Source organism: Okeanomitos corallinicola TIOX110 (assembly GCF_038050375.1).
Lineage (GTDB): Bacteria > Cyanobacteriota > Cyanobacteriia > Cyanobacteriales > Nostocaceae > Okeanomitos > Okeanomitos corallinicola.
Genome location: NZ_CP150886.1, coordinates 1,095,586 through 1,326,271, shown reverse-complemented (window position 1 = coordinate 1,326,271; position 230,686 = coordinate 1,095,586). Strand labels below are relative to the sequence as shown.

The 230,686-nt window shown below is 36.6% G+C and carries 196 protein-coding genes and 2 pseudogenes (2 of these 198 running past the window's edge); 102 read left to right on the top strand and 96 right to left on the bottom strand.

Translation table 11 applies throughout. From position 1 onward, the window contains the following. Positions 1-751, bottom strand: partial view of a 50S ribosomal protein L11 methyltransferase gene (gene prmA, locus WJM97_RS05750; RefSeq protein ID WP_353932084.1) — the 5' portion only. 170 nt of this gene lie to the left of the window's left edge; the window shows 751 of its 921 coding nt (coding positions 1-751); its start codon is at positions 749-751; the stop codon falls past the left edge of the window. Positions 752-918: 167 nt separating this feature from the next. Continuing rightward, a complete protein-coding gene (gene serA, locus WJM97_RS05745) occupies positions 919-2,499 on the bottom strand; it encodes a phosphoglycerate dehydrogenase (protein ID WP_353932083.1) in 1,581 nt (526 codons plus the stop codon). 230 nt (positions 2,500-2,729) lie between these two features. Here serA and WJM97_RS05740 point away from each other — a divergent pair, with 230 nt between their 5' ends. From WJM97_RS05740 to WJM97_RS05705, 8 genes are all read left to right on the top strand, one after another. Further along, entirely contained in the window at positions 2,730-3,419 is a 690-nt protein-coding gene (locus tag WJM97_RS05740; protein ID WP_353933115.1) for a Uma2 family endonuclease, read from the top strand. A 98-nt stretch (positions 3,420-3,517) separates the two neighbouring features. Next, complete coding sequence (locus WJM97_RS05735) at positions 3,518-4,351, top strand: urease accessory protein UreD (RefSeq protein ID WP_353932082.1); 834 nt, start codon at positions 3,518-3,520, stop codon at positions 4,349-4,351. An 18-nt stretch (positions 4,352-4,369) separates the two neighbouring features. Next, on the top strand, positions 4,370-4,672 hold the full coding sequence (gene ureA / locus WJM97_RS05730) for an urease subunit gamma (RefSeq protein WP_353932081.1): 303 nt from the start codon (positions 4,370-4,372) through the stop codon (positions 4,670-4,672). 28 nt (positions 4,673-4,700) lie between these two features. Beyond that, entirely contained in the window at positions 4,701-5,933 is a 1,233-nt protein-coding gene (locus WJM97_RS05725; RefSeq protein WP_353932080.1) for a hypothetical protein, read from the top strand. A 63-nt stretch (positions 5,934-5,996) separates the two neighbouring features. Beyond that, positions 5,997-6,302 carry an urease subunit beta gene (locus WJM97_RS05720; protein ID WP_353932079.1) on the top strand — a complete coding sequence of 102 codons (306 nt, stop codon included), beginning with the start codon at positions 5,997-5,999 and terminating at the stop codon, positions 6,300-6,302. Positions 6,303-6,346: 44 nt separating this feature from the next. Beyond that, complete coding sequence (ureC, locus tag WJM97_RS05715; RefSeq protein WP_353932078.1) at positions 6,347-8,053, top strand: urease subunit alpha; 1,707 nt, start codon at positions 6,347-6,349, stop codon at positions 8,051-8,053. Between the two features lie 329 nt (positions 8,054-8,382). After that, positions 8,383-9,387, top strand: a complete 1,005-nt coding sequence (locus tag WJM97_RS05710; protein WP_353932077.1) for a hypothetical protein — start codon at positions 8,383-8,385, stop codon at positions 9,385-9,387. 257 nt (positions 9,388-9,644) lie between these two features. Continuing rightward, positions 9,645-11,030: an aldehyde dehydrogenase gene (locus WJM97_RS05705; protein ID WP_353932076.1), complete on the top strand. Its 1,386-nt coding sequence runs from the start codon at positions 9,645-9,647 to the stop codon at positions 11,028-11,030. Between the two features lie 9 nt (positions 11,031-11,039). On the opposite strand, the gene WJM97_RS05700 is transcribed toward WJM97_RS05705, so the two are convergent. From WJM97_RS05700 to WJM97_RS05690, 3 genes are all read right to left on the bottom strand, one after another. Continuing rightward, positions 11,040-11,627, bottom strand: a complete 588-nt coding sequence (locus tag WJM97_RS05700) for a sulfite oxidase-like oxidoreductase (protein ID WP_353932075.1) — start codon at positions 11,625-11,627, stop codon at positions 11,040-11,042. A 129-nt stretch (positions 11,628-11,756) separates the two neighbouring features. Continuing rightward, positions 11,757-11,927 (bottom strand): 50S ribosomal protein L32, encoded by a 171-nt coding sequence (rpmF, locus tag WJM97_RS05695; RefSeq protein WP_353932074.1) that lies wholly within the window; start codon positions 11,925-11,927, stop codon positions 11,757-11,759. 68 nt (positions 11,928-11,995) lie between these two features. Then, positions 11,996-12,565 carry a hypothetical protein gene (locus tag WJM97_RS05690; protein ID WP_353932073.1) on the bottom strand — a complete coding sequence of 190 codons (570 nt, stop codon included), beginning with the start codon at positions 12,563-12,565 and terminating at the stop codon, positions 11,996-11,998. A 119-nt stretch (positions 12,566-12,684) separates the two neighbouring features. Between WJM97_RS05690 and WJM97_RS05685 the strand changes: the two genes are divergently transcribed. Continuing rightward, entirely contained in the window at positions 12,685-14,550 is a 1,866-nt protein-coding gene (locus WJM97_RS05685; RefSeq protein ID WP_353932072.1) for a caspase family protein, read from the top strand. A gap of 120 nt (positions 14,551-14,670) precedes the next feature. Here the strand turns inward: WJM97_RS05685 and WJM97_RS05680 are convergent, their stop codons facing one another. After that, positions 14,671-15,051, bottom strand: a complete 381-nt coding sequence (locus WJM97_RS05680) for a Mo-dependent nitrogenase C-terminal domain-containing protein (protein ID WP_353932071.1) — start codon at positions 15,049-15,051, stop codon at positions 14,671-14,673. A gap of 830 nt (positions 15,052-15,881) precedes the next feature. Between WJM97_RS05680 and WJM97_RS05675 the strand changes: the two genes are divergently transcribed. Beyond that, positions 15,882-16,604, top strand: coding sequence for a hypothetical protein (locus tag WJM97_RS05675; RefSeq protein WP_353932070.1), 723 nt, complete (start codon positions 15,882-15,884; stop codon positions 16,602-16,604). A 21-nt stretch (positions 16,605-16,625) separates the two neighbouring features. On the opposite strand, the gene cobO is transcribed toward WJM97_RS05675, so the two are convergent. The 4 genes from cobO to WJM97_RS05655 form a co-directional block, all read right to left on the bottom strand. After that, positions 16,626-17,303, bottom strand: a complete 678-nt coding sequence (gene cobO / locus WJM97_RS05670) for a cob(I)yrinic acid a,c-diamide adenosyltransferase (protein WP_353932069.1) — start codon at positions 17,301-17,303, stop codon at positions 16,626-16,628. A gap of 172 nt (positions 17,304-17,475) precedes the next feature. Next, positions 17,476-18,582: an EVE domain-containing protein gene (locus WJM97_RS05665; RefSeq protein WP_353932068.1), complete on the bottom strand. Its 1,107-nt coding sequence runs from the start codon at positions 18,580-18,582 to the stop codon at positions 17,476-17,478. Between the two features lie 64 nt (positions 18,583-18,646). Next, positions 18,647-19,027 carry a PIN domain-containing protein gene (locus WJM97_RS05660; RefSeq protein WP_353932067.1) on the bottom strand — a complete coding sequence of 127 codons (381 nt, stop codon included), beginning with the start codon at positions 19,025-19,027 and terminating at the stop codon, positions 18,647-18,649. Between the two features lie 9 nt (positions 19,028-19,036). Further along, positions 19,037-19,297 (bottom strand): hypothetical protein, encoded by a 261-nt coding sequence (locus WJM97_RS05655; RefSeq protein WP_353932066.1) that lies wholly within the window; start codon positions 19,295-19,297, stop codon positions 19,037-19,039. A 206-nt stretch (positions 19,298-19,503) separates the two neighbouring features. Between WJM97_RS05655 and gatA the strand changes: the two genes are divergently transcribed. Beyond that, positions 19,504-20,961, top strand: a complete 1,458-nt coding sequence (gatA, locus tag WJM97_RS05650; RefSeq protein WP_353932065.1) for an Asp-tRNA(Asn)/Glu-tRNA(Gln) amidotransferase subunit GatA — start codon at positions 19,504-19,506, stop codon at positions 20,959-20,961. A 64-nt stretch (positions 20,962-21,025) separates the two neighbouring features. Here the strand turns inward: gatA and WJM97_RS05645 are convergent, their stop codons facing one another. After that, positions 21,026-21,733, bottom strand: a complete 708-nt coding sequence (locus WJM97_RS05645) for a RodZ domain-containing protein (protein ID WP_353932064.1) — start codon at positions 21,731-21,733, stop codon at positions 21,026-21,028. Positions 21,734-22,236: 503 nt separating this feature from the next. Here WJM97_RS05645 and WJM97_RS05640 point away from each other — a divergent pair. The 3 genes from WJM97_RS05640 to WJM97_RS05630 all read left to right on the top strand — a co-directional run bounded on the left by WJM97_RS05640 (position 22,237) and on the right by WJM97_RS05630 (position 25,363). Then, complete coding sequence (locus WJM97_RS05640) at positions 22,237-23,277, top strand: helix-turn-helix domain-containing protein (protein WP_353932063.1); 1,041 nt, start codon at positions 22,237-22,239, stop codon at positions 23,275-23,277. Between the two features lie 130 nt (positions 23,278-23,407). Beyond that, positions 23,408-24,088 carry a uracil-DNA glycosylase gene (locus WJM97_RS05635; protein WP_353932062.1) on the top strand — a complete coding sequence of 227 codons (681 nt, stop codon included), beginning with the start codon at positions 23,408-23,410 and terminating at the stop codon, positions 24,086-24,088. Positions 24,089-24,112: 24 nt separating this feature from the next. Next, positions 24,113-25,363, top strand: a complete 1,251-nt coding sequence (locus WJM97_RS05630) for a lipid-A-disaccharide synthase (protein WP_353932061.1) — start codon at positions 24,113-24,115, stop codon at positions 25,361-25,363. 43 nt (positions 25,364-25,406) lie between these two features. Here WJM97_RS05630 and WJM97_RS05625 read toward each other — a convergent pair whose 3' ends face one another. Continuing rightward, complete coding sequence (locus WJM97_RS05625; RefSeq protein ID WP_353932060.1) at positions 25,407-26,321, bottom strand: DUF4351 domain-containing protein; 915 nt, start codon at positions 26,319-26,321, stop codon at positions 25,407-25,409. A 164-nt stretch (positions 26,322-26,485) separates the two neighbouring features. On the opposite strand from WJM97_RS05625, the gene WJM97_RS05620 reads away from it, so the two are divergent. Together WJM97_RS05620 and WJM97_RS05615 are read left to right on the top strand one after the other, a co-directional pair. Continuing rightward, positions 26,486-27,217 (top strand): DUF1995 family protein, encoded by a 732-nt coding sequence (locus WJM97_RS05620; protein ID WP_353932059.1) that lies wholly within the window; start codon positions 26,486-26,488, stop codon positions 27,215-27,217. Positions 27,218-27,541: 324 nt separating this feature from the next. Beyond that, positions 27,542-28,165: a 4Fe-4S single cluster domain-containing protein gene (locus WJM97_RS05615; RefSeq protein ID WP_353932058.1), complete on the top strand. Its 624-nt coding sequence runs from the start codon at positions 27,542-27,544 to the stop codon at positions 28,163-28,165. Between the two features lie 56 nt (positions 28,166-28,221). Here the strand turns inward: WJM97_RS05615 and WJM97_RS05610 are convergent, their stop codons facing one another. Beyond that, positions 28,222-29,484, bottom strand: coding sequence for a dihydroorotase (locus WJM97_RS05610; RefSeq protein ID WP_353932057.1), 1,263 nt, complete (start codon positions 29,482-29,484; stop codon positions 28,222-28,224). A 128-nt stretch (positions 29,485-29,612) separates the two neighbouring features. Continuing rightward, positions 29,613-30,953, bottom strand: coding sequence for a histidine phosphatase family protein (locus WJM97_RS05605; RefSeq protein WP_353932056.1), 1,341 nt, complete (start codon positions 30,951-30,953; stop codon positions 29,613-29,615). 608 nt (positions 30,954-31,561) lie between these two features. On the opposite strand from WJM97_RS05605, the gene WJM97_RS05600 reads away from it, so the two are divergent. Both WJM97_RS05600 and WJM97_RS05595 read left to right on the top strand, forming a co-directional pair. Next, the gene (locus WJM97_RS05600) at positions 31,562-31,906 is read left to right on the top strand and encodes an STAS-like domain-containing protein (protein WP_353932055.1); all 345 of its coding nucleotides are present in this window, start codon (positions 31,562-31,564) and stop codon (positions 31,904-31,906) included. Then, positions 31,906-32,532, top strand: a complete 627-nt coding sequence (locus tag WJM97_RS05595; protein ID WP_353932054.1) for a hypothetical protein — start codon at positions 31,906-31,908, stop codon at positions 32,530-32,532. Before WJM97_RS05600 ends, WJM97_RS05595 begins: the two co-directional genes overlap by 1 nt. Before the next feature lie 29 nt (positions 32,533-32,561). Here WJM97_RS05595 and WJM97_RS05590 read toward each other — a convergent pair whose 3' ends face one another. Together WJM97_RS05590 and WJM97_RS05585 are read right to left on the bottom strand one after the other, a co-directional pair. After that, on the bottom strand, positions 32,562-32,912 hold the full coding sequence (locus WJM97_RS05590; protein WP_353932053.1) for a hypothetical protein: 351 nt from the start codon (positions 32,910-32,912) through the stop codon (positions 32,562-32,564). A 196-nt stretch (positions 32,913-33,108) separates the two neighbouring features. Beyond that, positions 33,109-33,924 (bottom strand): hypothetical protein, encoded by an 816-nt coding sequence (locus WJM97_RS05585; RefSeq protein ID WP_353932052.1) that lies wholly within the window; start codon positions 33,922-33,924, stop codon positions 33,109-33,111. Between the two features lie 222 nt (positions 33,925-34,146). Here WJM97_RS05585 and WJM97_RS05580 point away from each other — a divergent pair, with 222 nt between their 5' ends. Next, positions 34,147-34,821 carry a Uma2 family endonuclease gene (locus WJM97_RS05580; protein ID WP_353932051.1) on the top strand — a complete coding sequence of 225 codons (675 nt, stop codon included), beginning with the start codon at positions 34,147-34,149 and terminating at the stop codon, positions 34,819-34,821. Between the two features lie 66 nt (positions 34,822-34,887). On the opposite strand, the gene WJM97_RS05575 is transcribed toward WJM97_RS05580, so the two are convergent. Further along, positions 34,888-36,906 (bottom strand): von Willebrand factor type A domain-containing protein, encoded by a 2,019-nt coding sequence (locus tag WJM97_RS05575; protein ID WP_353932050.1) that lies wholly within the window; start codon positions 36,904-36,906, stop codon positions 34,888-34,890. Between the two features lie 137 nt (positions 36,907-37,043). Here WJM97_RS05575 and WJM97_RS05570 point away from each other — a divergent pair, with 137 nt between their 5' ends. Then, positions 37,044-37,760 carry a hypothetical protein gene (locus WJM97_RS05570; RefSeq protein WP_353932049.1) on the top strand — a complete coding sequence of 239 codons (717 nt, stop codon included), beginning with the start codon at positions 37,044-37,046 and terminating at the stop codon, positions 37,758-37,760. Positions 37,761-37,911: 151 nt separating this feature from the next. Here WJM97_RS05570 and WJM97_RS05565 read toward each other — a convergent pair whose 3' ends face one another. After that, entirely contained in the window at positions 37,912-39,132 is a 1,221-nt protein-coding gene (locus WJM97_RS05565; protein ID WP_353932048.1) for a DUF790 family protein, read from the bottom strand. Further along, entirely contained in the window at positions 39,062-40,675 is a 1,614-nt protein-coding gene (locus WJM97_RS05560) for a DEAD/DEAH box helicase family protein (RefSeq protein ID WP_353932047.1), read from the bottom strand. Before WJM97_RS05560 ends, WJM97_RS05565 begins: the two co-directional genes overlap by 71 nt. A gap of 230 nt (positions 40,676-40,905) precedes the next feature. On the opposite strand from WJM97_RS05560, the gene WJM97_RS05555 reads away from it, so the two are divergent. Both WJM97_RS05555 and WJM97_RS05550 read left to right on the top strand, forming a co-directional pair. Further along, on the top strand, positions 40,906-42,201 hold the full coding sequence (locus WJM97_RS05555; protein ID WP_353932046.1) for an adenylate/guanylate cyclase domain-containing protein: 1,296 nt from the start codon (positions 40,906-40,908) through the stop codon (positions 42,199-42,201). A 124-nt stretch (positions 42,202-42,325) separates the two neighbouring features. After that, positions 42,326-43,522, top strand: coding sequence for a serine/threonine-protein kinase (locus WJM97_RS05550; protein WP_353932045.1), 1,197 nt, complete (start codon positions 42,326-42,328; stop codon positions 43,520-43,522). Between the two features lie 154 nt (positions 43,523-43,676). On the opposite strand, the gene msrA is transcribed toward WJM97_RS05550, so the two are convergent. Next, positions 43,677-44,354, bottom strand: coding sequence for a peptide-methionine (S)-S-oxide reductase MsrA (gene msrA, locus WJM97_RS05545; RefSeq protein WP_353932044.1), 678 nt, complete (start codon positions 44,352-44,354; stop codon positions 43,677-43,679). A gap of 158 nt (positions 44,355-44,512) precedes the next feature. Continuing rightward, complete coding sequence (locus WJM97_RS05540) at positions 44,513-45,082, bottom strand: Uma2 family endonuclease (protein ID WP_353932043.1); 570 nt, start codon at positions 45,080-45,082, stop codon at positions 44,513-44,515. A gap of 87 nt (positions 45,083-45,169) precedes the next feature. On the opposite strand from WJM97_RS05540, the gene WJM97_RS05535 reads away from it, so the two are divergent. Together WJM97_RS05535 and WJM97_RS05530 are read left to right on the top strand one after the other, a co-directional pair. Beyond that, positions 45,170-45,853: an ATP-dependent Zn protease gene (locus tag WJM97_RS05535; RefSeq protein WP_353932042.1), complete on the top strand. Its 684-nt coding sequence runs from the start codon at positions 45,170-45,172 to the stop codon at positions 45,851-45,853. 45 nt (positions 45,854-45,898) lie between these two features. Further along, on the top strand, positions 45,899-46,693 hold the full coding sequence (locus WJM97_RS05530; protein WP_353932041.1) for a Uma2 family endonuclease: 795 nt from the start codon (positions 45,899-45,901) through the stop codon (positions 46,691-46,693). Between the two features lie 95 nt (positions 46,694-46,788). On the opposite strand, the gene WJM97_RS05525 is transcribed toward WJM97_RS05530, so the two are convergent. Then, a complete protein-coding gene (locus tag WJM97_RS05525) occupies positions 46,789-46,995 on the bottom strand; it encodes a hypothetical protein (RefSeq protein WP_353932040.1) in 207 nt (68 codons plus the stop codon). A 170-nt stretch (positions 46,996-47,165) separates the two neighbouring features. Here WJM97_RS05525 and WJM97_RS05520 point away from each other — a divergent pair, with 170 nt between their 5' ends. The 3 genes from WJM97_RS05520 (at position 47,166) to alaS (ending at position 51,985) form a co-directional block, all read left to right on the top strand. Next, positions 47,166-47,519 (top strand): hypothetical protein, encoded by a 354-nt coding sequence (locus tag WJM97_RS05520; RefSeq protein WP_353932039.1) that lies wholly within the window; start codon positions 47,166-47,168, stop codon positions 47,517-47,519. Continuing rightward, complete coding sequence (locus WJM97_RS05515) at positions 47,516-49,183, top strand: hypothetical protein (protein ID WP_353932038.1); 1,668 nt, start codon at positions 47,516-47,518, stop codon at positions 49,181-49,183. Before WJM97_RS05520 ends, WJM97_RS05515 begins: the two co-directional genes overlap by 4 nt. A 159-nt stretch (positions 49,184-49,342) precedes the next feature. Continuing rightward, on the top strand, positions 49,343-51,985 hold the full coding sequence (alaS, locus tag WJM97_RS05510; RefSeq protein ID WP_353932037.1) for an alanine--tRNA ligase: 2,643 nt from the start codon (positions 49,343-49,345) through the stop codon (positions 51,983-51,985). A gap of 44 nt (positions 51,986-52,029) precedes the next feature. Here the strand turns inward: alaS and WJM97_RS05505 are convergent, their stop codons facing one another. Both WJM97_RS05505 and WJM97_RS05500 read right to left on the bottom strand, forming a co-directional pair. Next, positions 52,030-52,245 carry a type II toxin-antitoxin system HicB family antitoxin gene (locus WJM97_RS05505; protein ID WP_353932036.1) on the bottom strand — a complete coding sequence of 72 codons (216 nt, stop codon included), beginning with the start codon at positions 52,243-52,245 and terminating at the stop codon, positions 52,030-52,032. Then, entirely contained in the window at positions 52,245-52,436 is a 192-nt protein-coding gene (locus tag WJM97_RS05500) for a type II toxin-antitoxin system HicA family toxin (protein ID WP_353932035.1), read from the bottom strand. Before WJM97_RS05500 ends, WJM97_RS05505 begins: the two co-directional genes overlap by 1 nt. Positions 52,437-52,589: 153 nt before the next feature. Here WJM97_RS05500 and WJM97_RS05495 point away from each other — a divergent pair, with 153 nt between their 5' ends. The 3 genes from WJM97_RS05495 (at position 52,590) to WJM97_RS05485 (ending at position 54,788) form a co-directional block, all read left to right on the top strand. Next, the gene (locus tag WJM97_RS05495) at positions 52,590-52,844 is read left to right on the top strand and encodes a hypothetical protein (RefSeq protein ID WP_353932034.1); all 255 of its coding nucleotides are present in this window, start codon (positions 52,590-52,592) and stop codon (positions 52,842-52,844) included. A gap of 151 nt (positions 52,845-52,995) precedes the next feature. Further along, a complete protein-coding gene (locus tag WJM97_RS05490) occupies positions 52,996-54,135 on the top strand; it encodes an AAA family ATPase (RefSeq protein WP_353932033.1) in 1,140 nt (379 codons plus the stop codon). Positions 54,136-54,137: 2 nt separating this feature from the next. Then, positions 54,138-54,788, top strand: coding sequence for a DUF3226 domain-containing protein (locus WJM97_RS05485; RefSeq protein WP_353932032.1), 651 nt, complete (start codon positions 54,138-54,140; stop codon positions 54,786-54,788). 132 nt (positions 54,789-54,920) lie between these two features. On the opposite strand, the gene ppsA is transcribed toward WJM97_RS05485, so the two are convergent. The 6 genes from ppsA to sipA form a co-directional block, all read right to left on the bottom strand. Beyond that, positions 54,921-57,365: a phosphoenolpyruvate synthase gene (ppsA, locus tag WJM97_RS05480; protein WP_353932031.1), complete on the bottom strand. Its 2,445-nt coding sequence runs from the start codon at positions 57,363-57,365 to the stop codon at positions 54,921-54,923. Between the two features lie 663 nt (positions 57,366-58,028). Continuing rightward, positions 58,029-59,933: a CheR family methyltransferase gene (locus WJM97_RS05475; RefSeq protein WP_353932030.1), complete on the bottom strand. Its 1,905-nt coding sequence runs from the start codon at positions 59,931-59,933 to the stop codon at positions 58,029-58,031. A 131-nt stretch (positions 59,934-60,064) separates the two neighbouring features. Further along, entirely contained in the window at positions 60,065-60,934 is an 870-nt protein-coding gene (locus WJM97_RS05470) for a polyphosphate kinase 2 family protein (RefSeq protein ID WP_353933114.1), read from the bottom strand. 53 nt (positions 60,935-60,987) lie between these two features. Then, positions 60,988-61,425: a hypothetical protein gene (locus WJM97_RS05465; RefSeq protein ID WP_353932029.1), complete on the bottom strand. Its 438-nt coding sequence runs from the start codon at positions 61,423-61,425 to the stop codon at positions 60,988-60,990. Positions 61,426-61,654: 229 nt separating this feature from the next. Then, entirely contained in the window at positions 61,655-62,212 is a 558-nt protein-coding gene (locus WJM97_RS05460) for a peroxiredoxin (RefSeq protein ID WP_353932028.1), read from the bottom strand. Positions 62,213-62,267: 55 nt separating this feature from the next. After that, positions 62,268-62,516, bottom strand: a complete 249-nt coding sequence (sipA, locus tag WJM97_RS05455) for a regulatory protein SipA (protein WP_353932027.1) — start codon at positions 62,514-62,516, stop codon at positions 62,268-62,270. 117 nt (positions 62,517-62,633) lie between these two features. On the opposite strand from sipA, the gene gntT reads away from it, so the two are divergent. After that, positions 62,634-63,992: a guanitoxin biosynthesis MATE family efflux transporter GntT gene (gntT, locus tag WJM97_RS05450; RefSeq protein ID WP_353932026.1), complete on the top strand. Its 1,359-nt coding sequence runs from the start codon at positions 62,634-62,636 to the stop codon at positions 63,990-63,992. A gap of 21 nt (positions 63,993-64,013) precedes the next feature. On the opposite strand, the gene WJM97_RS05445 is transcribed toward gntT, so the two are convergent. Continuing rightward, positions 64,014-64,490 carry a P pilus assembly/Cpx signaling pathway, periplasmic inhibitor/zinc-resistance associated protein gene (locus WJM97_RS05445; RefSeq protein ID WP_353932025.1) on the bottom strand — a complete coding sequence of 159 codons (477 nt, stop codon included), beginning with the start codon at positions 64,488-64,490 and terminating at the stop codon, positions 64,014-64,016. A 160-nt stretch (positions 64,491-64,650) separates the two neighbouring features. On the opposite strand from WJM97_RS05445, the gene WJM97_RS05440 reads away from it, so the two are divergent. The 7 genes from WJM97_RS05440 (at position 64,651) to WJM97_RS05410 (ending at position 70,446) form a co-directional block, all read left to right on the top strand. After that, complete coding sequence (locus WJM97_RS05440) at positions 64,651-65,850, top strand: sensor histidine kinase (protein WP_353932024.1); 1,200 nt, start codon at positions 64,651-64,653, stop codon at positions 65,848-65,850. 52 nt (positions 65,851-65,902) lie between these two features. Continuing rightward, positions 65,903-66,553 carry a response regulator transcription factor gene (locus tag WJM97_RS05435; protein WP_353932023.1) on the top strand — a complete coding sequence of 217 codons (651 nt, stop codon included), beginning with the start codon at positions 65,903-65,905 and terminating at the stop codon, positions 66,551-66,553. Between the two features lie 587 nt (positions 66,554-67,140). Further along, positions 67,141-67,608, top strand: a complete 468-nt coding sequence (locus WJM97_RS05430) for a hydrocarbon-binding protein (protein WP_353932022.1) — start codon at positions 67,141-67,143, stop codon at positions 67,606-67,608. Positions 67,609-67,711: 103 nt separating this feature from the next. Next, on the top strand, positions 67,712-68,083 hold the full coding sequence (locus WJM97_RS05425; RefSeq protein WP_353932021.1) for a roadblock/LC7 domain-containing protein: 372 nt from the start codon (positions 67,712-67,714) through the stop codon (positions 68,081-68,083). A 188-nt stretch (positions 68,084-68,271) separates the two neighbouring features. Further along, positions 68,272-68,811: an ATP/GTP-binding protein gene (locus tag WJM97_RS05420; protein ID WP_353932020.1), complete on the top strand. Its 540-nt coding sequence runs from the start codon at positions 68,272-68,274 to the stop codon at positions 68,809-68,811. A 129-nt stretch (positions 68,812-68,940) separates the two neighbouring features. Then, entirely contained in the window at positions 68,941-69,876 is a 936-nt protein-coding gene (locus WJM97_RS05415) for a DUF4388 domain-containing protein (RefSeq protein ID WP_353932019.1), read from the top strand. A gap of 15 nt (positions 69,877-69,891) precedes the next feature. After that, on the top strand, positions 69,892-70,446 hold the full coding sequence (locus tag WJM97_RS05410) for a protoglobin domain-containing protein (protein ID WP_353932018.1): 555 nt from the start codon (positions 69,892-69,894) through the stop codon (positions 70,444-70,446). A 342-nt stretch (positions 70,447-70,788) separates the two neighbouring features. On the opposite strand, the gene WJM97_RS05405 is transcribed toward WJM97_RS05410, so the two are convergent. Further along, positions 70,789-72,768, bottom strand: a complete 1,980-nt coding sequence (locus WJM97_RS05405; protein WP_353932017.1) for a DICT sensory domain-containing protein — start codon at positions 72,766-72,768, stop codon at positions 70,789-70,791. Between the two features lie 373 nt (positions 72,769-73,141). Beyond that, positions 73,142-74,371 (bottom strand): transposase, encoded by a 1,230-nt coding sequence (locus tag WJM97_RS05400; protein ID WP_353932016.1) that lies wholly within the window; start codon positions 74,369-74,371, stop codon positions 73,142-73,144. Between the two features lie 428 nt (positions 74,372-74,799). On the opposite strand from WJM97_RS05400, the gene WJM97_RS05395 reads away from it, so the two are divergent. Next, entirely contained in the window at positions 74,800-77,025 is a 2,226-nt protein-coding gene (locus WJM97_RS05395) for an amylo-alpha-1,6-glucosidase (protein ID WP_353932015.1), read from the top strand. A gap of 610 nt (positions 77,026-77,635) precedes the next feature. Further along, the gene (locus WJM97_RS05390) at positions 77,636-77,767 is read left to right on the top strand and encodes a BrnT family toxin (protein ID WP_353932014.1); all 132 of its coding nucleotides are present in this window, start codon (positions 77,636-77,638) and stop codon (positions 77,765-77,767) included. Between the two features lie 207 nt (positions 77,768-77,974). Here the strand turns inward: WJM97_RS05390 and WJM97_RS05385 are convergent, their stop codons facing one another. The 12 genes from WJM97_RS05385 to WJM97_RS05330 all read right to left on the bottom strand — a co-directional run bounded on the left by WJM97_RS05385 (position 77,975) and on the right by WJM97_RS05330 (position 97,520). Next, entirely contained in the window at positions 77,975-81,724 is a 3,750-nt protein-coding gene (locus tag WJM97_RS05385; RefSeq protein WP_353932013.1) for a hybrid sensor histidine kinase/response regulator, read from the bottom strand. A 101-nt stretch (positions 81,725-81,825) separates the two neighbouring features. After that, positions 81,826-86,211 (bottom strand): GAF domain-containing protein, encoded by a 4,386-nt coding sequence (locus WJM97_RS05380; RefSeq protein WP_353932012.1) that lies wholly within the window; start codon positions 86,209-86,211, stop codon positions 81,826-81,828. Positions 86,212-86,326: 115 nt separating this feature from the next. After that, positions 86,327-86,800, bottom strand: coding sequence for a chemotaxis protein CheW (locus WJM97_RS05375; protein ID WP_353932011.1), 474 nt, complete (start codon positions 86,798-86,800; stop codon positions 86,327-86,329). A 120-nt stretch (positions 86,801-86,920) separates the two neighbouring features. Then, positions 86,921-87,289 (bottom strand): response regulator, encoded by a 369-nt coding sequence (locus tag WJM97_RS05370; protein ID WP_353932010.1) that lies wholly within the window; start codon positions 87,287-87,289, stop codon positions 86,921-86,923. Positions 87,290-87,610: 321 nt separating this feature from the next. Next, positions 87,611-88,807, bottom strand: coding sequence for a response regulator (locus tag WJM97_RS05365; protein WP_353932009.1), 1,197 nt, complete (start codon positions 88,805-88,807; stop codon positions 87,611-87,613). A 939-nt stretch (positions 88,808-89,746) separates the two neighbouring features. Then, the gene (locus tag WJM97_RS05360; protein ID WP_353932008.1) at positions 89,747-91,009 is read right to left on the bottom strand and encodes a glycosyltransferase; all 1,263 of its coding nucleotides are present in this window, start codon (positions 91,007-91,009) and stop codon (positions 89,747-89,749) included. A gap of 106 nt (positions 91,010-91,115) precedes the next feature. Next, a complete protein-coding gene (locus tag WJM97_RS05355) occupies positions 91,116-92,375 on the bottom strand; it encodes a glycosyltransferase family 2 protein (RefSeq protein ID WP_353932007.1) in 1,260 nt (419 codons plus the stop codon). A gap of 10 nt (positions 92,376-92,385) precedes the next feature. Then, positions 92,386-92,853 (bottom strand): DUF2141 domain-containing protein, encoded by a 468-nt coding sequence (locus WJM97_RS05350; protein WP_353932006.1) that lies wholly within the window; start codon positions 92,851-92,853, stop codon positions 92,386-92,388. A 59-nt stretch (positions 92,854-92,912) separates the two neighbouring features. Next, positions 92,913-93,860, bottom strand: a complete 948-nt coding sequence (locus WJM97_RS05345; protein ID WP_353932005.1) for a glycosyltransferase family A protein — start codon at positions 93,858-93,860, stop codon at positions 92,913-92,915. A 167-nt stretch (positions 93,861-94,027) separates the two neighbouring features. Beyond that, positions 94,028-95,032 (bottom strand): NAD-dependent epimerase/dehydratase family protein, encoded by a 1,005-nt coding sequence (locus tag WJM97_RS05340; protein ID WP_353932004.1) that lies wholly within the window; start codon positions 95,030-95,032, stop codon positions 94,028-94,030. Between the two features lie 46 nt (positions 95,033-95,078). Beyond that, on the bottom strand, positions 95,079-96,257 hold the full coding sequence (devC, locus tag WJM97_RS05335; protein ID WP_353932003.1) for an ABC transporter permease DevC: 1,179 nt from the start codon (positions 96,255-96,257) through the stop codon (positions 95,079-95,081). Positions 96,258-96,311: 54 nt separating this feature from the next. After that, on the bottom strand, positions 96,312-97,520 hold the full coding sequence (locus tag WJM97_RS05330) for an ABC exporter membrane fusion protein (RefSeq protein ID WP_353932002.1): 1,209 nt from the start codon (positions 97,518-97,520) through the stop codon (positions 96,312-96,314). 1,717 nt (positions 97,521-99,237) lie between these two features. Between WJM97_RS05330 and WJM97_RS05325 the strand changes: the two genes are divergently transcribed. From WJM97_RS05325 to WJM97_RS05295, 7 genes are all read left to right on the top strand, one after another. Then, positions 99,238-104,571, top strand: a complete 5,334-nt coding sequence (locus WJM97_RS05325) for a beta-ketoacyl synthase N-terminal-like domain-containing protein (protein ID WP_353933113.1) — start codon at positions 99,238-99,240, stop codon at positions 104,569-104,571. A gap of 182 nt (positions 104,572-104,753) precedes the next feature. Beyond that, positions 104,754-106,484, top strand: a complete 1,731-nt coding sequence (locus tag WJM97_RS05320) for an SDR family NAD(P)-dependent oxidoreductase (RefSeq protein WP_353932001.1) — start codon at positions 104,754-104,756, stop codon at positions 106,482-106,484. Between the two features lie 134 nt (positions 106,485-106,618). Continuing rightward, entirely contained in the window at positions 106,619-107,980 is a 1,362-nt protein-coding gene (locus tag WJM97_RS05315) for a polyketide synthase (protein ID WP_353932000.1), read from the top strand. Then, a complete protein-coding gene (locus WJM97_RS05310; protein ID WP_353931999.1) occupies positions 107,977-111,285 on the top strand; it encodes a type I polyketide synthase in 3,309 nt (1,102 codons plus the stop codon). The genes WJM97_RS05315 and WJM97_RS05310 overlap by 4 nt, the downstream gene beginning before the upstream one ends. A gap of 113 nt (positions 111,286-111,398) precedes the next feature. Next, on the top strand, positions 111,399-113,069 hold the full coding sequence (locus WJM97_RS05305; RefSeq protein ID WP_353931998.1) for a PfaD family polyunsaturated fatty acid/polyketide biosynthesis protein: 1,671 nt from the start codon (positions 111,399-111,401) through the stop codon (positions 113,067-113,069). Between the two features lie 2 nt (positions 113,070-113,071). Continuing rightward, a complete protein-coding gene (locus tag WJM97_RS05300; protein ID WP_353931997.1) occupies positions 113,072-114,565 on the top strand; it encodes a thioester reductase domain-containing protein in 1,494 nt (497 codons plus the stop codon). A 96-nt stretch (positions 114,566-114,661) separates the two neighbouring features. Continuing rightward, entirely contained in the window at positions 114,662-115,465 is an 804-nt protein-coding gene (locus tag WJM97_RS05295; protein WP_353931996.1) for an SDR family oxidoreductase, read from the top strand. 169 nt (positions 115,466-115,634) lie between these two features. On the opposite strand, the gene WJM97_RS05290 is transcribed toward WJM97_RS05295, so the two are convergent. The 3 genes from WJM97_RS05290 to WJM97_RS05280 all read right to left on the bottom strand — a co-directional run bounded on the left by WJM97_RS05290 (position 115,635) and on the right by WJM97_RS05280 (position 117,442). Further along, complete coding sequence (locus tag WJM97_RS05290) at positions 115,635-116,690, bottom strand: cyanophycinase (RefSeq protein WP_353931995.1); 1,056 nt, start codon at positions 116,688-116,690, stop codon at positions 115,635-115,637. Positions 116,691-116,864: 174 nt separating this feature from the next. Next, a complete protein-coding gene (locus WJM97_RS05285; protein WP_353931994.1) occupies positions 116,865-117,248 on the bottom strand; it encodes a type II toxin-antitoxin system VapC family toxin in 384 nt (127 codons plus the stop codon). Then, positions 117,245-117,442 (bottom strand): hypothetical protein, encoded by a 198-nt coding sequence (locus WJM97_RS05280; RefSeq protein ID WP_353931993.1) that lies wholly within the window; start codon positions 117,440-117,442, stop codon positions 117,245-117,247. The genes WJM97_RS05285 and WJM97_RS05280 overlap by 4 nt, the downstream gene beginning before the upstream one ends. A 475-nt stretch (positions 117,443-117,917) precedes the next feature. Here WJM97_RS05280 and WJM97_RS05275 point away from each other — a divergent pair, with 475 nt between their 5' ends. The 9 genes from WJM97_RS05275 (at position 117,918) to aroF (ending at position 126,402) form a co-directional block, all read left to right on the top strand. Further along, positions 117,918-119,048 (top strand): SUMF1/EgtB/PvdO family nonheme iron enzyme, encoded by a 1,131-nt coding sequence (locus WJM97_RS05275; RefSeq protein WP_353931992.1) that lies wholly within the window; start codon positions 117,918-117,920, stop codon positions 119,046-119,048. A 340-nt stretch (positions 119,049-119,388) separates the two neighbouring features. Next, positions 119,389-120,978 (top strand): AAA family ATPase, encoded by a 1,590-nt coding sequence (locus tag WJM97_RS05270; protein WP_353931991.1) that lies wholly within the window; start codon positions 119,389-119,391, stop codon positions 120,976-120,978. An 89-nt stretch (positions 120,979-121,067) separates the two neighbouring features. Then, the gene (locus WJM97_RS05265; RefSeq protein ID WP_353931990.1) at positions 121,068-121,442 is read left to right on the top strand and encodes a DUF1257 domain-containing protein; all 375 of its coding nucleotides are present in this window, start codon (positions 121,068-121,070) and stop codon (positions 121,440-121,442) included. A gap of 39 nt (positions 121,443-121,481) precedes the next feature. Next, positions 121,482-121,694, top strand: coding sequence for a DUF2997 domain-containing protein (locus WJM97_RS05260; RefSeq protein ID WP_353931989.1), 213 nt, complete (start codon positions 121,482-121,484; stop codon positions 121,692-121,694). A 137-nt stretch (positions 121,695-121,831) separates the two neighbouring features. Next, entirely contained in the window at positions 121,832-122,386 is a 555-nt protein-coding gene (locus WJM97_RS05255; RefSeq protein WP_353931988.1) for a molecular chaperone GrpE, read from the top strand. Positions 122,387-122,477: 91 nt separating this feature from the next. Further along, a complete protein-coding gene (locus WJM97_RS05250; RefSeq protein ID WP_353931987.1) occupies positions 122,478-124,064 on the top strand; it encodes an Hsp70 family protein in 1,587 nt (528 codons plus the stop codon). A gap of 232 nt (positions 124,065-124,296) precedes the next feature. Continuing rightward, entirely contained in the window at positions 124,297-124,566 is a 270-nt protein-coding gene (gene rpsO, locus WJM97_RS05245; protein WP_353931986.1) for a 30S ribosomal protein S15, read from the top strand. Positions 124,567-124,578: 12 nt separating this feature from the next. Continuing rightward, a complete protein-coding gene (locus WJM97_RS05240) occupies positions 124,579-125,049 on the top strand; it encodes a PAM68 family protein (protein WP_353931985.1) in 471 nt (156 codons plus the stop codon). A 294-nt stretch (positions 125,050-125,343) separates the two neighbouring features. Further along, positions 125,344-126,402, top strand: coding sequence for a 3-deoxy-7-phosphoheptulonate synthase (gene aroF, locus WJM97_RS05235; protein WP_353931984.1), 1,059 nt, complete (start codon positions 125,344-125,346; stop codon positions 126,400-126,402). 102 nt (positions 126,403-126,504) lie between these two features. Here the strand turns inward: aroF and WJM97_RS05230 are convergent, their stop codons facing one another. The 3 genes from WJM97_RS05230 to WJM97_RS05220 all read right to left on the bottom strand — a co-directional run bounded on the left by WJM97_RS05230 (position 126,505) and on the right by WJM97_RS05220 (position 129,715). After that, on the bottom strand, positions 126,505-127,398 hold the full coding sequence (locus tag WJM97_RS05230) for a hypothetical protein (RefSeq protein WP_353931983.1): 894 nt from the start codon (positions 127,396-127,398) through the stop codon (positions 126,505-126,507). Positions 127,399-127,468: 70 nt separating this feature from the next. Further along, the gene (locus WJM97_RS05225; protein ID WP_353931982.1) at positions 127,469-128,047 is read right to left on the bottom strand and encodes a DUF1517 domain-containing protein; all 579 of its coding nucleotides are present in this window, start codon (positions 128,045-128,047) and stop codon (positions 127,469-127,471) included. Positions 128,048-128,158: 111 nt separating this feature from the next. After that, a complete protein-coding gene (locus tag WJM97_RS05220; protein WP_353931981.1) occupies positions 128,159-129,715 on the bottom strand; it encodes a pentapeptide repeat-containing protein in 1,557 nt (518 codons plus the stop codon). Positions 129,716-129,799: 84 nt separating this feature from the next. On the opposite strand from WJM97_RS05220, the gene WJM97_RS05215 reads away from it, so the two are divergent. From WJM97_RS05215 to WJM97_RS05205, 3 genes are all read left to right on the top strand, one after another. Further along, positions 129,800-130,636: a prephenate/arogenate dehydrogenase gene (locus WJM97_RS05215; RefSeq protein WP_353931980.1), complete on the top strand. Its 837-nt coding sequence runs from the start codon at positions 129,800-129,802 to the stop codon at positions 130,634-130,636. Between the two features lie 179 nt (positions 130,637-130,815). Continuing rightward, the gene (locus tag WJM97_RS05210) at positions 130,816-131,322 is read left to right on the top strand and encodes a 2TM domain-containing protein (protein ID WP_353931979.1); all 507 of its coding nucleotides are present in this window, start codon (positions 130,816-130,818) and stop codon (positions 131,320-131,322) included. 315 nt (positions 131,323-131,637) lie between these two features. Beyond that, positions 131,638-133,698 carry a serine/threonine-protein kinase gene (locus WJM97_RS05205; RefSeq protein WP_353931978.1) on the top strand — a complete coding sequence of 687 codons (2,061 nt, stop codon included), beginning with the start codon at positions 131,638-131,640 and terminating at the stop codon, positions 133,696-133,698. A gap of 28 nt (positions 133,699-133,726) precedes the next feature. Here the strand turns inward: WJM97_RS05205 and WJM97_RS05200 are convergent, their stop codons facing one another. The 3 genes from WJM97_RS05200 to WJM97_RS05190 form a co-directional block, all read right to left on the bottom strand. Further along, complete coding sequence (locus tag WJM97_RS05200) at positions 133,727-134,992, bottom strand: tetratricopeptide repeat protein (RefSeq protein ID WP_353931977.1); 1,266 nt, start codon at positions 134,990-134,992, stop codon at positions 133,727-133,729. 175 nt (positions 134,993-135,167) lie between these two features. Continuing rightward, the gene (locus tag WJM97_RS05195) at positions 135,168-135,848 is read right to left on the bottom strand and encodes a 2OG-Fe dioxygenase family protein (protein ID WP_353931976.1); all 681 of its coding nucleotides are present in this window, start codon (positions 135,846-135,848) and stop codon (positions 135,168-135,170) included. A 119-nt stretch (positions 135,849-135,967) separates the two neighbouring features. Next, positions 135,968-137,032, bottom strand: coding sequence for a diguanylate cyclase (locus WJM97_RS05190; protein ID WP_353931975.1), 1,065 nt, complete (start codon positions 137,030-137,032; stop codon positions 135,968-135,970). Positions 137,033-137,290: 258 nt separating this feature from the next. Between WJM97_RS05190 and sfsA the strand changes: the two genes are divergently transcribed. From sfsA to WJM97_RS05175, 3 genes are all read left to right on the top strand, one after another. After that, on the top strand, positions 137,291-138,016 hold the full coding sequence (gene sfsA / locus WJM97_RS05185) for a DNA/RNA nuclease SfsA (protein ID WP_353931974.1): 726 nt from the start codon (positions 137,291-137,293) through the stop codon (positions 138,014-138,016). Between the two features lie 342 nt (positions 138,017-138,358). After that, positions 138,359-139,198 (top strand): polysaccharide deacetylase family protein, encoded by an 840-nt coding sequence (locus tag WJM97_RS05180; RefSeq protein WP_353931973.1) that lies wholly within the window; start codon positions 138,359-138,361, stop codon positions 139,196-139,198. 33 nt (positions 139,199-139,231) lie between these two features. Continuing rightward, complete coding sequence (locus WJM97_RS05175; protein WP_353931972.1) at positions 139,232-140,938, top strand: glycosyltransferase family 39 protein; 1,707 nt, start codon at positions 139,232-139,234, stop codon at positions 140,936-140,938. Positions 140,939-140,956: 18 nt separating this feature from the next. On the opposite strand, the gene WJM97_RS05170 is transcribed toward WJM97_RS05175, so the two are convergent. Beyond that, positions 140,957-141,934, bottom strand: a complete 978-nt coding sequence (locus tag WJM97_RS05170) for a carbohydrate kinase (protein ID WP_353931971.1) — start codon at positions 141,932-141,934, stop codon at positions 140,957-140,959. Between the two features lie 339 nt (positions 141,935-142,273). Between WJM97_RS05170 and WJM97_RS05165 the strand changes: the two genes are divergently transcribed. The 6 genes from WJM97_RS05165 to WJM97_RS05140 all read left to right on the top strand — a co-directional run bounded on the left by WJM97_RS05165 (position 142,274) and on the right by WJM97_RS05140 (position 148,268). Then, positions 142,274-142,552, top strand: coding sequence for a helix-turn-helix transcriptional regulator (locus WJM97_RS05165; RefSeq protein ID WP_353931970.1), 279 nt, complete (start codon positions 142,274-142,276; stop codon positions 142,550-142,552). Between the two features lie 420 nt (positions 142,553-142,972). Beyond that, positions 142,973-143,626 (top strand): DUF6391 domain-containing protein, encoded by a 654-nt coding sequence (locus WJM97_RS05160; protein WP_353931969.1) that lies wholly within the window; start codon positions 142,973-142,975, stop codon positions 143,624-143,626. A 60-nt stretch (positions 143,627-143,686) separates the two neighbouring features. Beyond that, positions 143,687-144,697: a glycosyltransferase gene (locus tag WJM97_RS05155; protein WP_353931968.1), complete on the top strand. Its 1,011-nt coding sequence runs from the start codon at positions 143,687-143,689 to the stop codon at positions 144,695-144,697. A 531-nt stretch (positions 144,698-145,228) separates the two neighbouring features. Then, positions 145,229-146,464 carry a tryptophan synthase subunit beta gene (gene trpB / locus WJM97_RS05150; protein WP_353931967.1) on the top strand — a complete coding sequence of 412 codons (1,236 nt, stop codon included), beginning with the start codon at positions 145,229-145,231 and terminating at the stop codon, positions 146,462-146,464. 526 nt (positions 146,465-146,990) lie between these two features. After that, entirely contained in the window at positions 146,991-147,539 is a 549-nt protein-coding gene (locus WJM97_RS05145) for a CAP domain-containing protein (protein ID WP_353931966.1), read from the top strand. Between the two features lie 99 nt (positions 147,540-147,638). Beyond that, positions 147,639-148,268, top strand: a complete 630-nt coding sequence (locus tag WJM97_RS05140) for a ribonuclease H-like domain-containing protein (RefSeq protein WP_353933112.1) — start codon at positions 147,639-147,641, stop codon at positions 148,266-148,268. Positions 148,269-148,293: 25 nt separating this feature from the next. On the opposite strand, the gene WJM97_RS05135 is transcribed toward WJM97_RS05140, so the two are convergent. Continuing rightward, positions 148,294-148,701: a rhodanese-like domain-containing protein gene (locus tag WJM97_RS05135; RefSeq protein ID WP_353931965.1), complete on the bottom strand. Its 408-nt coding sequence runs from the start codon at positions 148,699-148,701 to the stop codon at positions 148,294-148,296. A 453-nt stretch (positions 148,702-149,154) separates the two neighbouring features. Between WJM97_RS05135 and WJM97_RS05130 the strand changes: the two genes are divergently transcribed. The 3 genes from WJM97_RS05130 (at position 149,155) to WJM97_RS05120 (ending at position 152,887) form a co-directional block, all read left to right on the top strand. After that, positions 149,155-150,792: a TAXI family TRAP transporter solute-binding subunit gene (locus WJM97_RS05130; RefSeq protein ID WP_353931964.1), complete on the top strand. Its 1,638-nt coding sequence runs from the start codon at positions 149,155-149,157 to the stop codon at positions 150,790-150,792. Between the two features lie 290 nt (positions 150,793-151,082). Beyond that, positions 151,083-151,799 carry a response regulator transcription factor gene (locus WJM97_RS05125; RefSeq protein ID WP_353931963.1) on the top strand — a complete coding sequence of 239 codons (717 nt, stop codon included), beginning with the start codon at positions 151,083-151,085 and terminating at the stop codon, positions 151,797-151,799. Positions 151,800-152,119: 320 nt separating this feature from the next. Further along, the gene (locus WJM97_RS05120; protein ID WP_353931962.1) at positions 152,120-152,887 is read left to right on the top strand and encodes an endonuclease/exonuclease/phosphatase family protein; all 768 of its coding nucleotides are present in this window, start codon (positions 152,120-152,122) and stop codon (positions 152,885-152,887) included. Here WJM97_RS05120 and WJM97_RS05115 read toward each other — a convergent pair. Beyond that, a complete protein-coding gene (locus WJM97_RS05115) occupies positions 152,870-153,157 on the bottom strand; it encodes a hypothetical protein (RefSeq protein ID WP_353931961.1) in 288 nt (95 codons plus the stop codon). The two genes, WJM97_RS05120 and WJM97_RS05115, sit on opposite strands and share 18 nt — an antisense overlap. A 50-nt stretch (positions 153,158-153,207) precedes the next feature. Further along, on the bottom strand, positions 153,208-154,293 hold the full coding sequence (gene pdxA, locus WJM97_RS05110) for a 4-hydroxythreonine-4-phosphate dehydrogenase PdxA (protein ID WP_353931960.1): 1,086 nt from the start codon (positions 154,291-154,293) through the stop codon (positions 153,208-153,210). Between the two features lie 233 nt (positions 154,294-154,526). Between pdxA and WJM97_RS05105 the strand changes: the two genes are divergently transcribed. From WJM97_RS05105 to WJM97_RS05085, 5 genes are all read left to right on the top strand, one after another. Continuing rightward, on the top strand, positions 154,527-154,631 hold the full coding sequence (locus tag WJM97_RS05105) for a PetM family cytochrome b6-f complex subunit 7 (RefSeq protein ID WP_353931959.1): 105 nt from the start codon (positions 154,527-154,529) through the stop codon (positions 154,629-154,631). A gap of 167 nt (positions 154,632-154,798) precedes the next feature. Next, positions 154,799-155,797, top strand: coding sequence for an SDR family oxidoreductase (locus tag WJM97_RS05100; RefSeq protein ID WP_353931958.1), 999 nt, complete (start codon positions 154,799-154,801; stop codon positions 155,795-155,797). An 84-nt stretch (positions 155,798-155,881) separates the two neighbouring features. Beyond that, on the top strand, positions 155,882-156,799 hold the full coding sequence (locus WJM97_RS05095; protein ID WP_353931957.1) for an NAD(+) kinase: 918 nt from the start codon (positions 155,882-155,884) through the stop codon (positions 156,797-156,799). A 177-nt stretch (positions 156,800-156,976) separates the two neighbouring features. Beyond that, positions 156,977-157,663: a response regulator transcription factor NblR gene (nblR, locus tag WJM97_RS05090; protein ID WP_353931956.1), complete on the top strand. Its 687-nt coding sequence runs from the start codon at positions 156,977-156,979 to the stop codon at positions 157,661-157,663. Between the two features lie 165 nt (positions 157,664-157,828). Then, positions 157,829-160,669 carry a zinc-dependent metalloprotease gene (locus tag WJM97_RS05085; protein ID WP_353933111.1) on the top strand — a complete coding sequence of 947 codons (2,841 nt, stop codon included), beginning with the start codon at positions 157,829-157,831 and terminating at the stop codon, positions 160,667-160,669. A 179-nt stretch (positions 160,670-160,848) separates the two neighbouring features. On the opposite strand, the pseudogene WJM97_RS05080 reads toward WJM97_RS05085, so the two are convergent. Further along, positions 160,849-161,361 (bottom strand): annotated as a pseudogene (locus tag WJM97_RS05080) (bestrophin family ion channel); the annotation flags it as partial. A gap of 85 nt (positions 161,362-161,446) precedes the next feature. Continuing rightward, complete coding sequence (locus tag WJM97_RS05075) at positions 161,447-161,827, bottom strand: hypothetical protein (protein ID WP_353931352.1); 381 nt, start codon at positions 161,825-161,827, stop codon at positions 161,447-161,449. A gap of 113 nt (positions 161,828-161,940) precedes the next feature. Between WJM97_RS05075 and WJM97_RS05070 the strand changes: the two genes are divergently transcribed. Beyond that, complete coding sequence (locus tag WJM97_RS05070) at positions 161,941-163,329, top strand: IS4 family transposase (RefSeq protein WP_353931353.1); 1,389 nt, start codon at positions 161,941-161,943, stop codon at positions 163,327-163,329. A 189-nt stretch (positions 163,330-163,518) separates the two neighbouring features. Here WJM97_RS05070 and WJM97_RS05065 read toward each other — a convergent pair. From WJM97_RS05065 to murG, 3 genes and pseudogenes are all read right to left on the bottom strand, one after another. Further along, positions 163,519-163,917: pseudogene (locus WJM97_RS05065) on the bottom strand (bestrophin family ion channel); the annotation flags it as partial. 286 nt (positions 163,918-164,203) lie between these two features. Further along, the gene (locus tag WJM97_RS05060) at positions 164,204-164,503 is read right to left on the bottom strand and encodes a 30S ribosomal protein PSRP-3 (RefSeq protein ID WP_353931955.1); all 300 of its coding nucleotides are present in this window, start codon (positions 164,501-164,503) and stop codon (positions 164,204-164,206) included. A 206-nt stretch (positions 164,504-164,709) separates the two neighbouring features. Further along, positions 164,710-165,786, bottom strand: coding sequence for an undecaprenyldiphospho-muramoylpentapeptide beta-N-acetylglucosaminyltransferase (murG, locus tag WJM97_RS05055; protein WP_353931954.1), 1,077 nt, complete (start codon positions 165,784-165,786; stop codon positions 164,710-164,712). A gap of 85 nt (positions 165,787-165,871) precedes the next feature. Here murG and WJM97_RS05050 point away from each other — a divergent pair, with 85 nt between their 5' ends. Further along, complete coding sequence (locus WJM97_RS05050) at positions 165,872-166,681, top strand: nuclear transport factor 2 family protein (protein WP_353931953.1); 810 nt, start codon at positions 165,872-165,874, stop codon at positions 166,679-166,681. A 74-nt stretch (positions 166,682-166,755) separates the two neighbouring features. On the opposite strand, the gene WJM97_RS05045 is transcribed toward WJM97_RS05050, so the two are convergent. Together WJM97_RS05045 and hisF are read right to left on the bottom strand one after the other, a co-directional pair. After that, positions 166,756-166,947, bottom strand: a complete 192-nt coding sequence (locus WJM97_RS05045; RefSeq protein WP_353931952.1) for a hypothetical protein — start codon at positions 166,945-166,947, stop codon at positions 166,756-166,758. A gap of 99 nt (positions 166,948-167,046) precedes the next feature. After that, on the bottom strand, positions 167,047-167,820 hold the full coding sequence (gene hisF / locus WJM97_RS05040; protein WP_353931951.1) for an imidazole glycerol phosphate synthase subunit HisF: 774 nt from the start codon (positions 167,818-167,820) through the stop codon (positions 167,047-167,049). A 174-nt stretch (positions 167,821-167,994) separates the two neighbouring features. Here hisF and ruvB point away from each other — a divergent pair, with 174 nt between their 5' ends. After that, positions 167,995-169,110, top strand: coding sequence for a Holliday junction branch migration DNA helicase RuvB (gene ruvB, locus WJM97_RS05035; RefSeq protein ID WP_353931950.1), 1,116 nt, complete (start codon positions 167,995-167,997; stop codon positions 169,108-169,110). A gap of 136 nt (positions 169,111-169,246) precedes the next feature. Here ruvB and WJM97_RS05030 read toward each other — a convergent pair whose 3' ends face one another. Then, complete coding sequence (locus tag WJM97_RS05030) at positions 169,247-169,816, bottom strand: Uma2 family endonuclease (RefSeq protein ID WP_353931949.1); 570 nt, start codon at positions 169,814-169,816, stop codon at positions 169,247-169,249. 104 nt (positions 169,817-169,920) lie between these two features. Here WJM97_RS05030 and WJM97_RS05025 point away from each other — a divergent pair, with 104 nt between their 5' ends. Continuing rightward, positions 169,921-170,721: a tetratricopeptide repeat protein gene (locus WJM97_RS05025; RefSeq protein WP_353931948.1), complete on the top strand. Its 801-nt coding sequence runs from the start codon at positions 169,921-169,923 to the stop codon at positions 170,719-170,721. Positions 170,722-170,949: 228 nt separating this feature from the next. Further along, positions 170,950-171,498, top strand: coding sequence for an adenylyl-sulfate kinase (gene cysC, locus WJM97_RS05020; RefSeq protein ID WP_353931947.1), 549 nt, complete (start codon positions 170,950-170,952; stop codon positions 171,496-171,498). An 84-nt stretch (positions 171,499-171,582) separates the two neighbouring features. On the opposite strand, the gene WJM97_RS05015 is transcribed toward cysC, so the two are convergent. Beyond that, entirely contained in the window at positions 171,583-173,145 is a 1,563-nt protein-coding gene (locus tag WJM97_RS05015) for a cytochrome P450 (RefSeq protein ID WP_353931946.1), read from the bottom strand. A gap of 163 nt (positions 173,146-173,308) precedes the next feature. Beyond that, positions 173,309-174,112, bottom strand: coding sequence for a TIGR01548 family HAD-type hydrolase (locus tag WJM97_RS05010; protein ID WP_353931945.1), 804 nt, complete (start codon positions 174,110-174,112; stop codon positions 173,309-173,311). A gap of 365 nt (positions 174,113-174,477) precedes the next feature. On the opposite strand from WJM97_RS05010, the gene WJM97_RS05005 reads away from it, so the two are divergent. Further along, a complete protein-coding gene (locus WJM97_RS05005) occupies positions 174,478-175,044 on the top strand; it encodes a hypothetical protein (RefSeq protein WP_353931944.1) in 567 nt (188 codons plus the stop codon). A 313-nt stretch (positions 175,045-175,357) separates the two neighbouring features. Here WJM97_RS05005 and WJM97_RS05000 read toward each other — a convergent pair whose 3' ends face one another. Next, positions 175,358-175,729, bottom strand: coding sequence for a hypothetical protein (locus tag WJM97_RS05000; protein ID WP_353931943.1), 372 nt, complete (start codon positions 175,727-175,729; stop codon positions 175,358-175,360). 239 nt (positions 175,730-175,968) lie between these two features. Between WJM97_RS05000 and dapB the strand changes: the two genes are divergently transcribed. Further along, a complete protein-coding gene (gene dapB, locus WJM97_RS04995; RefSeq protein WP_353931942.1) occupies positions 175,969-176,805 on the top strand; it encodes a 4-hydroxy-tetrahydrodipicolinate reductase in 837 nt (278 codons plus the stop codon). Positions 176,806-177,087: 282 nt separating this feature from the next. Beyond that, positions 177,088-177,795, top strand: coding sequence for a phosphate ABC transporter permease (locus tag WJM97_RS04990; RefSeq protein ID WP_353931941.1), 708 nt, complete (start codon positions 177,088-177,090; stop codon positions 177,793-177,795). A 154-nt stretch (positions 177,796-177,949) separates the two neighbouring features. Here the strand turns inward: WJM97_RS04990 and WJM97_RS04985 are convergent, their stop codons facing one another. The 4 genes from WJM97_RS04985 to WJM97_RS04970 form a co-directional block, all read right to left on the bottom strand. Then, positions 177,950-178,579: a precorrin-8X methylmutase gene (locus WJM97_RS04985; protein WP_353933110.1), complete on the bottom strand. Its 630-nt coding sequence runs from the start codon at positions 178,577-178,579 to the stop codon at positions 177,950-177,952. A gap of 134 nt (positions 178,580-178,713) precedes the next feature. Continuing rightward, the gene (locus WJM97_RS04980) at positions 178,714-179,523 is read right to left on the bottom strand and encodes a TPM domain-containing protein (RefSeq protein ID WP_353931940.1); all 810 of its coding nucleotides are present in this window, start codon (positions 179,521-179,523) and stop codon (positions 178,714-178,716) included. Positions 179,524-179,995: 472 nt separating this feature from the next. After that, entirely contained in the window at positions 179,996-180,436 is a 441-nt protein-coding gene (locus WJM97_RS04975; RefSeq protein ID WP_353931939.1) for a hypothetical protein, read from the bottom strand. A gap of 11 nt (positions 180,437-180,447) precedes the next feature. Continuing rightward, positions 180,448-180,804 carry a YtxH domain-containing protein gene (locus tag WJM97_RS04970; protein WP_353931938.1) on the bottom strand — a complete coding sequence of 119 codons (357 nt, stop codon included), beginning with the start codon at positions 180,802-180,804 and terminating at the stop codon, positions 180,448-180,450. 866 nt (positions 180,805-181,670) lie between these two features. On the opposite strand from WJM97_RS04970, the gene WJM97_RS04965 reads away from it, so the two are divergent. The 4 genes from WJM97_RS04965 to WJM97_RS04950 all read left to right on the top strand — a co-directional run bounded on the left by WJM97_RS04965 (position 181,671) and on the right by WJM97_RS04950 (position 185,220). Further along, positions 181,671-181,994: a hypothetical protein gene (locus tag WJM97_RS04965; RefSeq protein WP_353931937.1), complete on the top strand. Its 324-nt coding sequence runs from the start codon at positions 181,671-181,673 to the stop codon at positions 181,992-181,994. 264 nt (positions 181,995-182,258) lie between these two features. Beyond that, positions 182,259-182,978 carry a hypothetical protein gene (locus WJM97_RS04960; protein WP_353931936.1) on the top strand — a complete coding sequence of 240 codons (720 nt, stop codon included), beginning with the start codon at positions 182,259-182,261 and terminating at the stop codon, positions 182,976-182,978. A 260-nt stretch (positions 182,979-183,238) separates the two neighbouring features. Then, positions 183,239-184,006, top strand: coding sequence for a DUF1350 family protein (locus tag WJM97_RS04955; RefSeq protein WP_353931935.1), 768 nt, complete (start codon positions 183,239-183,241; stop codon positions 184,004-184,006). 77 nt (positions 184,007-184,083) lie between these two features. Further along, positions 184,084-185,220 carry a SpoIIE family protein phosphatase gene (locus tag WJM97_RS04950; protein WP_353931934.1) on the top strand — a complete coding sequence of 379 codons (1,137 nt, stop codon included), beginning with the start codon at positions 184,084-184,086 and terminating at the stop codon, positions 185,218-185,220. A 6-nt stretch (positions 185,221-185,226) separates the two neighbouring features. On the opposite strand, the gene WJM97_RS04945 is transcribed toward WJM97_RS04950, so the two are convergent. The 3 genes from WJM97_RS04945 to WJM97_RS04935 all read right to left on the bottom strand — a co-directional run bounded on the left by WJM97_RS04945 (position 185,227) and on the right by WJM97_RS04935 (position 186,900). Next, entirely contained in the window at positions 185,227-185,553 is a 327-nt protein-coding gene (locus WJM97_RS04945; protein ID WP_353931933.1) for an STAS domain-containing protein, read from the bottom strand. 289 nt (positions 185,554-185,842) lie between these two features. After that, the gene (gene grpE / locus WJM97_RS04940) at positions 185,843-186,523 is read right to left on the bottom strand and encodes a nucleotide exchange factor GrpE (RefSeq protein ID WP_353931932.1); all 681 of its coding nucleotides are present in this window, start codon (positions 186,521-186,523) and stop codon (positions 185,843-185,845) included. 113 nt (positions 186,524-186,636) lie between these two features. Then, the gene (locus WJM97_RS04935; RefSeq protein WP_353931931.1) at positions 186,637-186,900 is read right to left on the bottom strand and encodes a sulfiredoxin; all 264 of its coding nucleotides are present in this window, start codon (positions 186,898-186,900) and stop codon (positions 186,637-186,639) included. Positions 186,901-187,087: 187 nt separating this feature from the next. On the opposite strand from WJM97_RS04935, the gene WJM97_RS04930 reads away from it, so the two are divergent. Further along, the gene (locus WJM97_RS04930; protein ID WP_353931930.1) at positions 187,088-188,680 is read left to right on the top strand and encodes a SpoIID/LytB domain-containing protein; all 1,593 of its coding nucleotides are present in this window, start codon (positions 187,088-187,090) and stop codon (positions 188,678-188,680) included. Positions 188,681-188,769: 89 nt separating this feature from the next. Here the strand turns inward: WJM97_RS04930 and WJM97_RS04925 are convergent, their stop codons facing one another. Beyond that, positions 188,770-189,069, bottom strand: a complete 300-nt coding sequence (locus WJM97_RS04925) for a ferredoxin (RefSeq protein ID WP_353931929.1) — start codon at positions 189,067-189,069, stop codon at positions 188,770-188,772. Between the two features lie 183 nt (positions 189,070-189,252). Next, positions 189,253-189,552 (bottom strand): ferredoxin, encoded by a 300-nt coding sequence (locus WJM97_RS04920; RefSeq protein WP_353931928.1) that lies wholly within the window; start codon positions 189,550-189,552, stop codon positions 189,253-189,255. 369 nt (positions 189,553-189,921) lie between these two features. On the opposite strand from WJM97_RS04920, the gene WJM97_RS04915 reads away from it, so the two are divergent. The 3 genes from WJM97_RS04915 to map all read left to right on the top strand — a co-directional run bounded on the left by WJM97_RS04915 (position 189,922) and on the right by map (position 193,271). Further along, the gene (locus WJM97_RS04915) at positions 189,922-190,917 is read left to right on the top strand and encodes a Gfo/Idh/MocA family oxidoreductase (RefSeq protein WP_353931927.1); all 996 of its coding nucleotides are present in this window, start codon (positions 189,922-189,924) and stop codon (positions 190,915-190,917) included. Positions 190,918-191,120: 203 nt separating this feature from the next. Then, entirely contained in the window at positions 191,121-192,374 is a 1,254-nt protein-coding gene (locus WJM97_RS04910) for a transposase (RefSeq protein ID WP_353931926.1), read from the top strand. Between the two features lie 129 nt (positions 192,375-192,503). Next, complete coding sequence (map, locus tag WJM97_RS04905) at positions 192,504-193,271, top strand: type I methionyl aminopeptidase (protein ID WP_353931925.1); 768 nt, start codon at positions 192,504-192,506, stop codon at positions 193,269-193,271. A 220-nt stretch (positions 193,272-193,491) separates the two neighbouring features. Here the strand turns inward: map and WJM97_RS04900 are convergent, their stop codons facing one another. From WJM97_RS04900 to WJM97_RS04875, 6 genes are all read right to left on the bottom strand, one after another. Continuing rightward, positions 193,492-195,249, bottom strand: a complete 1,758-nt coding sequence (locus tag WJM97_RS04900) for a GGDEF domain-containing response regulator (protein ID WP_353931924.1) — start codon at positions 195,247-195,249, stop codon at positions 193,492-193,494. 9 nt (positions 195,250-195,258) lie between these two features. Next, entirely contained in the window at positions 195,259-195,690 is a 432-nt protein-coding gene (locus WJM97_RS04895; protein ID WP_353931923.1) for a response regulator, read from the bottom strand. Positions 195,691-195,704: 14 nt separating this feature from the next. Then, positions 195,705-198,536: a PAS domain-containing protein gene (locus WJM97_RS04890; RefSeq protein ID WP_353931922.1), complete on the bottom strand. Its 2,832-nt coding sequence runs from the start codon at positions 198,534-198,536 to the stop codon at positions 195,705-195,707. Positions 198,537-198,948: 412 nt separating this feature from the next. Further along, positions 198,949-200,640: a dihydroxy-acid dehydratase gene (gene ilvD / locus WJM97_RS04885; RefSeq protein WP_353931921.1), complete on the bottom strand. Its 1,692-nt coding sequence runs from the start codon at positions 200,638-200,640 to the stop codon at positions 198,949-198,951. A 90-nt stretch (positions 200,641-200,730) separates the two neighbouring features. Further along, positions 200,731-201,504: a pentapeptide repeat-containing protein gene (locus WJM97_RS04880; protein WP_353931920.1), complete on the bottom strand. Its 774-nt coding sequence runs from the start codon at positions 201,502-201,504 to the stop codon at positions 200,731-200,733. Between the two features lie 308 nt (positions 201,505-201,812). Further along, entirely contained in the window at positions 201,813-201,986 is a 174-nt protein-coding gene (locus tag WJM97_RS04875) for a hypothetical protein (RefSeq protein WP_353931919.1), read from the bottom strand. A 490-nt stretch (positions 201,987-202,476) separates the two neighbouring features. Between WJM97_RS04875 and WJM97_RS04870 the strand changes: the two genes are divergently transcribed. Next, entirely contained in the window at positions 202,477-202,908 is a 432-nt protein-coding gene (locus WJM97_RS04870) for a CAAD domain-containing protein (protein WP_353931918.1), read from the top strand. Between the two features lie 397 nt (positions 202,909-203,305). Next, on the top strand, positions 203,306-203,692 hold the full coding sequence (locus WJM97_RS04865; protein ID WP_353931917.1) for a hypothetical protein: 387 nt from the start codon (positions 203,306-203,308) through the stop codon (positions 203,690-203,692). A gap of 15 nt (positions 203,693-203,707) precedes the next feature. On the opposite strand, the gene WJM97_RS04860 is transcribed toward WJM97_RS04865, so the two are convergent. After that, positions 203,708-204,667, bottom strand: a complete 960-nt coding sequence (locus WJM97_RS04860; RefSeq protein WP_353931916.1) for a YegS/Rv2252/BmrU family lipid kinase — start codon at positions 204,665-204,667, stop codon at positions 203,708-203,710. A 354-nt stretch (positions 204,668-205,021) separates the two neighbouring features. Between WJM97_RS04860 and hemC the strand changes: the two genes are divergently transcribed. Both hemC and glgA read left to right on the top strand, forming a co-directional pair. After that, entirely contained in the window at positions 205,022-205,990 is a 969-nt protein-coding gene (gene hemC / locus WJM97_RS04855) for a hydroxymethylbilane synthase (RefSeq protein ID WP_353931915.1), read from the top strand. Between the two features lie 124 nt (positions 205,991-206,114). After that, positions 206,115-207,551: a glycogen synthase GlgA gene (gene glgA, locus WJM97_RS04850; protein WP_353931914.1), complete on the top strand. Its 1,437-nt coding sequence runs from the start codon at positions 206,115-206,117 to the stop codon at positions 207,549-207,551. A 45-nt stretch (positions 207,552-207,596) separates the two neighbouring features. On the opposite strand, the gene WJM97_RS04845 is transcribed toward glgA, so the two are convergent. The 8 genes from WJM97_RS04845 to WJM97_RS04810 form a co-directional block, all read right to left on the bottom strand. Then, positions 207,597-208,916: a hypothetical protein gene (locus tag WJM97_RS04845; protein ID WP_353931913.1), complete on the bottom strand. Its 1,320-nt coding sequence runs from the start codon at positions 208,914-208,916 to the stop codon at positions 207,597-207,599. Between the two features lie 1,605 nt (positions 208,917-210,521). Further along, positions 210,522-211,739 (bottom strand): calcium-binding protein, encoded by a 1,218-nt coding sequence (locus tag WJM97_RS04840; protein WP_353931912.1) that lies wholly within the window; start codon positions 211,737-211,739, stop codon positions 210,522-210,524. A gap of 113 nt (positions 211,740-211,852) precedes the next feature. Next, entirely contained in the window at positions 211,853-213,667 is a 1,815-nt protein-coding gene (locus tag WJM97_RS04835) for a GNAT family N-acetyltransferase (protein ID WP_353931911.1), read from the bottom strand. Between the two features lie 220 nt (positions 213,668-213,887). Then, the gene (locus tag WJM97_RS04830) at positions 213,888-214,217 is read right to left on the bottom strand and encodes a hypothetical protein (RefSeq protein WP_353931910.1); all 330 of its coding nucleotides are present in this window, start codon (positions 214,215-214,217) and stop codon (positions 213,888-213,890) included. Positions 214,218-214,683: 466 nt separating this feature from the next. Continuing rightward, positions 214,684-215,463: a peptidylprolyl isomerase gene (locus WJM97_RS04825; protein ID WP_353931909.1), complete on the bottom strand. Its 780-nt coding sequence runs from the start codon at positions 215,461-215,463 to the stop codon at positions 214,684-214,686. 133 nt (positions 215,464-215,596) lie between these two features. Then, entirely contained in the window at positions 215,597-215,794 is a 198-nt protein-coding gene (locus WJM97_RS04820) for a hypothetical protein (protein ID WP_353931908.1), read from the bottom strand. Between the two features lie 66 nt (positions 215,795-215,860). After that, positions 215,861-217,414 carry an HlyD family efflux transporter periplasmic adaptor subunit gene (locus WJM97_RS04815; protein ID WP_353931907.1) on the bottom strand — a complete coding sequence of 518 codons (1,554 nt, stop codon included), beginning with the start codon at positions 217,412-217,414 and terminating at the stop codon, positions 215,861-215,863. Positions 217,415-217,533: 119 nt separating this feature from the next. Next, positions 217,534-220,623, bottom strand: a complete 3,090-nt coding sequence (locus tag WJM97_RS04810) for an ABC transporter transmembrane domain-containing protein (protein WP_353931906.1) — start codon at positions 220,621-220,623, stop codon at positions 217,534-217,536. A gap of 779 nt (positions 220,624-221,402) precedes the next feature. On the opposite strand from WJM97_RS04810, the gene WJM97_RS04805 reads away from it, so the two are divergent. Next, the gene (locus WJM97_RS04805) at positions 221,403-222,005 is read left to right on the top strand and encodes a peptidoglycan-binding domain-containing protein (protein WP_353931905.1); all 603 of its coding nucleotides are present in this window, start codon (positions 221,403-221,405) and stop codon (positions 222,003-222,005) included. A gap of 62 nt (positions 222,006-222,067) precedes the next feature. On the opposite strand, the gene wecB is transcribed toward WJM97_RS04805, so the two are convergent. Together wecB and WJM97_RS04795 are read right to left on the bottom strand one after the other, a co-directional pair. Then, on the bottom strand, positions 222,068-223,180 hold the full coding sequence (wecB, locus tag WJM97_RS04800; RefSeq protein WP_353931904.1) for a UDP-N-acetylglucosamine 2-epimerase (non-hydrolyzing): 1,113 nt from the start codon (positions 223,178-223,180) through the stop codon (positions 222,068-222,070). A 312-nt stretch (positions 223,181-223,492) separates the two neighbouring features. Continuing rightward, on the bottom strand, positions 223,493-223,864 hold the full coding sequence (locus WJM97_RS04795; RefSeq protein ID WP_353931903.1) for a hypothetical protein: 372 nt from the start codon (positions 223,862-223,864) through the stop codon (positions 223,493-223,495). A 593-nt stretch (positions 223,865-224,457) separates the two neighbouring features. Between WJM97_RS04795 and WJM97_RS04790 the strand changes: the two genes are divergently transcribed. From WJM97_RS04790 to WJM97_RS04770, 5 genes are all read left to right on the top strand, one after another. Then, positions 224,458-225,720, top strand: a complete 1,263-nt coding sequence (locus tag WJM97_RS04790) for a transposase (RefSeq protein WP_353931902.1) — start codon at positions 224,458-224,460, stop codon at positions 225,718-225,720. Positions 225,721-225,767: 47 nt separating this feature from the next. Next, positions 225,768-227,114 carry a type IV pilus twitching motility protein PilT gene (locus WJM97_RS04785; RefSeq protein ID WP_353931901.1) on the top strand — a complete coding sequence of 449 codons (1,347 nt, stop codon included), beginning with the start codon at positions 225,768-225,770 and terminating at the stop codon, positions 227,112-227,114. A gap of 72 nt (positions 227,115-227,186) precedes the next feature. Then, positions 227,187-227,957 (top strand): circadian clock KaiB family protein, encoded by a 771-nt coding sequence (locus WJM97_RS04780; RefSeq protein WP_353931900.1) that lies wholly within the window; start codon positions 227,187-227,189, stop codon positions 227,955-227,957. 92 nt (positions 227,958-228,049) lie between these two features. Further along, positions 228,050-228,802 carry an MBL fold metallo-hydrolase gene (locus tag WJM97_RS04775; protein WP_353931899.1) on the top strand — a complete coding sequence of 251 codons (753 nt, stop codon included), beginning with the start codon at positions 228,050-228,052 and terminating at the stop codon, positions 228,800-228,802. Positions 228,803-228,961: 159 nt separating this feature from the next. After that, complete coding sequence (locus WJM97_RS04770; RefSeq protein WP_353931898.1) at positions 228,962-230,500, top strand: tetratricopeptide repeat protein; 1,539 nt, start codon at positions 228,962-228,964, stop codon at positions 230,498-230,500. Between the two features lie 185 nt (positions 230,501-230,685). Here WJM97_RS04770 and WJM97_RS04765 read toward each other — a convergent pair whose 3' ends face one another. Continuing rightward, position 230,686, bottom strand: a 1-nt sliver of a protein-coding gene (locus WJM97_RS04765) for a helix-turn-helix transcriptional regulator (RefSeq protein WP_353931897.1). The gene runs 323 nt beyond the window's last position; a 1-nt sliver of its 324-nt coding sequence is all that appears in the window; its start codon lies beyond the right edge, outside the window; only part of the stop codon is in view: it crosses the right edge, with 1 base visible at position 230,686.

The following is a 230,686-nucleotide window of genomic DNA, read 5'->3' as shown; positions in this document are numbered from 1 at the left end:
ACTCAATAATTACATCAGCCAAAATATTGCAAACAATACCATCAACAGGTTGTTCAACTATTTTTTGTAAAGCGTCTATACTCCCTTGGGCTGGAACTAAACGTTCCGAATTAATATCATTAAGAGCGCGATTACTGAAGGTTGATTTTACAGCCAAAGGATCTGTATCTACAGCGTAAACTTTTTCTGCACCTAAGAGTATTGCACCAATGGAAAGGATACCAGAACCACAACCGATATCAGCTATGACAACAGGTTTTTTTTGCTCTTCATTACCTATAAAAGAATCCGGGACATCGCTTAATCGCATTTCTAGAGATTCCAGACATAATTGAGTTGTGGCATGATTACCTGTACCAAAAGCGACACCTGGATCAAGACGAATGACTAACCTTTCTAAAGATTGGGGGAGGGGTAGCCATGCGGGGTTAATGAGGAAGCGATCGCCTATTTCTTCAGGTTGCCAATGCTTTTTCCAATTAGTAGCCCAATCTTCTTCGTCAATTAAATCCCAGTGCAGCATGGGAGATGATAACCCTACACACAAAGCATCTTGGCGTAAAAGTAATGATAATGCTGATAAATCTAATAATTGTGCTTGAAAACTGGGTAAATAAGCTTTTAATAAGGAAGAATTACCTTTACTTTCACTAGCAGTACCACGACAACCAAAAGTTTCCAGTCGCCAAAAGATAGAATCTTCCAGGTCTGGTTCACATAAGATTTTTAATTCCCACCAGGTATTTGCCATATAAATTTTAAAGTTTAGATTTTAGATTAGTTGTGAAAATAGGGAACTGGGAACTGGGAACTGGGAACTGGGAAAAGGAAGAGGCAAGAGACAGAAGAATTTAACAATAAAGAACTAACTTTTCTCCCACTCTCCCACTCTCCCACTCTCCAGACTGCTGCGATCAGTTAAAGTGTGACTGTATACGCGTCCCGAATACCAGAAACTTGTTTAATTTCCTCTAGGATGCCATCTGGTAAAGGATCATCAATACTCAAAGCCATGACTGCATCACCACGGACAATTTTCCGGCCTACTTGCATACTGGCAATATTGACATTGAAACTTCCCAATAAAGAACCGAGTTTACCGATAATTCCCGGCATATCACGGTGGAGGGTGAATAACATATATTTGCTGGGAGGAACATTAATGGGGAAACCATCAACATCTGTTAAATGAATTTCTTTATCTCCCAATAAAGCGCCGGTCACAGAATGAGTTCCTAGAGTACCTGTAGCTTCCAGATGTAAAGAACCTGCATAGTCTCGTGCAGAAGCATCTCTGGTTTCAATAACTCGAATGCCTCTTTCTTTGGCTTCGATGTTGGCGTTGACATAATTTACCCGTTCTCGCAGGGCTTGGTAAAGTAGTCCTTTGAGTGCGGCGATAATTAAAGGCTGACTTTTGTTAGTCGCCAGATCCCCTTGTAAAGTTACATTCAGGGTTTCTACCCTGCCTCCGGCAAGTTGTCCCACCAAGTTACCCAAGGTTTCCGCCAATTCCATATAGGGTTTAAGTTCTTCTAAGATATCTGGACCGAGTCCGGGGATATTTACTGCTGAACGGGCTGGTAGTCCTAGTAAAACATCGCGGATTTGTTCTGCTACATCTATGGCTACATTGACTTGGGCTTCGGCGGTGGATGCACCTAAGTGGGGGGTAAGAATAATTTCTTTACCTAGCGATCGCAATTCTGATTCTCCCAGAGGTTCAGACGCAAATACATCTAAAGCTGCTCCTGCAATTGTACCCTCTTTTACCGCTGTTGCTAAAGCTGCTTCATCAATAATTCCACCCCTAGCACAGTTAATAATTCTGGCATTGGGTTTCATCTTCGCTAAGGTTTTAGCATTGATTAAATTAGCGGTTTCCGGGGTTTTAGGAATGTGTAAAGTGATGTAGTCAGCTTGTTGGAAAAGTAAATCTAATTCCACCAATTGACAACCAATTTGTTCGGCTCTTTCTCTGGAAATAAAGGGATCATAAGCTAATAATTTCATTCCCATAGCTTTAGCTACATTTGCTACATGAGAACCGATTTTTCCTAACCCGACAATTCCCAGAGTTTTTTTGTATACTTCTGCACCTACGAAGGTTTTACGATCCCATTCTCCTTTTTTTACAGAAGCATTAGCGTCCGGAATATGACGGGATAAAGATAACATCATTGCCAGTGCGTGTTCCGCTGCGGCAATGGTATTTCCTTCTGGAGAATTAACAACTACAATACCTTTTCGAGTGGCAGCGGCAACATCTACATTATCCACACCCACACCAGCGCGGCCAATGATTTTTAACTGTGTACCGGCTTCTATAATTTCTTGTGTGACACGAGTTCCTGAACGGATCATCAGTGCATCATACTCACCAATAATCTCTTGCAGTTCTGCTGGTTTTAAGCCTGTTTTGACATCAACAGTAGCAACTTGGGAAAGGATGTCAATACCAGCTTTATCAATCGGATCGGAAACAAGAACTTTGGACATGATTACTTCATTTATAATTATTTTTTCTCTACAAGACTTTTAAGTTTAGTGCTTATCTGTAACAATTCAGCAAAAATTATCTGTTTTGATATTAAACTAGGCATTAAACATATCCCATAGTTGTGGGATCAGAAAACTTTACTTCAGATATTATGCCTTGCCATAGCCCATAATGCCGTAGCAGGAAGAAAATGTCAGCGATTGTCCGCATTTTGGAGCAGAAAGTCATGATTTTGAATTTCAACCTGCCCAGGTACTTACCCTCTGCTGAAGAATTACCAGACTCGGATGAAACACCTGTGGATAACGAACTGCAAGAACTAATACCAGCATTACTCAAGGCTACACTGCTCACACTTTGGTCAGAACGGATGGACTGGTTTTTTGGTGTGGATATGGGTATTTATTATCACCCTGATGAGTTACCCATTGTGCCAGATGCCTTTTTAAGTTTGGGGGTAGACCGCTGTTATGATGAGGAGCTACGTCCTAGTTATGTATTGTGGGATGAAAACGTTGTTCCTATTTGGATTTTAGAGGTAGTTTCTCCTAATTATCGCAAAGAGTACAGCGTTAAGCTAGATGAATATGCGGCTTTGGGTGTACTTTACTATGTGATTTATTCTTCTCGTCGTCGTCGTAAACCCCGATTAGAAGTATACAAATTAGTGAACGGTAGATATGAATTACAACCAACTAACCCCGTATGGTTGCCAGAAATTGGTTTAGGTATTGGTTGTGAACGGGGCAATTATGGCGGTGTAGTCCGGGAATGGCTTTATTGGTATAATCAAGCCGGAGAGCGTTACCCTACTCCAGAAGAACAAATTCAAACAGCACAACAACGCGCACAATTAGCAGAAGCGCGATCGCAACAACTTGCTGAAAAATTACAATCTCTAGGTATAGATACTGAATAGAGGGTGAGGGGGTGAGTGGGTGAGTGGGAGAAAAATTAGTTCTTTATTCTTCTATTGTCCTCGAACTCCTGAACTCTTGATCTCCTCTAGCTCCTAAAATGAACAATCACATAGATAAAAGTTGGTATGGCCAACTTAACTTAGTTTATGCCCAACGCCAAAATTCTACACAGTTAATTTATAACCATAACCAAGCACCTTTGAAAATTCAGCGTCCTTTCTATCCAGAAGGACAACAAGTATGTCATAGTGTGATTTTACATACTGCTGGGGGTGTAGTGGGGGGCGATCGTCTATCTGCCGAAATTCACTTACAAAAGAATACACAAGTATTAATTACTACTGCCGCAGCCAGTAAAATATATCGCAGTAATGGCTTACCAGCTAGACAAACTGTAAATATCCAAGTTGATGCAGGTGCTTGTTTAGAACATTTACCCCAAGAAACAATTTTGTTTGATGGTGCTGTTTATCGGCAAGATTTACGAGTAAAATTAGCTACAAACGCCAGCTTTATCGGTTGGGAAATTACGAGACTGGGAAGAAGTGCTAGAAATGAGAAATTTTTACAGGGAGAAATGCGATCGCACACAGAAATATGGCAAAATAATATTCCATTATGGATAGATCGCCAATATATACCCGGTAGCACTGAAGTATTTCACAGTATCCACGGGTTAGCAGGAAAACCAGTTATTGGTAGTTTTATAGTGGTTGGTTTAACCATATCCCCAGAAATAATCAAACAAGCACGTCTTTTAAATATCCATAACCTTGATGTTGGGGTAACTCGCTTAGAACATGGATTTTTGTGTCGTTATCGTGGTCATTCCACAACAGAAGTTAGGAGTTTGTTTACAAATATTTGGCAAAATTTACGAGTATCCTTATTAAATCGTGGTAATTGTATACCAAGAGTCTGGCAAATTTAAAATCACCAGGAGATCAAAATGCAACTGACACCCCAAGAAAAAGATAAATTATTAATTTTTACCGCTGGTTTAGTCGCAGAAAGACGCAAAGAAAGAGGTTTAAAACTCAATTATCCCGAAGCAGTAGCTTACATTTCCGCCGCAATTTTAGAAGGAGCAAGAAATGGACAAACTGTAGCCGAATTAATGAGTTATGGCACAAGTTTATTAACCCGTGATAATGTCATGGAAGGAGTACCAGAAATGATTCCTGAAGTTCAAGTAGAAGCAACTTTTCCCGATGGGACAAAGTTAGTAACGGTACACAACCCCATTCGTTAATTTTATATTTCTAGTCTGATTAGATTATTTGAATGATTATCAAAATCTGCGTATTTATCTACCGGATGAGTGTGGAATGAACCTTGTAAAACTGGCAAAAAGTGGTGATATTACAGCAATTTCTGGACTTATTAACCAAGCATTAAACCCTCAAAATATTCAAGCGAAAGTAACAGTTGAGCATCAAAAAATAATAGTCTTATTAGAATCTTCTAAAAAACTGAATCAAACAGAAATAGTTAAATACATTTATAAAGGATTGAGTAAATTAGATATTCCTACCTATTCAACTTTAGTAGTTTGCGGGAAACTCAGTAATAATCAAACCATAGAATGGCAACAAGAGATCAATTTTAACTCGTCATCTCCATCTGATGTAATTACATTAAATGCCACCAAGATTAAATCAGCAAAAAAAACTAAAAATCAATCATTCTCTCAATCCAATTTAACACAAAAGAAACAGCAACCATATCAAATAGTCCCTGCTAACCCAAATGCAACAGGAGCGATAGTAGCAGTTGGCAGAAAACCATCAATAGCAGCAATCGAAGCAGTTTGTAACTCTGCGAAATACTTACAAATAATTAGTTATGTGATTATCGTTCTATCATGGCTACTTATTTCTATTCAAGCTTTATTTATCATATCCATCATATATGACATTTTTATATCACGTTCTCAAGCATTTTCTACAATCATTAACATTACTGATATCACAGGAATTTTATCTAGTTGGATTGAGCAATTATTATATCTAGTTTATAAATTTTGGGACTATTTAAAAATAGTACAGAGTTTCTTAGAAAGATTAACTTACCTATGCTTAATAATATGGGTATATTTCCTCAATAATACCATCAAAAAAATCAATAATGATTATCCAGTTACTCCTTGGGGTGGAGTGATGTGTTTTTCTATTCCCCTGTACAATATTTGGGGAATGTGGAATGTATTATCAAACTTATCATCTTACTTAAAAAAACAAAATCGAGAAGTTGCCAGCAAAGGAAGAAAAATAAAAAAATATCTACCGTGGTTATATACATTCATCTTTGCCTATATACTGATTTATATAATTTACATTGTCTATGCTAGTCAGACAACGGAAAAAAATGTAGGTATCAACTTCATCCTTTATTTATTAGTTGATATCCTCTTTATCTGTCGTTCATTTTTATATTTACAGATTATCAACATTAGCTATCAAGCAGTATTCTTACAATCTACTTTATTCAAAGAGAAATTTAAAAATATGTGAATTTCAATCCTTAATTTTAATGCTTGAGATTTTGTCAATTCAATTATTCAGCAAATAACAACCATGATACCAGGCGAAATTATCACTCCAGACGGAGAAATTGAACTTAACCAAGGTCGTCCCACCACCAAACTAACAGTAGCAAACACAGGAGACAGACCCATCCAAATTGGTTCACACTTTCACTTTTACGAAGTCAATAACGCCCTAGAATTTGACAGAGAAAAAGCGCGAGGAATGCGATTAGATATACCAGCAGGAACAGCAGTGAGATTTGAACCAGGAGACGAAAAAGAAATCACCTTAATTCCCCTAGTTGGTACACGCCAAATCTACGGATTTAATAATAAAATAAACGGCAACCTCTAAACCTCTCTCTGCGACTCTGCGTGATACAAAAAAAAGGATAAAAAATGCCCTACAAAATGAACCGCCAAGCCTACGCTGAAACCTACGGACCAACAGTAGGAGATAGAATTAGATTAGCTGATACAGAACTATTTATAGAAGTAGAAAGAGACTTTACAACCTACGGTGACGAAGTAAAATTTGGCGGCGGAAAAGTAATTAGAGATGGCATGGGACAATCTCCAATTTCCAATGCCGATGGTGCAGTAGACTTAGTAATTACTAATGCTTTGATTTTAGATTGGTGGGGAATTGTCAAAGCAGATATTGGCATTAAAAATGGCAAAATTCACAAAATTGGTAAAGCCGGAAATCCTTATATTCAAGATAATATAGATATCATTATTGGCCCGGGAACAGAAGCATTAGCCGGTGAGGGAATGATTCTCACAGCAGGGGGAATAGATACTCACATTCATTTTATCTGTCCCCAACAAATAGAAGTAGCAATTGCTTCCGGTATTACAACAATGATTGGCGGTGGAACAGGCCCAGCTACAGGCACAAATGCCACAACTTGTACACCAGGCCCCTGGAATATTTACCGAATGTTACAAGCCGCTGATGCTTTCCCAGTCAACTTAGGATTTTTAGGTAAAGGTAACACCAGTCAACCCCAAGCACTCAAAGAACAAGTAGAAGCTGGTGCAATGGGTTTAAAACTCCATGAAGACTGGGGAACAACACCTTCCACAATTGATACTTGTTTAACCATCGCTGATGAGTATGATATCCAAGTAGCAATTCACACCGATACATTAAACGAAGCCGGTTTTGTAGAAGACACTATTGCTGCTTTTAAACATCGTGCAATTCACACCTACCATACCGAAGGCGCTGGGGGAGGACACGCACCAGATATCATTAAAGTCTGTGGACAACCCAACGTTTTACCTTCATCCACCAATCCCACGCGACCCTACACCCTCAACACACTAGATGAACACCTAGATATGTTGATGGTTTGTCATCATCTAGACCCTAGCATTCCTGAAGATGTCGCTTTTGCTGAATCACGTATCCGTCGAGAAACTATCGCTGCTGAAGATATTTTGCATGATTTAGGCGCGTTTAGTATGATTGCTTCCGATTCTCAAGCGATGGGAAGGGTAGGAGAAGTAATAATTAGAACCTGGCAAACCGCCCATAAAATGAAAGTACAACGGGGAAGTGTTCCCGGAGAGACTTTAGCAGATAATTTGCGGGCAAAAAGATATGTTGCTAAATATACAATTAATCCGGCAATTACCCATGGAATTGCTGACTATGTAGGTTCTGTGGAAGAGGGGAAAATCGCAGATTTGTGTTTATGGAAACCTGCGTTTTTTGGTGTCAAACCAGAAATAGTTGTGAAAGGAGGAATGATTGCTTGGTCACAAATGGGTGATGCTAATGCGAGTATTCCCACACCTCAACCTGTTCATAGTCGTCCTATGTTTGGTAGTTTTGCTGGTGCGCGTCATGAAACATCTTTAACCTTTATTTCTCAAGCTGGTTTAGAAACAGAAATTCCGCAAAAGTTAGGTTTAAAAAAATCAATTGTTGCAGTTTCAGGAACGAGAAAAATAACAAAAAGGGATATGAAATTAAATGATGCTTTACCTCAAATCGAGGTTAATCCTGAAACTTACGAAGTCCGTGCTGATGGGGAATTATTAACCTGTGAACCAGCAACGGTTTTACCAATGGCACAGAGGTATTTTTTGTTTTAGTTGTGAGGATGTAGAACCAGGAGTTTCAGCTTTTATGGCAGCTTGTGCGTATAGTCTGCCAGATCCCATATTTGAGTTTGTTGGTAATGTTGTTCATTATTATTTATAAACAAAATAACCTTTCATCTAAGAGACATTTTAAATATTTATCAGGATTGCTATTCTTTATCTCCGCATTCCTGTTAGCCAGTTTAACCAATGTTCGGGTTTCATGATAGTCTGAAAATAATGGCTATCAAATTTATCTTCTCAGATCCCAAGTATTTTCAGTAAAACCGACTAAAAGAATTAAACTACATTTTCACAATCGCCAAATGTGAGTAAATTATTTGAATGAAATTAATGAAAGGAGAGTAATTCCTATGTATACACAGTTGTCTGATCATGAAAAAGAAATAGCTTTGAAATATCAACTTGGTAGGTTTCTCAAAATAGATGAAATCCCCTGCAAGAATCCTTTTGCACCTAATAAATTGGTGGATACTCTCTGCCTTGGTTTTATGATTGCTTTTTTTCCCAGTTTTGGTCTGCTAGGGGTTTTTTTATTCATCATTGAGGTACTTAGCAAGATATTGGAATTATTGCATCCCAAACTCCTAAGTTCACCCAGTTTCTTATCCCTTTTAAACATACGAGAAAACCCATCAATTGGTATTGTGGTAATAGGTGTAATTTGGATCTGTGTTTTATTGATATTTTTTGTTTCTTCTAACCTGAAATATGATGAGAGAATTGTTGCTTTTGAGCATGGTTTTTATCAGAACAAGTTAAGTCTTGGCAGAGAAAAAGAGATTCATCATAGATATGAAGAGATTAAATATCTCAGAATTTCCTGTTGTCGTTCTGCGAATGGGAGCCAAACTAAAGATCCTGACCTTATCTGCTATCACTATTATACAGGAAACAGTCAAAAAACACCTTTTGGTGATGTTGATGTGCCAGGTTGTAGTTCTGAATCACAGGTTCTCTTTAAATTGGTTAGAAAATTGCTCAAATCCAGATTAATACCTCAAATCATGGCAGACTTGCAAAGTGGTAAAGAGGTTGATTTTAATGAATTGAAAGTCAGTTATCAAGGGATTAGAACAAATCAGAAATCATTCTATGCTACTAATCAGATTAAAGAGTTAAAATTTTATCCTGATAGTGATGATGATAGATTTGAACTTGTACCTAAGCCAGAATTCAAGGATAACAAGAACTGGGGACATTGGGGTAACAGAAATGTGAATATTGGGAGTATTAACAACCCTAATCTATTCCTTGAAGTCCTGGATATACTAAAAATACCTGTCAATTGTGATGCTTTTCCTGAATTAGCTAATATTAAGTAATTATGACTGGTTGAATAAAGTAAAGATATCATTTTTAATCAGTCAATGCAAAGGTAAAACGGTTAAGGGTAACAAAACAAATGATCGCTATTTATTCAACTTCCGAATTTCAGCAATTATTAAATAACTAAAACTGAAAATTCTTCAATTAGAAATAATTCATCAATCACCGCTAGATTGCAGTTCCGTGATGGTTTAACTCCTAACTAATGCTGTATAATATGACATTATGACTTAAAAATCAGGAAAACAGAAACATGATTACTCTGGAAACTACTGATATTAAAGCAATCATCAATCAACAACAGGATTTTTTCCAAACTGGAAAAACTAAAGATGTAAATTTTCGTTTAACACAATTAAAAATCCTCAAACAGTTAGTCATTGAAAATAAAGAAGCTGTAAAAGAAGCATTAAAAGCTGATTTATGTAAATCAGAATTTGAAACCTATGCTACAGAAATAGGTGTAATTAAAGAAATAGATTACGCTATCAAAAACATTAAAAATTGGGCAAAACCTAAAAAAGCTGCCGTTCCTTGGGATTTCTTCAACTACTCAGCTAAAATTTATCCCGAACCCTTGGGAGTGGTTTTAATTATTGGCCCTTGGAATTATCCATTTCAATTAATCATATCACCCTTAGTTGGAGCAATATCAGCAGGAAATTGTTCTATCCTCAAACCCTCAGAAATTGCACCCCACACTGCAAATTTAGTATCCCAACTAATCAGTAAATATTTCCCACCAGAATATATAAAAGTCATAGAAGGTGGAGTAGAAACCAGTCAAAAATTACTGGCAGAAAAATTTGACCACATCTTTTTTACAGGTGGTACAGCTATTGGTAAAATAGTCATGGCAGCAGCTGCAAAACATCTGACTCCAGTTACTTTAGAATTAGGTGGTAAAAGTCCCTGTATTGTTGATTCTCAAATCAATCTCGAACATACAATTAAACGTATTATTTGGGGTAAATTTATCAATGCTGGACAAACTTGTATAGCACCTGATTATTTATTAGTTGACAAAAAAATAAAAGCAGATTTAGTGCAGAGTTTAAAAAAATGTATCCAAGAATTTTATGGAGAAAACCCAGAAATTAGCCCAGATTTTCCGAGAATTATTAGTCAGAAACATTTTGATAGGTTAACCAAATTCCTCAACTGTGGGGAAATCATTGCCGGTGGAGAAACAAACTCAGAAACATTTTATATTGCACCCACATTACTTGATAATGTTTCTTTCACAGATGCGGTGATGGAAGAGGAGATATTCGGACCTATTTTACCGATCATTGAATATACAGATATTGAAGAAGCAATTAATTTGATTAACTCCAAACCCAAACCTCTAGCTTTATATATCTTTTCTGACGATAAAAATCTGCAACAGAAAATATTACAAGAAACTTCATCAGGTGGTGTATGTATTAACGACACAATTATGCAAGTGGGAATTTCTTCTTTACCATTTGGTGGTGTGGGTGATAGTGGAATTGGTAGCTATCATGGTAAAGCTGGGTTTGATACTTTTTCCCATGATAAAAGTGTTTTGAAAAACACCTTTCTTTTTGATCTCAATTGGCGTTATGCACCATACAAAGGTAAATTATCGTTGTTGAAAAAAATTATTGGTGGTTAAATCATCAATTTAACTACTATAACGTTCTTGCGCCCAAGGTTCACCACGACGGTGATAACCATTTTCTTCCCAAAAACCTAATTTTTCAGTTTCTAAAAACTCTAAACCATTAATCCACTTAGCACTTTTCCAAGCATAAAGATGGGGAATAACTAACCTGATTGGGCCACCATGTTCTGCGGATAATGGTTCACCAAATAATTTAATCGCAAAGAAATTTTCTGGTTTTAAAAAGTCGTTTAATTCAATATTTGTTGTATAACCGCCATAACAATGTTGCATAATATGAGCCGCTTTCGGTTCTACTTCCAACAAACTCATAAAATCAGTAACTTTAATTCCTGTCCATTTCACATCTAGTTTTGACCAGTGGGTAACACAGTGGAAATCTGCTGTAAATTCATGTTGAGGAAGTGCTAAAAAATCTGACCATTTAAAAATAGCAGGTTTTACCAAACCCCAAACTTTAAATTCCCAATTTTCAATACTTACCTGGGGAGTTTCACCATAGGTTAAAACTGGAAAACCTTTAGCTAAATGTTGTCCAGGCGGTACTTTTTCACTTTCTTCTGGACTTGGTTTGTGGAAATATTTCATAACATTATCTTTTTTAGCCTTCCGCTATAACGCACAGCGTCTAGCGGTTGGTCATTGATATTATTAGCCAAGCAAGGAAAAAGCACTCCCATAACTACGCGGTTTGTGCTTTTCCTAATTGAGAGATTATTACTCTTCTTCTTCTTCTTCAGCAGAGGGATAGACGAAGTTAGAACGTCCAGACAAAATTGATTTACCCAGAGAAAGAGCTTTTTGTGCTTCAACAGTAGCTTTATGTGTCCAGGTAGCGCGACGTTTGTCTCGTTTAGATTTTGATGTTTTCTTCTTAGGGACTGCCATGATAGCGGATATCGTGATTCTTGACAACCTTTCTATTCTAAGCGATCAATTGGTAATTTTTGTCTTTTTCAATTTTCTTGTGGCTGTTCTGTTGGTGTTGTTAGGGGATCATCAACCATGGAACGATTTGTGGTGATGTTGGAATTAGCTGGTGTAGGAGGTTGAGCAGGATTAGTTTGTCCTGGTGTTTTGAGTTTTTCAAATAATAGTAACCATTTGGCGGTTTTAAAGTAAGTTGCCCAACGTCGGGGATCAGGGCTTTGTTTCCATTGATCACGACTGACATCTAACGTTAACACTGGAGCGATCATTCCCTCATTTTGTGCTGTGACAATTATAGAAACTTCTGTAACTAAAATATCCTGGTCAAAACTACGTTGAGCGGCTGCTCTGGCGGCTATTTCTGCCCTGCGTAAAACCGTTTCATAGTTTTCTTCTGGTAAGCGGGTAATTGCTAAATCAACTCTGGCGGTGTAAGCTTGTACAACTTGGGGGGCGATCGCTTCCGTAGCTAACCACAAAGGAACAGCTAAACTCAGCCAAATTGCCCCTTGAAATATCCGGATTTTCCTGCCAAATTGGTTAATAAATGAGAAGGGGATCATTAATGATGGTTGTTGATTGTAAATCCTGTTCATATATCTATCAGCTCTTGTGAATGTTAATGAAGCATTTTCAACAAATGCTAGTATTTTCCGATATCTTAACGTCATAAGAACTACTTTAAACTAGCAAACAAGAACCGACAAAGAGCGGGATGACAAATTACTGGGCGATCGCCATTGGAATTAATCAATATGAATTATTTCAACCTTTAAGTTGCGCTCAAAATGATGCGGAGGCAATAAAGGATTTTTTAGTCACGGCAGAGGGTTTTTTGCCGAAAAATTCCCTATTGATGACAAATACTTCACCACCAGTAGGAGAAAAATCCTCTTACCCAACTAAAGATAATATTCTCCTTTTTTTGGAGGATCTGGCTCAATCTTGGCAACCACAAGATTATCTGTGGTTTTTCTTCAGTGGTTATGGAGTTAATGACAATGACAAAGATTATTTAATGCCTGCTGATGGCAATCCAGATCAGGTTTTAGAGACTGGCATTGAAGTCAGAAAAATCATGGAAAGTCTGGCTGCTGCTAAGTTGAATGTACTATTAATATTTGATATTAACCGCGCTTTTGGTACACAAGCTGATGCTCCTGTAGGCCAAGATATTATCAACGCAGCTAAGGAATTAAATATTCCTGTTATGCTTTCTTGTCAGCCAGAGCAGTTTTCCCATGAAAGTACAGAACTAAATCACGGATTTTTTACGGCTGCTTTAATGGCAGCTTTGCGTTCTTGTCCTGGTGGTAATTTAAAAGATTTAGAATCTTATGTCAGTTCTCTAACTCCCCAACTTTGTCAGCATCATTGGCGGCCAATTCAAAATCCTGCCACTGTAATTCCTGAAAATTCACCTGGAATGTTGCCAGTTTCAGGTTTAAATGAAAACTCAGAACCAACAGAAAATATTTTTCCTGAAGAAAGTTTTGCTGTTCTTCGTTCTACCGCTCCTCAACCACAGGAAAGCCAACCCTCTACATATAAGGCTTGGTGGGCAGAAAATCAAACTGCAAATAAATCTTCGGAAACTACCATCAGTAATAATTCTCAGCCGGATGGTAAATCAATTTTGGCTACTTCCCCAGAATTAAAAACAGGTTCAAGGTTTATTCCTGCGGCTGCTAAAAATTATGCCAAACCTGCTCCCTCAGTCAGTACCCCTATTTGGCAACAATTTATAATCTGGGGTGGTGGTAGTATGGTGATTGTTGGTTTAATGACTACTTTTTTACTTCGCAATCAAGCTAGTTTTCGCTTCAATAAAATCTCAACTTCTCTGAATAATAATAGTAATAATAATAATACTACTACTCGTAGTTCGGAATTTGCCGATAGTTTACCACCTATTCCTAATAATATTCCCACTACATCACCATCTAATCTTCCCAGAGTTTCTAATTCTGATCCTCAAAAACGTAACCAGGCAATTTCAGAACTAGGAAAAATGTCTCTTAGTTCTACTCAACCTAGTGATTTAAGTCAAGCTATTACTATTGCCCAAAAAATTCTGCCTGGTGAACCTCTCTATCAACAAGCACAGGAAAATATTCAGGTTTGGAGTCAAATGATTTTAGATTTGGCTCAGGAACAAGCACAACAAAGAAATTATACTGATGCCATAGCTACTGCGGCCTTAATTCCTCAAAATTCTGTCCTTTATCCCCAAACACAAGCAACTATTAAAAAATGGCGTTTAGAAGCCAAGCAATACAACAGTAATCAAACTATTTTAGATGCAGCACAAGGTTTAATTCAACCAGGACAAGCTTCTACTTATAACCGAGCGATCGCAGTTGCGAAAAAAGTACCCCCCGAACAACCAGGGTTTAATCTTGCTCAACAGTCTATGAATAGATGGAGTGAAGAAATTTTAGATTTGGCTAAAGCTCGCGCTGCTCAAGGAGATTTTACCACCGCTATTGAAACTGCATCTCTGATCCCTGAGTCAACAGTCGCCTATGAAGACGCTCAAGATGCAATTCAAAAATGGCGCGGTAAATTTACAGTTAAATAGGTCGTTTCTGAGTTTTATGGATGCAATTATCGCCTTTAGGCAGGGGAGTGTCAAAAATGATAAAATCCCCATATTTTCAAAGAAATCGGGGATTTTGCTGCTCAGGAATAAATATTTTTTTTAGCAATACTGTGATATGTCTTCGCCACATTCATCGGCTAAATAGCACAGTGCGCGAAATCTTAAACCTACTACTTCTTCATACAAAGGGTTAAGTTTACACATTGGGGGAATGTGAAATAGAGTTTTACCAAAAAATTTGAGATCACGTTCAAAAGGACATTGGGCAGGAATTAATTGACATAAACTATGGGCAAATTGGCGATCGCCTACTTTTAAGTTATCTAACCAATTTCGCAAAGGACGGAGGAAATTCCCTCCTGAGTGAGAATGAGAATTTTTTAATTGGGAAACTTCAGATTTATTATTAGTTTCTGCTGGATGGAGGGATACCCAACTGGCGAAAAAAATATTTTTTGTACTACCTTCAAATACCTTCATGGTTACTCCTCTTTTTTTATGAGGGTATTCACCTTCCGATGAATATACAATATGACAATTTCTGTGTCCGGGAGAATAGTATTCTGACGGAAATTCTGTAAAAAGTGTGAGTAGCCACTTAAAATCAGAATCTGTGTATTACTACGTCAAGTTAAGCTCATTTTCCTAAAAACGGCTACTCCAATTAGTTAATCTTTTTGATAACTTGACACACTTTAAATTCTAATGAAGACATCTAGCTTTAGACAGGTTTGACTGTAACCGTTACAAACCTTAATATATCTTAAATTTATAGATAAAATATTCACTTTACATTTATTTTGCTTGAATACGTATATGCTTGCATGATCTAGGTTTTGCCACAATTTATTTCACAAACAGCGATAACAAGACTTAATCTGCCTAAAAATCAGCAATTTCTAGAAAATCTCAAATAGGATCATTCAAATGCGGAATCGTTATGACTGCTCCTGTAGTTCAATTCAGTTGCTAACAGGGAATTCAGAGCAGATACCATAAATCACCAGTAAATCAAGCTTTTTGATCAAAATTTACTTTTACAAAACTATTGAAAAATGTACAGCAAAAATGTCAAACTAAAAATACACTTGTAATCCCCCGGAAGTATGAATCTTGAGAGTGAAGCTGAAACTTTTTAAAACGTGATATTCCGACATTATCAACCAAAATACCGAAAATATTCCGGTTTCTGACAGTTTTTTCTACATAAAAGAGATTTAAAACCTTTGCAGGAATCCTTGAATATTCACATTTAGTTATGATTTAAGTGGTTTACATAAATTAGTTATTTTCGTTACAGGAGAATTCGGGTGCTTAACAACATTTCTAAGTTCATTCCCAAAACTAAGTTAAAAATTCCCGCTGTAGGTCTACTTGTTACCGTTGGAATTTTAGGTTTAGGTACAATTGGTCAAATGACCAAGATTAACCTTAAATCTCAGGTTATAGCAGCTGATTTGCCCAGTTATACAAATAATGAAATTCAGGATAGTAATGAAAATACCCTGTTATCAAAATTAAGAGCTATCAGAGATAATAAAAGTCAGATTCAGTCAAATAATCTCGAATCTCAAAACTCATTCATAGAAGTTTTGAAAAGCAATATACAAGAAATCCCAACAACGACAAAACCATCAATTAAGCAATCACCTGTAAGCTTTCCAGTGCAGGATGGGATTTATCTTTATGGTCAATCTTCCACACCTAACCAATGGGGACAAGGTTATATTGTGTTTCAAAAGCAGAAAGGTAAGGTAACTGGTGCATTGTATATGCCCAGTTCAGAGTTTAGCTGTTTCCAAGGCACAATTGCCAAATCTGGAGAATTGGCCATGACAGTAACCAGTTCCCCTAGTGAAACTGGGATAGCTCAAGTTTCTACAGCTAGTAGAATTCCTAGAGTAACAGATGAAACCAGTATTACCTATGCTCATTCTTTAGCACTGCAAGATTATCATCAGTTAGGATCTGTGAGTGCTAACGATAGAGAAATTCTACAAGCCTGTCAACAGGATTTAAGCGCAGATAATTAAGTAATTAAGTAGTTTAATCACTTAATATTCAATTCCCGCTTGGGCTTTTATGCCTTGATCCTTGAAAGGGTGCTTAATTAAAGTCATTTCCGTGACTAAATCAGCCTTTTCAATTAAAGCTGGTGGTGCGCCTCTACCTGTTAGTATTACGTGCTTATCTGCTGGTTTTTGCTCTAAACCTGCTAATACTTGTTCAACTTGTAAGTAACCAAGTTTAATAGCAATATTAACTTCATCTAAAAGCACCAGTTTAAACTCTGGGTTCAGAATAAATTCTAGTGATTTGTCCCAAGCAGCACTAGCTTTATCTAGATCCCGATCTCTGTCTTGTGTTTCCCAGGTAAAACCTTCACCCATAGCGTGAAATTCTAATTGATCTGGCCAATGACTAAAAACCCGTTTTTCGGAGGGTTCCCAAGCACCTTTAATAAATTGGACGATTGCTACTTTGTATCCATGGCCAAGCGATCGCATTACCATACCCAAAGCCGCAGTAGTTTTACCTTTACCGTTGCCAGTATTAACTATAATTAACCCTTTTTCCGGTTTAGCTTCAGATATGCGTTTATCCTGGATTTCCTTACGGCGCTGCATCTTTTTGCGGTATTGTTCATCATTGAGGGATGATGACATGACCTCATCTATTAAACGGGAAATTTCTGGATCAGAATTTAATTCCTCTGGTGTGTCGTTGATCATCAATAAATATTATCTAGCAACAAATTTCTATCAGTTTATAGTCAACAAATTACACTTGTTTAATTATAGCATTCAATATTCAAAGCACGATAAACTCGGCTACAAAATAGGCGATCTCTTTCTCTCCACAGGTTGCTTTATTTAAATTAAATTAGAAAACGAGCGATCGCACTTACTCAGCTTCCTCTGCATAATCATCTAAAACACTATCTAATAAACGTGATAAATGCTTTTCTCGTGCTAATTCTTGGACACTTTCATAGGAAAGGTATGTACATCTTTCTGACAAAGGTGCTACATCAAGTAATGAAAATACAGGTCGTCTAATCTCTTGAAAAACTTTATCTCGACGTTCAGGAGGTGCAACGATATGCAACTTTATATTCATGTTTGGTTGGAGTGCAAGCAAATCTGCCATTCTAAGAATACCGGAATAAATTGAAGTAGTATGTTCAACTTCAAAAGCACGAACAATAGAACGTCCTTTAAGCCACAATACATCAATTTGTTCAATGGTTTTGATTGTTGTCTCATCATAATTTAGAGGCAAAACATCCAACAAAACTTGGTCTTTATTTTTCCATTCTGTTAAAACTGCGTTTCTATCGCTACGAGGCAGCCAAATTTTCATTCCCATTTGAGAACCAATACTAGCAAGCAAAGATTGTATTTTGATTGATTCACGTACTTCTGGATGATTTACACTACTTTCAATTTCACTTTCTGTATCTTGAGGAATGGTAACACTAACAACTTTTTCTAGCCGATGAATACGATGTGTAATTAGTTTCTGATACTCAACTTCATCAATTTCAAAAACTTCCTGTTTATCTACTTGATCCAGAATTAATTGTTCCAGAAAGTGACCATCATTGTCCTTCAGTTCATTAAGGCTATTACGAATTTTTCCTGTCCATAGGGATGAATTTTTATCAACATTTTTAGTGAAAGACAAATGATCCCAAACTCTATTATCGTGAATTGGAATTGTTTTTTCTTTAGGTAGCCACGCTAGAGGCTTAACTTTGAAACGAATTACATAGGGATCAGGTTCATCTTTAGGAACAAAGATTGATGTATCATCCGAGAAACATTCACTTTGAACTTCAAGAACACCTATCCACCTGGATAATTTAGTCATATAACAAATTAACTTATCACCAACTTGAATTTTATCTGCGGCTTTTTGCCTATTCTTACGAAATCCAGCAATATCACGAGGTGATTTTGAGAATGCTTCATAAGTATCTGGAGAGAATACATTTACGTAGTATGCCAATTTTTAATACCCCTTTGAGTCGCATGATCTTAAATAAATTGTATGTAAAAAATATCATAATTTCTCACTTTTTATAAGGTTGTGCTGTAATAATGTTAGGTATAACCCTGTAATGCTTGACATTGAAAGTACATAGAGTAGCCCCTCTACCGACAGCACAAGCACCAATCAAAGCATCAAGCAACCCTAAATTATCTGATAAATGATAGGTGGTAAAATTGGATAGAGCGATCGCACAATCAACCTCGGTAGGCCAAATTAAAGGTAGAGGAGCAACAAGTTTGAGAGTATTGCGTAACCTTTGACTATTTTGAGAATTTTGAATAAGTTCCATAACCACAAAACCCGGAACGCTAGGTATTTCTAAAAGACTAGCAAACCAAGCAATTGCTGGAGCATGGCCACGTTGAATATCAATCAAAATATCTGTATCCAATAAGTACATAAAACTTCCCTATGCTCGCTCCCGTGTTTCAGCCTGATGACGTAACTCACGAGCATAAACTTGACTATCAGTAATATCTAGACGAGAATTAATTACACCTTCATTTTCCCAATATTTAACCAGTTCTGCTCCAGTTTTTGGGAAATTATCTGTACTTTTTCTTGTAGATAAAATATGTAAAATATATTCAGAGAAAGGTAAATTAAGTTTTTCAGCTTCCGCATGAAGTTCATTTTCTAATTCTGGTGGTAGGTTCAGGTTAATAGTCATCTTGTTTTTTGTTTAGTTTTGATTTTCATTTATTGATCAAGCTTATCTCACAGCATATCTTGTCTGTTGGTTGACATTAGTATAATTTAACATCACCCACCCCTCAAACCCCTCTCCGCGCCTCTGCGTGCGATCCAACAAAACACCATCCCCACACCTGTAAATGCTAAAATCAAGGACTTGAATAATAAAGAGAAAAAATATTTATGGCATCCATCCGCGAGTTGCACGAACAGCTAGTAAAAAAAGAACGTTCTGCTGTTGAAATTACCCAACAAGCCCTAGATCGTATTCAAGCATTAGAACCAAAACTACACAGTTTCCTAACTGTAACAACCGAAAAGGCTTTAGAACAAGCTCGTGCTGTGGATGCAAAAATTGCCGCTGGGGAAGAAATCGGTATTTTAGCAGGGATTCCCATTGGTGTAAAAGATAATATGTGTACCAAGGGAATTCGCACCACCTGCGCTTCTAAAATTCTGGAAAATTTCATTCCTCCCTACGAGTCCACAGTCACCCAAAAACTCAACCAAGCCGGTGCAGTCACCGTTGGAAAAACCAACCTAGATGAGTTTGCCATGGGGAGTTCTACAGAAAACTCCGCTTATCAAACAACCGCTAATCCCTGGGATGTTTCCCGTGTTCCCGGTGGTTCTTCCGGTGGTTCTGCTGCTGCTGTCGCTGCACAGGAATGTGTGGTATCCCTGGGTTCAGATACAGGTGGTTCAATTCGTCAACCTGCTTCTTTTTGCGGTGTGGTGGGGATGAAACCGACTTATGGGTTAGTTTCCCGTTATGGTTTGGTGGCCTATGCTTCCTCTTTGGATCAAATTGGACCATTTGGGAGAAGTGTGGAAGATGCAGCAATTTTATTAAATGCGATCGCCGGTTATGATCCTCAAGATTCCACCAGTTTAAAAGTGGAAATTCCTGATTACACAGCCAATTTAACACCAGATTTAAAAGGTAAAAAACTCAAAGTTGGTGTGATTAAAGAAACCTTTGGCGAAGGTTTAGATCCAGAAGTTGAAGCATCTGTAAATCAGGCGATCGCCCAATTAGAAGCTTTAGGTGCAGAAATTCATTATATTTCCTGTCCCCGTTTCCGTTACGGTGTCCCCAGTTACTACATTATCGCCCCTTCGGAAGCATCCGCTAACCTCGCTCGTTACGATGGTGTAAAATATGGCATACGTTCTCAAGACGCAGACAACCTGCTTTCCATGTACACCCGCACTCGCGCCATGGGTTTTGGTACAGAAGTCAAACGTCGGATTATGATTGGTACTTATGCCCTCAGTGCCGGTTATTATGATGCTTATTATTTGAAAGCTCAAAAAGTCCGCACATTAATCAAAGAAGACTTTGAAAATGCCTTTGCACAAGTGGATGTTTTAGTTACCCCCACTGCACCAACTACAGCATTTCAAGCCGGGGAAAAAATCACCGATCCTTTGAGTATGTACCTCAATGATTTAATGACTATTCCCGTCAATCTTGCAGGTTTACCAGGTATTAGTTTACCTTGTGGTTTTGACAGTCAAGGTTTACCAATTGGCTTACAATTAATCGGTAAAGTCTTGGGAGAAGACCAACTTTTCCAAGTAGCTTATGCCTACGAACAATCTACTAATTGGCATCTGCAAACAGCAAACATAGATTGACAATTCGTAATTCGTAATTCGTAATTCGTAATTCGTAATTCATATTACGAATTATTAATTACTATTAATTACTATATGTAATTTCCTTAACTTCTCCCAGATTTCCCAGTGGTTTTAGCTGTTCTTGATTGACGGAAACTAAGACAGCACCAGCATTTCCAGAACGTAAAGTTAGAGAATTTTTAGCTTTCCATGTTTGACGCTTACCTTTACTCAAATTGCCCTGAAACTTTACCTTGCCATCGGCTTTTATTTGTAGCCATGAATCTCCTTGCAGTTCTACCTTAACAGTTACGTCAGTAATTGGCTGACTCAATGGTGAGGGAACAATTTTTTCGGGAGTAGGTAATACAATTTTTTCTTGTTTTTCTAGTGACTTACTTGTTAATTCAGATGTGATTAATAAATAAAAAAGCCCAGTAGAAGCAGCTATTAAAAGTAAAATATAAGGTACAAACAACGGTACGTATAAATTTGATTTCTGGTTTAAATTTTGATTAGGTAGATCCAAAATTTTAACTTCAAAGCTGTTAGCTATAGCATTTCCATCTAGTCCTAATTTATCTGCGTAATGACGAATAAAACCCTGTACAAAAACAGGCTCAGGTAAATCCTCAAATCGCCATTCCTCTAAAGCTCTTAAACAATCTAGCCGGATATGTGTTTGCATAGAAATTTGTTCTAAACTAATAGAGTTTTCTTGTCTGATTCTCCGTAAATTTGCTGTTATTTCCTTGAGTCTTTCCTGCTGAGATTCATTTAAAAAAGTCATTTTTATCACCTCATTTATAATTTATTATTTGTAATAATACCTTCTACAAGATTTAAGATCACTTTAGCAATACTTGATTCTTCATTAGATAGATGTATTGACCTGATATTAATTGTATGTAGTAGATCAGCCTTAATTGTTGAACCTGAATTTTTATATCTAAAATATCTACGAAAATATCGAAATTCAAGTATTCAAAATACTCATATTTCTCCATACATAAGACAATAGACATATCTATTATATAGATAAAAAAATAAGTATCTGTCAACATCTACTTTCAGAATGATTTATATGTAGTTATTAGTGATATTAATTACAGTTTGTCAAGAAGTTAAATAATCTTCAGTAGGTGATGAAAATGAATATATTGGTAATAATTACGATTTTTGGCAGTTGATAGTCGAAAATAATACATGAAAATCCGGATGTCGCCATTAGTTATGGAAGAAATTACACAGGTAATCTTGCTTTTGTCCTTAACCCTTGGAGAGACTTAAATCATGACTATGGTATCTGCATATTCATTCAGTATTCCTGGTAATTCCACGATTCAAATTAGTAAAGATGAATTGCGATCGCTACTGAGAGAGATAGAATCTGAACTGCACCGCAGTAAAGTTTATCGCCTAGCAGTGGCTAATGTGCAAAAATTACTTGGTTCATCGGAAGAACAAGCCAAAAATTTATTTAAAGCTGTGGGTAGAGAAGCCATTACTCTGGCGTTTCAGCAGTTTGTTCAAAAAAATCAAGCAGATACAGTCACAGAAACCCCTGTTCTAGAAAATAATACTGAGTTACTTAATTTACATGAAGAAAAATTAAATGATTTATCTGTAAATTCCACAAATCAGGAATCCAACTCACAACCTGAAGTAGCAAATACAACTCAAATCACAGAACAAACAACGGAGACAAAAACACCAATTAAATGGTTATGGCAAAATCAAAAACTTTCTAAACGTCAAATATCAACCCAAATACTAGCAGAACAACGCCTAGAAAGTCTACGTCAAATTGGAGAGCAACTCAGACAAGCAAGAGAAGCTCAAGGTTTAACGCTGCAAAAACTAAATATTTATACTCATATCTCAGTACATCAAATGGAAGCAGTAGAAAATGCTAACTTTGATTTATTACCAGAAGATATTTTGATTCGTGGTTTTATCCGTATCATGGCCAATGCTTTAGGTTTAAATGGCACAATTTTAGCTAATTCTTTACCTGTATCCAATCAGTCTAAATCTGTTATCCCCTCTTGGGATCAAAATAAAAAATCGTCAGGACAACTAAATTTAGAAATTAGTCCTGCACATTTATACATAGGTTACACAGCCCTTGTAGCTGGAGCAGTAGGAGGATTATCATTAATTTCTCAACAAGCAAACTATCCAGCCATGCACAACTCACAGGTAATTCTTCCCACATCTTCATCATTATGTGAATCAACTCAAAAAACAGAAGCCAATACCCAAACAGAGATCAATTCCCGAAAAACAAGTGTTTGTTTAGGATCTAATATTTCCCCACCGGAAGCACTCTAACAGAAAATCAATAAAATTGAACACCATTTGCAAAGAAAATGAAACTATCTTGATACAATGAAAAATCAATAATATCAATATTCTACAAAAATCAGCTTTAGAAACAGCCCAGCTAAAGCCCACAATATTCATGAACAGCAACACTCAACTTAGTCTCTTTGAGGAATCAAACTTTAACCAAAAAGACCTAATTCCTACAGATGGGAAAATAACTATTCCCGCTCATACTTACACCACCATGACAGAATTAACACAGCACTGTGAAAACTGTCATCGTTGTGGCTTGAGCGAAAATCGTACTCATGCTGTAGTGGGAAGAGGAAATCTCCAAGCCAAAATCATGATTATTGGGGAAGCACCAGGTCAACAAGAGGATGAAACCGGTTTACCATTTGTGGGTAAGTCTGGGCAGTTACTAGAGAAAATTTTGGCATCTGTAGATTTGAAAAGGGAGACAGATGTTTATATTTGCAACATAGTTAAATGTAGACCACCGGAAAATCGAGTTCCTACTCCTGATGAAATGGCGGCTTGCAAACCTTATTTATTAGAACAAATTAACCTTGTTAAACCCAAAATTATTTTATTAACTGGTGCAACTGCTGTAAAAGGAATTACAGGAAATAAACAAGGAATTACAAAAATTCGTGGTCAGTGGATGGAATGGGAAGGACATTTATGTATGCCCATTTTCCATCCTTCTTATTTGTTACGTAATCCCTCGAAGGAAAAAGGCTCACCTAAATGGTTAATGTGGCAAGATATTCAAGCTGTAAAAGCCAAGTTTGATCAGTTATCAGCTAACAGTTAACAATTATTCATTACCAATTCAAAAATGATTGATATTCTCATTCTTTCTAATGGACCTGGGGAAGTTACTACTTGGGTGCGTCCGGTTGTTAAAGCATTAAGAAAACAATTGGGAAATGATATTTCTCAAGTGAGAATTTCTGTAATTTTATCACCTTGTCCTCATGCTAGTGGTAAAGAGGCGAGTATTGCTAGTTCCTATCCTGAAGTCAATCGAGTCCAATCCTCTGAGCATTTTTGGCAATTTTTATTAGTAGGAAGAACAGCAGAAAATTGGGATTGGAGAGATCAAGGTGTATTAGTATTTCTGGGTGGTGATCAAATTTTTCCCGTTATTATTGGTAAAAGATTAGGATATAAAACATTAGTTTATGCAGAATGGGAAGCTCGCTGGCATAGTTTTATAGATTATTTTGGGGTGATGAAATCCCACGTTATCAAAAATGTTGATCCTAAATATGCCCATAAATTTCATGTTGTTGGCGATTTAATGTTAGAAGCAGCAGGAGAAATCAGGAAAGAAGAAGATAATAAGATAGAAAAATGGTCAGATCCAATTATTGGTTTATTACCAGGTTCAAAAACTGCTAAATTAACTCAAGGTGTACCTTTAACTTTAGCTATTGCTGAATATATCCATAGTAAAAGACCAGAAATTAAGTTTTTTATTCCCGTCGCCCCAACGTTAGATTTACCCACTTTAGTTAGTTTTGCAAATCCTGAAAATAATCAATTTACTAAAGTTTTTAATTTTAAAGGTGCTATTTTAAAAGATAATTATTTAGAAACTTCCACCGGTTTACAGGTAGAATTAAAACAGGAAAATCCAGCTTATCATTTATTATCTCAAGCGGCTATTTGTTTAACTACTGTTGGTGCAAATACCGCAGAGTTAGGAGCTTTAGGTGTACCAATGATAGTGTTATTACCCACTCAACAATTAGATGCTATGCGTTCTTGGGATGGTTTACCGGGGTTGTTGGCAAATTTGCCAGGCGTAGGTTCTAGTTTTGCAAAATTAATTAATTGGTGGTTTTTAAGAAATAAAGGTTTATTAGCTTGGCCAAATATTTGGGCGCAAACAGAAATTGTCCCGGAATTAGTGGGAAAATTACAACCAGAAGAATTAGGAAATATGGTTTTAGATTTTTTAGATCATCCTGAAAAGTTAGCAGATATAAAAGATAAATTACGCAGTGTTAGAGGTGAAAGTGGTGCAGCAGAAAAGTTAGCAAGTTTAGTTAAGAAGATGATAGAGAATGATCACATTAGTTAGGATTAAGCAGTCAGCTTGCAGATAAAAACTGACTGCGGAAATCTTACTTATTTTGTAACCAAACTGCTAAATCACCAACTTCTGAAAAATCAAATAAGGCATCAGTTAATGATTCTAAATCATTAGTAGATAATTGTTGAATTTTCTCAATTAAAGACTGTTCAATATTCCCAAAACGACGATTTAATAACCTCAAAATTATCTGTTGTTCTCCTTCTTGTCTTCCTTCTTGTTTACCTTCTTGTTTACCTTCTTGTCTAACTTTTTCTCTGTCTTCTTGATAAAGTGGTGCTAATCTCATTACTAACTCCCTATCATCTGATTCTATGTTTTGATTAATGTTCAAGTTTTGCTGGAGGTTGTATAATAATTCTAGCGTTATTTCCCGCAATGGATTATCTGGTGGTAGTGCTGCTAATTCATCAATTGCCTGTTTTTGAACGTTACCACGTCCTAAGATTCTCAACCATAAAGTTTCTGGATTAGATGGTAACTGATGCAAGGCAACAATGACAGACTGTAAATACTCTGGTAAAAAATGTACACCTTCTAACCATTCGGGTTTTTGCACTGCACCAAATCCTGATAGCATGGTAGCTGATACTGTAGGAGTAAGAATCCATAATTGGGGAAATTCTCTGTTTTGCAGAGTTGTTTTCTGCCGATTTGCTTCTCTTTTTAATGCACTCCTTACCTCTAATAATTTTAACAGACAATCAATAATTTCTTCTTTGGTGGCTGGATTACGAAAAGGTTCAAAGATTGCTGGTTTTGTGGCCATTCTTCCCAATAAACCTAAAGTTGTTAAATTTGGATTTTGTTGGGGAAAAGGTGAGAATAATACATCTATTTCTCTCACTTCTGCGGCTACGCGACTGGGGGCTTGAATTTCTCCATAGGGTTTTAGCAATTCTTCTAAATAGTCTTTTGAAAATTGGTCATGGATAAATCTTGTCATTGAAAATCATTCATTAATGAAAATATTCTAATTAATTAGATTCTACATACTTTTTCATGGTTTGATAATTTTGCTGAGAAAAAAATTTTGGCACAAAATAACAATAGTGAGAAAATTAAATATCAAAGTAATATCAAAATAGAGACTAGATCACTTGGTAAATTATGGCTGAACTACCCAAAACCTTAGAAGATGCGATCGCTCAATCCCGTGAGGCTGTAAAATCGGCGTTAGCAGATGGTAAAACTAGAATTCAAGTTGAGTTACTTTTCCCAGAACTCAAATTTATGCCCGTTGCTGAACAATTTCTACCTGTGTTTGCTGAATATGAATCTCGGTTAAAAGTCTTCTTTGCTGATGCTGGTGCAGCCGCTTTAGCCCGTCGAGATTGGGCAGATGTACCTTTTACAATTTTAGATATCGGTACAGGAAGGATGGCTTCTTTAGAAGCAAAAATTCAGCCAGAAGATGAAATTTTTCTGTTTATTTCCCCTACAAATGTGGAAGTACCCCAATTAGAAAAACTTTGTGAAATCATTGGTGAACGTCCTTTTGTGATGTTAAACCCCCGGTTAGAAGATTCTAGTGTTGTGGGTATCGGTTATGCAGCAAGAGAAACCCGTAAACGTTTTATTAGTACCATTGAATCTTGTTATTATCTACGTCCAATTGATGAGGAAAGTGCCTTAATGCGGTGTTACCCCGGAGATTGGGAAGTATGGTTAGAAACCAATGATGAATATCAAAAAATAGCGGAATTACCGAATAAACCATCGGGTGAAGAAATAGATATGATTTTGATGAAAGGACAACCACAAAGCAGCGATGGAACACCTGTGAAAAAACCGAATGTGTTTAAGAGTTTACAACGGTTTATTAAGGCGTTGAGTAGTTAGGAGGCAGAGGGCAGGAGTTCAGAATAAACTGTCACCTGCCACCTGTTATTTTTTACTTTTTAAAATATTTGTTTGAATATTTTGATGTTGTGCCAATAGAATTTTAATGGATAACTTGTCAGTAAACCTTTTTAAATAAATCTAATGTTTTGTGTAATGGCTACAATTTTAAATTAGGCTAGATTATAAAATAGTCATAGGTGGATAATTATTAATCAACAAACCAAAATTTACTAGCATTTATAGCATAGTAAAAAGTTGATATTTTGGGCGATCGCTAGGTATTGATACTACTTATAATTTACAGGTGAGGAGTTAATGAAGATGGAAACAAAGTCAAATAACCCATTGTTAGCACTCTCGGAAATTCCCACTGGCTATCTCAATATTATGGGATATGTTGATAAGTCAGAAGTTAATGGCCCTGGTTGTCGGGCGGTGGTTTGGGTACAAGGTTGCCTTCGTGAATGTCCTGGTTGTTTTAATCCTGACTCTTGGAGTTTTGAAGCTAATAAGTTAGTATCTGTTGATAGTTTGGCCGCAGATATTATTAAAAATACTGAAAATACAGGTGTAACTTTTTCTGGTGGTGAACCATTTTGGCAAGCATCAGCACTGGCTAGTTTAGCAAGAAAAGTTAAAGCTGCTGGTTTAAATGTGATGGCTTTTAGTGGTTTTACTCTCCCACAATTACAATCAGATTCAGCACCTCCAGGTTCTCAGGAATTGTTAGCAGAATTAGATATTTTGGTGGATGGTCCTTTTGTGGAATCTCAAGCTATTCATTCTCCTACTTCTCCTGTTTCTTCTAAAAATCAACAGGTGCGTGTTTTTAACCCAGCATTGGCAGATCAAATTAATTGGGCCAGTGATCAAATAGAAGTACATATTCTCAAAGATGGCGATCGCATTGTCACCGGTTATCGAGGCTGGTTAGAACTAACTTAAATAAGGGAACAGGGAACAGGAAATTATCACTTTCTTTTCTGTCACCTGTCACCTAATTAACACCAAGTTTGTATAACTCGACCTTTAATTTCTTGTCCAAACCAGGGAGAATTATTAGAGAGAGTGTACAGATTCTTCCTATTAACTATCCAGGTTTTTTCAGGATCAAATAATGTTAATTCCGCTTTTTCTCCTGCTTGAATAGGTGTTAGTTGTTGTTGTAAACAGGCTGCTGGTTGATCACTTAAAACTCGCCATAATTCCAAAGCTGTAAATTCTTCAGTTGCTACCAAATTTTGCCACAATAAAGGTAATGCTAATTCTAAACCAATTGCCCCTGGTGGTGATTCTGCAAAAGCTTGGACTTTTTCCTCATAAGTGTAACCGATGTGATCTATGGCGATCGCATCTATGACACCTGTTTTTAAACCACTACGCAAAGCCATGACATCATTGGTGTTACCTAATGGTGGTTCTAAATGCAAGGCTGTGTGATAACTCTTAACATTTCTCGTATCTAGGATCAAGTGCATCCAAGTAGTGCTGGCTGTGACTGGTAAACCTTCTTCCTTGGCTTTAGCAATTAATTCTACACTCCTGGCTGTGGAAACCCGCATAATATGGACAGGGGTTCTCACTTCAGCAACCAATTCCAGTAGAGATGCGATCGCAGTGGTTTCTGCACTGACGGGAACAGAAGGTAAACCAATTCGCAAAGCTTCCCCACCTTCCCGCATCACGCCATTTGCAGCTAACTGGCGATCGCATGGAGAAAATGCCACAGGCTTACCAAAGGGCTGCATATATTCCAAAACCCGCCTCACAATCGCCAAATTTTCCCAAGGTTTACTATCCGTAAAACCCACAACACCCGATGTAACTAAATCTGCAAATTCTGTTAACTGTTTACCTGCTAAATTTAGAGTCATAGCCCCCCAAACTTGAATGTGGGGAGTTGGGGAGTTGAGGAGTTGGGGAGATTTCTGTAGTTGTGCAACTATAGCAGGATTATCAACTACAGGAAACGTATCAGGTAATACTGAAATCCTAGTAAAACCACCAGCAGATGCGGCTTGTAATAAAGAAACTAAAGTTTCTCTTGATTCAAAACCAGGTTCACCGGAATGACTATACAAATCAAATAAACCGTGACCAAGGAATAAACCCCGACAATTTTTAATAACAACATCACCATTAACATCAGAAATTTCTGGGGCGGTCGCTTGGATATAACCATCAACAATTAATACATCTAATATTTGATCAGTTTCAGAAACCGGATCAATTACTCTGACCTGTTGGAGAAGTTCTTTTACCATTTGCTATTTACTGAATTAAATATAATTTTTTTTCACTGCTTGCCTATTTGATTAGGATGTATAAATTTTAGATTTTGGATTGATAGAAAAATCTAAAATCTAAAATCTAAAATCCCATCATTAACAGCTTACAAAGCTCCCGCTGCGGTTTTATCCAGAACACCACCTAAATGACTGGTAATATTCATAGCTTGCAACACAGGTGAACCACTAGCACCATCAGGGTAGTCAATTACACTCACCGCCCCATTACCTTGACGGAAATTCCAGAAATTTTCCAGAGACAAACCCAGAATATGGCAAAGCAAAGTTTTATTTGTAGCATCATGAGCTACCACTAAACCAGTTTGGAAATTATTTTCTTCTGCCGCCTTTAGTATAGCTTCCCAAGCCACCACAGCCCGTTCTCGGACTTGTTGTAAATTTTCACCTTCCGGCATTTGCACCTCGGCAGGAACATTACGCCAGCGTTCCAACTCTCCAGGAAAACCCGCCTCTATTTCCGATTCAAATTTACCTTCCCACGTTCCGTGACTAATTTCTCTCAAACCATCCAACAACTGTAAATCAATACCGGCATGATGTTTAAGAATAATTTCTGCGGTTTCCTTGGGACGTGCCATAGTGCTACTAAAAGCAAAATCAAAAGCTACATCCTGGAGAAACTCCCCAGCTTTAGCGGCTTGACCCCTACCATTATCATTTAAAGGTACATCAATTTGTCCTTGAAACTTACCTTGGCGATTCCATTCAGTTTCACCGTGACGCACCAACAATAATCTAAAACCTTGATGATTGGGGCGTAAACTGGGTAAAGCATCCCCCAGATGTTGGGTTTGATTCATAGATTCTAACTGTACCGGATCACCCAAACCACCAGAGAAATTTAAAACACTAATATTGCAGTTAGACTGTTGTAGTCCGTGATAACCACTAGCTGGAATACCCAACGCCGTACTAATGAGAGCGCGGTTAATCCCATTATGTGCAACTATGAGAATAGTTTCCCCTTGATGACGGGATAAAATTTCTTGCCAAAACTGCTTTGCTTGTGCGTACAAAGCTAGAACCGGAAAATACTCTCGTGTCCCCTGTGCGTCATTAATGACCATTTTAAATTCCTGGGGGCGTTTTTTCCAGGTTTGATAATCTTCAGGGAATTTATCTTTAACATCACTAGATAACATTCCTGCCCACAAAGGTAAGTCTACTTCTATCAAGTTATCAGAAATCTGGTGTACCGCAGACTTATCAACTAACTCACCACGAATAATTTCTGCGGTCGTTTTTGCTCGGTTGAGGGGACTGCTGTATATAGCATTAAATACAATATTACTGAGAGCTTTACCCACTTTACTAGCATCACTACGACCTTTATCCGTTAAAGTTGACACATCAGTACGTCCTTGGATACGTCTTTCGATGTTATAGGTACTTTGCCCATGACGCACTATGATGACACGAGTCATTAAAAAAACCTCTTCTCTGCAAATGTCTAATTTTACTGCAAAACGTTGAACGAGTAATCGTTTAGATTAATTGAGCGTTGGAGTTAAGAATCATGTTGTTTTGTTGATACTTCGATTGTTATTAGGAAATGGCTAGAAACTAGATTGTAAAACAGCGTGCAGCAGATGGAAGTTACAGCGCGGTTTAGTAAGAAGTTTAAGCGAGAGTTAAAGTATTCGTGTATCCTTAATCTAATGTAGTGATATTTAGGATTATCAAGTGTCCTTAGTTGCTCAAACTCCACTCACAATCACGCTCAAAGTCCCAACCCTCAATGAGGATAAAGTAGACTTTATTCGTAACGACATGGTGGAGTTTCTAGAGGCGCAGGTCTTGACTTATTGAAAGATTTCGTAAAGACTAAACAAGGTAAAATAGAAATCTACAGTCATGACGGTTATGCTTTAATTGACTCCAACCAGGAACTCTACCAAAGCGTACCCACTTTTTTCGAGGGAACCTTGATTAACATCACAATTGAATGTGACGCGAACTACTACTAATTTTACCGGATATGAGTTATGATTACAGTACAAAGGTTCTAATATACAAAACAGAGGTTAGGGCCATGAAATATAAAGTTTACGATATCATCGGTGAAAACTGCACGAGCCAGCGGTCTGGACAGCAGTTATATGATTTAATTCATCCCCAACTTCAAGCAGGTGAATCAGTAGAGTTAGACTTTACTGGTGTAAGGAAGTTTTTGTCTGTGTTTTTCAACCTTGCTATTGGTCAACTGCTACGTGACATGAAAGTTGAAGAGTTTGAAAAATTGCTGATTGTTAATGGTCTCAATTCTTTTGGTCAGCAGACCTATGATAATGTAATTGATCATGCGAAGCAATATTACTCAAATGATACCTATCGCCAAGCGGTAGATGAAATGATTCTGGAATACTCTTTATCGTAATGGCAGTTAACTACATTGTAAAAGCAGATGTCATTGACATCACAGTTGATTCCCCTCAAAAAGGGGATATTTTTTTAGTTGATACGAATGCTTGGTATTGGTTGACATATCCTCCGGCTAGTTCACTTGCAAACATAACTCAAAACCAACTAAACTATCGGCTAAATTATTCAAACTACGTTACAGATGCTGATTCCGTAGGTGCTACCCTGCGCTGTTCTGGCTTATCTCTAGCTGAGTTATCTCATATTATTGAAAGGGAAGAGCAGAAACTGTCAACCTATCACTCTATAAACAAGAAAGAATACCGTCATAATTATCCTTTAGAACGAGCTAGAGTCGTTTCTCAAGTACAAAACGCTTGGAATCAGGTACAAAATACCTATGGAGTTCTCATTAACTTAACGTTAGACCAAGCAACTTTAAATGCTGCTTTTCATCGGTTCAGCACTCAATCCTTAGATGGATATGACTTATTTATTCTTGAGTCTATGCGCCAGGAATCAATTGATAAAATTATTACTGATGATGGTGATTTTGTGACAGTCCCAGGTATTCAGGTGTTTACTGCTAATCCTAGAGCGATCGCAGCAGCCAGAAATCACGGTAAGCTAGTCACAAGATGATTAGTTGGTATCTACTAAATCTTCAAAAATTATTGATCATCGCTTAAATCTAACTGTACCTGAAAGCCATCATTACCATTCACATCTTGATTTGCAGGTTGCAGAAATATGGGACTACTGGGCATAAATATGGACTGACTCCATGGTAATTGTTCAGAGGTTGTATTTCCTAAACCCTGACTATTTTTATTGGTAAAAAAAATCCTAAAATCAGTTTCAGCGCGACGGTCATTAATATTAACTAAAGAATCACCATTTAAGGTAAAATCTTTTGCCTGGGGCTGATTTTGTGATTGTCCATAAACCACAGAGTTGATACTAAAAATAGAGGAGATAATTGCTAGGGTAGCTGTTATTTTAACTTTCATTTTAACTTTCATAAGTGTAAGTTTTTTTTAAATGTATTCTTAACTATGAAATTATAAATCACCTCTCAGATATATTTGTCTTTCTTAATACAGAATTTAACAATTCAGAAATATAAAAAAACTGTAATGTGGGTTTAGCAATGCTAAACCCCTACAGTATGCCGTAATTCTTTAAATTTGACTTTTAATTTTGATTTTCCCCTATTTCCTATTCATTCACACTCACCAGTGGAGGTAGTTTAGTAACAGGAATAGCTAGAAAATAAGCCAACACTTCTCTACGCCAAGCATCATAAATTTTTGGTAAATCACTAATGTCTGTGCCTATTGCTTCCTGGGTAAGTTGCCAATGTTTTTTCAGGTAAGGGTTTCTTCTTCTTTGTGCTTCTTCATCCATTTCTATGACCTGTGCGGCTAAGTCTGCTTTTTTGGTTGGAGAAACTTGATCATATTTACTTTGCCACCAATTTACCACACCAACACGGTGTCTAGCTTCTTCTGGTTTAATTCTATTTTTAGAAAATTCCGCTGATTGAGGATCACTAATTTTGCTAGTAATTCCATTCACAAATAAAGAGGCGACAATGTGCATTTCATAATGTAATTCAAAAGCTAAAAAACCTTGCCAATTTCTAAGCGGTAAATCACCCATATAATCCCAATGTTTCTCTACTTGTTTTTGAATATCTTCTATAGGATCTTTTCCATAAATTTCCTGAGCGCGGCGGCGAGTATTGGCAGCGTGTGCGCCATCATCACCTATTTGTTGACTTAGAAATAATTGCAATTCTGGTTCAGGAATTTCACCAATTACTTTAGCACAAACTTGGACGATAAATAAATCATGAGCCGCACCAGCAACACGAAAACGGTAGAATTTTTCTATGTCCTCTGGTGTTTGTGGGGGTTTGGTTTCATATAATCGCTTTTTTGGTAAATGGGGTGTGTGTTGGTTAGTGATTTTGTTAAATATTTCTAGTTCTAGGTCTGTGTTCCAAATTGGCAGAGTTAAGGTTGTAGTCATGGTTAGAATTTGATATTAAGTTCGTTGGTGAGTTTGATATTTATCTATAAGTTATTATATCTGTTCCCATGAGGATTTAGCTAAAATTTGGAAACTAGAAGATTAGATATTAATTTACCATCAAAGAATCAGAATATCTGATCAAACTATAAATGATTAGAGGGGAATTAGTGAGAAGGAAAACTGGTGCTATAATTAAAATAAATATTGGTTTAGGAAATTATGCTATTAAACTATAATCCTCGACAATGTTTACCTTCAGCGGAAGATTTACCAGATTCTGACGATACACCAGTGGATAATCAACTACAACATTTAATTCCTGGATTACTAGAAGCTATCCTCGCTTTAATTTGGTCAGAAAGAATGGATTGGTTTTTTGGCGTAGATATGGGAATTTATTCCGATCCAGAACAACCTGCTATTGTCCCTGATGGTTTTCTGAGTGTTGGTGTACCGAGAATAATTGACTCGGATTTGCGTTTATCTTATGTGTTGTGGGAAGAACAAAAATTACCAATTATGGTGTTAGAAGTAGTTTCCCAAACGCGCAGGGGAGAATATACACAAAAGAAACAAGAATATGCCAAATTAGGAATTTTATATTATTTGATTTATAATCCATTAAGAAAAAGAAAACAAAAATTAGAGGTGTACAAACTGGAAAATGGAGAATATCAATTATTAGCAGGTGAACCTGTATGGTTGCCAGAATTGAATTTAGGAATAGGGAGAGAAGAGGGTAAATATCAAGGAATTACCAGAGAATGGTTATATTGGTATGATCAACAAGGAACGCGGTATTTAACACCGGAAGAATTGCTGGAACAGGAAAGATTGCGATCGCAACGTCTAGAGGAAATTTTACGTTCTCATGGTATTGATCCTAATGTTTAGGAAATAATAGATTCTCGCATTATAAGAAAATACAAGAATCTAACAACTACATTTTTTCAGATTTACTTAATTATCTATTTCCTTAGATAAGCCAACTAAGCGAATAAATTCACTCCGATAACCTTCTTGATCTTCTCCCTTTCCTTGATTTGCTAACTGCATTACTAAGTCATAGTTAGCATTACCTTTGTATTCAGAATCTCGTAAAATCATCCCAAAAGTTGCCACTGCTGAGGCAAATTCCAGGTTATTTGAAGGTGTTTTATTAGCTTGAAAATCCCTATCTTTGATAGTTTGAGTAATTAATTGACTGGTGCTACCTTGGGGTGATTTATAACGTAATTTTACTAACATGACTTCATCATTATTTGCACTTGTAGTATTCACATTTTGATAACGTAAAGGATCTACATTTGGTAATTTCACATTACTTTCAATCCCCGCAGGAATCACTTCATACAATGCAGTTACAGAATGACCAGAACCAATTTCTCCTGCATCTTTTTTATCATCATTAAAATCTTGATTTTTTAAGAGGCGGTTTTCATAACCAATTAAACGATATCCTTGAACTTTACTAGGATTAAATTCTACCTGAATTTTTACATCTTTGGCGATAGTAAATAAAGTACCACGAATATCATAAACTAAGACTTTTCTAGCTTCAGATAAGGTATCAATATAAGCATAATTACCATTACCTTTATTAGCTAATTGTTCCATTTTTCCATCTTTATAGTTACCAGTTCCAACACCTAAAACTGTCAGGAAAATTCCTTGTTCTCGTTTCTGTTCAATTAATCTGGTTAATTCTGCATCACTGGAAACACCAACATTAAAATCTCCATCTGTGGCTAAAATAACGCGATTATTTCCTGATTTGAGTAAGTTCTGTTTGGCAATTCTATAAGCTAATTCAATACCTTCACCACCAGCGGTAGAACCTCCAGCTTGTAAACGGTCAATAGCGGCGATAATTTTGGCTTTTTCATTGCCAGAAGTAGGAGGTAAAACTAAACCTGCATTACCCGCATAAACTACTAAACTAACTTTATCTTGTGGACTTAGTTTATTAACTAATAATTTTAAAGATTGTTGGACTAGAGGTAATTTATTTGGTTGACCCATAGAACCGGAAACATCAATTAAAAATACTAGATTACTAGGTGGTAAATTTTTAGTTTCTAAACTTTTACCTTGTAAACCGACTTGGACTAATTGATGTTGAGAATTCCAAGGTGCTGTAGTTACTTCGGTGGTGACAGAAAAAGGTTGATTTCCCTTGGGTTGGGGATAATCATAACTGAAGTAATTAATTAATTCTTCAATTCTGACTGCATCTTTTGGTGGTAATTGTCCTTGGTTAATAAACCTTCTGACATTACTATAGGATGCTGTATCTACATCAATAGAAAAAGTAGACAGGGGTTCATTGTTTACTCGATGAAAAGGATTATCATCAATTCTGTTATAGTTTTCTGTATTAAATCTTTCTCTTACTTCTGGTTCAGCGGCAACTTTTTTATAATTTCTATTAGGAATATTAGAACGTCCTGGTTTAGCCATCATAGGTGCAGGTGCATTTAGAGGCATTATGGATAAAGGTTGAGCATTTCTCGTTGTAATTCCTCCCCTTTGTCTCATAGTTTCAGCGGACACAATATCACTTTTAGCAGCTAATTCTTCTTTGGGATTTTTTAGGGTTGCTAACTCTGATGCAAATTCTTTTTGTAAGCGTTCTAAGGTTTTTTGATCTGCTTCATTGATTATATTAGAATCAATGGCTGATAGTTGATTAATTTGGGTTACACAAGCGTTGAGAATGGTGGCAAATTCTGTCCGGTTGATAGGAAGTTTGTCAAAGTTAGGAACTGAAACCAGACAACTATAGTTTTTTACTAATGTTTGCAGTGCTTGGTAGTCAGGATGTTTAGGAGGTATGGGGTTAACTGGGGTGGTTTGAGTTGCGGGAACTGCAAAGGTTAGAGATTGACGTAAAATGGCTATTCCTGCGGACGGGATTAACAATAGCAGGATGATGACACTTACGCGTTGCCACATTTTCGAGGGTATTGGGTAAGACATGACTAAATCCTCACTTCTACGGTAATGTTTGTGCTTTTGTATTTCACTAGAATAGTAGTAAGTAGTATCAAATTTGATGGCCGTTACAGTTTTGGTAACTGCTGTCAGCTACGCAGTTAATTTTCTTCAGGTGGTGAATGACTGAAATTACAGCTAATTATGATGAGACATGGAAAGAAGCAATCACAGAATATTTTGAAGATTTTTTAACCTTCTTTTACCCGCATCTCTATCAACAAGATGAGAGTAAAACTTGGCGACCAAACTCTTATGGGTATGGAATCGGCGAAAGTCAAGTTAAAATAGATTTTAGTATCCTGAAACTCTTAGATTATCAATGGGAGGAATTAGAAGAGAGTAATAATCTCTTTGCGACAGTAGTAATGGCTCATTTAAGAACCAAAGCTACAACCAGTAATTTAACCCAAAGAGAACAATGGAAATGGAATTTAGTTAGAGGTTTATATGAAAGAGGCTTAACTAAATTCGATATTATTAACTTAGGGAAATTCATTGATAAAATGATGACCCTACCACCGAAACTACAATTGGACTTTAACGATAAATTGAACCAATACGAAAAGGAGAGAAATATGCCTTTTTTAAGCACAATAGAAGAAATGGCTCTGGAAAAAGACCAACAAAAAGGAGCTAAAGAAACTCGCAAACAAGATATTCTGAAAATTCTGCAAAATCGTTTTGATGGTTTACCTGATGAGATGGTTACAACTATTAATGAAATTGATGATATGTCTGTTTTAGAAAATCTACTTTTACCTAGTATTAGTGTCAATTGTTTGGCAGAATTCCAACAGTTACTGAATGATAGTTTAACTATTGAAAATCAATCTTAATTTTCTGGTTATTCTGGTGCGTTACACTACTAATCTAGCGCACCCTAATTTTTAAAAATGCCCCAATTCATAGAATAAATTAATCATAAATTACACGGATTAACAAAGAAGTAAAAGATTCATAGATTTGGTGTAGTTTGAAAAATCAATGTTAGTCATCACCCAATACAGCTAAAACTGATTTTGGTAATAATTTTTCTTTAAACCAAATAATTCTAGCGGGAACGTTATCTAGTTTTACTCCGGCTTTTTCTAGGTTCAATCTTTCGGAAATCGCTAAGATTAAGTTATCACAATTAGCACGACGGACTTGAGAAAATTTCTTTTGTAAATATTCTGGTCGCCAATAGCCAACTATTTCTAATAAAAAGGTTCTACCATCAGGATGGACTAAGCGAAAATCGGGTATCATCACACTTCCAGGAATGGGAATTAAATCTACTTCTCTTTCTAATATCCAACCGCTTTTTAATTTATCCCATTTATCAGCAAAAGATTGTTCTATCATACTGTCATAGGGTTTACCTTTGGGATAGTGGGAGACTAAACCACATTCAGAATTAAGGGTAAATCTGCCTATTTTCCATTCGTTTGTGTAGAAGTCTTTGGTTTGTAAAGTTGCTGCTAAACTCCATTTGGTGACATGAAGTAAGGCAGGAATTAATTTAGCGATCGCCAGTCCATAACGAGTGCTAGGATTAAATAAACTGGTGGGACCATCTATACTAATAGTAAAACCATGATCTGCATCACCTTCAATATAAGCCATTAATTGAAATAACTTTAAATAACGGAATAATAATTTATATTCTCCTGGTACATTACGATGGGCGTTTAATATTAATTGAGTAGCTTTATAAAACACCCCTTGCACCTGAGACAAATTATAACGATGTAATAAATCTTCTGGTTTAGGAGCATCAAAATTAGTTAAAATTTTATTTTCCGATATGTCAGCATATAAACCATCATGAACATGAATTGGTAAAACTTCCCGCTGTAATTCCTGACTTAATTGATTGGCAATTTTATCTAAAACTGCATCTGTTTCTTCCCGACTAGGGACAGACTTTGCAGATAAAGAAAATACCCGTTCTCGTAACATTGATGGTTCAAGGGGACTAACAACTTCAAAAGTGCAAAAACCACTTTTTAAAATATAAGCTAAACCCCGCTTCATGCGATAATCAGTAGAATCTCCTTCAAAATCAGCTAATTGCTTTTCTAAAACCCCTTGAGACTTACCCACAGCATCCGTAAAAAAGCCAATTAAATCACTAGCTAAACCCAAATGTTTTTGATCAAGTTTCAGTCTCTTCGGGATGATTTCTTCTCCGTTTTGACGATGAATCAGTAACTCCGTTGTCAACATCTTTCTTCTTATCTTTATTAGTGGAATACTTAATTTCTAACTGTTCAGCAGCTTTAGCAGTTCTTTCTTCCTTACCTCCATAAACAACTTTTAAATTCCCCTTTCTTACCTTCTTTTTCTCTTCTTTGTGATCATTCTTACCTTCGTGTTCTTCTCGTTTCTGTGGTTCATTCCCTCTTAAACCTCTTCTCCTGGCTGAAGTTCCCTCCTCACTGGTATCTTCGGCAATTACTTCATATAAAATCGCTTGTTTATTTTCCACATTTCCCTTTCTTAAAACCCTACCCAAACGCTGAATATATTCCCTAGCTGAACCAGTACCAGAAAGAATAATAGCGATAGAAGCAGCAGGAACATCAACCCCCTCATTTAAAACATGAGAAGCAACCAAAGTATTATAAATTCCTTCCTTAAAATTAGTTAAAATTTCATGCCTTTCCTTCACAGGAGTTTGGTGAGTAATTGCCGGGATTAATAAATCTTGAGAAATGCGATAAACAGTAGCATTGTCAGCAGTAAAAATCAATATCCTTTCTGGGAAATGTTCAGCTAATAAATCCATTAAAATTCTTAACTTACCATCAGTCCCCAGAGCGATTTCTTTAGCTTGCCGATGTGCTAACATTGCTCTGCGTCCATTTTGCGATCGCGCACTCATTTGTACAAAAGTCTGCCAACCTTGTAAACTACCCAAAGAAATGCGAGATTGCTTTAAAAAATCATTGCGAGTTTGAATTAACTGATTGTATTTTTCTCGTTCTAACTGCGATAATTTCACCTTTATTTGCACAATTTGATGAGATGCTAAAGCCTTACCCGCCAAATCTTCCGCACGCTGCCGATAAACTTCTTTACCGATAAGAATATCTAAATCAGTATGTTTACCATCCGTTCTTTCCGGTGTTGCAGAAAGTCCCAAACGATAGGGGGCGATCGCATATTCCGCAATTACTCGGTTAAAATCTGTAGGTAAATGGTGACATTCATCAAAAATTACCAGCGCATACTTACTACCCAAACTTTCCGCATGAATAGCCGCACTATCATAGGTTGCTACCAAAATCGGGGTTCTATCCCGTGAACCACCCCCCAACAAACCCAACTCCGCATCAGGAAAAGCCGCTGTCAGATGTGCATACCACTGGTGCATCAAATCCAAAGTTGGCACAACAATTAACGTCGTCCGGGGTGTAGCTTGCATAGCCATCTGTGCTAAATACGTCTTCCCCGCCGCCGTAGGTAACACCACAACCCCCTGCCTACCTGCCAACTTCCAAGCCGCTAAAGCCTCGGTTTGATGGGGGTATGGAGTCATTTCTAGACTAGGGACTAACTCCAAAGGAGAAAATTCCTTAGCCTCATCTACAAAATAAGTTTCTTCCCCTTGCAGTGCTTCTACTAATTCACGGTACTTAATAGCAGGAATGCGAAACTTTTCAATTCTATCATCCCATGTTGCAAAGTCTATCCAAGCTTTACAGCGTGGGGGAGGGTGTAAAATTAACGTACCACGATCAAAAGTTAAAGTAGGGTTGCGACCCATGTGAGGTTGTCTCCCAACTATCCACGTTTATAGTAATTATTATCAGGGTAATTCAAACAAGTTGAAAACTTAAATCCTAATCAGATATAAGCCTTAAAAAGCCGAATGCTGATTTCTATGACTACTTATAATCCAGAACAATTATGATATCATGTCCGGCTAATCACTTATCATAATTTTTGCCTTTTGTCTGCGCTCACAGGTTTAAAAAGTATTAAAAAGAACATGATATGAATTATAGAAAAGATATTGGTATAAATCAAATAGAGGCACTATTAACTTCCCAAATCTCGGATTTAGAAATAGATGTAACTCAAGTTGAATCCTACAAAGAACAAAGGCGACGTTTTATACTCAAGCGGTTGCAATTACAAACAAAAATTATGTTGATTGTGGGTTTAACATTAACTGCTTTTTTTGTTTGGAATAATCAACCTTTAAATGGTAAGTTTAATGCTTTAAAAATCGGTTTATTAATAGAGGCTTTAATTTTTCTTTGTTGGGTACTATGTAAAACTAAATTAGGTAATAAGTATCCACAAATTTTGTTTTTAAACTTATCCTGGGCTGTTACTTGTGTCATCCAAATTTATACAGCAGTTTTATTTAATTTCGTAGAACCATTTTATAATATTTGGAACTTGGTATTTATTACCCAAGCAACAATGATTCCTGTTCTATGGCGTTATCATTTAATATCCCAAGTGGGTACTTTAGTATGTTATTTAGCATTATACATAATCTACAATCCTACGTTTAGAAACAAACCATATTTTTATATAGAAAATGGGATTTACTTATTTTGGACAGGAGTAATTTGTATATTTTCTGTTTATTTGTATGAAAAATTGAAGAAAAAGGAATTTAGAGCTACACAAAAATTACAAATAGCACAACAACAATCAGAGAAATTACTATTAAATATCTTACCCCAAGTCATAGCAGATCAATTAAAACTACAACCCACAACCATAGCTGATAGCTTTTTAGAAGTCACAGTTTTATTTGCGGATATTGTGGGATTCACAGAACTTTCTAGCCATACTCCTCCATCACAACTAGTAGAATTATTAAATGAAATTTTTTGTTTATTTGATGAACTAGCAGAACTACATGGAGTAGAAAAAATCAAAACTATTGGTGATGCTTATATGGCCGTTGCAGGTTTACCAAAACATCGCAGTGATCACGCTACAGCTATAGCAGATATGGCTTTAGATATGCAGCAATCAATCGCTAAATTTAACCAAGAACAAAATCAATCATTTAGAATTAGAATTGGCATTAGTACAGGGCCAGTAGTTGCAGGTGTAATCGGATTAAAAAAATTTGCTTATGATTTATGGGGTGATACAGTCAATACTGCTAGTAGAATGGAATCTCACGGTATACCAGGTTGTATTCAGGTAAGTGAAAACTGTTATCATTTGTTAAAAGAAAAGTATATTTTAGAAACCCGTGGTTTGATAAAAATTAAAGGCAAAGGAGAAATGATCACTTATTTATTACAGGGAATTCAGAAGTAATTCATAATTTGTAATTAAGTATTTATGGTCACGTATTAATTTTCCCCTTTACAGGTTCTGGGTTTATTGAGTATCCTAAGATAGTAAGGGAATAAACTTAGTATAAATCTCCAGCAGGTGCTAAATGCTGCAAGCAGAAGAACTATTACAAAATCGTTATCAAATCCAACGTCAACTAGGTAGTAATGGCATTCGTCAGACTTGGTTAGCTAAAGATTTACAAACCATAGATGAGAAAAATGCTTTAGTGGTTGTAAAGCTTCTGGCTTTTGGTGGCGCTGTGCAATGGGATGATCTAAAATTATTTGAAAGAGAAGGACAGATTTTAAAACAACTCAATCATCCCTTTATACCTAAATATATTGATTATTTTTGTATTGATGATCGCAATTTGTGGTTTGGTTTAGTCCAAGAATATATCCCTGGTAAATCACTCAAAGACAAACTGAATGATGAAGGAAGATTTGTAGAAAATAATTCTAGAACAATTGCTATTCAAGTTTTAGAGATTCTGACTTATTTACATGAATTAAAACCAGGAGTTTTACATCGAGATATTAAACCGAGTAATTTAATTTGGGGAGAAGATAACCAAATTTATTTAGTTGATTTTGGTGCAGTGCAAGATAAAGCAGCAAAAGAAGGAGTGACTTTTACCGTTGTTGGTACTTATGGTTATGCACCGATAGAACAATTTGGCGGCCGCGCAGTTCCTGCATCAGATTTATATGCTTTAGGTGCAACATTAATTCATTTATTAACTGGGATTTGTCCAGCAGATTTACCACAAACAGATTTTAAAATACAATTTACAGATTATGTAAGTTTAAGTTTATCTTTTGAAAACTGGTTAAAAAAGGTAACAGCACCATTACCAGAACAACGTTTTAGTGATGCAAATCAAGCCCTAAATGCTCTCAAATCTGGGGAAATATATTTTCAAAACAGAGAAGTTGAACACTTAGATATTAAAGATGTCATTAACAATTCTGGATGTGGAATGTTTAATAAATATGCAAAAGTTCCAAATGACATTTTAGGTTGGAATTGGGGAGCATTTTTAATGCCTTGTTTGTGGTTATGGACTAATAAGGTTTGGGTTGGTTTAGTTTGTTTTGTGCCTATTTTTGGATTTATAATGGCGATTATATTGGGTTTTAAAGGTAATGAATGGGCTTGGAAAAGTAGACGTTGGCGCAATATTGAACAATTTAAAAATCATCAACGAGGTTGGGCTATAGGTGGTATTATGATTGGCGCACCAATGAGTATTATATTTTGGATTTATTCCCTGACATCTTTACTAGGTCTTATATTTTAATTAGTTGAAAGTCTGTTTGTGTTTAAATTTCATCATCTATTGATGTTCTAATTATCTTGGCTGTTGTTATAATTGGCGCGCCTTATTGTAGGGTTTTAGCAATTCTAAAACCCTACTATTAATAATCAGAATTATTTAAAAAATCCTACTATTTCTAATTTCCACCTTGAGGTAATGCGGTTTCAAACACACCCACAGGACAAGCAACGTTAGTACCACCTAAACCACAATAACCACCGGGGTTTTTAGCTAAATACTGTTGATGGTAATCTTCAGCATAATAAAACTCAGGTGCATCTAAAATCTCGGTGGTAATTTTGCCATAACCAGCCTCATTTAAAGCTGCTTGAAAAGCATTTTTAGAAGCTTCTGCAAGTTGCTTTTGTTCTGGGGAATATACGTAAATTCCCGAACGGTATTGAGTACCGCTGTCATTACCTTGACGCATTCCTTGGGTGGGGTTATGGCTTTCCCAGAAGACTTTTAACAGTTGGGAATAAGTGATAACTTGGGGATCAAATACTACAAATACCACTTCATTATGGCCTGTCATCCCAGTGCAAACTTCTCTGTAGGTGGGGTTCGGTGTATAACCAGCCGCATAACCTACGGAAGTGCTGTAAACTCCGTTTTGTTGCCAGAATTTGCGTTCTGCACCCCAAAAGCAGCCTAAACCAAACATAGCGGTTTCCATACCGTCGGGAAAGGGGGGTTTTAACGGGTTGCTGTTGACAAAGTGTGATGCGGGTACTGGCATCTGTTGTGTGCGTCCTGGTAGTGCTTGTTCTGGTGTAGGTATTTCCAGTTTTTTACCAAATCCAAATATGCCCATGATTTTTATGATGATAGCTTGACTTTATATATTGTAAGTATTTGTGGGATTTTAGGTTTTAGGAAAGATATGTTCAGTTGACTGGGATGGTTGAACGCAGATATACACAGATAGACGCAGATGATTCTATTGAATGTGAATTTGTAATGTTTTGATTTTTAATTTTTAATTTCTCTGACATCTTCATAAATATCTGCCATTGTTAATGTTAAGTCTACTGAATGTAAATATAGTTTGTCGTTTTCTCCTAATATTTCCATTAACCAATTTCCTTGATTATCCTTTCTGAAAACTTCTATTTTGATTTCATTTTGGTAAATTAAAACATATTCTTGTAAGCTGTCTATGGTTTGATAATTGATTCTTTTTTCTCGTTTATCTATGGTTGCTGTGGAATTAGATAAAACTTCTATAATTAAACTGGGCTGAGTTTTAAAATATTTGGCTTTATCTTCAGGATTACAAGTAACCATAATATCAGGATAATAGAAAATGTCAGCATTTTTGACTTTTATTTTGACTTTCATATCTGATACAAAAGCACGACAGGAACTTCCACGCAAGTGAGGACGAAAAATTGCAATGATATTAGTAGCAATGAGGTTATGTTCTTCACTAGCTCCTACCATTGCAAAAACTTGTCCGGCTACATATTCATGGCGGATATCGCTATACTGTTCTGCTTCTAGGTATTGTTCAACAGTCAAAATATTTAAGGCAGATTGCATAATGTTGATTTAATTATTTAGAGGATGTGGTATAATTTGATTATAGCCATTTTTTTAAATTTAAACAAATTCTTTTAAAAATCAACCATGAATCAAACCGCTATCAATCTTATTGCCATTTCTGTTTTTTTGATGACTCTTTCTACTTTGTTGGGACCTTTAATTAATCTTTCTCCCACTATCCCCGCTTTAACTATTATCGGCTTTTTAGGAATTGCCACTTTAGATAATTTCAGTTTTCAAGGTAAGGGAGGAACGATAGTTTTAGATTGGTTAGCGCGACTTTCTCCAGAATATAAAGAACGCATTATACATCATGAGGCAGGACATTTTTTAGTAGCTCATTTATTAGGAATTAATGTTAATGGTTATACTTTAAGTGCTTGGGAAGCATGGAGAAACGGACAACCAGGACAAGGGGGAGTAATATTAGAAGATAGTGAAATTGCTAAACAGTTAGAACGTGGAAAAATTGGGGTTTCAATGGTAGAAAGATATTCTAATATTTGGATGGCAGGAATAGCCGCAGAAATGTTAGTTTTTAAATCTGCGGAAGGTGGTGGAGATGATAAAGCCAGGTTAAATCAATTTTTAACAGCTTTAGGTTTTGAAGAAAAAGTTTTTGAGCAGAAACAGAGATTTCATTTACTGCAAGCTAAAAATTTAATCCAGGAAAATTGGGAGAAATATCAAAGTTTAGTAGATGCAATGAGAAAAGGGGTAGATGTGGAAGATTGTAAACAATTAATTGGTGAGATTGCTAAATCATAGAAATAGAAATTAAAATAGAAATTGTATTTTGGAGGATGATTGAAAATGTATCAAACAGATCCGCCACTTTCCCCCAAAGAAACATTACCCACAATGTATGATCTACCGAGTGAAGATCCAGAAGAGAAGGGTTTGCCAGATCAATTTCATTTATTACAACCACAATTATTAGGAGATACATTTCTTCCTCCTCACTATTCTAGTGAAGAAATATTTACTGGTAGTGACATGAATTTGTATTATGATTCTCGTCATCCATTGTGGTATAAACGTCCTGATTGGTTTGCGATTTTAGGTGTTCCTTATTTGTATGGTGATAATAAGGATTTAAGATTAAGTTATGTGGTTTGGCAAGAAGCAGTTAATCCTTACATTGTGGTAGAATTATTATCACCGGGAACAGAAAAAGAAGACTTAGGTCAAACATTGCGAGATGTGGAAAAACCGCCTGGTAAATGGGAAATTTATGAGCAGATTTTAAGAGTACCTTATTATGCAATTTTTTATCCTTATCAATCTGATTTTAGGATGTTTCAATTAAATGGCGTTCACGAAGTGTCTCTGAAAGAGAATCGCTATACCGAAATCACTTTAACAGATAATCGGTTTTGGATACCCAGCATAGAATTAGGTTTAGGAGTTTGGGAAGGGAGTTATAAAAATGTGAATATGCCTTGTTTACGATGGTATGATAAGGATGGAAATTGGGTATTAACTCCCACAGAATTTGAAAGACAACGTGCAGATCAAGAAAGACAACGTGCAGAACAGGAGAGACAAAAGACAGAAAAATTAATTGCCCAATTGCGTGCTTTAGGTGTTGAACCTGAGATAGATTAAAAATTCCAAATTCAGATCCCCGACTTTTATAAAGAAATCATTATTTATGAAGATGACTGAATCAAGAAGTCGGGTGATCTTAGACATTACACTTTTTATTGTCCTCTTCCTGGTTTACAATCTGCAAAACCCAAAGCTTCTGTATCCAAAAAACTAGCTATAGCCATTTCAAGAACAGCTTCAATAGGATATTCAATTTCTGTTGCATGGTTAATTAAAGCAGTTCTAATTCTTTCTGGTAAACGTTCTAAAATGATAGCTGCATCAGCAGGAGAAAGTTTTTCTAATATTTCTACTTGCATAATTTTATTACTCGCTTGGTATTTGAACGTTATAGGGAGGTTCAGTAGCTCTCAAAATAATGGCTTCTAATTCTAATAATAGTTGTAGATCAAGTTATCGTGTATGCTTATATATATGTATTTATGGTAAGATTTATAACAGTCTATTAGCCAGGTTTCAGGTTTTTAATATGTCCAATTCCCAAGCACCTTACCGTGGAAGAGTACAAGCTCAAGGAGATGATATAAAAGAGAAAGGAGGCTACAGCCATTCTTGGGCAGAAGAAAAACCTGTTACTGATGAAGAGGGATTATCATTTCTTGCTAAGATTGAAAGAGAATGTAGCAACTCTCAAAAGGCACAACGAAAAAAGGCTTTTGATAAAGCTAGACGTTTCGTTAAGAATGCCAGTAAACAAGGTGGTGTCGGACCTGAGTCCCAACCTCCATCATTTCAAGATCCTAAGCGTACAGTTAACAATGCTCGTGTTGACATTGAAATTCGCAGCGGTATTACTTTTATTCCTACACAAAAAGCAGAATGACAACTACTCTCACTAAAGTACAGCAATTTTTAGACTCTGGCGATTGCGACGGAGCGAGAGAAGAGGTTGCCAACATATCTGTTAATTTTAAAAAAGTAGATGCAACTGTTAGAGACTTTGCTACCTTGCTTACACTAGGATCACAGCAAGTTGTAGAAATAGGTTTGGGCGTTTTGGGACGTGAAATTCTTAAAACAGATATAGAAGAAATCAACAATGATGTAATTTGGTTATTTCTAGCATCAATATTATCTCGACATAACATAACTGCTGATAGTCCATTAAGAATTAGTATTATTGGGCTTATTTCTTGTGTTAACAACTGGGAATTACCTATCTTTGCACTATTAAGTCCTGCACTAGACTCTTTTTTAATGGTTAGCCTTGCTGAAGAAAATCCTCTTATTTCTGAACAAACGGTGGATTTTATCTCTACCTCGGGAGAAAATTATGCAAAAGCTCCTCGGACAAGGAAACAAATTAAACAGTTTGAATCTTTAATTCAGTTAGTGCTAGATAGAGTAGATGATGAAGATATCAAAGATGAATGGACTGAAGGAGTAGAGACATTTTTAAGAATAGCAGGGCAAAAGCAAGATAATCAATACTCAGATCAACGTATTTGGTCAGAAGCTAGTAATTTACTTAAAAAAATATATAGTTCTGCAATTTTAAATTTTGATCAAGGCGCAATTTATTATCAAGTAAAAGACAATATATCTCGACTAATTACCTCAAGTCTTGCAGCTTTAGGAACAGTTTTTAATAGTGATAGTTTATCAATTGCTGTGAGTATTGATAATCCTGAAGAAAATAAGTCTTGGTCAATTCTTGCCAATGCAGTTGACAATTTAGAAACATTATTTCAAGAAATTGCAGATGTGACTTTTGAAAAAATAACCAAACTTCCCACTTTTACACCAGCACAAGCAATTCCAGGATCATGGACAATAATTCTCCATCTTAATATAAGTGATAATCAATCAAATTTACTTGCAAACACAATCAAATCTCTTTCTTCAGTAGAAGACGCAAAAAATGAAATTGATTCATCTATTATTGATAGCTGGCAAGATTGTGTAGCAAAACTTAAAGAAAACGAACTTCGAGTCAATTTAGCAGTTTCTAGCAAGAATCCAGAGCTATATTTTGTTAATTCTATATCTACGGAAGATATTCCCAAAGTGGAAGAATCTGTGCAGCAGAATATTAGAGTTCTATCTCGTGATATTCCCCAAGCTGATAATCTAGAAAGAGTTATAGATTTTGCATCTCTATTAATTCAGTATCCATCATCTCCATCAACAGTTAGACAAAAATTTTTGGAAATAGATGCACTGCATGAAAGACAATATTCGTATTATCGAAGAGCAGTAGAAATCCTGGGAATTGCAAATGAGCGTATTCAACCAACAAAAATTTGTTATATGCTTAATCGTTTACAAAATGAATCGAAAATGAGATTTCTAGCTTACCAATTTATATCATCAAATGTTGGGTCAGCATGGTTTAATTGGCAAAATGCAAATGATCTTTCAGAGATTCAACCTGAGAGTGCAACTCAATTCTTGTTAGAAGTATGTCCAAAACTTTCAGAAATAACAGTTAAACGACGCGCTATCACACTCAAATCTTGGTTAAAGATATTCATTCAAAATTGGTAATATAATAACCAACATCCTAGTTGTTAAATTCATTTAATCTTTATTGATTTAATAAATTGAGTGAGATATATTTATCATTTACTTTCATAAGTTATAAATAGTAATATTGCTTTTGGCAAATTATCCTAACTTAAATTAAATTCGATTTCTTAAACACTCATGTCTTCAACTCCCCAGTATCTTAGCGGTAACGATATTCGCGCTTTATTCCTTGACTTCTACACCCAACGAGGACACCAACCCCTCCCTAGTGCTTCCCTCGTACCGGAAGATCCCACCGTACTGCTAACCATTGCAGGGATGCTACCATTTAAACCCATATTTTTAGGACAGCGCACACCGGAATTTAAACGCGCTACCACTTCTCAAAAGTGTATCCGTACCAATGATATCGAAAATGTGGGACGGACAAAACGCCACCATACATTTTTTGAGATGTTGGGTAATTTTAGCTTTGGTGATTATTTTAAAGCACAAGCGATCGCCTGGGGTTGGGAAATTTCTACCCAAGTTTTTCGTTTACCTCCCGAACGTTTAGTAGTTAGTGTATTTGAAGAAGACGACGAAGCATTTAACATCTGGAAAGATAAAATTGGTGTGAATGAAAAACGCATTAAACGCATGGGTGCAGATGATAATTTCTGGGTTTCTGGTCCCACTGGTCCCTGCGGTCCTTGTTCAGAAATTTATTATGATTTTCACCCAGAATTAGGAGATGATCACATTGATTTAGAAGATGATACCCGATTTATCGAGTTTTATAACTTGGTATTTATGCAATATAATCGGGACGCAGAAGGAAATCTCACCCCATTACAAAATAAGAACATAGATACAGGAATGGGTTTAGAGAGAATGGCGCAAATTCTCCAAAAAGTTCCTAATAATTATGAAACAGATTTGATTTTTCCGATTATTGAAACTGCGGCGAAAATTGCTAACATTGACTATCATCAAAGTGATGAAAAAACCAAAGTTTCATTAAAAGTCATTGGTGATCATGTTCGTTCTGTTGTACACATGATTGCAGATCAAATTCGTGCTTCTAATGTGGGTAGAGGTTACGTTTTAAGAAGATTAATTCGTCGTGTTGTGAGACATGGAAGATTAATCGGAATTTCCGGTGCATTTATTAACCAAGTTGCAGAAACAGCAATTTCTTTATCTGAATCAGTTTATCCGAATTTAAGAGAAAGAGAAACCGCAATTAAAGCAGAATTAGCTAGAGAAGAAGCCAACTTCTTAAAAACCTTAGATAACGGTGAAAAACTATTAACAGAAGTTATCACCGAAGTTAAACAAAAAGGTCAAAATGTAATTAGCGGTGAAAGTGCTTTTACCTTATATGATACCTTTGGTTTCCCATTAGAATTAACTCAAGAAATTGCCGAAGAAAATCAACTAACTGTTGATATTGATGGTTTTAATGTGGAAATGCAAAAACAAATAGAACGTGCAAAAGCAGCACACCAAACCATTGATTTAACTGTCCAAGGTTCATTAGATAAATTAGCAGAACATATCCACTCTACCGAATTTTTAGGATATACCCAAAACCAAGCAACAGCAAAAGTTGAAGTATTGTTAGTTAATGGTATTTCCCAAGAAGAAGCGGAAGCAGGAACAGAAGTACAAATTGTTCTGGATAAAACCCCATTTTATGCGGAATCTGGTGGACAAATTGGAGATAAAGGTTATATTTCCGGTGATGGAATTTTAATCAGAATTGAAGATGTGAAAAAAGAATCTGATTTCTTTATTCACTTGGGAAAAATAGAACGTGGTACAATTAGAATCGGTGATAATATTACCGCTCAAATTGACACCGCTTGTCGTCGTCGCGCTCAAGCTAACCACACAGCAACCCACTTATTACAAGCAGCATTAAAGAAAGTAGTTGATGAAAGCATTTCCCAAGCTGGATCATTAGTTTCTTTTGATAGATTGCGGTTTGATTTTAATGCTCCCCATGCGTTAACTGTGGAAGAAGTTCAACAGGTTGAAGACTTAGTAAATACCTGGATTTCGGAAGCACATTCCGCAAATATTGAGGTGTTACCGATAGCAGAAGCAAAAGCTAAAGGTGCAGTGGCAATGTTTGGGGAAAAATATGGTGATGAAGTTAGAGTTATAGATTTCCCTGGTGTTTCGATGGAATTATGCGGGGGAACTCACGTTAATAATACCGGAGAAATAGGAGTTTTCAAAATCATCTCAGAAGCGGGTGGTTCTGCGGGAGTAAGAAGAATAGAAGCAGTTTCCGGTGCTGCGGTTTTAGATTATTTGAACGTGCGAGATCAAGTAACTAAAGATTTGTGTTTCCGCTTTAAAATCAAACCCGAAGAAATACCAGAAAGAATCACAATTTTACAAACTGAACTTCGCAACAGAGACAAGGAAATTGAGAATTTAAAATCAGAATTAGCAATAGTTAAATCTGACAGTTTATTATCAACAACAGAAACCATCGGAGAACATAAAATTATAGTTGCACAGATGGAAGATGTGGATGCAGAATCATTAAAAGCTGCTGCGGAAAGACTGCTGCAAAAAATTGGTAATGGTGCTGTGGTTTTAGGTTCAATTCCTGAAGAGGGTAAGGTAAGTATTGTTGCTGCTTTTAGTTCTGAGGTGAATAAAAAAGGAATTCAAGCGGGTAAATTTGTAGGAAATGTAGCGAAAATTTGTGGTGGTGGTGGTGGTGGAAAACCCAATCTCGCGCAAGCTGGGGGAAGGGATGCTAGTAAGTTACCGCAAGCTTTGGAAACTGCGAAAAATGATTTATTAGCAGGGTTGAAATAGGATTTAGATCCCCGATTTTTTTTAAAGAAGTCGGGGATTTGAGTTTATATTGTCACTGCAACTTGACCAACTTTTGTAGAAGGTTTGGGTATAGGTTTTCCATCTTCTTTTAATACTTCCAAATACAATTCTATCGCTTCTTTAATGAGTTCTTCTGTTTCTTGTAGGGTATCACCACAAGCAACACATCCCGGTAAGTCTGGAACATAAGCAGAATAATTACTACCCGCCCATTCATAGACTACTGCATAATTGTTCATTATTTGTCCTCCAGTTGTGCTTGGGAAAAAATACTCTTTCGAGTTCCTTCTGCTAAGTCTTTACTAAGTTTACCCGCTACTACAACAATACCCGATTTAATCGGATGTTTGAGGATACGGTGACTACCTCTAATGCGATCTATATACCAACCATCTTCTTCTAGGATTTTGAGAACTTCTTTAACTTTCATTGTTTACTATCATAGCGTAATGAGTGATTTATTCTGTTTAGAGAACCAGCAGTAACACAGAGGTTGTGTGTTAAATTTAATTACATATACATGAACTTCTACATTATTATGATACAACCTAAGTATTAAAAAACTCACTGGAGAACTCTGGTCATGATAGTAATACAAAAAATCAATGAATATCAAAAATATTCATTTGAGCAAAAAACTATTCTTAGAGGAGCATTCACAAAAATAGACAGAGAAATAAAAAGGATAAGATTGATGATTTATGAACAAAAAGGCTTTTGGATATTTAAAAACCATGTATATTCTAAGGAGACTTTATTTAATGAATTACATTATGGAAAAATTGTAAAAATACTGGATAATGTTGACCATTTTCTACTGCTGAAACTAAACTTTTAGAACAAGCAATAGAAGATTATGTAGATATTAATGCTAATGTTATAGATTAATTGCTCCCTCTAATATTCCCAACTTCTTTAATAAGTCGGGGATTTGAATGTTATAATAAACATATTCTCATTATTTATCTGTTGTCTTCATCTTAAAAATTATGTTTACAAGCATAAAAATAGAGAATTTCCGAGGTTTTAAATCTTTTGAACTTCAACAACTAGGTAGAATTAACTTACTGGTTGGTGAAAATAATAGCGGAAAAACTTCTATATTAGAAGCAGTGCAGCTTTTATGTTCACGAAATGATCTTGATCAACTTACGGAAATTATAACTAATCGGGGTGAAGATTTTTGGGATGATGATGGTAAAGGAGAGCATCAACTTGATATTCGTCACATTTTTTATGATCATGAGATAAAACCTGGTAGTAAACTTTCTATATCAGCTAATAATAATCAAGAAAAACTTAATATACTAATAGCAATGCTACCTGCAAATAATACCAATTTTCGTTATAAGGAAACTAAGATTTCCGAAGAAAATGTTAGTTCAAATAATGAAGATTTTGATAATCTTAAAAAACTTGGTTTTATTATTGAATGGAATCAAAATGAGCTACCACCAGACAAGTTTTTATTATACATATCACCTGATGGTGGACTTTCTATTGACTCTATTATGATGTTCCGTCATAGAAAAAGTTTAAGCGCAAGTATAATACCGAAAACACAATTTGTTAGATCATCTTCTTTAACCATAGAGAAAATGATTGATTTATTTGATCAATTAGTCTTAACACCTGAAGAAAAAATTGTAGCCGAAGCATTAAATAAAATAGACTCAAAAATTAAACGTATAGCTCCTATTAGTTCTCACAAATTAAGGTATTCTTTGGGTTCACGCGGTGGTTTTCTTGTCCTTCTTTCTGATGGTAAGCGTGTACCAATTGGCAGTATGGGGGATGGAATTTGGCGAATATTAGGACTTGCACTAGCAATAGTATCAGTAAAAAATGGTTATTTATTTGTAGATGAAATTGACACTGGACTACATTTTACTGCAATGTCTGATATGTGGAGAATGATTTGGGACACAGCGAAAAAATTAAATGTCCAGGTTTTTGCAACTACCCATAATAGCGATTGTTGGAAAAGTTTAGCTGAAATCGCACAACAAGAAAATGTCACTGATGATGGTATTAGGATTCATAGAATTGAAAAAGATAAATCCAAAAGTATAGTTTTCAATGAATCTCAAATGGTCATTGCTGCGGAAAGAGAACTGGAGGTACGTTAGCAATGGCAAAAAATGATAAACCCAAAAAATTATTAGTTGAAGGTCAAGATGATTTACGAGTGATACCAGAATTAATTGAAAAAAATGGTATTTTTTGGGGTAATAAAAAAGAAGAAGCAATTATATCAATTCAAGAATGTGGAGGTTATGAAAATATTACTTATGATCTCATATATACAGAATTGCAAACTAGAGGACGCACACATTTAGGTTTAATGGTAGATGCTGATGATGATGCTTTTTTACGTTGGCAAAGTATCAGAAATGCTTGTTTACCAAATATTCCTAATCTTCCTGAAACTATACCAGAAAATGGGTTAATTATTAATACACCAGATAATCAAAAATTTGGTGTTTGGATTATGCCAAATAATATCATAGAAGGAATGTTAGAAACATTTTTAGGTTATATGATTCCAGAACAGGGAGAACATCTTTGGGAATATGCACAGGAAGTAGTCAGAGAAGCAAAAAATAAAGGTGCAGGATTCAAAGAATCTTATATTGATAAAGCAGAAATTTACACCTGGTTAGCATGGCAAAATGAACCAGGTAGACAAATACATCAAGCTATCAAATATAATATTTTAAATCCCAAAAATCCCAAAGCACAAGTATTTGTTAAATGGTTTAAAGAGTTATATGATTTGTAAGTTAAAAATTAATTACAGAATAACAATATTAATATCACCTTTTATAAATTCTGCCATGCTGCATCTTCCTCTGGTTTTAACCAATCTTTTTGTAGGGTCTGGTTGATAACAACTAGACCCTTTAGCATGGAATTATTTAATTCCTTCAGCGGCGGCTATTTCTAACATTGTCTTAATCACCGAATCAGGGTTAAGACTAATAGAATCAATACCCAATTCTACTAAAAACCTGGCAAATTCTGGATAATCGCTAGGAGCTTGACCGCAGATACCGATTTTGAGATTATATTCTTGAACAGTGGCGATCGCCTTAGCAATTGTTCGTTTTACCGCTTCGTTGCGTTCATCAAACAAATGTGCCACTAATTCAGAATCTCGATCTAGTCCCAAAGTCAACTGTGTCAAGTCATTAGAACCAATGGAGAAACCATCAAAAACTTGACTGAACTCATCTGCAAGTAGCACATTACTGGGTAACTCACACATCACATAGACTTGCAAACCATTTTCACCTTTTACCAAGCCATTTTTCGCCATCTCTGCAAGTACCCGCTTTCCTTCTTCGGGAGTACGACAGAACGGAATCATCAGGATGATATTAGTTAAACCCATTTCCTCCCGTACCCGCTTCATAGCTTCACATTCTAAGGCAAAACCTTCACGGTAACGGGGGTCATAGTAGCGAGAAGCACCACGCCAACCAATCATCGGGTTTTCCTCTTTGGGTTCAAATTGTCTACCACCCAAGAGGTTAGCATATTCATTACTTTTGAAATCAGATAATCGAACTATGACAGGTTTCGGATAAAATGCGGCGGCAATTGTACCAATACCTTGTGCTAATTTACCAACAAAAAATTCGGCTTTATCTTCATATTGGTTTGTTAATTCGGCAATCTTATATTTTGCTAATTCATCTTCTAATTCTTCAAAATGTAACAATGCTAAGGGATGCACCTTAATGTGGTTAGCAATAATAAATTCCATCCTTGCTAAACCAACACCATCGTTGGGAATTGCTGTTAAACCTAATGCTTCCTCTGGATTACCCACATTCATCATAATTTTAGTGCGGGTACGAGGTAGATTATCTAAAGGTAATTCTTGAATTTCAAAGTTTAATAAACCTGCATAAACTTTACCTGTTTCACCTTCAGCACAACTCACAGTTATTTCCTGTCCAGGTTGTAATGTCGTAGTCCCATTACCACAACCAACTATAGCCGGAATTCCCATTTCTCTCGCAATAATTGCCGCGTGACAAGTCCTACCGCCGGAGTTAGTAACAATGGCACTGGCTTTTTTCATAATTGGTTCCCAGTCAGGGTCTGTGCGGTTAGTTACTAATACTTCTCCTGCTTGAAATAGATTGATTTGATGGACATCAAGAATAACTCTAGCTTTACCTTGGCCAATCATTTCCCCAACGCTACGACCTGTTAAAAGAATTTCGCTTTTTTCTTGCAGGTGATAACTTTTCAGGACAGTTTTAGATTTTTGAGATTGTACTGTTTCTGGTCTAGCTTGAACTATAAATAATTCTCCAGTTCTTCCATCTTTTGCCCATTCAATATCCATTGGTGTGTTTATACCCCGGACTTGAGAATAATGGTCTTCAATGATGCAAGCCCAGTTTGCTAGTTGTAAAATTTCATCATTATTAAGGGCAAATTGTTTACGTTCTCCGGGGAGGACAGAGACATTTTTTGTTAATTTTGTGCCACCTAAGTCATAGACCATTTTAATTTCTTTTGTTCCCAAACGTTTTTGAAGAATGGGTTGACAGCCTTGTTTTAAGGTAGGTTTAAATACTAAGTATTCATCGGGATTTACAGCACCTTGAACGACGGTTTCACCTAAACCATAGGCTGCTGTAATTAAGGCTGCATCTTTAAAACCGGTTTCGGTGTCAATGGAGAACATGACACCAGCACAAGCTAGGTCGGAACGTACCATTTTTTGCACACCTACTGACAGTGCAACTTCAAAATGATCGAAACCTCTCAGTTGTCGGTAGGAAATAGCACGATCTGTAAAAATGGAAGCAAAGCATTTATGACAAGATTCTAAAACGCCTTTGAGTCCGTGAACGTTGAGGTAGGTTTCTTGTTGTCCGGCAAAACTCGCATCGGGTAAGTCTTCTGCAGTTGCACTGGAACGAACTGCAACGTCTGTATCTTCACCATATTCTTGACATAAAGCTTGATAGGATCTAGCGATCGCCTCCTGTAATTCTAAGGGAAATGGTGTTTCCAGCATTAATGATCTAGCTTGTTTAGCGCATTGTCGCAAGTTCTCAACATCTTCTACATCTAAATTTGCAAAAATCTTTCTGAGTCTAGTTTCTAAACCTGCATTAGTGATGAAGTGTCTATAAGCATAAGCCGTAGTTGCAAAACCAGTGGGAACTTTTACCCCCTTGGATTGTAACTGTTGTATCATCTCTCCCAAGGAGGCATTTTTTCCACCCACAAAGGCTATATCTGCAATACCAACAACATTAAAAGGTAGGACTAAAGCTGCTTCTTTGGTAGCTGGGCTATTGTTTGCTTGATTATTATTTCTTATTTCCAGCATATTTTTAAGTCCCTGAAAATCTATATTTTGATTACTATTTTGATTGAGAAGCCTGGATAAATTCCCCGATGAAAAATATTTAATTGATTATTCTGGCTTTGAATTTATAGCAATGGACAAGGTAATTAGGACATCAATGGGCTTCTATAACTATTTATATACACGTAATTTTGAGGAACTTGTGAAGATGAAATATGTAAAATCCGCGCAATATTACTAAATGTAAAGTAAATCTGATCACTTTGTTTCTAAATATTACGTAATGTTGTGATATTCAAAGAATCTTCACAACTTCCTCACACTCTTCAACTACATTAGACAGGATAGGAAATTTATTTTTACCTATCCTTGGTTAGTTAAATGACTAATAGAAATAGAAAAAATTTATGAAAAGGATTTTATAAATATATGAATTACTGTCCCTGCTGTTCTAATTTACTCTTAAAACATATACGTAGCTCTCATAGTTACTGGTTTTGTCGTACCTGTTGGCAAGAAATGCCTGTGATGAATCTTAATATTTCTGTTTCCTTAGTGGATAGTATTTTTGAGCAAACATCTAAACAGACTATCAGACTAGCTGGTATATTGTGAACAATTACATACAGTCGCTATCAGCGTTTAGTAGTAAAATCCTTGGAGAGTAAAAATTTGAATAATTAATTACTGATTTTGTTTTCTTTCTGCCATTTTTTCCACAGAAATCATGCTTTCCACCTGCTCTATATCTGCCATAACTAAAACTACTCCTTCTATTGATTTTTCAATTAAAGGAGTCAGAGCAATATAACATTTGATTTGCTGGCCTCGGCGATTTGTTGTTTCGATAATCATCTCTTGTAAATCTGTTTTAGCAGATATGATATCAAGAATAGGCGATCGCAACTTTTCTAGAGGCAGACTAATATCTAAACTAAACAAAGATTTATTCAACACCTCATCATATCTTAATCCCCATAAATCTTCTACTAAATGATTCCAAATTAAAATATTAAAGTTTTTGTCAATCACTACTATTCCTGTGAGCATATTTTTAAGAATAGAGGTAATAAAAATGTTTTTACGCTTCAGTTCTAAAGTCCGTTTACTCAATTCATAATTTATGGTTTGTAATTCTTCATTAGTAGACTGGAGTTCTTCATTCATAGTTTCCAGTTCTTGATTAGTAGACTGGAGTTCTTCATTTGTAGTTTCTAATTCTTCATTGGTAGACTGGAGTTCTTCATTTGTAGTTTCTAATTCTTCATTGGTAGACTGGAGTTCTTCATTTGTAGTTTCTAATTCTTTTTGGGAAGATTCCAGTGCTTCTTCTAATCTTACATAACGACTGACATCATTAAAATCAATACTCACACCCAACAGACTTAAATTATTATCTTGGATGGGTACAATTTGCACATCTAAATATTGATTTTCTGACTCAGAAACATAGCGTTCTACATTCTTAATATTAACAGAACGGCGTTCTTTACAAACTCTTTCAATCAGCGATCGCAATTCTATGGGGCGATAGGAAAGTTCTAACTCATAAAAAGGACGCTCTAAATCAGTATTTAATAAATTGAATAAATTACGGGCTGCTTCGTTAATTATCACTAATAAACCATTTGTATCAATTACTATTCTGGCAACTGAACCAAGATCAAAAGCTAATTCTTTCAGTCGCATCAGATGCGATAAACTCCCACTAGATTCATGATTAGCTGAATTGGGCATAAATAATAAACGGTTACGTAGATTTGGGGATGATAACTTGGCAAATATTCTATTTTTTAAATCTACAGATGTAAACAAATTAGAATACATCAATAACATTTCTGCCTTACCTAAAAACAGATAACCATGATCATTCAAAGCAAAATGAAAACGGCTCATAATTCGCCCTTGAGCTTCTGCATGGAAATACATCAACGTATTCCGACAAACTAACAAATCTAACCGAGAAATTGGTGCATCCTGAAGTAAATCATGACGACCAAAAATTATACAACGACGCAAATCTTGACGAAATACATAATAATTTCCAGTTAAATCAAAATATTTATCCCTTAATTCTCCTGGTATAAGTTCAATGTCTTTTCTAGAATATGTAGCTTGACGAGCTTGGTTAAGAGCTTCTTCATCCACATCTGTAGCATAAATTTTCACTCGTTGACGAAAATCCTCAATTCCCAGAGCTTCACAGGTTATAATTGCTAAAGTATAAGCCTCTTCACCAGATGCACAACCAGCACACCAAATGCGAATTTGCTCATCACTTTTTTTCCCATTAATAATATTAGGTATAATTTGCTTACCCAGGGATTCCCAAGCCGTATTATCCCGAAAAAATTCAGTGACATTAATCAAAATAGTATTGAACAAATGATGAAATTCACCGGGATAAACTTCTAAATAATCTAAATACTCTAGATAAGTTTTAACACTTTCTATTTCCAGGTATTGTATACGCTTATTCACTCTACGAATTAAAGTTGACCGCTTATAACCTGTAAAATCGAAACCACGATTTTTTCTAATATAAGTAAGTAATTGTTCAAAATCAGGGTTTTTTTCTGGGGTAATCATGAAATTATTTTGATAATTAGGTAATACAGTTTCCTCTTAGTAGCACTCTTTAGTTATTTAGTTATTAACTTAATTGTCTACTCTAGCAATAATTAGGATACACTAAATTAATCAAAATAACTATTCCCCGCTCAAATTTCGGTTTCTAAAATTTTTTTAGCCTCTACAAGTCGTTGCTTATCTTCTTCACTTAAACTGGGATATTGGAGATTTAATGCCTTTAATTTATTGCAGATAATATCCGAAACAACTAACCTTGTAAACCACTTACGGTCTGCTGGAATAATGTACCAAGGTGCATATTCAGTGCTAGTATTATTAAATATTTGATTATAAGCCATCATATAATCATTCCAAAAACCACGCTCACGCACATCACTAGCTGAAAATTTCCAATTTTTTTCCGGTGATTCAATTCGTTCTAAAAAGCGTTGTTTCTGCTCTTGTTTAGACACATTGAGAAAAAATTTCAGAATAACAATTCCATTATTTACCAAATATTTTTCAAAATTATTAATTTCCTCAAATCGCTGCTGCCAGATTTTATCACCACTAGGAATATAGGGCAATTGTTGTTTTTCTAGTATTTCTCGATGTACCCTAACTATTAACAATTCCTCATAATATGAGCGGTTAAATATACCAATTCTCCCCCGTTCTGGTAAAGCCTTCATTGACCGCCATAAATAATCATGATCTAGTTCTTCATCACTGGGAGATTTAAAACTAAAAACTTGGCATCCTTGGGGATTAATTCCAGACATGACGTGCTTAATGGTACTATCTTTACCAGCAGCATCCATGGCTTGAAAAATTATTAATAAAGCATAGGTATTTTGAGCATAGAGAACATCTTGATAATTAGCTAGTTCTTTAATCCCTGCCTTGAGTTTTTTTCTCGCATCGGCTTTTTCATGAAATTCAGCTTTATAACTGGGGTTATAATCATCCTGTAAAGAAATTTTCACCCCAGGATAAACAATAAAAGGATCATGATTCATTGGTAATTGCACTTTTATATTGGGATATTGCTGAATTAAAATTATACCTAAACTTAGCGGTGATAACGAATTACTTCCCTCGCAATGAGAAACATTCCTGTCACACCTAAACAAACACACAAAATATATTGATACCAATATTTATTTATTTGTTCCAGATAATTAATGTGGGGATTGAAGGTATTGATGTAGAGTAAAAGTATCACCATCATCAGCGCCCCAAACCCGACAAAGGTTAAACCAATATAAATTCTTGCGGGTTGCAGTTCAAAATCATTAATATCCTTAATATTAATTTTCGCTAAATCTTGCATAAATTCCTCTGCAAAAACAGAAGCAGCTGGCAATTTCTGCCGGATGTTTGGCGGTGAAAACCGGATGATTACGGCTACAGTAGGACGACGTAGCGAACCTTCAATGTCTCGTAACAATTCTAAGGTTGTACGATTATTTGTAGCAGTTGAAGTGGTAGCTTTGCGTTCAACTTCCATATATTCCACGCTTTAGCTTAATTGATTGCTTAATTAATTATATTTTAACCAACTTTGGGGGTTAAAGTTCCCTGCTTCTACAAGCAGCGTGTTTTGCGTCGGGGTAAAATCCCCGTTGCAAAACGTAATTCTAAATTCTAAATTCTAAATTCTGCATTCTTTTAAGTCTTGTGGTGCGGGCATCTTGCCCGCTAGACTGATAAAAATTAAATGCACAACAGCTTAACTATTAAGAATCTGCTGACTGTAGTTTTTCCAGTCTTGCTAACACTTCTGCACTGTGAATGTTAGGATTCACTTTGACAAAAGTATCCCGTAAAACCCCTTGAGGATCAATAATAAAACTGTGTCGCATGGATAAAAAGCCAATCCAAGAACCATAAGCTTTACTAACTGCGCCATTAGTATCAGCTAATAGGGGAAATTTTAACCCTTCAGAATCGCAAAATTCCGCATGGGAATCAATATCATCGGCACTGACACCAATAATCTGGGTATTTTTTTGCAGATATTTAGGTAAGTCTTGTTGAAAACGTCGTGCTTCGATAGTACAACCAGAGGTGAAATCTTTGGGATAAAAATATAAAACCACCCACTGACCACGAAAATCAGTAAGGGCAATTTCACCATCTCCTGTGTTAGTAGGTAAGGTAAAATCGGGTGCTGGCTGATTAATTGCTGGTAATTTACCACCCAAAGCCGCAGCTGTGGGGGTAAAGTTTAACCAACTAATCACAGATAAACAACTAGCCAGTAATATGCTGATCAAACTGCGTCGAGAAATCATTGTTATTCACCAAAATCATCACTCACTTCACATAAGTTAACATTTTGGATAGTTGTTATTCCGATTCTGAATTAGATATGACAGAATTTTCTGCATTTTCGATATATTGACTATCTATGAGGAAATTACCCCTAGCAAAGCGTATACCCCAGTATCCGCCAGGGCGACGGTCAATAACTATACCCTCTTCGCCAATGCTAACTACATTGGGAGGGCGTAACATAGGCATGGGGTCGGCGGTTTTGATGTAAGGTGGTAGAGCGATGACACGGACTTTACTACCAATGGGAAATTCTTGAGACATTTTCAACTGGTTAAGGTTAACTTACTTTTAATAGGTGTTTTCAGATTCTATCAGTTCTGATTTTTGCCGAATGTCAACCATAAATAAACTCAATTATCTCTCATTTTGTTAATTTCCATGGCTTTTGTATTACCTAATTCATACAATTTCTTACCTCGGTTCTATCGGTTAGCAAGTGTTAGTATGCTTTCTAACATGATGATACCTTTGGCGGGTTTAGTGGATATTGCCTTTTTAGGACATTTGGCAGATATTCGCCATTTAGCTGGGGTGATTTTAGGAACTATCCTATTCGACTATTTATACCGAGTTTTAAAGTTTATGCGGTCTAGTACCAACGCGCTAACAGCCCAAGCAGCGGGACTTGATCAACCTCAAGAAGTTTTACTAGCGGGATTACGCAGTGGTTTAATAGCTTTGATGTTAGGTTTATTTATTCTGCTGTTGCAATATCCCATCCAGAAATTTGGTTTTTTTGTGTTGAGTGGTTCTCCAGATATTGAAGCTTCTGGAGTTGATTATTTTAATGGGAGAATTTGGGGCGCACCTGCGGTTTTAATCAATTTTGTACTGTTTGGTTGGTTTTTAGGCCGGGAAATGAATGGTGTCGTTCTATTGATGTCTATTGTAGCTAATGGTGCTAATGTTTTGCTTGACTATCTCATGATTGTGAAGTGGGGTTGGGAAAGTATGGGTGCGGGTTTGGCTACTGCTTTAAGTCAGTATTTGGGTTTATTTGTTGGTTTGCTGGGGGTAGTTTTAACTATTCAATGGCAGGTTTTTTTAGCTGCTATTAAAGAATTGTTTGACTGGGTAGCTATTAAGAAAACTGTGGTGTTAAAAAGTAATATTTTGATTAGATTTTTAGTTTTGATTTCTGTTTATTCTATTTTTACTAATTTAAGTGCAGGAATGGGAAAAACAGTTCTGGCTGAAAATGGGTTACTTTTACAAATTGCACTTTTAAGTCAGTTTACTGTCCAAGGTGTAGGCGTGACTACACAAACTTTGACTGGTAATTTTAAGAGTAAGGGAAATCAAGCACAGATGATACCTTTGCTGATTGCATCTATATTATCAGCTTTGGCGATCGCCCTCATTTTTGTTTTTATATCAGTTGTTTTTCCCGAACAGGTTTTTGGACTATTAACTAATCATCCAGAAATTAATAACAATATCACTGATTATACAATTTGGTTGTTACCTGTTTTAGTAATTACAGCAATCACATTTATGTTGGAAGGTTATTTTATCGGTTTGAAGGAAGCTGTAATTTTACGAAATGCCGTATTATTAGCTTTCTTCATTGGTTTTACCCCTCTAGCGCTCGCCGCTTGGTACTTCCAAAATAACCATCTGCTTTGGGGAACTCTTGTTTCTTATATGGCAACTCTGATGGTGGTTTTGGCAGTACAAGTACCTCAAACTTTGAATCATAGCAGTGAGAAAATCAAGGAATTAAATTCAGGGGTTTAGCACGGCTGAACCCCCACAGGATTATTTATTATTACGTTGTTGACGACGTAACTCTCTATTCTGTTTCATTTCCTGGAGTTGTTTTAATTGTGCAGGAGTAAGAACAGCTTCCATTTGCTGTTTTGATGACTCTTTAATTTCCTGCATTTTAGTTTTTTGTGCTTCAGTTAAATTCAACTCAGCAAAGGCATTTTTCTTCCAACCTCTTTTTCTACCTTGAGAAACTTCATTTCGACGCTCCTGCATCATAGCTCTTAACTGTTCTTTTTGTTCTGTAGTGAAAACTTTTTGCATTTCTGCACGAGCATTACCACGAATTTCCATAATTTTATTTTTTTGTGCTTCCGTGAGTCCTAATTTTTCCCAACCACCTTTTTGACGATATTCTTTACCAGGTTGACGGGAAGGAGACGCTTCTTGTGCTTGTGCTATAAAAGGAGTTGCAGTTAAAGTTACAGCAAATGCAGCAGCTATTAATGATAATGTTTTGACTTTCATAAAATTACCTTGTTTTTTCTGGTTGGATGTCACTATCATAGACAATCATCTTCACAAATCACATGAGGAGAAAGTCACATCTTAACCCATGACTTTAGTCATGTTCTCAGTTTCCATAATCTATAACATAATACAATTGACTTTTGACCTTTAAATTATTATGTCTCGTCCTATTCAATTTAATAATCATCCCTTTCGGTTTCTGCTTTATTTAGAGTGGGTATTACTAGGACTTTCAGCATCAGTAGTAATTATCTCCCCTCCATCAACTCGTTTTCCAGTACAATTTCCAGAATTAACTATTATTAGTTTAATTATATTTGGTTTCATGGGTTTAAGATTACCCACGAGTAATAACGTAGCTAAAGTTATATATACTGCATTGGAAGTATTATTAATATTAATTGCTGGTTATTCTGGGGGTAAAATTGCCAGACTTTTTCCCTTTTTCTATTTAATTTTAGTCACTCGTAGTTGTTTGATTTTTAAACTACCAGGTCGTTTAACAATTACTTTATTGTCTTTTATTTTATTCTTATTCACCCTCAGAGAACGCCTACCACCCCATCGTTTACCACCAGCAGCACAAGAAAGATTTAGGTTCTTTAGTTTTGTATTCACTGTTTTATTCGCTTTGGGTTTAGTGTTTGTATTATTGTTAATGAATGCCGTATTATCTGAACGGGAAAGTCGAGATAAATTGGCCAGCGCTAACGAAAAACTCCGTCAATATGCCCTACAAATTGAAAATCAAGCTACCTTAGAAGAACGTAACCGCATCGCTAGAGAAATTCATGATTCCCTGGGACATTCTTTAACTGCTTTAAATTTGCAACTAGAAACTGCTTTAAAACTTTCTAAATCTGATATACCCAGAGCTATGACATTTTTAGCAACAGCTAAAGAACTGGGTTCAAAAGCTCTCCAGGATGTGCGTCAATCTGTTTCTACTATGAGGACACAAGCTTTACAAGAAAAATCTTTGGCAAATTCTGTTGGTATTTTAGCAGCAGATTTTCAACATTCTACTGGTGTTTTAGTTAATTGTCAAATTGACTTAAAAGACCCTGTTCCCATAGAAATGAATACCCCCATTTATCGGATAATTCAAGAGTCAATGACAAATATTTCTAAATATGCCCAAGCTTCAACTGTTAATCTAGAATTAATTAGTGATACAGATAGTATTCAATTAATTATTGAAGATAATGGTAGAGGTTTTAATATAGAGCAAAATACCACTGGTTTTGGTTTACAAAGTATGCGCGATCGCACCTTAGCATTAAATGGAGAATTCAACATCATATCTGCTCGTAACGCTGGATGTAAAATTAAAGTTGCAATTCCTTTAAATAGGTAATTGGTTTATGAATCTCCCCCTCTTCCTAACTTCTTGAACTTCTTCAAAAATTATGATTAAAGTTTTACTGGTAGATGATCAAAGTTTAATCCGTCAAGGTTTACGAGCATTATTAGAATTAGAAACCGACTTAGAAATAGTTGCAGAAGCAGAAAATGGAGAAGTTGCCATTAATTTAGTAGAAAAATTCCAGCCTGATGTCGTCCTCATGGATATGAGAATGCCAATTATGGATGGAGTTGCTACTACAAAAGAAATTCAAAACCGCTTCCCAGAAACGAAAGTCTTAGTCTTAACTACTTTTGATGATCAAGAATATGTTAAAGCTGCATTAAAAAATGGTGCAATGGGTTATTTACTCAAAGATACACCCTCAGAAGAGTTAGCCGCTGCTATTCGTGCAGTGGAAAAAGGATATTCTCAACTTGGTCCAGGTATAGTTAATAAACTCTTAACTCAATTCCCACCGAATACAACCAAGCAAATATCAAATATCCCCCCAGGTTTATCAGAGTTAACACCTAGAGAAAAAGAAGTATTACAACTAATTGCTACAGGTGCTAGTAACCGAGAAATTGCCCAGACGCTTTACATTTCTGAGGGAACAGTTAAAAATCATGTTACAAACATCTTAAATCGTTTAGACTTGCGCGATCGCACTCAAGCAGCTATTCTGGCAAATACATTTTTATCCTCTTTATGAGAAATCCAGGTTTAAAAGTTTTGATAAAAAAGAGTATATTTTTTGGCGTTGCTAATAATTTAGGACTTACTCTTACCTATTCTCATAGGTATGACGAGTGCTAACACGTATATGATTTAAATACTGAAAATAATAAGTAAATATTTGTATCTTTTTTCATGACTAACTAGGTTTAGTAAGAATCATTACTGATCATAATTTTACTACAAAGAATCTACTTATTTATAGTTATTTTTTTTATTTTTATCAAACAAAAAATACTGACAAATAATCATATTTTATAAATAAAAGTCTTGCTATATATACTTTACAGACCTAAACATATAAATGAGTATTTGTTTACATAAGCTTATCTTATTTTAACCATAATCAAAAGTAATTTCAGTATTTGTACGGTGTTATATTAAACTTTCATCCAAGATAATAAAGTCATAAGTAAACAAGGATTAATCAAAACAAAAGCATAAATTGAAACACTTACAGGATTGCAAACATCAGCATTAGACACAACAACACAAGCAAATTAGATTTTACTGATGGGAGTAAAGACATTGATGATCTAAATTAAATTGAGGTAAATATTAATTATGTCAGAAACACTAAGACCACAACTCGGAGATTTCAGCAGTATTGTTTGTTTTAAATCATTAATTACTGGCATAGAAGATGTTTTAGGAGAAAAAGCCACAGCCATTGCTCTTATTGCAGCTGGCAGAACAAGAGGCAAAAAACTAGCTGAAAGTTTGGGTTTATCAGGAGGTTTAGACTCTTTAGATCAAGCACAAGCTCAGTTATCCCAAGCATTAGGTAAAGAGGGAACTAGACTTTGCATCATTAATAAAATTATTACAGAGGGTGATACGATTAAAGTATATACATCCGAAACCGTTTGTTCCGCAGGTGAAGCACCAGATTCTCAACGTAAATGTACCTTTACATTGGGTGCAGCTTGGGGAGCATTAGAACAAATACTCGGCCAACGATTCCGGGGAACACATACTGATTCTGTACTCAGAGGCGGTACTTACGATGTATTTGAATTTACACCAATGTAATCATAAAGTCTGTACCTTCAAATTACAGATTTCAAACTTATTCAAATAAGAAAAAACCTTCCTCATAACAATCAAAATAGAAGTACCAGGAGAATAAATTATTATGGCAATTAACACAGAAAAACTGGGTATGGTTTTGCAAAACTTTGTAGCTTCTACAACAGATGTTCAAGGTGCAGCACTTGTTACTCCCGATGGTTTACCTTTAGGTGCAAGTTTACCCGGCGGAATGGACGAAGAAAGAGTATCAGCAATGTCAGCATCTATGCTTTCTTTAGGTGAAAGAATAGGTTTGGAACTAGCCAGAGGCACAATTGATCGAATCTTTGTAGAAGGAGATCAAGGCTTTGGTATTCTAACTGGTTGTGGTGAAGATGCCGTACTACTAGTTTTGGCTAGTGCAAAAGCTAAACAAGGGGTATTAATGTTAGAAATTAAACGAGTTCTGACAGAACTAAAACTAATTTTAGTCTAAATACTCCATATCAAAATCACAGGTAACTTAATGAAAAAGTTCCCTTACAGACAGAGAAAAAAGTCCAGCTAGGGAACTTTAAACCTCATAGCAACAGCCTGTAAATCTGTAAATAATCTTTCATTAAGGAGCATAGTTCAAGAAGTGAAACATCACTCATTAGTGGTTTATTTATGGAGTAAATAAACATGGAGATTATGCGTTTAATTGTCACAGGATCAGTAGGAGCAGGAAAATCAACTTTTATCAGATCCGTCAGTGAAATTGAAGTAGTAGATACAGATACCCGTGCCACCGATGAAACAGCGTTATTAAAACAAAAAACAACAGTTGCCTTTGACTTTGGACGCTTACAATTTGGACCGGATATGGCGTTACATCTGTATGGTACACCTGGTCAATCTCGCTTTGATTTCATGTGGGATATTTTAATTCGTAAAGCTCATGCCTATATCGTATTAATAGCAGCCCATAGAGCCAGAGAATTTCGTTATGCCCGTAAAATTCTCAGCTTTATGGAAGCCAGAGCAGATATTCCCATGATACTTGGTCTTACCCATACAGATTCTCCGGGAGCTTGGTCAGAGGAAGACGTGTACTTGGCAATGGGATATGTAGAAGAAGAAGCAAGACCTCCCATGGTCAGAGTTAACCCTAATGAAAGAGACTCCGTAGCTGAAGCTGTAATTGCTCTAGTCCAACATTTAATGGAAAGTTGTGCAGTTTAATCTAAGCTATGATTTCTCTTTTTTTAAGAAAACTTTCTCACCAGAATAAGTATTTTTGGAAATTAAATTTCAAAGATCCATTATTCTCATCACTTTAATATTTTAATCCTTGCATACAGGAGGAAAATTATGACTATCACTGGTAACTTCGCCGATTTTTCCCTACCAGAATTACTCCAGTTTTTAGACCAAGGGAAAAAAACCGGAATCCTTTACATTGAATTTTGCTCAGATGAAAATAATAAATCTAAAAAGCAGATTTATTATATTTGGCTACATCAAGGTCGTGTGGTAGCTGCTTCTGAAAGGTTAGATAAACAAGGTTTAACATTAATGATTGCCCAAAGGGGTTGGATTAGCGAACGAGTAATATCTAGAGTTACCCAAATTTCTTCTTGTTTTATTAACTCGCCACTAGGATTATGTTTAAAATCTCAGGGACTGCTACAATCAGAACAACTAAAACTTTTATTTAATGCCCAAGTTTTGCGTCCTGTTTGTGCATTATTCCAAATTAAAGATGCTCTGTTTAAATTTGAGCCAATACCAACATTACCTATAGCGGAAATGACTGGTTTGAGTATGTCTGCAACAGAGGTCATATTAATTGGTTTGCGTGCGTTGCGAGAGTGGAGTGCTTTAGAAGAAAAACTCCCAGATCCCACTTCCGGTTTAACTGGTTTAATGGTCAGACAACCCAAATTACATTTAAATGCTCAAGAATGGCAAGTTTGGGAATTTGTGAATGGGCAAGTTTCTTTACAGCATATTGCTAATCAACTGACAATCCCCATCGCAACTGTACAACAAATTGCCTTCCGATTGATAGTAGTGGGTTTGGCAGAAGAGTATTTTATGGTTGCTGCTGCACCAAATTCTTTTACTCTAGAAGATCCTCTTTCTCATCCTACTGCTACAATTTCTTTTCCAGAACCATTGCAGGAAAATGTATCTGTAAGTAGAAGTACAGAAAAGTCAGACAAATCAGATAAACCAGAAAAGCCTCCTGTTAGCCAATCTTTCCTAAAAAGTTTAGTTGGTTTTTTAAGAAGTAAAACAATTTAATTAACAAGGACTATTATGACTATCGAACCTACCGCTTTTATGTCCAAAATGGAAAAAAGAATTGGTTTTACCCCTGAAGATAAATCTGTTCTTAATTCCCATGCAGATTGGGGTCAAGGAATTGCTTCCACAATGGCTGATCACTTCTATGCTTATTTAGGACGTGATGAAGAAATGAGTGCCATATTAAAAGAAAAAGAAGGACGAATGCACCGCCTCCACGAAACATTTATTCAATGGTTTCATCAAATGTTTACTGGCATGGATAATTGGGGTAAAGAATATGCTGATTGTCGTTGGCATATTGGACTTGTTCACGTCAAAATCGGCATTGCACCTCAGCACGTAGTTCCAGCTATGGCGGTGGTTGTCCATGAAGTTGGTAAACAATTAAAAGTTGATGGTAAATCGGATGAATTACAGGCGGCTTTAGGTAGAATTTGTATGATTGATTTGGCTTTTATTGAGCAAGCTTATGTAGAAGTTTCCTCCTCTGCTGTACTGAGAGAAACTGGCTGGTCAGAAGCTTTATTTAAACGTCTTATTGCTACTGGTGCATCTTCTATGTAGAAATCAGGTGACAGGGAACAGGGAACAGGTGACAGTGCTAAAAGCCTTTCATTGTCTAAGTTTTAGTGTTAGTTAATGCCCTAACCGCCTTGTCTACATATAAATATTTTTTCTCAAAACTTGTTGTCTTGATACTCAAAACGGCTTAATTATTTGATTCTATAGATAGGAGTTTAGCAGTGCTAAACCCTTACACTTCAAGGTTTTTCATGATCTTGCAAAAGTCCATTTCCCAACCGTGTTTAGTATAGCAATAAAATCAAATGCCCTGGTATATTACCGGGGCTTTTTCTTTGGAGACAGGGAAAGATTAATAAGCCAATTACCCATAACAAATCTCAATTAAGTACCTGGAGAAATAGGAATAGTAAAATGAAATTTACTACCTTGATCCTTGCCAGCAGACTCTGCCCAAATTTTGCCATTCCAGCCTTTGACTATCTGCCGACAAATAGCTAGACCTAATCCAGTCCCGCCAGCAGTCCGTCTTAAAGCTCCCTCTTCTTGATAAAAGCGGTCAAAAACTATTTCTAGACGGTTGGTTTCAATACCTCGTCCAGTGTCTGCAACGGTTACTTTTACCATTTGATGACCGTTACGGTGGGCTTTGATGGTAATTTCTCCTTGGGAGGGTGTAAATTTACAAGCATTGTCAATGAGTTTTGCTAGTACCTCTACTAACCAGTCACCATCAGCTTTGATTAATGGTAAAGTGTCCGCAAGTTGAGTTTTAATTTCTGGTATATTTTCCGTTGATGCTCGTGTACGGACTCTGCTCAGGGATAATTCTACACATTCTTGTAAAGTTAAAGATTCTGGATGCCATTCCACCCGACCACTTTCTAAGTTAGAGAGGGTGAGGAAATCTTGTACCAGTTTTCGCATTCTTTCCGAGTCAGAAAGGGCGGTACTCAGCATTACCTCTCGTAACTCTAGGGGCATATCTGGTTCAGTGGCTAGACTTTCTAGACAAACTTGAATGGTAGATAGGGGGGTACGTAGCTCGTGACCTGTGATAGCGATGAGATTACGACGAGTACGATCTAAGGCTTCTAGCTGTTGGTTGAGTTCTTCTAAATTAGCAAAAGCTTCGGCTTGAATGAGGGCGGCACTGATTTGGTTGGCGATCGCCTTGACTAAATCTAATTCCCCTGGTTGCCAAGCTGAGGTGGGTGAATGACAATAATGTAATTCTACAATTCCAATCAATCGTCCTTGGGAAAATACAGGTTCTATTAACCAAGAGCGAATGCTAAATTTTTTAACTATCAAGGAAAGTGCAGCAGAATTTTTCACCCGTTCATCGGTCAGAGTATCAGCAATACAAACCCCTTCACTGTGTTGTGTGATTTCTTGAAATAAAGGATTGTTGCCTAACTCCCAAGCTTGTCCTTGGACAGACATCACACCGGGATTCAAAAATTCATGTTCAATGATAGCTTGATCATCAGTAGCTTGAGCGCGATAAATTAAACAACGATCTGCGGCTAGGTGTTGTCCTAGTTCTTGAGCAGCGATTTCTAGAACAGCTTGTGGATCAAGCGATCGCCTAATGGCCATACTGATGGAATTGATCAACCTTTCTTTCCTGGCCTGAGCAGTAATAGAACGATAGGCTTTGTGTAATTTATATTGACTAGCTTGCAAGTAAGTTACCAATCTCTGTACAAAAGGGTCAGTATCAATATCACCAGCATATCCACTGGGTATTTTTGCCTTTTTAGAGTTCTTGCTAGTTTTACCTATGCCAAACCTTTGGCGTACTTGATTAATTTTTTCCGCTAAATCTGGCCGATAAACCTGAATTCTTGCTAATAATAATTCTGCGGCTTTGAGACTAACACCTCTGTCCGAAGTCCAAATCCCTTCAAATCTTCGCGCCGTATCCATATCTAAACCAGGGGTGTTTTCTGGTATTTGCTTATTTTTAGCGATTGAACCTTGGCTTTCTTGACACACCAAACAGGTAGCATAGTTATCAGCAATTACTACTAAATGCCACTCTTGACTTAAAGCATCATCTGGTTCAAAAGCTACTTTTTCATAGTCATCGGAGCTATGAGCAAACTCTGTTTCTGGTGCAGATAATACATATATTTGATTACTTCTACGGGAAAGGCGTTTGTAGCGATGAGCTTCTTGACGATAGAATCGCTCTCGCTGAAAACTAGCAATAATCAGCGGGCCGTCCAAGTTAGTCGCTAAAACCTGATCTTCCATGGCATGGGAAAGAGCAGTTAGTGAAGCCTTGAAATATAACTGAGGCCGTAAGTAAGGTAGTGACTGTAGCAAATCACTCAACACAGAAGTCGAAATGCTCATGAATATCGTTAAACGCCCAATTTAGGGAAGATCCACTTTTTAAAAGTATTGTATAGCAGTCAGCAGTCAGCATTTAGCTTTTTTAAACTCCTATCTGATAGCGTAGACTGGCGCAAGCCGTTCAGGGTTTGAGTCTTTCAGGTGATTTTAATTACCGATACAGCTGCTATCAAAATTAAAGTTGGGGAAGAAGTAATTGGTAATTGGCAATTGAAACAACCTTTAGCTATCTTACCCATTAATTATCACCATTACCCATGACTATTCCTCAATTTTCGGGCTTGAAAAAGCACCTGTCCAGATATTAACCCAAAAAATACCCCCTCAGTTTGAGTAATAGTTCCAAAAAACATAGACAAATATCTTATGCCTTTCATTTGCCGGGAATAACCCCGACGGGGCGAACTACAACGCCCCCTATCCCTAGACTAAAAGCTGTCGGGACTACTTTACGTAAAATATTCAAACTACCATTGACATCAGCATGAATCAATAAACCATTACCTGCTCTATAAAGTTTAGTTTTGATTCTGCGACCACTAAATTTAACTTCTTTCGAGTCAACTTTGCCATAAGTAGGAATCACATCTTGGTCTAAAAAAGAAGCTACACTAGTGTAAGACTCCTCAGAAACCAATACATTTATCCCCACTAATTTCGCTTTATAACTCAACTGCTGTACAAACCGAGTATGGGGAATACAAACAAAGTTTTGATTATTTCTACTGCCCAAATTCCCATTCTGTTTCCACAATGGATTTTGACCTATTACTAAAGTCCCAATCCCACACTTGACTAAATGGTTAATAATTAAGCGACTGGCTTTATGCAGATAATCATCTACTCGAAAATTCCGTTTTTTAGTTAAACTTTGTAGTCGTTTAGAGGTCTTTTGATGTGCAGGTAGTAAAGATTGTAAATTGGCTTTTCTTTGATTATAATAACGATTAATTGATTTGATAATCCGCCCGGAAACCAGAACTGGTATAAATCCCGGCTGGTTTGATGTTAAGGTTGCTAGATTATCTATGCCTAAATCAATCGCTGCTATGGAATTAGGGTCTAAACCATAATCTGTTTCCTCTTTTTCATAGACAACTTCTACTACATAATGGTCAATCTTGGGGACAATTCTTACTTGATTGAGATAACAATAGTCTACTTTTGTAGGAATGTGAATCTGTGTTTGTGACAGATGAATCAACCCAGATTTCATTTGGGGTTTACTCACTGCTTGGGCTGTGTAAACTAATAAATGTCTACCTTTTTCTTTGTGTTTATATTTGGGTAATTTCGGTCTACCTAAAAATTTAGATTTATCTGAGGCATAAGCTGTAATTGCTGCAAAAAAACTTAACCAGTTGCGATGTAATCCTAATAATACTTGTTGGGCAACTTTCGCTGGTAAGGCCTGGTATGGTTCTGTCCCTTTTAATTGTTTTGCTAAACAATTGTAGTCAAGATATTTTTGAGTAAAGATGAAACTTTGGCGAATATGGAAGTTAGCATAATTGTAGAGGTTTTTGGCAGCAAAACACAATTTATCAATCTCCTGATAATGGGGATGATTTCTTTGAATGATATGCCGCTCGACTACTTGCATACACTAGCTAGTTTCTATGAATATTCGCCCATATATACTAACATATCTTAGATCTGATAATGCACAAAATTCTTGCTCAGTTCTCTTTGCACAACAGCTTATGAGTTATTTTAGCTGACTTCTGTGTGATTAATGACTAGAGATGACTATATTTGTCTATAAATTCGGCGAAGTTTACTAATACCGACTCTAAAAAAAATTTTAACTAAATATCACCTTGAGTATTTTCTATCTATGGTATCTCCTAATGATGATGAGTGAATAAACCTCTCAAAAACCATGAAATTCCAGGCTTGACTTGAGATACAAAAGGTATAGATTTATAGAAATTTGGTGATTGGTGATTGGTGATTGGGCAATTGTCCCTATTTCCTCATTTTCCCATTTTGACCTTTCTCCAGTCTCGTCCAATATAGGGAAATTTGGCTATGAAACCGGATATGTTGATGACCCCAGATAACATTGTCCTCGATGGCAAGACTTTTATTCCCGCAGTACAAGTACCTATTCCAGAATGGCCTTGTGTAGTTAGTGAAAGACAATATCCCTCTTTGACGGTTAAAGATGATGATTTATTTTTAGTAACGGATACAATAGGGAATATTTCCGGGTGTTCCTTGGAGGATGGAAATCCCAATATGGGGTTGTTTTGTGCTGATACCCGGTTTCTAAGTCGTTTAGAGTTGCAGATTAATAGGCGATCGCCTGTTCTATTAAGCAGCACCGCTGATAAAGGTTTTGCTTTATCTGTCTTATGCACTAACCCCAAATTTGACCATATTAAAGCTGATACTATCGGTATTCGGCGAGAAATGGTACTGAATGGGGCTTTATTTGAAGAAATAGAAATTGCCAACTACAGCACCAATAACATCAGCTTTGAAATTAGTCTCAGCTTTGATGCGGATTTTGCAGATTTATTTGAAGTCAGAGGTCATCAACGAGAAAAACGAGGTCAATTATTACGACTAGCAGAGTCTGAAAACAAGGAAGAATTACTGATATTAGCTTATCAAGGTTTAGATGGTGCGGTGATGGAATCACGGATCAAATTCCAACATCAACAACCAGATCATTTTCAAGGTAATACTGCTATTTGGCAGTTAAATTTAGCTGCCCATGAAAGTAAAATACTCGGTTATCGTTTGCAGAAATTAACTAATAATCAGCCTAGTTCTGGTGTTAATGCTGCCACAACGTTGGCACAAGCAAAAGCTTCTGAATTAATGGAAGAGCAAGATTGGGGACAACAAATTACCCAAATTAGAGCCGATAAAAGTCTTTTTAATCGCGTGATTGAAAGAGCAGAACAAGATCTGTATTTGTTACGCCAATCTTTTGGTGATCATAAAACTGTTTCCGCTGGTGTGCCTTGGTTTTCTACATTATTTGGTCGGGATTCAATTATTACTGCTGCCCAAACTTTAATGTTAAATCCAAAAATTGCCCAAGAAACTTTGAGTTTATTAGCAGAATATCAAGGTAAAAAAGAGGATGATTGGCGAGAAGAAGAACCAGGAAAGATATTACATGAATTGCGGTTTGGGGAATTAGCAAGATGTCAAGAAATACCCCATACCCCATATTACGGAACAGTGGATGCAACGCCTTTATGGTTAATGTTGTATGCTGATTATTATGCCTGGACTCATGATCAAGAAACCCTAGAACAACTGTGGAAAAATGCTTTATTAGCAATGGATTGGATTGATAGAAATTTAGAAAAAACAGGTTATCTTGGTTATTTACGTAAATCAAAAGGTGGTTTAATTAACCAAGGTTGGAAAGATTCTGGAGATTGTATTGTCAATAAAAAAGGAGAATTAGCTGAGGGTACAATTTATCTTTGTGAAGTCCAAGCTTATGTCTATGCGGCGAAAATTAAATTAGCTGAAATTGCTAAGATGAAAAAGCATCTCGATTTAGCAGAAACTTGGATAGAAGAAGCTAAAAATTTGAGAGTGAGATTTAACAAAGATTTTTGGATCGAAGATCAAGATTTTTGTGCTTTAGCTTTAGATGGGGAAGGAAATCAAGTAGATAGTATTAGTTCTAATCCTGGACATTGTTTAGCTTTAGGAATTTTTACCCCAGAAAAAGCCTATAGTGTAGCCGAAAGATTAGGCGCACCGGATATGTTTAATGGTTGGGGAATTAGGACTTTAAGTAGTTTATCACCGGCTTATAATCCCATGGGTTATCATATTGGTTCGGTGTGGCCACATGATAATTCTCTGATTGCAATGGGGTTGCGTTCTTTGGGTTTAATTGATCAAGCTTTGGAGTTATTTCAAGGTTTATTTGATATGACTTCTCAACAGTCTTATCAACGGCCACCAGAATTATTTTGTGGTTATGAAAGGAAAGGAGATAATGCACCTGTACATTATCCTGTTGCTTGTTCTCCCCAAGCTTGGGGTACAGGTAGTATGTTTCAATTGTTGCAAATGATGGTGAATTTAGTTCCAGATGCTCAGAATAATTGTTTACGAATTATTGACCCAGCTTTGCCAGAATCAATTAATCGTTTATCGTTGCATAATTTGCGTGTTGGTGCGACGATTCTTGATTTAGAATTTGAGCGAGTTGGTAGTACAACTGCTTGTCGAGTTGCTAAGAAAAGGGGGAATTTACGAGTTGTAATTGAAGCTTAGATTGTTGGAATTAGGATTTTTAGGATGTGAGGATTTTCAGGATTTTAGGATGTAGAGGATGAAGGGAAATATATAATCAATGCTGGTGATCACATTAATGGAAGTGGCTCACTAAATAGGGTTTGCTGTTCGCGGAGCGTGGCGTAGCCATAAAAGTCTTGTCGTGGAGACAGGTGACAGGTGACAGGTGACAGGTGACAGTTTCAAGAGTTGGATGGGAACTATTTTTCCTTGAAGCAGGAATTAAATGCAAGGTTTTTCAGTTCTCACCTCATCAAAGCTTGCATTTTTTGAAAGTCAAAATCGCTAAAATCGTTTACCTGTAATGTTTTGAGATTTATTCAGCAAGCCCTAAATAATGATGCAGATCAATACCATGTTATTAAGATATAATTTAAACTTGGGATATGAAATGCGATCGCTTTTCTGTAATCATGAAAAATAGACAGTGATAGGGAAGCTAACCGAAAGTATCGCGCATCTAAAATCAACAAATAATTGTAAGGGTTTAGCATTGCTAAACCCCTACTTTTTGGGTATCTTTATATAGTGTGGTGCCTAGAAGTATGCGATCGCCTATAATAAAAACGGGTCATAATTTCTAATTTATATGAAGTTAGAATTTGAATGGGATTATAACAAAGCACAAATAAATTTTGATAAACATGGAGTAAATTTTGATGAAGCAAAAACAGTATTCGATGATCCGTTGGCTTTGATACAGCACTTCCCGCTGTTATGAGGTACAGTTAGTAATAATAAAAAGATAATTTTTTTATGAAAGCATATTCAAGATCCTGTGCAGGGGAATTTTTATGGTAATGACTTGAACCTACAGCAAATTGCAGATCAATGAGGTACAGAATCTAAATTGAAACCTATACACAAAGCCAGTTTTACTCCTGACTCCTGACTCCTGAATTCTGCTGTAAGTTAACAGTCACTACCCCTACTTCCCAGCGCCAATCAAATTCTGACTAGAATTACCCTTATTTTCATTAGCTAAACTCTCCACAGTAGAAATCAATTCATGCTCCAAATAAGGCTTAGTTAAATAAGCTGTTGCACCTAATTCTTTAGCTAATTGACGATGTTTTTCAGAACTCCGGGAAGTTAAAATCACCACAGGTTTTTTCTTCCAATCTTGATGTTGACGGATGTGAGTTAATAACTGAAAACCATTCATTTTTGGCATTTCTAAATCAGAAAGTACCACTTCAATTTCTGGATGTAACTGTAACTGTTCAATCGCTTCTACACCATTTTGTGCTGAAAATACTTGATATCCAGACTTTTGTAGAGTCATTACCAGAGTTTGGCGAACACTAATAGCATCGTCTATAACTAACACCACTGTAGGTAATTTATGACTAACTGCTACAGGAGTAGATTTAGATTCCTTGTTATTGATAGGAGTAGATGCTAACAGCAGTGGGGTGGATGATACTTCTTCCGCAACTGGTAAGGCTTGTTTTTTATGTTCAGCAGCTATAGGTAGAGTTCTAAAATCAAGTGTGGCTTCCATTTGTTGAGCATCTATCAACATTGTGCCATCAATAACTAAAATCAAATTTCCATTAGCTAAACTACTACAACCGTAAATATATTTGGGAGGAAATATCGCACTTCCTAAAGGTCTAATTACTAATTCTTGTTCACCAATAATTTGGTCAACTTCCAAACCTAAAATCCCATTATTACGTCTGAGTAAAAGCACGGGATTTTTCATTATTTCTGTATCAGCGTTTCTGGGAATATTGTTTAAATAGTTGATACCAGAAATTGAGCCATTATAATACATTAAACTCGCAAGTTTAACGAGGTTAACAACCATTTCTTCTTCACCAGAATGCCAATAGAGAATTTGTTTACCTTCAAATTCTTTAATTTGTTGTTCGGAGGGAATGAGGATTTTTTCAATACTATCTAATAGTAAAGCGTAAACAATACCCCCGGACTGGACTAGCATGAGTTTATCTGTGGTCATAGAAAAGGGTATTTTGAGTGTAAATGTTGTTCCTTGATTGGGGAATGATTGGACTGAAATTACCCCATTTAAAGATTCTAACTGACTACGGACAATATCTAATCCCATACCTCTTCCAGAAATTTCACTCACTTTTGCAGCGGTGGAAAATCCTGGTGAAAACATAAGATCAATTAGTTCAGATTCGCTGGGAGAATGATAGTAATTTTGACCGTGATTATCATCTGGTAATAAATTTAGTTCTATAGCTTTTTTGTGAAGAGTATCTAAGTTTAAACCTTTACCATCATCTCTAACTTCAATAATTGTGTGACTTCCTTGATGATAAGCACAAATTTCGATTAAACCTTGTTCCTTTTTACCCAGTTTTTGACGAATTTCTGGTGAATCAATCCCGTGATCAAAAGCATTACGAACTAATTGTAATATGGGATCATACAATCTTTCTGCTATAGCCTTGTCTATTAAAACCTGTGTACCAGTCAGTTTTAATTCTACATTTTTGGCATAAACATTACCTAACTGACTTACCATTTGTGGGAAACGATTTAAAATTGTTCCTAAAGGTAGCATTCTTGCATCTGCAAGGTTATCTATAATGTTCAGAGTTAAATTATATTTTTGATCACTAATATCTGTGGATTTTTTAATTAACAAGTCTAAAGATTCTGCGGTTTCTTGTAGTTGTAAAGTTTCCTCTATTGCTTCATTTAATGTCAAATTGAATTCTGTATAGACATCCATTTCTAAAGCATCAAACTGTACAGAAGCAACTTCTTGGGTGGTGGCAACGATAAAGTTATTACCTTGAAATTGCAAATCACATAATTGTTGTAAAACACCTTGGTGTTGGCTTAATTTTTCACTTAGTCGCTCAATTAATTCAACTATTTGATCATCATATAACAAGCGTCGTTTTTGATAAATCAGCAATTCTCCAGCCAGATAATTAAGACGTTCTAGTCCTTCTACATTTACACGTACAAATGTAGATTGTTTGGTATTTTTATAGGTAGATGTTTGATGTTTCTCCTCCGCGTCTCTATGTTTAGTTTCTGTGTCATCATTGATGATTTCATAGGCAGTTCCAGATGTAGTTGTAAAGGCGCGATCGCTAACTGCCGATGAGGTGATACTTTCTAAATAATGATCATTTTTAATATTCTCTGCATTCAGATCATCTCCTAAATTAATTTCTGCGGTTTCTTGGTTAGATAAATCCTGCTCTGCTTCTGAAACAGGCTCTCCTCCCCAGATTTCTTCTACTAGATTATAGTCGGTGGGTGTAGATATATCATTTGATTTTTCTGCTACAGATATTTCTTTAATTGTTAGTAATTCTTGTAACTTAGGACTATCTAACCATTTTTTCTCTTCCTCTGTAACGGGAGAGTATTTTTTATATTGTTTACCTACTTTACGAATTTGTTTTTTCAGGGTGTTGATCATCCTCAGTGCCTGATCATTTTTTTGAATTGCATATTCAAATTCAGCTACAGCGAGGAGAATTATTAAAACCACACCCCGGCGATAAAGACACAAATTTTCTTGATCTTCTTGAGCTTTGATAAACTCTAAAAATTGTTCCAGCCAAATTAGTAAATAATCTTCTGAGTGATCTAGATCATTGGGTGTAATTAATAAAGCCAGACTGAGTTTTGCTTCTGGTATTTCTCTTTGGTGATTAAACCAGCCAAAAATATAGCGAATTACTTTTAAGTAAAATTTAGCGTTTGCTGGTTTTAAAGGGTTATTATTTTTGTCATCTGCTGTAATGAGAAAGTGATAAAAATCTGTAGTAATACTAAAAAACTTATTAACAAATTTATTATTAGTATGGACAATTTCTAGTTGTTGTTTGGGAACTGTCACTAAGGAGCTAGTATTAGAAGTAATCTCTGGCTGTTCTTGTGGCTGCTCTTGTTTACTTTTAGCAAATGCTTTTAAAGCTCCGGAAGGTGAACCCCCGGATGTGCGATCGCCAGCTAAAACTGCTATTTGTGCGGCTTTTAAGTCAGCTAATGTTAATTGTGCTACTTGATGTATTTCCTGGGGATTAGCTAATAAGGCGACTATAGCTGTATCAGCTAGTTCTTTTAAACCAGGCAAATTTAAAGATTCTGATAACCCTATAAATACCTCAGCTTGAGAAATTAAAAACTCTTGTAAATCCTGATCATTAAGGGAATTATCAATTGCTTCGGTAATACTCTCTATTCTCTGGGTAACACCTACCTCAAATATGGATTGAACAATATCAAATCCTAATTCTTCCGCCGTAGGAATATGTTCTTCAGCCCCAAAAGCATCACCTAATTTAGTTTGTAACTGTGCAAATGCTGTGGTGGCTCGTTGCAGAATTTCTTCTTGATTAAGATTACTTGATGTTAATTCAGATGAAACTGAAAGTTGCAGACATTCATAAGCTTCTAATAACAGAGTTTGTAGTTCTGAATCAACAACTACATCAGGACTATATAAGGCTTTAAAGACATCTTCTAAAGAATGGGCGATCATTTTGATTGTATCTAGCCCCACGGTAGCCGCTCCCCCTTTAATGGTGTGAGTCGCCCGCATTAAGTTATGAACTTTATTCTTACTATGGTCTTCTAAAAAGCCAAATAAATCCTGTTCAATAGCTTGTAATAATTCCGGTGCTTCGGCCAAAAAGTAGGCATGACCTTGTTCACGAATTTCAGTATCTGTAATCATAATTTTTTCGATTTTAACTTTAGTAATTATTTAAAATTGGTTTAGTAATTAGAAACCAGTGACTGCTAATCACCAATTACCAATTACCAATTACCAATTAATTATTTGACCTTGAATTTACCAGCAGTTGTGAGTAACTCCTGCGCCATTCCTGATAAGCTTTGGAAGACTTGAGCAATTTCTTGAGATTCACCGAAGGTTTTATTAGCAATAGCCGCTACATCATTCATTGATGTTGTGACTGTGGCTGATTGATCCATTTGTTTTTGGGTAGCTGCGGTAATACCTTCAATTAGTTGGCTAATTTCCTCAGTAGCTGCAACGATGGCGTTTAAGTTTTGACGGGTTTCACTAACTAAGTTTGTCCCTTCTACTACTTGCTGAATACCTGTTTCCATGGCTACGGCAACTTCTCCAGTTTCAGTTTGAATTTCTTGGACTAATTTTTCAATTTCGATGGTAGCGGCTGCGGACTGGCGAGATAATGAACGAACTTCATCGGCTACCACGGCAAAGCCTTTACCATATTCACCAGCACGAGTGGCTTCTATGGCTGCATTTAAAGCTAGTACGTTGGTTTGGGTGGCAAAGTTGCTAATCAAGTTAACTACTTTAGAGATTTTCTGTGATGATTCACTCAAACGTTTAATTTTCTTACTGGTTTGAGCTACGGTTTCGCGAATGGCCTGGATAGCATTTACTGTTTCGTTCATGGCGGTATCACCAGAGTCTACAGTTTTGTTAGCCTGTTGGACTGCAACTTGTACCAATTGAGCGTTAGATGCTACGGCTTGGGTAGAATTTACCATCTGTTGAATATCTTCTAGGGCTTTAGTGATTTCGTCAGATTGGTTTTTGGCTAAATTGGTTAATCCCACTAGGGAAGAACTACTGTTAACGGAAGTTTGAGCAACTTGCTGGGAAGAAGTTTGTACTTGAATAACGATCTGTTGGAGGGCTTGCAGAGTACCGTTGTAAGCATCGGCAATTGTTCCTAGTTCGTCTTCGGTGATGGGGGCGCGGACTGTTAAGTCACCACCGAGTGCCGGACTAATGGCTCTCAGTAACTGAATAGAGCGTTGTTGCAGTAATTCTTTGGCGGCTTTTTCCCGTTGGGCTGCTTCTGAAAGTTTGGATGATTGGGTTTCTAATTGTTTGAGGTATTCTGCTTGTTGTAAAGCTAGTCCTAGTTGATCACCTAATCTGGATAATAGGTTAGTTTCAGATTCTTCCCATTCACGGGGTGCTGTGTTTTGATAAGCCGCTAATAATCCCCAGAGTTGCTCACCAATGAGGATGGGGGCGATGATATAACCTCTAGCTTCATATTTTTCGATAATTTCTATGTAGCAAGGGTCTAGGGTGGAGGTATAAATATCTTCAACTACTAGGGTGTCACCTTTTTCATAACGTCCACCTTTGGCATTTTGTAGACAAGGATCGTCTAAGGTGGTTTTAAAGTCTGGCCCGACTAATTTCACCCAACCTTTGCCTACTGATTCGGCGACAAATTCACCACCCCAATCTGAGGTAAATTGATAAACTACTGTGCGATCGCATTTGAGGATTTGTCGTAGTTCTTGGGTGGTGGTTTTAAATATCTCTTCTACGTCGTTAGATTGACGAATTCTGTTAACTATCTTCGTAAAGGTTTTTTCTTGTTCCGCTATTTGAGCTAGTTCTTCAGATTTAGATTGTACTTGTTCGATGTAGTCTATCTGAGATTTGGCTAAACTAATTTGCAGTCCAATCTGTTCTAAAAAGTTGACTTCTCTAGGTTGCCATTCACGAGTACCTGTGTTTTGGTAGGCTGCCAATAATCCCCATAGTTTTTCTCCGTAAAATACGGGAACTATCATGTAAGCTTTGGCTTCTACTTGCTCTAATATTTCTAAGTGACATTGAGCATGACCAGCTTGATAGATGTCGTTAACTACAAAGTTTTCACCTTTGGCATATCTACCCCCTTGGGTTTCTTGCAGGTGGGCATCTTCCCAAACCATGTTAAAGTCTGGTGTGGCTACTTTTACCCATCCACTACCTACAGATTCGGCGACAAATTTACCACTCCAGTTGGGTAAAAATTGATAAATACCGACGCGATCGCACCTTAAAGCCTGTCTAACTTCTTGGGTGGCGGTTTTGAATATTTCTTCTAAGTCTAAGGATTGACGGATGCGGTTAACTATTTTGTTGAGGATTTTTTCTTGCTCTGCAAGTTGTCTGATTTCTTGAGATTGATTCTGGACTTTTTGGATATAATCTAACTGTGATTTAGCTAGACTAAATTGCCAGCCTATTTGTTGTACAAAGCTGATTTCTGATTCTCTCCACTCCCTTGATCCTGTGTTTTGATATGCTGCCAATAATCCCCAGAGTTTTTCACCAAAGAAGATGGGGACTATCACATAGGCTTTCGCTTCAAATTGTTCTAATATGGCTATGTGACAGGGTGCTAAACCAATTTTATAGGTGTCGTTAACTACAAATGTTTCGCCGTTGGCATATCTACCACCTTTGGTATCTTGGAGATAGGTGTCATCGAGGACGGTTTTAATGCCAGGCCCGACTAATTTTGTCCACCCTGTACCTACTGATTCGGACACAAATTCACCGCCCCAATCAGGTGTAAATTGATAAACTGCCACGCGATCGCACCTTAAAGCCTGACGTACTTCTTGGGTAGTGGTAGCAAAGATTTCGTCTACGTCTCTGGACTGACGAATCTTGTTAATAATACTACTAATTGTCTTTTCTTGTTCGACTCTTTGTGCCAGATCAGTAGTGTAGTCTATTTGCGTTTTTGCGAGGTTAAACTGTAAGGCTATTTGACTGAGAAAGTTGATTTCTGATGTTTGCCATTCACGGGGATTTGAGTTTTGATAAGCTGCTAATAATCCCCACAATTGATCACCGAAGAAAATAGGAACGGTCACATAGGCTTTAGTTTCAAATGTTTCTAATAGTTCCAAGTAACAGGGAGTAATGTTTTCTTGATAGATGTCATTTACCCAGAGGTTTTCACCTTTGGCAAATCTTGCACCTTTGGTTTCTTGGAAGTATGTATCTTCTACTAAGGTATTGATTTCCGCACCAACCAGTTTTACCCATCCAGTTCCTACGGATTCAGCAATAAAGTTACCACTCCAATCTGGATTAAAACGATAAATGGCGACGCGATCGCATTTGAGTGCTTGACGTGCTTCTTGGGTGGTAGTTTTAAAGATATCTTCTAAGTTGGAAGATTGGCGAATCCGGTTAACTATTTTGGTGAGGGCTTGTTCTTGTTTGGCAATTTGTGCTATTTGATTTGATTGTTTTCTGAATTTTTCTAAATATTCACCTTGGGAAATAGCTACACCAAATTGCAATCCTATTTGAGTTAAAAAGCTGACTTCCCAATCTTGCCATTTTCTAGCTCCGGTGTTCTGATAAGCTGCCAATAATCCCCATAATTTTTCTCCAGAAAAGATCGGAGCAATCACATAGGCTTTGGCTTCAAACTGTTCTAAAATATCAATGTGACACTGAGCTAAACCAATTTTATAGGTGTCGTTAACTACAAATGTTTCCCCTTTGGCATATCTGCCACCTTTGGTTTCTTGCAGGTGGGTATCTTCCCACACCATTTTGAAGCCTGGGGTAACAACTTTTGTCCAGTTATTCCCTACGGATTCGGATACAAATTGTCCACTCCAGTCATGGTCAAAACGGTACACACCGACGCGATCGCATTTGAGTAGTTGTCGGACTTCTTGGGTGGTAGTTTGAAAGATTTTATCTACGTCTGGTTGTTGTAAAATCTTGCTAACAACTTTGGCTACTGATTGTTTGGCTAAGGCAGATTGTTGGATCTCTTTTTGTAATTCAAAACTCTGCAATCTGTAGGTTATTTCTGTACTAATTTGCGAGAGGAGGGTAATTTCTGCTTCTTGCCATTGCCGTTCTGATCCGCAGTTGTGGATAACTAATAATCCCCAAGGTTGATTATCTATCAAAATTGGCAAAGTTAAACTAGCTCTAACTTGGAATTTATCTAGTAGTTGCTTTTGATATGGGGTAACTTGAATTTGATTAATGTCATCTATGGTAACTGGTTCTGTGTAGTCTTGATCTGTATATAACCCAAATAAAATAGCTGGGAGATTTTCACCTAATGATGGTGTCCAACCTGTGGTTCTAGATTCAGCTAAAACTGTTCCAGTGTCAGAGTTATTAAAACTATAAATTAAGACGCGATCGCCACCTACTTGATCCCGAATTTGTCCTACTGTTACTTTTAATACGGCATCTAAATCGGGAGCTTGTCGCATTTGGGATGTAATGTATTGAAAGCGTTGCCTCCAAATTTTAAATTCCTGGGCAATTGTACTAGGTGTATAGCTTTCTCTGCGATTTTCTCCTACAATACCGTTCGATTTTTCTGATTTTTCTGTATCAGCGAATATATTTCCTCTATCTTCATTACTTTGATATACGGTTGTCATAGCTCTTTACCTCAATACTTTTGCAGTTAATAATACATTGAACTTCTGATGGCTACTGATGAAAATGTTATTTCCCTAAATTATCTGTTTTAGTAGTTATTTTCCGGAAAATTTTTTAGTTATGATTTTCCCACATTGATGATTTGATAATAGCCATTGCATCTAAAAAGAAAATCATCTGCTCTGCACCATTAGTTAGGTATCCTTGCAAAAATGGTTTCATAGCTGGGTAAAACAAGTCTTCTGAAGGTGTTTTGATTTTTTGTGCATCTAACCATTCTATATCTGAAAGTTGCCGCACCATCAAACCCAAATACTTACCATCATTCTCTAGGACAATTACCATCATCTTAGTGATTAAGTTTGCCCCCTGTGGTACGGGTGGATAACCTAACATTTCTTCTAAGTCCACTAACCACAGCATTTCCCCACGCCAACTATAAATTCCTAAGACACAACTGGGCATCTGTGGGACTACGCATATTTCTGTCAGAGAAACTTGCAAAACCTCGGTGATGTGCTGTAATGAGATCACAGCTTGGTCTCTAATTCCCAAGTTAAAACTTAAAAATTTTTGTTTAGTTTCCAATGTTTGTGTTCCTCTTTATCTAGTTATTTTAGATAGGTATATAGCCACTATTTGATCTTGGAAAATTCATAATGAATAGTGACTATTGATCATAGAAAAACAATGTGATTAATTTATTCTCTACTTGTTGTTGATCAACTTTTTCAAAGTTTCTTCTAATTCTTCCTTTTGAACTGGTTTAGATAGGTAAGCTTTTGCACCCAACATATTCCCCCACATTTTATCTACATCTGTATTTTTAGTAGAACAGAAAACTACGGGTATTTGGCTGGTACTGGGATTGTTCTGTAATTCTCTACAAATTTCATAGCCACTTTTACCTGGTAAAATTACATCCAGTAAGATTACATCTGGCTTGTTCTTATCTATTTTTTCCTGCGCTTCATCACTACTTGTAGCAGAAATTACCGAGTAACCCGCCTGTTGTAAATAACGACTGATAATTTCCATATCAGTCAAACCGTCTTCAACTACTAACACTGTACTCATGGGAACTACCTAGAAAATTATCTTTTTGAATCTTATGCAAAAACTTAGATATGTAGTCAGATAAATTAATATAGCAACGGGTTCTATTGTTGGTATATATTTATTTATTGTATAGATGTTTTCATCAAAAAAATTACGTAATCAACATAAGTTTACATGATTCCATTTTATCTTTGTGTTATTTAATTTGTGTTATTTAAAACTTCCCAAAAAAAAGAAGATTCAGTTTAGGAAACTGTTTAATTTCAGCACTTATTAAACAGAGTTGAATTTATGACTATTAAGTTAATGATGAATGGGGATACTGATTGAGCGGTAATTTTATGACTCGCCTGTATTTTCGACTACTAATCTATTTTGCGCTACTAAGTATTTACGTATTACACCCATTACTCGATCAGCAACTATCGGTTTAGAGATGAAGTCTGTAGAGCCAACTACCTTGGCACGGACACGATCTAAAAGACCATCATTACCAGTTAAAATGATGACTGGTGTGTGAGCAAAAGCAGGTATGCGGCGTAATTGAGTGCAGATTTCATAACCACTAGCTACTGGCATAATTAAATCCAAAAAAATCAAATCTGGCTTTTCTTGGATGAGTACAGGTAAAGCTTGAATAGCATCTTGAACTTTGGTAAATCTCAGCCCGTTGGCAGTAATAATATCCTCTAACATTTTACATACTAATGGGCTATCATCCACACAGGCTATAAGTGGTGCTATGCGATTTACCTGATTTTTTGTTTGTCTGGAGTTATTATTACTGGCATCAGTAACTTGTAGCGGTAAATCAGGTACTTCAATTAATTCAATAATGCCTTTGAGTATATATGGCAGTAAGGAACGAGTGACAGGCATCACATTCTGTTTCATTTTTACAGATAATTCTCTCAGAGTGTATTTGCCATTAATTAAGTTAGCAAAATTTTTATATACAGAGGGACTAACTATTTTTTGTAGATGTTCTGGCCTGCGTAAAACTGGTGATGAGTTAGGCGAAATATTAGCCAATCCTACCTGTGACCAAATTGCCCATGAATCTTGCATCATTTTAATAGACATATCTGCGCTGGTAAAGCTCATAGGCATATCCAAGACTACATCTTGGCTAAGATTATAAGTTACAGCAGAAAAATCTACTTCCTGTGCTAAGTCAAAAAATATTTCTGCAATTGTATTTTCGACAATAGCGTGGATTTGTTCTCTCTGAATTTTTTGTCTTTTGTATAGGATATCTAAGAGATTATAATCCCAGTAATCAATGGCGAAATCTTCGGAGCGACAGCGGATTTTTTCTAGGTCAATATCTGGACAATGCTGTGCCATTTGTCTGCGCCAGCGCCGGAAGGGATGTGTTCCCCCTGTTGCCCAAACTATTCTTCCTAAACGATAGTAAAAAGCCCATTGAAGACCTTTACTATTTTTCACACTGAGTTTGCCGTTATATTGAAATTGAGTACAGGTTTTAAACTCATTTAATAAGTTATGAGATTCTATAGTTTCAGAGTTGGTCATATTTTATTCCTTATTATCAATAAGTCAGCCTCTGGAGAGTCTAAAAATAGCCACCAAAAAATCATTAGTTATCTTTTGTGACCAGAATTATGTGTAGTTCATACAGATAGTATCAATAGCACCCTTTACTCTCTTATACTATTGTTTACTGAACTGTAATACTGGTTTATGTTTAGTTTTGATTAAGATTAACTCTAAAGATGTTTTAGCAGATGATTCATTTAATACTTTACACCCTATTGAGGTTTTTTGTGGTGGTTGATTCAGTTAGACTAACAAACATTAACAATTAAGTATTTAAACGTAATTGCTACTGAGTTTCTATTTTACTCTTGATTTACGCAATAGATATCAGTATAAATTCGGATTTTCAAGGGTGGCAAGGAAGAGTATTGTTTACCTTGGCAATTTTCCTCAATACCTATGTTTTTGGCTTATCTAAGCACTTTAGATTGCATCAAATCTTATACTTTTATCAATACTACAGTAACTGACAATAGTTAAATTAGTTAAGTATTATAGTATACGTGCTTGTGTGGGATATAAGAAGAATTCGAGAGAATTTAAGTATAGAAATTTTCGCGTATATTTTTGTTCACCATCAATTAAGCCATAAAAAAGTCCGCAAATGCGGACTATCTAAATTTATAGGACTTACGCACAAGTTATGGAAAAATGTATCGCTCAAGGGAAAGCTCTGCTAACGCGTAGCGTGTGGTTCGCATAGCGTTCCGAAGGAATAGACATACCGCAGAGGACAAGGAGAAATACAGCACTTTCCGGTGTAATGAGGTACATTATTGGCGGGCAAGATGCCCACCCCACAAGAGTTTCTTTATTATGATTTGTACCTCATAAGAATGAAATATGCTGTAAGAGTTTGAGAGATTTTTGCGTAAGTCATGACCAATAAGCATTGATTGGTAAACTACTGAATATTTATGAGATAGAGTCAACTTTTTGGGGAATACCCACCAGTTGATAGAGTCTATCTTCAAACTTTTGACTGCATACTGACCAATCAAATTCTAAAATAGAGGGTCGAGCTTGCTGAGATAATTTGGCTTTTAGTTCAGGATTTGCAAGAATGGTAATAATTTTGTCAGCAAAATCTTGAGGGTTATTAGGTTCAGCAAGAAAACCATTATCACCAACCATAACTTGTTCAGCAGTCGAGGGAGCAATAACAGCGACTACAGGAGTTCCCGAAGCTAAAGCTTCGTTATTAGTTGTGCAGAAATTTTCAGTTACAGAAGGATTTATAAAAACATCTGCTCTAGCAAACCATCCTAATAATTCCGTACCGTGAGATTCTCCCCAAATTGTGACACCATGGGGGAATTTTTGAGCGCGACGCTGAATTTCTTGATCTAATGGACCACTACCAACAATAACTAAATGGACATCAGGAATTTGAGCGGCAATCAATGGATAAGCATCTAAAAGTTGAGTGACATTTTTTTCTGCGGTGATGCGTCCTACAAATAAAATTGTGGGTCTTTTATCCTTAGGAATGGGATCATAACAGATATTACGGGGGTGGAATTTATCACAGTTAATTCCTTGATAGGGGACATATTCACCCTGTTGACATTTAAGTTTTTGATATTTGGAAAGTTGTTCCCTAGAAGAGAATATATTTAGATCATAAGCAGAGCTAAATTGTTTGACTAAAAGAGGGATGATGGGACGGATAAATCCAAAGAGTATATTGCCAAAATAATATCGAATATAAGCGACGATATCGGTATGAAAAACAGAGATAATGGGAGTTTTTGTGCGTTTAGCATAATCAACTCCTACAGGTTTGCCATAACCTTGTAGGAACATTGAATATAAACCTCTCATTTGTGCTGCTTCTTCAACTATGATGATGTCGGGTTGAAATTTCTCTAGTAATTTAGTATCGCTCCAATGACGATAATTTAATGGTTGGGGTAGAGATTTATAAAAGATGAGTGGTTCTGTGGGAAAAGCATAAGATGAAAAGTTAGGAAAAGATTTTAGTTCTTCTATCCCTGACATGGGACGATTTCCGACTTGTTGAGGATACTTATTATTGATTTGGGGGTGAATAAGAAAAACTTCGTGTCCTTGTTCCAGTAACCAATGAACTCGTTGATGAACTGCTACGGATACTCCGGTTAAGAAAGGAGAATATAAGCCTGTAAATAGGGCAATGCGAAGAGGTTTTTTTTGCATTTTAAAGTCAGTTATTTCATGAATATACTAGATTTAGGATTTACGCAACAACCATCATGAAATCTGTGGTTTCTGCGCTGATAATTAAGAAAATGCCCAGATGAAATTACAGAGAGATTTTAGGATCAATTGGTTGGTCTAACCATTGATAAGGATGATATTCTACTAGGTGAATCTGCCAGGGACTTTTGACTCGATAGCTTAGTCCGCGCCATGTGACTGTTGACATCCATAGGGAAGATAGCATGGCTAAACCATAAACCCATTGGGTAAAAGGAATAGCAATTAACATTTTGAGGATAGTTTTGAGGGGAATTTGGGGAGTAAATTGATTCTGGGAACGGAGTATTTCTTGTACTCCTAATTCCATGAATAACATCAGTAGTAGTAATCCAATCGTATAGATACTGTAGGATTTTAATAGAGAAAAAGCAACTTCCCATTCGGCGACGAATAAAAATCCTAAAGCTAAGAGAATGGTCATTGCGGGGAAGAGAATGCTGGAAATGGCATCACTGACTAATGCTAACCAGTTGGGGTGATAAAGTCGGCAACAAAGTATGAGACGTTTGAGAGATGGTAGCAAATTAGGTAGGTTGATTTCTTCTCGATTCAGTATTAATAAAGAAGGTACAAATTTAATTTTCAACCTATGTTTTTTGATGACTTTATGCAGGAGCATATCATCACCAAATGCTTCTCCCCATTTTTCCAATAGTTCTGTTTCCTGGATGACTTGTTTTTTAATAGCTAAACTACCACCCCAGGGAACTTGAAATAGGAACATTTGCACGACAGTAGACACATTACCTACATAACGAACGAGAGAACCCCAATATTTTCCTGTGGGGACATACCAACGATTTCCGGTTGTGAGTCCTACTTTTTCATTAATGAGAGGAGTGACTAATTCTCTTAACCAGTTGCTATGAACTATGGTGTCAGCATCTACTAATGCAACTACTTGATAGGAGTCATCTAAATCGGAAATTGCTTGCACTAAAGAACTGCATTTGAGACTACAATTATGACGTACTGTTCTCAGGGTGCTAATTTGACAGTTGGTGGCTTTAATTTCGGTGATGACTTCTTTGGTAATTTTAAAAGCTGGATCTTCTGGACTGTCAATAATCAGCTTTAAATCGTAATCTGGATAGTTTTGTTGCAAGAGCGATCGCAAACAATTAGGTAGAAATGGATCAGCACCTCGTAAACACAAAATTACTGCTGTTTTTGGGAATTGGTGATCTGATAATAATGGTTGTTTGTATGATCGCAAATACGATAAAAATATGAGCGTTAAGCATACCTGAATTACCAACCAACCAATTAATGACTTAGATAAAAAAGTGGCAAAATCTTCCATTAGTCATTAATTATGAATCAAGGGAATATTTCATGTTGATGTTGATGGTGGTATTTTTGGTGAGTGGAAAACTGACATGGCGGAATTTTGGTGTACCAGTTTGAATGGAAACAATGGGATTTCTGGAAATACCAAAACCTTCGGTGGGAATACCAAAAAAGTCTTTATTCAGTTGGCGATCGCCATTTTGATCATCTACTACTGCAACAGCATAACTTCCTGGTTTTAAACCAGAAAATACTTGCTTTACAGAAGCGCTTGTAATTTTGGTACAAGCGCTTTTGATTTCACTAGTATCATTGTCAGGAAATCCTTTTGCAGAATCGTAAACTCGGAAACAAATATCTCCCTTTTGGTGACGAATACCATTAACTACTACAGTTAATTTTGATGTGCTGCCAGCTTGAACAGTGTTAGCAGTAATGCAGCTTAACAAAGTAATTACTAACAGATAAGAAAGACGAGATATTTTGAACATAAGTTGAAGTTGCTAGATAGAATTTGCAAGTAATTACAGATGGAGAGTTTTTTTGATTTTCATGCTAGAGAAAATATATTTCTGAGTGCTATTAACAAATCCTTTAATAATAAAAATTCTGTTCCGGCTAATTTTTTGATGATGCTGCGACAACAAGATAATTGCTGTGGTAAAGTTAGTGGACTGTAAATAATTGAAATTAGATACTCCTGAAAAATACGCCAATGGGGAAATAAAAGTTTTCCTTTGTTACTAGAATCAAACCAGACGGAATACTGATAAAAATCTGGTAAGTCATCTAAAGAGTATTGAGGATTGTTATTAGTAAATAACATATAATTAGGAAAAAACATACTCAGAGATTGTTGATCATGACAGCGGGCAAAAAATAAATATTCGGGAATTTCATAAAATTTACCGAGTATCCCTAATCTTAATACGAAAATCCCATCTGCATTACCATAACCACCCATAGGCGGTATTTTTTCTAAGACCTTTTTCCGAATTACACCATATAATTGATAACAGAAGTGTTTAGTGAGTAATTCATGAAACCTAATTTCTGGTTTTTCTGAATTAGTTTGCATTTTAATTTCATAATTTTGCAGAAAATTACTGTATTTGTCAATCAAAAATGTGTGGGAATGACATAATATATAATCGGGATTTTCTTCCAGTACATGAATACATTTGCTTAGGTAATCAGGAGCGTGTAAATCATCGTAAGCTGCCCATTTAAAGTATTCACCTTGGGACAATTTAAGGACACGATTGAAATTACAAGCACAACCGATATTACTAGGATTACGATAATAAATAATCCGTTGATCTTGTGCAGCGTAATTTCTACAAATCTCCTCAGTATTGTCTGTAGAAGCATTATCACAGATAATTAACTCAAAATCACTAAAGGTCTGGTTTAACAGACAATCTAGAGACTCTTGAAGAAAAGTTTCTCCATTGTAGACAGGTAGCCCAATACTTAATTTTGGCTGAGAATTATACATACACCATGCCCCTATTATGTAAACTAATTGAGTAAACATTCAGTAGTCAGCATTTTAAATTTGCTACGGTAAAAAAGCCAGAATATGAGATATATTCGTAGCATAGCAATCCCAATAAAATAGGGATTTTTGGTGTAACTATTAAAAGCTGATTACTGAATAATTACTTATTTCATTAACTTTTGCAGGTCAGTTTTTTGCAACCATTGATGAGTGCGTTTCATACCTTCTTCGAGGTCAATTTTTGGCTGATAGTTTAATAAATCTGTGACTTTAGCAATAGAATAAGCATGAGGACGACTCATAAAGTCCACTGATTCTGGGAGAATATCAGCTTTTTTGCGAAATAATTTTTGTCCCTGATGACGAACTTTCAGAAACAGTTTCATTTCTTCTTTAGGGAGCGACATGGGAGCGGGTAAACCTTCCATAGCTGCTAGATGAATAAAATATTCTTTCCAGGAAGTTTTTTCTCCATCGGTGACATTAAAAATTTCGCCGTAGGCTTCTTTTTCTATAGCTAAAAAGATGGCATCAACTAAATTATCAACATACAAATGATTCATTACTCCCTTGCCATCATTTGCATAGGCAAATAATTTTTGTCGCATCATCAAAACTGGCCGCACTATCCAGGGAATACTTCCTGGCCCATAAACGTCTCCTGCACGGATAATAATTACACCAAAATCCGGTGCTGAATTTAGTTTTAAAATCTCTGTTTCTGCTTCAATTTTGGTTTGACAGTAGGGGTTATTATCCCCAGAAACTATGCCCGTTTCTGTGATATTCTCGGCATAGTTAAAACCATAAACTAAAACAGTAGAAAGATGGATAAATGTTTTCACACCTGCTTGCTTGGCAGCTTGAGCGATGTTGAGTGTACCGTTAACATTTATTTCTCGAAAACGTTTAATATCTCCTGCTTCTTCGGCAAGTTGGGCAGTATGTAAAATTATGTCTACTCCCTGACAAGCGGTTTGAGCAATTTTATTATCATTGATATTACCAACAATAATTTCTACTCCTAAGTTTTGCAGCTTTTGATCTTTTGTATTAGAAGTTTGTAAACCTCGTACTTTCATGCCTTGAGCTATGGCTAATTCTGCGGCACGAGAGCCAATAAATTCATCAATGCCAGTGATCAGAATGGTTTTGTCTTGCAGGTTCATAGTATTAATAATTGGTTGATGTAGTTGTTGGAATTTACCAGCTTGATTAGAAAATATCTGCTGGGTCGGCTGAACGTAGTTTATTAATTGCTAATGCCCCTGAAGTTATGCAAATTAATACGGTAGATGTGAGGACAATTAAGGCATTATTAGAGGTCATCATGATGGGTAACTTAGTTACTTGCATAGCAAAATCATATAAGGCTACGGAGATAATAAATCCGGGAATATAGGCTAATAAAGCGAGGATTAATGCCTGTTGAAAAACAACATTTAATAAGTATCCGTTGGCATAACCTATGGCTTTAAGAGTTGCGTAAGCAATAAATTGAGTAGCAATATTACTGTAGAGAATTTGATAAACGATCACCACACCTACAATAGCTGCCATTGTTAACATTAAGTTGAGAATAAAACCAATTGGTGTTCTAGAAGCCCAATATTTTTTTTCAAAATCAATGAATTGTTGACGGGTAAAAATCTGTACGTCATTGGGTAAGTTGACTCGTAAATGCTCTAAAATTTCTTGAGGAATAAAGCCAGGTTTGAGTTTAACAATACCTACATCTATTTTTTCTGCGGGACGGAGATTAGGATTTATTCTCAAAAAGGTTGAATCACTAACAATTAAGTTTCCATCCACACCAAAGGAAGGACCTAAGCTAAATAAACCACCGACTCTAACTCGATAACCTTGGAGAGATTCAAAGGAAAATATTTCAATTGGTTGTTCTGTTTCTCCCCGGCTAAAATTTTCAGCTATTGGGCCAAATTCCGGTCGAGAATCTCTGTCAAATAACATGACATCAGGAATTTTTAGTTTATCTAAATTCTCCTGCACTTCTGGAATATTCATCACTGGTTTTCCAGGGTCAAAACCAATGACATAGATTGAATATTTTTCACCAGAAACTGGGTTTTTTAATTTAGCAAATTGTAAGTACATCGGGCTGACAGATTCAACACCTTCAAACCCTAATGTTTGGTATAAACGATTGCGCGAAAAACTTTGATTAGATGTCAAAGATTTATATTGGGAACTGACGATAAATAAATCACCTTTAAGATTTTGATGTACTGCTGTTGCACTAGAATAGAGAGCATCTTGGAAACCAAGTTGTATAAACATCAGCAACACAATAAAGGCAATTCCAGCTACAGCCACGATAAAACGCGCTTTTTGCTGTGCTAATTGTAGCCATGCTAAAGGAATTTTTACATTCATATATTTAGTTATTAGTCATTAGTTATTAGTTAGTTCACTCTCACCTATTAATGACTACATCTGAATAGCAACGTCTACTTGTAAGTTTGTGAAACGAGAGACTTTTTGACTATCTACAGGGTTATCAATGGAGATTTTTACTTCTATAATTCTGCGGTCTGTATCTGAATTGGGACTGATACTAAAGATACTTTGTTTGTCAACTTGCCAGCCTATTTCTTTAACTATTCCCTGTAATTTTCCAGGAAATGCTGCACTGGTGATCAAGGCTTTTTGTCCAACACGAACTTTTTGAATATCTGTTTGATAGACTTCTGCAATGACATTCATGGTGGTAGTATTACCAAGTTCAGCAAAGCCAGAAGTAGCGATAACTTCCCCATTTTTGGCGTGAATTTTTAACACTCTGGCATTGATGGGGGATTTGATGTATGTTAATTCGTAATCTGCTTTAGCTTGTTGAATGGCGGTTTCTGCACTTTTGACTTCACTTTCTGCTAGGAGGATGTCTACACTACGTACTTCTTTAATGCTATTTAATCTAGCTTTTGCTTCTTTAACTTGATCTTGGATAGTGTTTTTAGTTCTTTCCAGAGTTGCTTTTGCTTCTGTTAATTGTTGTTGTGTGGTTTTTAATTGTAGTGCTTTGGTATCAGCAATGGAAGCAGAAACAGCACCATCTTTAAGTAATTTTTGATAGCGATTGCTCTCTATTTGAGCATTATCTAATTCTGCTTGAATACGATTGATTGTTGCAGTTTGAGCCGCAATTTCACCTTTTAATTGGGAATTTAATCTGGTAATTGTTGCTTGTTGAGCGTTAATATCTCCGGGTTTAGCTCCAGCTTTTACCTGTGCGAGTTTAGCTTTAGCAACTAATAATTTATCAAAAGCTTGTTTGATTGCAGCTTTAGAACGATCATAGTTTTCTAAATAAGCTAATGTTTGTCCTGCTTTTACTTGATCTCCCTCTGCTACCAATAGTTTTTCTACACGTACACCATTAATAGAATTAGGAGCAGATAAATAAGTGATTTTACCTTGTGGTTGCAAACGTCCTAAAGCAGTAACCGAGAGTTTTACAGGAGTGGGTTGAGGAGATGAACCTTGAGAGGAAGAAACAAAAGAGGAAGATGTTTGTTTTAATTTGGAAAAACTGTAGAAAGATGCTAAACCAGCAGTTATTGCAATGGAAGCTGCTAAGATAATTTTCCACTTTTTAGCAGAAGTTTTTAATAATTGGCGTTCTTTATCTACTGCCATATTCTTATTCCCATGATTTTCTGAATTAGGGATACTCGTAATAGAAATGTCACTAAATTATCCATTTGCCTTTTAGCTCTTACTTTCTGCTATCGCTCTTGATAACAAAATTAAAGGCGAAATCAATAGAGATGTTACTGTTACTTTTCTTTAGTTTTAGCTTGAATTTGAATTATGTGGAGTAGCGTCAAATACAGTCAAGCTCACTAAAAATATTGGTTTCCAGATATAAGGAATTGTTGATGTGATGGCATGAAAAAATCAATAATCTCAAGCTTAATTCTGCCAAAAACATTCAATTATGTCAACTCTATAGTTTGGACTAAATATCCTGACATTAATTATTATTTTGGCACTCAAAACCAGCAAGCGGCTATTTTTTTAAATAAATTACACCTGAAAAACCCACAAATCTATGATTAAGTCTGTATTTGTCTTATCAAATGAGGCTTTATCAAGTAAAAATATGCAGATTTCATTACAAGATAACTGTTTTGCAGGGTCTAAATTGAGGTAATTATGTTGAGACTATTACATCCACTAAATTAAGATTTGCTTTATAAATAACTACTTTAGTTGACAATCTGAGTTATCTTATAAATTCATCAAAAAATCTTGCCAAATTATGATATTTTCTTGAGATGAAATAGATTTATGTTCACAAGAACTATCTGTGTATTTAATGTTTTGTAACTTTCCAAACAATTAATTTCTCAAGCCTAATGCTAACCGAAAAAAATCCTGTGATACACTTAATTTATAGAATCCTGCTGATGGAAATTTTAGTTAAAGATTATACGATTATCTTAGCTAGAGGCAAAAAAGTGAATTAATCGGCCAATAATTTTTTTCTAAACTTACTTGCAGTGAACTATTCAATTTCTAAAAACCATGCTAGTCTTTTTATTAATTCAACATTTAAAAGCAACATGGTAATTATTCCATTCACTCACAGTAAAACAGAATAAATACTATAAACCTCGAATTGTAAAACTAACAATCAACCTGTTTAAGTATTTTTCCACCTGGCATGAATCCAAATTCAAGGTGATGTTATTTCTGTAACGAGTTTGTCAGCTTTTATTGCTTGAATGTCATAAAATATATTATCCTGGACGGTGAAACTGGCTATGTTTTTTATTAAAATACAGAACGTTGTGATTAGCACCAGTTACGTTTCTGGATTGAAGCTAGATCATCTCAATAGTAAGATAAAAAGACCAATTGCTAATTTTATCTAGCTGCAATTATTTAACCAGGTTGACAATATTGAGTAGCTTTTGTGTCAATTTTCTGCAATTGTGCGGCTAGAATCTATTTATAAAAGATGTATCCGCATTACTCCATACAGTTACCAATAAAACAACAAAATGAAAGACAACCTTGTATAGTATTTTTACAAGTTTACAGTGTTAATATTTTTCATCAATACACCAACAATGATAGGTAAGAATTCAGGATGTTTGATAATTTGATAACTTATCAAATAGATACTTTTAGCATTAGCTTTAAAAGTAAGAATACTTACAACAGCAATGATTTGGATAGGAAATCAAGGCAGTGTTTACTGTGTGGTGTTGATGGATAAAAGCCTAGTTTCTTACATAGCTACATCAAGTGATTTTGGTAAGAAAACATAGGTTGCTTATTTATGTATGAGCCACAGAAATTACTGTAGCTAAACAATTTACAGTCCTCAAAATTACTCTATGCCATGATGTCTGCTGATTCAATTAATACTGCCTTGGCAGAGTTAGACAGCCTTATTAATAGTTGTGAAAAGGATTTGATTCGGTTTATAGAGGAAAAAAAGATGAAGTCAGGAAACGAAATTTCAACTAACAAAATTAACAGACAATTGCAACACAACCCGATTGCAATTGTAGGTATGGCTTCTCTACTACCACAAGCTAGAAACCTACGCCAATACTGGGCCAATATTGTTAATAAAAAAGATTGTATCACTGATGTTCCGGAAACCCACTGGAGTATTAAAGATTACTATGACCCTAACCCCAGAACTCCAGAGGATAAAACCTATTGTAAACGTGGTGGTTTTATCCCTGAAGTTGATTTTAACCCGATGGAATTTGGTATTCCTCCCAGCATTTTAGAAGTTACTGATGTATCGCAACTATTAAGTTTAGTGGTTGCCAAAGAAGCAATGGAAGATGCTGGTTATGGTGAATCCCGTGAATTTAACCGCGAGAACATCGGGGTGATTTTAGGTGTGGCCATGGCGAAACAATTAGGGATGCCATTATCTGCCAGATTAGAATATCCTGTGTGGGAAAAAGTGCTAAAAAGTAGCGGTTTATCTGATGAAGATACTCAGAAAATCGTTGAAAAAATTAAAAGTGCTTATGTTAAATGGGATGAAAATGCATTCCCTGGAATGTTAGCAAATGTGGTAGCGGGACGAATTGCTAACCGCCTCAATTTTGGCGGCATGAATTGTGTTGTTGATGCTGCTTGTGCTAGTTCCTTTGGCGCTTTAAAAATGGCTATTAGTGAATTAGTAGAACACCGCAGCGATATGATGCTGACTGGTGGTGTGGATACCGATAACACCATCATGGCTTATATTTCTTTTAGTAAAACTCCGGCGGTTACTCCTAGTGAAAATGTCAAACCTTTTGATGCTAAATCAGATGGCATGATGTTAGGTGAAGGTATCGCTATGGTGGTACTAAAACGTTTGGAAGATGCGGTCAGAGATGATGATAAAATCTATGCGGTAATTAAGGGTATTGGTACTTCTAGTGATGGGCGTTACAAGAGTATTTATGCTCCACGAAAAGAAGGACAAGCTAAAGCCTTAGAACGTGCTTACAATGATGCGGGTTTTTCTCCAGCAACTTTGGGTTTAATGGAAGCTCATGGTACTGGGACAATGGCGGGAGACCCTACAGAATTCGGTTCTTTGCGGGATTTCTTAAATCAGTATGATGACAAAAAACAGCATATTGCTTTAGGGAGTGTAAAGTCCCAAATTGGACATACAAAAGCTGCTGCTGGTGCTGCTAGTTTGGTGAAAACTGCCCTGGCTTTACACCATAAAATTCTGCCACCAACTATCAATATTACCGAGCCAAATCCTAAGCTAGATATTGAAAATTCTTCCTTTTATTTAAACACTGAAACTAGACCTTGGCTACGCTCAGAAGGTGAAGCACCAAGACGTGCGGGGGTAAGTTCCTTTGGTTTTGGTGGTACTAATTATCATGTGGTTTTGGAAGAGTACGAAGCGGAACAAAAACAACCTTATCGTTTACATAATGCAGCGGGTGAAGTGTTATTATTTGACTCAACTCCAGCAGAATTGATTGCTAAGTTAGAAGCAACTTTTAATAATTTGCAGTCCCATGATGGAGAAAGATATTATTCACAGTTGATTCTAGAATCAAAGTCTGTAACTATTCCGAAAACTGCGGCTAGAATTGGCTTTGTTGCTGAAAGTAAAGAAGAGGCGTGTAAGTTACTAAAAGTTAGTATTGATTTACTGAAAAATAAGTCTTCAGCAGATGCGTGGGAACATCCCCAAGGTATTTATTACCGTGCTGCGGGAATGGAATTAGCTGGAAAAGTTGTATCTTTATTTTCTGGACAAGGTTCTCAATACCTGGAAATGGGTAGAGAAGCGGTGATGAATTTCCCTGCTTTAAGAAGGTTGTATGGGGCGATGGATGGGATGTTAATTAAAGATAATTTGCAGCCTATTTCGGAAGTTGTTTTTCCCCATCCCACCTTTAATGAAGCTGAGAAGAAAGAACAAATTGCAGCTTTGCAAAGAACTGAATATGCACAACCAGCAATTGGTGTTTTTAGTGCAGGTTTGTATTCTATTTTCCAACAAGCTGGGTTTAAATCAGATTTTGCCGCCGGACATAGTTTTGGTGAATTGACCGCTTTGTGGGCTGCGGGAGTGCTGAGTGAAGAAGATTATTTGTACTTGGTGAAGTCTAGGGGGCAAGCGATGGCTGCGCCGAAAGACCCTGACCATGATGCGGGTAGTATGTTAGCGGTGAAGGAAGATATCAGCAAAGTAGAGGCTGTATTAAAGAGTTTCCCACAAATTGCGATCGCTAATTTCAATTCTCCCACACAAGTTGTTTTAGCCGGTCCAACTGCGGAAATTCGGAAAATTCAGCAGCAGTTTGAAAAGCTAGGTTACAGTGCCATACCTTTACCTGTTTCCGCTGCTTTCCACACACCTTTAATTGCCTTTGCGCAAAAATCCTTTGCCATTGCTACCAAATCTGTAGACTTCAAAAATCCCCAACTGCCTGTTTTCAGTAACGTCACTGGTAAACATTATCCCCACGAACCATCGGCAATTCAAAGAATCTTAGAAAGTCACCTTTCTAGTTCCGTACACTTCAAGCAAGAGATTGAAAATATCTATGCTGCTGGTGGTTATTGCTTTGTAGAATTTGGCCCAAAACGAATTCTCAGCAACTTGGTTAAAGATATTTTAGGTGAGCGGCCACATATTACCGTATCCCTTAATCCTAGCACTAAAAAAGACAGCGATCGCACCCTCAAGGAAGCGGCAATCCAACTGCGAGTAATTGGGATGGCTTTAGATAACCTCGACCCCTATCAACTCCCAGAAAAATTACCTGAAGTTTCCAGTAAAAAAGTCTTAAATGTCAAATTAAAAGGCATTAACTACATTTCCGATAAAACCAAAAATGCCTTTAATGAAGCACTCAATGATGGATTCAAAATTCAAGGGTTACAGGATGCTCAGAATCTAGAAATTCAAGAATCGAAACCTAAAGAAATTCAAGAATCTAAAACCTTAGAAATTCAAAAACCAGCAACCTCCATAATTCCTACCAGCAATGGCAAAAATGGTAACGGAAATGGTAATGCTAATGGTAACGGTAACAAGAAAAACCCAGTCATCACTAACTTGCAAACAGTTCCTCAGATGAATCCTGCTACACCTATAAATGCAAATCCTGCATCCAAAGAATTATTACCTACAGTCAGCCAAACTGCAATTGCAGAGCGTCTAGGAGGGCAAATGAAAACACCAGATAACAACACCAACTTCCAGCAGGTTTTGTCAAGTTTAGAAAACCTGCTTAACCAGTTCCAACACAACCAAGGTGATAACTTACAAATTCATGTAACTTATCTAGGTCATCAAATGGAATATGCGAAGACATTTTTCCAATTGATGCAGCAACAAAACAACATAATTATTAATAGTAAATCTTCAGAAACTGCCCAACTAAAACAAGTAGTTATGGAAAGTTTTGAGCGGAGCATGATGCAGTTTCATAACCAACAAGCTGAAACCCTCCGCATTCACGAAGAATATCTGAAGGAACAAGTAGAATACACTAAAAACTTTTTCCAACTCATTCAACAAGAATATTCTTTACTAATTGAAGGTCAAGAAACAACCGAAACAGTAATTCCGCCACAATTTACCGAAGCTCATACCCAAAGTTTACGGGAATTGATGCCCCAACAATCAGAACCTGCTATTGCAGAAACTGTAGTTTCTCCCACTCCCCAAATAGTAGAAAATCAAGCACCTGTAAAAGTAGAAGTTACCACTGCAAAAATTCCCGAACCTGTCATAGAAACACCTGCTCCTATTGTTGAACCAGTAGCACCAGTAGCCTTAGTTTCTGAACCTACAAACACCGGGGTTGATATTAAAAAACTAGGTCAAAATCTCCTCTCCATCACTAGCGAAAAAACCGGTTATCCCATCGAAATGTTAGAGTTTGACATGGACATGGAAGCCGACTTAGGTATTGACTCCATCAAACGAGTAGAAATACTAGGTGGATTGCAAGAATTATACCCTGACCTCCCCAAACCCAACTTAGAAGAACTGGCAGAAAAACGCACCATTGGTCAAGTTGTCGAGTACCTAGAAAAACAGGTGACAGGTGACAGGTTACAGGTTACAGAAGTAGTAAAAGAAGAGTTAATAATTACTCCCCAGTCACCCCTTCCCAGTCCTGAACCAGCAAGCGACAACAACCAATATGCTGATATAGCTCAAACTCTGTTAAACATCACCAGTGAAAAAACAGGCTATCCAGTCGAGATGTTAGAACTAGACATGGATATGGAAGCCGACCTGGGCATTGATTCCATCAAACGGGTAGAAATACTGGGAGGATTGCAAGAAGCATATCCAGACTTACCTAAACCCAACCTAGAAGAACTAGGTGACCTACGGACAATTGGACAGATAGTGAACTACCTCCAGCAACTGGTGGCGGGTGAAAAAAAAAAGCTTGATGCTGACGCGATAACCGCAGACATGAGCAGAGTAGAAGTGGTGGACTTAACCCCTCCACCACCAGTAGACCCAAACCTGCCCCGTCGTCCCGCCAAGCTTAAAACCTTACCCAGACCGGATTTTTGGGAATGCACACTACCAGAGGGACACATAGGTTTAATCACCGATGATGGTTCTCTCACCACCACCAAACTAGCTCACGCCCTCATAGAGCAAAATTGGCAAGTAGTAGTTTTGAGTTTCCCCCAATCATTAGTTCCTGAACAGGCACCTTTACCATCAGGAGTTACCCGTATTACCTTGGCAAACATGAGTGAAGAACATCTGCAATTACTATTACAGAGTATCACCATACAACACGGTAAGATTGGGGCATTCATTCACCTACATCCACAATTAACATCCTCTTCTGAAACTCAAAAAGCGATTGTTAAACAGGTATTTTTGATGGCAAAACATCTTAAACAATCACTCAATACAGCCGCTAATTTAGAGGGAAGAGTTAGTTTTTGTACAGTTGCCTATCTCGACGGTGCATTTGGCTTAGAGCATACAGAAAACTTAGGAATTATCGGTGGTGGATTATTTGGATTAACCAAAAGTTTGAGATGGGAATGGCCACAAGTATTCTTGAGAGCAATTGATTTAAATCCCAACTTAGACCCACATGAATCAGCAGAATATATTGTTGCTGAATTGCATGATTCCAACCGATATATTGGGGAAGTTGGTTATAGTTCTAAAGGACGAGTCACACTCATAGCTGAAGCCGAATAACTTTGAGGGTGGGCATTGCCCACCATACAAATAGGAGTAGAGCCATGTCAGGTGTGAGATGAATATATAAAAGGTTGTTTATTATTTCTTACATCTGGGCATGAAAAAAACATAAATCTATTCATGAAATATTCTGACTTCTGTATTTAAATTTAAAGTTTTTAATTCATTACCGAGGAATTATGACAGCAAAACTTCAAGTTAATCCATCATCTGTTTTCGTAGTCAGTGGTGGAGGTAAGGGAATCACAGCCCAATGTACAATTAAATTAGCACAACAAAAATCTGGTAATTTTATTCTTTTAGGGCGTTCAGAAATTACCCCAGAACCAGATTATGCAATTGATTGTTTAGAAGATGCAGCCCTAAAAAAACGCATCATGGAAAATTTGATTTCTCAAGGCGAGAAACCCACACCCATAATGGTACAAAAGATATTTAATCAGATTAATTCTAGCCGAGAAATTAAAAAGACTTTAGCAGCAATTACCGCAGCAGGAGCAAAAGCTGAATATATCAGTGTTGATGTTACTGATACAGTAGCTTTACAAGCAAAACTTACTACTGTTGCTCAAAAATTTGGTCAAATTACAGGCATTATTCATGGTGCTGGTAACTTAGCAGATAAGTTAATTGAAAAGAAAACCTCAGAGGATTTTGAAAAAGTTTACACTGCCAAAGTGCAAGGATTACAAAATTTACTCAATTGTATTAATCCTCAGCAATTACAGCATTTAGTATTATTTTCTTCTGTCACAGGTTTTTATGGTAATATTGGACAAAGTGATTATGCGATCGCTAACGAAATTCTCAACAAATCAGCTCATCAATTTAAAAAAGATTACCCTCAAACTCATGTAGTTGCAATTAACTGGGGTGGTTGGGATAGTGGTATGGTGACACCACAACTTAAAAAAGCATTTGCGGAAAGAGGAATTGAGATTATTCCTGTAGAAATAGGCAGTCAAATGTTAGTAAATGAACTGCATCCAGCCTATCAAAATAATACACAGGTGGTGATTGGTAGTCCCATGAAAATACCACCCATGTCTTTAGGTTCAAAACTTCGTACTCATCGCATTCGACGACGAATAACATTAGCAGAAAACCCATTTTTACATGATCATACTATTGCCGGAACACCAGTCTTACCAGCTACCTGTGCTAAATCATGGATGGTTAATGGTTGTGAAGAAATTTATCCAGGTTACAGATATTTGAGTTGTCAAGACTTCAAGGTTTTGAAAGGAATTACCTTTAACGCAAGTCTAGCTCAGGAACATATTTTAGAAATACAAGAAATTTCTAAAAATGACGGTGATTTTATTGAATTTCAGACTAAAATATTAAGTAAAACTCCAGAAGGAAGAACTCATTATCACTTTAGTTCTCTGATTAAATTGGTGAGAAATATGCCAGAAGCACCTATTTATGAATCAATGGATCTCAGAGAAGATAATATCGTTACTACCACTGGTAAAGATTTTTATCAAAATGGTGATTTATCCTTATTTCATGGCCCAGCTTTCCAAGAAATTACCAGAGTTTTAAACATTAGTCCAGAAAAACTGACAGCCGAATGTTGCTGGCAAGAAATCACCGCCCAACAGCAAGGACAATTTCCCGTTAAATGGCATAATCCTTACATAATTGATTTGAGTACCCAAACCCTATGGTTATGGTTAAATCATTTCCATCAAGAAGTTTGTTTACCAGGACAATTAACATACTCTGAACAATTTTTAGCCGTACCATTCAATGTACCATTTTATGTGTCCTGTGAAATTGAAAATAAAACAGATACAGGAGCAACTGCTAACTTCATTATCCACAGTCGTGAAGGAAAAATATACTCTCGTATTTTAGGAGCAAAAGCAGTAATTTGGCCCATGAAAATGTTAAACAAAAAGTAAATAGATAACTGAATAACCACGTTTGGGGGAATCGCGTAAATCCTAAAAACTAAGGGAAAAAGTAAAAAGCTCTCTCTGCGTCTCTGGGTGAGAAAATTACTGATTTCCTTCATACCCCAACGAGGATTTCAAAAGTGGAAAAAATAGCCATCATTGGATTATCATGTCTCTTTCCAGACGCACAAAATCCTGAACAATTTTGGCAGAATCTCAGCACAGCAAAGGAATCAACATCTGATATTAGTGTTGCCGATTTAGATTTAGATCCTAGCATATTTTATGATGCTACCAAAGGTCAACCGGATAAATTCTACTTTTTAAAAGGTGGATTTATCCGTAACTTTGACTTTAACCCCAAGGAGTATAATTTACCTGGGGAATTTATCGAAAGTCTAGACAAAACTTTTAAATGGTCACTGTATGCAGCGAAACAAGTAATTATTAACAGTGGCTATTGGGGAAATAAATCTGCACTCTCTAAATGCGGCGTAATTTTAGGAACTCTAGCTTTACCAACTCAGGCATCTAATCAATTATTTGCACCTATTTATCAGCAAACAATTGAACCTGCCATTAGTGAACTTTTACAGGAAAAAGATTTCCGTTTAGGTGGTAGATTAACTACAGCCAAAGCATCACCATATAATGCGATGGTTTCTGGTTTACCTGCCGCCATAATTTCCCGTGCCTTTGCACTTTCTGGAACTCATTGCTGTATAGATGCTGCCTGTTCATCATCATTTTATGCCATTAAATTAGCATCCCATTACTTACAATCTGGTAAAGCAGATTTGATGTTAGCTGGTGCTATTAGTGCTTCAGATCCGTTATTTTTAAGAATGTTATTTTCAGGTATTCAAGGATATCCTGATAACGGCATTAGTCGCCCTCTAGACAAATCATCACGGGGCTTAATTACCTCCGAAGGTATAGGAATGGTAATGCTCAAAAGATACAGTGATGCTGTTAGAGATGGAGACAAAATTTTAGCAACAATCTGTGGTAATGGTTTATCTAATGATGGTAAGGGTAAACATCTGCTCAGTCCTAATGCTCAAGGGCAAATTACCGCCTATGAAAGAGCTTATGCTGAGGCAAAACTTGACCCCAAAAAAATTGATTATTTAGAGTGTCACGCTACTGGCACACTCTTAGGAGATACCACCGAATCTCAATCTGTTGAAGGCTTTTTTGGTAAAAATCAAGCCCAGCCTTTAGTAGGTTCAACAAAAAATAATGTTGGTCATTTACTCGTTGCTGCTGGCATGGTGGGAATAACCAAGACAATTTTAAGTATGTCAAATAATGTTATTCCCGCAACTATTAATGTCAGTCAACCTATAGGTTCTGAAAATAATGTTATGTCGCCTCACAACATTATCAGAACACCCACACCTTGGCAGAGTAAAAAAACTAAATATGTTGGTTTAAGTGCATTTGGATTTGGTGGAATTAATTCTCATTTAATTTTGGAACAAGGGAAAGTAAGCAAATGAGTATCCAAGAAAATAAAGCTGCAAAAATTGTAATTGTTGGCATGGATGCCTGCTTTGGTGAATGCGATGGACTAGATGCTTTTGAGAGCAGTATTTATGATGGAAAACAACATTTTATTCCTTTACCTGAAAAAAGATGGCATGGAATTGATCAACAAGAAAAATTACTGCAAGAATATGGTTTAGAAGCAGGAAAAGCTCCAGAAGGTGCTTATATAAAAGATTTTGAAGTTGATACTTTAGCTTACAAAATCCCTCCTAATGAAGTTGAAAAAATCAACCCCCAACAAACTTTATTATTAAAAGTGTGCGATCGCGCCCTCAAGGATGGTAAAATTAAACCTAACAGTAATGTGGCTGTAATTATTGCAGCTGATACAGAATTATCTGTACACCAACTACAACAACGGTGGAATTCATCTTGGCAAATTAAAGATGGTTTAAATGGGGCAGAAATTTCTTTACCACCAGAAAAAGTTACTAAGCTAGAAAGCATAGTTAAAAATAGTATTCACCACCAAGTTGATATTGGTGAATATGTTAGTTATGTTGGCAACATTATGGCTAGCCGTATTTCTTCTCTCTGGAATTTCTCCGGTCCTTCCTTCACTATTAGCGCTGTAGAAACAGCAGTTTTTAAAGCTTTAGAATTAGCAGAAATGCTACTAACTACTCAGGAAGTAGATGCAGTAGTTGTAGGTGCTGTTGACTTAGCCGGTGGTGTAGAAAATGTCTTACTCCGTAGTCAATTTGGCAAGATAAATACAGGCATAAATACCCTCAGTTTTGATCAAAAAGCTGATGGTTGGAGCGTAGGAGAAGGTGCAGGTGCAGTAGTTTTGCAACGACATGATACAGCATTGCAGAATAATCAACGCATCTATGCAATAATTGATGGTTTAAGTATCAGTCAATCTTCCTCAATGGCCATAGATGCAGCTACCATCAACCAAGTCTGCAAACAGGCATTTAAACAAGCCGGAATTCAACCCCAGGCAGTAAATTATTTAGAAGTCTGCGGTAGTGGTATATCCCAGGAAGACGAAACCGAAATTAACGGTATTCTCCAAGCTTACCCACCCGTTGGTGATGGTTTACATTGTGCCTTGGGTAGCGTCAAAGCTAATATTGGCCATACCTTTGTTGCTTCAGGAATAGCCAGTTTAATCAAAACAGCCCTGGCTCTTTACTATAAATATATACCAGCAACCCCCAACTGGTCTGGTGTAAAAACACCGCAAGTATGGGAAGGTAGTCCTTTTTATGTTGCTACCGAGTCCAGACCTTGGTTTTTACAAAAAGATGTTAAATGTAGAATTTCAGCCATTAATAGTATTGGTTGTGATGGCTCTTTTGCTCATCTGATTTTATCAGAAGAAACTCAACAACAAGAACACAGTCGTAGTTATTTAGAGTCAAGACCATTTAATCTTTTCCCTATTACTGGTGATAACCAGTCTAACTTATTATCTGCACTGGATAATTTGCAAAAAACTATTGAAAATGGTGAATGTTTAAAAACAACTGCAAGTCAGACATTTATCAAATTTCAGCAAAATTCTGATTCAAAATATACCCTATCAATCACTGGACGCAACCAAAAAGAATTACTCAAAGAAATAAACTCCGCTAAAAAAGGAGTAACTAATGCCTTTGCAAATGGCAAAGATTGGCAAACTCCTATTGGTAGTTATTTTACACCTAAACCACTAGGAAAAAATGGTGAAATTGCCTTTGTTTATCCTGCCGCTGTTAACACTTATGTAGGTATTGGTCGTACCCTATTTCGTTTATTTCCTCATGCCTTTGATGATACAGTTGTCAAAAGTCTTTACAAACGCGCAGCCGACGTAGAGAAACTAGTATTTCCTAGATGCCTAAGTAAATTAACTACCAGAGAGCTAGAAAAACTAGAGAAGAAATTGTTAGATGATTCTATCGCTATGTTTGAAGCTGAAATACTATTTACCAGATTCATCACGACAATTCTCAACAACGACTTTCAAATTAAACCTAAATATATCTTTGGTTACAGTTTAGGTGAAACCAGTATGATGGTTGCCCAAGGTATTTGGAGTAAAGTTTATCAAGGAAGTAATACCTTTAACTCCTCAGCATTATTTGGTGATAGATTATCTGGACAGAAAAATGCAGTGAGAGAGTATTGGCAACTACCAAAAAACCCTGCTAATGATCATCAAAATTTGTGGAGTAACTACGTTCTCATGACCAGTGCTACACAGGTAAGAGAAGCAATAAAAAGTGAAACCCGTGTTTATTTAACCCAGATTAATACACCAGAAGAAGTATTAATTGCTGGTGAACCAGCTGCTTGTGAACGAGTGATTAAAAAACTGGGATGTAACGCATTTCCTGCACCATTTGATCATGTGATTCATGCACCAGCAATGCAGTCAGAATACTCAGAAATATTCAAAATTAACAACGTACCAGCACAAAACATTCCTGGAGTCACCTGTTATTCTGCGGCTGAATATCAACCAATTAGCCTGGAGAGTGAAGTAATTGCCCATAATATTGCCAAAGGATTATGTCAAGAATTAGACTTTCCCCGGTTAGTAAATCGTGTTTATAAAGACGGCGCAAAAGTATTTATTGAAGCTGGTGCTGGTGGGATGTGTTCAAGGTGGATAAATAAAATTTTAGGCAACCAAGAACATATCACTGTATCTTTAAATCGTCGTGGTATAGATGACCATACATCCATCATTAAAGCACTAGCAAAACTCCTTAGTCATCGAGTGAAATTAGATATTTCTCCCTTGTATAATCTTTCCCTCGCAACAACAAAAAACAATAAAGCTACCTTGAGAAAAGTTTTACTAGGTGGAAACTCCATAACTGCTGAAATTCTGAACACAGAAAACCGAAAAATTTTCCAAAAAGATCCCAATCAAAAATCAGAACAAATTACTAATCATAGAGAGTATAAAATCACCAATTCTCTCCAACCATCATCCCAAATTAAACCCAGTCACATTTACCCACAACCAGAAAAAATAACCATGAAAACGATCATGGATAACCGTTTCAAACCACAAGAAGAATTAAAATCTTCTGAAGCAACCTGTAATCATAAATTCTCATGTCAAAACCCAATTCCTAAAATTCAGATGAATGATTTAAAAATATCACAGTATCAAAAACTGACTAGCAACAACTCAAAATTAACAACAGCACACACTAGCTTTTTAGAAGCTAGAAAAGAATTCAGTCAACAAATGAGTGAAATCATTCAACTGCAACTAGCTTGCGCTCAAAACTTACTACAACAAGAAAAATAATTCTTGCAAGTTGGGTTCAGTGACATCACCACCCAACAAATTATTCAAAATATTGGGTTTTCCTAAGTTAACCCAACCGCTAAAATCTCTTACCAATTGAGGAAAAAATTACCGTGACAGCATTTAATACGGTACTAAACAAACATAATAACGGACTAACTTTCTCCAAAATCTCCAACTACCAAAACCAAAATTGGAGAGGTTCAGGAGATTGTATTGCATTTGCAACAACTGCCATCAAAGAAAAATTACTTACCCTAGAAAAGCCATGTTATGTAGTTAAAATAGCAGGTAATATAGGCGTGACTAATGATGGTTATTTAACACCAGCTCATAATGTTGCTTCTGAACAAGCAGAATTGTTAATATCATTACCACCTTTAGGACTACAACAATTTGGCGACCCAAACTTTCTCAAAGTTCATGATGTCAAATATGCCTACATGACAGGTGCAATGGCTGGAGGAATTGCTTCTGAAGAAATGGTAATTGCACTAGGAAAACAAAAACTTTTAGGTTCTTTTGGTGCAGGTGGTTTACCTCCAGAAAAACTAGAAAAAGCCATTCAAAATATACAAACAGCCCTACCTAATGGTCCTTATTGCTTTAATTTAATTCACAGTCCTAATGACCAAGCAATAGAAAAAAAAGCTGTAGAATTATATCTAAAATATGGCGTAGACACAGTAGAAGCATCAGCATTTTTAGACTTAACTCCTAACATCGTTTATTATCGAATTGCTGGATTAAGTTTAAATGTTAATCATCAAATTGAAATCAAAAATAAGGTCATTGCTAAAATTTCTCGTCGTGAGGTTGCAACTAAATTTTTACAACCAGCACCCGCAAGAATTGTCAAAGAATTACTTGAAAAAGGGCTAATTAGTGAATTACAAGCAAGTTTAGCCAGCAAAGTACCAATGGCTGATGATATTACCGTAGAAGCTGATTCGGGTGGTCATACAGATAATCGTCCCTTAGTATGTTTACTACCTTCAATTATTAGTTTAAGGGACGAAATTCAAGCACAATATAATTACGAAAAACCCATTCGAGTGGGAGTAGCAGGAGGAATTGGAACACCAGAATCAGCATTAGCTGCTTTTATAATGGGTGCTGCTTATATTGTGACTGGTTCAATTAATCAATCCTGCATTGAATCCGGAGCTTGTGCATATACCAAAAAGTTATTAGCCCAAGCTCAAATGGCTGATATGATGATGGCTCCCGCCGCAGATATGTTTGAAATGGGAGTTAAATTGCAAGTCTTAAAACGCGGTACAATGTTTCCTATGCGAGCGCAAAAACTATATGAAATATACCGCTCTTATGAATCAATTGAAGATATTCCCATAGCCGAAAGAGAGAAGTTAGAAAAACAAATCTTCCGGAAAACTATTGCTGAAGTTTGGGAAGGAACAGCTGCTTATTTATCACAGAAAAACCCTGAAAAATTAGGTAAAGCTGTGAATAATCCAAAATTAAAAATGGCTTTAATTTTCCGCTGGTATTTAGGCTTATCTTCTCGTTGGTCTAGTAGCGGTGAAAAAGGTCGAGAAGTAGATTACCAAATTTGGTGTGGTCCTGCTATGGGTGGTTTTAATGACTGGGTAAATGGTTCTTATCTAGCCAAACCTGAAAATCGTCATGTTGTTGATGTTGCCCATCACATTATGTTAGGAACAGCCTTTTTATATCGTATTCAAAATTTAAAGTTTCAGGGTTTGCAAATTCCTAATTTCTACAGTCAATATCAACCTGTTCATTCTACATTGGAGATGTAAACATGAGTTTAAAAAATACTTATACTGCCGAAGAGATTCAATCTTGCCTGGTATCTAATTTAGCTGAAATTTTAGCAACTACATCAGAGGAAATAGATGTAGAAGAAAATTTAGAAAATTATGGTTTGGATTCAGCCCAAGCTATGATTATTATCAGTAAATTGGAAAATTTACTAGGTTTTAAACCTTCTCCTGTTTTACTTTGGCATTACCCAACTATTGCTACACTCTCTCAACGTTTATCGGAAGAAGTATCAGGAGAATCTCAAGTAAAAGATGCTAATATTGCTCTTCCATTTTTAGATTTAGGTGCTGAAGCCGTATTAGACCCAACTATTCAACCAGTGGGTAATAATGCTGTTTCTATTACTAATCCCCAAAATATCTTTTTAACTGGAGGAACAGGTTATTTAGGTGCATTTATCATCAAGGAACTCCTAGCAGAAACTCAAGCAAATATCTATTGTTTAGTACGTGCGGCTAATGTTGCTGAAGCCAAAAGCAAATTAACAAAAAATCTCCAACAATATGCTGTCTGGGATGATAAATATAGTTCCCGACTAATACCCATTATTGGTGACTTAGCACAATCACTTTTAGGTATGAGTCAACAGCAATTTAATGACTTATCTGCTAACATTGATACCATTTATCATAGTGCTGCTTTACTGAATTATGTTTATCCCTATCCAGCATTAAAAGCCGCTAATGTTTTAGGAACACAAGAAGTTTTAAGGTTAGCTTGTCAAACTAAAGTTAAACCTGTACATTATGTTTCTAGTGTTGCTGTTTTTGAATCTAATGCTTACGCTGGTCAGGTAGTTAAAGAACAAGATAACTTTGATGATTGGCAGGGTATTTTCTTAGGTTATTCTCAAACAAAATGGGTAGCTGAGAAGTTAGTTAAAATTGCTGGTGATAGAGGATTACCAATTACAATCTACAGACCACCTTTAATTTCTGGAGATAGCAAAACTGGAATTTGCAATACCCATGACTTTATCAATTTAATGATTAAAGGTTGTCTACAAATGGGTTCATTCCCTGATGTAGATTATATGTTAGATATGTCTCCTGTAGACTATGTAAGTAAAGCTGTTGTTTATTTATCCAGACAGGAAAAATCCATTGGTCAAGCCTTCCATTTACAACATCCCCAACCCGCTTCTTTAAAATCTTTGGTGGAATGGATACGCACTTTTGGGTTTTCCTTAGAAATGATTCCCTACGAACAATGGCAATCTGATTTAATCAATAATGTCACTGACGAGGATAATCCATTATATACTCTAAGACCATTTTTATTAGAGCGTTGGTCTGATGAACAAATCACTATTCCTGATTTGTATTTGCAAGCAAGAAGACCAATTATTAGTTGTGAAGCAACCTTAGAAGCATTGAAAGGCAGTTCTATTGTTTGTCCACCAATTGACTCACAATTATTGATTACCTACACTTCTTACTTAATGCAAACAGGTTTCTTGAGTTTGGTTTAATTTAGTCACATATCTGGGGTGGAAAATACCCACCCTATAATCAGTTTAGCACCATTGAATTGCTAATACTTTCAGGTGAATATCACCATTTTTAATATGAAAATAAAAGCTAAAACACAAGGTCAAGAAACTGCTCTTATTACTGGAGCAGCCAGTGGAATTGGCTACGAATTAGCTTGTATTTTTGCAGCTAATAACTATAACTTAGTATTAATAGATAGAAATGAACTTAGATTACTAGAAATAGCTATTAATTTCAAGAGAAAATTTGATATTTTTGTAACTACGATTGTTAAAGATCTATCTATATCTACAGCACCTAGTGAAATTTTTTCAGAATTGCAAAAAGCTAATGTTGAAGTTGATGTGTTAGTAAATAATGCAGGATTTGGTACTTACGGATTATTTAATGAAACCAATCTGGGATCTGAACTAGAAATGTTACAGGTAAACCTGGTTTGTTTGACCCATCTAACTAAATTATTTCTCAAAGAGATGGTCAAAAAAGGTAAAGGTAAAATATTAAATGTTTCCTCGGCGGCAGCTTTTCAACCTGGTCCATTAATGGCGGTTTATTTTGCCACAAAAGCTTATGTTTTATCTTTTTCCGAAGCTATTGCTAATGAGTTAGAAAATACAGGAGTAACTGTAACAGTTCTATGTCCTGGTTCAACAGTTTCTGCATTTCATGAACGGACAGGAATGGTAGATTCTAAACTGCTGAAAGGTCAAAAAATGATGGATGCTAAAACTGTCGCTCAGATGGGATATGATGCTTTAATGGGAGGTAAAACAATAGTTATTCCTGGACTTGTCAATAAAATTTTTGCCAAAGTGGTCGGGTTTTTCCCTAGAAATTTGGTCACAAAAGTTGTGAGACGTATGCAGGAAAATGATTAAAAATTAAGGTGTTATGGCAATTCATACAAATCCTAATACATATAATTTTTTGTAGGGGTTTAGCACTGCTAAACCCTGACTCAAGTATGTGTATCATTATTCAAGTGAAACGGTATGAGGGGAAAAAAATAAATTTGTTATCCCCATCTCCCCACTTACCTATCTCAAACTAATCATTATTTTCAGATTCATTAATTTTGTTGCGTTTAAAACCAGCAGACCCACCAGTAGTAAACCAATATTCCCAACTTCCACCTTTAGCATTTGACCAATTATTCAGATCAAAATGTCCACTTCCTTCTGGTGTACCAGCAATTCTATAAACTTTTACGGCTTTACCATTATGATTCCAAATAACTGGTAAATCCCGTTCTACTTTTTCGGGTAATCCACTATTAGTTTGCAGAAAATAGGCATCTTGTCCTTTGCTTTCACCATTACCAAATACTTTAGCAATCCCTTTTTCATCAATAGCAACAAATGCACCTTCTTCTAAACCAATAGCAAATACAGAAAGGCGATTACTATCAGAAACAACTCTAGCTAATAATCCAAAAATTCTTCCATATCTTGGTTCTGGATGGTTGTGATTAACCCTATCTAAATGAGTGTCAGTAATCACATTTTTCAGATATGGAACTCTAATAAAATCACTACGGTAAATATCTTTTGTATTGTGATGAAAAGGATCATCTAAAATTTCTGAACTGATGACACCACGGTGGGAAGGTACATAATAATAATCTCCTAAAATTGCCATCCCTGCGCTAGTTCCCGCAATGGGAATCTTTTTTTCATTAATTAAATAATTGAGTGTATCTTCTACTTTTGTTCCTTCCCAATAATCTTCATAGGCATTTTGATCACCACCTGCTATAAATATTGCGTCTGCTTGACGCAGATATTCAATCACTTCTGGATCATCTGCTGCATCTCGACTATCTATGGAAAGTTCCGCAGCAGAACCAATTAAATCTCTATAACTATCACAAACCCAGTCAGCTTGTCTACCAAGTCCACCCGTCCGCAGCACTATTAAATTACCTTTATCTGCTCGTTTTAAAAACCATTTTGTAGCTGCATCTTCTCCTGATTTTTTACCTTCTGCACCACCAATTAAGAGGACACCAGGAGTTGGTTTAGCTGATGTTTTACCGACTTTTCCACATTCTCGAATATATTCAAAGTCTCTGTCAACGTCTCTCTCAAAGTCTCGTCTTGACATAAACATTACCTTTACTACTTATTGAGAATGACAAATATTGATGGTTTTTTATGTTCAAATCATACTTTTTTATTAAGAATTAATTATTTTGTCAGAATCAGGATATCCAGGATTATAGGATTTTCAGGATAGTTATTTGATGGTTAATGGCTGTTGTTTTATCGTCCTCCATTATCAACTAACAAAAGGATTCTCAATCTTTAGTCCAGTAATTCCTTTAAAATCACTGACATTTCTTGTTACTAAAAATGCGTCTTGATTTATTGCTGTAGCGGCGATAATTGGATCAGGAAGTTTAATTTTATATTGTCGTTTGATTTGGATTGTCTGATTTTCAATTTCTCGCAATAATGGAACTGTGTTAAACTGGGATAGTAAATCTTCAATAGACTGTTCCTCTTCTTTTGATAAGCCGATAAAACTCAGTAATTCAATACGGATAATCGGTGAAACTAGAATTTCGTGCAAATTCAAAAACTCTTCTGTAAACCATGAATTAACTGTTATATCATCGGCTAGATAGTAAATAAAAATATTGGTATCATAAAGATATTTCATTCTTCCCATTCCTGACGCAGAGTATCTAAATGAGCTAACATTGCTGCTTTTTTATGCTTTAAAATTCCTTTAGCTTGAATAATTTTTTCATAGTCTTTTTTCCAATGTAATAGCATTGATTCTGGTACATCTACCGTAATTGAATCTTCATCTTGAGATATAAGATAATGTCTTGGTATTTTGATTAATGGCATAGTTTTATGCTCCTGTTTCTCTCAATTCAGATTGTAACATAATGTCTGAATCAGGATAACCAGGATTATAGGATTAACAGGATGATTATTTGATGATTACTAAATGTGAATGATATATTGATTATTACGGTCATTCATAAAAATTAACCTTTTGTCTGAATCAGGATAACCAGGATTAGAGGATTTTCAGGATGATGATTTGATAATTACAGTCAATTCCTCAAAATTAATCTTTCTTCATACTAATCATCAACACCCAACAAATAATTAAACAATCACATCCTGTACATCCTCAAATCCTGGACATCCTGATTCAGACAACCACAACATTCACCACACAACAAATAATCAAACAATCACATCCTGTACATCCTTAAATCCTGGACATCCTGATATGGCTTACGCCACGCTTCGCTATCAGACAATAATATGCTATTTTATATACAGCATACATGAAACCAACCATTAACCAATTATGAATAATCCACAACAACCGCGAGAATACGATGCTGTGCTTGGTGGTAATAGTCCAAGTCCATCACTGGAAGGTGCTGCCGTTTTAGGTGGTATTGAAGGGGTAAAATTACGGTTGCAAAATCCAGATGCAAAGGTGAGAATTGCTGCACTTGAGCAAGCATTGAATTATGGAGAACAGGGTTTAGATTTAGTAATTGCAGGGTTAAAAGATACATCTTGGAATATTCAAGATGCGGCTTATTTAATATTAAATAAAATAACAGATCCAAAAATTAAGCAAATATTACAAAAGCGTAATCAACAAGGTTTAAAACTAGAACAAATTGAAGTAATTACAGTCAACAAACTCGGAGAAATTATTCAGCGCCAGCCGTGTGTAGCTAGATATTTTATAGAAGATTTGGATAATGGTGTTAATTTGGAAATCGCTGTAATTCTTGGCGGTAGTTTTATGATGGGTTCACCAGAAAATGAATCGGGAAGAAAAGATTGGCAAAGTCCTCAGCATCAAGTTACAGTTCCTAGTTTCTTTATGGGAAAATATCCAGTAACACAGGCACAATATCAAACTATTATGGGAACTAACCCTTCTCGTTTCAAAGGTAGTAATCGCCCTGTTGAAAGAGTTAATTGGAATGATGCTGTAGCTTTCTGTGAAAAGTTAAGCCAAAAAACTGGAAACACCTACAGGCTGCCAAGTGAAGCGGAATGGGAATATGCTTGTAGAGCGGGAACTACCACACCATTTCACTTTGGAGAGACGATTACAACGGATTTAGCTAACTATAATGGTAACGGCACTTATGGTGGTGCAGTTAAAGGAATTTACAGAGATGAAACAACAGAAGTAGGCGGCTTTGGAGTAGCTAACAACTTTGGATTATACGATATGCACGGTAACGTATGGGAGCGGTGTCAAGACTATTGGCATAGTAATTATGAAAGTGCGCCGACAGATGGTAGCGCATGGTTGAGCGATGGCGAGAATACTAACAAAAGACTGCTGCGCGGTGGTTCATGGTTCGACGCACCAGTTTATTGCCGTTCTGCTTTTCGCTTCCACACCTACGACAGCTACGGATTCCCTATTGGTTTTCGGGTTGTGTGTAGTGGTGCGGCAAGGACTTAGTAACACTATGCGCTTTTTCCTTCTTTCTCTTTCCTTGTCTTACCTCTGTCCCGTAGCAAGAAAATTTTTTGTCTGAATCAGGATATCCACCGATTAAAGGATTGACAGGATTGTAATTTGATGATTGATAGATGAGATTCATATATTTATTCTTCCATCTCACTTCATAAATATTCACTTTTCTCCATACTAATCATCAATAACTAACAAATAATCAAACAATTACATCCTGTACATCCTCAAATCCTGGACATCCTGATTCTGACATTTATTATTCTTTGCAACTTTGCGCGAAATAAAAAACCCAATAAACTAACAACTAACCCCCCATTTATACATAATGAATAACCCCCATCAACAACTACTCCAACAAATAGACCTCATGCTTCGCGCCCGCTATCCCCTACTATATATAGTCGGAGTCGAAGAAGAACCAATAGAACAAGTCCTCCAACAACTCACCCAAATATCCCAGACACCAGGACAACTATTATTATGGGATATCGTCACCGGTTGGGATGACAACGGAACTGATAAAGGTTCAGTCATGGGTGCATTATCAAGAATTACCAAAACCCCAGAAAATACAACCACAATATTTGTATTGCGAGACATACATTTTATCCTCAAAAACCCCGAAATAGAAAAAAATGCTCCCGTTATTCGGGCTATCAAAAACCTCACCCGTCAACTCAAACGCACACGCCAAACCCTTATAATTACCAGTCATATATTAACAATTCCCCCAGAACTACAAGAAGAAGTTACAGTCATTGATTTTCCCTTACCCAACATCCAAGAAATTGATTATTTAATTCAGCAATTAATAGTCCCCGAAAAACTTAACTTAAATGGATTAGGAAAAGAACAATTAATTAAAGCCTGTCAAGGATTAAGTCGCGCCAGAATTAGAAGAGTATTAGCCGCCGCTTTAGCAGCAAAAGGACAAGTCAACGAATCAGATATTGATAGAGTATTAGAAGAGAAAAAACAAGCAGTTAGACAAACCGGAATCTTAGAATTTTACACATCCAATGAATCATTAAAAAACGTCGGTGGCTTAGAAAATCTTAAACAGTGGGTAAGAATGCGTCAAGATGCTTTTACCGAAGAAGCAAGACGTTATGGAATACCCAACCCCAAAGGCGTTTTATTAGTAGGAATACAAGGAACAGGAAAATCATTATCAGCCAAAACTATCGCCCATGAATGGCGTTTACCATTGTTACGTTTAGATGTGGGTAGATTATTTGGGGGAATAGTCGGAGAAAGTGAAAATCGCATTCGCCAAATGATTCAATTAGCAGAAGCAATATCACCCTGTGTATTATGGATGGATGAAATAGATAAGGCATTTGGTAATATTAATAGTGGCGTTGATGGTGATTCGGGAACATCGCGCCGAGTATTTGGAACGTTAATAACTTGGATGCAAGAAAAAACCAGTCCCGTGTTTATGGTGGCTACTGCTAATAATGTGCAAATATTACCAGCCGAACTATTAAGAAAAGGGAGATTTGATGAAATATTCTTTATCAATTTACCTACAGAAAAAGAACGCCATGATATTTTTAAAGTCCACCTGCAAAAAATCCGTCCTTCCCGACTGCGAGAATTTGATTTACAAAGACTTGCCAAAAATAGCGAAAATTTTAGCGGTGCTGAAATTCAACAAGTAATTATTGATGGAATGCACCGCGCTTTTGGTAGTTTAGTCGCTGGTAATAGGAGGGATTTTAACACAGAAGATATTTTAGCGGCGGTATCGGAAACTGTTCCTTTGGCGGCTATTGCTAAGGAACAAATTACCAGTTTAAAACGCTGGGCTGCGGAAGCTGGCGCAAGAACGGCTTCTATTGATACACTGTTAATTGAGGAGTTAAAGGTTTATTCTCAGCAGCAAGGTTTGGGTCCTTTGGAGGTTGATTAAATGTTTGATTTATTTAAACGAACCACAGAGACACAGAGGACACAGAGGGAAGAGGTTTAAGAGAGATTTTTATTAGGAGTTGATTTTTTATGTCTCATTTTACAACTATTAAGGTGCAAATTAAAAATGGTGATGTTCTCCATCAAATATTGCAAGAGTTGGGTTATCAAGTTGAGTTAAATTCTCAAGTTCGGGGTTATATGGGTGATAAAACTCATGCTGAATATGTGATTAAGCAATCTAATGGTTATGATTTAGGTTTTCGTAAAAATGGAGAAAATTATGAATTAGTGGCAGATTTTTGGGGAGCGAAAATTAATCAACAAGATTTTATTAATAAAATTAGTCAAAAATACGCCCATAAAACTTTGATGGAAACTATACAAACTGAGGGTTTTAATGTGGAGGAAGAGGAAGTTTTAGCAGATGGTACGGTGCGGGTTGTTGTGGGTAAATGGGTTTAATTTCTGATTTATTGACATTATTAAAAAGGAAAAATCATCATGGCAGAATATCAAAAGATTGAATATCGCATTGGTAAAGATGGTAAAATTGTGGAACGGGTTTTTAATGCAACTGGTTCTAGTTGTGTGGAAACTACAAAAAGTTTAGAACAATCTTTAGGTGAAATAGAATCTCAGGAATTATTACCGGCATATTATCAAGATGATGAGATAATTACAACTTCCGAAAATCAAACCTTACAACAACAATAACTAATCATTACTCGTTCCTTGTCTCTGACAAGTAATGCAAAAAAGAGGTAGAACCTCTAAAATTGCATTCCCACTCTGGAGACTGGGAACGAGAAATCCGGGATAATAAACTAACTGCATCAACATCAATAAATAACATGATAGAACAAATTAATAATATTGCTTTTGCTGTAATTCTCGTAATCATTATTTATATTATTCTGCGTATATTATTCTCAGAAACTCAGAAAAATACACTAACTAATCATCAACCTATCACCTCAACAAATACAGAACAAAAAATTAAAGATTTAGAATTACAATGTCAACGACTGCGGGAAGAATTAAAACAACAATCTCAACAATTAAAAACCGATTTCCAAAATGAAACATTTACCCAATTACAAACTTTACTCAGCAACTATCCCACAATCAAAAAAATGGCTTTAACAAAACCAGACTTACCAGCTAAAAACCTAGTTTCTTTATTTACATCTTTAGATAATTTAATCATTAATTGGGGTTATACTGCTATTGGTGAAATTTGGGAACAGGTTAATTATAATCCTCAATTACATCAAGCTGATAGTGATGATATTCAAGAAGGGGAATTAGTTTATATTCGGTTTATTGGCTATCAAAATGGTGAACAAGTTCTCTATCCTGCAAAAGTTAGCCGCACTCTTCCCGCAGGATTTGATCATAATAATTAAATGATAATATTGTAGGTTGGGTTAAGCAAAGTGTAACCCAACAAAACCGATAAATAATTAATGTTGGGTTTTTGAACCCAACCTACTATTTATGACAACTATTGCAATTGATTTTGGTACAAGTAATACTGTAATTAGTATTTTGGAAGCTGACACTCAACAACCTAAAAGTTTACGTTTCCCTAATTTATCCCGTATCTTTGTTAGTGTCATTCCTCAAGGTGAAAGATTAGAATATCCTGTTATTCCTAGTTTATTATTTATTAAATCAACTGATAATATTATTTTAGGTGAAGGTGTGAGAAGTCAAAGATTAGGACTTTCTCAAAGTTATCCTCCTGAAAGATTATTTAAAAAGTTTAAACGTGATTTAGCTGGAGATTATCAACCACCACCAATACAAATAGATGGGATTAGTTATGATTCTATTTCTGTTTCTGAGTTGTTTATCCAAACTATTTGGCAAGAAATTAAAAAGCAAAATATCGAACCTAGTCATTTAATTTTCACTGTTCCCGTTGGTGCTTTTGAACGATATTTAGATTGGTTTAGAGATTTAGGTCAAAAATTAAATGTTCCTCAAGTTTCTATTATAGATGAATCTACCGCAGCAGCTTTAGGTTATGCTGTAAAATCTCCTGGTAAATTAATTTTAGTGGTTGATTTTGGTGGGGGAACTTTAGATTTAAGTTTAGTCAAAACTGTTGCAACTTCTGATCAGAATCATAATCTACGTGCTGAGGTTTTAGCAAAATCAGAAGCTTATGTAGGTGGTGAAGATATTGATGTTTGGATAGTTGATGATTATTTGCGTTCTCAAAATCTCACACCTGAACAAATTGGTAAAATTGGTTATCAGAACCTCCTAGAAATTGCTGAACGTTTAAAAATTCAACTTTCTAAAAATCAAACTGCTGCCGAAAGTTGGTTTGATGATGAATCTTTTATGTCTTATGAGTTAAAAATTAACCGGGAAAAATTAGAAGAAATTTTAGAATATCGGCAATTTTTACAACAATTACGCGATGCGTTAGATGATGTTTTAACCTTTGCACTCAGAAAAGGTATTACTAAAAATGATATTGAACAGGTTTTATTAGTAGGAGGAAGTTGTTTAATTCCCACAGTTCAGCAATTAATTATTTCTTATTTTGGGAAAAACAAAGTTAGGTTAAATAAACCCTTTGATGCTGTCTGTCATGGTGCATTAGCAATTACCCAAATTACAGCAATAGATGATTTTCTACGTCATAGTTACGCAATTCGTTTATGGGATAATTACAGCAAAAGTTATATTTATCATCCTATATTTACTAAAGGTACAAAATATCCTTGTCAAAGTTCTCAATGGTTAACTTTACAAACTGCAAATAATGGACAAACAGAAATTCGTTTAGATATTGGTGAAGTGGGTGATATGTCACAAACAGAAATAGCTTTTGATGCTTCAGGAAGAATGACTTCCAGCACTCTCCAACATCAAGAAAGTTATCGTTCCTTAGATACCCAACATCAACAGGTATGTGTAGCAAAACTTAACCCTCCAGGGGATGCAGGAATTGATAGAATATCTGTTTTATTTGCAGTAGATAATCGCAGAGTTCTATTAGCAACTGTCAAAGATTTATTAACAGGAGAATTATTAGTTGATCAAGGTGAAATTTATAAATTAAAATAATTAAATCATCCAACAATATCCTGTACATCCTCAAATCCTGGTCATCCTGATGCAGACAATCACAACTTTCACTACCAATAAAAAATCATCCAATAACATCTGTTAAATCCCTAAATACTGAAAATCCTGATTTTGAGAAATACGGACTCCCCAAAACTACCACAGACCCCAAGCCTGTGATATCATGGGAGACTGCTACATACATTTAGAAAAAATAGAAATTTCATAGACTATGGCTCTCACGCAACAGCGCAAACAAGAACTCATCTCCGGCTACCAAGTACACGAAACCGATACTGGATCTGCTGATGTGCAAGTTGCAATGTTAACTGATCGTATTAACAAACTCAGTAAGCACTTGCAAGCAAACAAAAAAGATCACTCTTCCCGCAGAGGACTCTTAAAAATGATTGGACAACGTAAGCGCCTTCTAGCTTACATCCAAAAAAACAGCCGAGATAAGTATCAAGCTTTGATTGCTCGCCTCGGTATTCGTGGTTAGGAACTATAGCTTATGTCTGCTGAAGGATCAGAAAGTAGTCGTTTACCGTTTGAGCCAAATAAAAAGCGTCAAAAGCCTGTAAAAGCTAAAGCTCAACCGATAGTAAAAGCACAGGCATCAAATCAAAAGTCGCAACAGCAACCACCTTTCACTAAGGAAGAAATGGCAATTCCTGAAGTGGTAAGTCAGCGGATGATTCGTAGAGTCGCTGCGTTTTGTGGGATACCGACCGCTTTAGGTATTACTACTCTGGTGGTCAGCTATTTGCTGGTCAGTTATGCTGATATCCAATTACCTCCCATCGCTGTCTTATTGGTAAACATGGGACTATTTGGAATAGGAGTTTTAGGTATAACCTATGGTGTTCTTTCTGCCTCTTGGGATGAAGAAAGACCTGGTAGTTTACTAGGTCTTAGTGAAGTTAGTACCAATTGGGGAAGAATGGTCGAAGGTTGGCGCGAAACACGAAAAGATAACGTCTGATCAGCGGCGCTCAGGTATCTATAAGTAACTGCAATATTGGGTAAATTAGGGCAAGAATCTGATCTGATTTATACCCAATATTCAGGGATAGAACCTGACGCTATATTTTTAACATTATATTTTTAACATTATTTTCGCTCGTAACACAAAGGTTAAGATATAAAAGAATCAGGGTTAGAGAATTAAGAATAGGTTTTTACCAATCATCAATTACCCATCACCAATCACCAATCACTAATCCTACGTCAGTAAATATTTTTCTCAAAGTTTAAGTAGAAATATAGGGATTTTAAAATGATTGTTGTCATGAAAGTCGGTTCTCCACAGCCAGAAATAGATCGTGTAACGAAAGAATTAACTGACTGGGGTTTAACACCAGAAAAAATTATTGGGCAACATAAAGTAGTCATCGGTTTAGTAGGTGAAACTGCGAGTTTAGATCCTCTGCAAATTCAGGAACTCAGTCAATGGATTGAGCAAGTATTAAGGGTGGAAGTACCTTATAAAAGAGCTAGTCGTCAATTCCGTCATGGTCAAGCTTCAGAAGTAGTTGTGAACACTCCTGATGGTGACGTTGTATTTAGTGAAAATCATCCCTTGGTAGTGGTAGCTGGACCCTGTTCCGTGGAAAATGAAACCATGATCGTGGAAACAGCCAAGCGGGTTAAGGCTGCCGGTGCTAAGTTCCTCCGTGGTGGTGCATACAAACCCCGAACTTCACCCTATGCGTTTCAAGGTCATGGCGAAAGTGCATTGGAATTGTTAGCAACAGCCAGGGAAGCCAGTGGACTGGGTATTATTACTGAGGTGATGGATGCAGGAGATTTAGAAAAAATTGCCGCAGTTGCTGATGTAATTCAGGTAGGGGCGCGAAATATGCAAAATTTCTCACTCCTTAAACAAGTAGGAGCGCAGTCAAAACCAGTGTTATTAAAACGGGGTATGGCTGCCACTATTGAAGATTGGTTAATGGCGGCTGAGTATATTTTGGCGGCGGGTAATCCCAATGTGATTTTATGTGAACGGGGGATTAGAACTTTTGACAGACAGTACACGCGCAATACTTTAGATTTGTCTGTTGTGCCGGTGTTGAGGAAATTAACTCACCTACCGATCATGATTGATCCTAGTCATGGCGTGGGTTGGTCAGAATTTGTCCCGGCAATGGCAATGGCAGCGATCGCCGCAGGTACAGATTCCTTAATGATAGAAGTTCATCCCAACCCTGCCAAAGCTTTATCCGATGGACCCCAATCGCTGACACCAGACAGATTTGATCAGTTAATGTCAGAATTAGCAGTCATCGGTAAAGCTGTAGGACGCTGGCCACAACCAGCTTTTGTAACCGTTTAAAGGTGATAGGGAGACAGGGAGATGGGGAGAAAAATTAATTCTGACTACGTGTACGGGCGAACGGCCGTTCGCCCCTTCTGTCACCTGTCACCTGTAAATTAATTATCTTCTTCTACCACCAGAACCAGAAGAACGACGGCTACCAGAAGAACGGCTACCACTACCAAAGCCACTGTTGGAGTTACGGCGGTTGGTAGAACTTGAATTACCGGAATTTTGTAGGGTACTACCACTCACCCCAGAACCAGTAGCACGACCACCTGTATTTGTGCCTCTCGTACTAGAGGGGGTTCTATTTGTTGTACTAGTAGAGTTTTTAATTGTTCCTGTAGAACGGAAAGCAGTGCGATTTCTTACTGCTGCGGGTGGTTGATTGTAGCGGGAACGGTAGCTAGAAACTGCTGAATCATAGGTAGAACCATATCCACCGTAACCTCTCATAATTCCACCGGATTGATAAACAGGGGGAACATAATATTGAGGTCTAAATAGGGCATTACCGATCACCTGACCGGCTAAATTACCAGCTAAAGAAGCTGCAAAAGGTGTCCAGAAGTTAGACTCTCTGCGAACTACGACTGTTTCCTGTTGCCCATTTTGGGGATTCGTTTGAACTTCCGTAACGTTGTGAACATACTCAATTTTAAAGTCTTCTGTTAGATATAAAGCCGGTTCACCATTTTCTACCTTGAGATAACTTTTTTTACCGTCTTTAATTTCTTCATCTGTCAACCTTGCCATTTGTAGTTTATCTGTAGCAAAGGTTGGTGGCTGACTACCGATTAAAAATAGGGTGTACTCACCATCAGCATCATTGTAACTAGCTTGCTGTACGGGGTACTGTCCATCACTGAGTCTTTTGGGTGTAACACTGGTGCTGCTCACAGAATTAGAAGTTGTGGTAGTTTGGTTTCCTCCACCACAGGCCACTGTTGTTACAGATAAACTTAGGACTAAACAAAGGATAGTCAACTTACGCATTATAATCCTGACCATGATGATAATTTTCCTGATTTGTTAGCTATACATTGCCGTTGAATTGTATAACTCTAGACTAACTAACAAGTTACAATGGGATCAATTCTGGAAAATACTGTAATAACTGATCGTTGGTTAATTCGTCTCCATATTGGGCTGGTGAGAAATGTTCTTGGATAGCCCGGATTTTATTTTTCTGCTGTAAATTAATTAAAGCTTTTAAGCCTTCTGTTAAGGCGGGAATGTTAGAAAGGTCTGTTTCTAGTTCTGGCACTTCCCCTTCATAAGCTACTGTCAACATGACCACTACGTTGCGGGTTGCGGGTAGAGATAAAGGTTCTTGTTGATCAAAATCTAATTCAGCACCGTATCTGGAAGCAGAGTCGGTAAATATTTCATTAAAATAATCCCCTGCTTCTCCTTCGTTCCAAAATACATCCCCTTCATTACTGGCTGAAAGCCAATATTCGTCATATCGGAGTAAGGTTTCACAAATTTCTACTAATCCTTCTCCCATTACTTCTATATCACCTTCAGCGTCTACTGCTTCCCTGGCAGCACGGTTTAATACTCCTAAAATTGGTGCTACTTCACTACCACTCAAATGTAGGAATAGACGACAAACAACATAGCGGGTTTTACCCATCATTTTATTAAAGAGGCTCATAGTCTTCTCCACTAATTTTTTGAGCTACAGACAAGGATTGTTGAGGGTGTAGGAAAAAAGATCAATATTCTTCTTCTACCTCCTGCCTCCTACTATGGTAATTACCGATTTCTAGGGGTTAATAACGTAAAAGTTCTCAATAAATTCCAAAATCATGTTGATGGAAGGTATATTGTATTCTGTGTCATTAGCCGGATCTTGATCTGAATCTGTTGTGGTACGATTGACCAATCGTTTACCAAAGTTGGGATTATCGTAAACAGTTAAGGACTGAGCGCTAGAGTTGGTAAGTATTATTTGGGTAGGTGCTTTGGCAAAGTCTAACTTAGCTGCTACTTCTAAATTTTTCTTCGTCTGTTTGATAATTTTTAATTTATTGATCGCTTCATCTAATAGAGACATTAACCTTTTTGCCAAAGATGATAATTTGGCATTTTTGGTATTTATCGCTTCTTGACGAATCATGTCTACTATATTGTAAATAATTTTTTGGGTGGTGTTGGCATCTTTAAAGGGAAGAATTGCCATAAAAGCTGTGGCTAGTAAGGCTTCGTCGCTATCTACCCGAAATGTAAAAGCTGTCTTGCGACTACCGCTTTCTACACTGGGAGGTTGAATAAGTCCTCTGTATTCCTGGGATATTTGGTAATAAGTTCCAGCTATGACAAAGTTAGCTTCGTATTCTAGGGGTAAATCAATAACAATGCGAATAGTGGGGGGAGTAGCATTGAAAAAGTCTTTTAATTCGTCTTCACTAAAATTTTGAATGATGGTGCGATCGCCTGTGGGGGAAAGATCTACCCATTCACATTTGATACCTTCAATTTTTAAGCCAAATCTGGAGGTAGCATACAGTTTTGCTCCTGTTAAAGTCGCTCCTGTTAATTCAGCACCCATCCATTCTACTTTTATTAATTTGGCTTGGGTTAAGTTGGCGTGTACTAAACTGGTGTTGCTTAAATTGGCGTTGGTTAAGTCAGCACCTTGTAAGTTAGCTCCGCTGAGTTTTGCCCCACTTAAATCTGCCCAAATTAAATTTGCTCCTCTTAAATCTGCCCAACGCAAATTTGCCCCACTTAAATCTGCACCACTGAGGTTAGCCATACAAAGATTGGTTTGCCTCATTTCTGCGTCTCGTAAATTTGCCCCACTGAGATCAGCCGCAGTCACATTACTACCACTCAAGTTAGCTATTTCTAAGTTAGCTTCCCGGAGATTAGCACCCCTCAAATTTGCGTCACTCAAGTTGGCATGACGGAGGTTAGCTTGTTGTAATGTCGCTTCCCTTAAATCGGCACTATTAAGGTTAGCTTCACACATATCGGCACGGCTAAAATCCGTACGAATTAATTCTGCTCGAATAAAGGAAGCTTGGCGCATTTGCGTGCGACTCATATCTGCACGCATTAAGTTGGCAACGTTAAAACTACAGTTATTTAATATTGATCCTGCCAGAGTTGCTCCACTGAGTCTAGCTACATTTAGTTTGGCATAACTTAAATCAGAGTCAATTAAATGAATACCACTCATGTTAGCAACGCTAAAATTGGCATCACTAAAGTTTATGCCTGTTAATTTAATTCCACTTAGATTGGTTTCAGCAAAGTTAGCCCCGCTGAAGTCTAAGACTCCGGTTGCATATTTTTCGAGTAATTCCTCTATAGTCATAAATCTACCTTTTAAATGCCAACTTCAATAGTTGGTAAAGTATGCAGAAGAGAATAATTCAACATTTAATAGTCAAGGGCAAAAATGAAAATTGGTATTTTGGGACTAGGATTGATTGGCGGTTCATTGGGTTTTGATTTAAAGTCTCAAGGACACTATGTTTTGGGGGTTAGCCGCCGTAAGTCAACCTGTCAAAAAGCGATGGAACTCGGCAGTGTTGATCAGGCTGCAACTGAATTGAGTTTTCTATCCACTGCTGAAGTTGTGTTTATTTGTACCCCTATAGGACTTATTGTCCCTCAAGTTGAGCAGTTAATAATTCATTTGCCTAAGACTACTATTATCACTGATGTGGGTTCAGTTAAAACACCTATAGTACAGGCAATTTCTCCTTTGTGGGAGAATTTTGTTGGTGGTCATCCGATGGCGGGAAACACAGATGTGGGTATAGATGCTGCACAAAAAAATTTGTTTGTAAATCGTCCTTATGTAATTACACCGATAGAAAATACATCAACTAATGCCATTACTGTTTTAGAGGATATTGTGCGATCGCTAGGTTCTATGATCTACCATTGTTCACCGGAAAAACACGACCGGGCTGTAAGTTGGATTTCTCACCTACCAGTGATGGTGAGTGCTTCTTTAGTAGCAGCTTGTTTAAGTGAATCAGATCCAGAAATTTTCCAACTAGCACAGAACTTTGCCAGTTCAGGATTTAAAGATACCAGCAGGGTTGGGGCTGGAAATCCAGAATTAGGAGTAATGATGGCACAATATAACCGTCAAGCACTAATCAATTCACTGTATCAATATCGTCAAAATCTGAATGAGTTTATTGATATCATTGAACAAGAAAAGTGGGAACTATTAACAGAGAAACTCAAACTTAATCAACAAAATCGTCCTAGTTTTTTGTAATCAAGTTAACTGCTGGTTGATTATTTGGGACTGAGTAGAGACATGATCACGGTAAAGTCTCTACCTTGAGATTTGAGATTAATTCTGCAATTAGTGGAGATTTGCTACTCTATAAGTAGTAGAAAAACAGCCAATGGTAGTTTAGCAGTCTATTAAAACTAATATTCACAAATAAAACGATGAAAAGCAATGAATCTAACAACCTGCGTTCCTATAGCCAAGAAGAAGTGCAGCAGATTTTACAATTAGCCATCGCTCGTCAAACAGTAGAAAGTGATCAAGAATTTTCGTATCAGCAAATTATGGAAATTGCTAGTGAGTTACAAATTTCACCAGAATTAGTAAAACAAGCAGAATCTGACTGGCTTACCCAACAAAGTGAAGTACAACAACGTCAAGCCTTTGATCTTTATCGCCGAGGAAAATTTAAAAAACGGCTAGGTAATTATGCGATTATTAACAGTTTTTTAATATTAGCAGATTTTGTAGGTGGTGGTACTTTATCCTGGTCACTATACATTTTAATATTTTGTGGGTTAACAATTTTCCTCGATATTTGGAACACCTTTCAAAGCAAAGGAGAGGATTATGAAAACGCCTTTCAAAAATGGAATCGTAAGCATCAAATCAAACAAACTATTAACACAGTTTTAAACAAATGGTTTAAAGGATTACAAACCCATTAAATATCATGTATCAGTATTCAGGAGGATGAATACATAAATTTAGTAGTCCGGAAAACAAAAAATAATTTTACCTTTAATTCATAAAATAAACCTTTGATGAACATTGTTAATTGAGCAGTAATTAACATAGGCATCATATATTTTCATGGCAATTTGACCAGATTCTAAATATAAGTCGCTGTATAATTAGGAGAAAATTAATCAGAGTGCATAAATAATCAGTAGAAACATTATTCAGTTTGTAAGTTTTAAGTTTAACTTTAACTTTAAGTTTTAACTTTACATCTTTACCCATGCAGTCACTCTTATTTAATTATGATATGCTGCCTAAATCCCGATTGCAAAAATCCACAAAACCCCGATGGAAAAGAGGTTTGTCAAAGTTGCAATACACCTTTAGTTCCCCTGCTCAGAAATCGTTTTCGTGTCATTAGTTTACTTTCAGATGAAGGGGGATTTGGTAGAACCTATTTATCAGAAGATACAGATAAATTAAATGACCTTTGTGTAGTTAAACAACTAGCACCAAAATTTAAAGGAACATGGTCACAAAAAAAAGCCATGGAGTTGTTTAGCGAAGAAGCAAAGAGACTTCAAGAACTGGGAGAACATCCACAAATACCTACTCTTTTAGCTTACTTTGAACAAGATAACTGTTTATATTTAGTTCAACAATTTATTGATGGCAATAACTTATTACAGGAATTACAGTTAAGAAAACACTATAGAGATTGGGATATTCAATCTATATTATTAGATTTGTTACCCATCCTCAAATTTATTCACAATCGCGGAGTTATTCATAGAGACATCAAACCAGAAAATATTATCCGTCGTAAAGTTGACGGTAGATTAACATTAATTGACTTTGGTTCTTCTAAACAATTAACAGCTAGAGTACAGAAAAAACATGGTACTTCAATAGGTTCGCATGGTTATTCTGCAATCGAACAAATCAGGGATGGTAAAGCATATCCATCTAGTGATTTATTTAGTTTAGGTGCAACTTGCTTTCATTTATTGACAGGAGTTTCTCCTTTTCAACTATGGATGGAACATGGTTATAGTTGGGTAAAAAATTGGCAGGACTATTTACATTCACCCGTTAGTAATGAACTAACAACGATTATCAGTAAATTATTAGAAACAGACATTCAAAATCGTTATCATTCAACCGATGAAGTAATTAGAGATTTAAGTAAACAATATACACATCTTTTAGCACCTGCTAGTAATTCATTTTTGCCAACCTCAAAACACAATAATTTTTATCCTAAAAAATATCTGTTTTTACGAAATTTGTTATTAATAATCACAACCATGGTATTTTTAGGTTTAGGAGAATTTGGTTATAGAAATTTTCATCAGTTACAAACTGCAATTTCTTCTAGATTTAGTAAAAATAGAATGACTGAAAATACTCAGCCTGTAGTTTACCAAGAACAACAAGAGTCAAAAGAAAATGTTGTTTTAATGAAAACAATTACAGAAATAAATAATAGTAACTCACTGGCTTCAGTTATTATTACTCCAGATGGAAAAAGTATTGCTAGTGGTGTCAATAAATCCATAAAATTTTGGGATACAGCTACAGGTAAAGAGATTATTACCCTCACAGGACATGAAAAAAATATTAATAAACTCGTTATTAGTGCCGATGGAAAAATCCTGATTAGTGGGAGTGATGACAAAACCATTAAAGTTTGGAATTTAGATACGGGTAAAGTTATTCATACTTTAATTAGTCATACTGATTCAGTTTATGCTTTAGCTATTAGTAAAGATGCTAAAACTTTAGTTAGTGCTAGTGATGATAAAACTATCAAAGTTTGGAATTTAGATACAGGTAAATTAATTCGTACTCTAACAGGTCATTCTGACTGGGTACGTGCTTTAGCTATTAGTTCTGATGGTGTAACTATTGCTAGTGGTAGTTTTGATAAAACTATTAAAATTTGGAATATTAATCAAGAGACCCCGATTAATTCTTTAACACCAAATTATCAAACAGTGACATCATTAGCATTTAGTCCCGATGGTAAGATTTTAGCTAGTGCTAGTCGAGATCGCACAATTAAACTATGGGATATGGTAACAAATAAAGAAATCCGTACCTTGGAAATAAATAATAATGCGACATCTTTAGTGTTTAGTCCTCATGGTAATATTCTAGTCGCTGCTAATCGAGATTGTTCAGAATGTCACCTAATTATTAATTCTGAAATCAAAATGTGGGATGTTAACACAGGTGAAAAAATATTAACCTTAACAGAACACACTAAAACAGTCAATTCTTTAGCTTTTAGTGCTGATGGTAAAACTTTAGTTAGTGGTAGTGATGATCAGACTATTAAGATTTGGAATTTTCCTTTCTAAGATAGAAAAAACAGAATTTATCATTAAATTAACGTCTATCTCTTTCTAAATCATCAATTACCTTTTGTAAATACCATTGTTCCGTCATTCCTGGGAAAAAATCCTTTTTTTGTTGAATTAATCTTTCTGCTATTTCCCAATGTCCTCCTACCATTCTTAATAACCTCTGGCGCAATAAATTATAGGTAGCTTTGGTTGTTTCTGGTAGAGATGATTGGATTTTTTGCAGACTATTTAATACCTGTTGATAATTCTTCCAGTCTTCTTGTTCGCAATAAATACTAGCAGCTTTTTGATAATCGGCCACAGCATTTGACATTTCTTCCAAACAGGTATGAGAAATGCCACGATTATAATAAGCTAAAGGATGCTCTGGATTGATATTTATAGCTTGGGAATAATCTTGAATAGCTGCTAAATAATTACCCATTGATTGATAAATATTCCCCCTGGAAATATAGACTAAAACATCTTCTGGCTGCATTTCTAAGGCTTTATTAATATCAGCTAATGCTCCTTGGTGATCTCCTAAATGAGAACGAGCTTTACCCCGATTTCGATAAACAATAGCATCTTGAAAATTTAATTTTATTGCCTGATTAAAATCTGATATTGCATCTCGATAATTACCAACTTTGCAATATACAACCCCACGACAACAATAAGCATATACATCTTGAGAATCGGCAGTTAAGATCCAATTTAAATCAGCTAATGCTTCGATTGTATCGCCATTTTCAGCCTTATCTAATAATTGTCTAAAATAATCTTGAGTTGAGATAACTTTAACTGGTTTTTGTATTTCTGGATTTGCTTGAGGTGGTGATTTTGGTTGTAGTTGTTTAATTTTCTCTAAACACTGTTGAGCATTGTCTTTATCTTTTGCTGCTAAATATAATTCTGTGGCTTTTTTAAAATTAGCAATCGCCTCTGGAAGATTTCCTTGTTTGCGCTTCACTGTTCCCAGTAAATCATAAACAGCCCCATGATGAAGTTTAAACTGAATTGCCTTTTCTACATCTTCTAAACAACCAGATAGGTTTTTTAAATCTAACTTAGCTAAAGCCCGAAAATAATAAGCCTTAGCATTTTCTCCATCTAACTTAATAGCCTCATTATAATCAAACACCCCTTGTAGAGTTGCACCAGAGTAATAATAGGCTAAACCTCTTTCTATATAAGCATCAGTAAAATCAGGATTTTCCTGTATAGCTTGATTAAACTCCTCAATAGCAGCAATATAGTCTTTTTGTTTAGCCTTTTCTAAACCACGAGCGTAAAATTCTAAAGTCATAATTTTGTATCATATTTCACTATCTTCATTGTAAATAAATTTGGTGAAAATATACAGATATAGAGACCTTCTAGAGAAAGTCTCTACTTTATGTGTCAAAGTGTTAATTTCAGATCAGCAAATCTAATCTGCGTTTATCTGTGTGTATCTGCGGTTAATTATTTCCGCTTGTACCTTACATCATTTCTAAGTCTGTCATTAAACTAGGAGAAGTTAAAACAAAAACATCCCTAGCACCAGGGGCGGGAATTTCCGACTTAATCGGGCTAGTAAAATGGAAAAACTGATGATCATTAACTACAACTAACTCACCTGGTTGCAGAATTTTATTAAAAACAGGCTTCTCTTTTTTAGCAGTATATAAATGTGTTTCTCCACCTTGAATATTTTCCCGATTGACAGAAAAAATCCCAATAAAATCAGTGCCATCTTGATGAATACCTTCAGGTGCAGGATTTCCTGAATGTCCAGGTGAACAGATAGTTCTGATTTGATGCACACCAATTTCCGCTTCTGGATGCAGTTTACAAGTATCAATAAATGCTAAAACTAGACTTTTAAAAATATCCAGTTCTATCATTTCATCTTCTAACTCTGCAAACTCTCTTTTAATATCACCCAACAAAGGATTATATTCTCTGCGTTGGCATAAATGACCATGGGGAAGTTTAATCAATCTCTCCTCAGCAACCATGATTCTTGATAAACGTCGAAAACGATATTTTCCTTTAATATAAGGATCTAAAGGTAAATTCTGAAAAAATAGTTCAAAACCTTGTAGATTAAGAGAATTTACTTTCCTCAAAGTAAAGAGAAAAGCATATTCTAATTCTGTCGCATGGGAAACTTCTTGCATAGGATTTACCTCCTTGCATTTTTAAGTCCTACCCATTTTTAGATATGGGAGGTCTGTAATATATATTATAGTCAGCTATCAATAAAATGTAGTAAATTTAACTACATTTTTGCTGTTAGTTAATCTTGTCTTTCGTAGACATTAGCATGAGCTAAGGTAATCATATTTTCTAAGGAAATTGTTGAGGAATAATTATAGTCTTTGACACCAATATTGACTATTAGGGAAAAAGGTAAATGGTGAGCTTGATTAAATTCAGAAACATTAGTTTTGACTCGTTCCTCTATCACATCAACAGTGAGGCTGTATCCCTGTATTAATACGACAAATTCATCTTCACTAATACGCCCCAAAGTATCAGAATTACGGAAACTCCGTTTTAGTAACCGAGAAAGTTCTATCACAGCATCTTCAGCTAGTCCAATACCAAATTGTTCCTTAATATCTGCTAGTCTATGGAGTTCAAAAAACATCACACCAGTATGGATTTTTGACCGCTTAGATAATCTTAACTGTTGTTCAGCCAATAGGAAAAAACCACGCCGATTATTTAATCCTGTTAGTTCATCAGTCAGGGAAAGACGGCGCACTTCTGCTTCCATGGCTTTACTTTTTTGGATTTCTTTTTGTAAAAGAGTATTAGCCTTTTCTAAGGCAATTGTGTGATCGCTTAATTCCCGTTTTAATTGAGAATATACTTGTAAATTTTCAACTGCCACCGCTGTACTTTTCGCCAGTAATTCTAGTATTTCTAACTCTTCCGTAGTCCCTTGATGGTGATTAGACCAATAAGCACCAATTGCACCAACTGGTTTTTCACTACAAATGGGAACTACAGTCATACTTTCAATAAAGTTATGTTTATAAACATGAATATAAACTTGTTGCTCATTTAAAATGTTTTCTATAATACGTGTTTTTCTATTCATCATTACCCAACCAGAAATATCGAGATTAACGGGAAATCTCTGACCTTTCAACACAGGAGTAATAGCATTTTCATCAACATAATAGGAAAAGCCATTATCTAAAATCGCAAAAGTAGCACCATCAGAATGTGTCAGTTCTCTGACTGCTAATAAGACAATTTTCGTAATCTCTTCTAAGCTATGAGCTAAACACAGATTTTGAGAGACTATTAACAAACGTTCTATTGACCGTAAATAATACTCAGTAGTAACCATTAGTAGAACCAGGTTTGATGTATATAAAGTTCTGATATTTTATATTTTCTATAGTGTCTCATTAATAAGCCAAAATATTAAAATATAGCAGGTGACAGTGCTAAAAGCCTTTCAGTGTGTAAGTTTTAGTGTTAATTAATGTCCTAACTGCTTTGTCTAAGGCTATACTATATATTAAATAATAAATCTAATGCTTATTTTAGAATCAGGTTGATCGTATATTGACTAATAATTATAATTTAGAAATTACCAAACATAATGGCTGACTGGCTTTATCGCTATCCTAATTTATACGAAGGTATTTTAATTAAACGTTACAAACGTTTTTTTGCTGATGTAGAACTTAAATCCGGGGAAGTTGTCACTGCACATTGTCCCAACACTGGACCGATGACAGGTGTATCAAAAGTAGGTAGTCCTGTACAACTTTCTTTTAGTGATAACCCTAAACGCAAATTAGCTTATACTTTGGAATTGATTCAAGTAGAAGATATAGAACCTATTTGGGTGGGTGTAAATACTGCCTTACCTAATCGTGTAGTTAAAATTGCTTTAGAAAAATATTTATTTTCTGAATTGAAAGAATACACCCAAGTCAAGGGAGAAGTGGTGTATGGCAAGGATAAAAAAAGCCGTGTAGATTTTTATTTAACAGGCGATGAAACACAACGTCCAATTTATTTAGAAGTAAAAAATACTACTTGGTCACAGGGAGATTTAGCACTATTTCCTGATACAGAAACCACCAGAGGACAAAAACATTTAAGAGAATTAATGGATGTTTTACCCCAAAATCGGGCGGTAATGTTGTATTTTATCAATCGTGGTGATTGTACACAGTTTGCTCCTGGTGATAGTACCGATCCTATTTATGGTCAATTGTTACGGGAAGCGATCAATGTAGGTTTAGAAGTGTTACCTTGTCGGTTTGATATTTCCCCGGAAGGTATTCGTTATTTGGGTTTAGCAGAGTTGAAGATGTAATTGATACTATTGAGCCTTGGTGAGATTAAAGGACTGATGGATGTGTGGGAGCCAATATGTTTGTCTACTACAGTTTAGCGCAGTTAAAAAATCAGGATTTTCGTGTTCTAGACTTCTTTCCTGTCTTAGCAGTTCCTCAAAAAGAGCGTCTTTCTTGGGTGGTTTAGGAAGAAGGGAAATCGCCATATCTAGTTATTGAATCACTTTCAGAAAGCACAGCGAAAAATGATCTAAAAACAAATATTCTAACTTCTGACTCCTGAATTCTTATAAACCAATCTCAAAAGGTAGTTACTTATAATCTGATATACTTTCAATGTTAGAATTTTTGCTTAACCTGTCATGATGCCTTTAGTTAAACCCTTGATTCAGGGATTTTATTTCCTGGGTTTTGGCAAACATCGTCCATCGAAATTCAGATTTTCTAAAATCCTGCCTCTGTTATTAATAGTAATAGCAATTTCCTGTTTTTTAGAATTGGCTTGGCCAAAGCGTTTCCTGCTTCCCAGCCTATTTGGAGAGTCAGTATTTTGTGTCAACACTCCTGATAAAGTTTTAGCACTGACATTTGACGACGGCCCCGATCCAGTTTACACTAGAGTCATTTCTCAAATCCTGTTAGATTATGAGGCGCAGGGAACATTTTTTGTCTTGGGAAAACACAGCGAAAAGTATCCCCAAATTCTCCGAACTTTGGAAAAACAGGGACATGAAATAGCAAACCATACCTGGCATCATTACAATCTCAATAGTAAATTTCAAGATATTATTTATAAAGAAATTACCGAAACTGATATTTTAATTAATCAATTAATCTCACCAAACAATATTCACTTTAGACCCCCTTTTGGTCGTGCTGGTTTTGTGGTCACGAATGTTTTAAAACAGATGCACAAACCGATTATTTTTTGGGATGTAGATTTACAGGACTGGCGTGGTAAATCTGCTGCGGAAATGATGCAGAGATTTGAAAAAAATTTTCATAACGGTTCAATTATACTTTTACATGATTCAGATGGGACAGCAAAAGAAGGAGTATATGCTAGTCGCCATAATACTGTAGAGGTAGTAGAGGAAATTTTGCAGACTTATACTCCCCAGGGATATGAATTTGTAACTGTATCAGAGTTATTAAAAAGAGGAAATGTAGTTAAAGTACAAGAACGCTGTTTAAAAAAATAAAAGTTTAAAAAATAAAAGTTTAAAAAAATAAAAATGGACTTAAATAATAGACGCTCTACCGTTTCTGCTCCCTGGTTTCATCCTTTACTGCTGCTGATTTGGTTGATCATTGGTATCGGCTTACGTTTGACTAATTTAACAGCTAAACCTCCGTGGACTGATGAATTTGCTACTTTAGTATTTAGTTTGGGAAATAGTTTTTTACCAGTACCTTTAGATCAAGCGATCGCCCCTGATATTTTATTAAAACCATTGCAAATAAATCCCACAGTTGGTATGGGAGATGTAATTGCTCGTATTCTCACAGAGGATAATCACCCACCACTATATTTTGTCCTGGTTCATCTGTGGATGCGGTTATTTCCTCACCCAGAAGGTTTAGTATCCCTATTTGCAGCACGTTCATTTCCGGCTTTACTGGGTGCAGTTTCTATTCCCTGTGCTTATTTTTTAGGTAAATTAGCTTTTCGTTCTCCATTAGTCGGACAATTAGCAGCTGCAATGATGGCAGTTTCACCATACGCAGTATTCTTAGCACAAGAAGCCCGTCATTATACCTTGGCTATGCTGTGGGTGATGCTTTCCCTCGCTTGCTTGGTAGTTGCTATTCGTCATTTGGAAAAGCAAAAATTATTACCTTTGTGGTTAATTATTGCTTGGGTGGGAGTTAACGCCTTGGGTTTTGCTACTCATTTCTTTTTTGTTCTCACTCTTGGCGCTGAGGCTGTAGTTTTAATTTTTGTAGCTTGGAAACAACAAATTCAGACAAAAACTTGGGTGTTGCTTTCTCCTCCGTGGTGGCGGCTTTATTATGTAGCAGTTGGTACGGCTGTTGCTGGGTTAGTGTGGTTGCCTGGTTGGTTACAAAATCGCTACATTGGCGCGTTAACAGAGTGGATTAAAGGTGAGCGCGTGGGATTAAGTTGGATTAGCCCCATTTTTCAAGTTTTAGGTACATGGATTACCATGATTTCCTTACTCCCAGTAGAAGCACCTCAGTTAACGGTGGTTATATTATCTGGGTTGGTGATGTTAATTTTCTTTATTTGGGCATTGCCAATTTTAATTAGGGGAATAAAAGTTCAATTACAAGAACCGGAAATTGGTTCTATCACTCAGGCATTTGTTGGGGTAGTATTAGGAGCGATCGCTTTCTTTTTCTGCTTTACTTATTTCCTGGGTATTGACCTCACCAGGGGCGCTCGCTATAGTTTTGTTTATTTTCCAGCAGTAATAATTTTAGTGGCTGCAAGTCTGGCAGTTTGTTATCAAAATCCCAACACCGGCAAATGGGGTATCACTGGCAAACAAGCTGTCATCTTGATTTGGGTAATGGGATTAATCAGTGCCATCACAGTTACTTTTAATCTTGGTTATCGCAAATATTACCGCCCTGATTTATTTCTTCCCATAATTACACAAAATTCTTCAGTACCAGTTCTCATTGCCACAACCCACAAAAGCTTAGTCCAAACTGGGGAAATGATGGGCATAGCTTGGGAGTTAAAATTCTCTAGTTCACAAGCTAACACCCAATTTCTCCTTGCCCATCAAGGCCAAAACCCCAATACTTCTACTACAGCCCTAGAACAGACTATCAAAGAATTACCACGACCTTTTGATTTATGGCTGGTCAATTTTCATGCTCCCATGAGTCAGGAAGTGAAAAAATGTCTGCGTGATGATCAAAAGTTGCCGGGAATATATGGGTATGAGTATGAATTGTTTCACTGTAAATGAACTGATAACTGTGAAGTATTAAAGTTGATGATCAGCTAAAAAAGCCTCAACTTCAGCCGCAGTTGGTTGGGAGGCGATCGCACCTGGTTTAATGGTAGTTAAAGCCCCCACTGCACTAGCATAGGTAATTACACGTTTAGCAGTGGCAGCATCTTTTAAACTGTTAATACCTAACTGAATTAACTGATGGATAAAACCAGCTAAAAAGCTATCTCCTGCACCAGTAGTATCTACCACAGGCATAGCAAAAGCAGGTAATTTACCCTCATTTTCACCTAAACAATAGGCACAACCATTTTCACCATCAGTTACTAACACTCCTTCCAAAGAATTGAGACGGTAAGTAATAGCACCAGGATCAGTAGTATTAAATAACCATTGAGCCTCTTCCTTAGTCAGTTTGAGAAAATCGAATCGTTGTAACAAAGCCTCAATTTTTTGTTTTGCCAGATTAGCATCTTGCCAAAATACAGGTCGCCAATTGACATCTAAAATTATTTTCAGGTCATATTGTTCTGCTAACTTCAAAGCTTGGTGAATAGCTGCCTCACTTTCGGGATAAGCTAACTCTAAAGTTCCCAAAACTAGAAAATCAGCTTCGTTAAACAAAGATTCTGGCAATTGTTTAGCTTGTAGGCGAGTATCAGCAAATTCGCTAGTATCATATTTACCAAAACCAGCAAAAGAGCGATCGCCATTTAAATCTCTAACCACATAAACCTGTCGAGTTGGGGCTGCGGGATGTTGTTGTACACCAGTTGTATCTACACCTACTTCTTGTAATAGTTGTACCAGCTGTTGACCTGGGTTATCTTCTCCTACTGCACCAATAAACCCTGCTGGTGTTCCCAGCTTGACCAAAGCACAAGCCACATTAGCAGGCGCTCCCCCTGGGTAGGGAGTCCAAGACTTGACTTCTTCTAGCTTTAGCCCCATTTGATCGGCTAAACAATCAAACAAAACTTCGCCAAGGCACAAAACACGGGGATTACTCATCTCATTTTCGATTTACGACTTGGGATTTGTGACAAATCTGTATAAAATCTACAACATTATCTCTCTGTCTCCTGTTCTTCACACAATACAATCACAATTTTTATTCCTAGATATAGTAGAAAATGCGATGAAATCCCCAGATACAGCAGTTTCATTAGTAAAAGTTAGTTACTTTTAATACACAAATTCTCATAATTGACATTAACCTTCAGATCAAATCCAAAGAAATTATGGACTTTGGTATTAGTAGAAACATTTATAATGTCTAGCTCTGAGAGAATCTTTTAGAATTAGAAAAAGTGATTGAGTACATATACACAAGAGAGGATTAAATAGGCCATGGCTGCTAGTGAGTCTGGGACACCTGTCAGTCTGTCAGACAGAGAACTGCAAATTATCGACTTAGTGGCCGTTGGCTTAACTAACCAAGAAATTGCAGCAAAGCTGGAAATCAGCAAACGGACAGTTGATAATCATATCAGCAACATCCTGACCAAAACTAAAACCGAAAACCGAGTCGCTTTGGTTCGCTGGGCTTTGCAATGGGGTAAAGTCTGCTTGAATGATGTTAATTGTTGTACGTTACCTAATCATTCTGATTTACCCGTGACTGAGTGAACCGCGATTCATCGCCTTTACTTGCTCAAAATTCATTTCTGAAGTTTAAAAATTGTTTTGCTCCTCACCCATATTTTTCAGGGTCAACCTTCTACCACAAGTTCCTTGACTTTCAACTCACCACAACAGAACCTTGAAGAAAGGATCAAGGAATCTACAACAGCTTTCAGCGGTCAGCAGTAAAAACCTTGTGGTGCAAATATTTGTGATGACTATCTGTACATCATTGACCTGCAATAGCTGAGACTTCAAAAAACGTAATACTCACATCAGATCCCTGATTTTCCTAAAAAGTCGGGGATCTATATCCAGAAGGACTGATGTTTAATTATGTTGACCAGCCTATCAAGAAAAGTTATCAATAATTCAGTTTTACAGAGGTTATATTGAAAATACATTTGTTTTATCTGCTTGGGTATTATGAATATTCCTGCTTCTTTTCCAGATCAATCTTCTCCATTTGATTTTTTGAACTTTGACTGGATTACACCAACATCTAATCAAGATACTGATTTATTAGCACAATTATCTTTTGTCCCTGGTTTACAAGAAATTCTCACACTACGTCAAGTTCACGCTCTAGAACACGCCACAGTTTGGGTTTTAGGTGAAACAAAAAACGTCTACTCCTCCCCTCGTCAACCTACCAATGTACAATTCGATAACGAATCATTAAGCGGGTTGTCCACAGAACAGGGATTTTTCCTTTATGGTGATGTGAATATTAGCCAATTGCGTCGTGCTGTTACACTAGCTCAACATCGTCTCACCAGTGGAGAATGGGATTTAGCGGTTCATCCCCGTTGTGGGACAAATTTATCTGTATCTATGGTTTTAACTGCTGGGTTAGCTGTAGGTGTGTATGTAATGTTACCTTTCCGACCCATTGAACAACTGATTGGTTTAGGACTTGCTGCAACTACTGCATCAGAACTTGCACCAGACTTAGGAGCGATCGCCCAACGTTATATTACAACTTCTATTCCCTTTAATCTCTCTATCGAAAATATTATTTTCACAAGAGATACTTGGGGTAAAGAAGCACATTTTGTGCAAGTAAAATGGCAAGGTTGAATTAGGTTACAGGTTACAGTTAAGAGTGAATAGGGAATAGGGAATAGGGAAAAAGTGAACATGAGAAAACTTTATTTTTTACTGCCAGGAACAGATGGTAAATTTGCTTGTGGTGGTTTATGGGCAGAATTAAAAACAGTCAAATTAGCTGCAAATATATGTAATGTAGAAGTTGTCACCTACCGTCAAAGAGAACCAGACAAACCATTTTTAGATGACTTATTAAAAAATCAAAACAATGAAAATTTAGATGATGTCATTTTTGTGATTAGTTGGGGATTTGATATTGCTAAATTAGCTCCCAAACTGCAAAAATATAACGTTGTTTATCATGCTCATAGTGCTGGTTATAAATTTAATCTTCCTCCCAGTATTCCCATTATTACAGTTAGCCGTAACACCATGGGATATTGGGGACAAAAAGCACCTCATAATTTAATTTATTATTTACCTAATCAAATTTCTGAAGCGTTCACAAATCTGCATTTCAAAAGAGATATTGATGTTTTAGTGCAAGCACGGAAATCTTCAGAATATTTACTCACACAATTAATTCCAGAACTACAAAAAAAGTGTCATGTCTTTGTTGTAGATTCTTATATCGAAGACTTACCAGGATTATTCAACAGAGCCAAAATTTACCTTTATGATTCCGCTGAATATTGGGCTTTACAGAATGTGAGTGAAGGTTTTGGTTTGCAACCAATGGAAGCTTTAGCTAGTGGTTGTCAGGTTTTTTCTAGTGTGAACGGCGGACTTTCTGATTATTTAGATCCGGGATTTAATTGTTATAAAATCGCAGGTTATGGTTTAGAATATGATGTACAAAGAATTTTAAAAGTTTTAGAATCTCCAGTTTCTTTAAATTTACAACCAGAAGTTTTAACAGAGTATAGAACCGAGAACATTATTAAAAAACTGACAATAATTTTATTAGAGATCAATGAGTTTTTTGATCATAAAAAAGATTATGCTGGGAATATTCCAGAATTAACACAAATACGATTAACAAAGTTATTGCTAGAAAGAGTGTATGGTAAAATCAAAAAGAAATATTTACAGAAACACTAAACATAATTATTAAGCAGAGAAAATACATAGGTTAGATTGGTGTTACATAACTATTGTACTATTTTTGGTACGATTAGATTAATCGAATATTCTAAAATCCTGTAAATCCTGTTCGCGCAGCGTAGCGGCCATTAATGCTTAAAAATACATGAATACAAGTTAAAAAGTTTGTTGTCAATTTGTTGCGAATTGGTATGAGTTTAGAACAAATTGCAGAAGTTAGTGAATTATCTCTTGCACAAATTCAAGCTGTACAAAAGGATATTCAAGAATCATAAATTACCCAAAAAAGCCGCGAGGAGATAGAAGAAAGGTTAGTTAGTAAGTAAGGGTTTAGCAATGCTAAACCCCTACAAAAGACATAGTTCTTTTCTTTGTTCATATTTTGTGTTTTATGTCAATGCGTCAATCCTAATTTCAGCCCTCTGAGTCAGAATACAATTAAGAGGTTTTAAATAAATTAAAACTAGAGGTGGAACCTCAATAGTTCTAGAATTAAAATTAACTTTGTTCTGTAATTTAAACTTATCTGTGACTATTACACCTATTTCTAACCCCTCAACAACTTCAGTTCCCGATAATTTGGGACGTTTTGGCCGCTTTGGTGGAAAATATGTTCCTGAAACCTTAATGCCGGCTTTAGCTGAACTGGAAACAGCTTATCAACAATATCGTAATGATCCTAGTTTTCAAGCAGAATTACAAGGTTTACTGAAAGATTATGTAGGACGTGCTACACCTTTATACTTTGCGGAACGTCTAACATCCCATTATGCCCGTCCCGATGGCACAGGAGCGCAAATTTACTTAAAGCGTGAAGATTTAAATCATACCGGAGCGCATAAAATTAATAATGCCCTGGGTCAAGTTTTAATGGCTAAACGCATGGGTAAACAGCGGATCATTGCCGAAACTGGGGCAGGACAACACGGTGTAGCTACTGCTACAGTCTGCGCTCGCTTTGGTTTAGAGTGCATTATTTACATGGGTGTTCATGATATGGAACGCCAAGCCTTAAACGTCTTCAGAATGCGCTTGATGGGTGCGGAAGTTCGTCCTGTGTCTGCGGGTACGGGAACTCTCAAAGATGCCACTTCTGAGGCTATCCGCGACTGGGTAACGAACGTAGAAACTACCCATTACATCCTGGGTTCTGTTGCTGGTCCCCATCCTTACCCAATGATGGTACGTGATTTTCATGCGGTTATCGGTCAAGAAACCCGCACTCAAGCAATGGAAAAATGGGGTGGTTTACCGGATATTCTCATGGCCTGTGTGGGTGGTGGTTCTAATGCGATGGGACTTTTCCATGAGTTTGTCAAAGAACCATCTGTGCGTTTAATTGGTGTGGAAGCAGCGGGGGAAGGTGTAAATACTAATAAACACGCTGCGACTTTAACAAAGGGAGAAGTAGGTGTATTGCATGGTGCAATGAGTTATTTATTACAAGATAATGAAGGGCAGGTAATTGAGCCTCATTCCATTAGTGCGGGGTTAGATTATCCTGGTGTGGGGCCGGAACATAGCTATATGAAGGATATTGGCAGAGCGGAATATTACAGTGTTACCGATGATCAAGCTTTAGAGGCATTTCAGCGCTTATCCAAGTTAGAAGGAATTATACCAGCTTTAGAAACTTCTCATGCGATCGCCTATTTAGAAACTTTGTGTCCTCAACTGAGCGGTAGTCCCCGGATTGTGATTAACTGTTCTGGTAGAGGTGATAAAGATGTGCAAACTGTAGCCAAATTTCTCACTCCTGAATAAATATTAGTTATTAGTCATTAGTCATTGGAAACGGAGGAAAAATAAAAGTTAATCTACTTACTCCGTTTCCTTTGTTGTCTTCATGATTAGTATTTAAACAGACTGGATATGACTGGTAACTTATGAATTATTAGGTTTTCAGTATCTCTGACATCTGTCAGCGGATACTATTTTTTATATATTTTTTTGATTAAAAATGTAATTACAAAGACATTTTGGCAGCATATTATAGCCATACAAGGAGATTTCTAGATATGAAATATTGGCGGTTTATTAGTCATAAAATTAGCAGATTTTCAGGAAACTAATATGTCATTTTGGAATTAATGCACATAAGCCTCCAGTTTTCTAGTACAGGTTGGTAATTCCTGATCAGGAAAATTCTGAACTTTAACCCTTAAACCATTACTCAAGTAACCCTGAGAAAATTCCTAAGTAAAAAAATACTAGACACTATCCTGTTACTTATTTTTAGTTCAGAAGATAGAGTATGTATCTTAAAAATCAATACAATACCTAATTGTCTATGTTTCGACAAACTGCTTTTGGCATGGCTTTAAGTGTACTTGTCCTGGCTAGTAGTTTCATGACTGTTCCTATCCGTCGTAGTAATTCTACTGAAACAGGTTCTCAAACTCAGAAGTCAATTAATACTACTATTCAGGCATCCATATCAAAATTTAATTCGCAAAATTCCCATTTAGAAAAATTAGTTTTTGACCAAATTAATCAATATCGAACTTCTCAAGGACTTTCAAAATTAACTTTAGATGCAAGTATTACAAAGCAAGCTAGAATTCATAGTCAAAATATGGCTAATGGTAAGGTAAAATTTAGTCATCACGGTTTTGAACAGCGAATTAAAGCTTTACCCCTCAAATATGAAAATGCTGCGGAAAATGTGGCTTTTAATGTTGGCTACAGTGACCCATCTAAACAAGCTGTTATTGGTTGGCTGAATAGTCCTGGACATTTAAAAAATATTCAAGGTAAATATACACTTACAGGCGTGGGAGTTGCCACTAATGCTAAGGGTGAAGTTTATCTCACACAAATATTTCTCCACACTAGATAGATTTAGTCAACTAATTTAGTCATAATTTTGACAAAAAAAGCTAGGTTTCTGATAAAGTAATTGCAATTAGAAACACTAGATTCTATTTGGGAAATATTAATGACATTACATGATTTTCAGGTGTGCGATCGCGATTTAGATGCAGCTACTTTAACTGAGTATTTACAAGCTGATGCTCTAGCTGTGGATACGGAAACTATGGGATTATTAACACACCGCGATCGCCTCTGTCTAGTGCAGTTGTGTAACCCAGAAGGAAAAGTTACCGTTGTCCGTATCGCTAAAGGCCAAGCAGTCGCACCCAATTTAAAACAACTCCTGGAAGCAACTAACATTACTAAAGTCTTTCACTTTGCCAGGTTTGATATTGCTGCTTTACGTCATAATTTAGATATTCATGTTAACCCGGTTTTCTGTACTAAAATTGCTAGTAAGTTAGCTCGTACGTACACCAACCGTCATGGTTTAAAAGATGTAGTTCAAGAATTAGAACAGGTGGAACTAGACAAAAGCTCTCAAAGTTCTGACTGGGGTAACGCGGTTAATTTATCCGCAGCTCAACTTAGTTATGCAGCTAATGATGTCCGTTATTTACTAAGTGTACAAAAAAAACTCACTCAAATATTACAACGAGAAGAACGCTGGCAACTAGCACAACAATGTTTTCAGGTTCTCCCCACAATAGTTTCTTTGGACTTGTTGCAATTTAAAGATTTGTTTGAACATTAACAGTAATTCGTAATTTGTAAACCTGTTAATTATGGGTAACTTTTGATTCAATTACACCTTCCGTTAGTCCACCAATCGCTTTCCACGCGGCAAAACCTCCCTTGAGTTCAGATACATTTTTGAACCCATCAGATCGCAATATTTGAGCAGCTTGGGCGGTTTGTCCTTCATTAATACCATAAACATAAATATCACGATTTTCATCTAAAAATGTTGATACAATTGCCCTTAATTCATCTATGGGTACTGGTATTGCTCCCATAATATGTCCTTGGTTATAGGTTAAGCGATCGCGGACATCTAAAATTGTAAATGCTGGTTTGCCCCATTCTAAACGAGATTTAACCACATGAACATCGGACTCTACTTCTACAGGTGGCTGTGAAGGTATAATACGACTGACCAACGTATTATCCTTGAGTTTATTTTTCATTCCCTCTATGCCTTGATTTTCTATTTCTTATATTTTTTACACCAATAATAATCTAACAAAACACTACAATATCTTTTTCCCTCTTAAGAATTAAAATCTAAATAATATTTGCAATAAAAAAATCTTCTTTTCTATTTATAGAATCTATCTTTTGATATACAGCAAATACCAAGAGATTTAGGCAAATATCTATCTCCAAAATTTATTCATAACAAGCATTATACTTACTGCTTAAATATATTTATCCTAATTTTATTGTTTTTATAAACTAAGCTTAACTTAATTGTGATATTAAAAAAGTTACTCCCATTTATCTGATCAAATTCAGTAAAAAGATTTATTGAAAATCAGGAATCATATCTATTTCTCATGTATGAAAAATTAATTAAATTATTAAAAGTGAGTTATGAGAATCATCTCTAAACTCTAATAAAACTGGAATTTTGACATACCATGACAACATCTAAAAATTATAGTCAATCTAAATTGACCAACTTTACCTTAACTCTCGATCCTGTATCTAAACTCATATTTGTTAGTCTTGGTCTTGCCAGCATTGGCATTTTTGCTATTATTATCTGGAACATAAGTAATCGTTTCATCTCCCCTCAAATTACCATTGCTGCTGGCGATGAAACTGGAGAAAGCTATATTATCAGTGAAGCAATAGAAAAAGTCGTAGAGCGCAGATCGAACATCAAAATTACAATCAAAAAGAGTGGTGGTACAACAAAAAACTTGAGTATGTTATCAGCAGGGGAAGCTGATTTAGTAACAGCCCAAGCTGATGTAGTATCTCAGAATATTGGTACTTTAGCCACTAAAAAGCGCACATTTGCAAATTACCGAAAACAACCAACAGCAAAAGTAGTTTCTGTATTATATAAGGATGTTTTTCAGTTAGTTGTCAGAGATAAGAATATTAATAATTTGGTTGATCTTAAAGGTAAAACCATTGCTTTAGCTGCCAGTGGTGGACAATATCAATCATTTCTTAAAATAGCAGAACATTATGGTTTAAGCCAAAAAGACTTCAAAATTACAGGATTAGATAGTAATGGTAAAACTATTCAAGGCTATGATGATAATAAAGCTGACCAAGATTTCCAAAACAACAAAGCAGATGCAGTATTTAGAGTTCGTGCATTAGGCAATAAATCAATCTCTAAATTCGTCAATAATTACCAAGGAGAATTAATAAAAATTCCCCAGGCAGAAGCTATGAAAATTAAGCAACCTGCCTTAGAAAGTGCTATTATTCCCCAAGGTACATACAAAGGGAATCCCGCTGTCCCAGCAAATAACCTAGATACAATTGCCATACCAAGACTGTTATTAGCTAGTAATAAAGTTGATCCCTATGTTATTAATCAAATCACACAAATTATCAATGAATATCGTCAAGAGATAGTTAACGAAATTGCTCAAGAAAATGCTGAAATTCAACCATTAATTGCGGAAATAAATCAACCTAATAATCTTGGTGTCATTGGTATTGCTTTACATCCTGGTGCCTTGTCCTTTTATGAGCGAAATAAACCATCTTTTGTGCAAGAAAATGCAGATTATATAGCTTTGTGGGTGACGGTAATTGTATTGGCAGCAGAATGGATTAGGCAAATAAAAGTATGGTTAGAACAAAATCGTAAAGATGAAGCAGATGAATATATTAATTTAGCTATTAACTTAATGGAAGCAGGTCAGTATAATCTGGAAGAGAGACAAAAAATATTAGACAAAACATTTAATAACGCAGCTAAAGCTTTAGTTAAAGAAAGTATTTCCCAAGAATCATTCCGAACCTTCAATGAAGCATATAAAACTACTAGAGAAGCCATAGAGAATGATAGAAATATTGCTCAAAAACAAATTGAACAAAAGCAGAGAGAAAATGCTGCTAAATACATCAGATTAGTTGTAAAACTATTAGAATATCGCCAAAAGAATAAAGATTTAGTCCGACAAAAGTTAGATCAAATTCTCGAGCAAGTAGTTGGAGATTTAGTATCAGAAAACATATCACAAGAGTCATTTCGGACATTTATTGAGGCATATAAAGCTACACGGGATGCTATTGAACGTATCAATTAAGACTCATAAGCTATGGAATCCATATCTTAATTTCCTCGTCATTAAATCCTGAAAAACTGACATTTTATACAAAAAAAATTCCAAAAAATACCAAAATCATACATTACCGATCTGTTTTTTAGGGATTATTATGAAGTTTGCATAAACTTCAGGGAAAATTCAGTGTATACAAAGACTAAAGAATTGTTGGTTCTTAGTTAACTAGAAGCTAAGATAATTCTCAAATGCAGCATCTCAACCAAACTGTCGCTACAGAAATTGTCAAATCAATCAATAGACTGCACTAGACTATGGATAAGCTTACCACTGATATTCCCAAGATTATGATCGTAGATGATGATTTCAGCGTTAGAAATCTCGTCAATCGGTTTCTAAGTCGGAAGTACCAAATAGAATCTGCATCAGACGGTAAAGGTGCTATGACTTTATTTGAGCAGTTCAATCCAGCCTTAGTAATTTTGGATTGGAATTTACCAGATGCCAATGGTTACAAACTTTGTCAAGAAATGCAGAGTCGAACTAATGTTTTAGTTTTGATACTGACTAGCCGTAATGATGAAGCTGATAAAATCAAAATTTTGGCTGCTGGTGCAGATGATTTTATGACTAAACCATTTAGTTTGGCAGAAATAGAAGTGAGAGTGGAGGCACTTTTACGACGTATCCGCTACATCCAACCAAATCAAGCACAACGTCTTGTGTTTAAACAATTAGCAATTAATCCTGAAGGGAGAGAAGTAACACTGAATAATAAACCTTTGGCTTTAACTGCTTTAGAGTTTAATATCTTACATTTTTTAGCCAGTCATCCTGGTCAAGCCTGGAGTCGTCCCCAATTAATTCAAAAAGTATGGGGTTGTGACTATGTAGGAGATGGCAGAGTTGTAGATGTGCATATTGGCCAATTGCGTAAAAAAATGGAATCTGATTCTAGTACACCAGAGTTTATTAAAACTGTGCGCGGTTATGGTTATAAGTTTGAAGCACCTGAAAGCCATAAAGTTTAAAAAGTTTAAACCTTCTTTCACAAAAATGTAAGCATTCAAATTTTGATGATTTTTCGATTTAATACCTGGGTTGTATAGCTGATTTTACTGAGAAAGTTTACTGAGGCTTGACTAAATATTTAGTTTGAGTTTGAATGATTACAGCTAAAGTCTATCAGGGCTTTTGTATCTACTCAAGCCTCTTGTTAATTTGAGATTATAGATTTGAAATTGTAGATTTTGCATTTTTGTGAAAGTCTGACTAATTAAGTGATGTAAGAACCATAAAAATATCTACTTACTATATATTATTCTCAATATTGATGAGATTAAAGACAGTGATGAACATTACCGCAATTAGTTTTAACCTCCGCTATGACAAACCAGATACTGGAATGTGTCAATGGGAAAAACGGGTTGGTGCGATCGCCTCTATAATTCAATATTACCAACCCGATGTAGTCGGTACACAGGAAGGTAAAATCCACCAACTTAATGATTTACAAGCTCTTTTACCAGGATACAAATTTGTGGGGGGCGATCGCACAGGTACAGGTGAAAGTGAACATTGTGCTATTTTTTATAATCACCAAAATCTCAACTTACAAAAAACTAAGGACTTTTATTTGAGTGATACTCCAGAAATTCCTGGTAGCATCACCTGGGATACCCGTTTACCACGCATGGCCACTTGGGCAAATTTTCAAGTTAATAATTCTGACCTTTCCCTCACTATTGTCAATACTCATTTAGATCACGAAAGTGCAAAAGCTAGAGAGTTAGGTGCAGGTTTAATTAGTTTATGTTTAATGGAATTCCCCACAGAAGATCATCTTTTATTAACAGGTGATTTTAACGCTAGTCCCAATACCTTAGCACGGATGGTTTTAGCTGATAATCACAGAACTCAAGATGCTTTAGCTACCCTTCCCTTAGAAGAACAAAAAACTTTTCATGAGTTTACAGGCGAAGCTACTGCTGCTATAGATACGATATATTGCGATCGCCGTTTTCAAATTAAACAGGTAATTATTGATCGTCAACAAAGGGAAGATGTTTGGCCTTCCGATCATTTTCCAGTAATTGTCAAATTAAATGTAGGGAATTAAGAAATAACAAGCTGACTTCACAGTTACTCCTAACTGTAATCCCAAAGCATCTAATAAAGTAGTTAAACCATAAAATTCAATCTCTCCTTGCTCAGATAATTTCTGGGCTAGGTTCTCAACTCCACCTTGAGCTTCAATTACATTTTTAATTGCTTTATTTAACATTTTTGGATCACCTTCTTCTAAAACAACTTCAATATAAGCTGCTGCTTCCAGGGGATTTTGTAAGTCTTGAATTAGTTTTGCATGATAACTTGTACTTCTAGACATCCTTTTCCTCTCCGCGTCTCTGCGCCTCTGCGTGAGATAAACTCATAATATTATTGTTGAATGACTAACCTCTGTTTCACCAATTCCACCGCTAACTGTATCGCTGCTTTCATACTCGTAGCATCAGCAACACCCTGACCAGCAATATCAAATGCAGTACCATGATCTGGGGAAGTTCTCACAAACGGTAAACCAATAGTAGTATTTACCGCTCGATCAAAAGCCATTAACTTCACCGGAATTAAACCCTGATCATGATAAAGTGCCAAATAAGCATCAGCAATATTTTTAACATCAGAATTACCATACCAAGCCTGACCCGGTTTCACCCACATTGTATCTGGGGGTATGGGTCCTTCTAAATGTAAATGTGGTCTTCTTTGTCTTTCTTCTACCAACCAAGGAATTAACCAATCTATTTCTTCCCTTCCCAATTGTCCCATTTCTCCACTGTGGGGATTTAAACCCGCGATCGCAATTCTGCCATTTTTAATCCCAAAATCTCTCTGTAAACATTCTTCTAATAAATCTAATTTTTTGGTTAATAATTCCGGTGTTAAGGTATCAGCTACTTGACATAAAGGAATATGTGTGGTAGCAAGTAAAGCCCGCAAAGTCCAACCAGTAAAAGGCGATCGCCCCACAAACAACATCCCAAAACGCTCCACACCAGCCTTTTCGGCTAAAAGTTCCGTTTGTCCAGGATAATCAAAACCAGCAGCCTTCCAAGCAGATTTAGCAATGGGTGCTGTAACAATACCAGCAAACTTACCTGCCAAGGTTTGAGCTATCGCAGATTCCATATAAGCAAAACTCGCCGCACCACTAGCAGCATGACCCACCCCAGTCACAATTTCCCCAGAATTTGGTACATCCACATCAATCACATTTAACTGATCTGGATTTGCCAAAGTTGATTTATTATCCGTATTCTCTAGCAAATTTTTATAACTATTAGTCAGTAAATCCCGACTACCAACCACAACCAAATCACAATTTTCCGTCACGGCAGGATCTGCTAAAGCCTTTAAAATCACTTCAGCACCAATTCCGGCAGGATCTCCCATCGTAACGGCTAAACGTGGATTGGTGATTGGTGATTGGGCATTGGTGATTAGTGATTCGTGATTAGGCATTGGTAAAAATGATACTTGAATATTTTCTATCTCAGTTGCAGCACCAATTAGCTGCTAAACTACTTTAGAATTAATTATGAGAGTCTCAGTCTAGAGACAATACAAAACCTAGTTTCCTTTAATTTAGCAGACTAGCAAAAATGAGATTTGAGTGATCAGATTAAATTCCGCAGTCTCATAAATAGGAAAACATCAACACACTTCATCCACTTCACAAAGGAGAATCACAGCAAATGGGTGGCGAAATCTTAAACGCAGCCTTATTATCTTTCGGCTTAATCTTCGTAGGTTGGGGTATCGGTGCTTTACTACTAAAAATCCAAGGCGCTGAAGAATAAGCACGGGTGATGGGGAGTTGGGGTGATGGGGTGAATAATTAACTGTCACCTGTCACCTGTCACCTGTCACCTGTCACCTATTTTCTGAAAAAAATGTAAAGTTTTGTTTCTACAGCTAATTCTGTTAAGATTCTTATCATAAAACATTAAAATATATAATCTTCTCCATGACATTATTAATTGTCGGTGCTACTGGCACATTAGGAAGACAGGTAGCTCGTCGTGCTATTGACGAGGGTTATAAAGTTCGCTGTTTAGTTCGTAGTCCCAAAAAAGCTACATTTCTGAAAGAATGGGGTGCAGAATTAGTTAAAGGCGACTTGTGTTATCCCCAAAGCTTAGAAGAAGCATTAGAAGGTGTAACAGCAGTTATTGACGCTGCTACCTCTCGCGCTACAGACTCCTTAACCATTAAACAAGTAGACTGGGACGGAAAAGTATCACTAATTCAAGCAGCCAAAACTGCTGGTGTAGAGCGTTTTATATTCTTCTCTATTCTTGATGCCGATAAATATCCTAATGTACCCTTAATGGAAATTAAGCGCTGTACGGAATTATATTTAGCTGAATCTGGATTAAATTATACCATTTTAAGATTAGCTGGATTTATGCAAGGTTTAATTGGTCAATATGGCATACCCATTTTAGAAAATCAGCCAGTGTGGGTGACAGGTGCATCCTCACCCATCGCTTACATGGATACTCAGGATATTGCTAAATTTGCGATTCGCGCCCTGAATGTACCAGAAGCCCAAAAACAAACTTTCCCTGTAGTGGGTACTCGTGCTTGGAGTGCAGAAGAAATTATTAATATTTGCGAGCGCCTATCTGGAAAGAGTGCCAGAGTAACCAGAATGCCCATTGGTTTACTACGTGGTGTACAAGGTTTATTAAGATTTTTCCAATGGGGATGGAATGTAGCTGATAGACTAGCCTTCTCAGAAGTATTAGCCAGTGGTAGAGCATTAAACGCCCCCATGGAAGAAGTTTATACAACCTTCGACCTAGATAAACAACAAACAGCTACCGTAGAAACATATCTACAAGAGTATTTCAGCCGAATTATGAAAAAGCTGAAAGAATTAGATTACGAAAAGACAAAGACCAAAAAGAAAAAAGAGAAAAAGACCCCTTTCAAGCAGTCTTCAAAAGTTAATAGTCAATAAAATTTACGACTAATGACTAGATGAGTCAAAAATGTGTAACCATTACATAAATATAAAGCAGCGCCTAAACTTGGATATTTGAATGTGCCGAAAGCAGGCATTATCTACAACGACGTTAAACCGATAGCAACTAAAACCGCTATCGAACTCAAAGACCAGCTAACCGCAGCTGGTTGGGATGTATGTGTGACCGCAAGCATTGGTGGTATATTGGGCTACTCTAATCCTGATAGTCCTGTGTGCCACACCCCCATAGAAGCTCTCACACCACCTGGTTTTGATTCAGAAATGGAGTTTGCAGTGGTACTAGGGGGAGACGGAACTGTTTTAGCAGCTTCCCGTCAAGTTGCCCCCTGTGGTATACCATTGTTAACTGTAAATACTGGTCACATGGGATTTTTGACAGAAACTTACCTGAACCAGTTACCCCAAGCCATAGAGCAGGTAATGGCAAAAGAGCATGAAATCGAAGAACGAGTCATGCTCAATGTCAAAGTGTTAAGGCAAAAAGACGTACTGTGGGAAGCATTGTGCTTAAATGAAATGGTATTACATCGAGAACCATTGACCTCGATGTGCCATTTTGAAATAGAAATAGGTCGTCATGCAGCGGTAGATATTGCCGCAGATGGGGTCATTGTTTCTACTCCTACTGGTTCTACAGCCTATTCCTTGAGTGCTGGTGGTCCGGTAGTGACACCGGGTGTACCTGTGTTGCAGTTAGTACCTATTTGCCCCCATTCCTTGGCTTCTAGGGCTTTAGTGTTTCCTGATAATCAACCAGTAAATATCTGTCCTGTGAATGTACCCCGCATGGTGATGGTAGTGGATGGTAATGGTGGGTGTTATGTGATGCCAGAAGATCGAGTATATTTAGAGCGATCGCCATATACAGCCAAATTCATTCGTTTGCAGTCACCAGAGTTTTTCCGCATCCTTCGAGAAAAATTAGGTTGGGGACTGCCACACATTGCCAAACCCAATTCTGTAGAATTGCCATAATATCAGTTATCAGTTATTAGCTAAAATCAAAAATGCTTTTCTTCCAGAATTGGTAGTTGGCTAATCGTATCTAAACTTTATTGCAGAATAATTGTAGATTCAGTTATTAAAATTAAACTTTGGAAAATTAAAGAAACAGTAAATTTACCAATCACCAGTCACCAATCACCAATTAATATGATCCCTGTACTTAGCAACTGCGTTTTGTTGATTGAACCCGATGATAGTCTTGCTAGTCAATTAGCTTTTGATTTACAAGAAGCTGGTTATGAGGCAATTATCGCTGCTAATGCTACCAGTGGTTTACAGCAGTTTCAGGAAGTTCAACCTGCGTTAATTGTCATAGATAGAATGCTAAGTGGGGAATCGGGAATATCTTTGTGTAAAAATATTCGTACAATTGGCCAGCATCCCCCCATATTGATTTTAATGGCCAGAGATACAGTTGATGATCGTGCGGCTTGTTTAGAAGCCGGTGCTGATGACTATATACTCAAACCCTATCGTTCCGAAGATTTTTTACAGTTAGTTCGTCTTTATCTCAAACCCGATGTGGATAGTAACGAACAATTGCGATTTGGAGATTTGGTATTAGACATCAGTTCTCGTCGCGTTCTGCACAATGGTAAAACCGTTGATTTAACCATGAAAGAATTTGAATTATTAAAGTTTTTTATGGAACACCCTCGTGAGGTGTTAACCCGTGAACAGATTTTAGAAAATGTCTGGGGTTATGACTTCATGGGTGAGTCAAATGTGATAGAAGTCTATATTCGCTACTTGCGGTTAAAAATGGAGGAAGAAGGACAAAAACGCCTCATTCAAACAGTCAGGGGTGTAGGTTACGTGTTAAGGGAATCTTAAACGTGACAAAAGTTGAGATTTAATTGCAGAAAATACTTTTCCCTCTGTCACCTGTCACGGATAATCTACTATATTTATTTTTGTTTAAGTAAATTTATTTTACAGTTTTTTCCTTTTATACTATAGCAATAGTCAATCATGGCTAATAGTTATTGGGAATCTACAATGAAAAAATTAAAATTTTATATCTTTCTGTTACAAGGTTTTTTGTTGGGAATGGGAACTGCTAATGCTCAGTCATTAGTAACAAAAGCACAAAGAGAGATAGAAACTTTACCTAAATCAAATTTACCATTATCCCAGGTATGGGTAATGAGTAAAAATAAACAGGTAGAGAAACATAATTTTAATTGGGTGGTAGAAGATACTAAAAAATCTACATATCAGCCATTTTTACAAGCTGAAAATAGCAAGAATAAATCAACAAAAAAAAATGATTCTAAATCCAAACCGACAAAACCTAAAAGTGATAGTCTGAAAGATTTTGATGAGGTAACTAAAGACACTGAAAAATCAGAAGGTGTGTTTACAATTTACCGAAATAAAGAGAAAAATAAAATTTATTTAGAAATTAAGCCAGAACAATTAAATAAAAACTTTTTAGCTACAGCTACTTTAGAATCAGGGATTGGTGAAAGAGGAATTTATAGTGGTTTACCATTGCAAGATTTTCTCTTTTATTTCCAAAAACTAGATAATAAATTACAATTTGTAGTTAGGAATGTAAATTTTAGAACCCGTGATGGAGATCCACAAAAAATATCCCTAGCTAGGTCTTTTAGTGATTCTGTTCTTTATAATTTGAGTATTCAAAGTATTCATCCTGAACGTCAAACAATTCTCATTGATTTAGGAGATTTACTATTAACTGATTTAGCAGGATTATCTGCAAGTATAGAATTATCAGCCAGTCCAGATCAATCATATTTTGGTACAGCTAAGGTTTTTCCTAATAATCTGGAAGTACAATCAATTTTTAACTTTACTGGTGGTGGTAGAGGTCAAGATTTAGGTGTTTTGGCTGATAGTCGTGGTTTTACTTTGCGGATTCATTATAGCCTTTCTCAATTACCTAATAATAACTATCAACCACGGTTAGCAGATGAACGGGTGGGGTATTTTATTACTGCTTATCAAGATTTATCTAAAAATGATAGTAATGATCAGTTTGTTCGTTATATTAATCGTTGGAATTTAGAAAAACAAGACCCTAATGCTCCCATTTCTCGCCCTAAAAAACCAATAGTTTTCTGGGTTGATAATGCTGTACCTTTTGAATATCGGGAGGCTATTAAAGAAGGGGTATTGATGTGGAACCAAGCTTTTTTGAAAGCTGGTTTTAAGGATGCCATTGAAGTTAAGCAAATGCCTAATAATGCTACTTGGGATGCGGCAGATATTAGGTACAATACAATTCGCTGGATTAATACTGTAGATGGTTATTTTGCCCTTGGTCCATCCCGTGTGAATCCTTTAACCGGAGAGATTTTAGATGCTGATATTTTAATAGATGCTAGTTTTGTGAGAGCATTAAGACAAGAATATCAACAAGTAGTTTTACCAAATATAACATCAGGTTCTACTAATACTACCTTGTCTGCATTGATGAAAACCCATCCATTTTGTAGTCAAGAGAATGAGAAGACTAAGGGTTTAATTGGTAATTTATCCAAACTAGCTGGTGAGTATGATTTATGCTATGGCATGGAAGCAGCAAATCAATTTGCCTTTGGCGCGTTGGCAATGTCAATGTTATCAAATACTACCCCTAATGATGCTCAAATGAAGGATTATGTCCACCAATATTTACGTTTAATTGTTGCCCATGAAGTGGGACATACTTTAGGTTTACGGCATAATTTCCGGGGTAGTAATTTGTTACCACCAGAGGAAATGAATAATCCTCAAATTACTCGGACTAAGGGTTTAACTGCTTCGGTAATGGATTATATTCCCCCTAATATAGCTCCTAGCGGTACGCCCCAAGGAGATTATTTTCCAGATCAGGTGGGAAGTTATGATGTTTGGGCAGTTGAGTATGGTTATACTTATTCTGGAATTAAAGGTACAATTGCAGAAAAATCATTTTTAGAAGCAATTGCGAAGAAGTCGGAAAACCCAGAGTTGAGTTATTCACCGGATGAAGATACTTCGGAAATTGATCCTACTTCTGCACCTTGGGATAATAGCGGTAATGTCTTAGTTTATTCTCAATGGCAGTTAGATAATTCTCTGTTGATGTGGGAAAAATTAGATCGGTTTTATCCAATTGCGGGTGAAGATTATAGTGATTTAAGAGAAAGGTTTAATACCATTTTTGGTAATTATTTACGACAGTTATATTACACAAGTAAATACATTGGTGGTCAATCTTTTTACCGGGTGAATCCTGATGATAGTCAAGGACGTTTACCATTTGTAGCTGTACCTGTGGAACAACAACGGGAAGCTTTAAATACTTTACAAAAGTATGTTTTTGCGGAAGATGCGTTGACTTTTTCACCGGAACTTTTAAATAAATTAGCACCTTCTCGGTGGTTACATTGGGGTAGTAGTCCAAGACGGGGTCGTTTAGATTATCCAATTCATGATTTGGTTTTGTTTACTCAGAGTATTGTTTTAAGTGATTTACTTGATGGCGATCGCCTATCGAGAATGAAGGATATTGAACTAAAAAGTGAACCTGGAAAAGCATTAACTTTACCGGAGTTATTTACTTCTTTACAAACTGATATTTGGAGTGAGATTTTAGAACCCAAGGGTAAGTTGAAAATTTCTAGTTTACGTCGAGGTTTACAACGACAACACGTGAACTTTTTAACAGCAATGGTGTTACGGAAAGTGGATGTTCCAGAAGATGCGAGAACTTTAGCATGGTACAAACTCAAACAATTAAATCTAGCATTGAGAAGGGTAAGGTCTGAGGATGACTATACCAAAGCCCATTTACTAGAAACCCGCGATCGCATTGAAAAAACCTTGGATGCACCATTACAGGGTAATTAATCCATAACATACAGCATATTTCGCTCAAATGAGTTACAATATTAAATCATAAAACTCTTGTGGTGCAGGCATCTTGCCCGCTAGATGTGTCCCTCATAACAGTGGGAAATGCTGTAAAGATAGAGTATTGGAATTGCCGCAGATTTTATCTGAGTAAGGTTCATTAAATTTATGTCTTTCTATGCTCTATCTTCTTCACAATAATGCACGCTAGGATTCAAAGTAACTAAATCATTAATATTCACTTTCATAGTGTTACAAATAGCATCTAAAGGTAAATCATTAGGATCATAACCAAAGGGATTTTCAATTTCCAAACCGATGGCTTCTATCCCTAATAAAGTAAAACTAACTAAAGCAGAAATTAACCCAGTCCACCAACCCAAACTTTCTACCAATTGAAATGGCAATAACAAACAATAAAGTAATAATAACTGCTTGAGGTGAATAGCATAAGCTAAAGGAATTGGCGTTTTTAAAATTCGTTCACAAGAACCTAAATTATCTACTAAAATATTGATTAATTCCTGCATAGCTGCCAGTTGATAACTGTTGATACAATTGCGTTTATATTGCTGTTGTAAATAATCACTAATCCAAAAAGCTACCTCTAAAGGAGGATTATTCATTGTTTGTAAATTTAGATAGCAAGATGAGGGCAATAAATCTTTTAATTCATCATTAACTGCTTCACTTCCAATACTGCTCGGTTAAGGAAAACGAGGGGGTAAGATCAGGAGAAAAGAGTTCGCGTTTTATTTACGAGAACTAACAAATTTACTTTTTCTCTTTGAGGCTATCGTATAATTCCACCCAATTTTGCCTAAGAGAATCAATACAAGACTGCAAGTGGTCAATTTGGGTTCGTCTGGCAACTGAGAGGACAGCATGAATATGATTGGGGCTGCCAGCCTTGCCTAAATGCTTATATTTGCTGAGTTTATCAGGTTGTTGAGTAGGGAAGATAGGTTTATTAGCCTGCAACTTGTAATACCAATAAGTACCCTGTTTACCCCGTGCTTGGTAACGCAAAACACAACATCCAGGAGGTGCTACCTCCCCAGAAGCCTGAATTTGTTGAATAGATAGTTGTAAAGTCGCAATAGCTTGTTGTATTAATTCGGCTCTAGAAATAATATCTGAGTCTTTTGCAGGCATTGACTTACGGGGGGAATGAGAAAAAATTACTTGTTCGCGGATTAAGTACGAGAACATTAACCCATTTATTCTATACTATTTTACAACTAAAATGAAACTGAACAGGGGTGCAAATGTCACTAATCAACTTTGAAGTCATTACAGCATCAGTGGCCAAAGCACAATTGCTGGTGGCGTTAGAACAAGTCATTCCCGCTCAAACTATACACAGAGCAATCATTAATACTTCGTCTCAAGAGCGAAGAGAACGAATACTACCCACTCACGTAGTTGTAGCTTTAGTCATTGCCATGAGTTTTTGGTCAACTGACTCCATAGTTGATGTCTTCAAAAATTTGATTCAAGGTTTGAGTAGTTTACAAATACCCCATCGTCTACGTTTTACTGCACCAACTTCTTCATCTATCAGCGAAGCACGTCAAAGAATCGGTCCTGCTGTGATGACTCGTTTGTTTGAAATGGTAGCAAAACCCCTAGCTACAATACAAACACCAGGTGCTTTTTTGGGAAACTTAAGATTGATGGCTATAGACGGAACAGTTTTTGATGTTCCTGATACTCCAGCCAATGCTAAAGTATTTGGTTATCCTGGTTCAAGACCGGGTACATATCCAGCTTTTCCCAAAGCTAGATTGGTTTTCTTAGTAGAAGCAGGAACTCATGTAATTGTTGATGCTCTATTGAGTCCCTATCGAATTGGCGAAAGAAAAAGAGCGATTCAAATTCTTCGCAGTGTTGGGGAAGGAATGTTGTTAATGTGGGATAGGGGATTGCATTCTTTTAAAATGGTTCATGCCGCAATCAAACAAAAGTGTCATATCCTTGGTCGTGTACCAGCGAATGTGAAATTTGAGGTAGTTAAGACTTTGGCTGATGGTTCTTATTTGTCTTGGATTGCACCTGATGGTAAATCTAAAAAGAAAGGTGCAACCAGAATTCCTATTCGTGTCATTGAATATGTGATTGAAGATAATGGTTCTGAGAAAGTATACCGTTTGATTACTGATTTAATGGATATTTCGGCTTACCCAGCACTGGTTTTGGCTCAAGAATATCATACTAGATGGGAAGCTGAAAATACTTTGGATGAATTAAAGGTGCATCTATTGGGGCGCAAAACTCTGGTTCGTTCTAAGAATCCTCGTGAAGTCATTCAAGAAATTTATGGTTGGTTGTTGGGACATTTTTGTATTCGTTGTTTGATGTTCCAAAGTGCTGCCGAAGCTGGTATTTCTCCATTACGTTTGAGTTTTACTGGTAGTTTACGATTAATTCGACGTGCTGTTCCTCAATTCCAACAAGCTGCTGCTGAAGATTTACATCTATTTTATAGTTGGTTAGTTGCAGAAATTTTAGATTTAGAAATCCCTCCTCCTCAATTTAGAAGTAATCCTAGAGTTTTGAAAAAGACGCGCTCCAAATTCCTCAGTAAAAAACGATGTCATCGTGGTAGTACCACTATCAATCAACCTTCTTTTATGATTAAAAAAATTGCTAGTTAGTCTGATTATATTTTCGCTTTCTTACCTTTATATTTGAGCAATTGAATATTATTTTATTCATAGGGACACTGTTCTGTGTTCACGGTGTGGCTTTTCTGTTTTCTCTCGGCTCTTAGTTCTCGTAAATAAAACGCGAACATATTTCCCTTGATCTTACCCCCTCTTTTTCCTTAACCGAGCAGTATTGGCTTCACTTCTTAAATGTAATTTAGTCGCTACAGCAAAAGCTACCAATAGTTTTAAGGCTTTAATTTTGTCTTCCTTATCTGTGACAACTACTTCATCCACAGATACCCAAATTTGTCTGGCAAGGTTACGGACTGTATTCACCATAGAACCCCAGATTTTTCTGCCTTCCCAAAAACGTTCATAGGCTGTATTGGTTCTAAATACTAATAATAAACCTAAGACAATACTAGGAATTACAGTTCCTAAGATTGGTTGAGATACAGGAAGTTTAAAATAGTGAAGTACAGAAATTAAAACACCGAATATTCCGCAACCAATCACCCTTAAATAAATTGCTGTAATTACAGAACCTTTAATTCTTATTGCTAGTTTAAACCATTCTAATTTTTTGTTATCCATAGAATTTTTCTGAAATTAAAATAGGGTGATATAAAATAAAAGACTAAAAAATTAACCGCAGATAAATACTGATCAAAGTTAATTTTTTTTCGCTGATTTAAAATTACAAAACCGCCTATATAACTTGCTAAGAACTTTTGCAGTTCATACATAGGCGGTTTTAGGGATCTTTGTTAGTCGTAATAGGCAAATTTACTACCAATTACAAATGGTTAATTTTGCTATTAATTGGATAATTAGCAATTGATAAGCACCAATCACCAATTACCAATCACCAATTACCTGATCAGGCGCTACCAGTGAAGGCAACTTCTGGAAACTTCAACTGTGCTTCAGCCATTGGGCGTTTCCGGCCTTCTTCTTGCCAATAGTTAATCACTTCTGTTGCTTTGTTTAGCAGTTCGACGCGATCAATATCAGCGATCCAATGTTTGGATTCTAACTCTTTGTTTAATTCTTCCCAGGCATCGTTTCTAGGCCAGAAGAAGTATTTAGTTAAGGGGCTTAAGCCTTTACCGACGACTTGGTCGACTGCTAGGGCTACGTTCTCATCTAACCAGAGAATTTTTAAGATAAATTTTGACAATCGTACCTCCGGGACAATTCCGGCTATGACTTACTGGGTTTGCAGCCTCCTATTTTAACTTAATATCTGCCCAATTGACTAATGAGTATTATTTATTGGTGATTATGATTAAGAAATAGAGGGTTTAGAGATATTTGGCGTAAGTCCTGTGTAAGTACGAAATTCTCTGGATTTAGTTTTTTACTGTGCTTCTGGATGTTGGAGAATCACCCATTAGCAAGAATTTCCCGCACCAAAGTTGCCAATTTATCAGCACTATCAGGATATGTGATCGCCCTAGCTTTCTCACCCATCTTCGCCAATTCCCCTGGAGATTGCAGCAAACCTAAAACCCGCTGTTGCAGAATCTCCGGTGTCAACTCTGACTGTGGAAAACTTAAAGCTGCACCAACTTCGGTAAACACAGCAGAATTAAAAGATTGATGATCTTCTGCTGCAAAAGGATAAGGAATTAAAATAGCCGGAGTACCACACACGGCCAACTCTGTTAAACTCCCAGCCCCAGAACGACTAATAGCTAAATTAGCCCGCCTTAACAAAGCCGCCATATTATTGTAAAAAGGCATTGATATATATTGGGAATGCTGCAAACTATCCGCTTCTGGATCTCTATCACCAGTCAAATGCACTATGTAAGCACCAGCATCAAACCAAGCTGGCGCACACTGACGCACTAATTTATTCACCGCTACAGCACCTTGACTACCCCCAAACACCACAATCACAGGAACATCATCAGGGATAGGTAAATCTAAACTATGATCACAATTTTCATCTAAAAACTGCGGACGGACAGGAGTACCCACACAAACTGTTTTACAATTAGGTAAATACCTAGCAGCGGCATCAAAACCTATAGCTACCGCACTGCACCAGGGGCCAAAAAACCTTGTCACCTTACCCGGTAGAGCGTTAGATTCATGGAAAATAATCGGTAAACCCAAAGAACGGGCAGCAATAACCGCAGGCCCCGCTATATAACCACCAGTGGTAAATAGTCCTTGGAAATTCCCTGCTTTCAGGATATGCCGCACCTGAAAAATGGAACTAATCAATTTAAAGAGTATTCTGAGAGAGGAAAGGCTTAAACCTTGCTGAAAACCCTCTACAGAAATGGTATTCAGAGGATATTGGCTAGGAACAAGCTGAGTTTCTAGTCTATTGGGGACACCAAGCCATTGAATTTCATATTCTTGTAATTTATCAGCCAGTGCGATCGCTGGAAACAAATGTCCACCAGTTCCACTAGCCGCTATTAATAATTTTAAAGGTGGGTTTGCCATTGAAAGCTATACCATTTAGCACGTAGCTTATTTAAGATAAAACAAAATCCTGAACTTCTGTAATTAAATCAGTAAACTATTACCAATGACTAACATTATTGATTTATTAATGAATCGCCATAAAACATTAACTACCAGTATTTCTTTGGTTTCTTTCTTACTGACTCTTAATTTAAGCAGTAATGGGCAGTTTGCTCAAGCCGCAAAGCCAGAAACAGCCCCTGCTAGTCTCAAGAATTTAATCACTCAAATTGACACAGCTTCTAGTCGGGGTGATGTTAAAGCTGTAATGCAATATTATAGCCCCAACTTTACCCATGGAGATGGATTAAACCGCCAAACCATGGAAAAAGCTTTACAATCTTTTTGGCAGCGATATCCCCAACTACGTTACAACACAAGATTGCAATCTTGGGAATCACGAGGCAATGCCATTATTGCAGAAACTATAACTACAATTACAGGTTTACCTTCTGTTAACAGTAACAATTTAGCTCTTAATGCTACTATTGTTTCCCGTCAGCGGATTTCTGGGACAAAAATACTGTCTCAAGAGATTTTATCAGAACGTACTCAACTTACCTCTGGTAACAAACCACCTCAAGTAGAAATTAAATTACCCCAACAGGTCAAAATCGGTCAAAAATACCATTTTGATGCCATTGTGCAAGAACCTCTCGGTAATGATTTTCTTTTGGGTAGCGCGATGGAAGAAACCATTACACCAAACAAATATCTAAAACCCACATCTGTAGATTTACAACTACTCAATGCTGGTGGACTGTTTAAAACTGGCCGCGCACCAACTACCCCCGGCTCACAATGGGTTTCGGCGGTGATTCTCAGAAATGGGGGCATGACTATGATTACTCAACGTTTACGAGTGGTTAAATAGAACGGGCATGGGGCATTGGGCATGGGGTATTGGGTTATTTATCCTCCCCATTACCTACATCCTGCCTCCTGCCTTTATGAAACTTGTAGTAAATAACTCATACAATGTCCCATTAAAAAATAAACTACTAACATTGCTGCTGCTGCTAGAGCAACCAATGTCCCAGCTAACATTAATGAAAATTCTTTGCTCTGGTAAGCTTTCTCCATTAGGTGCAGCGACCAGGCAACCAGTGCCACATCAAAAAGTAAAATAGGAATCAACATATTTCTTAATATTTCTTAATACTAGTAAACTAATATTAACATTGTTTCGAGTAACTGTCTCTAACCTGGAGGAGATGTAATTGTTTGCTGTCACGGGAATCAAAAAGGTAATCGTACAGGTACGGATCTTTCCTGTAAATAATCTTTAATTTCCTTAACACTTAATTGACCAAAATGTAACAAAGAGGCTAACAAAGCAGCTTCAGCTTTACCCTCTGTTAATGCTGCGTGAATGTGTTGACAATTACCTGCACCACCGGAAGCAACTACAGGAATTTCTACAGATTCAGCGATCGCTCTGGTTAACTCCAGGTCATATCCGGCTTGAGTACCATCAGCATCCATACTGGTAACTAACAATTCTCCAGCCCCCCTTTTTTCAACTTCCCGCGCCCACTGCAAGACATCTTTACCAGTATTTTCCCTGCCACCACGTACGTACACATCCCAACCTGGGTTTTCGGGGTCGAGTCTGCGTCTAGCATCAATAGCAACAACAATACACTGATTCCCAAAGCGATCGCTCGCCTCATTAATTAAATTTGGGTTACGGACGGCCGCAGAATTAATACTAACCTTATCAGCCCCGGCTCGTAACAAACCTTTAACATTTTCTAAGGTTTGAATTCCTCCACCCACAGTCAGCGGAATGAAGACCTGTTCAGCAGTCCGGTAAACGACATCAATAATTGTGTCCCGGTCTTCATGAGTAGCTGTAATATCTAGAAACACTAACTCATCAGCACCAGCTTCGTTGTAAACCTTAGCTAATTCCACTGGATCACCGGCATCCTTGAGGTCTACAAAATTAACTCCTTTGACAACCCGTCCCGCTTTGACATCCAAGCAAGGTAAAATTCTTTTAGACAACATATATTTTTTCACTCCTGGTAATTGCTAGGAATTTAAATTGTAAAGGCAATTGGGAAATTAGGTTATAGGTAACAAAAGGCAGAAGCCAGACAGTGTTGTAATTTTGACTTTTGACTTGATTTACCTCCTTACCTCCCCAACAATACCCAGTACCTAAATTAAGATAGCGGAATTATGCCGATATTTTCCTCAAAAAAACAGTCTCCAGAACCAAACGGACAACCAAAGCAAAACCGGAGGTCGGCTAAAGAGTCTTCTCAACAACCATCTACACAGGAAAATATACTGCAACCGGAAGCAGCAATTAATGAAGAAGGTAAGCAAGAAGAAAGTATTAGACCCCAGAAATTTGCTGATTATATTGGACAGAAAGATTTAAAAGATGTCTTAGATATTGCCATTAAAGCAGCAAAATCTAGGGGTGAAGTCATGGATCACTTGCTGCTATACGGTCCACCTGGGTTGGGTAAAACCACGATGGCGATGATTTTAGCATCGGAAATGGGGGTAAATTATAAACTTACCAGCGCTCCAGCTTTGGAAAGACCAAGGGATATTGTGGGGATATTGGTAAATCTCAAGCCCGGTGATGTGCTGTTTATAGATGAAATACATCGGCTTTCCCGGATGACTGAAGAAATTTTGTATCCAGCAATGGAAGATTATCGCTTAGATATCACCGTTGGCAAAGGTTCGAGTGCCAGAACTAGAAGTATACCGTTATCTAAATTTACCTTAGTGGGAGCGACAACCCGCGTCGGTGCTTTAACTTCACCATTACGCGATCGCTTTGGTCTAGTTCAAAAACTGCGATTTTACGAAGTTGATGAACTCAGTCAAATTGTTCTGCGGACTGCGGAATTATTAAAAACTCCCGTTAACTCAGAAGGAGCAACAGAAATCGCCAAACGTTCACGGGGAACACCGAGAATTGCGAATAGACTACTAAAAAGAGTCCGTGATTATGCGGAAGTAAAATCATTTCCAGAAATTGATCAACATATTGCAGCGGAAGGATTGCAACTATTCCAAGTCGATCCTTGCGGTTTAGATTGGACAGATCGGAAAATGTTAAGTGTAATCATTGAAAACTTCAATGGTGGGCCTGTGGGATTAGAAACTCTGGCCGCAGCGACAGGAGAAGATACCCAAACTATAGAAGAAGTTTATGAACCATATTTAATGCAAATTGGATATTTAAGTCGTACACCTAGAGGTAGAGTAGCGACAAAAACAGCTTATCAACACATGGGTTTTACACCACCTAATGAGCAGTTATCTTTGTTGTAAATAGCAGGAATTAGTATGGGTTTAGCAGTGCTAAACCCCTCTATTTGATCAGAAAATCTCATGTTTATCTAGGGTTTGCGCTCTCTGTATCTGGAGCGGTTAGTTTCCAAAAATCCTAATTCATAAATGACTAAAATTAAATCAACTCAGCTTCTGTAAATAACTGCTTAACTGTTAACTCAAACCCAGGTAATAAATCATCAATAATTAACATTTCATTAGTATAAACTCGACTTTTAATAGCAGAGAGAAACACCCTAATAGAAATTGCTTCTGGATCTATTATCCAAACCCGTGCAACTCCTGCTGCAAAATAATCCTTGGATTTATTAATAAATTCCTCCATAGTTTGACCAGGAGAAATAATTTCAATCACCAATTCTGGAGACACAGGACAAGCTTGATTATATTGCCAGGTTTTGGGCAGACGTTGATAGGAAATATAAGTTAAATCGGGAACTGGACACCAATCTTTACCTTTACGTCTCAAAATAATTGCCCATTCTGGAAGAACTCGACCTTTGCCTTTACACCATTGACGAATTAATAAACCTAAAGTTAGCTGTAAACTAGAATGATAAAATTTTGGTGACACCTTGGGTACTGCATAATCATCAACAAACTCATAGTTTACATCTTGGTTTGAGAGTTTGAGAAATTCTGCTAAAGTCAGTTTTTGATCTGTAGTTACTTTCACCATAGTCATGTACCATAACCTGATATTTATTATTTTAGAATAACTTGAAAAATCTTCCCTGTTAGCTGTTGTCTGCTATATCATTAATTCTGTTGCACATAACCGAGAGTTAAATGATTAAGATAATTTGTATTTTTCTGAGCTTATTACTGACCTTTGGCTTTTGTACACCTGCGATCGCCCAAACCCAAACTATTACCCCAGAAGAGTTACAATTAGGGGATGAATTAGCAAATAAAGCCTTTACAGCTACAAATAGAGGTGATTTTGCCACAGCAGAAAAGTATTGGACAGAAATTATCGAAAAATTCCCTAATAATCCGGCAATATGGAGTAATCGAGGTAATTCAAGGGTAAGTCAGAATAAATTAGCAGCTGCATTGACAGATTATAACAAAGCCATTGAATTAGCACCTGATGTCACAGATCCTTATTTGAACCGGGGTACAGCGTTAGAGGGTTTGGGAAGATGGGAAGAAGCGATCAGCGATTATAATTATGTTTTGGAATTAGATCCTAATGATGCCATGGCCTATAATAACCGTGGTAATGCGGAAGCAGGATTAGGAAAATGGCAAGAAGCGATCGCAGATTATCAAAAATCCACAGAAATAGCACCTAACTTTGCTTTTGCTCGTGCTAATTATGCCTTAGCACTGTATGAAACTGGTAAAATAGATGACGCTATCCGAGAAATGCGGAACATCGTCCGTAAATATCCTCAATTTGCCGATATGCGTGCTGCTTTAACAGCTGCGTACTGGGTAGGAGGAAACCAAGGAGAAGCGGAAAGTAATTGGGTAGCAGCCTATGGGTTAGACATACGATACAAAGATATGAACTGGGTAACAAATATCCGTCGTTGGCCTCCCAGTATGGTAGCAGCATTAGATAAGTTTTTGAAATTACAATAGGCACTTTTGACAAAAATACCTAGTCTGTAAACCAAGTTACTTATGATTTGGTGTACATTACCAGTTATGGTAATTAACCAAAGACATTGACTAGATTATGGGCTAATATATTCAAGATTAACTGGTAATACGTATAAACCAGGGTAATTCAGAGTTATCACTTAGGCTAGATCTACAAAAAACCAATTTTAAATCTCAAACATTGAATTTAGAGGCATTGGAAATTAAATGAATTTACAAAAATCTGGCGTGACAATTTGGTTAACTGGTTTGAGTGGTGCAGGTAAAAGTACCATTACAGGAGCTTTAGAGAAAAAATTAAGAGCATTAGGAAGTAAAGTTGAAGTTTTGGATGGTGACATTGTACGTCTGAATTTATCCAAAGGTTTGACCTTTAGTAAAGAAGATCGGGATGAAAACATCAAACGCATAGGTTTTGTATCTCATCTTTTAACTCGTAATGGTGTCATTGTCATAGTTTCTGCAATTTCACCCTATCGAGAAATTAGAGATGAAGTAAAACAACGTATTGGTGATTTTATTGAGGTATATGTGAATTCACCTTTAGCAGTATGTGAAGAAAGAGATGTTAAAGGTTTATATAAAAGAGCCAGAAATGGAGAGATTAAGAACTTTACAGGTATTGATGACCCCTACGAAGCACCTTTAGATCCAGATATAGAGTGTAGAACAGATAAAGAAACTATTGAAGAAAGCACAGAAAAGATTTTAGAGAAGTTGGCAGAATTAGGCTATCTTGCTCGTGCAACAGTATAGATAATCATTAAATTAGGCGATCGCTGAGAACAGAGTGTTAGAGGCGATCGCTTGATTTTTTGTGTTCCTAACTTTCCTGTGTTCCTAACTTTCCTGTGTTCTTAATTTGAAACGTACAGGCATTCCATCAGCAGGATAAATCAAAAGATTTTGCTGTAACTGTTCTACAGATGAACGACCATTAACCAATTCCCAATCAAAATAATGCAGTAGTAAGGACAGCATGACTGTTGCCTCTAACATAGATAAATGCTCACCTAAGCAACGATGAGAACCTGATCCAAAAGTGATCATCGGTAATTGATGAGTTTCCTTATTTTTGTCTAGCCAACGTTCTGGTAGAAATTCTTCAGGCTGGGAATATACCTCTGGATCTCTGCCAGCAGCAAGCATTGACCAGAATATTTTTGTACCACGGGGAATCTCTTGACCGTCAATGACAATATCTCGTTCAGCTTCCAATGAAGTTGAGCCAGAAGCGATAGAATACAGACGTAACGTTTCCTTAAAAATAGCTTGGATGTAAGCTAAATCCTTAAAGCTTTCTGTAGTAATACAGCCTTGTTTTTCCCAAACTTGATCAACTACAACCCTGGCTTTTTGAAAAACTCTGGGATTTAATGATAACTCTGCGATTGTAAAGGATATAGTATGGGCTGTTGTATCAGTACCAGCTATTAAAAGTTCAATAGCTTCTGCTATGAGTGATTCCCGATTGTAATTTGGTTCCTTGGCAGCTATCTTCACTAACATTGACTCCTGAAACAAAGAACTAACTTTTTCTAAGTCAGTTTTGTTTTGCTCTCTCAATTGCAAAGCCAAATCCACACGGGGACCGATTAACTCATCTAGATATCTTCTTGCTGCCCAGTAATCTCGTGAATTTTTAGTGGGTAGATATTTTTTCCACATTTTTTCACCAGTAGCTACCCGTAAGAAGCGATAGCTTAAAACAGAAGTAGCCTCATATACCTGAGCAACATCAAGGGGTTGACCTTCATGACTAACAGTTTTTCCATCCACAGGAATACCCATCACCAGACAAGAAATCACCCTCATTGTTAATTCTACAAACAAATGATCTACCTGAACTTCTTTCGGTGATTCAGTTTGTTGAATTTTCTCAATAACTTGTTCACAAGCTTGACTAATAATTTCTACATATTTGGACAAACTGCTAGAACTAAATTCAGGATTCCAAGCCTTGCGTCGCCACTGCCACTCACTACCATTTTGACCCAAAAGAATAGATCCACCAATGTCATTCCAAGCTTTTCTTGCACGCTTGGATCTAACTAAACTACCGTCTCTCATGCCATTAATTACAGTTTCTTCTATAACTTTTGGCTTACTTAAAATTACCGTTGGTTGGCCAGCCCAATAAACATACATTGGACCCAGTTTTTGACTCCAATCAAATAATAATTGAAAAAATCTCTTTTGTTTGACTGCTGCTAATATTTGCGGAATATTTCCTAATAGCCAGTGTTTGGGCGGAGAAGGGAGTGATTGCAGAGATTTGTAGGTATTTTTTTGTTTCCACCAGCGGACACTAAATGCTACTAAAGTAGTAATCAAACCTAAAAATATGAACAGATTAAGAAAAGAAGAAGAAGCTGCAATCTGAGCCAAAACATTTTTTAACATTTATCCACCTTAAATTAGATTAAAGCTGAATCTAACAGAAACTCTATCATATTAGATACAGCTTATGAGTAAGACATATGTTTATGTGAGGGATCAAGACTGTGTTTTAGAGTTAACTATCTTTGAGTTTTGGTAAAGTGAACATTCCCAAAATCAAGATTATTCAAAAATTTGATGACCCGATTTCCCACTTCTCAATCTTCTCCGGTGTTAATTCCTGCACATTACTAAATACCACCTTTGCACCTGCTTTTATCAATGTTTGTGTATAAGCATCCTTACGTTCTACAGTTCCCTGGACATGAGGAGGTAACACTCCCACACCCACCCAAGTCCGAGAATTATCTAAACTCCTAGCTTTTTCTACAGTGTGCATATCTGCAACGGTATCACCCACATAAATCACAGTTTGCTTTTGATCACCACCATTTTCTAACAAATCAATAGTTGTAAATAATCCCGTCGGATCAGGTTTACCCGGTGCATCTTCCATTGCAACTAAAACCGGAGATTTTAAACCCAAACGTCTTTCTAAAATGTAAGTAGCAGAACCGCGAGTAGCACCACTAAAAAATCCCCAATCAATTCCTGCTTGTGTTAGCAGTTCTAGATAGCTGGGTTGTAATAATAAAGGTTCATGAGCAACATAACCATTCCAATTTTCTGGATCTGTACCTCGGTAACGAGATTGAAAATAGCTAACTATATGTTCAAAATCTAATTCTATTTCTTCACGAATCATCCCTTCACTGACAAAGTGACGGTAGATTAATTCCTGAGAACCTTCCCAATCATTATTCCAAATTCCCTCAGACTTAAGATTATCAATATCTACATCGGTGGGACGATACATTTGATTCGTAAAATGTTCTACAGTATCGGCTAAAGCGCGACGATAAGAACCGCTGACATCACGAATAACACCATCAATATCGAAAACAACAATTATATTGGTTTGTTTAGTCATAGCTAATAGATATTTTCCAGAATTTCATCTCAACTGACTATAAATTTTAATATATCTGCTGTATTAGACAAAAAAATTTATGTGTCTGAAATCTCCCACCAGAAAGAATATCAACAAATATCCTAGCTGTCCAGTCACCTATTATTGACCATATAGCTGAGATTAGTTATAGGATGTTAGGAATGGGGATCGCTATTTTCTATCTCCCCGTGACTAAAAAACAGGTTAAAAATTTATGCACTAAGTCCCGCAAACTTCAGTAAAACAACACTCATTTCCTTGTCAAGACTGGATCTAGGGGTTACAACCCCTGGTATCATAGTTACACGGAAATAAAAATTACACAACTACGGAGGTTATTGACTATGCTTAGGGGTAACACAAGAAAACAATTAATTAATTATCCTCACAAACAATCAGGACAGCTAGTACATTATCAAAGGAGACCATTAACCTACTATCCTCAGAAAAAACTCAACTATTATCATTTAATTTCTGCCTTCGTAGTGGGATTAATAGGAGGATATCTGATCAATAGCTTATATCAACATTATCATGCTCATAATTTAGTTGAGTCAAGAGATGCTGTTACAGAAAATGCCGCTCATTTGACAAATGTTGCTGATACTAGCATCAAAATAGATAAACAAAAAGCTTTCAATTCGGTATGGAATTTAGCACAAGTACAACGCAAAGCTAAAGAAATCAAAAACCTTTCTAAGGGTGCAATAAGCGTTTCAGCAACCGTAGCTGATTATCCCAGTGAAAATAAACCCTTTTATGTAGTGAAAGTTTTTGAAAATCATCCAGATAAAACCACAAGTCCAGTTTATTGGTTTCGTGTATCTAGTTCTAGTGGAGTAATTGAACCTTTGGATTTGGTAGAAAATAAATACATAGACATTGAAGAATGGAATCCTGACGGACGTTGATAGTTCAATTTAAGCAACCTATTCAATCAACACACATGAATTAAATAAACGGTTGCAGTGATCTTACTCCTTGCATTTTGTCATCTTTAACGCACGTGAATAAAAAATTTTTTTGTGAATGAAGTTAACTTTTGAATAGGTAATTTAATCATTCAAAATATCAGCTACGACAGATCACTTTTTAGATCCGAAATTTACCATTGAAAGGTGAGGGAAAACTCTTTCCCCACACCAGTTACAATATTTCTCAGAAAATAGATTCGACCTATATTTTTTTTGATAATACAGGCACTTTAAAAATAATGTGGCATCACTAAACGGGTAAAGGTGGTAAACCATGTAACTGACGCACAGCACTTAGACAAGCAGGACAATCACAGCCAAATAACTTGATTGCCTCATCACTTTCTGCTTCTGTAAAGATTAATTCTTCTGGTTCTGTGGGATTTTGTTTATTTTCAACTTGAGCTTGTGCTATTTCTATAGCGGGTTTAGTTGTATCAGCTACGGCTATGCAAGTTTGACGTATAGTTGCGGAATGGGGAGAACGGATACAAGATAAATGTGTACCGACAGGAATAACTACAGGATTAGCATAAGCACTTCTAGCTATCATCACTGTAGATAAAATAGACATAAACAGAACTGGACTAGAAAGCAAAGCCAAAACAAATTTTCTGTTCATTGGTGGGAAATGATTTTTTTAACAAGGAACACAACCAACTCACCTTTACAGATTCATTGGTGTTAATCAGTCCATCTTATATAAATTTTTGGGAAATGTCGTAATTTGCCAATCATAACCATATAATCTTTCTATATATAGCAACAAAGCGGTTAAGGCATCAACTCAAGACAAAACTGAAATACTAAAAGACTTTTCATAATCGCAGTAAAATAACTAAAAACGCATTTTCAGGAAATATGACCAATCAATCTACCATTCCCGTAATTGTCAACGGTGCAGCTGGCAAAATGGGACGTGAAGTAATTAAAGCCGTAGCCCAAGCAGAAGATATGATTTTAATGGGTGCTTTGGATACTTCACCAGAACATCAAGGCAAAGATGCAGGAGAACTAGCAGGTTTAAGTGAACCTTTAGAAGTACCAATTACTGATCAATTAGAGCCAATGTTAGGATATGTAGCCGGAGAAAGACAGCTACAACCAGCAGTAATGGTAGATTTTACCCATCCTGATACAGTTTATAATAATGTTCGCAGTGCGATCGCCTATGGTATTCGTCCCGTAGTCGGAACTACTGGTTTAAGTCCTGAACAACTCAAAGAATTAAGTGATTTTGCTGAAAAAGCCAGCACAGGTTGTTTAATTATTCCTAACTTCTCTATCGGGATGGTACTGCTACAACAAGCCGCAGTCACTGCATCCCAATACTTTGATCATGTAGAAATTATTGAATTACATCACAACCAAAAAGCCGACGCACCAAGCGGTACAGCCATTCAAACCGCCCAGTTATTAGCGGAAATGGGTAAAACTTTTAACCCTCCCCAAGTGGAAGAAACGGAAAAAATAGCTGGAGCCAGAGGATCTTTAGCCGACGAAGGGATTAGAATTCATAGTGTGCGTTTACCTGGATTAATTGCCCATCAAGAAGTGATCTTTGGTGCAGCAGGACAAATTTACACCCTACGCCATGATACAAGCGATCGCTCCTGTTATATGCCCGGAGTCTTACTGGCAATTCGCAAAATTAATCAGTTAAAGTCTTTAGTATATGGCTTAGAAAAAATCCTTTAATCAAGGAAGGAATCAGGGTTTAGCCGTGCTAAACCCGTAAAGTAGTAAAATATATTTTTAGCTTGATTTTCAAAATGAATTGATATCCTGATCCTGACCACCATACAGCACTTTCCGGTGTAATGAGGTACATTATTGGCGGGCAAGATGCCCACCCCACAAGAGTTTCTTTATTATGATTTGTACCTCATAAGAATGAAATATGCTGTATCTATTAATATCTCTGTCTGTGAGAAATTTTCGATTTGCAATTTTTACAATCTAAAATCTAAAATCTAAAATATGCTTGTTCCACTGACTCGTCAAAAATTTGAACAAATTATCCCCCTCATTGCCAGTGGTTCACAATACAAATACTACTGGGGAAAATTTAATAACTTTTTACAACGACTATTAATTTCTGTCGTTACTGTAGTCGTAATTTTGCTGTTAAAAATCTTTTTTAAATTAGATTTTGGGTTAGTGTTTGTATTTGGGGTATTTGGTGCTTTTTTTTGGTTATGGTATCCCGTATTTCAAGCCAGTATCCGCAATTCAAAATGCCGCCGTTACAAGTACAGCGGCTTTTTTCGTGGCCGAGTATTAGATTGGTGGATCACAGAAAAGTTAACTGGTAAACAGGAAACAGTCAACAATAAAGGCGAGTTAGTAATTATTGAAAACCGCGAAAAACGGATTAACTTAGAAGTAGGCGATAATACCGGATTTAGTATTGAATTTGATGCTCCCTTACGTTCTGTTCATAAAGCGATCGCCCGTGGTCAAATTGCAGAAATGATCGTGATGTCAAATCGCTCAGATTTAAGCAGTATAGAAGAATTTAGTAATATCTACATCCCCAGTCGTAATCTCTGGGTCAGTGACTACCCTGTTGTCCGCGAAGATTTCTTTAATGAAGTCAGTCTTCGTTTACGAGACAACCAACGAGAACAACCCCGTCGTCGTCGTCCAGAACCACCAAGATACAGAGATAGAGATGATGACTACTAAAAATGCCAGGAGTCAGGAATCAGGAATAAATTGAGACAGCACTTCCCGCTGTTATGAGCTACATATTCAGCGGGCAAGATGCCCGCACTACAAGAGTTTCATGATTTAAGTTTGTACCTCATTTGCCCTAAGTCTGCTGTAATTGATAACTGATTTAACTCACCCCACTTCGATCTTGACCATAAGCTTGCCAAGCCAAATCAACTAAGCCATCAACAATAGCAGCAGCCACCACGGCATTACCTTTACGACTGTTAATAGTAATATAAGGTACTAAAGAATCCTGTAATCTTTCTTTATCAGTATCCACATTCAGAAATCCTGCTGGTGTAGCAATGATCAAAGCAGGTCGAATTTCTTCCGCTTCAATTAAATCCACAAGAGCAGTCAAAGCAGTCTGGGCTTGACCAACTACAAAAATTCCCTCTGGATAACGCTTGGCCAAGGTTTCAATTCCCCAAGCAGAACGAGTTCTTTCTTTTTGAGGACGGGTGAAAGCCTCCATACTGCAATACACCGGATTGGCAAAGGTGTTTTGAATATCGTAAGATATCCCAACCTGTACCATTGGCACATCTACAACAATAGTAGTACGTGCGGCCAGTGCTGCTGCTCCTGCTTGTAAAGCGTGTTCCGAAAAGCAAATCAAGGACTTATATTCAAAGTCAGATGTTGCATATATTACTCGTCTGACTATTTCATACTCTGCTGGTGAAAAGACATGATCGCCAATTTCACTATCAATAATCGCCAAGCTTTGAGCATCAGTTACGTGCCATTCCATTGCTGTTAAGCTTCTCACACAGATCAGCTTTCAGCTTATCATTAGAAGGCAGAGAATAGGTGATAGGTGACAGGTGACAGTAAATAGGATTTTAGGCATTGGGTATTAGGGAAAATTCCAACTCTTCACCTAATTTAAGACTCGGTACTAGAAGAAGGACGACTGAAACCTGGAGATAGATAGGCAACCAAAACACCGATTAAGAAAGCGGAAATATTACGTACTAAAGGAACCCAGTCACTGGTACGAGTAATCACTGGAGCAATTCCGAAAGCAATAAATAAAATTCCCCATAAAGGTGAGAAAATTAACGCCCACTGCCAAGCAAAAGCTTGTTTATCGTTGCGAGGTTGAGCCGCAAAACCACAAATAATACCACCTATCGCCGAAGTGATCAGGGTGAGTATCCATTGTTCTCTTGGTAGTCCGGGAACGACGTTACAACCACCATCGAGTAAACAACCTTTAACGGAATCTAAGGCTTGTAAAATAGCTTGGTCTTCCCCATGTTCCCTGACGTAGTACAAGTTACCAAAACGGGTTTGCAGTTCAATCCAAAATGTCCGGGGTAAAAGTTCATAAACTGCATCGCCTACGCTGAAGCTGAGAATGTTACCACCGCGAGAGTCGGCAACTAGGAGAATACTTTTATCATCTAAACCCCAGTATTTGATTACTGCTCTCCCTGGAGTGCGGTCATACTGGGTTAATACGCGCAATTTCCAACCAGTATCTTGTTCAAATTGTTCTAATTCTTTGACAAGTTTTTCTTCTTGAGGATCGGGGAGGGTTTTTGCTAGGTCAACTATTGGGGTAAATGTATCAGGTAATAAGTCAGGATTTTCATAGGCTAGGGCTGATGGTGTTTGGGTTGCCCACATTGATCCAGCAAAACAAAATACCGCAATGGATAGTAATAATCGTCGCCAAAAACAAAGCTGCATGGAATTTTTTATACAAGTATTAACTACAAGGGTGAACAAGTTGTTTTAAAAAAGTACGAGAAATGTGAGATTTTGTTACACTTCTTTACTGTACTCTAATCTAAGACAATGGGGAATGGGTGATTCGATTTTGAATTTTTGATTGATTCCACAAAAGTTTCAATTCTCAGTGGAAGAAGGTATAGCAATGGACAAGGCGGTTAGGACATTAAGCAGAACTAAAACTTAGACACTGAAAGACTTCTAGCTCTGTCACCTGTTCCCTGTCACCTGCTATAAGAGGCAAAAGTGCAAATAAAAATACAGCAGTTTTTAGCGGTAAGATTATGCCTATAGCTTGCGTGACGATGTAGGAGTTGTACGGCAAGCTACGCCAATAGCAATAAAACCCTTTGTTTATAAGGATTTTTGATTATTATTTGTACCTCATTGATCTGCAATATGCTGTAATAATCAAAATAATATTTATTGCCTACAGTTCTGATTCTGAAAATGTTACCTCTGGCCGATTATTCATTGGCAATTTCTCAGTTGTGCTTCTGATCGGCTTTTGGCGCGTAAAAGTTGTCCAGGCAGCTTTAAAACCGACTGCTAGGCTACGGGTACTAATCTGAATATCTTGAGCTTGTTTTTTGGCGATATCTAAACTTTGATCCACTTGTCTCACTACTTGACTAGCACTTTTAACACTTTCACCGACATCATCGCTCAACTCTGTCATTTCTAGACTGGTGTTACGAATGGCTTGGAGGGTGGGTGGTAACTCCCGTGAGAGAGTATCAAATAATTTCTCGGCACTACGAGCAGCATGGGCTAACTCTTGCAAAGTAGGTATAGCCGCTACTAAGACAGCTGTTAAACTAGCAGCGACTAAGATCATGGACATTCCCAGCCAAAATAAAGGGTCAATCACGGTTATGCTATTTATGAGCGTTCTAGATTCTGATTTCGAGAATCTGTGTTTTCTACATCGGCAGGATTTTTCCTTTTCAGGGCTTGATTTTCGCGTTGAGTAGCATCTACTCCAGCAGCGATCGCATCCCTTAATCTCTCTAGGGTATCATCCCAATTTTGCAATGCACTGGCAGAAAGACGATCTGCTTGAATCTGCACGCTTGTTGATAAATCCTCTGCTAACTCTGGTAACGCATCAGCAGATTTTTTCAAAAGTTTACGGGTTTCCCGACCTGCACGGGGAGCAGCAAGTAAGCCTGTTAAAGCTCCTATGGTAGCGCCCAGCATGACACCGCCAAGAAATATTCCAGAACGATTATTAGACATTTTTTCTTAATTATCTCTTTACAGCTATTTTACTGGAGTTTAGGAGTTCCAGGAGAGGCGGTAATTCTTTCATAGTACAAGTCTCTGGGTGTATTTGTATCAATCTCAAATCAAAGATATTTAGTTCGATGGTCATCTCTATTGCTATCTATGCTGTTTATAGATACATCTGCAAAATCTTTCTACCTAATATAATCAGATTCAGAATCTGACGCAATTTTTGGATTTGCAGTTGAAGATTTTGATTTTTTTGTCGTAGGCTATAAATTTTATCTTTGCTAGTATAAATACTTTCTGTTGCTGCGTAAAGTGCTGTATTGCTAAGAGATTCATAACTATTTAAACTATCTGTTATCAATATCAGCTTTTGTTTTATTAGCCATATCTGTATGGCCATGTAAAAAAATATGATGGAAATGAAGATGTTAATCAAAACAACAAGTATTACCATTTTCAGCCTTGGGACTCCTGTGATTAATTTTATGATTTCATTAGAGTGTAAATAAGCTTATGTGTAAAAATACGCGCATATAATTAGAGGTTGAATAGCTCAAACTCTATTCCATAGAGCTTTCTGGCTTTTGATGATAAGAGTTTTTTGGGCTAACTTAATCATACAGTTTTTGTAATTGTATCTTTAAATTCAGTTGTTTTAGATGTGATTCACTTAAAATTATCAACTAACAAAATACAGCAGGTTATAGCTAAAGGCAAGCTATTTATTGTACAGCTTGGTGATTTACATTTTTACTTTATTTACCTGTAATATGCTGTGATTTTTGCCTAAAAAAACCATGAAAAACAAAAAGCTAGAATTATTAATAGTTCAACTGCTAAGAAAGTTAATCAAGCAAGAAATAAAAAAGATGGACAAGAATGATTTACAACTCATGGCGACAAAATTAAATCTACAAGATGATGATTTGTCTAAGTTGTGTGATCACCAAAAAATTAGTACGACGGCAGAAATAGTTAATGATATTTCTCATAATGACTTGCTTGATTTACCTATCAAAACAAAAGCAGATACTGAACTAGAACGTAGGTTAAGAGAAATAAAGTTTCAGCAAGAACTTAGAAAAGACTGGATACTATTTCTTGTTAAAGATGTGATAGTTTATTCTGCCACGGTTATATTTATCTTTATCTTTGTTAGTTTTTATTTATTCAATATTATCTTCCCAGGATAAAATAAGTGTGATTATAATAATTTGTCTTTAACAACTGGTATTTGATGTTATTTTTTTTCATAAACAGCCTATTAACTGTACAATCATTTAGAGTTTTTCGTCAATCCAAAATAGGATGATAACACCTATATGTTTGTCAATTAAAGGATTTGTCTGGATATTGATGAAGATATAAATTTCTGATAAACTGACCTGCCAATTCCCATTTCCTAAATTTGACTGCTATATTAGAGTAAATCAAGTTATGGTGAGGATTGGGAAACTGTGCGTGATGATTTAGTCGGACTAGAAATTAGTGATCAGGAATTAGAAAGATTAACTAATCTACCCGTAAAAAATGAATTAATTATCATAACAAAATATCTGAATATTTGGCGCAAATACTTGGTAAATAAAATCAAAGGTTCTGAAGGTGCAACAGCAGTCTTTATAGGTGCTTCTGCCTCGCTCTTTGCATATATTTTGTTTGATGTTATGGTGAAGATGCTTGCTGGTTGGATTACTATACCATCTTGGTTATTACTACTTTTTGTCAATATTTGGTTAGGTGGTGTAATTCAAAGTTTATTATATTTAATGTGGAGGTTTAAAAGTAATTTTTTGAAGCAAAAAATGACAAACTCCTTGAAAATTTTACTTAATGATGTAGAAAGATATAATTCTATGATTAAAGCTATAGATATTAACGATCAAATAGAGGCAGCAGGTAATCCAGATGTAGCTATTCTGCATAGGGAAAGAGTTATCGAAGCCTTAAATATGACTAGATTAGACTTAGTTAGAGCCTTAAAAACAGAAAAAATTTTGCGAGAAAACAAGAACTTTATTTTGAGTAACTCTGATTTATTTTCTCAAAACTTAGCTACTCTTACTTCTATGCAAGTTACAGAACAAGCAACTGAACATGGCAGAATATTAAATGAAGCGTTACAAATTGCTTTAGATGTTCAATACGAAATGGGAAGATTACAAAATCAGGGTTAAGGCAAAAATTATCTATTGTTCATCTACCATCAAATATTCTAATTCCTGACTTCTGAATCCTAAATTGGGATAGTTAATCTTATTGGAATATAGTATGCAGCCACACAATTATATATTCAAACCAATTATATATTGATAATTTTAGAAAACAAAAGCCTATCCAACATTTTCAACATTATAGTTAATCTTTCACCAGGATCAGAGTAACATTAAAGAATATGTCAAAAAAGAGAGCCTAGCTTAATAAATAGCACATTAATATGGACTGGAAAGAAATTAGAGGTAACTGGGTCATTATTCCCCGTCGTCCTGTTGGGATCATTCATTTTTTGGGGGGTGCTTTTGTCGCTACTGCACCTCACCTGACTTACCGCTGGTTACTGGAAGAGTTAGCAGCCAAAGGTTATGTTATAATTGCTACACCTTTTGTTAACACCCTAGATCATCGGGCGATCGCCGAATCCGTACTTCTCAACTTTGAACGTACCATAGAACGTTTACAAGATTCCGGAGAATTACGCAAGCTTTACCTACCAATCTACGGGGTTGGACATAGTATGGGTTGTAAACTTCATTTACTTATTGGTAGTCTGTTTCCAGTGCAAAGAGCCGGTAATATTTTGATTTCCTTTAACAACTACACTGCTAAGGATGCCATTCCTCTAGTAGAACAATTAAATTCTACCCTGCCAATTGAATTTACGCCCACACCCCAAGAAACCGACAAACTTGTGCAAAAAGATTATCAAATTCGCCGTAACTTACTGATCAAATTTAGAAACGATACTCTTGATCAATCTGTAAATTTAACCCAAATCTTACAAAAACGCTTTCCAGATATGGTGACTGTACAAACTTTATCAGGTAATCATACCACTCCATTAGGTCAAGAAATCAAATGGCAACCAGGAAATTCTTTTACCCCCTTAGATGCTATTGGTCAGTGGTTTAAACAAGAAGTATATCGTGATTTATATCAATTAAAGAAAATTATGTTGTTATGGCTCAATCCCCTGGTATCTTCATAATTAATAATCATACTATTTCAAACCATTTATGCTGGGAAAAGTTTGGGTTAAAAAACTGATTTTGTACACCATTTATTATGTTTCAGATTTTAGTAATTGATGATGATTTATCAATACAACTTCTCCTGAAAAGGATGTTAGAAAAACAGGGTTATCAAGTAATCACTGCTAGTAATGGACAGGAAGGAATTTTACAAGCCCTCACCTCTCCCCCAGCCTTGATTATTTGCGATTGGATCATGCCAGGTTTAAATGGTCTGGAAGTATGCGATCGCATCAAAAAAGACCCTAATTTATCTACCACATTCTTCATTTTATTAACTTCCTTGGATTCAGTTGCAGATCGGGTAAAAGGTCTGGATACTGGAGCCGACGATTTTATTTCCAAACCCATAGAACAAAATGAACTAAAAGCTAGAGTCAGAGCCGGGTTACGTCTTCATCAATTAAACCGGGATTTACAAACCCAAAAATTATTATTAGAAACAGAATTAGCAGAAGCCGCAGAATATGTAAAATCTCTTTTACCTTTACCCATGTCTCAACCGTTGGGTATCAATTCCCGCTTCATTCCCTCCCGACAATTGGGAGGTGACTGTTTTGATTATTATTGGTTAGATTGTGATCATATAGCCATTTATTTATTAGATACCGCTGGCCATGGACTTAGAGCTACTCTTCCCTCTGTTTCTGTCTTGAATTTACTGCGTTCCCGCGCCCTTAAAGGACTTAATTACTATCAACCAAGTCAAGTATTAGCAGCCCTCAATAACACTTTTCAGATTAATTATCAAAATGATAAATACTTTACTATCTGGTATGGTGTTTATAATCAAAAAACTCGACAGTTAATTTACGCTAGTGCAGGACATCCACCGGGGGTATTAATATCGGGAAATTCCCCTACCACTACAGAAACAAAACTATTAAAAACTCCAGGTATGCCTGTGGGTATGTTCCCTGAAACCAAATATGTAGATGAACATTGTCAAATTAACGAATCTAGCAATCTTTATATTTTTAGTGATGGCGCTTATGAAATTACTAAATCCGATGGTAGTCTTTGGAGTTTAGATGGCTTTATTCAGTTATTGGTTAGTCTACAACATTCCGTAGATTATCAATTAGATTATATCCTGAACTATGTAACCAAATTAAACTCCAAAGAAGTTTTTGATGACGATTTGTCTATTCTACAAATTAGGTTTGATTAGGTTTGATTAATTAGCTGCAAGCAAAACTTGATTGAAGGCATCCTCACTGGGAAATATTTCAAATATTTCATTCATGCTAGTGAGTTCAAATATCATTCTTACTTCCTCTTTCACTGAACAGAGTACCATTTTAATGTCAGCATCTCGCAGGTTTTTGAAAGCTAAAACTAGAGATCCTAAACCAGAACTATCCAAAAATGTAATATTTTGACAATCCACTAAGACAATTTTTGCACCACTTTCTAGAATTTGGGCAATGTCTTGCTGAAATTCTGAGGAAGTTTCAGCATTTAGATTTTTATTAAGTTTAATAACTTTCACCTGCTGACTCATAGTTAGATTACTCTGATTGATATCAAATTATGTTCTCTTGTAGCTAGTATATACCAATATAGCTAATATAGGATATTTTTTAATTATCAACATGGAAAAATATTATTTAACAAATTAAACACTTATTTAGTTTGTCAATAAAATATCTATAAAATCATGTATTTTCTATTTTAAAGTTTGACAGAAAACTGTTAAAAATGAATCTAATCAACAATTATCTTGACGATAATCATTAGCGGAAATATCTTAATTCTCAAGATTACAATTTTTAACGCCGACCTACTTATCTCTATTTAATAGCGTTAACCTTAGCTCGATATAGTAACTTGTCACCTTGACGGTATCCAACATAACACACTTTTACAATTTCGCCTACTTCAGCATTTCCTTGCAATATTTGGTGCAATTGAGGGTTATAGGGTATTTCAGCACCTACTGAACCAATAGTTTCCACCCCCCAAGTCTGTAATAATTGATCTAATGGCTTTTGCACTAAAGCAAGTATTTTCACTGCTTCTAGCTGAGGGTTATCTTTGGCCTTCTGTGCTGCGGTTGGCCAAAACAACAATAAAGATTCTAATATTTGCAAACTTGACTGCTGAAACTCTTGTTGTAACACCGCTCTCTGCTGTTCTAGCTTGAGTATTACTCGTTTGTACTCTCTTTGTAAATCAGCAATTTCCTGATTTGTGTTAGCGTTGTGTGGGTTTTTAGGATTTTTTTGTAAATTTTCTGGATGGGATGGAAAATTAACATCTGAAAAGGTTTCTATTAATTCAGTTAATGAGATTTTTAATATTTCCGAAATTTTTAATAATACCTCAACTTTCATTTGTTTTAGCTTTCCCTGCCGTAAAGATAGTATTTGACGCTCGGAAACACTAGCTGCACGACTGAGATTTTTAAAACTAGAAATTCCCACACGCTGCATTAATTTTTGCAACTTATTGGTTAAATCTTCATTGACCATAAAGCATGGGGTATAGGTTTTTGCGACTTATTATACCCCATTTCTTAATTTTTATTCTGCTAATAAACTTCTCAACATCTAAGCTTTCCTGTTAGATGAGTTCAACTCCATCATTATGCTAAGTGCATTTTCAGAACACTAGGAGTAGCTTTTCTGACTCTGGCTAAAATTGTTTCTTTCCCTAGACGTTGACAAGCTTCATAACGATGGCAACCAGAAAAGCCATAATATCGTCCTTCTACTTCTAGAACCTCGATTGGTTCTTGTTGACCAATTGCGGCAATTGAATCCATTAATTCTTTGACTTTCTGAGGGTCATTTTGACGTGGTAATGGACGTTTAATTTGATTTAAAGGAATTTCTTGAATTCTTACCATAGACAAGTATTAACAATTTATTCTGGGTTATCTCAATAAATCATAGTCGTTATGACTTTAAGTTGCAAGTGTTTGACAAAAAACAGGTAGTGATATGATGGGAGGGCATAAACAGCATAAACAAAACGCTCTAAAATCAGTTAAAATCTGTCCCAAAGCCTCACTGTGGGAGAAAAATCGAGTTTTCATGAAAATATTTTTCTGGCGTTCTTCCTACAAATTAGCCACTACTTTCTGCCTGATAGGATTGACTGCTGCATCAAGTCCTGTTCAAAGTCACCCAGATGTAGAACTACAAATTGGCATTATCCAGAGATTTGGAGACACACCAACAGACAAACTCAAGTTAACACCGACTCCAGGCGATCGCTTAAAACTACAATTTTCAGTTAACAATAAGCCACAAACCCTAGTCACAGCCAACCCCATAGAACTGGAAACAGTCATGGAAACTTTGCCTCAACCCAAAGTCCAAGAGGTAGTAGTTTTAGGAGATTTTCGCACCTTTGAAACCGCAGAAGACAGTGCCAAAAACTGGCGTGACCAGGGAATAGAGGTAGAAATAAGTCAACCCGACGGCTGGCAAGTCTGGGCTAAACGAGAAGTGTATAGCAGTCCTTTGCTACGGCGCTTGTTACTCAGAAGCATAGAAGTATCGGGACAGAAGTTGCCATATTTAGATACCCAAATTCTTGAACAAATACCGCGAGTCAGTTGGGAAATTAACGGTAAGCGTTACAGCGATAAGTATTTAGAAATTACCACCACGAAAAATCTAATTCGCGTCAATGATAGCGAAAAAGCCAATAATAACCGTCTTTATGCAGGACGGTTAAACTTACAACCCAATGCTTATGGGACTTATTCCTTAGTCAATCAAGTACCTTTAGAAACATATCTGCGGGGAGTCGTTCCCTATGAAATTGGCACGAAAGCACCGACAGCATCCTTAGAAGCTCAAGCAATTATTGCCCGTACCTACGCCCTGCGTAACGTCCGTAGATTTGCGGTTGACAATTATGAATTATGTGCAACAACACACTGTCAAGTTTATAATGGTTTAAATGCAGCAGCCAAAACTACAGATCAGGCGATCGCCACTACCAGAGGAATGGTACTCACCTACAACAACGAATTAGTAGATGCCCTATATTCCTCAACCACAGGGGGTGTCACAGCCTATTTTAGCGATGTTTGGAATGGAGAAGATCGCTCTTATTTACGTCCAGTAGTAGATGCACCTAACAATATTTGGGACTTATCGGCAAAGAATTTAAGCGACGAAAATAATTTTCGACAGTTTATTAACTTAAAAACCGGATTTAACGAAAGTAAATGGGATGTATTCCGCTGGAATAAACAAACCAGTGTAGAAGATATCACCTGGCATTTACAGAAATTTTTACGAGCTAAAAAAAGTCCTTATGCCAACTTTAAAACCCTTGAAGCTATGGCAGTCACCAAACGTAGCCAAAGCGGAAGAATATTAGAAATGGGGATAAAAACAGATATTGGTACTTTCACCCTGGAAAAAGATGAAATTCGTAGTGCTTTTGCTGCTCCCCGGAGTACACTATTTTATCTCCAACCTCTCAACAAAGGAACACCAGGAATATGGGGCTATGCTTTTGTTGGTGGAGGTTTAGGACATGGCGTGGGTTTAAGTCAAACAGGCGCTCAAAATTTAGCCAAACTAGGATGGTCTAGTGCTAAAATTCTGCAATTTTATTATCCTGGTGCAGAACTCAAAAAACTTGGTGAAGAGATTAAGCCTTCCTAGTCCTGTTAAAAAATAATAAGTAGAAACCACCGCCATACCTTGAATAAGGTACAGTGGCGGTAAGGTTTTAATAGTGTAAAACTTGATTCTTAGTACAGAGCTTCTTCTTGGTGGGTAACGATTACACAATCAGAAGTTGGTTTAGCAATACAAGTTAGAACATATCCAGCTTCGATTTGATCATCATCTAAAAAGGATTGATCTTCTTGATCAACTGTGCCACTTTCAAGTTTACCAGCACAGCTAGAACAAGCACCAGCACGGCAAGAATAAGGTAGGTCAAGACCTTGTTCTTCTGCAATGTCTAGAATAATTTCATCATCTGCAACTTCGATGGTTTTGTTGATGCCTTCTGCTTCGTTCTTTAATGTGACTTTGTAAGTAGCCATTTGATATTCCTCTCTTGTAATAACGGCAGTGTAAGTTATTTCCAGAACAAATAAGCAGCCAAACTTATAGAATTAGCTACCGAGTTCCGTTCATTCAATTTCCAAAATTGATTGTGGGAAGTCTCTGTTATCTTACTGTAACGGTAAAGCCTTGGCAGTTGTCAACACCATGGCTAGTAATTCCTAGTAAAGAGCTTCTTCTTGGTGGGTTTGAATTGTACAGTCAGAAGTTGGATAAGCAACACAGGTGAGAACATATCCAGCTTCGATTTGATCATCATCTAAGAATGATTGATCAGACTGGTCAACTGTACCAGAGGTAATTTTACCAGCACAGGTGGAACAAGCACCAGCGCGACAGGAATAAGGCAATTCAATTCCTTTTTCTTCAGCAGCGTCTAGAATATAAGTATCTTCTTCAACATCAATTGTTGTATTTAGCCCTTCACCTTCGTTGATTAAAGTTACCTTGTAGGTAGCCATTTGATAGTCCTCTCTTGTAAAAATGGCAGTATAAGTTATCCTAAAGCAAACTGTACAGTTAACTCGATAGAATTAGCTGCCTAATTTGATTTGGTTCAATTCTGATACTACGGGAAAATTTAAACTTTGTAACAGAAAATAGACCACGATTAGTAATGAAATTTAGTTACTTATGACTAATAAGTTTTAGTTATCTAAAATCAGTATTTAGGCAGATGGCAAAAGCATCTTTGAGGGTATTATTTTTGTGGTTGCATGGCCAGAAAATAGAGAAATCCGAGTTTTTACTGTTCCCTAGCTTGGTTTATGGGGTCTTGGATGTAGTGGGTAATGAGAGAATGAAGATTGTCAACTGAATTTGTGAAAATCATGTATAATACAGAGCCACCTTTGGTGGATAAAACCATAGAAGTAGGTTTAGTTGGGACTGGATATGCCGCCAAACTGAGGGCTGAGGCATTCAATCAAGATTCTCGCACAAATTTGGTAGCGATCGCCGGCAATACTCCCGAAAAAACCGCAGCTTTAGCCCAAGCCTATCAAATGGAAGCGATAAATTCTTGGCAACAATTAGTGGAACGGGAAGATATAGATTTAGTAGTCATTTCCACCATTAATTTAGATCATGGTAAAATCACTAGAGCCGCCCTAGACAATGACAAACACGTAATAGTTGAGTATCCCTTATCTGTGGATGTTAAAGAAGCAGAAGAACTAATTGCCTTAGCTAAAGCTAAAAATAAACTACTACACGTTGAACATATTGAACTTTTAGGTGGTTGGCATCAAACCCTCAAACAAAACCTAGACCAACTTGGTAACTTGTTTTATGTACGTCTGAGTACCATCAAACCGGAACACCCTGCACCCCGAAAATGGACTTATCACCATGAACAGTTTGGTTTTCCCCTCATTGGGGCGTTATCTCGTTTACATCGTCTGATTGATGTATTTGGTGAGGTTTTCTCTGTTAACTGTCACCAGAGATATTGGGAAACAGAAACTGACTACTATCAAACTTGCCTTTGTACAGCCCAATTGTGTTTCCAAAGTGGTTTATTAGCTCAAGTAATTTATGGTAAAGGTGAAAGCATCTGGCAGTCAGAAAGAAAGCTAGAAATTCACGGTGAAAATGGGGGTTTAGTTCTCGATGGCAATACAGGCGTTTTAGTCCAGCCAGAGAAAACTAAACTGATTGATATGGGTCATCGGCGGGGACTATTTGCCAAAGATACAAATATGGTTTTAGATCATCTTTTTTATGGCAAACCCTTATATGTGACACCGGAGGCAAGTTTGTATACTCTAAAAGTAGCAGACGCAGCACGTAGGGCAGCAGAAACTGGTTTAACTATATTTTTGTAAGCAGCCAGCGTTGAAAGTATTGGTAAACTTCGCCGAATTTATGACAAATATAGTCATCTATAGTCATTAATCACACAGAAGTCAGCTAAAATAACTCATATAGACTTTCTTGTGCAAAGAGAACGGAGCAAGAATTTTGTGCATTATCAGATCTAAGATATGTTAGTATATATGGGCGAATATTCATAGAAACTAGCTAGTGTATGCAAGTAGTCGAGCGGCATATCATTCAAAGAAATCATCCCCATTATCAGGAGATTGATAAATTGTGTTTTGCTGCCAAAAACCTCTACAATTATGCTAACTTCCATATTCGCCAAAGTTTCATCTTTACTCAAAAATATCTTGACTACAATTGTTTAGCAAAACAATTAAAAGGGACAGAACCATACCAGGCCTTACCAGCGAAAGTTGCCCAACAAGTATTATTAGGATTACATCGCAACTGGTTAAGTTTTTTTGCAGCAATTACAGCTTATGCCTCAGATAAATCTAAATTTTTAGGTAGACCGAAATTACCCAAATATAAACACAAAGAAAAAGGTAGACATTTATTAGTTTACACAGCCCAAGCAGTGAGTAAACCCCAAATGAAATCTGGGTTGATTCATCTGTCACAAACACAGATTCACATTCCTACAAAAGTAGACTATTGTTATCTCAATCAAGTAAGAATTGTCCCCAAGATTGACCATTATGTAGTAGAAGTTGTCTATGAAAAAGAGGAAACAGATTATGGTTTAGACCCTAATTCCATAGCAGCGATTGATTTAGGCATAGATAATCTAGCAACCTTAACATCAAACCAGCCGGGATTTATACCAGTTCTGGTTTCCGGGCGGATTATCAAATCAATTAATCGTTATTATAATCAAAGAAAAGCCAATTTACAATCTTTACTACCTGCACATCAAAAGACCTCTAAACGACTACAAAGTTTAACTAAAAAACGGAATTTTCGAGTAGATGATTATCTGCATAAAGCCAGTCGCTTAATTATTAACCATTTAGTCAAGTGTGGGATTGGGACTTTAGTAATAGGTCAAAATTCCTTGTGGAAACAGAATGGGAATTTGGGCAGTAGAAATAATCAAAACTTTGTTTGTATTCCCCATACTCGATTTGTACAGCAGTTGAGTTATAAAGCGAAATTAGTGGGGATAAATGTATTGGTTTCTGAGGAGTCTTACACTTCTGTAGCTTCTTTTTTAGACCAAGATCCTATTCCTACTTATGGCAAAGTTGACTCGAAAGAAGTGAACACTTCGACTAAGCTCAGTGTAAAATTTAGTGGTCGCAGAATCAGAACTAAGTTTTATCAAACAGGTAATGGTTTATTGATTCATGCTGATGTCAATGGTAGTTTGAATATTTTACGAAAAGTAGTCCCGACAGCATTTAGTCTAGGGATAGAGGGCGTTGTAGTCCGCCCTGTCGGGGTTATTCCCGGCAAATGAAAGGCATGAGATATTTGTCTATGTTTTTTGGAACTATCTTATTCAAGTACATACCGCTATCTGTCCTTTAAAAAGCTGACTGCTGATAGCTCACATATTTTTAACACAGGAACAATCATAGATAGATAAATGAGAACTGAACAAATTGTTATTTTATCCCAACGCGAAATCGAAAAAATGCGTAAAGCTGGAAGTTTAGCAGCTAAATTATTACAGCATTTAGAACCATTAGTTAAACCAGGGGTAAGTACCCAAAAACTCAATGATGAAGCGGAAAGATGGACACAAGCCCAGGGAGCAAAAAGCGCACCGCTAGGGTATAAAGGCTTTCCTCGGTCAATTTGCACCAGTATTAATGAAGTTATATGTCATGGTATTCCCAACCCACGACAAATCCTGAAAGAAGGTGACATTATTAACATTGATGTCACACCAATTGTTGATGGTTATCATGGCGATACTTCCAAAACATTTATCGTTGGTAGTGCTAAACCCAGTACCCAAAAATTGGTAGAAGTGACAGAAAAATGTTTATACTTAGGGATTGCGGAAGTTAAACCAGGGGCGAAAATCGGTGATATTGGTGCAGCAATTCAGGAATACGCCGAAGCTGAGGGTTTTTCCGTAGTGCGGGAATTTGTCGGCCATGGCATTAGTAACATTTTCCATACAGCACCAGACATTCCCCATTTTGGCACAAGGGGTAAAGGTAAGCGGTTAAGACCAGGAATGGTATTTACCATTGAACCCATGATTAATGAGGGTACGCAGGAAGTCGAAATGTTAAGTGATGGTTGGACTGCGGTGACACGCGATCGCAAACTTTCCGCCCAATTTGAGCATACAATCGCAGTAACGGAAAATGGTGTAGAAATTCTCACTTTACCAGAAAACTAAACCAGCAATCATGGATAAATCTCAACATGAGCGCGGGAAAAAGTCCAGACGAGGTTTTCTCGGATAAGCACAGTAGGACTAGGTTCTTAGCTAAGTAGTCGTGCAAAATAAATTTCATATTTAGGGAAGGTGACAGGTAACAGGTGACAGGTGACAGACAAGAGATACAGAGATTTCTATTGTTTTCCCAAATGTGCAATTAATTTTGCCCAGGTACTTATCATGTGAAATGTTTTGCTCCCAAGGAATTTGCTACTAAGCTTTTGTAATCAATATTTTCTCGATTGATTTTTTTTAACCAATTTTGAATTTTATCTGCTGGTATTGCTGGAGAAAATAAATAACCTTGTCCATATTTACAACCAAGCGATCGCAAAAGCTCCATTTGTGCTGTTGTTTCTATACCCTCAGAAACTACATCTAAATCAAGTGTTTGAGCTAAAGCGATAATTGCTTGCATAATCCCAAAATCTTTTCTTTCTTCTATTCTTGATACAAAAGCACGATCAATTTTGAGGACATCAATAGGCAAATTTTTTAAATAAGATAAAGAAGAATAACCTGTCCCAAAATCATCAATGGATATCTGGATACCTGCTACTCGAAATTGTTGTAAACATTGAATTATTTTTGGTGTATTATTCATCAAGCTACTTTCAGTAATTTCTAACTTGAGGGTGACACCATCTAAACCCAGGGACTGATATTTATTAATAATTTGAGGAACTATTGCTATTTCCTCTAACTGTACACATGACATATTTACCGATAAACTCAAAGGTAAATAATCAGAAAGTTGATCTTGCCATATTTTGATCTGATTGTAAGCGGTTTCTAAAATGAATTCACCGAGAGGAATAATTAAGCCAGTTTCTTCTGCTAAGGGAATAAATTCATCTGGGGATATCCATCCTTTTTGAGGATGTTGCCAACGAATTAAAGCCTCAAAACCTGCAAGTTTAAAATTGCTTAATTCGACGATTGGCTGATAAAATAATTTTACTTCGTGATTACTAATGGCTTGCCTAAGTTCACTTTCTGTTTGTAATCTTTTTAAGGCTTGGGTTTGCATCTGTTGATTATACAAAACACCAATATTCTGTAATCCTTGTTTTTTAGCATTGTGGTTAGCAATTTCAGCCGCTCGTAAAAATTCTGCTGATTCCCTAAAACCAATGCTAGAATCTACGATACCTATTGTAATTGAAGCATAAATTATAAACCCTTGTAAATCAAAAGGTGGATCTATTAAACAATGTAGCTCTGTAGCTATTTTTTCGACATTATTTACAGCATCGCAATTAGTAAAAATCAGCGCAAATTCATCTTTGCCAATTCTAGCTAAAAAATCACCAGGCTGTAAATTGTCTTTTAACCTGGTTGCTATATTAATTATTAATTGTTCACTTTTTATGTGACCAAATCCATATTTAATTTGCCGATATTGATCAATTTCAATAAACACAACTGCAAAATTATCACCATGATCAACATATTGCTGTAGAGTCTCTAAGAAAGCATGGCGATTAGGTAATTTTGTTAATTCATCATAAAAGGCTAAAAACTCTACTTTTTCTAAAGCTTGTTTACGCTCACAACGTATTTTGGCTTCTCGCAATTCCCTATCTATTGCAGGAGCTAGTCTAGTTAAATTATGTTTGAGTAAATAGTCATGAGCGCCATTTCTCATTAATTGAGCGGCTGTTTCTTCTCCAATAGACCCAGATACAACAATAAAAGGAATATCTAAATTGAGTTGTTTAAATAAATCCAAAGCAGCAAAAGCACTAAAACTGGGCATGGAATAATCTGAGATAATTACATCCCATGCCTGAGATTCCATAGCATTTGCCATGGCTTCGCCAGTATCAACTTGTTGGTAAAATACTTGATAATTTGCTTGTTCTAACTCCAATACTATTAATTCTGCATCATCTGGGTTGTCTTCGACAATAAGAATTTTGAGTTGATAATTCATACATTTAAGTTATGAGGTTAGGGGTGGAGGACTGTTCAGAACTAACCAATACATTCCCATCTGTTGAATTACATTCAAAAACTGCTCATAGTTCACAGGTTTACGAATGTAACTGTTACAACCCAAACCATAGCCTTTTAGCCGATCACTCTCTTCATCAGAGGTCGTCAGAATCACAATAGGTAACAACCGAGTCCGAGCATTAGCTCTAATTTGTCGTAGAACTTCTAACCCATTAATTCGGGGTAGCTGCAAATCTAATAAAATTAAATTTGGCAGAGGTTCTGATCTATTTTCTGCAAACAGATAATCAATTGCTTCTACACCATCTCTGGCAATAACAACATTTTCTTGTAACCCTGTTTGCGAAAATGCAAGTAGTGTTAATTCTACATCATCAGGGTTATCTTCAACAATTAACAGAGTTGAGGTTTGTGGCATATTTAGCTATAAACTTAATTGTGTAAAGTGAAATAAAAACTTGCACTTTCTCCAACAACTCCTTCGGCCCACACATCACCCCCATGACGATTAATTATCCTTTTTACAGTTGCTAAACCAATACCTGTTCCCGGAAATTCTGCTCCTGAATGGAGTCGTTGAAAGGCTTGAAAAAGTTTATGAACATAAGCTTGGTCAAACCCGTCCCCATTATCCCTGATTATGTAGGTTGTATAATCATTATTATCACTTATAGAATCCATTGAATTTAACTCAATAATCGCTTGTTTTTTCTTAGATGTAAATTTCCAAGCATTATTTAGTAAGTTTTCTAGGACAATTCTTAACAAATGGGCATCACCTTGAACCCTTAAATTTTGAGAGATTAACCACTCTACCTGTCGCTGTGGTTCATTTTCACTCAGTTCTTGAGCAATTCCTTGAGCGATCGCACTCAGATTAACGGTAGTAAATTTCATCTCAGAACGGCTAACTCGTGAGAGTTGCAGCATATCATCAATCAATTCTCCCATCCGCTGAGTACCAGCCCTCACTCTATTTAAATAGTGTTTACCACGATCATCTAATTTATCTCCGTAACTTTCTAAAAGTGTCTTACTAAAACCATCTATCCCACGCAAAGGGGCGCGTAGGTCATGGGAAACAGAATAAGAAAATGCTTCTAGTTCCTTATTAGCGGCTGTCAATTCAGCCGTACGCTGCTGTACTCGCTCCTCTAATTGTTCATTAAGTTGTCTAATTTCCAGTTCCGCTTTTTTACGTTCTGTGATTTCCGTACAAGCTCCCACCCATTCCCGAATGGAATCATCATTGTTCATAATTGGTACAGCACGTACCCAAAAATACATATATTCCCCAGCTTTAGATAAAATACGACATTCATTTTCATACAAACAGCGGTTTTCTAGGCTGTGTAACCAAACTTTCTTGGTACGTTCTTGATCATCAGGATGAATACTATTTGTCCAGTTCCAGCCTTGATGTTCAGCAAATCCTTTACCAGTAAAAGCTTCCCAACTTGACTGGGGAGTGACAAATTGTCCTGTGCCATCAGTTGTCCAAATAACTTGGGTAGTAGCTTTAACTAAGGAGCGATATCTTTCTTCACTATATTTCAGAGCAATTTCTGTCAATTTTCGTTCTGTGATATCCGTAGCAACTCCCACATGACGTAGTATTTGCCAATTTTGATCATAAACAGGGAAGACACGACCAGATATCCAGCGAATATCTTCATCAGGACGAATAATGCGATATTCTTCTTTTAAGGGTTTGCCCTGCATTAAACTTTGACAAGCAGATAAGAGATGTTGATAATCATCTTGATGTACAGAATCAATCCAAGAATTAGGATTTTGATAAATATTTTCACGACTTATACCCCAGATTTTTTCGTACCCAGGGCTAATATAAAGCATTTCACTCAGGTCAGCGGAGTTGATATGAAAGATTTCATCAATATTTTCTGCTAATTCCCGGAATTTATTCTCACTTTCTGCTAATGCAGCTTGTGTTTTTTTCAGAGAAGTAATCTCAGTCATAAAACCTTGAATTTTTCTCTCGCCATTAACTAATGTTCCTACACCTGTTTCCAATAACCATTTTTCCTGACCTGATGGAGTTAAAATCCGATATTCTACTTGATAATTAGTATTATTTTTAATAGCTGTATCTATAGCTAATAGAATTTTGGGTATATCGTCTGTAATAATTAAATTTTGAAATTTATAATCTCTATAAGGTTGACATGATTCTTTTTGACAATCATAAAGAATAGGCAAATAACCATCGCTAATACTTTCTATTGACCAATCATCATTATCACTACGATAAAAAACAATTCCTGGTAAGGTATTAATCAGATTTGATAATTGATGACGACTGTCTTCTAAAGCTTCATTAACATTTTCTAGTTGTTGTGTACGCTCATTTACTTTTGTTTCTAAATTTTCATTAGCTGCTTGTAATTCTTGTTGGAGATATTGGTTTTTTTTGTCCATATTATTGATGTATCTAGCATTCCACCAAGCCATTACACCCAAGACAGCAATATTCAAAATAGACAAAAATACAAACCCTATCTCCACAGGTAATATATTCGTTTGATGGGCAAATAAGAATAATCCTGAATTGAAAATAGGAAATATGACAATTAAGGGGATCAGATTACGGGCAATTATCCCCCCCATATAGGAACTCGTGATCTCTTGCATCCAACCATTTTGGCAACTAGCTAGTAAAATTCCTGTACTTAATAACAAGAATGAAACACTTGTGTGTAGTGCCATGGCAGATAATGGTTTTATGTAATAAAAGTCGCTAATTCCAAATACATAACCAACAAATCCTAATAAAGCAATTAAAAAACTAGCACCAGCTAGAAATTGAGCAAGATTAAATTTTCTGTAGTGCAATAAAAGTAAGGAAGAACCTAACCAAAAAAAACAAATAGCTGTGTTTGGTGCCATTCTGCCTGGATTGGAAGTATTCACGGAATTTTCCGAGTCTTTGATCAATAGTTCATCAATTCCTAAGTTAATCTTAAAGCTATATTGAATTAATGTTGTTAAACCCAGTAATAATACGATGAATGCTAAAATTTTAGATAATAATTTGATATTTATTCTATTTTTATGAGAATTATTAATCCATAAATATAAAGATATACCACCCAATAAAAAACCCAGGGCTGTATTAAATTTCATGGTCACAAATTCCGGTAAAATACTCTTCATTACCGGAATATTAAAAATCCATCCTAGTAAAACTATAAAACCAATGAATGTTGTAGCTATAGCTAATTTATGGGAGATGCGATTTACCATATTATTAAATTGGCATGATAAGTATTTGAATTCTCTTAGATCAGGGAAATGGTTACAGTAATTTATTTAATTGCAGCAATTATCACTTTTGAGTAACTAAATCAAGTTTTATTAAACTATACTGAATTAAACTTAGTAATATATCTTTGGTTATATTTAATATCTATCTTGAGATAGATTTTTCAAGAACTGTTAAATTCTTTATGTAAGATAACACACTATATTTTTTGTAAATAGTGATTTGACAAAATCAACATCAAAATTAAAATCAACATCACTGCACATGGGAATTTAGGAATTAGATTTATATCTTTAAATTTAGATTAACTTTTGATTAACCAAAAAATTAGGAGATGAGTTAGTGAATAAACCCACCTCCATTGAAAACAAATGACGATGAAATTAGTGAAAATTAGTTAGCAAACAAATCCAAATCTGTGACAGCACCCACACTACTGGAAGCCACGAGTTTGGCATATTTAGCTAAAACACCTTTTGTATAACGGGGTGCGGGGGGTTGCCATTTAGCCCGACGACTAGCTAATTCTTGCTCTGAAACATTAACCTGTAATAGCCGAGCAGTAGCATCAATAGTTACACTATCACCTTCTTGGACTAGGGCGATATTTCCACCTACAGCAGCTTCTGGGGCGACGTGGCCAACTACCATTCCATAAGTACCACCGGAAAAGCGTCCATCAGTAATTAAACCGACAGAGTCACCTAAACCAGCACCAATTATAGCTGAAGTTGGAGCGAGCATTTCCCGCATTCCTGGGCCACCCTTGGGGCCTTCGTAACGGACAATGATCACATCACCGGCTTTGATTTTTCCTGCTAAAATTGCATCTAAACAGGATTCTTCTGATTCAAATACTCTGGCAGGGCCTGTAATTACAGGGTTTTTCACACCAGTAATTTTAGCAACTGCACCTTCGGTAGCAAGATTGCCTTTGAGGATGGCTAGGTGGCCTTGGGCATACATGGGGTTATGCCAAGGGCGAATCACATCTTGATCTGGACGGGGTTCTGCGGGGATATCAGCTAAAACTTCGGCTACTGTTTGTCCAGAGATGGTGAGACAATCACCATGTAATAAGCCATGAACTAGGAGCATTTTCATGACTTGGGGGATTCCGCCGGCTTTGTGTAGGTCTGTGGCCACATATCTACCACTGGGTTTTAAGTCACAGATGACGGGAACACGGCCACGGATGGTTTCAAAGTCGTCTAATGTCAGTTCTACGCCAGCTGCACGGGCGATCGCTAAAAAGTGTAATACTGCATTGGTAGAACCACCAACGGCCATGATTACAGAAATGGCGTTTTCTATCGCCTTACGGGTGATGATTTGCCGGGGTAATATCTGCTTACGAATAGCTTCTACTAAAACATGGGCTGATTTTTCTGTACTATCAGCTTTTTCTGCATCTTCTGCGGCCATGGTTGAGGAATAGGGTAAACTCATGCCCATCGCTTCAAAGGCTGAAGACATGGTATTAGCTGTAAACATTCCTCCACAAGAACCCGCACCAGGACAGGCGTTACGTTCAACTGCTAAAAGTTCTGCTTCGTCAATTTTACCGGCACTATGTTGGCCTACAGCTTCAAAGGAACTCACAACGGTTAGGTCTTTACCGTCATAATGTCCGGGTTTGATTGTGCCACCATAGACAAAAATAGCAGGAATATTCATGCGGGCGATCGCTAACATTGCCCCTGGCATATTTTTATCACAACCACCGATAGCCAATACCCCATCCATACTTTGACCAGTACAGGCGGTTTCAATGGAATCTGCAATTACTTCTCTGGAAACTAGGGAATATTTCATTCCCTCTGTTCCCATGGAAATACCATCACTAATAGTAATAGTACCGAACATTTGGGGCATAGCTCCGGCATCTTTGACACCGATTTCTGCCCTTTGTGCTAATTTGTTAATCCCCATATTACAAGGGGTGATGGTGCTATAACCGTTAGCGATCCCGACGATAGCTTTGTTAAAATCTTCGTCTTGGAAACCTACAGCCCGTAACATAGCACGGTTAGGCGATCGCTGCACCCCTTGAGTAACTACTTTACTCTTAAAATTTTCTGACATTTATGTTTGTTCCTTCTTTACCATCATCGTCATCACTACGATGTTGTAGATATTTATTCTCTCAAAATTTTGTCACCTGTCACCTATGAGCTAGAAAGGTAGAAACTGTAATAACATTGAACCCAAGCTACCGACAAAGTTCATAAAATTGGGTTTACCTTTGCTGACAGTTTCTGAATGAGGTGTTGTCAGTTCCAGAATAAATGCCTGTGCTGTTTGTATCCCTTCTGCATTTTTTTGTTCTGCAAACAATTTTGCTGCTTGTTGGGCATCTACTATGGCACTTTTTCGGTCTAGTTTTTGGTAACTAGCCACACCACGGGCTAAATATGCACCTGCATATTCTGGTTTGAGGGCGATCGCCTGGCTAAAATAATCAATAGCTGGATCAAGATTGCCTTTTTCTGCTGCTGCTACACCCCAAGCATAAAATTCTTCCGGTTTAGCTATTTGTAAAGGTATACCCACTGCACCTTGGAAGTTAGCCGCATTTAAGTTAGCATTTGTTAATGCTACATTCATTAAATAGCTGTTTCTCAAATCTGCACCCATGAGATTGGCTGAATCTAATTTAGCATTTGTTAAGTTTGCACCGAATAGACTTGCACCCTGTAAATTAGCACCCTGTAAGTTTGCACCACTCAAGTTTGCACGACTCAAGTTTGCACCGCTCAAGTCTGCACCACTCAAGTTTGCACCACTCAAGTCTGCCATCACTAGGCCAGCATTACGAAGATTACAATTTTCACATTGATTATTAGCTAATAACTTTTTGATAGCTTCGTAATTATTTGCAGCTTGTGCAGTTACTGGTAAAGAAATAGTCAGTAAAAATGCTGCTGTAGCAATAATTGGTTTTTTCATATTCTCTGTCATCGGATTTTTGAATTTTAGATTGAACACTAAAGATCAATTTGGGTGGCTTGTATAGCAGGTGACAGGGAACAGGTGACAGGTGACAGAGCTAGAAGTCTTTCAGTGTCTAAGTTTTAGTTCTACTTAATTTCCTAACCGCCTTGTCCATGGCTATACTACCAAGCAATTCTCAGTAACAATATATCTTAATCAAAACTCAATCTTAACTGAATCTATAAAAATTCTATAGAGACATTCTACAGAACATCTCTATACAGGTTTGAAGTTGTACATATTTAATTTTCACCAGATATCCATTATTGTCTATCTGCATCTATTTTTGTTTGGTCGTAATTTTTAACTGAATTAAAAACTATCTGTTGATGGGAAGGTGTTTGCACTATTTTTTGGTTTCCTTCAAACCAGCCTATTTCTGCAAATAAACCAAAACTAAATGTTAAAATAGATGCTAAAAATAGTTTTTCTAACATAAGCGTTACTCCTCATAATCATTCTGCAATAAATCAATAAATAATTTTTGTGTACAATTTATAAATGGTTAACTTAAATATAAGGTAACTGTTGATGTAATCAATTAACTGTAATTTTAATGTTAATAATCATGTGATTAATATCACAACAGTGTTTTTACCTGAATATCCAAACTATCAACTTTAGATTTTAGTTGGTTGGTTTTTGTTAAGATAACCTGTGAATTGTTTAAATATTTGATTAAACTTCACTTTGTTAATGCTTTGGCACCCTGGGAATCAGATCCTCATGGAAATGATCAACGAAATTCACTAAAATTAACTAAGAATTGACTAAGTGTATTACAATTATATTTTACTACCTTATCATACAAAACACTTATCCGGCTAGGTGGCTGAAATATTTTTAACTTGGTATTCTTGATTGAGACTGATATATTCATTTACGTCCACTCACTGATCAACACTGTTGCGTCAAATGGTAAATTCTATGGAAACTCAGCAACCAGACTCAACTCCTTCCGTTCAACCAGAGGATGCTTTCTCCTTGGGAGCAGAAAAAACCGGGAACTTGTCCAAATTTTCCCCTACTAACACATCCAACAGCCAAAGCCAATGGCAGCAAACCTTAAAACAAGTTGTTAGCATCTTAGATCAATTACCGACCTATCTAGGCAGCTTTATTGACAATAACAAGCAAGCTATTTTAAGCATTGTTTTTATTCTGTCTGCTTTAATCACAGTCAAAATATTAGTGGCTGTTCTAGATGCGGTAAATGGTGTACCTTTACTAGCTCCCATTTTTGAAATCATTGGCATATTTTATGCTATTTGGTTTACCATTCGGTATTTGCTTAAATCTGAAAGCCGCAAAGAATTGTCTTTGAAAGTTAGTGCATTCAAGCAACAACTATTAGGGTAAGAACTTTAGATTAATTCACTGCTTTAATGTAGGGTTATAAAGATTTAACCCTGCATTTTTGTATTTTCAAAGTTAAATGTGACACTTTGGTTTTATTGTTAAAGTTAAGAGCCTTAAACCTGAATATTACTGAGGTTAGCGATGATCTAACAAGGCTGTTGGCGAAACTGCAAAATAGGAAAATAGTAAAGTCTTTAACCTAGTGTTATGTAAGCGATTAGCTTATTTAGTATAAATATTATCACAAATCTGACCATTAGAGAATGTATCTTTAGGTAGAAAATATTCACAAATATTGAATCTTTATGCACTACCTGAGATAGTATTTTGAGCATTAAGAATAAGGTATTCTAGTCTTCGTAGTGCTGAACAGCGTCATTCTCAGAGGACTAAATATATGAATAAGAAACTAAATCAAAATGCAGCAGATTCTAGCCAAAGAGTTGCCAAAAATAGTTATGATCGGGGAATCATTCCCGCAGAGACAGCAGCAAGAATGGAGAGAGAACAGGAAAATTATAAACAAATTCCCTCTGAAGAAGACATCTCCAATGCAGCCACGGATGATCAAACAGGTACTTACAGTATTCGCACTACAGATGGTTATACTGTAGACCAAGAAGGTTTGTTAAATAACTATCCAGTTGAACCAGAAATGTATTATGAAACCCGTGGTGATGCCGCAGAAAATTTGATGGCAGACAAAGCAGAACGCTTACAGGAACTAAAGGAAGTAAATAAAAATACAGAAGGTGAACGTGGTAAAGGAACTGGAATCATTTAGTCATTTATTCACTAATCAGTCTTTTGTTTCCACAGTTAAATTAGGCAAGCCTGTCAATTTTTCTGATGGAACTTCTTCTTTAACAAAGGGAACAAAAACTTTTAAACTTGCGGGGATACATTTAATTTCCACGGGAGTTTTCCCCACTATTTCTCCATCTACCACAACTTTTTGTGGTGGTTCTGTTGTAATTTTGAACTGTTTGGCTCGCAAGTAGCCAATGTCATCTCGTTCCACCGGTGTACCAGAAGAAGCTGTTTGAAATAAATGTAATGTGGCAGCGATCGCAGCAGTTTTACTTTCAGGAGCGACAATTGTTAAATCCAATAATCCATCATCATAAATAACTCCCGCTGGCCCATGAGCTAAAACAGAAGTAGATGGTGCAGCATTAGCAACTGTGACAGCTGATGCACGGGTTCTAATAATGTTATCTTCTGTTTCAATCTCTACATCAAATTTTTCGAGGTTTTGTAGTTCTTGAATCCCAGCCAGAATATATGCCATCATTCCAAACCGGTTTTTAGCGTCTCTATCTGCTTTCTCTACAGTTTCCGCTTCAAAGCCAATACCCGCTAATAATACCATTGGCTGATCATTGCAATAGCCTATATCTATAGTATGGGTCTGATTTTTTAAAATTGTCTGACAAGCTGCCTCAATGGTATCAGGAATATTTAAAGCAGCGGCAAAAGCATTTGCTGTTCCTCGTGAAATAATGCCAAAGGGAATATGTGTATTCACTACTGCTCCTGCTGCTGCGGATAATGTTCCATCTCCACCACAGGCAATTATTGCTTCTGCACCGCGTTCAACTGCCGCTTTTGCAAGTTCTTTAGCACTAATCTCTTTGGTAGTGAAATGAATATCTAAACCAATTTCTGGTTCTAAAATTGACTTAATTAGTGCTAATTCTGATTCTGAATCACCTTGACCAGCCACGGGGTTGAAAATTAAGCAAGCGGAACGAATCATATAGATGAAATGATGATTTTAAATATTACACTAAATTACTCTTATAGCATTTTTATGTGAAACTGTTTTATTGATAAACTTGCCAATCACTAGAGACATATTACCAGTATTAATTGTCATTATATATAATAGTAAAAAGACATTATATTATAAGTAAATAAATACAAAGTCAATATATAAAAATATACTCAATATCAATGATAATCATAATTTTTATATTTAAGCTGTCTTTAAATTACTGTTGACTGAGAGAAATATGAACAAATGTAAAGAATTTTGTTCAATCCGGTGAGTCACTTGCTGCGGTAGTCTAGATCAATGTGAATTTATCGCCTGGTTTGACAAAATTATTTTATGACATCAGTTTCTAGCCCTGCTCGTACTATTCGTATTGGTTCACGTAAAAGCCAACTAGCTCTAGTTCAGACTTACTGGGTAAAAGAGCAACTTCAGAAAAGTTATCCTGACATCAATTTTGAAGTTCATACCATGTCTACTCAAGGTGACAAAATCCTGGATGTAGCATTGGCGAAAATTGGTGATAAAGGATTATTTACCAAAGAACTAGAATTGGGAATGATCAATCAAGAGGTTGACTTTGCTGTTCATTCTCTCAAGGATCTGCCAACTAACTTACCAGAGGGTTTGACATTAGCCACAATTACCGAAAGAGAAAACCCAGCTGATGCGGTGGTATTCCATGAAAAATACAAAGGACAAACTCTGGAAACTCTGCCAGAAGGAGCGGTAATTGGTACTTCTTCCCTGCGGAGATTGGCACAACTGCGGCACAAATTCCCCCATTTTAACTTTAAAGATGTGCGCGGAAATTTGAACACACGTATGGCTAAGTTAGATGCAGGTGAATATGACGCTTTGATTTTAGCAGTAGCTGGTTTAGAGAGATTAGGAATGGGCGATCGCATCCACCAAATTTTATCAGCAGAAGTTTCCCTTCATGCTGTTGGCCAGGGAGCTTTAGGGATTGAATGCCGTGCTGATGATGCCGAATTAATTACCATTCTCAAAGCCATTGAACACACCCAAACCCGCGATCGCTGTTTAGCAGAACGCTCTTTCCTCCGCTCTTTAGAAGGTGGTTGTCAAGTTCCCATTGGTGTAAACACAGAAATCAGTGGTGATAACTTAACCCTCACAGGTATTGTCGCTAGTGTAGATGGTCAACAAATGGTAAAAAACACTGTTACTGGTTTAGCCAAAGATGCGGAAAAACTGGGAATAGAACTAGCAACTAACTTGCGTCAACAAGGAGCTACGGAAATATTAGAAAAAATATTTACCGAAATTCAACGCGGTTCATAAGGTGATAGTTTACAGGTAATAGGTGATAGGTGATAGGGTACAGGTGACAGGTGACAGATAAATTTTCATCAATTACCAATTACCAGTCACCAATCACTAACGACCTCTAAGAAAAAAAATTATCATGCGAATTTTATTTGTTGCTGCCGAAGCTGCACCCATTGCCAAAGTCGGAGGAATGGGTGATGTTGTGGGTGCATTACCTAAAGTCCTCAGAGAAATGGGACATGATGTGCGAATTTTCCTACCTTATTACGGCTTTCTTCCCGATAAAATGGAAGTTCCTGAAGAGCCTGTTTGGAAAGGGGCTGCCATGTTTCAGGAATTTTCAGTTTATGAAAGTGTTCTCCCAAAAACTGATGTTCCCTTGTACCTATTTGGACATCCGGCTTTTCTGAACCGCCGTATTTATGGTGGGGAGGACGAAGACTGGCGGTTTACATTATTCGCTAATGGTGCGGCAGAATTTGCTTGGAATTACTGGAAACCAGAAATTATCCACTGTCACGACTGGCATACAGGCATGATTCCAGTGTGGATGCACCAAGATCCAGATATTATGACTGTGTTCACAATTCATAACTTGGCATATCAAGGGCCTTGGGAGTGGTATTTACGGAAAATTACTTGGTGTCCTTGGTATATGCAGGGACATAATACGATGGCAGCTGCGGTGCAGTTTGCTGATCGGGTGAATACAGTTTCTCCCACCTATGCAGAACAAATAAAAACCCCTGCTTATGGTGAAGAGATTGAAGGTTTATTATCTTTTATTAGCAGCAAGTTATCAGGGATTATCAATGGTATAGATACAGATGTTTATAATCCCACAACTGATAAATACATTCATCAAACTTTCAGCACTGATACTTTAGATCAACGCAAAGCTAATAAAATTGCCTTGCAGGAAGAAATGGGGTTAGAAGTTAACTCTGGTGCTTTCTTAATTGGGATGGTAAGTAGGTTAGTAGAACAAAAGGGTCTGGATTTGGTTTTGCAGATTCTTGACCGCTTTATGGCTTATACAGATGCTCAATTTGTGTTGTTGGGAACAGGCGATCGCTACTACGAAACCCAAATGTGGCAGTTAGCATCCCGTTATCCCGGCAGAATGGCCACCTACCTCCTTTATAATGACGCTCTTTCCCGTCGCATCTATGCTGGAACTGATGCGTTTTTAATGCCTAGCCGTTTTGAACCTTGTGGTATTAGTCAGATGATGGCTTTACGTTATGGTTCTATTCCTATTGTTCGCCGTACAGGGGGATTAGTAGATACTGTCACCCACCATGATCCAGTTAATGCCGCAGGTACAGGTTATTGCTTTGATCGTTATGAACCTTTAGACCTATTTACCTGTATGATCAGAGCCTGGGAAGGTTTCCGTTTTAAACCCCAATGGCAAGAATTACAAAAACGGGGTATGACTGAAAACTTCAGTTGGTTGGAATCTGCTAAACAGTACGATGGTCTTTATCGTTCCATGTATGGTTTACCAGCACAGGAAGAAGCTATAGAAACTTCAGAATTAGCTGTAAATGAAGCTACAGGTAAATCCTAATTAATTATTTATGGAGACGTTCCATGGAACGTCTCTACGAGGGTTTTAGAAACCTAAAAAAGGATCTAAATTTAGAGTTAAAGTGCTGTTGGCAAAATTGAATTGTTCAAATCCAGTAGTAATCATGGTGATGCCATCTAGCTCAAAAATTACCCGATTGTCATTAGTGCCTAGACTACTAATGCTAAAGTCTTGGATGTTGTAAGCACCAAAATTGAATATATCGAAACCTTTACCACCATCTACTTTGGCGTTACCAAAACCAGAAACAACGTCGTTTCCCTTTCCCATTTTGATATTGACACCACCGCCAAAACTGGATGCTTCTAAACTATCGTCTCCATCACCCATATCAATATAACCGCCAAAGATGCCGAAAGATTCGCTACCAGTGGCATTGGCAATGATGGTATCATCTCCCTTGCCAGTGAAAATTCTACCTTTGGTGTTGTCAATGGCGATCGCTGTGTTATCAGCTTCAGCAATAGCTTTTATTTTATCATCACCTGTTCCTGTATTGATCAAGCCTTTAGTGTTATCCATGGCGATCGCTATATCGTCAACCTGAGCAATAGCATTAAAGATAGTCTGAGCCAAAGCTTGGTTTTCGTCATTAGCACTAGCAAAAGCACTAGCATCAGCATTAGCAACAGTAGCAGTATCAGAGATGGCTTTAGCAATGATAGTATCATGACCGCTGCCAGTGGTAATTTTGCCTTTTGTGTTATTGATACCTCTAGCGATGATATCTGCCTGAGCTAAACTGATAGCTATTGCTTCTGCAAAGGCTGTCAAATTTTCTGGCATATCAGTATTAACTATAGCCGAGGCATCTGCATAAGCTGTGGCAATTGCGGAAATAAAACCATCAGCAAAACCATAAATATAATCGCTATCATGACCAGTGTGAATTTCACCACCGGAATTATCAATCCCATCGGTAGTAGTATTCAATTCAATAGATGCAAAAACATTGGTAATAGCGGCAGTATCTACAGTTTCAACTAGGGCTATGGCTTGAGATACAGTATTTGCAGTAGCAGATAGGTTAGTTTTGGCAATTCCAACTATTTTATCTGCTCCATTACCTGTATTGATAATACCTTTGTTTTTAATCCCATCAATATTAATACTAGTCCTGCCCATAAATTCAGCAGAGATGATGGTAGAATCCAAATCTTCGGGTGCAATATCTACAGATAACCCAACACCAAGATCACTAGAAACTTGTGTTTGACCAATGATCCAATCATTACCATTTAAGGTGTTGGCAGTGGAGTCTTTGGGATTAAAAATTCCATTATTTGATTTGACTTTATCAGTTCTGTTGGTAAATTTAGCCCGGTTTAAATTTAAAAATCGCATCAAATTTTCCTTGTAATTGAGAACTTCATGAAAATTAGGCAAACATTATTGACACATACAGCCTAAAATGGCTTGATGAGCAATAACAAACTAGCTATAATTCAGGTAGATATAGTTGAGGTAGATATAGTAGTCAGAAATATTTAATACCCAAGCAAAATTTGAGGTTTTTTCTGACTAAAAACCGCCATATCTGCAACGTACAAATTACATAAACAACAAATTGAACATAGCCAGTTTTTCTCATCCTGATCAAGAATCAGTAAAGAATTTGAAGACTTATTTGGAGTTTTATAACCTCATGCTAAAGTATAGAATCATAAGTGCATAAAACCAAAATTCAATACCTCATTAGGCAGATTTTATCTGGGAAGTGATATTGGAAATCATCTTTAATTCAAATATAAAAAAACTCCCTCCATACAACTGCATTAAAACTAGGTGTTTACTCTGCTGCATGATAAACTATCACTAATTTATGAGTTATCGTAGTCAAATTGGCAAAATTAATGTAGTTTATGAAATTAGTAAAAATTAAAAGTTGTGATCGTCATTGACTTTATTCAGGCTATATAATTTCCTCTATCAATGTGCTGATATTTCTTCTTTAAATAGTGCTAATCATTACCAGAAATAGATTTTAATTAATCAATATAATCTTTACTAAATAATATTTTCAAAAAAATACTTTTATTACTATCACTATGATTGTTGCTAGGTGACTTGACAATAATTTATCCTTTAGCTAGGATATTTTTATCGCGTTGATACTACCTGTTTAACCATAACTCGATAGCAATTCATGGTCACTCTGGTTGTGATGGTTGATTGGATAAATTAAACAAATCAGAGTAAGGGTAAAGAAGAAAGAGAATAATGATTGTCTAACTTCCTTACTTAAGACTCGATGAATTAGAAAAAAGTGGGAATTTCTCCCGGTAATCACTAACTTTATTTTGGGAATCTTTGGTGGGCAATTTAAAATAATTGTCCACTTATTTTATTTTTTTATATTAATTATGCTAGAAAATCAAGTTCTTTGACTTTTTCAGCAAGCACTCTCTAATATATTTGGGTGTTTTTGGACTGTATATTAATAATATCTCACCATTGAAAAACAAGACAAAAAATAGCTCTATCCCGTTTTTCAAACGATTAAAAAAAGAGTTTATACCTGATTTTATAACGGATGAATCTGATAATAATCTTGATACAGAATTGGGATTAAAAAAATAAAAGCTTTTAGCTCTGTCAGCTATCACCTGCTATATGTGAAAACTGCTGCAATAATTTTGTAGTAAGGTGGAACTGCTCACCTTACAAGATAATTTAGTCAGTTTCTTTCACGGTAGCCAAAGATTTTCACTCTTTAGTAAGGAGTCAGGAAAAAGGAAGAAGAAAATTTGTCTCTTTGACTATTTCCTGTTTCCTGCTATGCTGCTGTGCATTTAACTTGTATAAGTCTAGCGTCTAGCGGTCAAGACTTTAACAAGCTCAGTCCAAGGATGCCCACACTACAAGCAAGACTTCACTATTTTAGGATTATAAAATTTAGCTGGGTAATAGCTCATATTCCACATTCGGTATCCTGAATCCTGAGAATCTTTATAGAAGGATAAAATCAGAAGCATCGAGATTGGTGACACCTACTACCTGCCCAATGATTTCAGTACCACCATTCACGAAAATTAATGTATTGCCAGATAACAAGGTAGTATCTAGACTTAGCCCTAGTGAAATGTTCACCTGAATTTTATCAATACCCTTCTCGAAGTCAGAAATAATCGCGCGATCATTTAAGCCCAAAGTGCCAGCACCACCAGCATAAAAAATACTATTCTCTGTTCCCAGCACAAACACGTCCGAATCACCATCTCTGAGTGTTCCCAAACCATTGATGATGACACCACCTCTTAATAAATCTATCTCACCTGCTTGAGTACCGCCACCAAAGAGGGTGTCATTGCCGAAACCGCCGACAAGAGTATCATTCCCTTCATTTCCGAATAACTCGTCGTTACCGTTTAAGTCTCTCAGAGCTAACCCGAAAGGATTCGATCCCGCAGGTCTGTTATCCCCTCCATCAATAACATCATCACCAAGACCCCCTCTGATGGTGTCACTACCACCGCCACCATAGACAGTGTCATTTCCTGCACCTGCAAGGATATCGTCATTACCGTCAGGGCCTAACACCCTATTCCAGATGTCTCCATAAATTACATCGTCACCATCTGAAGTTGTAATAAAGTCATTACCACCTTCTCCGGCAATAGTGTCATTACCAAGACCTCCTAGTATGTCATCATCACCAGAACCTGCCAAAATTAAGTCATCACCAATGCCCCCATCAAGCAGGTCATTATCTGCACCTCCATCAAGGATATCATCACCAAAACCACCGAGAAGTAGGTCATCTCCTGCACCGCCAACAAGAGTATCGCCACCAATAAACTCTCTAGTTATAGGATCTCGACTATTACTACCTCCAAGAAGGGTATCATTGCCACTACCCCCAATTAGAAGATCGTCATCATTTCCGCCATCAAGAAGGTCATTACCACCTCCCCCCACAATACTATCGTTGCCATCGCCGCCAAAAAGTTGATCGTCACCATCATCAGCGGCTTCAGCAGACTCCTGACCAGTCTGGGGGTTAACTGGTTGGTCTCCTGAGATGATGTCATCTCCATCGTCTCCTCTGATCAGGTCTGCTCCACCCAATCCCGTCAAAATGTCATTTCCAGCACGACCTAAAATAGTGTCAGCACCAATAGTACCCAGGAGGTTATCATTTCCGTTGGTTCCTCTTCTAAAAGCCATCTGATTTATCTCCTACAATTTTAAAGATTACAAAAAGTGGACGTTATGAGGGTGGTTTTGTATTGAAATGAGTTTTAAAACAATCTATTCATCTATGCCTGTGTAAAACTCGTTTAAGCTTTTACGTCCGGGGCATAATGGGGATTGGATTCCAGGACTTTTTCATAGCAAGCGATCGCTTCTTTTAACTCACCTTGTGTTTGTAGAGCTACACATTGGTCATAATTAGCATTTGTGCTTTGTGTGGATCCTAAAAGCAAAATTGCCTGTTGATAGTAAGCTACCGCAGTTGACAAATCTCCTGCTTTTTTGCGACTAAAACCCAATTTTTGATTTAACTTCCCACAATGAATTTGTTGATCTGAGGAAAGTTTTCCTTGAGTATGAAGTAGATTACCTAAATTGACATAGGCTTCAAGGCAGTTTGGCTGCACATTTAGAGCATTTTGATAGCAACTAACTGCCTGATCAAATTTACTTTGTTGTTGCAAAGTATAGCCAAGGTTGTTGTAAATAGAAGCTGAATCTGGTTGCAAGGTAATGGCTTTTTTATAAGCCGACTCTGCTTGTTGAAATTGAGTTTGAGCTTGATATAAGTTGCCTAAACTAAACCAAGTTTTAGCAGATTCTGGTTGAAATTGCAAGATTGTATTCAAGAACTTTTCAGCTTCTTGAAAATTACCTTTCTGCCGAGCTATTAAACTCATCCCATATAATGCATCTGGATAATTATTTTGTACTTTGAGAACGTAAGAATAACACTTTTCAGCTTCCTTTAAGCTATTGGACTGATGATATTGAACTGCAAACTGAAGGGCTGTTGAAATGCCTTTCAAACCAGAATTTATTTGTTGAGAATTTACATTTTTGCGCTTGAGTAGTATGTGTTTGATCAAGCGTGTTTCGGGAGCAAAAGAAAATTTATAATCCTCATCCCCTCTCAGAAAATCGTAAATCTTAAATCCATTTTGAATAGCATATCGAATACTATAGGTATGGAGGACAATCCCTGGGGGAGGATTATTCACTGTATCATCACGACCAGCTATATAAAACAAAAAACTTTTTTTATTAGCATCAATAAAATTAGCTATGGCTGCTAGAGGAACATCTCCTTGCCATAAAACAGGAAGATATAGGCAATTATGATGGAAACAACGACGTAACATATGATTGATGAACTTGAGAAATAATTCCGTTGCTTCCTCTCCCTTGCGGTTTCTCCATCGAAATTGCCATAAATCTAACAGTATCTGAAGATGTTGTTCCAGATTATCTGCATTGACATGGGTAATCTTGAATTCATCTGAGTTATCAATCTTCCTGAGAAAACGTCTGAATTTTTGGCGAGTATTTGCACTCAAATAATTTTGCAGATACTGCTCCCAATCTTCAGGCAAAGGAATGTAAGGACAACAATAATTATTAGTATTATCTTGCTTATTTTGAAAATGATATTGATATATTTCAAAATCATTATTAGCAAGAGTTTTAGCAAGCAGAAGCATCCGCTGATCTGTTTCTAAAATATTTTTGAAATGAAAATTAGACCATTCTAACCATTCTAAATTTTCTTGTATATAAGTTGCAAAAGCATGAATTGTCTCTTCTTCATATTCCGGCAGACAAATCAATCCTGTATAATCTGCCATGCTATTACCACCCATGTACAATTCATCGCAAACTTTATCCCCATCCTCTTGATTCGTTTTCATTCTCAAAGGGAAAAAAGCAGCATAGGATGAATTATGATCGGGTTTAGCAGCTAACACGAACCATGAATCGCCTTTCCCTTTAATCTGAAACCATTCATAGAACCAAATCCAGGATAAGAAAAATTGAGCCTGGGGATCAGCTTCGTAAATAGCTTCCCAATCGGTTCTAAGTTGTTGAAATTTTTCTAAGTTGTTAATTAGACTAACTTGCATAATAATTAACCATATTTGCAAATTTTTTTAATTAATCTGTCTGCATTTACAAAACTCATAACTTTCATATTTAAACACATAACTTTTTTGCAGACTAGCTATGGGTTTTTAGATAAAGCCTGCCTAATTACTAGTATTAAGCAGGCTCAACATTATAAACTTCGCGAAGATTCATTTGTTGTCACCCTTTTTTGGGTAACAATTATTTTTTGGTTGCTGATTAGTTAACAGCAGATATCATGGAACCGGTAACGCTGGATAGCTTATTCTCAACTGCTAGTACAGCCACATCTACTTCTGCAAGAGTATCCTTACCGATAGCTTCAACGTCAAAAGTGAGAGTAGCAATGTTTCCTTTAATGTCTGCATCAGAGTCAATCTTGATATCAGCATTATAGTTTTTCTTGAAGTCAATTTCTGTATCGAATTTGATTTCTGTCTCAACTTCGATATCTAACTCTTTCTCGTAGCTAAAACCAGGTGTGTAGCCCCAGCCACCAACAACTTCTTCAGTAGCGATTTCTAAGTAGTTTAGATCGTTGATAATCATTGTTTTTCTCCTGATAAACTAATCTTTATTTGGGATTTTTTTGTGAGCATTTTTTTCTTTCCTGCTCACATTTCTAATATAGATTCAGTCATTTAAAAAGTCAACACTTTTTCTGATTTTTATTGACAAAAAACAAATTATATATTTCGGAAAAATTAGATTAAATAATAATACAAGTACACCATTTTATAAACAGCAAAAAATGGCAGTAAAAATTAATTTTATTACTGCCAGCTATTAAGTTAATACTTAATTTTTATTGTTTAGATAGCTTATTTATCCTTGCTATACAAAGATTTCAGGATCATAAGATTATTTTTTTATATTACTATCTCATAAATTTAGCCTGTTAATAAATATTTTGTTAGATTCAAAATAATCATCTTTTTTGATAAATCAAGAGATGATCAATTGCACGAAATACTGCTAATTTAAACAGCTAATTTACACTTTTTTATTAACTGCATCAAGCCTGGCTTAACAGTTCATCTTGTGGTTGAATTGCCTCCACATCTAACTGAGTTGCTATGTTTAAAAAATCAACTTCTTTTTTTAACCACTCAGCAAACAATTCATTTATGATTTTCTCCCGTAACTGTTTATCTAATTGTGGTTGAATAACTTCCTCAACCCAAACTAAATACACACCTTTGGGTGTCGTAATTGGCTTGAGAATCCCTGGAGGAGAACTTGCAAATACAGCCGCTGCAATCTCTGGTCGCAAATCTTTATGATATTGAACTCCTTGATATCCATAAGCACGACGAAGTTCTGGTTCTTGGATATATAAACGGGCTATTTCTGGAAATGTAATTTCTTCTTCTTGTAGGGCATAAAACATTTCTAAAGCCACGTCTATATGATCAAAAACAACTTGATAAATGACAGCAGTAGAATAATCTAACTTATGTTCATAAAAGAACTTTTCTACCTCAGATGAAAATAAATGATTCGCTAACTTCCTAGAAAGAACATTATTCTCAACAATTTCCTCAAAGTCTTTCACAGATAAATGGTGTTTTTTTAACCATGTCCATGTATCTTGAGCTTTAAAGAGTTTTTTTTCTAAACGTAGTTTATCTCCTTCTTCCTGAAGTTCTGCTTCGTTAACTTCAATACCTGCTGCTTGTGCTGCTTCGGCAATAATTTTTTGAGATGCTATTGCTTGCAATACATCAGGAATTTGGCATGAGAGTTTAATATTGTGAATGATATTGGAGTCGGTAATAGCGAGAATTTGGGACATGGTGTAATCTCTCCATAGACTATTCCTGAACTAGAAATTAGATCAAACTAAGTAAAAACATTAATTACATTATTTCCTTATTAAAACCCCACTTTACAGCAGGGTCTAGGTCACTTTGGTAGTAACAATGGTACTATGCAGATGCAGATGTATTTGATAATTCCTTATCAATTCTTTCTGCTAGTTTGTAAGCCATTGATGGCGGATTTCGATAGTTGCTGGCAGTTTTTCTAAATGCCCATCGTCTGGCTTCAGCTTCTGAGACTCCAAACTGTGCGGCTAAGTCCTGGTAAGACCAGCCATATTTTCTCATCAATTCAATGGGGTGCATATAATAATTTTGCTCTTGATGTAGCGGTAGAATTTATTAATTGGGTAAATATTTAGCTCTATTTAATTAAAGTTCTAAACCGTTTTTTTGCAGTTTTTTAAAGGGGTCTAAAACAAAATCAATGATGCGTCTTTGACGAATGATAACCTCAGCAGTTGCTGTCTGACCAGCAGTTAAGATAATACGTTTATTGCCATTTTGAATATATTGTTGTTCTAAGGTGATTTCTAACTCATAAATGCCAATGTTACCTTGAGGTGTTTGGTTAACTTTCGCGTCAGGAGATATCCACGTAACTTGACCTGGAACTATGCCATATTCTTGGAAGGGATAGGCATCAAATTTAACTTTAACTGGCATTCCTAACTTCAAAAAGCCACTGTCTTGGCTAGGCATTTGGGCTTTAAGAATCAAGTTGGCATTTTTTGGTGCTATTTGGGCAATCCTTTGACCAGATTGGATTACAGCACCTGGTTTCGTGATGGGTAATTCAAAAATTATGCCATTAATAGGCGATCGCACTATACGCTGTTGTAATTGGATATTTATGGATGTAATTTGGCTTTTAGTTTGGGCAATTTGTGATTGTAATGTAGTAATTTGTGTTTCTATATCTTTGAGTTGTTCTTGAGTTTTAAGAATTGCCAGTTTACCAGCTTGTACTGAACTTTGATAACTATTTTCTGCTTCTTGCAGTTGTAGTTTTGCTTGTTCAATATCAGCTTGCAATTGATTCACTGTTGTTTGATAACGGCTTTGTTCTTCAGTTAAGCGAAATTTGGTTTGTTCAATGTCAGATTTTGTCTTTTCATAAACTCGTTTACTTTCTTGTTCTTGTTTGATCAGTTCATCAATTTGAGTTGCAGAGACAGCACCATCTTTGAGTAAATTACTAAACCGTTTAACTTGCTTAGAATCTATATCCAAACGAACTTGAGCCGATTTATTGTCATTCTGGGAAGTGTTAATTTGTTGCTTTACTTGATTTACTAATGATTGTTTTTCCAACCTTTGTAGATTATAAACCCCTTGTTTAATCTCCAGATTTTGTTGAGCCTGATTAACTTGGGAGAGTTTTTCCAAAGCTTGGGATTGATTTTGTTGTTCCTGAGTATTGAGAGTTAACTGGATTTGATTTTTGAGTAAATTCAATTGTGCTTTCTGATTAAGTAGTCCAGATAATTTCACCTCTATTTGCTGAAGTTCTGTCTGCAAAACATCAGAATTAAGTTCTAGTAAAATCTGTCCTGTTTCAACAAGATCACCTTCTTTAACCTTGACAAAAGTTACACTGCCACTAGCTTGGGAGTCCAATTTTTGAGTTGAACCTTGAGGTTCTATTCTTCCTTTGGCAGTTCCTGTTTCATCTACTTTAGATAATGTAGCCCAAGGTATACCAATAATAGTAAATCCTATTAGCACATACAAAATCCCATGACTCCACAATTTAGGTAAGGCATCTAATAAATCTTTTGTAGCATAGTGTAAATCGTCGTTACAATCTTCTGGAGTCTGCTGGTTTCTCTCAATATTTATATCAGTGTTTTGATCGTTTTTGAGATATTCATTATCTTTATCTTTTGTCAGTGCGGATGAAGAATTGAGAGATGGATATGGCATAATTCTATTTTCCTAATCCCTAGTATACTGCGGCGCAGATAAGCCACCAATTTCAAAAGTCTCAGTCAGTATTCAGCTAATGCCTAACGGCACGCTACGAATTAAACGAAGCGTTAGACTCAACTTACCTGAGCTAATTGTTGTTGATTTAGATAGTAGTAATGTCCTTGTTTAGCAATTAATTCGTCATGATTACCGCTTTCTACCAAAATGCCCCGATCCAAAACCAGGATTATGTCTGCATTCCGAACAGTGGAAAGTCGGTGAGCAATAATTACACTTGTACGCCCTTTGAGAATAGTTTTGAGATTGTTCTGAATAATCCGTTCTGATTCTGTGTCTAGATGACTGGTGGCTTCATCAAACAACAATAAACGGGGATTACCAAGCAAAGCTCTAGCTATGGCTATACGTTGACGTTGACCGCCAGAGAGCATACCACCACCTTCACCGATTTTGGTTTCGTAACCCAAGGGCTGTTGCTGGATAAATTCATCTGCTCCGGCTAATTGTGCGACTTGAATAATTTCGTCTAGGTTAGCTTCTGGATGGGCTATGGCTATGTTTTCCCGGATAGTACCACCAAACAGAAATGTGTCTTGGTCTACAACGCCTACTTGAGAACGGAGCGATCGCAAAGCCAAACTTGTCACATCATGACCATCAATTAATACTTTGCCATCTGTCGGTGGGTATAAACCCAAAATTAATTTACTCAGAGTTGTTTTCCCAGAACCACTACGTCCCACTAACGCCACCATTTGTTCTGGCTGAATTTCAAAGTTAATATTTTCCAGGACGTTAGTTTTACTTTCTAAGTGATAACGGAAGGTAACATTCTCAAAGCGAATATGACCGCCTAGCGTACCCAGGGTTTTGCGAGGTTTAAGGTGTAAATCTTCTTCAGGTTCTGCTTCTAGGACATCATTAAGGCGTTCAACAGAAATCAGGATTTCTTGGAATTGATTCCACAGTTGTGAAAACCTTTGGAACGGACCCAAGACTTTACCCACCAACAGATTAAAAGCCACTAATTGGCCAACGGTGAGTTCCCCTTGAATTACTTGCCAGGCTCCAAACCACATTAATGCTGTACTGGTAAAGGTGTGAATGCCACCACTAATGATTGAGAGGCGAATTCCAATGATCTGAGCATTAAAGCCTTTTTTGACCACATTATTCAGCAATTCTTCCCAACGCCAACGGACAGTTTGTTCAATTGCCAATGAACGGACAGTACGAATTCCTGTCAGGGATTCAATCAGATAGCTTCTTTGTTCAGCCCCAGCATTAAAAATCTCTCTGGAGATGCGACGCAAAATACCTGTACTAGCCAATGCCAGAATGAAAAATGGTGGTACTGTCATTAGCACAAATAAGGCCATTTTCCAGCTATACCAAAACATCAGGCTCAGATAGATCACTAATGTCAGCATATCCAGGATGATTGACAAACTTTGACCAGTTAAGAAGCTCTGAATTTTCTGGTTTTCCGAGATGCGGGAGGTGATATCACCAACATAACGGGACTCAAAATAGGAAAGAGGCAGACGGAAGGTATGCTTGATAAAACCTACCACCATAGAGATGCTAATGCGATTGGCTGTGTGGACGAGTAGATATGACCGCACTGCGTTCATGGCAATGTTAAACAACCCAAAAATAATCATCCCTAAACCAATGGCGTTTAAGGTGGCAAGACTGCGCTGCACCAAAACTCGGTCTAGTAACAACTGAGTGAAAACAGGTGTCACCAGTCCAAATAACTGCATGACCACTGAAGCAATTAAGATTTCCAGCAGTACCTTATGGTGGGGTTTGATGAGTTCAAAAAACTTCCACAAACCAACATCCTGATTTTCGGTATTTTTAATTAGGGATGTAGGCTGTATAAGTAGTGCATAGCCTGTCCAACCGACTGCAAATTCTTTACGGGTCAGTTTTCTTTGACCTACGGCTGGATCACCGACAATCACTTGTTTTTTGTTAATCTCATAGACGACGATAAAGTGATTGCCTTCCCAATGTGCGATCGCCGGTAGAGATTGCTCTGCAAACTTATCTAAGGTGGCTTTGACTGGACGGGTGGCAAAACCAAAGTTTTCTGCTGCTGTGGCGATCGCACTTAAAGAAGCACCACTACGACCAACATTGGTCATATCCCGTACACGATTAACGCTAAAGTATTTGCCCCAATACTTACCAATCATCACCATACAAGCAGCACCACAGTCAGAGGAACTCTGTTGAGCATAGAAAGGATAAGTTTTTGTGAACCGTCCCCACCAATGACCGATTTTTAGTTTCGGACTGGGAAAGTAAGGAAGTGATTTTTTCGGCTTTGCTGTTGATTGGGATTCTTTCTGGGGAAAGGGAATAATTTTAGCGATTGGGTATTTTTTTTTAGCGGAGATATATTTTTGACGATTAATGGTTTTTGGCGGATTTTTAGATAATAAAAGTTTATTTATATCTAATTGATTCTCTGGGAAAAATACTCCCAAATCTTCACATAAATTTAAGGCTGTTTGCAAATCTGTATCTTTGAGAATATAAGCAATTGTTGGTTGTTTTACCTGTAAATTATTTTGTTTTATTTGAGTATAAATTTCCCCTGGTTCTAAACTTTTACCCTGGGAATCTAGTAATTGACCACGGTACAATAACCAGAGCTTAGAATCCTTGATGATCGGCACTTTTTCCCCTGGGTTGAACTGATAACGTTCAAATAAGGATACAGCTTTGAGCATCCCTGAAAATTGTGATGAATGACGTGGGAATTTTGAAGTTTGGCGACATAACAGCAACAGATCCCAAAGTTCTGCACGGGATTTGATATAGTTACCAATTTTTGGATCTTCTCTAATTATCTCACTTAACAAATCACCTTTTAAATAGCATAGTTTTAAATCTGTAGAAGCTTTGGCAATGTAATATTTAAAGTCTTGTTCAGGAAATAGACTCATTTCACCATAGGATTCTCCGACTGAAAGTGTAGTGATTAAATCATCAGATTCATCCAGGATTCTCACTTTACCTTCAAGAATAATGTAAATACCAGCTTCTGCTGCTGTTTTTTCCCATAGTAGAGTTGCTGGTGTGGGTTGTAATATTTCTAGTTCTGACAGGCATTTCTGAAGTGATTTTTCTGAAAGATGTTCACCTAAAACAGTAGTAATTTCTTCCTCTAATTCATATTTTGAAAGCATGGAGTTTCCCTGATAAATAGACAAATTTAAATGGTTGTATTTTGTAATTTATGAAACAAAATACTATTAGCAAATTAGATGCAAAAATCTGATTATTATTAATATCTGATTTAGGTAAATAAATAAATTCAAAACCCTACTCAAAGATAGAAAATTATTGCTAAAAAGCTTTGTTTTTCAATCTTTTCCTAAATTGTGTCACATAGATTTCTGCAATTCTCGTCAAATTGGCAATTTTCGTCTTCCCCAGACTAGAGGTTTGATAATTACAAGAATTCTGTCTTAACTGCTCACTGTTCAGGAGTCAGGAATTTTTGATGTTTAAGTGTTGATTTTTGATTGATTTTCACCTATCTCCTAATCACAATTATGACTAGCAATTTCGTCTTATACATAGAACCAAAATTTCTCAAAGCATTTGTCTATCAATGTTTTGAGTATTTTGTATTTAATAATATTCATATACTTGGTAATTTTTTACCTTCGCAAAAATACGAGAATGTGACAGTTGAAGGGGCGTAATATAGGTTGCAAAATCTAGCCAGTAACAGAGTATAAAATACATCTAGATTAAATCTAGACAAAATCAAAGTCACTATCAAAGTCACTCTTAAACACTATTCACTTTGTCAGCCTGTAATTTTTCAGTTGTTTGCAGAAAGGTGATGGTGCTAAGGGTTAAGGTTTTTATTTCCCTTTTCCCCTGAGCCTAAAACCATAGTGTTATTGAGACGATACGTTTGTATATCCCAAGTGTTTACATAAAGGAGCAAGAAGTTATGGAATATATGGCATATTCCTATATGTATATGGCTAATGAAGAAACTCCCGTTAATGTGGAGTTGAATTTGCCTAATTTGAACTTTAATTGGCAAAAATTACTTAAATCTTCAGCTTGGTTAACTTTAGTAGGCGTGAGCATTTTTGTGGCTTCAATGTCTCAAGTTCAACAAGCTTCAGCAGAATATGTCAGGACTAATGGTAGTTGTTTAAATATTCGCAGAGGACGTAGTACAAGGTATTCATCTATAAATTGTGTTCGTAATGGTACTTACATTGGTAGAACTGGAAATGTGAGGAATGGTTATGCTCAAATCACTTCTGGGCATTACCGAGGATATTATGTTGCTGAAAGATGGATTAGTGGTCAACGTTATTCATCCAATCATAATCGTCATGTTTCCCGTTCTTATCGAGTGGTATTGAGGCCAGGTTCTAGAGGTGAGCGAGTCAGATCAGTACAGCGAGCTTTAGGTATGAGGGTTGATGGGGTTTACGGGCCAGAAACAACTCGCCAAGTCCGCAACTTCCAACGCCGTAATAATTTACGTGCTGATGGTGTAGTTGGTCCAGCTACTCGTAGTGCTTTGGGTATTAGTTAGAGGTGACAGGTGACAGGTGACAGGTGACAGGTGACAGTAAATGATTGATCACCTATTACCTATTACTCCTGAATTCTGGTGTAATTGTTGACAATTTCTAAGATCCGTTTTGCTGCTTGACCATCACCAAAAGGGTTAATAGCATTAGCCATGGTGGTGTATGCTTGTGGGTTACTAAGTAACTCACTGGCAGAATTAACAATAGTTTCTGTTTGAGTTCCTATTAATTTAGCTGTTCCAGCAGTGACGGCCTCTGGTCTTTCTGTGGTGTCTCTGAGAACTAACACAGGTTTACCTAGACTGGGGGCTTCTTCTTGTAACCCACCGGAGTCTGTTAATAATAGATGCGATCGCCCAATTGCTCCTACTAACTCGGCATAATCTAATGGTTCTGTCAAAAATACTCTTGGATGTTTACCCAATAATTGCTGTAGAGGTTCTCTAACTGTGGGGTTTCTATGTAGAGGCAATAATAAAGCTGTGTCAGGAAATTTATCTAAAATCTGTAAAAATCCTTGGGCGATCGCTTGCAAGGGTTCACCCCAATTTTCCCGGCGATGTACTGTAGCTAATATGGTGCGATATTTTTCCCAATTTAAACCTGGTACATCACAAGCTGGGTTAGTTGCAGCTACATTTAACAAAGCATCAATTACAGTATTTCCTGTGAGGTGAATTTCTCCCAACACCCCAGAAGCTTGTAAATTTTCCACAGCTAGGGAAGTAGGGGCAAAATGTAATTGTGTAATTTGAGAAATTAATCTTCTATTGGCTTCTTCAGGATAAGGATTAAATAAATCATCGGTTCTTAACCCCGCTTCCACGTGAGCGACGGGTATTTTTTGATAGAAAGCTGCTAAAGCTGCCGCAAAAGCGGTTGTAGTATCTCCCTGAACTATGACTAAATCTAAATTTAGTTTTCTAAATAAAGTTTCTAAACCTTGTAAACTCCGGCAAGTAATATCATTCAAGGATTGTTTAGGCTGCATAATCTCTAAATTATGATCTGCCTGGAGATTAAACAATTGCATTACCTGTTCTACCATCTCCTTGTGTTGTCCTGTGAGAATTACCTGCACTTCTAATTCTGGAGAACTTTGGAAAACTTGAATTACCGGAGCTAGTTTAATCGCTTCTGGACGAGTACCTAAAATAATGCCAATTTTTTTAGTCATTAGTCATTAGTCATTTCATTAGTCATTAGTCATTGGTCATTCAGGATATAACTATTTACTGTCACCTGTCACGTGTCACCTATTCCCTAGTCATTTCATTAGTCATTAGTCATTCAGGATATAACTATTTACTGTCACCTGTCACCTGTCACCTATTCCCTAGTCATTTCATTAGTCATTAGTCATTCAGGATATAACTATTTACTGTCACCTGTCACCTGTCACCTGTCACCTATTCCCTCTGTCTTTCAAAAATGAAAAAACCCGGTTTAACCGGGCAGATGCACTGTTTATCTAATTTAGCAGTATTTATTATTTGAGTTCACAAGTTAAGGGGCAAGCAGCATAAACAGTGGTTTGTGCTTTTTCAGCTTCACCATGTAGCCAGCTTAACCATTTGACTTCTTTAGGATGAACTCCTTTAGCAGTTAGTACACCAGCCACGATCATAACTGTCATTACGTTGAACATTATTAGACCACCTGCTACCAGTAAAACTGCACTCACGGGCATTACTGATTGTAGAACAATTGACAATAAACATCCGACCGTAGCCATGACTACTACCAGTGGAAATCCAACAACTAGCAGACATACCGCCAATGTGAAAGTCCAGATTAAAAAACTTTTAATCATTAACATGGAGTAGGTCTTTCCTTGATTAGAGCTTTGAGCCGAAACCATGACTTTTCCTCCGAATTACACAGCAAAGTTTATATGTTACTTCTCAGTTACTTCTCGTTGTTTGCGAGCTAACTGAATTTATCTCAGTGAAATCCAGTATATAGAAACCATAGAAAAAAATGAGCATTTCTTTACTAAACTTTACACTTAATTTTTTAACTTATGAATATCAATTTCAATTCATATCTAATTAGTCATTCCTGGTAGACAATACCTCTTGAGGATTATACCCTTATGAACAGAACAGCTAAAAATTGATCCCCAAAATCTATCCTCTTCTTTGCTTAACATTTCTTATTAAAAATATAGTAGGTTCTCATAATTGTCAGCCAAAACTAGAAAAACTATAGTTTTGTGGATTTTGCTGTTAAAAAGCCTTTATGGCTACGCCAAGCTACGGGAACAGTATTGGTAAACTTCGCCGAATTTATAGACAAATATAGTCATGTCTAGTCATTAATCACAGACAAGTCAGCTAAAATCACTTATACAGCTTTTCTTGTGCAAAGAGAACTGAGCAAGAATTTTGTGCATTATCAGCCCGAAGATATGTTAGTATATATGGGCGAATATTCATAGAAACCAGTTAGTGTATGCAAGTAGTCGAGCGGCATATCATTCAAAGAAATCATCCCCATTATCAGGAGATTGATAAATTGTGTTTTGCTGCCAAAAACCTCTACAATTATGCTAACTTTCACATTCGCCAAAGTTTCATCTTTGCTCAAAAATACCTCGATTACAATTGTTTAGCAAAACAATTAAAAGGGACAGAACCATACCAGGCCTTACCAGCCAAAGTTGCCCAACAAGTATTATTAGGATTACATCGCAACTGGTTAAGTTTTTTTGCAGCAATTAAAGCTTATGCAGAAGATAAATCCAAATTTTTAGGTAGACCGAAATTACCTAAATATAAACACAAAGAAAAAGGTAGACATTTATTAGTTTATACAGCCCAAGCAGTGAGTAAACCCAAAATGAAATCTGGGTTGATTCATCTGTCACAAACACAGATTTGCATTCCTACAAAAGTAGATTATTGTTATCTAAATCAAGTAAGAATTGTCCCCAAGATTGACCATTATGTAGTAGAAGTTGTCTATGAAAAAGAGGAAACAGATTATGGTTTAGACCCTAATTCCATAGCAGCGATTGATTTAGGCATAGATAATCTAGCAACTTTAACATCAAACCAGCCGGGATTTACACCAGTTCTGGTTTCCGGGCGGATTATCAAATCAATTAATCGTTATTACAATCAAAGAAAAGCTCAATTACAATCTTTACTACCAAATCATCAAAAGACATCTAAACGACTACAAAGTTTAACTAAAAAACGGAATTTTCAAGTTGATGATTATCTGCATAAAGCCAGTCGCTTAATTATTGACCATTTAGTAAAGTGTGGGATTGGAACTTTAGTAATAGGTCAAAATTCCTTGTGGAAACAGAATGTGAATTTGGGCAGTAGAAATAATCAAAACTTTGTTTGTATTCCCCATACTCGATTTGTACATCAGTTGAGTTATAAAGCGAAATTAGTGGGGATAAATGTATTGGTCTCTGAGGAGTCTTACACTAGTGTAGCTTCTTTTTTAGACCAAGATCCTATTCCTACTTATGGCAAAGTTGACTCGAAAGAAGTGAACACTTCGACTAAGCTCAGTGTAAAATTTAGTGGTCGCAGAATCAGAACTAAGTTTTATCAAACAGGTAATGGTTTATTGATTCATGCTGATGTCAATGGTAGTTTGAATATTTTACGAAAAGTAGTCCCGACAGCATTTAGTCTAGGGATAGAGGGCGTTGTAGTCCGCCCCGTCGGGGTTATTCCCGGCCAACGAAAGGCATGAGATATTTGTCTATGTTTTTTGGAACTATCTACCCAAATCGAGGATATATGACAGAATCACAATCCCGTAATATACCAGCACAACCTCCACTGTCTACGAATCAACGCCAAACAACACAAACATTACAGATATCCTCGGAAGGAGAAACAAGAGTTAATTCAGGTATTAATACACCACCAGCACCACCACCACCAACAGGTCAGCGTCCACCAGTACCACCACCACCACCAACAGGTCAGCGTCCACCAGCACCACCACCACCAACAGGTCAACGTCCTGGAATCGCACCACCACCAATGCCGCCTGTAACTGCTACTATTGCTAAACAACCTCCGGGATTGACTTTAGCCGAGTTAGCACAAGAAGCATTTGATCAAGGATATTCTGATATTCATGTGGGTGTGGGAGAAATACCCCGTTTCCGTAACCGAGGAGAAATGCAAACCACGAATTATCCAGAAACTGATAAACAAACTTTTATCGGTTGGTTGCGAGAAATATTAACCGATTCAGAAATCCAACATTTTCAAGACAATCTAGAATTTGACGGTGCGACTCAGTATGAGTTTGCCCGTATACGGATCAATGTTTTTGACTCCCTCAAAGGCTATGCAATGGTCTTGCGTTTGATACCGCTGAAAATTTTGTCAATGGATCAATTGAGATTACCACCTGTTTTTCGGGATGTCTGCCATTATCACAAAGGGTTAATTTTGGTGACTGGTCCTACTGGTTCTGGTAAATCTACAACTATGGCTGCGATGGTGGACTACATCAATAGAGAAATGCCTAAGCATATTATTACTATTGAAGATCCCATTGAATTTGTTCACCAAAGCCGTAAGTCTTTAATCAAACAGCGGGAAGTGGGAATGCACACCCGTAAGTTTGATAATGCTCTCAAAGCAGCTTTGCGGGAAGATCCAGATTTAATTCTGGTGGGGGAAATGCGGGATAAAGAAACTGTGAATACGGCGCTCAAAGCGGCGCAAACTGGTCACTTGGTGATGGGAACTCTACACACCAATAGTGCTGTAAAAACCATTGAACGGATTCTCAATCTCTACTCAGGGGACGAACAAGACGCTATGCGGGTGGCTGTTTCTGAGTCTTTGGTGGCGGTAATTGCTCAGGGTTTGTGCCGTACTACTGATGGTAAACGGGCTGCTTTCCACGATATCCTCATTAATACTGATGCTGTAAGGGAATGGATTAAAGACGGTAAATATGATGACATTAGTGAGTTGATGAAACAAGCTGGTTTTGATGGCATGATTACCATGAATCAGTCTCTATTCAATCTCTATCAAGAAGGTCGTATTACTGAAGAAGTGGCCATAGAAATGTCACCAACTCCTAATGAAATGATGCAATTCCTCAGAGGTCGTGTTTAATTGGTAATTGGTAATTGGTAATTGGGAAAATTTCCCAGTCACCAATGACCAGTCACCAGTTCACAAACTTTGATGACTAATTTATCTACAGATCAAGTGTCTCAATCCCAGTTGTTTAAAGGAATAGCTTTGTTTACTCCTGGAGGAGATTTAATTTATTGTATTGACCATAGTAAAAAAGGCCGTTGGCATTTACATTTGTGTGTTGCTTTGCAAGAGATACTAGACTTATCAGAGCCACCACATTTTTTAGTACCTTGTTACACGGCAACTATTGATCATTGGTTAAATCCGCGTACCCAAGAAATCCAAACTTTTGCGGAAGCTTATCCTACTGTAATGCGTTATCAGCCGTTACTTAGCGCAATATTTGATACAGGTAATTTGGTCTGGCAAGCAGCTCCTTGGCAAGAAGGAATGTGTGATCAAATGGTATTGGCTACTTATCGTTCTTCCTTTCCTCAGTTATGGGAAGACCATGATTTAATTGTGCGTTTGGACGCGAAAGATAGTTGGGCAAAATACCAGCCCCCAAGGTTAAAATCACAGCCGGAAACAATGACAAATCAGGGCTATGTCTTGCGTTTATTTGTGGCAGGTCATAGTATGACTACTGAGCGGAGTTTAGAAAATTTACAAGATTTATTAGAGCGATCGCTAGGTTATCCCTATACTCTCAAGGTAATTGATGTTTTAACACATCCTGAACAGGCGGAAATAAATCAAGTTTCGGCTACTCCCACTTTAGTGAAAGTTTGGCCTCATCCAGTCAGGCGAATAGTGGGTGATTTGGATAATGTGGAGAAACTGCTACAGATGTTGGATGCAAAGGATAATTCGTAATTTATAGTTTATAGATTAAAATTTGTAATTTGTAATTCGTAATTAATCAATTAATAATAGGAATAGATGTTAATGTTACTAAGTTATTAGTTATGTACCTTACTTGGTTAGACAGCAATAGTTGGCTGATAGAAATTGCTGAACAGCGGATACTTTTAGATCCTTGGTTAGTTGATGCTTTAACTTTTGGTAATTTAGATTGGTTGTTTAAAGGTTCAAGATTGCAGGATCGAGAAATACCAACAAATATTGACTTAATTTTGTTATCTCAGGGTTTGGAAGATCATGCTCACCCTCCAACTCTCAAGCTGCTTGAGAAAAATATTCCTGTGGTTGCTTCTCCTAATGCTGCTAAAGTAGTAGAAAAGTTAGGTTATACCAAGATTACTATTCTCAATCATGGTGAAAATTTTACTTTAAATAATCAAGTAGAAATTAAAGCTATTCCTGGTTCTCAACTTGGCCCTACTTTGTTGGAAAATGGTTATCTTCTCAAAGATTTAGTTAGTGGTTCAACTCTATATTATGAACCTCATGGAAATCATTCTCCTCAACTTAAACAACTTGAATCAGTAGATGTAATCATTACACCAATTGTTGGTTTAAACTTGCCTTTACTCGGTCCAATTATTAAAGGGATGAATAGTGCTTTAGAAGTTGCTAAGTGGTTAAAACCGCAAATTATGCTTCCTACTGCTGCTGGTGGAGATGTGGAATTTGAGGGAGTTTTAAACAATTTTATCCAAGCTAATGGCAGTGTTGAAGAATTTCAAACTTTATTAGAACAGCAAAATTTAGATACAAGAGTCATTGCAGCTAAACCTGGTGAAAAAGTGAGTTTGTAGGAAAGTTACGAAAAACCTGTATGTGTAGGGGTTTAGCACTGCTAAACCCTTACCTATAGAATTAAACAATTAAGCCGTTTCAAGTATATAACAGGTGACAGGTGACAGAGAATAGGTGAGAATTTTACCAATTACCCATTACCCTATTACCTAATATAAATGGATTGGATTACTTTACTGCGATCGCTACAATCTGATTTTCTGCAAAGATTAACATCTGGGTGTCTCCTTCACTGTGAAAAACCAGGAAATCATAGTGAATTAACGATTATTTCTGGACAAAGATTAAAATCTTTACGGGAATTTTGTTGGTTAATGGCAGAAAAATATAAACGCACTTCTCCAGTGCGTGATGTTTTTATTAATAATTTAAAGGGTAAATTAGGTGAGGAAGTTGTTAAAGAAAGGTTAGCAGATTTGATCACAGAGGTTGATTATGAAAAACGCTTTGGTGGTGATGGGGGAAGTGATTTTACTCTGACTGCAAACTCGGAAATTGGTGTAGAAGTTAAATCTCGTCAGGGTAATTTTGAGACGGTGAGATGGTCGGTTAGTGCTGAAGAAGTAGCCAAAAATGCAGTAATTGTTTGTATTTTAATTCAGGAAGAAGTTAATGAAGCTCAAACTGAATATCATCTATTTTTGGCTGGGTTTTTACCTACAAAAATGATTAAATTAAAAAGAGGTAGAATTGCTTTTGGGATGAATCAATTATTATATGGTGGGGGTTTGTTATCCTATTTAGAAAAAGTTCAAGATATTATTAATAAACCTCCTGATGTTGTAGATAAAGGTCAGCCAGCAGATTTGCCTGTAGATTCTGAAAGTTTAGGTGATAATTTTTTTCATCAAGGTGATTATCCAGCCGCAATTAATAACTATCATCAGGCATTAAAAAATAAAGTTCAAGATGTCGAAATTTATTATAAACTAGGTTTAAGTTACAATCATTTAGCTGATTATCAAACAGCAATTAATAATTATAATCAAGCGATAAATATTAATATCAACTACGGTAAAGCTTACTATCAAAGAGGTTTAGCATATTATCAGTTAGGGAATTATCAAATGGCAATTAAAGATTATGATCAAGCGATAATAATTAATCCTAATGTTGCTGCTATTTATAAAAGTCGCGCTGATGCTCGTTATCAAATTGGAGATCATCAAGGGGCAATTGAAGACTTTCATCAGGCAATTAAAATTAGTCCCCATGATGCTATTAATCGTCAAAACAAAGAAAGCTTTCCAGAAATTTGGGATCATAAAAATGATTTATTTAAAATGATTCCTGTTAAATCTGATGATGCAATAGGTTATAAAAATAGAGGTGATTATAGTTTAAAATTAGGAGATTATGCAAGAGCAATTACAGATTATCAACAGGCAATTAAAATCAATCCTGATTATGCAGATGCCTATTTTCATTGTGGAAATGCCAATTTTGATTTAGGAGAGTATGAAGCAGCAATAGATGATTTTAGTCAAGTAATTAAAATTAGTTATAATTACAGTGATGCCTATTATAATCGTGGTCATGCTCGGTTAATTATTGCAGATAAACAGGGAGCTTTTGAGGATTTCCAGAAAGCAGCAGATTTATATTGGCAAGATGGAAAACTGGAAGCATATCAAGATGCACAAGCAATTATTTCTGATTTGGAAATTGAACAATCTTTGGATATTTTGAATTTTTGAAGAATTCGTCTGAATCAGGATTTACAGGATTTACGGTTACTGAGCGAAGTCGTTCGCGGAGGGTGGCGTTAGCCATAGTACAGGATTTCAGGATTTACAGGATTAATGAAAACAGATAGCGATTGTTTTTCCTGAGATACAATCGCTCTTAATTCTTTGTGAATTTCATTTTTATTTGCCAACTAT

Coding starts and splice junctions, on each gene's coding strand:
- sfsA (WP_353931974.1), top strand. CDS start 137,291: ATGGCTGACTGGCTTTATCGCTATCCTAATTTATACGAAGGTATTTTA.
- gatA (WP_353932065.1), top strand. CDS start 19,504: ATGGCATCCATCCGCGAGTTGCACGAACAGCTAGTAAAAAAAGAACGT.
- serA (WP_353932083.1), bottom strand. CDS start 2,499: ATGTCCAAAGTTCTTGTTTCCGATCCGATTGATAAAGCTGGTATTGAC.
- WJM97_RS04805 (WP_353931905.1), top strand. CDS start 221,403: ATGGAATATATGGCATATTCCTATATGTATATGGCTAATGAAGAAACT.
- WJM97_RS05320 (WP_353932001.1), top strand. CDS start 104,754: ATGACAGCAAAACTTCAAGTTAATCCATCATCTGTTTTCGTAGTCAGT.
- WJM97_RS05010 (WP_353931945.1), bottom strand. CDS start 174,112: ATGACTAAACAAACCAATATAATTGTTGTTTTCGATATTGATGGTGTT.
- WJM97_RS05105 (WP_353931959.1), top strand. CDS start 154,527: ATGGGTGGCGAAATCTTAAACGCAGCCTTATTATCTTTCGGCTTAATC.
- WJM97_RS05470 (WP_353933114.1), bottom strand. CDS start 60,934: ATGAATCATGATCCTTTTATTGTTTATCCTGGGGTGAAAATTTCTTTA.
- WJM97_RS05180 (WP_353931973.1), top strand. CDS start 138,359: ATGATGCCTTTAGTTAAACCCTTGATTCAGGGATTTTATTTCCTGGGT.
- WJM97_RS05130 (WP_353931964.1), top strand. CDS start 149,155: ATGACAACATCTAAAAATTATAGTCAATCTAAATTGACCAACTTTACC.
- WJM97_RS05635 (WP_353932062.1), top strand. CDS start 23,408: ATGAACAGCAACACTCAACTTAGTCTCTTTGAGGAATCAAACTTTAAC.
- WJM97_RS05405 (WP_353932017.1), bottom strand. CDS start 72,768: ATGAGCATTTCGACTTCTGTGTTGAGTGATTTGCTACAGTCACTACCT.
- WJM97_RS05175 (WP_353931972.1), top strand. CDS start 139,232: ATGGACTTAAATAATAGACGCTCTACCGTTTCTGCTCCCTGGTTTCAT.
- WJM97_RS04980 (WP_353931940.1), bottom strand. CDS start 179,523: ATGCAGCTTTGTTTTTGGCGACGATTATTACTATCCATTGCGGTATTT.
- WJM97_RS05300 (WP_353931997.1), top strand. CDS start 113,072: ATGAGTTTAAAAAATACTTATACTGCCGAAGAGATTCAATCTTGCCTG.
- WJM97_RS05135 (WP_353931965.1), bottom strand. CDS start 148,701: ATGAAAAATAAACTCAAGGATAATACGTTGGTCAGTCGTATTATACCT.
- WJM97_RS05120 (WP_353931962.1), top strand. CDS start 152,120: ATGAACATTACCGCAATTAGTTTTAACCTCCGCTATGACAAACCAGAT.
- WJM97_RS04770 (WP_353931898.1), top strand. CDS start 228,962: ATGGATTGGATTACTTTACTGCGATCGCTACAATCTGATTTTCTGCAA.
- WJM97_RS05645 (WP_353932064.1), bottom strand. CDS start 21,733: ATGACTTTTTTAAATGAATCTCAGCAGGAAAGACTCAAGGAAATAACA.
- rpsO (WP_353931986.1), top strand. CDS start 124,297: ATGGCTCTCACGCAACAGCGCAAACAAGAACTCATCTCCGGCTACCAA.
- cobO (WP_353932069.1), bottom strand. CDS start 17,303: ATGATCAACGACACACCAGAGGAATTAAATTCTGATCCAGAAATTTCC.
- WJM97_RS05410 (WP_353932018.1), top strand. CDS start 69,892: ATGACTATCGAACCTACCGCTTTTATGTCCAAAATGGAAAAAAGAATT.
- WJM97_RS05210 (WP_353931979.1), top strand. CDS start 130,816: ATGAAAAGCAATGAATCTAACAACCTGCGTTCCTATAGCCAAGAAGAA.
- WJM97_RS04915 (WP_353931927.1), top strand. CDS start 189,922: ATGTATAATACAGAGCCACCTTTGGTGGATAAAACCATAGAAGTAGGT.
- WJM97_RS04930 (WP_353931930.1), top strand. CDS start 187,088: ATGAAAATATTTTTCTGGCGTTCTTCCTACAAATTAGCCACTACTTTC.
- WJM97_RS04950 (WP_353931934.1), top strand. CDS start 184,084: ATGTTTCAGATTTTAGTAATTGATGATGATTTATCAATACAACTTCTC.
- WJM97_RS04880 (WP_353931920.1), bottom strand. CDS start 201,504: ATGAAAAAACCAATTATTGCTACAGCAGCATTTTTACTGACTATTTCT.
- WJM97_RS05490 (WP_353932033.1), top strand. CDS start 52,996: ATGTTTACAAGCATAAAAATAGAGAATTTCCGAGGTTTTAAATCTTTT.
- WJM97_RS04910 (WP_353931926.1), top strand. CDS start 191,121: ATGCAAGTAGTCGAGCGGCATATCATTCAAAGAAATCATCCCCATTAT.
- WJM97_RS05435 (WP_353932023.1), top strand. CDS start 65,903: ATGATTAAAGTTTTACTGGTAGATGATCAAAGTTTAATCCGTCAAGGT.
- WJM97_RS05465 (WP_353932029.1), bottom strand. CDS start 61,425: ATGGAAGTTGAACGCAAAGCTACCACTTCAACTGCTACAAATAATCGT.
- WJM97_RS05420 (WP_353932020.1), top strand. CDS start 68,272: ATGGAGATTATGCGTTTAATTGTCACAGGATCAGTAGGAGCAGGAAAA.
- WJM97_RS05705 (WP_353932076.1), top strand. CDS start 9,645: ATGATTACTCTGGAAACTACTGATATTAAAGCAATCATCAATCAACAA.
- WJM97_RS05240 (WP_353931985.1), top strand. CDS start 124,579: ATGTCTGCTGAAGGATCAGAAAGTAGTCGTTTACCGTTTGAGCCAAAT.
- WJM97_RS05380 (WP_353932012.1), bottom strand. CDS start 86,211: ATGACAACCGTATATCAAAGTAATGAAGATAGAGGAAATATATTCGCT.
- msrA (WP_353932044.1), bottom strand. CDS start 44,354: ATGGGCATATTTGGATTTGGTAAAAAACTGGAAATACCTACACCAGAA.
- WJM97_RS04925 (WP_353931929.1), bottom strand. CDS start 189,069: ATGGCTACTTACAAAGTCACATTAAAGAACGAAGCAGAAGGCATCAAC.
- WJM97_RS05505 (WP_353932036.1), bottom strand. CDS start 52,245: ATGAACAATTATGCAGTAGTCTATGAATGGGCGGGTAGTAATTATTCT.
- WJM97_RS05590 (WP_353932053.1), bottom strand. CDS start 32,912: ATGAAAGTTAAAATGAAAGTTAAAATAACAGCTACCCTAGCAATTATC.
- ppsA (WP_353932031.1), bottom strand. CDS start 57,365: ATGCTGGAAATAAGAAATAATAATCAAGCAAACAATAGCCCAGCTACC.
- dapB (WP_353931942.1), top strand. CDS start 175,969: ATGACCAATCAATCTACCATTCCCGTAATTGTCAACGGTGCAGCTGGC.
- WJM97_RS05160 (WP_353931969.1), top strand. CDS start 142,973: ATGAATATTCCTGCTTCTTTTCCAGATCAATCTTCTCCATTTGATTTT.
- WJM97_RS05680 (WP_353932071.1), bottom strand. CDS start 15,051: ATGAAGGTATTTGAAGGTAGTACAAAAAATATTTTTTTCGCCAGTTGG.
- WJM97_RS04785 (WP_353931901.1), top strand. CDS start 225,768: ATGACAGAATCACAATCCCGTAATATACCAGCACAACCTCCACTGTCT.
- WJM97_RS05200 (WP_353931977.1), bottom strand. CDS start 134,992: ATGACTTTAGAATTTTACGCTCGTGGTTTAGAAAAGGCTAAACAAAAA.
- WJM97_RS04890 (WP_353931922.1), bottom strand. CDS start 198,536: ATGGTAAATCGCATCTCCCATAAATTAGCTATAGCTACAACATTCATT.
- WJM97_RS05345 (WP_353932005.1), bottom strand. CDS start 93,860: ATGTATAATTCTCAGCCAAAATTAAGTATTGGGCTACCTGTCTACAAT.
- WJM97_RS05610 (WP_353932057.1), bottom strand. CDS start 29,484: ATGGTAAAAGAACTTCTCCAACAGGTCAGAGTAATTGATCCGGTTTCT.
- WJM97_RS05460 (WP_353932028.1), bottom strand. CDS start 62,212: ATGATTTCTCGACGCAGTTTGATCAGCATATTACTGGCTAGTTGTTTA.
- ilvD (WP_353931921.1), bottom strand. CDS start 200,640: ATGTCAGAAAATTTTAAGAGTAAAGTAGTTACTCAAGGGGTGCAGCGA.
- WJM97_RS04825 (WP_353931909.1), bottom strand. CDS start 215,463: ATGTCCCAAATTCTCGCTATTACCGACTCCAATATCATTCACAATATT.
- WJM97_RS05230 (WP_353931983.1), bottom strand. CDS start 127,398: ATGGTCAGGATTATAATGCGTAAGTTGACTATCCTTTGTTTAGTCCTA.
- WJM97_RS05485 (WP_353932032.1), top strand. CDS start 54,138: ATGGCAAAAAATGATAAACCCAAAAAATTATTAGTTGAAGGTCAAGAT.
- WJM97_RS05215 (WP_353931980.1), top strand. CDS start 129,800: ATGAAAATTGGTATTTTGGGACTAGGATTGATTGGCGGTTCATTGGGT.
- WJM97_RS05385 (WP_353932013.1), bottom strand. CDS start 81,724: ATGATTACAGATACTGAAATTCGTGAACAAGGTCATGCCTACTTTTTG.
- WJM97_RS05270 (WP_353931991.1), top strand. CDS start 119,389: ATGAATAACCCCCATCAACAACTACTCCAACAAATAGACCTCATGCTT.
- WJM97_RS05220 (WP_353931981.1), bottom strand. CDS start 129,715: ATGACTATAGAGGAATTACTCGAAAAATATGCAACCGGAGTCTTAGAC.
- WJM97_RS04795 (WP_353931903.1), bottom strand. CDS start 223,864: ATGGTTTCGGCTCAAAGCTCTAATCAAGGAAAGACCTACTCCATGTTA.
- ruvB (WP_353931950.1), top strand. CDS start 167,995: ATGCCGATATTTTCCTCAAAAAAACAGTCTCCAGAACCAAACGGACAA.
- pdxA (WP_353931960.1), bottom strand. CDS start 154,293: ATGCCTAATCACGAATCACTAATCACCAATGCCCAATCACCAATCACC.
- WJM97_RS04970 (WP_353931938.1), bottom strand. CDS start 180,804: ATGTCTAATAATCGTTCTGGAATATTTCTTGGCGGTGTCATGCTGGGC.
- devC (WP_353932003.1), bottom strand. CDS start 96,257: ATGAATGTAAAAATTCCTTTAGCATGGCTACAATTAGCACAGCAAAAA.
- gntT (WP_353932026.1), top strand. CDS start 62,634: ATGGCTTTTGTATTACCTAATTCATACAATTTCTTACCTCGGTTCTAT.
- WJM97_RS05340 (WP_353932004.1), bottom strand. CDS start 95,032: ATGAACCTGCAAGACAAAACCATTCTGATCACTGGCATTGATGAATTT.
- WJM97_RS04845 (WP_353931913.1), bottom strand. CDS start 208,916: ATGCGATTTTTAAATTTAAACCGGGCTAAATTTACCAACAGAACTGAT.
- WJM97_RS05250 (WP_353931987.1), top strand. CDS start 122,478: ATGACAACTATTGCAATTGATTTTGGTACAAGTAATACTGTAATTAGT.
- WJM97_RS05125 (WP_353931963.1), top strand. CDS start 151,083: ATGGATAAGCTTACCACTGATATTCCCAAGATTATGATCGTAGATGAT.
- WJM97_RS04895 (WP_353931923.1), bottom strand. CDS start 195,690: ATGCCACAAACCTCAACTCTGTTAATTGTTGAAGATAACCCTGATGAT.
- WJM97_RS04870 (WP_353931918.1), top strand. CDS start 202,477: ATGGAAACTCAGCAACCAGACTCAACTCCTTCCGTTCAACCAGAGGAT.
- WJM97_RS05075 (WP_353931352.1), bottom strand. CDS start 161,827: ATGCCTGCAAAAGACTCAGATATTATTTCTAGAGCCGAATTAATACAA.
- WJM97_RS05355 (WP_353932007.1), bottom strand. CDS start 92,375: ATGGAAGATTTTGCCACTTTTTTATCTAAGTCATTAATTGGTTGGTTG.
- WJM97_RS04790 (WP_353931902.1), top strand. CDS start 224,458: ATGCAAGTAGTCGAGCGGCATATCATTCAAAGAAATCATCCCCATTAT.
- WJM97_RS05720 (WP_353932079.1), top strand. CDS start 5,997: ATGATACCAGGCGAAATTATCACTCCAGACGGAGAAATTGAACTTAAC.
- grpE (WP_353931932.1), bottom strand. CDS start 186,523: ATGGTCAATGAAGATTTAACCAATAAGTTGCAAAAATTAATGCAGCGT.
- WJM97_RS05530 (WP_353932041.1), top strand. CDS start 45,899: ATGTATCAAACAGATCCGCCACTTTCCCCCAAAGAAACATTACCCACA.
- WJM97_RS05165 (WP_353931970.1), top strand. CDS start 142,274: ATGGCTGCTAGTGAGTCTGGGACACCTGTCAGTCTGTCAGACAGAGAA.
- WJM97_RS05360 (WP_353932008.1), bottom strand. CDS start 91,009: ATGCAAAAAAAACCTCTTCGCATTGCCCTATTTACAGGCTTATATTCT.
- WJM97_RS05540 (WP_353932043.1), bottom strand. CDS start 45,082: ATGCAATCTGCCTTAAATATTTTGACTGTTGAACAATACCTAGAAGCA.
- WJM97_RS05430 (WP_353932022.1), top strand. CDS start 67,141: ATGTCAGAAACACTAAGACCACAACTCGGAGATTTCAGCAGTATTGTT.
- WJM97_RS05500 (WP_353932035.1), bottom strand. CDS start 52,436: ATGAAAGTTAAAGAAGTTCTCAAAATCCTAGAAGAAGATGGTTGGTAT.
- WJM97_RS05100 (WP_353931958.1), top strand. CDS start 154,799: ATGACATTATTAATTGTCGGTGCTACTGGCACATTAGGAAGACAGGTA.
- sipA (WP_353932027.1), bottom strand. CDS start 62,516: ATGTCTCAAGAATTTCCCATTGGTAGTAAAGTCCGTGTCATCGCTCTA.
- WJM97_RS05620 (WP_353932059.1), top strand. CDS start 26,486: ATGGCTGAACTACCCAAAACCTTAGAAGATGCGATCGCTCAATCCCGT.
- WJM97_RS04835 (WP_353931911.1), bottom strand. CDS start 213,667: ATGCAAGTTAGTCTAATTAACAACTTAGAAAAATTTCAACAACTTAGA.
- cysC (WP_353931947.1), top strand. CDS start 170,950: ATGAATTTACAAAAATCTGGCGTGACAATTTGGTTAACTGGTTTGAGT.
- WJM97_RS04965 (WP_353931937.1), top strand. CDS start 181,671: ATGGACAAGAATGATTTACAACTCATGGCGACAAAATTAAATCTACAA.
- rpmF (WP_353932074.1), bottom strand. CDS start 11,927: ATGGCAGTCCCTAAGAAGAAAACATCAAAATCTAAACGAGACAAACGT.
- WJM97_RS05580 (WP_353932051.1), top strand. CDS start 34,147: ATGCTATTAAACTATAATCCTCGACAATGTTTACCTTCAGCGGAAGAT.
- WJM97_RS05735 (WP_353932082.1), top strand. CDS start 3,518: ATGAACAATCACATAGATAAAAGTTGGTATGGCCAACTTAACTTAGTT.
- WJM97_RS05515 (WP_353932038.1), top strand. CDS start 47,516: ATGACAACTACTCTCACTAAAGTACAGCAATTTTTAGACTCTGGCGAT.
- WJM97_RS05630 (WP_353932061.1), top strand. CDS start 24,113: ATGATTGATATTCTCATTCTTTCTAATGGACCTGGGGAAGTTACTACT.
- WJM97_RS05030 (WP_353931949.1), bottom strand. CDS start 169,816: ATGACTATGGTGAAAGTAACTACAGATCAAAAACTGACTTTAGCAGAA.
- glgA (WP_353931914.1), top strand. CDS start 206,115: ATGCGAATTTTATTTGTTGCTGCCGAAGCTGCACCCATTGCCAAAGTC.
- WJM97_RS05615 (WP_353932058.1), top strand. CDS start 27,542: ATGGAAACAAAGTCAAATAACCCATTGTTAGCACTCTCGGAAATTCCC.
- WJM97_RS04955 (WP_353931935.1), top strand. CDS start 183,239: ATGGACTGGAAAGAAATTAGAGGTAACTGGGTCATTATTCCCCGTCGT.
- WJM97_RS04900 (WP_353931924.1), bottom strand. CDS start 195,249: ATGAATTATCAACTCAAAATTCTTATTGTCGAAGACAACCCAGATGAT.
- WJM97_RS04780 (WP_353931900.1), top strand. CDS start 227,187: ATGACTAATTTATCTACAGATCAAGTGTCTCAATCCCAGTTGTTTAAA.
- WJM97_RS05535 (WP_353932042.1), top strand. CDS start 45,170: ATGAATCAAACCGCTATCAATCTTATTGCCATTTCTGTTTTTTTGATG.
- WJM97_RS05295 (WP_353931996.1), top strand. CDS start 114,662: ATGAAAATAAAAGCTAAAACACAAGGTCAAGAAACTGCTCTTATTACT.
- WJM97_RS05370 (WP_353932010.1), bottom strand. CDS start 87,289: ATGAGTACAGTGTTAGTAGTTGAAGACGGTTTGACTGATATGGAAATT.
- WJM97_RS05205 (WP_353931978.1), top strand. CDS start 131,638: ATGATATGCTGCCTAAATCCCGATTGCAAAAATCCACAAAACCCCGAT.
- WJM97_RS05255 (WP_353931988.1), top strand. CDS start 121,832: ATGATAGAACAAATTAATAATATTGCTTTTGCTGTAATTCTCGTAATC.
- WJM97_RS05390 (WP_353932014.1), top strand. CDS start 77,636: ATGAAGTTAGAATTTGAATGGGATTATAACAAAGCACAAATAAATTTT.
- WJM97_RS05400 (WP_353932016.1), bottom strand. CDS start 74,371: ATGCAAGTAGTCGAGCGGCATATCATTCAAAGAAATCATCCCCATTAT.
- WJM97_RS05170 (WP_353931971.1), bottom strand. CDS start 141,934: ATGAGTAATCCCCGTGTTTTGTGCCTTGGCGAAGTTTTGTTTGATTGT.
- WJM97_RS04920 (WP_353931928.1), bottom strand. CDS start 189,552: ATGGCTACCTACAAGGTAACTTTAATCAACGAAGGTGAAGGGCTAAAT.
- WJM97_RS05395 (WP_353932015.1), top strand. CDS start 74,800: ATGAAACCGGATATGTTGATGACCCCAGATAACATTGTCCTCGATGGC.
- WJM97_RS05640 (WP_353932063.1), top strand. CDS start 22,237: ATGACTATGGTATCTGCATATTCATTCAGTATTCCTGGTAATTCCACG.
- WJM97_RS05555 (WP_353932046.1), top strand. CDS start 40,906: ATGAATTATAGAAAAGATATTGGTATAAATCAAATAGAGGCACTATTA.
- WJM97_RS05625 (WP_353932060.1), bottom strand. CDS start 26,321: ATGACAAGATTTATCCATGACCAATTTTCAAAAGACTATTTAGAAGAA.
- WJM97_RS05275 (WP_353931992.1), top strand. CDS start 117,918: ATGAATAATCCACAACAACCGCGAGAATACGATGCTGTGCTTGGTGGT.
- alaS (WP_353932037.1), top strand. CDS start 49,343: ATGTCTTCAACTCCCCAGTATCTTAGCGGTAACGATATTCGCGCTTTA.
- WJM97_RS05195 (WP_353931976.1), bottom strand. CDS start 135,848: ATGCAAGAAGTTTCCCATGCGACAGAATTAGAATATGCTTTTCTCTTT.
- WJM97_RS05700 (WP_353932075.1), bottom strand. CDS start 11,627: ATGAAATATTTCCACAAACCAAGTCCAGAAGAAAGTGAAAAAGTACCG.
- WJM97_RS05440 (WP_353932024.1), top strand. CDS start 64,651: ATGTCTCGTCCTATTCAATTTAATAATCATCCCTTTCGGTTTCTGCTT.
- WJM97_RS05280 (WP_353931993.1), bottom strand. CDS start 117,442: ATGCCATTAATCAAAATACCAAGACATTATCTTATATCTCAAGATGAA.
- hisF (WP_353931951.1), bottom strand. CDS start 167,820: ATGTTGTCTAAAAGAATTTTACCTTGCTTGGATGTCAAAGCGGGACGG.
- WJM97_RS05005 (WP_353931944.1), top strand. CDS start 174,478: ATGCTTAGGGGTAACACAAGAAAACAATTAATTAATTATCCTCACAAA.
- WJM97_RS05425 (WP_353932021.1), top strand. CDS start 67,712: ATGGCAATTAACACAGAAAAACTGGGTATGGTTTTGCAAAACTTTGTA.
- WJM97_RS05495 (WP_353932034.1), top strand. CDS start 52,590: ATGATAGTAATACAAAAAATCAATGAATATCAAAAATATTCATTTGAG.
- WJM97_RS05225 (WP_353931982.1), bottom strand. CDS start 128,047: ATGAGCCTCTTTAATAAAATGATGGGTAAAACCCGCTATGTTGTTTGT.
- WJM97_RS05690 (WP_353932073.1), bottom strand. CDS start 12,565: ATGAACAGGATTTACAATCAACAACCATCATTAATGATCCCCTTCTCA.
- WJM97_RS05685 (WP_353932072.1), top strand. CDS start 12,685: ATGACAAATTACTGGGCGATCGCCATTGGAATTAATCAATATGAATTA.
- WJM97_RS05605 (WP_353932056.1), bottom strand. CDS start 30,953: ATGACTCGTGTCATCATAGTGCGTCATGGGCAAAGTACCTATAACATC.
- nblR (WP_353931956.1), top strand. CDS start 156,977: ATGATCCCTGTACTTAGCAACTGCGTTTTGTTGATTGAACCCGATGAT.
- WJM97_RS04945 (WP_353931933.1), bottom strand. CDS start 185,553: ATGAGTCAGCAGGTGAAAGTTATTAAACTTAATAAAAATCTAAATGCT.
- wecB (WP_353931904.1), bottom strand. CDS start 223,180: ATGACTAAAAAAATTGGCATTATTTTAGGTACTCGTCCAGAAGCGATT.
- aroF (WP_353931984.1), top strand. CDS start 125,344: ATGATTGTTGTCATGAAAGTCGGTTCTCCACAGCCAGAAATAGATCGT.
- WJM97_RS05585 (WP_353932052.1), bottom strand. CDS start 33,924: ATGACTACAACCTTAACTCTGCCAATTTGGAACACAGACCTAGAACTA.
- WJM97_RS05350 (WP_353932006.1), bottom strand. CDS start 92,853: ATGTTCAAAATATCTCGTCTTTCTTATCTGTTAGTAATTACTTTGTTA.
- WJM97_RS04935 (WP_353931931.1), bottom strand. CDS start 186,900: ATGGTAAGAATTCAAGAAATTCCTTTAAATCAAATTAAACGTCCATTA.
- WJM97_RS05045 (WP_353931952.1), bottom strand. CDS start 166,947: ATGTTGATTCCTATTTTACTTTTTGATGTGGCACTGGTTGCCTGGTCG.
- WJM97_RS05025 (WP_353931948.1), top strand. CDS start 169,921: ATGATTAAGATAATTTGTATTTTTCTGAGCTTATTACTGACCTTTGGC.
- WJM97_RS05525 (WP_353932040.1), bottom strand. CDS start 46,995: ATGCAAGTAGAAATATTAGAAAAACTTTCTCCTGCTGATGCAGCTATC.
- WJM97_RS05310 (WP_353931999.1), top strand. CDS start 107,977: ATGAGTATCCAAGAAAATAAAGCTGCAAAAATTGTAATTGTTGGCATG.
- WJM97_RS05000 (WP_353931943.1), bottom strand. CDS start 175,729: ATGAACAGAAAATTTGTTTTGGCTTTGCTTTCTAGTCCAGTTCTGTTT.
- WJM97_RS04865 (WP_353931917.1), top strand. CDS start 203,306: ATGAATAAGAAACTAAATCAAAATGCAGCAGATTCTAGCCAAAGAGTT.
- WJM97_RS04840 (WP_353931912.1), bottom strand. CDS start 211,739: ATGGCTTTTAGAAGAGGAACCAACGGAAATGATAACCTCCTGGGTACT.
- WJM97_RS04860 (WP_353931916.1), bottom strand. CDS start 204,667: ATGATTCGTTCCGCTTGCTTAATTTTCAACCCCGTGGCTGGTCAAGGT.
- murG (WP_353931954.1), bottom strand. CDS start 165,786: ATGGCAAACCCACCTTTAAAATTATTAATAGCGGCTAGTGGAACTGGT.
- WJM97_RS05070 (WP_353931353.1), top strand. CDS start 161,941: ATGTCACTAATCAACTTTGAAGTCATTACAGCATCAGTGGCCAAAGCA.
- WJM97_RS05015 (WP_353931946.1), bottom strand. CDS start 173,145: ATGTTAAAAAATGTTTTGGCTCAGATTGCAGCTTCTTCTTCTTTTCTT.
- WJM97_RS05115 (WP_353931961.1), bottom strand. CDS start 153,157: ATGTCTAGAAGTACAAGTTATCATGCAAAACTAATTCAAGACTTACAA.
- ureC (WP_353932078.1), top strand. CDS start 6,347: ATGCCCTACAAAATGAACCGCCAAGCCTACGCTGAAACCTACGGACCA.
- WJM97_RS04820 (WP_353931908.1), bottom strand. CDS start 215,794: ATGCACCCCATTGAATTGATGAGAAAATATGGCTGGTCTTACCAGGAC.
- WJM97_RS05330 (WP_353932002.1), bottom strand. CDS start 97,520: ATGGCAGTAGATAAAGAACGCCAATTATTAAAAACTTCTGCTAAAAAG.
- WJM97_RS05145 (WP_353931966.1), top strand. CDS start 146,991: ATGTTTCGACAAACTGCTTTTGGCATGGCTTTAAGTGTACTTGTCCTG.
- WJM97_RS05265 (WP_353931990.1), top strand. CDS start 121,068: ATGTCTCATTTTACAACTATTAAGGTGCAAATTAAAAATGGTGATGTT.
- WJM97_RS05565 (WP_353932048.1), bottom strand. CDS start 39,132: ATGTTGACAACGGAGTTACTGATTCATCGTCAAAACGGAGAAGAAATC.
- WJM97_RS05570 (WP_353932049.1), top strand. CDS start 37,044: ATGACTGAAATTACAGCTAATTATGATGAGACATGGAAAGAAGCAATC.
- map (WP_353931925.1), top strand. CDS start 192,504: ATGAGAACTGAACAAATTGTTATTTTATCCCAACGCGAAATCGAAAAA.
- WJM97_RS05155 (WP_353931968.1), top strand. CDS start 143,687: ATGAGAAAACTTTATTTTTTACTGCCAGGAACAGATGGTAAATTTGCT.
- WJM97_RS04830 (WP_353931910.1), bottom strand. CDS start 214,217: ATGATTATCAACGATCTAAACTACTTAGAAATCGCTACTGAAGAAGTT.
- WJM97_RS05550 (WP_353932045.1), top strand. CDS start 42,326: ATGCTGCAAGCAGAAGAACTATTACAAAATCGTTATCAAATCCAACGT.
- WJM97_RS05050 (WP_353931953.1), top strand. CDS start 165,872: ATGACTAACATTATTGATTTATTAATGAATCGCCATAAAACATTAACT.
- WJM97_RS05190 (WP_353931975.1), bottom strand. CDS start 137,032: ATGGTTACTACTGAGTATTATTTACGGTCAATAGAACGTTTGTTAATA.
- WJM97_RS05140 (WP_353933112.1), top strand. CDS start 147,639: ATGACATTACATGATTTTCAGGTGTGCGATCGCGATTTAGATGCAGCT.
- WJM97_RS05595 (WP_353932054.1), top strand. CDS start 31,906: ATGGCAGTTAACTACATTGTAAAAGCAGATGTCATTGACATCACAGTT.
- WJM97_RS05290 (WP_353931995.1), bottom strand. CDS start 116,690: ATGTCAAGACGAGACTTTGAGAGAGACGTTGACAGAGACTTTGAATAT.
- WJM97_RS04875 (WP_353931919.1), bottom strand. CDS start 201,986: ATGTTAGAAAAACTATTTTTAGCATCTATTTTAACATTTAGTTTTGGT.
- WJM97_RS05445 (WP_353932025.1), bottom strand. CDS start 64,490: ATGAAAGTCAAAACATTATCATTAATAGCTGCTGCATTTGCTGTAACT.
- WJM97_RS04810 (WP_353931906.1), bottom strand. CDS start 220,623: ATGCTTTCAAAATATGAATTAGAGGAAGAAATTACTACTGTTTTAGGT.
- hemC (WP_353931915.1), top strand. CDS start 205,022: ATGACATCAGTTTCTAGCCCTGCTCGTACTATTCGTATTGGTTCACGT.
- WJM97_RS04815 (WP_353931907.1), bottom strand. CDS start 217,414: ATGCCATATCCATCTCTCAATTCTTCATCCGCACTGACAAAAGATAAA.
- WJM97_RS05655 (WP_353932066.1), bottom strand. CDS start 19,297: ATGACTATTAACCTGAACCTACCACCAGAATTAGAAAATGAACTTCAT.
- WJM97_RS05365 (WP_353932009.1), bottom strand. CDS start 88,807: ATGACCAACTCTGAAACTATAGAATCTCATAACTTATTAAATGAGTTT.
- WJM97_RS05600 (WP_353932055.1), top strand. CDS start 31,562: ATGAAATATAAAGTTTACGATATCATCGGTGAAAACTGCACGAGCCAG.
- WJM97_RS05475 (WP_353932030.1), bottom strand. CDS start 59,933: ATGATTACCCCAGAAAAAAACCCTGATTTTGAACAATTACTTACTTAT.
- WJM97_RS05575 (WP_353932050.1), bottom strand. CDS start 36,906: ATGTCTTACCCAATACCCTCGAAAATGTGGCAACGCGTAAGTGTCATC.
- WJM97_RS04985 (WP_353933110.1), bottom strand. CDS start 178,579: ATGGAATGGCACGTAACTGATGCTCAAAGCTTGGCGATTATTGATAGT.
- WJM97_RS04990 (WP_353931941.1), top strand. CDS start 177,088: ATGCTTGTTCCACTGACTCGTCAAAAATTTGAACAAATTATCCCCCTC.
- WJM97_RS05415 (WP_353932019.1), top strand. CDS start 68,941: ATGACTATCACTGGTAACTTCGCCGATTTTTCCCTACCAGAATTACTC.
- WJM97_RS05560 (WP_353932047.1), bottom strand. CDS start 40,675: ATGGGTCGCAACCCTACTTTAACTTTTGATCGTGGTACGTTAATTTTA.
- WJM97_RS05260 (WP_353931989.1), top strand. CDS start 121,482: ATGGCAGAATATCAAAAGATTGAATATCGCATTGGTAAAGATGGTAAA.
- ureA (WP_353932081.1), top strand. CDS start 4,370: ATGCAACTGACACCCCAAGAAAAAGATAAATTATTAATTTTTACCGCT.
- WJM97_RS05520 (WP_353932039.1), top strand. CDS start 47,166: ATGTCCAATTCCCAAGCACCTTACCGTGGAAGAGTACAAGCTCAAGGA.
- WJM97_RS05660 (WP_353932067.1), bottom strand. CDS start 19,027: ATGTACTTATTGGATACAGATATTTTGATTGATATTCAACGTGGCCAT.
- WJM97_RS05325 (WP_353933113.1), top strand. CDS start 99,238: ATGTCTGCTGATTCAATTAATACTGCCTTGGCAGAGTTAGACAGCCTT.
- WJM97_RS05285 (WP_353931994.1), bottom strand. CDS start 117,248: ATGAAATATCTTTATGATACCAATATTTTTATTTACTATCTAGCCGAT.
- WJM97_RS05085 (WP_353933111.1), top strand. CDS start 157,829: ATGAAAAAATTAAAATTTTATATCTTTCTGTTACAAGGTTTTTTGTTG.
- WJM97_RS04775 (WP_353931899.1), top strand. CDS start 228,050: ATGTACCTTACTTGGTTAGACAGCAATAGTTGGCTGATAGAAATTGCT.